The 228002-nt window shown below is 73.1% G+C and carries 201 protein-coding genes and 3 pseudogenes (2 of these 204 running past the window's edge); 116 read left to right on the plus strand and 88 right to left on the minus strand.

Annotated elements, in window-relative coordinates; genetic code table 11:
* Together ACFYOV_RS09595 and ACFYOV_RS09600 are read left to right on the plus strand one after the other, a co-directional pair.
* Nucleotides 1-210, plus strand: the 3' end of a protein-coding gene (locus ACFYOV_RS09595; protein ID WP_389084977.1) for a winged helix DNA-binding domain-containing protein. 936 nt of this gene lie to the left of the window's left edge; only the last 210 of its 1146 coding nucleotides appear in the window; its start codon lies beyond the left edge, outside the window; it ends in the stop codon at nt 208-210.
* 412 nt (nt 211-622) lie between these two features.
* On the plus strand, nt 623-1738 hold the full coding sequence (locus tag ACFYOV_RS09600) for a winged helix DNA-binding domain-containing protein (protein ID WP_389084980.1): 1116 nt from the start codon (nt 623-625) through the stop codon (nt 1736-1738).
* 165 nt (nt 1739-1903) lie between these two features.
* Here ACFYOV_RS09600 and ACFYOV_RS09605 read toward each other — a convergent pair whose 3' ends face one another.
* The 3 genes from ACFYOV_RS09605 to ACFYOV_RS09615 all read right to left on the minus strand — a co-directional run bounded on the left by ACFYOV_RS09605 (nt 1904) and on the right by ACFYOV_RS09615 (nt 6730).
* Nucleotides 1904-2695, minus strand: coding sequence for a S1 family peptidase (locus ACFYOV_RS09605; protein ID WP_389084982.1), 792 nt, complete (start codon nt 2693-2695; stop codon nt 1904-1906).
* A gap of 198 nt (nt 2696-2893) precedes the next feature.
* Complete coding sequence (locus ACFYOV_RS09610) at nt 2894-5743, minus strand: AAA family ATPase (protein ID WP_389084985.1); 2850 nt, start codon at nt 5741-5743, stop codon at nt 2894-2896.
* 156 nt (nt 5744-5899) lie between these two features.
* Nucleotides 5900-6730 (minus strand): response regulator transcription factor, encoded by an 831-nt coding sequence (locus tag ACFYOV_RS09615; protein WP_389085619.1) that lies wholly within the window; start codon nt 6728-6730, stop codon nt 5900-5902.
* 141 nt (nt 6731-6871) lie between these two features.
* Here ACFYOV_RS09615 and ACFYOV_RS09620 point away from each other — a divergent pair, with 141 nt between their 5' ends.
* From ACFYOV_RS09620 to ACFYOV_RS09640, 5 genes are all read left to right on the plus strand, one after another.
* Nucleotides 6872-8542: an AMP-binding protein gene (locus ACFYOV_RS09620; protein ID WP_389084987.1), complete on the plus strand. Its 1671-nt coding sequence runs from the start codon at nt 6872-6874 to the stop codon at nt 8540-8542.
* Nucleotides 8539-10146 carry an AMP-binding protein gene (locus ACFYOV_RS09625; RefSeq protein ID WP_389084990.1) on the plus strand — a complete coding sequence of 536 codons (1608 nt, stop codon included), beginning with the start codon at nt 8539-8541 and terminating at the stop codon, nt 10144-10146. The genes ACFYOV_RS09620 and ACFYOV_RS09625 overlap by 4 nt, the downstream gene beginning before the upstream one ends.
* An 86-nt stretch (nt 10147-10232) precedes the next feature.
* Nucleotides 10233-11255 (plus strand): LacI family DNA-binding transcriptional regulator, encoded by a 1023-nt coding sequence (locus ACFYOV_RS09630; protein ID WP_389084992.1) that lies wholly within the window; start codon nt 10233-10235, stop codon nt 11253-11255.
* A gap of 264 nt (nt 11256-11519) precedes the next feature.
* A complete protein-coding gene (locus ACFYOV_RS09635) occupies nt 11520-12647 on the plus strand; it encodes a cellulose binding domain-containing protein (RefSeq protein ID WP_389084995.1) in 1128 nt (375 codons plus the stop codon).
* Nucleotides 12648-13218: 571 nt separating this feature from the next.
* On the plus strand, nt 13219-14304 hold the full coding sequence (locus ACFYOV_RS09640; protein ID WP_389084997.1) for a lytic polysaccharide monooxygenase: 1086 nt from the start codon (nt 13219-13221) through the stop codon (nt 14302-14304).
* 99 nt (nt 14305-14403) lie between these two features.
* Here the strand turns inward: ACFYOV_RS09640 and ACFYOV_RS09645 are convergent, their stop codons facing one another.
* Nucleotides 14404-15108, minus strand: a complete 705-nt coding sequence (locus tag ACFYOV_RS09645; RefSeq protein WP_389085000.1) for a hypothetical protein — start codon at nt 15106-15108, stop codon at nt 14404-14406.
* A 243-nt stretch (nt 15109-15351) separates the two neighbouring features.
* Here ACFYOV_RS09645 and gcl point away from each other — a divergent pair, with 243 nt between their 5' ends.
* Nucleotides 15352-17169 (plus strand): glyoxylate carboligase, encoded by a 1818-nt coding sequence (gene gcl, locus ACFYOV_RS09650; RefSeq protein WP_389085002.1) that lies wholly within the window; start codon nt 15352-15354, stop codon nt 17167-17169.
* A 104-nt stretch (nt 17170-17273) separates the two neighbouring features.
* Here gcl and ACFYOV_RS09655 read toward each other — a convergent pair whose 3' ends face one another.
* The 5 genes from ACFYOV_RS09655 to ACFYOV_RS09675 form a co-directional block, all read right to left on the minus strand.
* Nucleotides 17274-17972 carry a TIGR04222 domain-containing membrane protein gene (locus ACFYOV_RS09655; protein WP_389085004.1) on the minus strand — a complete coding sequence of 233 codons (699 nt, stop codon included), beginning with the start codon at nt 17970-17972 and terminating at the stop codon, nt 17274-17276.
* 162 nt (nt 17973-18134) lie between these two features.
* A complete protein-coding gene (locus ACFYOV_RS09660) occupies nt 18135-18407 on the minus strand; it encodes a hypothetical protein (protein WP_389085006.1) in 273 nt (90 codons plus the stop codon).
* Nucleotides 18408-18821: 414 nt separating this feature from the next.
* Nucleotides 18822-18947, minus strand: a complete 126-nt coding sequence (locus ACFYOV_RS09665) for a hypothetical protein (RefSeq protein ID WP_389085008.1) — start codon at nt 18945-18947, stop codon at nt 18822-18824.
* A gap of 143 nt (nt 18948-19090) precedes the next feature.
* Nucleotides 19091-19981: a 2-hydroxy-3-oxopropionate reductase gene (locus tag ACFYOV_RS09670; protein ID WP_389085010.1), complete on the minus strand. Its 891-nt coding sequence runs from the start codon at nt 19979-19981 to the stop codon at nt 19091-19093.
* A 30-nt stretch (nt 19982-20011) separates the two neighbouring features.
* Nucleotides 20012-20851 carry a TIM barrel protein gene (locus ACFYOV_RS09675; RefSeq protein WP_389085012.1) on the minus strand — a complete coding sequence of 280 codons (840 nt, stop codon included), beginning with the start codon at nt 20849-20851 and terminating at the stop codon, nt 20012-20014.
* 268 nt (nt 20852-21119) lie between these two features.
* Here ACFYOV_RS09675 and ACFYOV_RS09680 point away from each other — a divergent pair, with 268 nt between their 5' ends.
* The 7 genes from ACFYOV_RS09680 to ACFYOV_RS09710 all read left to right on the plus strand — a co-directional run bounded on the left by ACFYOV_RS09680 (nt 21120) and on the right by ACFYOV_RS09710 (nt 25766).
* Nucleotides 21120-21371 (plus strand): hypothetical protein, encoded by a 252-nt coding sequence (locus ACFYOV_RS09680; RefSeq protein ID WP_389085015.1) that lies wholly within the window; start codon nt 21120-21122, stop codon nt 21369-21371.
* The gene (locus ACFYOV_RS09685) at nt 21368-21754 is read left to right on the plus strand and encodes a helix-turn-helix domain-containing protein (RefSeq protein WP_389085018.1); all 387 of its coding nucleotides are present in this window, start codon (nt 21368-21370) and stop codon (nt 21752-21754) included. The genes ACFYOV_RS09680 and ACFYOV_RS09685 overlap by 4 nt, the downstream gene beginning before the upstream one ends.
* A gap of 271 nt (nt 21755-22025) precedes the next feature.
* Complete coding sequence (uraD, locus tag ACFYOV_RS09690) at nt 22026-22544, plus strand: 2-oxo-4-hydroxy-4-carboxy-5-ureidoimidazoline decarboxylase (protein WP_389085020.1); 519 nt, start codon at nt 22026-22028, stop codon at nt 22542-22544.
* Nucleotides 22541-22963 carry a hydroxyisourate hydrolase gene (gene uraH, locus ACFYOV_RS09695; protein ID WP_389085023.1) on the plus strand — a complete coding sequence of 141 codons (423 nt, stop codon included), beginning with the start codon at nt 22541-22543 and terminating at the stop codon, nt 22961-22963. Before uraD ends, uraH begins: the two co-directional genes overlap by 4 nt.
* A 3-nt stretch (nt 22964-22966) precedes the next feature.
* Nucleotides 22967-23890, plus strand: coding sequence for a factor-independent urate hydroxylase (gene pucL / locus ACFYOV_RS09700; protein WP_389085025.1), 924 nt, complete (start codon nt 22967-22969; stop codon nt 23888-23890).
* A 132-nt stretch (nt 23891-24022) separates the two neighbouring features.
* A complete protein-coding gene (locus tag ACFYOV_RS09705) occupies nt 24023-25402 on the plus strand; it encodes an 8-oxoguanine deaminase (protein WP_389085027.1) in 1380 nt (459 codons plus the stop codon).
* Between the two features lie 235 nt (nt 25403-25637).
* A complete protein-coding gene (locus ACFYOV_RS09710) occupies nt 25638-25766 on the plus strand; it encodes a hypothetical protein (protein ID WP_389085029.1) in 129 nt (42 codons plus the stop codon).
* Nucleotides 25767-26469: 703 nt separating this feature from the next.
* On the opposite strand, the gene ACFYOV_RS09715 is transcribed toward ACFYOV_RS09710, so the two are convergent.
* The 3 genes from ACFYOV_RS09715 to ACFYOV_RS09725 form a co-directional block, all read right to left on the minus strand.
* Nucleotides 26470-26892, minus strand: coding sequence for an acyl-CoA thioesterase (locus tag ACFYOV_RS09715; RefSeq protein WP_389085032.1), 423 nt, complete (start codon nt 26890-26892; stop codon nt 26470-26472).
* A 57-nt stretch (nt 26893-26949) separates the two neighbouring features.
* Entirely contained in the window at nt 26950-27573 is a 624-nt protein-coding gene (locus ACFYOV_RS09720) for a hypothetical protein (RefSeq protein ID WP_389085034.1), read from the minus strand.
* Nucleotides 27574-27704: 131 nt separating this feature from the next.
* Nucleotides 27705-28913 (minus strand): pyridoxal phosphate-dependent aminotransferase, encoded by a 1209-nt coding sequence (locus ACFYOV_RS09725; RefSeq protein ID WP_389085037.1) that lies wholly within the window; start codon nt 28911-28913, stop codon nt 27705-27707.
* Between the two features lie 81 nt (nt 28914-28994).
* Here ACFYOV_RS09725 and ACFYOV_RS09730 point away from each other — a divergent pair, with 81 nt between their 5' ends.
* Nucleotides 28995-29621, plus strand: coding sequence for a winged helix-turn-helix transcriptional regulator (locus ACFYOV_RS09730; protein ID WP_389085039.1), 627 nt, complete (start codon nt 28995-28997; stop codon nt 29619-29621).
* Nucleotides 29622-29689: 68 nt separating this feature from the next.
* On the opposite strand, the gene ACFYOV_RS09735 is transcribed toward ACFYOV_RS09730, so the two are convergent.
* Genes ACFYOV_RS09735 through ACFYOV_RS09745 form a run of 3 tightly spaced genes read right to left on the minus strand, consistent with a single transcriptional unit; the run spans nt 29690 to nt 33342 of the window.
* Entirely contained in the window at nt 29690-30502 is an 813-nt protein-coding gene (locus tag ACFYOV_RS09735) for a hypothetical protein (RefSeq protein ID WP_389085042.1), read from the minus strand.
* Nucleotides 30502-31776 (minus strand): VWA domain-containing protein, encoded by a 1275-nt coding sequence (locus ACFYOV_RS09740; protein ID WP_389085044.1) that lies wholly within the window; start codon nt 31774-31776, stop codon nt 30502-30504. The genes ACFYOV_RS09735 and ACFYOV_RS09740 overlap by 1 nt, the downstream gene beginning before the upstream one ends.
* A 45-nt stretch (nt 31777-31821) precedes the next feature.
* Nucleotides 31822-33342 carry an IucA/IucC family protein gene (locus tag ACFYOV_RS09745; protein ID WP_389085047.1) on the minus strand — a complete coding sequence of 507 codons (1521 nt, stop codon included), beginning with the start codon at nt 33340-33342 and terminating at the stop codon, nt 31822-31824.
* A 113-nt stretch (nt 33343-33455) separates the two neighbouring features.
* On the opposite strand from ACFYOV_RS09745, the gene ACFYOV_RS09750 reads away from it, so the two are divergent.
* A complete protein-coding gene (locus ACFYOV_RS09750; protein WP_389085049.1) occupies nt 33456-35057 on the plus strand; it encodes an IucA/IucC family protein in 1602 nt (533 codons plus the stop codon).
* Between the two features lie 84 nt (nt 35058-35141).
* On the opposite strand, the gene ACFYOV_RS09755 is transcribed toward ACFYOV_RS09750, so the two are convergent.
* Both ACFYOV_RS09755 and ACFYOV_RS09760 read right to left on the minus strand, forming a co-directional pair.
* The gene (locus tag ACFYOV_RS09755) at nt 35142-36515 is read right to left on the minus strand and encodes a cryptochrome/photolyase family protein (protein ID WP_389085052.1); all 1374 of its coding nucleotides are present in this window, start codon (nt 36513-36515) and stop codon (nt 35142-35144) included.
* Nucleotides 36516-36729: 214 nt separating this feature from the next.
* Nucleotides 36730-38298 carry an SDR family oxidoreductase gene (locus tag ACFYOV_RS09760; RefSeq protein WP_389085054.1) on the minus strand — a complete coding sequence of 523 codons (1569 nt, stop codon included), beginning with the start codon at nt 38296-38298 and terminating at the stop codon, nt 36730-36732.
* Between the two features lie 307 nt (nt 38299-38605).
* Between ACFYOV_RS09760 and ACFYOV_RS09765 the strand changes: the two genes are divergently transcribed.
* The gene (locus ACFYOV_RS09765) at nt 38606-39520 is read left to right on the plus strand and encodes a HipA family kinase (protein ID WP_389085056.1); all 915 of its coding nucleotides are present in this window, start codon (nt 38606-38608) and stop codon (nt 39518-39520) included.
* A complete protein-coding gene (locus ACFYOV_RS09770) occupies nt 39517-39792 on the plus strand; it encodes a SelT/SelW/SelH family protein (protein WP_389085059.1) in 276 nt (91 codons plus the stop codon). The genes ACFYOV_RS09765 and ACFYOV_RS09770 overlap by 4 nt, the downstream gene beginning before the upstream one ends.
* A gap of 12 nt (nt 39793-39804) precedes the next feature.
* On the opposite strand, the gene aceB is transcribed toward ACFYOV_RS09770, so the two are convergent.
* Both aceB and ACFYOV_RS09780 read right to left on the minus strand, forming a co-directional pair.
* Nucleotides 39805-41430 carry a malate synthase A gene (gene aceB, locus ACFYOV_RS09775; protein WP_389085061.1) on the minus strand — a complete coding sequence of 542 codons (1626 nt, stop codon included), beginning with the start codon at nt 41428-41430 and terminating at the stop codon, nt 39805-39807.
* Between the two features lie 187 nt (nt 41431-41617).
* On the minus strand, nt 41618-42232 hold the full coding sequence (locus tag ACFYOV_RS09780) for an NTP transferase domain-containing protein (protein WP_389085063.1): 615 nt from the start codon (nt 42230-42232) through the stop codon (nt 41618-41620).
* 220 nt (nt 42233-42452) lie between these two features.
* Between ACFYOV_RS09780 and ACFYOV_RS09785 the strand changes: the two genes are divergently transcribed.
* A complete protein-coding gene (locus tag ACFYOV_RS09785; RefSeq protein WP_389085621.1) occupies nt 42453-42767 on the plus strand; it encodes a DUF5955 family protein in 315 nt (104 codons plus the stop codon).
* Nucleotides 42768-42861: 94 nt separating this feature from the next.
* Here ACFYOV_RS09785 and ACFYOV_RS09790 read toward each other — a convergent pair whose 3' ends face one another.
* Entirely contained in the window at nt 42862-43668 is an 807-nt protein-coding gene (locus ACFYOV_RS09790; RefSeq protein WP_389085066.1) for an IclR family transcriptional regulator, read from the minus strand.
* A 316-nt stretch (nt 43669-43984) separates the two neighbouring features.
* Here ACFYOV_RS09790 and allB point away from each other — a divergent pair, with 316 nt between their 5' ends.
* Entirely contained in the window at nt 43985-45325 is a 1341-nt protein-coding gene (allB, locus tag ACFYOV_RS09795; RefSeq protein ID WP_389085068.1) for an allantoinase AllB, read from the plus strand.
* 26 nt (nt 45326-45351) lie between these two features.
* The gene (gene alc / locus ACFYOV_RS09800) at nt 45352-46467 is read left to right on the plus strand and encodes an allantoicase (protein WP_389085071.1); all 1116 of its coding nucleotides are present in this window, start codon (nt 45352-45354) and stop codon (nt 46465-46467) included.
* Nucleotides 46468-46670: 203 nt separating this feature from the next.
* Here alc and ACFYOV_RS09805 read toward each other — a convergent pair whose 3' ends face one another.
* From ACFYOV_RS09805 to ACFYOV_RS09815, 3 genes are all read right to left on the minus strand, one after another.
* Nucleotides 46671-47444: an SDR family NAD(P)-dependent oxidoreductase gene (locus ACFYOV_RS09805; RefSeq protein ID WP_389085073.1), complete on the minus strand. Its 774-nt coding sequence runs from the start codon at nt 47442-47444 to the stop codon at nt 46671-46673.
* Nucleotides 47445-47649: 205 nt separating this feature from the next.
* Nucleotides 47650-48045, minus strand: a complete 396-nt coding sequence (locus ACFYOV_RS09810; protein WP_389085076.1) for a ribonuclease domain-containing protein — start codon at nt 48043-48045, stop codon at nt 47650-47652.
* A gap of 102 nt (nt 48046-48147) precedes the next feature.
* The gene (locus ACFYOV_RS09815) at nt 48148-48348 is read right to left on the minus strand and encodes a hypothetical protein (RefSeq protein WP_389085078.1); all 201 of its coding nucleotides are present in this window, start codon (nt 48346-48348) and stop codon (nt 48148-48150) included.
* Between the two features lie 216 nt (nt 48349-48564).
* Between ACFYOV_RS09815 and ACFYOV_RS09820 the strand changes: the two genes are divergently transcribed.
* From ACFYOV_RS09820 to ACFYOV_RS09830, 3 genes are all read left to right on the plus strand, one after another.
* A complete protein-coding gene (locus ACFYOV_RS09820) occupies nt 48565-49812 on the plus strand; it encodes a histidine kinase (RefSeq protein WP_389085624.1) in 1248 nt (415 codons plus the stop codon).
* Between the two features lie 81 nt (nt 49813-49893).
* The gene (locus tag ACFYOV_RS09825) at nt 49894-50568 is read left to right on the plus strand and encodes a response regulator (RefSeq protein WP_389085081.1); all 675 of its coding nucleotides are present in this window, start codon (nt 49894-49896) and stop codon (nt 50566-50568) included.
* A gap of 54 nt (nt 50569-50622) precedes the next feature.
* Complete coding sequence (locus ACFYOV_RS09830) at nt 50623-51051, plus strand: PaaI family thioesterase (protein ID WP_389085083.1); 429 nt, start codon at nt 50623-50625, stop codon at nt 51049-51051.
* 197 nt (nt 51052-51248) lie between these two features.
* Here ACFYOV_RS09830 and ACFYOV_RS09835 read toward each other — a convergent pair whose 3' ends face one another.
* A complete protein-coding gene (locus tag ACFYOV_RS09835) occupies nt 51249-52307 on the minus strand; it encodes a Gfo/Idh/MocA family oxidoreductase (RefSeq protein ID WP_389085626.1) in 1059 nt (352 codons plus the stop codon).
* Nucleotides 52308-52399: 92 nt separating this feature from the next.
* Here ACFYOV_RS09835 and ACFYOV_RS09840 point away from each other — a divergent pair, with 92 nt between their 5' ends.
* From ACFYOV_RS09840 to ACFYOV_RS09860, 5 genes are all read left to right on the plus strand, one after another.
* Nucleotides 52400-53137: a GntR family transcriptional regulator gene (locus tag ACFYOV_RS09840; protein ID WP_389085628.1), complete on the plus strand. Its 738-nt coding sequence runs from the start codon at nt 52400-52402 to the stop codon at nt 53135-53137.
* A gap of 119 nt (nt 53138-53256) precedes the next feature.
* Nucleotides 53257-54441 (plus strand): ROK family glucokinase, encoded by a 1185-nt coding sequence (locus tag ACFYOV_RS09845; RefSeq protein WP_389085086.1) that lies wholly within the window; start codon nt 53257-53259, stop codon nt 54439-54441.
* Nucleotides 54438-55016, plus strand: coding sequence for a sugar kinase (locus ACFYOV_RS09850; RefSeq protein ID WP_389085088.1), 579 nt, complete (start codon nt 54438-54440; stop codon nt 55014-55016). Before ACFYOV_RS09845 ends, ACFYOV_RS09850 begins: the two co-directional genes overlap by 4 nt.
* 94 nt (nt 55017-55110) lie before the next feature.
* Nucleotides 55111-58104 (plus strand): SNF2-related protein, encoded by a 2994-nt coding sequence (locus ACFYOV_RS09855; protein ID WP_389085091.1) that lies wholly within the window; start codon nt 55111-55113, stop codon nt 58102-58104.
* A complete protein-coding gene (locus ACFYOV_RS09860; RefSeq protein ID WP_389085093.1) occupies nt 58101-60539 on the plus strand; it encodes an SWIM zinc finger family protein in 2439 nt (812 codons plus the stop codon). Before ACFYOV_RS09855 ends, ACFYOV_RS09860 begins: the two co-directional genes overlap by 4 nt.
* Before the next feature lie 135 nt (nt 60540-60674).
* On the opposite strand, the pseudogene ACFYOV_RS09865 reads toward ACFYOV_RS09860, so the two are convergent.
* Nucleotides 60675-60773 (minus strand): annotated as a pseudogene (locus tag ACFYOV_RS09865) (hypothetical protein); the annotation flags it as partial.
* A gap of 69 nt (nt 60774-60842) precedes the next feature.
* Nucleotides 60843-62030, minus strand: a pseudogene (locus ACFYOV_RS09870) (SMI1/KNR4 family protein); the annotation flags it as partial.
* A gap of 251 nt (nt 62031-62281) precedes the next feature.
* On the opposite strand from ACFYOV_RS09870, the gene ACFYOV_RS09875 reads away from it, so the two are divergent.
* Entirely contained in the window at nt 62282-62971 is a 690-nt protein-coding gene (locus tag ACFYOV_RS09875; protein WP_389085097.1) for an ArsR/SmtB family transcription factor, read from the plus strand.
* Between the two features lie 376 nt (nt 62972-63347).
* Nucleotides 63348-64619: an MFS transporter gene (locus ACFYOV_RS09880; protein WP_389085099.1), complete on the plus strand. Its 1272-nt coding sequence runs from the start codon at nt 63348-63350 to the stop codon at nt 64617-64619.
* A gap of 150 nt (nt 64620-64769) precedes the next feature.
* Here the strand turns inward: ACFYOV_RS09880 and ACFYOV_RS09885 are convergent, their stop codons facing one another.
* A complete protein-coding gene (locus ACFYOV_RS09885) occupies nt 64770-65039 on the minus strand; it encodes a hypothetical protein (RefSeq protein ID WP_389085102.1) in 270 nt (89 codons plus the stop codon).
* Nucleotides 65040-65274: 235 nt separating this feature from the next.
* Nucleotides 65275-67896 (minus strand): heavy metal translocating P-type ATPase, encoded by a 2622-nt coding sequence (locus tag ACFYOV_RS09890; RefSeq protein WP_389085104.1) that lies wholly within the window; start codon nt 67894-67896, stop codon nt 65275-65277.
* A 675-nt stretch (nt 67897-68571) separates the two neighbouring features.
* On the opposite strand from ACFYOV_RS09890, the gene ACFYOV_RS09895 reads away from it, so the two are divergent.
* The 3 genes from ACFYOV_RS09895 to ACFYOV_RS09905 all read left to right on the plus strand — a co-directional run bounded on the left by ACFYOV_RS09895 (nt 68572) and on the right by ACFYOV_RS09905 (nt 71791).
* On the plus strand, nt 68572-69285 hold the full coding sequence (locus ACFYOV_RS09895) for a response regulator transcription factor (RefSeq protein WP_389085107.1): 714 nt from the start codon (nt 68572-68574) through the stop codon (nt 69283-69285).
* A complete protein-coding gene (locus ACFYOV_RS09900) occupies nt 69285-70403 on the plus strand; it encodes a sensor histidine kinase (RefSeq protein ID WP_389085109.1) in 1119 nt (372 codons plus the stop codon). The genes ACFYOV_RS09895 and ACFYOV_RS09900 overlap by 1 nt, the downstream gene beginning before the upstream one ends.
* A gap of 251 nt (nt 70404-70654) precedes the next feature.
* Nucleotides 70655-71791 (plus strand): beta-propeller fold lactonase family protein, encoded by a 1137-nt coding sequence (locus tag ACFYOV_RS09905; protein ID WP_389085111.1) that lies wholly within the window; start codon nt 70655-70657, stop codon nt 71789-71791.
* Nucleotides 71792-71890: 99 nt separating this feature from the next.
* On the opposite strand, the gene ACFYOV_RS09910 is transcribed toward ACFYOV_RS09905, so the two are convergent.
* Complete coding sequence (locus ACFYOV_RS09910) at nt 71891-72304, minus strand: hypothetical protein (RefSeq protein WP_389085114.1); 414 nt, start codon at nt 72302-72304, stop codon at nt 71891-71893.
* A gap of 16 nt (nt 72305-72320) precedes the next feature.
* Between ACFYOV_RS09910 and ACFYOV_RS09915 the strand changes: the two genes are divergently transcribed.
* A complete protein-coding gene (locus ACFYOV_RS09915; RefSeq protein WP_389085116.1) occupies nt 72321-72476 on the plus strand; it encodes a hypothetical protein in 156 nt (51 codons plus the stop codon).
* A gap of 438 nt (nt 72477-72914) precedes the next feature.
* On the opposite strand, the gene ACFYOV_RS09920 is transcribed toward ACFYOV_RS09915, so the two are convergent.
* From ACFYOV_RS09920 to ACFYOV_RS09930, 3 genes are all read right to left on the minus strand, one after another.
* Nucleotides 72915-73598, minus strand: coding sequence for a hypothetical protein (locus ACFYOV_RS09920; protein WP_389085119.1), 684 nt, complete (start codon nt 73596-73598; stop codon nt 72915-72917).
* An 86-nt stretch (nt 73599-73684) separates the two neighbouring features.
* Nucleotides 73685-74116, minus strand: coding sequence for a hypothetical protein (locus ACFYOV_RS09925; protein ID WP_389085121.1), 432 nt, complete (start codon nt 74114-74116; stop codon nt 73685-73687).
* A gap of 108 nt (nt 74117-74224) precedes the next feature.
* Nucleotides 74225-75133 (minus strand): Rieske 2Fe-2S domain-containing protein, encoded by a 909-nt coding sequence (locus ACFYOV_RS09930; protein WP_389085631.1) that lies wholly within the window; start codon nt 75131-75133, stop codon nt 74225-74227.
* 198 nt (nt 75134-75331) lie between these two features.
* Between ACFYOV_RS09930 and ACFYOV_RS09935 the strand changes: the two genes are divergently transcribed.
* Together ACFYOV_RS09935 and ACFYOV_RS09940 are read left to right on the plus strand one after the other, a co-directional pair.
* Complete coding sequence (locus ACFYOV_RS09935; RefSeq protein ID WP_389085123.1) at nt 75332-75586, plus strand: hypothetical protein; 255 nt, start codon at nt 75332-75334, stop codon at nt 75584-75586.
* 119 nt (nt 75587-75705) lie between these two features.
* Nucleotides 75706-76437, plus strand: a complete 732-nt coding sequence (locus tag ACFYOV_RS09940) for a YqjF family protein (RefSeq protein ID WP_389085126.1) — start codon at nt 75706-75708, stop codon at nt 76435-76437.
* 95 nt (nt 76438-76532) lie between these two features.
* Here the strand turns inward: ACFYOV_RS09940 and ACFYOV_RS09945 are convergent, their stop codons facing one another.
* Both ACFYOV_RS09945 and ACFYOV_RS09950 read right to left on the minus strand, forming a co-directional pair.
* Complete coding sequence (locus ACFYOV_RS09945) at nt 76533-77066, minus strand: hypothetical protein (RefSeq protein WP_389085128.1); 534 nt, start codon at nt 77064-77066, stop codon at nt 76533-76535.
* 181 nt (nt 77067-77247) lie between these two features.
* Complete coding sequence (locus ACFYOV_RS09950; protein ID WP_389085130.1) at nt 77248-77922, minus strand: hemerythrin domain-containing protein; 675 nt, start codon at nt 77920-77922, stop codon at nt 77248-77250.
* Nucleotides 77923-78342: 420 nt separating this feature from the next.
* Between ACFYOV_RS09950 and ACFYOV_RS09955 the strand changes: the two genes are divergently transcribed.
* From ACFYOV_RS09955 to ACFYOV_RS09970, 4 genes are all read left to right on the plus strand, one after another.
* Nucleotides 78343-78918 carry a hemerythrin domain-containing protein gene (locus ACFYOV_RS09955; protein WP_389085633.1) on the plus strand — a complete coding sequence of 192 codons (576 nt, stop codon included), beginning with the start codon at nt 78343-78345 and terminating at the stop codon, nt 78916-78918.
* A 276-nt stretch (nt 78919-79194) separates the two neighbouring features.
* On the plus strand, nt 79195-79662 hold the full coding sequence (locus ACFYOV_RS09960; RefSeq protein WP_389085132.1) for a hypothetical protein: 468 nt from the start codon (nt 79195-79197) through the stop codon (nt 79660-79662).
* Nucleotides 79659-80834, plus strand: a complete 1176-nt coding sequence (locus tag ACFYOV_RS09965) for a zinc-dependent alcohol dehydrogenase (RefSeq protein WP_389085135.1) — start codon at nt 79659-79661, stop codon at nt 80832-80834. The genes ACFYOV_RS09960 and ACFYOV_RS09965 overlap by 4 nt, the downstream gene beginning before the upstream one ends.
* A gap of 564 nt (nt 80835-81398) precedes the next feature.
* Nucleotides 81399-81887 carry a GNAT family N-acetyltransferase gene (locus tag ACFYOV_RS09970; protein ID WP_389085137.1) on the plus strand — a complete coding sequence of 163 codons (489 nt, stop codon included), beginning with the start codon at nt 81399-81401 and terminating at the stop codon, nt 81885-81887.
* Between the two features lie 485 nt (nt 81888-82372).
* Here ACFYOV_RS09970 and ACFYOV_RS09975 read toward each other — a convergent pair whose 3' ends face one another.
* A complete protein-coding gene (locus tag ACFYOV_RS09975; protein ID WP_389085139.1) occupies nt 82373-84058 on the minus strand; it encodes a ribonuclease J in 1686 nt (561 codons plus the stop codon).
* A gap of 843 nt (nt 84059-84901) precedes the next feature.
* Here ACFYOV_RS09975 and ACFYOV_RS09980 point away from each other — a divergent pair.
* From ACFYOV_RS09980 to ACFYOV_RS10000, 5 genes are all read left to right on the plus strand, one after another.
* Entirely contained in the window at nt 84902-86203 is a 1302-nt protein-coding gene (locus tag ACFYOV_RS09980; RefSeq protein ID WP_389085141.1) for an alpha/beta fold hydrolase, read from the plus strand.
* Between the two features lie 44 nt (nt 86204-86247).
* A complete protein-coding gene (locus ACFYOV_RS09985) occupies nt 86248-86883 on the plus strand; it encodes an MBL fold metallo-hydrolase (RefSeq protein ID WP_389085143.1) in 636 nt (211 codons plus the stop codon).
* Between the two features lie 72 nt (nt 86884-86955).
* Nucleotides 86956-87735, plus strand: coding sequence for an exodeoxyribonuclease III (locus ACFYOV_RS09990; RefSeq protein WP_389085146.1), 780 nt, complete (start codon nt 86956-86958; stop codon nt 87733-87735).
* A 77-nt stretch (nt 87736-87812) separates the two neighbouring features.
* Entirely contained in the window at nt 87813-88220 is a 408-nt protein-coding gene (locus ACFYOV_RS09995) for a DUF6278 family protein (protein WP_389085148.1), read from the plus strand.
* Between the two features lie 137 nt (nt 88221-88357).
* Nucleotides 88358-89035 (plus strand): amino acid ABC transporter ATP-binding protein, encoded by a 678-nt coding sequence (locus ACFYOV_RS10000; RefSeq protein ID WP_389085150.1) that lies wholly within the window; start codon nt 88358-88360, stop codon nt 89033-89035.
* A 178-nt stretch (nt 89036-89213) separates the two neighbouring features.
* Here ACFYOV_RS10000 and ACFYOV_RS10005 read toward each other — a convergent pair whose 3' ends face one another.
* Nucleotides 89214-90782, minus strand: a complete 1569-nt coding sequence (locus ACFYOV_RS10005; protein ID WP_389085152.1) for a CocE/NonD family hydrolase — start codon at nt 90780-90782, stop codon at nt 89214-89216.
* Between the two features lie 115 nt (nt 90783-90897).
* Entirely contained in the window at nt 90898-91653 is a 756-nt protein-coding gene (locus tag ACFYOV_RS10010) for a hypothetical protein (protein ID WP_389085154.1), read from the minus strand.
* A gap of 219 nt (nt 91654-91872) precedes the next feature.
* On the opposite strand from ACFYOV_RS10010, the gene ggt reads away from it, so the two are divergent.
* Nucleotides 91873-93681 (plus strand): gamma-glutamyltransferase, encoded by a 1809-nt coding sequence (gene ggt / locus ACFYOV_RS10015; protein WP_389085157.1) that lies wholly within the window; start codon nt 91873-91875, stop codon nt 93679-93681.
* 82 nt (nt 93682-93763) lie between these two features.
* Here the strand turns inward: ggt and ACFYOV_RS10020 are convergent, their stop codons facing one another.
* Entirely contained in the window at nt 93764-96298 is a 2535-nt protein-coding gene (locus ACFYOV_RS10020) for an ATP-dependent Clp protease ATP-binding subunit (protein ID WP_389085636.1), read from the minus strand.
* Nucleotides 96299-96696: 398 nt separating this feature from the next.
* Nucleotides 96697-97473 carry a type I methionyl aminopeptidase gene (gene map / locus ACFYOV_RS10025; RefSeq protein ID WP_389085160.1) on the minus strand — a complete coding sequence of 259 codons (777 nt, stop codon included), beginning with the start codon at nt 97471-97473 and terminating at the stop codon, nt 96697-96699.
* 33 nt (nt 97474-97506) lie between these two features.
* On the opposite strand from map, the gene ACFYOV_RS10030 reads away from it, so the two are divergent.
* The 8 genes from ACFYOV_RS10030 to ACFYOV_RS10065 all read left to right on the plus strand — a co-directional run bounded on the left by ACFYOV_RS10030 (nt 97507) and on the right by ACFYOV_RS10065 (nt 107394).
* The gene (locus ACFYOV_RS10030; RefSeq protein ID WP_389085162.1) at nt 97507-97758 is read left to right on the plus strand and encodes a helix-turn-helix domain-containing protein; all 252 of its coding nucleotides are present in this window, start codon (nt 97507-97509) and stop codon (nt 97756-97758) included.
* 153 nt (nt 97759-97911) lie between these two features.
* Nucleotides 97912-99906 (plus strand): hypothetical protein, encoded by a 1995-nt coding sequence (locus tag ACFYOV_RS10035; RefSeq protein WP_389085164.1) that lies wholly within the window; start codon nt 97912-97914, stop codon nt 99904-99906.
* Between the two features lie 200 nt (nt 99907-100106).
* Nucleotides 100107-100949 carry a nitrilase-related carbon-nitrogen hydrolase gene (locus ACFYOV_RS10040; protein WP_389085166.1) on the plus strand — a complete coding sequence of 281 codons (843 nt, stop codon included), beginning with the start codon at nt 100107-100109 and terminating at the stop codon, nt 100947-100949.
* On the plus strand, nt 100946-102232 hold the full coding sequence (locus tag ACFYOV_RS10045) for an aspartate aminotransferase family protein (RefSeq protein ID WP_389085169.1): 1287 nt from the start codon (nt 100946-100948) through the stop codon (nt 102230-102232). The genes ACFYOV_RS10040 and ACFYOV_RS10045 overlap by 4 nt, the downstream gene beginning before the upstream one ends.
* A 120-nt stretch (nt 102233-102352) precedes the next feature.
* The gene (locus ACFYOV_RS10050) at nt 102353-103927 is read left to right on the plus strand and encodes a PucR family transcriptional regulator (protein WP_389085171.1); all 1575 of its coding nucleotides are present in this window, start codon (nt 102353-102355) and stop codon (nt 103925-103927) included.
* Nucleotides 103928-104082: 155 nt separating this feature from the next.
* Nucleotides 104083-104925, plus strand: coding sequence for a nitrilase-related carbon-nitrogen hydrolase (locus ACFYOV_RS10055; RefSeq protein WP_389085174.1), 843 nt, complete (start codon nt 104083-104085; stop codon nt 104923-104925).
* Between the two features lie 31 nt (nt 104926-104956).
* Nucleotides 104957-106360 carry a dihydropyrimidinase gene (gene hydA, locus ACFYOV_RS10060; protein ID WP_389085176.1) on the plus strand — a complete coding sequence of 468 codons (1404 nt, stop codon included), beginning with the start codon at nt 104957-104959 and terminating at the stop codon, nt 106358-106360.
* Between the two features lie 11 nt (nt 106361-106371).
* Nucleotides 106372-107394, plus strand: a complete 1023-nt coding sequence (locus tag ACFYOV_RS10065) for a TIGR03842 family LLM class F420-dependent oxidoreductase (protein WP_389085178.1) — start codon at nt 106372-106374, stop codon at nt 107392-107394.
* A gap of 105 nt (nt 107395-107499) precedes the next feature.
* On the opposite strand, the gene ACFYOV_RS10070 is transcribed toward ACFYOV_RS10065, so the two are convergent.
* Both ACFYOV_RS10070 and ACFYOV_RS10075 read right to left on the minus strand, forming a co-directional pair.
* Nucleotides 107500-108168, minus strand: a complete 669-nt coding sequence (locus tag ACFYOV_RS10070; RefSeq protein WP_389085181.1) for a hypothetical protein — start codon at nt 108166-108168, stop codon at nt 107500-107502.
* A gap of 190 nt (nt 108169-108358) precedes the next feature.
* Entirely contained in the window at nt 108359-109369 is a 1011-nt protein-coding gene (locus tag ACFYOV_RS10075; protein WP_389085183.1) for a carboxymuconolactone decarboxylase family protein, read from the minus strand.
* Between the two features lie 167 nt (nt 109370-109536).
* Here ACFYOV_RS10075 and ACFYOV_RS10080 point away from each other — a divergent pair, with 167 nt between their 5' ends.
* Nucleotides 109537-110682 carry a sensor histidine kinase gene (locus ACFYOV_RS10080; RefSeq protein WP_389085186.1) on the plus strand — a complete coding sequence of 382 codons (1146 nt, stop codon included), beginning with the start codon at nt 109537-109539 and terminating at the stop codon, nt 110680-110682.
* Complete coding sequence (locus tag ACFYOV_RS10085) at nt 110679-111347, plus strand: response regulator (protein WP_389085188.1); 669 nt, start codon at nt 110679-110681, stop codon at nt 111345-111347. The genes ACFYOV_RS10080 and ACFYOV_RS10085 overlap by 4 nt, the downstream gene beginning before the upstream one ends.
* On the opposite strand, the gene ACFYOV_RS10090 is transcribed toward ACFYOV_RS10085, so the two are convergent.
* From ACFYOV_RS10090 to ACFYOV_RS10120, 7 genes are all read right to left on the minus strand, one after another.
* On the minus strand, nt 111305-112189 hold the full coding sequence (locus ACFYOV_RS10090) for a cytochrome c oxidase assembly protein (RefSeq protein ID WP_389085191.1): 885 nt from the start codon (nt 112187-112189) through the stop codon (nt 111305-111307). The two genes, ACFYOV_RS10085 and ACFYOV_RS10090, sit on opposite strands and share 43 nt — an antisense overlap.
* Nucleotides 112186-112704, minus strand: coding sequence for a DUF2243 domain-containing protein (locus ACFYOV_RS10095; protein WP_389085193.1), 519 nt, complete (start codon nt 112702-112704; stop codon nt 112186-112188). The genes ACFYOV_RS10090 and ACFYOV_RS10095 overlap by 4 nt, the downstream gene beginning before the upstream one ends.
* Before the next feature lie 210 nt (nt 112705-112914).
* Entirely contained in the window at nt 112915-113319 is a 405-nt protein-coding gene (locus ACFYOV_RS10100) for a hypothetical protein (protein WP_389085195.1), read from the minus strand.
* Nucleotides 113316-115028 carry a cytochrome c oxidase subunit I gene (gene ctaD / locus ACFYOV_RS10105; protein ID WP_389085198.1) on the minus strand — a complete coding sequence of 571 codons (1713 nt, stop codon included), beginning with the start codon at nt 115026-115028 and terminating at the stop codon, nt 113316-113318. Before ctaD ends, ACFYOV_RS10100 begins: the two co-directional genes overlap by 4 nt.
* A 152-nt stretch (nt 115029-115180) precedes the next feature.
* Nucleotides 115181-115774: a hemerythrin domain-containing protein gene (locus tag ACFYOV_RS10110; protein WP_389085200.1), complete on the minus strand. Its 594-nt coding sequence runs from the start codon at nt 115772-115774 to the stop codon at nt 115181-115183.
* A gap of 9 nt (nt 115775-115783) precedes the next feature.
* Nucleotides 115784-116983 (minus strand): hypothetical protein, encoded by a 1200-nt coding sequence (locus ACFYOV_RS10115; protein WP_389085203.1) that lies wholly within the window; start codon nt 116981-116983, stop codon nt 115784-115786.
* A gap of 217 nt (nt 116984-117200) precedes the next feature.
* Nucleotides 117201-117914 (minus strand): GAF domain-containing protein, encoded by a 714-nt coding sequence (locus tag ACFYOV_RS10120; protein WP_389085205.1) that lies wholly within the window; start codon nt 117912-117914, stop codon nt 117201-117203.
* A gap of 372 nt (nt 117915-118286) precedes the next feature.
* On the opposite strand from ACFYOV_RS10120, the gene ACFYOV_RS10125 reads away from it, so the two are divergent.
* The 6 genes from ACFYOV_RS10125 (at nt 118287) to ACFYOV_RS10150 (ending at nt 128280) form a co-directional block, all read left to right on the plus strand.
* Nucleotides 118287-118745: a DUF4383 domain-containing protein gene (locus ACFYOV_RS10125; RefSeq protein ID WP_389085207.1), complete on the plus strand. Its 459-nt coding sequence runs from the start codon at nt 118287-118289 to the stop codon at nt 118743-118745.
* 145 nt (nt 118746-118890) lie between these two features.
* A complete protein-coding gene (locus ACFYOV_RS10130) occupies nt 118891-120726 on the plus strand; it encodes a gamma-glutamyltransferase family protein (RefSeq protein WP_389085209.1) in 1836 nt (611 codons plus the stop codon).
* 114 nt (nt 120727-120840) lie between these two features.
* Nucleotides 120841-121686: an inositol monophosphatase family protein gene (locus ACFYOV_RS10135; protein ID WP_389085212.1), complete on the plus strand. Its 846-nt coding sequence runs from the start codon at nt 120841-120843 to the stop codon at nt 121684-121686.
* Nucleotides 121687-121797: 111 nt separating this feature from the next.
* A complete protein-coding gene (locus ACFYOV_RS10140) occupies nt 121798-123207 on the plus strand; it encodes a phytoene desaturase family protein (RefSeq protein WP_389085638.1) in 1410 nt (469 codons plus the stop codon).
* A 385-nt stretch (nt 123208-123592) separates the two neighbouring features.
* Nucleotides 123593-124102, plus strand: coding sequence for an O-acetyl-ADP-ribose deacetylase (locus tag ACFYOV_RS10145; protein WP_389085214.1), 510 nt, complete (start codon nt 123593-123595; stop codon nt 124100-124102).
* 242 nt (nt 124103-124344) lie between these two features.
* Nucleotides 124345-128280: a glycoside hydrolase family 2 TIM barrel-domain containing protein gene (locus ACFYOV_RS10150; RefSeq protein ID WP_389085217.1), complete on the plus strand. Its 3936-nt coding sequence runs from the start codon at nt 124345-124347 to the stop codon at nt 128278-128280.
* A 33-nt stretch (nt 128281-128313) separates the two neighbouring features.
* Here ACFYOV_RS10150 and ACFYOV_RS10155 read toward each other — a convergent pair whose 3' ends face one another.
* On the minus strand, nt 128314-128676 hold the full coding sequence (locus ACFYOV_RS10155; protein WP_389085219.1) for an ArsR/SmtB family transcription factor: 363 nt from the start codon (nt 128674-128676) through the stop codon (nt 128314-128316).
* A 75-nt stretch (nt 128677-128751) separates the two neighbouring features.
* Here ACFYOV_RS10155 and ACFYOV_RS10160 point away from each other — a divergent pair, with 75 nt between their 5' ends.
* From ACFYOV_RS10160 to ACFYOV_RS10170, 3 genes are read left to right on the plus strand one after another with little or no spacing between them, the layout of a single operon-like run.
* Nucleotides 128752-130686, plus strand: coding sequence for a heavy metal translocating P-type ATPase (locus ACFYOV_RS10160; RefSeq protein ID WP_389085222.1), 1935 nt, complete (start codon nt 128752-128754; stop codon nt 130684-130686).
* A gap of 55 nt (nt 130687-130741) precedes the next feature.
* Nucleotides 130742-132232: an AlkA N-terminal domain-containing protein gene (locus ACFYOV_RS10165; RefSeq protein WP_389085224.1), complete on the plus strand. Its 1491-nt coding sequence runs from the start codon at nt 130742-130744 to the stop codon at nt 132230-132232.
* A gap of 43 nt (nt 132233-132275) precedes the next feature.
* A complete protein-coding gene (locus ACFYOV_RS10170) occupies nt 132276-132758 on the plus strand; it encodes a methylated-DNA--[protein]-cysteine S-methyltransferase (protein ID WP_389085227.1) in 483 nt (160 codons plus the stop codon).
* Between the two features lie 76 nt (nt 132759-132834).
* On the opposite strand, the gene ACFYOV_RS10175 is transcribed toward ACFYOV_RS10170, so the two are convergent.
* Both ACFYOV_RS10175 and ACFYOV_RS10180 read right to left on the minus strand, forming a co-directional pair.
* Nucleotides 132835-133467, minus strand: coding sequence for a response regulator (locus ACFYOV_RS10175; protein WP_389085229.1), 633 nt, complete (start codon nt 133465-133467; stop codon nt 132835-132837).
* Nucleotides 133464-134600, minus strand: coding sequence for a GAF domain-containing protein (locus tag ACFYOV_RS10180; protein ID WP_389085232.1), 1137 nt, complete (start codon nt 134598-134600; stop codon nt 133464-133466). The genes ACFYOV_RS10175 and ACFYOV_RS10180 overlap by 4 nt, the downstream gene beginning before the upstream one ends.
* Before the next feature lie 495 nt (nt 134601-135095).
* Between ACFYOV_RS10180 and ACFYOV_RS10185 the strand changes: the two genes are divergently transcribed.
* The 4 genes from ACFYOV_RS10185 to ACFYOV_RS10200 all read left to right on the plus strand — a co-directional run bounded on the left by ACFYOV_RS10185 (nt 135096) and on the right by ACFYOV_RS10200 (nt 139396).
* Nucleotides 135096-136730 (plus strand): long-chain fatty acid--CoA ligase, encoded by a 1635-nt coding sequence (locus ACFYOV_RS10185; protein ID WP_389085641.1) that lies wholly within the window; start codon nt 135096-135098, stop codon nt 136728-136730.
* A gap of 64 nt (nt 136731-136794) precedes the next feature.
* Nucleotides 136795-137133, plus strand: a complete 339-nt coding sequence (locus ACFYOV_RS10190; protein WP_389085235.1) for a hypothetical protein — start codon at nt 136795-136797, stop codon at nt 137131-137133.
* A gap of 356 nt (nt 137134-137489) precedes the next feature.
* Nucleotides 137490-137795, plus strand: a complete 306-nt coding sequence (locus ACFYOV_RS10195) for a DUF485 domain-containing protein (RefSeq protein ID WP_389085238.1) — start codon at nt 137490-137492, stop codon at nt 137793-137795.
* Nucleotides 137792-139396 carry a cation acetate symporter gene (locus tag ACFYOV_RS10200; protein WP_389085241.1) on the plus strand — a complete coding sequence of 535 codons (1605 nt, stop codon included), beginning with the start codon at nt 137792-137794 and terminating at the stop codon, nt 139394-139396. Before ACFYOV_RS10195 ends, ACFYOV_RS10200 begins: the two co-directional genes overlap by 4 nt.
* Nucleotides 139397-139937: 541 nt before the next feature.
* Here ACFYOV_RS10200 and ACFYOV_RS10205 read toward each other — a convergent pair.
* The 7 genes from ACFYOV_RS10205 to ACFYOV_RS10235 all read right to left on the minus strand — a co-directional run bounded on the left by ACFYOV_RS10205 (nt 139938) and on the right by ACFYOV_RS10235 (nt 148870).
* Nucleotides 139938-141170: a PucR family transcriptional regulator gene (locus tag ACFYOV_RS10205; protein ID WP_389085243.1), complete on the minus strand. Its 1233-nt coding sequence runs from the start codon at nt 141168-141170 to the stop codon at nt 139938-139940.
* 204 nt (nt 141171-141374) lie between these two features.
* Nucleotides 141375-142940, minus strand: coding sequence for a GMC family oxidoreductase (locus ACFYOV_RS10210; RefSeq protein ID WP_389085246.1), 1566 nt, complete (start codon nt 142938-142940; stop codon nt 141375-141377).
* Between the two features lie 175 nt (nt 142941-143115).
* Complete coding sequence (locus ACFYOV_RS10215) at nt 143116-144534, minus strand: aldehyde dehydrogenase family protein (RefSeq protein WP_389085248.1); 1419 nt, start codon at nt 144532-144534, stop codon at nt 143116-143118.
* A 255-nt stretch (nt 144535-144789) separates the two neighbouring features.
* Nucleotides 144790-145527, minus strand: a complete 738-nt coding sequence (locus tag ACFYOV_RS10220) for an NAD-dependent deacetylase (protein WP_389085251.1) — start codon at nt 145525-145527, stop codon at nt 144790-144792.
* A gap of 60 nt (nt 145528-145587) precedes the next feature.
* Entirely contained in the window at nt 145588-146082 is a 495-nt protein-coding gene (locus tag ACFYOV_RS10225) for an NUDIX domain-containing protein (RefSeq protein WP_389085253.1), read from the minus strand.
* Between the two features lie 135 nt (nt 146083-146217).
* Nucleotides 146218-147612, minus strand: coding sequence for an NAD(P)/FAD-dependent oxidoreductase (locus tag ACFYOV_RS10230; RefSeq protein WP_389085256.1), 1395 nt, complete (start codon nt 147610-147612; stop codon nt 146218-146220).
* A gap of 184 nt (nt 147613-147796) precedes the next feature.
* On the minus strand, nt 147797-148870 hold the full coding sequence (locus ACFYOV_RS10235; protein ID WP_389085258.1) for an ADP-ribosylglycohydrolase family protein: 1074 nt from the start codon (nt 148868-148870) through the stop codon (nt 147797-147799).
* 167 nt (nt 148871-149037) lie between these two features.
* Here ACFYOV_RS10235 and ACFYOV_RS10240 point away from each other — a divergent pair, with 167 nt between their 5' ends.
* Nucleotides 149038-150207 carry a glycerate kinase gene (locus tag ACFYOV_RS10240; protein WP_389085261.1) on the plus strand — a complete coding sequence of 390 codons (1170 nt, stop codon included), beginning with the start codon at nt 149038-149040 and terminating at the stop codon, nt 150205-150207.
* 324 nt (nt 150208-150531) lie between these two features.
* Here ACFYOV_RS10240 and pssA read toward each other — a convergent pair whose 3' ends face one another.
* From pssA to ACFYOV_RS10285, 9 genes are all read right to left on the minus strand, one after another.
* Complete coding sequence (pssA, locus tag ACFYOV_RS10245; RefSeq protein ID WP_050810223.1) at nt 150532-151314, minus strand: CDP-diacylglycerol--serine O-phosphatidyltransferase; 783 nt, start codon at nt 151312-151314, stop codon at nt 150532-150534.
* Nucleotides 151315-151372: 58 nt separating this feature from the next.
* Nucleotides 151373-152029 (minus strand): phosphatidylserine decarboxylase, encoded by a 657-nt coding sequence (locus ACFYOV_RS10250; RefSeq protein WP_389085263.1) that lies wholly within the window; start codon nt 152027-152029, stop codon nt 151373-151375.
* 170 nt (nt 152030-152199) lie between these two features.
* On the minus strand, nt 152200-153405 hold the full coding sequence (locus ACFYOV_RS10255; protein WP_389085266.1) for an acyl-CoA dehydrogenase family protein: 1206 nt from the start codon (nt 153403-153405) through the stop codon (nt 152200-152202).
* Nucleotides 153405-153917, minus strand: a complete 513-nt coding sequence (locus ACFYOV_RS10260) for a MaoC family dehydratase (RefSeq protein WP_389085268.1) — start codon at nt 153915-153917, stop codon at nt 153405-153407. The genes ACFYOV_RS10255 and ACFYOV_RS10260 overlap by 1 nt, the downstream gene beginning before the upstream one ends.
* Before the next feature lie 16 nt (nt 153918-153933).
* Nucleotides 153934-154896: an HpcH/HpaI aldolase/citrate lyase family protein gene (locus tag ACFYOV_RS10265; RefSeq protein ID WP_389085270.1), complete on the minus strand. Its 963-nt coding sequence runs from the start codon at nt 154894-154896 to the stop codon at nt 153934-153936.
* On the minus strand, nt 154893-156941 hold the full coding sequence (locus ACFYOV_RS10270) for a protein meaA (protein ID WP_389085273.1): 2049 nt from the start codon (nt 156939-156941) through the stop codon (nt 154893-154895). The genes ACFYOV_RS10265 and ACFYOV_RS10270 overlap by 4 nt, the downstream gene beginning before the upstream one ends.
* A gap of 8 nt (nt 156942-156949) precedes the next feature.
* Nucleotides 156950-158287, minus strand: coding sequence for a crotonyl-CoA carboxylase/reductase (ccrA, locus tag ACFYOV_RS10275; protein ID WP_389085645.1), 1338 nt, complete (start codon nt 158285-158287; stop codon nt 156950-156952).
* Nucleotides 158288-158717: 430 nt separating this feature from the next.
* Nucleotides 158718-159530 carry a TetR family transcriptional regulator gene (locus ACFYOV_RS10280; RefSeq protein WP_389085275.1) on the minus strand — a complete coding sequence of 271 codons (813 nt, stop codon included), beginning with the start codon at nt 159528-159530 and terminating at the stop codon, nt 158718-158720.
* 163 nt (nt 159531-159693) lie between these two features.
* Nucleotides 159694-161499 carry a 3-hydroxyacyl-CoA dehydrogenase family protein gene (locus ACFYOV_RS10285; RefSeq protein ID WP_389085278.1) on the minus strand — a complete coding sequence of 602 codons (1806 nt, stop codon included), beginning with the start codon at nt 161497-161499 and terminating at the stop codon, nt 159694-159696.
* A 372-nt stretch (nt 161500-161871) separates the two neighbouring features.
* Here ACFYOV_RS10285 and ACFYOV_RS10290 point away from each other — a divergent pair, with 372 nt between their 5' ends.
* Entirely contained in the window at nt 161872-162480 is a 609-nt protein-coding gene (locus tag ACFYOV_RS10290; protein WP_389085280.1) for an adenylosuccinate lyase, read from the plus strand.
* Between the two features lie 91 nt (nt 162481-162571).
* Here the strand turns inward: ACFYOV_RS10290 and ACFYOV_RS10295 are convergent, their stop codons facing one another.
* The 3 genes from ACFYOV_RS10295 to ACFYOV_RS10305 all read right to left on the minus strand — a co-directional run bounded on the left by ACFYOV_RS10295 (nt 162572) and on the right by ACFYOV_RS10305 (nt 165114).
* Nucleotides 162572-163075 (minus strand): GNAT family N-acetyltransferase, encoded by a 504-nt coding sequence (locus ACFYOV_RS10295; protein WP_389085648.1) that lies wholly within the window; start codon nt 163073-163075, stop codon nt 162572-162574.
* A gap of 20 nt (nt 163076-163095) precedes the next feature.
* Entirely contained in the window at nt 163096-163512 is a 417-nt protein-coding gene (locus ACFYOV_RS10300) for a RidA family protein (protein WP_389085283.1), read from the minus strand.
* A 564-nt stretch (nt 163513-164076) separates the two neighbouring features.
* A complete protein-coding gene (locus tag ACFYOV_RS10305; RefSeq protein WP_389085285.1) occupies nt 164077-165114 on the minus strand; it encodes an Rv2578c family radical SAM protein in 1038 nt (345 codons plus the stop codon).
* A 172-nt stretch (nt 165115-165286) separates the two neighbouring features.
* Here ACFYOV_RS10305 and ACFYOV_RS10310 point away from each other — a divergent pair, with 172 nt between their 5' ends.
* The 8 genes from ACFYOV_RS10310 (at nt 165287) to ACFYOV_RS10345 (ending at nt 177121) form a co-directional block, all read left to right on the plus strand.
* Nucleotides 165287-165730: an SRPBCC family protein gene (locus tag ACFYOV_RS10310; RefSeq protein ID WP_389085288.1), complete on the plus strand. Its 444-nt coding sequence runs from the start codon at nt 165287-165289 to the stop codon at nt 165728-165730.
* 160 nt (nt 165731-165890) lie between these two features.
* Nucleotides 165891-168293, plus strand: coding sequence for an MFS transporter (locus ACFYOV_RS10315; RefSeq protein ID WP_389085290.1), 2403 nt, complete (start codon nt 165891-165893; stop codon nt 168291-168293).
* Between the two features lie 144 nt (nt 168294-168437).
* Nucleotides 168438-170990 carry a SpoIIE family protein phosphatase gene (locus ACFYOV_RS10320; protein ID WP_389085293.1) on the plus strand — a complete coding sequence of 851 codons (2553 nt, stop codon included), beginning with the start codon at nt 168438-168440 and terminating at the stop codon, nt 170988-170990.
* 171 nt (nt 170991-171161) lie between these two features.
* Nucleotides 171162-171890 (plus strand): class I SAM-dependent methyltransferase, encoded by a 729-nt coding sequence (locus ACFYOV_RS10325; RefSeq protein WP_389085295.1) that lies wholly within the window; start codon nt 171162-171164, stop codon nt 171888-171890.
* A 189-nt stretch (nt 171891-172079) separates the two neighbouring features.
* A complete protein-coding gene (locus ACFYOV_RS10330) occupies nt 172080-172913 on the plus strand; it encodes a M55 family metallopeptidase (protein ID WP_389085298.1) in 834 nt (277 codons plus the stop codon).
* Nucleotides 172906-174210 carry a M20/M25/M40 family metallo-hydrolase gene (locus tag ACFYOV_RS10335; protein WP_389085300.1) on the plus strand — a complete coding sequence of 435 codons (1305 nt, stop codon included), beginning with the start codon at nt 172906-172908 and terminating at the stop codon, nt 174208-174210. The genes ACFYOV_RS10330 and ACFYOV_RS10335 overlap by 8 nt, the downstream gene beginning before the upstream one ends.
* Before the next feature lie 5 nt (nt 174211-174215).
* Nucleotides 174216-176180: a prolyl oligopeptidase family serine peptidase gene (locus ACFYOV_RS10340; protein ID WP_389085303.1), complete on the plus strand. Its 1965-nt coding sequence runs from the start codon at nt 174216-174218 to the stop codon at nt 176178-176180.
* Nucleotides 176177-177121 carry an LD-carboxypeptidase gene (locus ACFYOV_RS10345; RefSeq protein ID WP_389085305.1) on the plus strand — a complete coding sequence of 315 codons (945 nt, stop codon included), beginning with the start codon at nt 176177-176179 and terminating at the stop codon, nt 177119-177121. The genes ACFYOV_RS10340 and ACFYOV_RS10345 overlap by 4 nt, the downstream gene beginning before the upstream one ends.
* 37 nt (nt 177122-177158) lie before the next feature.
* Here ACFYOV_RS10345 and ACFYOV_RS10350 read toward each other — a convergent pair whose 3' ends face one another.
* A complete protein-coding gene (locus ACFYOV_RS10350; protein ID WP_389085308.1) occupies nt 177159-178157 on the minus strand; it encodes an ArsR/SmtB family transcription factor in 999 nt (332 codons plus the stop codon).
* Between the two features lie 318 nt (nt 178158-178475).
* Here ACFYOV_RS10350 and ACFYOV_RS10355 point away from each other — a divergent pair, with 318 nt between their 5' ends.
* The 3 genes from ACFYOV_RS10355 to ACFYOV_RS10365 all read left to right on the plus strand — a co-directional run bounded on the left by ACFYOV_RS10355 (nt 178476) and on the right by ACFYOV_RS10365 (nt 180720).
* Nucleotides 178476-178937 (plus strand): DUF2690 domain-containing protein, encoded by a 462-nt coding sequence (locus ACFYOV_RS10355; RefSeq protein ID WP_389085310.1) that lies wholly within the window; start codon nt 178476-178478, stop codon nt 178935-178937.
* Nucleotides 178938-179218: 281 nt separating this feature from the next.
* Nucleotides 179219-179788, plus strand: coding sequence for a GNAT family N-acetyltransferase (locus tag ACFYOV_RS10360; protein ID WP_389085313.1), 570 nt, complete (start codon nt 179219-179221; stop codon nt 179786-179788).
* 32 nt (nt 179789-179820) lie between these two features.
* Nucleotides 179821-180720 (plus strand): arginase family protein, encoded by a 900-nt coding sequence (locus ACFYOV_RS10365; RefSeq protein WP_389085315.1) that lies wholly within the window; start codon nt 179821-179823, stop codon nt 180718-180720.
* 15 nt (nt 180721-180735) lie between these two features.
* On the opposite strand, the gene ACFYOV_RS10370 is transcribed toward ACFYOV_RS10365, so the two are convergent.
* Nucleotides 180736-181083, minus strand: coding sequence for a VOC family protein (locus ACFYOV_RS10370; protein ID WP_389085317.1), 348 nt, complete (start codon nt 181081-181083; stop codon nt 180736-180738).
* 126 nt (nt 181084-181209) lie between these two features.
* Here ACFYOV_RS10370 and ACFYOV_RS10375 point away from each other — a divergent pair, with 126 nt between their 5' ends.
* Nucleotides 181210-181719 carry a phage holin family protein gene (locus ACFYOV_RS10375; protein WP_389085320.1) on the plus strand — a complete coding sequence of 170 codons (510 nt, stop codon included), beginning with the start codon at nt 181210-181212 and terminating at the stop codon, nt 181717-181719.
* Between the two features lie 33 nt (nt 181720-181752).
* On the opposite strand, the gene ACFYOV_RS10380 is transcribed toward ACFYOV_RS10375, so the two are convergent.
* Entirely contained in the window at nt 181753-182715 is a 963-nt protein-coding gene (locus ACFYOV_RS10380) for an LLM class F420-dependent oxidoreductase (protein WP_389085322.1), read from the minus strand.
* Nucleotides 182716-182857: 142 nt separating this feature from the next.
* Here ACFYOV_RS10380 and ACFYOV_RS10385 point away from each other — a divergent pair, with 142 nt between their 5' ends.
* The 13 genes from ACFYOV_RS10385 to ACFYOV_RS10445 all read left to right on the plus strand — a co-directional run bounded on the left by ACFYOV_RS10385 (nt 182858) and on the right by ACFYOV_RS10445 (nt 192751).
* Nucleotides 182858-184471, plus strand: a complete 1614-nt coding sequence (locus ACFYOV_RS10385; RefSeq protein WP_389085325.1) for an NAD(P)/FAD-dependent oxidoreductase — start codon at nt 182858-182860, stop codon at nt 184469-184471.
* A complete protein-coding gene (locus tag ACFYOV_RS10390; RefSeq protein WP_389085327.1) occupies nt 184468-186318 on the plus strand; it encodes a transketolase in 1851 nt (616 codons plus the stop codon). The genes ACFYOV_RS10385 and ACFYOV_RS10390 overlap by 4 nt, the downstream gene beginning before the upstream one ends.
* The gene (ligD, locus tag ACFYOV_RS10395; protein ID WP_389085329.1) at nt 186315-187241 is read left to right on the plus strand and encodes a non-homologous end-joining DNA ligase; all 927 of its coding nucleotides are present in this window, start codon (nt 186315-186317) and stop codon (nt 187239-187241) included. Before ACFYOV_RS10390 ends, ligD begins: the two co-directional genes overlap by 4 nt.
* Before the next feature lie 87 nt (nt 187242-187328).
* On the plus strand, nt 187329-187712 hold the full coding sequence (locus ACFYOV_RS10400; RefSeq protein WP_389085331.1) for a gas vesicle protein: 384 nt from the start codon (nt 187329-187331) through the stop codon (nt 187710-187712).
* Nucleotides 187713-187788: 76 nt separating this feature from the next.
* A complete protein-coding gene (locus tag ACFYOV_RS10405; RefSeq protein WP_389085334.1) occupies nt 187789-188223 on the plus strand; it encodes a gas vesicle structural protein GvpA in 435 nt (144 codons plus the stop codon).
* A complete protein-coding gene (locus ACFYOV_RS10410) occupies nt 188220-188993 on the plus strand; it encodes a GvpL/GvpF family gas vesicle protein (RefSeq protein ID WP_389085336.1) in 774 nt (257 codons plus the stop codon). The genes ACFYOV_RS10405 and ACFYOV_RS10410 overlap by 4 nt, the downstream gene beginning before the upstream one ends.
* A gap of 4 nt (nt 188994-188997) precedes the next feature.
* Nucleotides 188998-189261 (plus strand): gas vesicle protein GvpG, encoded by a 264-nt coding sequence (locus ACFYOV_RS10415; RefSeq protein ID WP_389085339.1) that lies wholly within the window; start codon nt 188998-189000, stop codon nt 189259-189261.
* On the plus strand, nt 189258-189887 hold the full coding sequence (locus ACFYOV_RS10420) for a DNA primase (protein WP_389085341.1): 630 nt from the start codon (nt 189258-189260) through the stop codon (nt 189885-189887). Before ACFYOV_RS10415 ends, ACFYOV_RS10420 begins: the two co-directional genes overlap by 4 nt.
* On the plus strand, nt 189884-191134 hold the full coding sequence (locus ACFYOV_RS10425; protein WP_389085344.1) for an SRPBCC family protein: 1251 nt from the start codon (nt 189884-189886) through the stop codon (nt 191132-191134). The genes ACFYOV_RS10420 and ACFYOV_RS10425 overlap by 4 nt, the downstream gene beginning before the upstream one ends.
* Entirely contained in the window at nt 191131-191466 is a 336-nt protein-coding gene (locus ACFYOV_RS10430) for a gas vesicle protein (protein WP_389085346.1), read from the plus strand. Before ACFYOV_RS10425 ends, ACFYOV_RS10430 begins: the two co-directional genes overlap by 4 nt.
* The gene (locus tag ACFYOV_RS10435; RefSeq protein ID WP_389085348.1) at nt 191463-192230 is read left to right on the plus strand and encodes a GvpL/GvpF family gas vesicle protein; all 768 of its coding nucleotides are present in this window, start codon (nt 191463-191465) and stop codon (nt 192228-192230) included. Before ACFYOV_RS10430 ends, ACFYOV_RS10435 begins: the two co-directional genes overlap by 4 nt.
* A gap of 15 nt (nt 192231-192245) precedes the next feature.
* Nucleotides 192246-192434, plus strand: a complete 189-nt coding sequence (locus ACFYOV_RS10440; RefSeq protein ID WP_389085351.1) for a gas vesicle protein — start codon at nt 192246-192248, stop codon at nt 192432-192434.
* 53 nt (nt 192435-192487) lie between these two features.
* Entirely contained in the window at nt 192488-192751 is a 264-nt protein-coding gene (locus tag ACFYOV_RS10445) for a gas vesicle protein K (protein ID WP_389085650.1), read from the plus strand.
* 75 nt (nt 192752-192826) lie between these two features.
* On the opposite strand, the gene ACFYOV_RS10450 is transcribed toward ACFYOV_RS10445, so the two are convergent.
* Entirely contained in the window at nt 192827-192997 is a 171-nt protein-coding gene (locus ACFYOV_RS10450; RefSeq protein ID WP_260827283.1) for a hydrophobic protein, read from the minus strand.
* 42 nt (nt 192998-193039) lie between these two features.
* Nucleotides 193040-193861, minus strand: a complete 822-nt coding sequence (locus tag ACFYOV_RS10455; protein WP_389085354.1) for a class I SAM-dependent methyltransferase — start codon at nt 193859-193861, stop codon at nt 193040-193042.
* A 169-nt stretch (nt 193862-194030) separates the two neighbouring features.
* On the opposite strand from ACFYOV_RS10455, the gene ACFYOV_RS10460 reads away from it, so the two are divergent.
* On the plus strand, nt 194031-195650 hold the full coding sequence (locus tag ACFYOV_RS10460; protein ID WP_389085356.1) for an ABC-F family ATP-binding cassette domain-containing protein: 1620 nt from the start codon (nt 194031-194033) through the stop codon (nt 195648-195650).
* 51 nt (nt 195651-195701) lie between these two features.
* Here the strand turns inward: ACFYOV_RS10460 and ACFYOV_RS10465 are convergent, their stop codons facing one another.
* Nucleotides 195702-196856, minus strand: a complete 1155-nt coding sequence (locus tag ACFYOV_RS10465) for a Vms1/Ankzf1 family peptidyl-tRNA hydrolase (protein ID WP_389085359.1) — start codon at nt 196854-196856, stop codon at nt 195702-195704.
* A gap of 63 nt (nt 196857-196919) precedes the next feature.
* On the opposite strand from ACFYOV_RS10465, the gene ACFYOV_RS10470 reads away from it, so the two are divergent.
* Entirely contained in the window at nt 196920-197207 is a 288-nt protein-coding gene (locus ACFYOV_RS10470) for a DUF6158 family protein (RefSeq protein ID WP_389085361.1), read from the plus strand.
* 166 nt (nt 197208-197373) lie between these two features.
* On the opposite strand, the gene ACFYOV_RS10475 is transcribed toward ACFYOV_RS10470, so the two are convergent.
* The 3 genes from ACFYOV_RS10475 to ACFYOV_RS10485 are packed head-to-tail and all read right to left on the minus strand — an operon-like array spanning nt 197374 to nt 198840.
* Complete coding sequence (locus ACFYOV_RS10475; protein ID WP_389085363.1) at nt 197374-197916, minus strand: type 1 glutamine amidotransferase domain-containing protein; 543 nt, start codon at nt 197914-197916, stop codon at nt 197374-197376.
* A 32-nt stretch (nt 197917-197948) separates the two neighbouring features.
* A complete protein-coding gene (locus ACFYOV_RS10480; RefSeq protein WP_389085366.1) occupies nt 197949-198383 on the minus strand; it encodes a CBS domain-containing protein in 435 nt (144 codons plus the stop codon).
* Between the two features lie 49 nt (nt 198384-198432).
* A complete protein-coding gene (locus ACFYOV_RS10485) occupies nt 198433-198840 on the minus strand; it encodes a DUF2795 domain-containing protein (RefSeq protein WP_389085368.1) in 408 nt (135 codons plus the stop codon).
* Nucleotides 198841-198998: 158 nt separating this feature from the next.
* On the opposite strand from ACFYOV_RS10485, the gene ACFYOV_RS10490 reads away from it, so the two are divergent.
* Complete coding sequence (locus ACFYOV_RS10490; protein WP_389085370.1) at nt 198999-199154, plus strand: hypothetical protein; 156 nt, start codon at nt 198999-199001, stop codon at nt 199152-199154.
* Between the two features lie 539 nt (nt 199155-199693).
* On the opposite strand, the gene ACFYOV_RS10495 is transcribed toward ACFYOV_RS10490, so the two are convergent.
* Nucleotides 199694-201511, minus strand: coding sequence for a thiamine pyrophosphate-requiring protein (locus tag ACFYOV_RS10495; protein WP_389085373.1), 1818 nt, complete (start codon nt 201509-201511; stop codon nt 199694-199696).
* Nucleotides 201512-201771: 260 nt separating this feature from the next.
* On the opposite strand from ACFYOV_RS10495, the gene ACFYOV_RS10500 reads away from it, so the two are divergent.
* From ACFYOV_RS10500 to ACFYOV_RS10515, 4 genes are all read left to right on the plus strand, one after another.
* Entirely contained in the window at nt 201772-202566 is a 795-nt protein-coding gene (locus ACFYOV_RS10500) for an RNA polymerase sigma factor SigF (protein ID WP_389085375.1), read from the plus strand.
* Between the two features lie 214 nt (nt 202567-202780).
* Nucleotides 202781-203995 (plus strand): hypothetical protein, encoded by a 1215-nt coding sequence (locus tag ACFYOV_RS10505; RefSeq protein ID WP_389085377.1) that lies wholly within the window; start codon nt 202781-202783, stop codon nt 203993-203995.
* Between the two features lie 317 nt (nt 203996-204312).
* Entirely contained in the window at nt 204313-205560 is a 1248-nt protein-coding gene (locus ACFYOV_RS10510) for an aminotransferase class I/II-fold pyridoxal phosphate-dependent enzyme (protein ID WP_389085379.1), read from the plus strand.
* Entirely contained in the window at nt 205557-206639 is a 1083-nt protein-coding gene (locus ACFYOV_RS10515) for an MBL fold metallo-hydrolase (RefSeq protein WP_389085382.1), read from the plus strand. The genes ACFYOV_RS10510 and ACFYOV_RS10515 overlap by 4 nt, the downstream gene beginning before the upstream one ends.
* 57 nt (nt 206640-206696) lie before the next feature.
* Here the strand turns inward: ACFYOV_RS10515 and ACFYOV_RS10520 are convergent, their stop codons facing one another.
* Both ACFYOV_RS10520 and ACFYOV_RS10525 read right to left on the minus strand, forming a co-directional pair.
* A complete protein-coding gene (locus tag ACFYOV_RS10520; protein ID WP_389085653.1) occupies nt 206697-207359 on the minus strand; it encodes a DedA family protein in 663 nt (220 codons plus the stop codon).
* Nucleotides 207359-208132 (minus strand): MBL fold metallo-hydrolase, encoded by a 774-nt coding sequence (locus tag ACFYOV_RS10525; RefSeq protein WP_389085384.1) that lies wholly within the window; start codon nt 208130-208132, stop codon nt 207359-207361. Before ACFYOV_RS10525 ends, ACFYOV_RS10520 begins: the two co-directional genes overlap by 1 nt.
* Before the next feature lie 82 nt (nt 208133-208214).
* Between ACFYOV_RS10525 and ACFYOV_RS10530 the strand changes: the two genes are divergently transcribed.
* The 5 genes from ACFYOV_RS10530 to dnaK all read left to right on the plus strand — a co-directional run bounded on the left by ACFYOV_RS10530 (nt 208215) and on the right by dnaK (nt 214321).
* Entirely contained in the window at nt 208215-208616 is a 402-nt protein-coding gene (locus ACFYOV_RS10530; protein WP_389085386.1) for a hypothetical protein, read from the plus strand.
* Nucleotides 208617-208780: 164 nt separating this feature from the next.
* Nucleotides 208781-210868, plus strand: coding sequence for a phage holin family protein (locus ACFYOV_RS10535; RefSeq protein WP_389085388.1), 2088 nt, complete (start codon nt 208781-208783; stop codon nt 210866-210868).
* 192 nt (nt 210869-211060) lie between these two features.
* Nucleotides 211061-211489, plus strand: coding sequence for an OsmC family peroxiredoxin (locus ACFYOV_RS10540; RefSeq protein WP_389085391.1), 429 nt, complete (start codon nt 211061-211063; stop codon nt 211487-211489).
* 83 nt (nt 211490-211572) lie between these two features.
* Nucleotides 211573-212316 (plus strand): glycerophosphodiester phosphodiesterase family protein, encoded by a 744-nt coding sequence (locus ACFYOV_RS10545; RefSeq protein ID WP_389085393.1) that lies wholly within the window; start codon nt 211573-211575, stop codon nt 212314-212316.
* A gap of 115 nt (nt 212317-212431) precedes the next feature.
* The gene (dnaK, locus tag ACFYOV_RS10550) at nt 212432-214321 is read left to right on the plus strand and encodes a molecular chaperone DnaK (RefSeq protein ID WP_389085395.1); all 1890 of its coding nucleotides are present in this window, start codon (nt 212432-212434) and stop codon (nt 214319-214321) included.
* A gap of 70 nt (nt 214322-214391) precedes the next feature.
* Here dnaK and ACFYOV_RS10555 read toward each other — a convergent pair whose 3' ends face one another.
* Nucleotides 214392-215207 (minus strand): SAM-dependent methyltransferase, encoded by an 816-nt coding sequence (locus ACFYOV_RS10555; protein ID WP_389085397.1) that lies wholly within the window; start codon nt 215205-215207, stop codon nt 214392-214394.
* A gap of 118 nt (nt 215208-215325) precedes the next feature.
* On the minus strand, nt 215326-216189 hold the full coding sequence (locus ACFYOV_RS10560) for a helix-turn-helix domain-containing protein (RefSeq protein ID WP_389085399.1): 864 nt from the start codon (nt 216187-216189) through the stop codon (nt 215326-215328).
* Between the two features lie 230 nt (nt 216190-216419).
* Between ACFYOV_RS10560 and ACFYOV_RS10565 the strand changes: the two genes are divergently transcribed.
* The gene (locus tag ACFYOV_RS10565) at nt 216420-216845 is read left to right on the plus strand and encodes a hypothetical protein (RefSeq protein ID WP_389085402.1); all 426 of its coding nucleotides are present in this window, start codon (nt 216420-216422) and stop codon (nt 216843-216845) included.
* Here the strand turns inward: ACFYOV_RS10565 and ACFYOV_RS10570 are convergent.
* Nucleotides 216827-217648: a helix-turn-helix domain-containing protein gene (locus ACFYOV_RS10570; protein WP_389085405.1), complete on the minus strand. Its 822-nt coding sequence runs from the start codon at nt 217646-217648 to the stop codon at nt 216827-216829. The genes ACFYOV_RS10565 and ACFYOV_RS10570 overlap by 19 nt on opposite strands.
* Nucleotides 217649-217778: 130 nt before the next feature.
* On the opposite strand from ACFYOV_RS10570, the gene ACFYOV_RS10575 reads away from it, so the two are divergent.
* Both ACFYOV_RS10575 and ACFYOV_RS10580 read left to right on the plus strand, forming a co-directional pair.
* Nucleotides 217779-218084, plus strand: coding sequence for a 4a-hydroxytetrahydrobiopterin dehydratase (locus ACFYOV_RS10575; protein ID WP_389085407.1), 306 nt, complete (start codon nt 217779-217781; stop codon nt 218082-218084).
* Between the two features lie 5 nt (nt 218085-218089).
* Nucleotides 218090-218842, plus strand: coding sequence for a class I SAM-dependent methyltransferase (locus ACFYOV_RS10580; protein ID WP_389085410.1), 753 nt, complete (start codon nt 218090-218092; stop codon nt 218840-218842).
* Between the two features lie 417 nt (nt 218843-219259).
* Here ACFYOV_RS10580 and ACFYOV_RS10585 read toward each other — a convergent pair whose 3' ends face one another.
* Nucleotides 219260-222175, minus strand: coding sequence for a glycoside hydrolase family 48 protein (locus tag ACFYOV_RS10585; protein ID WP_389085413.1), 2916 nt, complete (start codon nt 222173-222175; stop codon nt 219260-219262).
* Between the two features lie 627 nt (nt 222176-222802).
* On the opposite strand from ACFYOV_RS10585, the gene ACFYOV_RS10590 reads away from it, so the two are divergent.
* From ACFYOV_RS10590 to ACFYOV_RS10600, 3 genes and pseudogenes are all read left to right on the plus strand, one after another.
* Nucleotides 222803-224527, plus strand: coding sequence for a glycoside hydrolase family 6 protein (locus ACFYOV_RS10590; protein ID WP_389085415.1), 1725 nt, complete (start codon nt 222803-222805; stop codon nt 224525-224527).
* Between the two features lie 149 nt (nt 224528-224676).
* Entirely contained in the window at nt 224677-225543 is an 867-nt protein-coding gene (locus tag ACFYOV_RS10595) for a class I SAM-dependent methyltransferase (protein WP_389085418.1), read from the plus strand.
* A 67-nt stretch (nt 225544-225610) separates the two neighbouring features.
* A pseudogene (locus tag ACFYOV_RS10600) lies at nt 225611-225912 on the plus strand (SDR family NAD(P)-dependent oxidoreductase); the annotation flags it as partial.
* A 78-nt stretch (nt 225913-225990) separates the two neighbouring features.
* Here the strand turns inward: ACFYOV_RS10600 and ACFYOV_RS10605 are convergent.
* Nucleotides 225991-226818 (minus strand): aldo/keto reductase, encoded by an 828-nt coding sequence (locus ACFYOV_RS10605; RefSeq protein ID WP_389085655.1) that lies wholly within the window; start codon nt 226816-226818, stop codon nt 225991-225993.
* An 89-nt stretch (nt 226819-226907) separates the two neighbouring features.
* Nucleotides 226908-228002 carry the 3' portion of an AMP-dependent synthetase/ligase gene (locus ACFYOV_RS10610; protein WP_389085420.1) on the minus strand. 732 nt of this gene lie beyond the right edge of the window, so 1095 of the gene's 1827 nt are visible here — the last part of the coding sequence; its start codon lies off the right edge, out of view; the stop codon is at nt 226908-226910.

A 228002-nucleotide genomic window follows, 5' to 3' on the forward strand; every position in this document is an offset into this window, starting at 1 on the left:
GTGGCGGGCGTGTGGCGGCCGGCCGACGGGGGCGGCGTGGAGGTCACCGCCTTCCGCGAGCTGTCCGGCGCCACCTGGGACGTCCTCGCCGAGGAGGCCGGCTCGCTCGGCGGCCTGCTGGCCGGACGCGACCCCTGGGTCTACGGCCGTTACCGCCACTGGTGGGCCAAGCTGCCCGAGGCGCAGGTCCGCGTCCTGCCGGGACCTTGAAGCCTCTGGTGTGGACCACGCCGCGGACGCGGGATCCGGCACGCGCATCCGCGGCGTTGTCGTTCGCCGCCGACACTCCGCGTCGACACCCTCCTCCGCCGTGCAGCCGCACGCACCGGTCCCCGCTCACGGGGTGGCACGGTGCCGTCGCCCCGATGCGTCCTCTCCCGAACGACACGCCCTGGGCCCGCTCGGGCCGGAGCCCGGCGGCCGGTGCCTTCCCACGTCCGTCCGCCCGGTCCCGCGCCTGCTCGGCGACCTCCCGCGCCTCTGCGGCGACGTCGCCGCGCTCGCGGATCAGGCCGTCGTGGACCGGAAGACGGACGCTGCCGGTGGCGGAGCTCGTCACGTGACCACACTGCGGCCCCGATACAGGACAGCGACCGACCTCGATCCTCGTTAGCGTGCCCGTATGACGAAGACGAAGCGGAGCGCCGGCGCGCCGGTCGCCGTGCTGAGCACCCGGGCGCTCAACCGCGCGACCCTGGAGCGGCAGTTGCTGCTGCACCGCTCACCCCTGTCCGCCGAGGCAGCGGTCGAGCACCTGATCGGCCTCCAGGCGCAGAACGTCAAGCCCCCGTACTACGCGCTCGCCGCCCGCCTCGACGGCTTCACCCCCGAGGCGCTGTCCCGGCCCATGGCCGAGCGCTCGGTGGTCCGCATCGTGACCCTGCGTTCGACCATCCACACCCACACCGCCCACGACTGCCTCACGCTGCGGCCCCTCGTGCAGCCCGCCCGCGACCGCGAACTCACCGCCTTCCGCAAGGGTCTGGTCGGCGTCGACCTCGACCGGCTCGCAGCCCTTGCCCGCGAACTCGTCGAGGCGGAGCCGCGCACCCCGAAGCAACTGCGCGAGGCCCTGCTGAAGGAGTGGCCCGACGCCGACCCGCAGGCGCTGTCCGTCGCCGCCCGCTGCACACTGCCGCTCGTCCAGGTCACCCCGCGCGGACTGTGGGGCCGCGCCGGCCAGGTCACCCTCACCACCGCCGAGCGCTGGCTGGGCCGCCCCGCCGAGCCCGCGCCGGCCCCGGACGGGACCGTGCTGCGCTACCTCGCCGCCTTCGGGCCCGCCTCCGTGAAGGACATGCAGACCTGGGCCGGCCTGACCCGGCTGCGCGACACCTTCGAACGCCTCCGCCCCCGGCTGGTGACCTTCCGTGACGAGAACGGCATCGAGCTCTTCGACCTCCCCGACGCGCCCCGCCCCGACCCGGACACCCCGGCCCCGCCGCGTCTCCTGCCGGAGTTCGACAACCTGCTGCTCTCCCACGCCGACCGCACCCGTGTGGTGCCGCCCGAGCTGAAGGGCCTGGCCTGGCAGGGCAACATCGCCCATCGCACCCTGCTCGTCGACGGCTTCCTGGCCGGCCTGTGGCGCCTCGAGGAACAGGCCCTCGTCGTCGAACCCTTCGGCCCGCTCGGCAGGCACCGGCGCGACGACGTCGCGGCCGAGGCGGAGCGCATGCTGCGGGTGATGCACCCGGGCACGACGTACGACATCCGCTTCGGCAGCGTACGGCGGTGACCCTCGGCGGCCATCGTCGTGCCCCTCGGCGGCGTTCGGCGGTGACCCGCAGCCGGCTCGCGGGGCCGTGTCCGAGCATTGGAGAGGGGGCGTTGCGGGCTGCTCGTGGAAGCCCGCAACGCCCCCTGTCTTGCACCTGAGGGATACTCAGGAAACCTCTCTGGCCTACGAATTGACCTGGGCCGTGACCTGCCCGGAGAAGGTGGTCAGGCGGGTGTACACGCCGGGGTAGCCGGCCGCCGCACAGCCGTCGCCCCAGGAGGTGATCCCGGCCAGGACGCCGTTGACGAGCAGCGGCCCGCCGCTGTCGCCCTGGCAGGTGTCCACACCGCCGGAGGAGTAGCCGGCGCACACCATGTCGCTCTGCACGAACCGGGTGCCGTAGGAGGCGCGGCAGCTCGTGTCGGAGACGGTCGGCACGGTGGCGGTGCGCAGCTGGTTGGAGGAGCTGCCGCCGGAGGACGTCGTGCCCCAGCCGACGATGCGGGCGGTGGTGCCGGCCGCGTACACCGAGGTGTCCGTGGCGGAGACGTACCGCGCCGCGGTGTACGGCATCGAGGTCGACAGAGTCAGCACGGCCACGTCGTCGCCCCGGGTGGCGCTGCGGTAGTCCGGGTGGATCCAGATCCTGCTGACCCTGGCCACCGTGCCGTTGGTGCCGTTGCGGTAGGTGCGTCCGCCGACCACGCGCACGCTGCTGGTCGTCTCCCCGACCATGCAGTGCGCGGCCGTGACCACCTTGGTGGGCGAGACGAGGGTGCCGCCGCAGAACTGGTTCTGCGAGGCGTCGGTGATCTGCATCATGAACGGGTACGACGACGTGGTGGTCGTCGTGCCGCCGACGATCGGCTGGGGAGCGGCGGCGGCGGAGGGGGCGGTGAGCAGCGCGGTCGCGGCGGCCGCGGCGGTCGCCGCGAGGGCGGCGGCGGTCTTCTTGGCGCGGGTGAGCCCGGTCATGGGTCTCCTCATCGGGTGGCCGGTGGGGGGTCGCGCGGGTGGGGGTGGTGCACGAGGGGCCCCGTGAGTGGCCCCCGTGTGCCCGGCGATCGGCACGGCCTTACGCTAGAAGGAGCGCCCGGGTGCCCCAATCAGGGAATTCCCTCAGGGAGTTGGGAAGGGAAAACCCTCGATGGCGGCATGTTGGCCGAAAGGTGTTCACTGCGTGCGGCGGCCCGCCGCCAGTCGGACGATGTCCACGCGCGAACGGATCCCCAGCTTGCGGTAGACCCGGGTCAGGGTCGCCTCCACCGTCTTGACGCTGATGAACAGGCGCCCGGCGATCTCCCGGTTGGTGGCTCCCTCCATCACCAGCGCTGCCACCTGACGTTCCATCGCGGCGAGGCCGTCCAGGGCGGCCGGCGTGTCGGCGGGCGCGGTCTCGGCCACCGCGGGACCGGCCGCGGCGGCCCGGTCGACCTGCCGCAGCCAGGGCAGCGCACGGCACCGTCGGAGCAGCCGCGCCGCCTCGTCGTACGACGCGGGCCCCGGCGGGCCGCCCCCCGCCGCCCGGGCGAAGCCGGTGGCCTGGGGGAGGGAGCGCAGCCGCGCCAGTTCGAACGCGGCCCGCGCCTCCTCCAGGCCGTGCCCCAGCTTGGCGAGCCGGTCCTGCGCCGACCTCAGCTGGGCGGCGGCCGCCTCCACGTCGCCGCGGGCCGCCCGCACCAGGGCCTCGGCCCGGTCCAGGACGGCCAGCACACTGTCCCGGCGCAGCCGCAGCGCGTGCTCCCGGGTGACGTCGATCAGATGCTGGGCCTCGCCCAGTTCGCCGACGCGGACCAGGGCCTCGGCGAGATCGCCCTGCCAGCGTCCCCGGGACGGGTCCGTGATCCCGAGGCCGTGCTCCAGCTCCCGCACCCGGCGCAGCGACCGCACCGTGCCGACCGTGTCCCCGGCCACCAGCTGGGCGTAGCCGAGGGCGGCCAGCGACCGGGACGCGTACACCTGGTCGCCGTCCTCCTCGGCCTGCTGCACCGCCTCCCGCGCCAGCGCGAGTGCCTGCTCCACATCGCCGCCGGACGCCTCGGCGAGGGACGTCTGCAACGCGGAGGCCACCTCGCCGATGCCGGAGTCCCGGGCCAGCCGCAGGCTCTCGCGGGCCAGCTCCAGGGCCCGGCCGCAGTGCCCGGCGAGCAGCTCGGTCTCGGCGAGCAGACGCACGTAGTGCACCTCGCTCTCGACCATGCCCCGCCGACGCGCCTCGCGCAGCAGCGCGGTCACCGTGCTGCGGGCCTCGGGCAGCTGGTCGCTCATGATCAACCAGCGGAAGCGGGCCGAGCCCGCGCCGTTGTGGTGGCAGGCCACCTGCGGGTCCTGCGGCTCCTTCAGGGCGCGCTTGATGGTGGCGGGGGCGTCGGGATGACCCATCAGGGTCTCGGTCTGCGCCTGGAAGGCGAGCGCCAGCAGCTCGGTGCGCCGGTCGCCGGCGCGGGCGGCGAGCTCGGCGGCGTGCGCGGCCTCCTGGCGGCCCTCCGCGAAGTCGCCCTCCACCACCAGGCCCCGCCAGGCCAGCTGGTAGTGCACCAGGGCCAGCAGCCGGGGGTCGTCGCCGGCGTCGGCGAGGGCCTGCGGGAACACGGCGTCCACGTCCCCGAGGGCCTGACCGGCGGCCTCGATCACCACCATCCAGGCCCGCACCCGCTCGGCCGGCACGGTGGTCCGGGTCAGCACGTCGCGGGCGATGTGCCGGGCGAGGTCGACCTCCCCGGCGGTGATCGCGTCCTCCGCGGCCTGGAGCCGCCGCTCGTCCGCGCCCGGCACGCCGTCGGCCGGAGTGTGCCGGGCGGCGAGCAGCCCGAGCGAGGCGGCGACCGACGGCGCCCCCCGGTCCCGGGCCAGCGCCGCGGCCTCGGCGAGCCGGGCGGCGACGTCCGGGTCGGTGCCGTTGGTGGCCAGGGCCAGATGCCGGGCCCGCTCGATCGGATCGGACGCCGCCGTGGACAGCGCCGCGTGCACCGCCCGCCGCTCCTGCGCCGGTGCCTCGGCGTACAGCGCGGCGGAGATCAGCGGATGGGCGAACCGTACGGCGGGATCCTCCGGCTCGGTCGCCAGCAGCCCCAGCTCGGCGGCCTGCGCGGTCTCCGCCTCCGCGTTCTCCCGGCCGGCCGCGCGCAGCAGCGCCAGGGTGGGGCGGGCGCCCGCGCTGACCACGAGCAGGGTGCGGCGGGCCTCGGCCGACAGCATCTCCAGGCGGCTGAGCACCAGGGCGCGCAGCGACGTCGGCACCGGCAGCGGCTCACCGGGACGCGGCGGCGTCGGGGTCTCGGCGAGAGCACGGCCCAGTTCGAGGGCGAACAGCGGGTTGCCGCCGCTGGTGCGGTGGATGTCCCGGACGGTGGACCGGGACAGTCCCGGGTAGCCGCGCTGGTCCAGCAGCGCCGAGACCTGGGCGCGCGAGAGCGGACCGAGGCGCAGCGCCAGGGTGTCGGGCGGGGCGGTGCGCAGATGACGGTCGTAGTCCTGGTCCTCGGTGCGCACCGCGCACAGCAGCTGCACCGGGGTGTCGCCCAGGCGCCGGGCGGCGAAGCCGAGGAGTTCGGCGCTGGCCGGATCGAGCCACTGGAGGTCGTCGGCGACGACGAGGACCGGCCCCTCGGCGGCGAGGGTGCGCAGCGCGGACAGCACGGCCAGCCGCAGCGCGAGCCCGTCCCGCTGGAGGGTGGACTCGCCGCGCCCGGTGAGCGCCGACTCCAGGGCGGTGCGCTGGGCCGCGGGCAGCCCGCCGGACACCCGGTCGAGGACCAGCCCGAACAGATCGGCCAGTGCCAGGAACGGCAGATGCGATTCGGACTCCGTGGCCGAACAGCGCAACACCGTGCCCGCCCCACCGGCGTTTTCCGCCGCCAGCGCCCGCAGCACGGTCGACTTTCCAATTCCGGCCGGACCGTGGAGCAGCACGCTGCCCCCCTGGGCGAGCCGCTCACGCGCGTCGGAGTACAGCTCCTCCCGGCCGATGACCAGGTCGGGGCGGCACCTCGCAGGCTCCTTGGCGTCCCGTCGCACGGTCACCGCTCCCTCCGTGTGTCGTGTCCTGGCCAATATTAGGCAACAGGCCCTTTAAATTCGGACGGACGGTGTGGTGAGGGAAATAACAGCCCGCCCGGGCCCGGAAAATCCAAACCCGCGTCCGCGCTATTGGCGACCGCATGGGAAAACACCGCAAACCTACGGCAACCACCCCGCCCGGCGCGCCGCCACCACTGCTTCCCCGCGCGTGCGGGCGCCCAGTTTCCGCATCGCGGACCTCAGGTACCCCTTGACCGTCTCGGCCGTCACCCCCAGCCGCTCGGCGGCCACCGCGTTGGTCGCCCCCGCGGCCACACAGGCGAGCACGTCCACCTCCCGGGGCGCGAGCCGCGCCGCCTCCGGACGCGTCGTGTCGGCCGTGAGCAGCGTGCACGCGTCCAGCAGCTCCGCCCGCAGGCCCGGATCCGCGATGCGCGCGGCCAGCGCCCGCAGTGCCGCGTGCGCCTCGCGCACCTGCTCCCAGGCGGCCCTCGACCCCGGCCGCACCTCCGGCTCCGGACGGGCGGCCGCCAGCAGCTCGCCCGCCTCCTCGCGCACCACCAGAGCCTGCTCCACGTCCCGCGCCGCCGCCACGGCCATGCCCAGGGTGCGGTCGCCCAGCGGCTGTGCCGAGCGCAGCGCACCGTAGATCACGCCGCGCACCCTGCGCCGGACCACCACCGGCACCGCGAGGACGGAACGCAGACCCTCGGCGGCGACCGGGGCGTCGTACTCGTGGCTGATCTGCCGAGAGGAGGAGTAGTCCGCCACCGCGCACGGCCGGGCCAGCGCCACCGCCCGGCCGCCCAGGCCACTGCCCGACATCACCGCGAGGGCGCTCAGCGCGGGCGTCGCGGTGCCGCTCAGCTCGCTGATGCGCACCTGCCGCCGCCCGGCCTCCACCAGCCCGCCGAAGGCCACCGGCAGCCCCGTGTCCCGCCGCAGCCGGACCAGCGCCCCGCGGATCTCCACCGCGTCGACCCCCCTCATCGGGTCAGCTGTCACCTGATCGCCCCTTCGCCGCGGCCCCTGATCGGGCGCACACCCCCGTTCGGGGGTAGTGAGACCTGCATCACGGATTACACGATGTCAGGGAGCCGCCCGGCAATGGTCCGGAACCGAGGAGGACAAATGACGACGGCGACGGAAGAGTTCCGCAGGGCCCGGGACTTCCTGCTGGAACACCGCGAGGACCATGCCACGGCCTACGCGGGCTTCTCCTGGCCGCGGCCCGAGCGGTTCAACTGGGCACTCGACTGGTTCGACGTGATCGCGGACGGCAACGACCGCACCGCCCTGCACCTCGTCGAGGAGGACGGCGGACGGACCCGGCTGTCCTTCGCCGACCTGGCCCGACGCTCCGACCAGGTCGCCAACTGGCTCCGGCAGCAGGGCGTGGCCGCCGAGGACCGGGTGCTGGTGATGCTCGGCAACCAGGCCGAGCTCTGGGAGACCGCCCTGGCCGCGATGAAGCTGCGCGCCGTCGTCATCCCCGCCACCCCCCTGCTCGGCTCCGCCGACCTGCGCGACCGCGTCGAACGGGGCCGGGTCCGGCACGTGATCGCACGAGCCGCCGACACCGCGAAGTTCGCCGAGGTCCCCGGCGACTACACCCGTGTCGCGGTCGGCGCGGGCGCCGAGGGCTGGCTGCCCTACGAGGACAGCCACGGCGCCGCCGAGCACTTCGCGCCGGACGGGCCCACCCTCGCCGACGACCCGCTGATGCTCTACTTCACCTCCGGCACCACCGCCCGGCCCAAGCTGGTGGAGCACACCCACACCTCGTACCCGATCGGGCATTTGGCCACCATGTACTGGATCGGCCTGCGACCCGGCGACGTGCACCTGAACATCTCCTCGCCCGGCTGGGCCAAGCACGCCTGGTCCAACCTCTTCGCCCCGTGGAACGCCGAGGCGACCGTCTTCCTGCACAACTACACCCGCTTCGACGCCGGCCGGCTGATGACCGAGATGGACCGCGCCGGCGTCACCACCTTCTGCGCCCCGCCGACCGTGTGGCGCATGCTCATCCAGGCCGACCTGACCCAGCTGCGCACCCCGCCCCGCGAGGTCGTGGCCGCCGGGGAACCCCTCAACCCCGAGGTCATCGAGCAGGTCCGGCGCGCCTGGGGCGTGACCGTCCGCGACGGCTTCGGGCAGACCGAGACCGCCGTGCAGGTCTCCAACAGCCCCGGTCAGCCGCTCAAGACCGGCTCCATGGGCCGGCCCAGCCCCGGCTACCGCGTCGAACTGCTCGACCTGGTCTCCGGCGCGCCCGGCGCCACCGAGGGCGAGATCGCGCTCGACCTGTCCGAGCGCCCCGTCGGCCTGATGGCCGGCTACCACGGCGACCCCGACCGCACCGCCGAGGCCATGGCCGGCGGCTACTACCGCACCGGCGACATCGGCTCCCGCGACCCTGATGGCTGCATCACCTACGTCGGGCGCGCCGACGACGTCTTCAAGGCGTCCGACTACAAGATCTCCCCCTTCGAGCTGGAGAGCGCCCTGCTGGAGCACGAGGCGGTGGCCGAGGCGGCCGTCGTGCCCGCCCCGGACGAGCTGCGGCTGGCCGTGCCCAAGGCGTACGTCGTCCTGGCGGAGGGCTTCGAGCCCGGTCCCGACACCGCGAAGGTCCTCTTCGAGCACTCCCGCGAGGTGCTGGCACCGTACAAGCGGATCCGCCGGCTGGAGTTCGGCGAGCTGCCCAAGACCGTCTCCGGCAAGATCCGCCGCATCGAGCTGCGCGAGGCCACGGCCGCCGGCAGCGCCAACGAGTACCGCGAGGAGGACGTCCGGTGACCGCCCTCTCCTACACGCACGGCACGAGCACCAGCGGGCTGCTCGGCGACACCATCGGGGCCGACCTCGACCGGACGATCACCGCGCACCCCGACCGTGAGGCCCTGGTCGACGTGCCCTCCGGACGGCGCTGGACCTACGCCGAGTTCGGTGCCGCGGTCGACCAGGTGGCGCGCGGACTGCTGGCCAAGGGCGTCGTCAAGGGCGACCGGGTCGGCATCTGGGCGATCAACTGCCCGGAGTGGGTCCTGGTCCAGTACGCCACCGCCCGCATCGGCGCGATCATGGTGAACATCAACCCCGCCTACCGCGCCCACGAGCTGGAGTACGTGCTGAAGCAGGCCGGGATCTCGGTGCTCATCGCCTCCCTGGCCCACAAGAGCAGCGACTACCGGGCCCTGGTGGAGCAGGTGCGGGGGAAGTGCCACGCGCTGCGGGAGACGGTCTACATCGGCGACCGGTCCTGGGACGCGCTGACCGCCGGCGCGGCGTCCGTGCCCCGGGACCGGCTCACCGCCGTCGCCGCGGAGCTGAGCTGCGACGACCCGGTGAACATCCAGTACACCTCGGGCACCACCGGCTTCCCCAAGGGCGCCACCCTCTCCCACCACAACATCCTGAACAACGGCTACTGGGTGGGCCGCACCCTCGGCTACACCGAGCGGGACCGGATCTGCCTGCCGGTGCCCTTCTACCACTGCTTCGGCATGGTCATGGGCAATCTCGCGGCCACCTCCCACGGTGCCTGCATGGTCATTCCCGCCCCGTCCTTCGAGCCGGGGCCCACGCTGGAGGCGGTCCAGCGGGAGCGCTGCACCTCCCTCTACGGCGTGCCCACCATGTTCATCGCCGAGCTGAACCTCCCCGACTTCGCGTCCTACGACCTCAGCTCCCTGCGCACCGGCATCATGGCGGGGTCGCCGTGCCCGGTGGAGGTGATGAAGCGGGTGGTGGCCGAGATGCACATGGAGGAGGTCTCCATCTGCTACGGCATGACCGAGACGTCCCCCGTGTCGTTGCAGACCCGCCGGGACGACGACCTCGAGCACCGCACCGGCACCGTCGGCCGCGTCCTGCCGCACATCGAGGTCAAGGTCGTCGATCCGGCCACCGGCGTGACCCGGCCGCGCGGTACCGCCGGTGAGCTGTGCACCCGCGGCTACAGCGTGATGCTCGGCTACTGGGACGAGCCCGAGAGGACGGCGGAGGCGATCGACCCCGGCCGCTGGATGCACACCGGCGACCTGGCGGTGATGCGCGAGGACGGGTACGTGGAGATCGTCGGCCGCATCAAGGACATGATCATCCGGGGTGGGGAGAACGTCTATCCCCGCGAGATCGAGGAGTTCCTCTACGGCCACCCCAGGATCGCCGACGTCCAGGTCGTCGGGGTCCCGCACGAGCGCTACGGCGAGGAGGTCCTCGCCTGCGTCATCCCCCGGGACGCGGCCGACCCGCCCACCCTCGAGGAGCTGCGTGCCTTCTGCGACGGGCAGTTGGCCCACTACAAGATCCCCAGCCGCCTGAGCGTCCTCGACGCCTTCCCGATGACCGTGTCCGGGAAGGTGCGCAAGGTGGAACTGCGGGAGCGCCACGGCGCCTGATCCACGCCACGGCGACCGAGGGGTGACCGGGGCGGTCGATCGCGGCGGGACCCCGCCCCTAGGATCGGGTGCCCTTGGGGGTGCATATGGGGAAGCGGCGTCCCGGTACGCCGACGCTGGAGGAGGTGGCCGCCCTCGCCGGTGTCGGCCGGGGCACGGTCTCCCGCGTCATCAACGACGAGACCGGGGTCAAGGAGTCCACGCGCCGTGCCGTGCGGCGCGCGATCGACGAACTGGGCTACGTGCCCAACCTGGCGGCGCGCTCACTGGCCGGGCGGCCCGCGGACGCCGTCGCGCTGGTCATGACGGAGACGGACTGGCGGCTGTTCGGCGAGCCGTTCTTCTCGGAGGTCGTCCGCGCGGTCGGCGACGCCCTGTCCGACACGTCGGTGCAGCTGCTGCTCACCCTGGTGCGCACGGACACCGAGCGCAAGCGCTTCGTCGAGTACGCGCGCGGTGGCCGGGTCGACGGGGTGCTGCTGATGTCCGTGCGCTCCGGGGACCGGCTGCCCGACATGCTCGCCGAGGCGGGACTGCCCACCGTGCTCCTGGGCCGGCGCTCGGGCGACGAACAGATCACCTACGTCGACGCGGACAACGTCGGCGGTGCCCGCGCCGCGGTCGACCACCTGGTGGCCGGCGGCCGCAGGGCCATCGCCGCCATCACCGGTCGGCCGGACATGTACGTCGCCCGGTGCCGCCTGCGCGGCTACGAGGAGGCGCTCGCCCGGGCCGGGCTGGACGGCGGGCCGTCCCTGGTCGCCGAGGGGGACTTCACCGAGGCCAGTGGGCGCCGCGCGACGGCGGCCCTCCTCGAGCGGCACCCGCACCTCGACGCCGTCTTCGCCGCGTCGGACACCATGGCCGCCGGTGCGCTGGCCGCGCTGCGCGCGGCGGGCCGCCGGGTGCCCGAGGACGTCGCGGTGATCGGTTTCGACGACTTCCTGCTCGCCGAGCACACCGATCCACCGCTGACGACCGTCCGTCAGCCGCTGGAGGAGATCGGCCGCACCATGGTGCGGCTGCTGTGGGAGGAGATGGAGCACCCGGACGTGGCCTGGCGGCACGTCATCCTGCGGACGCGGCTGGTCGTCCGCGGCTCCGCCTGAGCGCCGGGCCGACAATTTCGGGAGCGCTCCCAGCCGTCCGGCCGTGTCCGCGGACCTTTGCGCGGCCTCAGCTCGTCGTCGGCCGACCGGGCCCTTAGAGATCTTTTCGATTCGCTCGGCCCCAACGGGTTGTCAGGGACATGAAGCGCTCCTACAGTCCCCTCTTGAACCTTGAATGGGAGCGCTCCCATAACTGGGGAGTTGGGAGCGCTCCCGATAGGTGCGTGACCCCATCAGAGCTGTCCCTCTCAGAGAGGCCCCCGCATGCGACCCTTACCCCACCGCCCCGGAACGGCGCGCGGTCTGCTCGGCGCGCTGCTCACCGCTCTGCTCACCCTCACGGCCCTGGTGGCCGGCGCACCGGCCGCGCAGGCCGACACCGTCGTCTGCGAGCAGTACGGCTCGACCACGATCCAGGGCCGTTACGTCGTGCAGAACAACCGCTGGGGCACCGGTGCCCCGCAGTGCGTCACCGCCACCGACACGGGCTTCCGGCTCACCCGGGCCGACGGTTCGGTGCCCACCAACGGCGCCCCCAAGTCGTACCCCTCGGTCTTCAACGGCTGCCACTACACGAAGTGTTCGCCAGGGACCAACCTCCCCGCGCAGCTCAGCGGCATCGCCGACGCTCCCAGCAGCATCTCGTACGGCTATGTCGGCGACGCCGTGTACAACGCCTCGTACGACATCTGGCTCGACCCCGCCCCCCGGAAGGACGGGGTGAACCGGACCGAGATCATGATCTGGTTCCACAAGGTGGGTCCGATCCAGCCGATCGGCTCGCAGGTCGGCACCACCACCGTGGCCGGGCGCACCTGGCAGGTGTGGACCGGCAGCAACGGCTCGAACGACGTGATCTCCTTCGTCGCCCCCTCGGCGATGTCCAGCTGGAGCTTCGACGTCATGGACTTCGTCGACGAGACCGTCCGCCGGGGAATGGCCCAGGGCAACTGGTACCTCACGAGCGTCCAGGCAGGTTTCGAGCCGTGGCAGAACGGAGCCGGGCTCGCGGTGAACTCCTTCTCGTCGGCCGTGAACCTCGGCGGTCCCGGCGGCCCGGGCGAGGAGCCCGACCCCACGACGGCCTGCAAGGTGACCTACGCGACCACCGTGTGGCAGGGCGGCTTCACCGCCGACGTCACCGTCACCAACACCGGCTCGGCCCCGGTCGACAACTGGAAGCTCGCCTTCATCCTGCCCTCGGGGCAGCGGATCACCAGCGCCTGGAACGCCACCGTCTCCCCGTCCGCCGGTGCGGTGACGGCGACGCCGGTGGCGCACAACGCCCGCATCGCCCCCGGTGCCGGCCAGTCGTTCGGCTTCCAGGGCACCTACAGCGGCTCGTTCGCCCGGCCCGGCGGGTTCAGCCTCAACGGCACGCCCTGCGCCTGACCCGACCGGCACCCTCCGGGGCCGCTCCCCCTCTCCCTGCGCCGTCAGGGGGGGGCGGCCCCGACACGCCCCGCTCTTCCGCCGCCCTCCGGCCGTACCCGGAAAGGCCCCGCCATGAGCACGCGCCCCGCACCTCGCGCCCACCGGGCCCGCCCACCGGCCGGAGCGTCGGCGGGGACCCGGGCGGTTCGACGATCTCCAGCCTCGGCAGCGCACCCCGGCCGGGGCCTCCGGACGCGCCGCGGTCCGGGGCGCCTCCCACCACGGCGCCCTGGATCCCGAAGCCACCACCTCGTTCGGCTTCACCCTGAGTGGCGCTCCGGGCACACCCGCACCGCAGCGCACCGGCTCCCGACCCGCCCCGGTCACCCTGCCCAAGCGCCCGGCTCCGGGCCCCCTGCCTCAAGCGCCCCCCAAGCCCACCGCGCCGGCCGATCGATGCGGCCGACCCCCCAGACCCCTCGCCCGTCCGGCGCCGCCCGCCCGGGCGGGCGAGGGCTCCAACGGCGGACGGTGAGCCGCAAGAAGAGGACAGACCCGCAACAAACCCCACGAAGGCACAGGAGAGACCATGGGTCGACGCAAGAAACGAACCGTCTCCCTCGCGGCGGTGCTGGCGACCCTGCTCGGCGGGATCGGCCTGGTCCTGCTCGGCCAGGGCAACGCACAGGCACACGGTGTGACGATGATGCCCGGATCGCGGACCTACCTCTGCCATCTGGACGCCAGGACCGGCACCGGCTCCCTGGACCCGACCAACCCGGCGTGCCGGGCGGCGCTCAACGAGAGCGGGGCGACCGCGCTGTACAACTGGTTCGCCGTGCTCGACTCCAACGCCGGCGGGCGCGGCCCGGGGTACGTCCCGGACGGGAAGCTGTGCAGCGCCGGTGACCGGTCGCCGTACGACTTCACCGGGTACAACGCCGCCCGTTCGGACTGGCCCCGCACACACCTCACGTCCGGGAGGACGATCCGGGTCAAGCACAGCAACTGGGCCGCGCACCCGGGTGCCTTCCGGGTGTACCTGTCCAAGCCCGGCTACTCGCCCAGCACCGAACTGGGCTGGGACGACCTGGAGCTGATCCAGACCGTCACCGACCCGCCGCAGACCGGCTCGCCGGGTACCGACGGCGGTCACTACTCCTGGGACCTGAACCTTCCCTCGGGTCGCTCGGGCGACGCGGTGATGTTCATCCAGTGGGTGCGCTCCGACAGCCAGGAGAACTTCTTCTCCTGTTCCGACGTCGTCTTCGACGGCGGCAACGGCGAGGTGACCGGCATCCGGGGCTCGGGCAGCACCCCGACCCCGGACCCGACGACCCCGACGCCCACGCCGACCGACCCGCACACCGGGTGCATGGCCGTCTACCGGGTGACCAGCAGCTGGGGCGGCGGCTTCCAGGGGTCCGTCGAGGTCATGAACCACGGCACGACGGCGCAGGACGGCTGGGCCGTGAAGTGGACGCCCGGCGCGAGGACCAGGGTCGCCAGCGTGTGGAACGGTGCGATGACCACCGGCACGGACGGCTCGGTCACGGTCAGGAACGTCGACTACAACCGGACCGTCGCGCCGGACGGCAGCGTCACCTTCGGCTTCACGGCGACCTCGACCGGCAACAACCTCCCGGTCGGCTCCATCGGCTGCGTCACCCCGTAAGGAGCAGTCCCGGACGGCGCCGGCCCCCGCGCACCTGCGGTCGGCGCCGTCTTCCCGTGTGGTGCGCCGCCGTGGGCCGCTGCGTCGCCGGGCGCCGCGTCACCGTGCGCCGCCCCCGTCGTCGACCGCACCCGGAGCGAGCCGTGCGGCGAGTGCGCGGGCGGGGGCGTTCAGCGCGAGCGCGCCGTCGGCGGGGCCGAGGACGAACAGCGGGACGCCGAGGGTGCCGGCGCGGTCGCGGGCGTCCTCGGTGTAGCCGGCGCGGGACAGGCACAGGCACCGGGCCGATTCCGTCATCGCCGTCAACCACAGGCACTCCACGTCCCGCAGGGTCACGGGACGCTCCGGCGGGGCGACCAGGGCGACGACCCCGCGGCCGGTCAGCGCCACCCCGGCCGGCGGGGGCCGGTCCGCGGGGCGGACGTCCTCGTGGCCGAGCCGGCGCAGATACCGCGTCGCGGCCGTGACCGCGTCCCGCGCGCTGCCGGGCGTCCCGGCCGCCCGGTCGGTGCCCGGAGGGCCGGTGGCGGCCGCGGTGCCGTCCGCATCGGCCACCGGGATCCGCAGCGCCGTGCCGCACGGGCAGCCCAGTTCGGGGCGCGGCCACTCGCCGCGGTGCCCGCAGGCGCCGCACCGCACGATGACCCATTCCTCCTGCCAAACGCGCTCGGGGACGGGCGTGGGCCCACCCTCCCGGTCGAGCCGCGGGGCGACCGGGGCGCCGCACACACAGGGATACGACGGCACCGTGTAGCGATGGGCGCGCCGGCAGACCGGACAGCGCATCGGCACGCTCTCGGGCATGGCCCCCTCCTGTACGAGGACACATGGAACAGCCCCCCATCGTCCTTCACCGGCACACCGCCTGTCCGCCGCTCGGCCCCTGTTCGTGACGGTTCTCGCCGCACCCGGCCGCTCTTGACGGTCCTCACCCGCCACACCTACATTGCCTTCCAGATAGTAGAAGACATTTTCCGAAATACGGAAGAGGGCTCACCGCGGGGCGCGACGGGAGTGCGAATCCGACAGCCGAAGCGGGAGTACTCGATGCCTCGAATGACCGCTGCCCGCGCGGCAGTTGAGATCCTCAAGCGTGAGGGCGTCACCGACGCGTTCGGTGTCCCGGGCGCGGCGATCAACCCCTTCTACGCGGCCCTCAAGTCATCGGGCGGGATCTCCCACACCCTCGCCCGCCACGTCGAGGGCGCCTCGCACATGGCCGAGGGCTACACCCGTGCCCGTCCGGGCAACATCGGTGTCTGCATCGGCACCTCCGGCCCCGCCGGCACCGACATGATCACGGGGCTGTACTCCGCGACCGGTGACTCCGTCCCGATCCTGTGCATCACCGGCCAGGCCCCGACCGCCGTGATCCACAAGGAGGACTTCCAGGCCGTCGACATCGCCGCGATCGCCAGGCCCGTCACCAAGATGGCGGTCACCGTCCTGGAGGCCGCCCAGGTCCCGGGCGTCTTCCAGCAGGCGTTCCACCTCATGCGCTCCGGGCGCCCCGGTCCCGTCCTCGTCGACCTGCCGATCGACGTCCAGATGACGGAGATCGAGTTCGACCCCGGCACCTACGAACCGCTCCCCGCATACAAGCCCGCCGCGAGCCGCGCCCAGGTCGAGAAGGCGATCGGCATGCTCAACGTCGCGGAGCGCCCGCTGATCGTCGCGGGCGGCGGTGTCGTCAACGCCGACGCGGCCGACCTCCTGGTGCGGTTCGCCGAGCTGACCGGCACGCCGGTCGTCCCGACCCTGATGGGCTGGGGCGTCATCGCCGACGACCACGAACTCAACGCCGGCATGGTCGGCCTGCAGACCTCCCACCGCTACGGCAACGCGACGTTCCTCGAGTCCGACTTCGTCCTCGGCATCGGAAACCGGTGGGCCAACCGCCACACCGGCAGGCTCGACGTGTACACCGCCGGGCGGACCTTCGTCCACGTCGACGTCGAGCCCACCCAGATCGGCAGGATCTTCGCCCCCGACTACGGCATCGCGTCCGACGCCCGGGCCGCCCTGCAGGTGTTCGTCGAGGTCGCGGAGGAACTCCGGGCGGAGGGCAGGCTCCCCGACCGCTCCGCCTGGGCGGCCGCCGCCCAGGAGCGGAAGGCGACGCTCCAGCGCCGTACGCACTTCGACGACATCCCCATCAAGCCGCAGCGCGTCTACGAGGAGATGAACAGGGCCTTCGGTCCGCAGACGCGGTACGTCTCGACCATCGGCCTCTCGCAGATCGCCGGCGCACAGCTGCTGCACGTCTACCGACCGCGCCACTGGATCAACTGCGGCCAGGCCGGCCCCCTCGGCTGGACCGTCCCGGCGGCACTGGGGGTGGCCAAGGCGGACCCCGAGGCCCAGGTCGTCGCCCTGTCCGGCGACTACGACCTCCAGTTCATGATCGAGGAGCTGGCGGTCGGTGCGCAGCACCGCATCCCGTACATCCACGTCCTGGTGAACAACGCCTACCTCGGCCTGATCCGTCAGGCGCAGCGTGCCTTCGGCCTCGACTTCCAGGTCAAGCTGGAGTTCGAGAACGTCAACAGCCCCGAGCTGGGCGTCTACGGGGTCGACCACGTCAAGGTCGCCGAGGGCCTGGGCTGCAAGGCGATCCGGGTGACCGACCCGAACGAACTGGGCGCGGCCCTGGAACAGGCGAAGAAGCTCGCGGCGGAGTACCGGGTCCCCGTCGTCGTCGAGGCGGTCCTGGAACGCGTCACCAACATCTCCATGTCGACGACCAACGACATCGGTGACGTCGTGGAGTTCGAGGAACTCGCGACGGAGCCGGGGCACGCACCGACGGCGATCAGGACGCTGGAGGGATCGGGACCCCGACGGGCCGACGGGGCGACGGGCTGACGCGTCCGCGGGACGCGGCGGAGGGCGGGCCGTCCGGGGGACGGGGCCGCCCTCCGCCGTGCCACGGTGCCGTGCGTGCGGGTGCCGCGCGGGCCGCGCCGGGCTCAGTACGAACCACCGCCGCACCCACCGCCACCGCGGGAGGCGGAGTACCCGCCGCCCCCGTAGGTCCCGCCGCGGAAGCGGTGGCGCAGCCCGTGGGTGATCCTGACGCGGGGGACCAGGCCGGTGCGGAGGGCGAAGAGCGGCACGAGGGCGCGCAGGGCCGGTGTGCCGTGCAGGGCCACGGCCAGCTTGGCGTGGTCCGTCAGACCGCGTCGGCCGGTGGGGAGGGGGTGCCGGTCCCGCAGGGCCCGCACCTCACGGCCGGCGGCCCGGTTGGGGCGGAGCAGCGGCAGGCGCAGCAGCCCTGCGTCCGCGAGGCCGACGCGCAGCTCTGCCAGCGCCCAGCGCACGTCCGGATGGCGCACCAACTCCCGCAGGGCCAACGGTTCTTCGCCGAGACAGCGGTACACCGTGCGCTCCAGGACCAGCGCCCGCGCCTCGTTCCCGGCGGCCTCCCCCCGCACCGCGCTCCACTGCGTCCACGAGTCCAGCGGGACACCCGCCGGCGGGAGCGGAGGCAGGGTGCGCTCCTCCTGCACCGCGTCCATGGGCACGGCCCGTACCGTCCCCGGGGCGCCCGCCTCGACCGCGCCGCGCAGCTGCAGGGCGACGACGGCGACCGTGACCGCGGCGCGGGGGCCGCCCCGCAGCAGCGCGATCTCGTGCGGTGTCCGGCGCGTTGGCGCGCTGCCGCCCATGGCCCTGCCACCCCCTGAGCCGGGGCCCGCCGCCCCCGTGTCGGCGGGCCCCGTGTGCCGGGTATGTGCCCGCCGCCGGGGCCGGTCGAAGCCTCCCGAGCCGGGTTCAGAGGTGGATTTGAGGGTTCCGTAGTCGGTGTACGTCCGGTTCGGTAGGCGCGCTCACGCGTCGTGGCGCTCCTGCGGCCCCGGGTGCTCGACGTGCTCGTGGTGTTCCGACAGTCCCGGCCAGTCGTCGGGACCGCCGCCCTGCCACTCGATGAGGTCGGTGCCCTCGACATCGGTGACGTACAGGTCGGCCAGCCGCAGGATCTCGCCCACGTCGTCGACGTGCGAGGCGATGCCGAGCGTCTCGTCGCCCGAGGTGACCCGCCTGGATCCGTCGAGGGCGGGGGGATGCACCACGATGTGCGGATGCTCCGTTGGATGTGCCATGTCCCCAGGCTGCTGCGGTCCGGGAGGATCCGCACGCCGGACACGGGGGAGCGCCCGGATGCGTGACCGTCCGCATCCGGGCGCTCGTTCGGTGGTGAAGCTGCAGCGGCTGGTGTCGTCCGACGGCGCGAGGCGGGGCGCGTCGGGACGTCCGTACCGCCGGACGGGGTCGGGGGCGGGAGGGGGAACAGGGGCTCGGGACCGCGGCGGCCGCGACGGCACCGGGGCTCCTCCCCTCAGGTCGAAGAAGGAGCCCCGGGGCCTTCACCACCGCACTGGCTCGCACACCGCCGCGGTGCCCTCGCCGCCCGCGGGGTTCCGCGCGGCCACCCCTCATGCGGGCCGCGCGGAATCCGCCGCGGGCTGCGCGTACGGACCCGACCTCCCGTCAGGGCCGTACGCGAGCCGGTGTGCTCAGTCCTCGCGCGGGGCGCGGACCGCTTCCTCCATCCGGTCGGGGAACAGGAGCGGGCCGCCGAGGCCGACGGTGGCGGAGTCCTGGTTGCCGGCGACGGGGGCGTCGGACTCGGTCGTGAGCACGCGCGGGGACATCGTGGACCTTCCATGCGAGTTCCGGGCGGCGCCGCCGCCTTGGGCGCGACAGGACAGGTGTCGGCGCCGGCGCCGCCCGGAGGTCTTCCGGGTGGGTGCGAGTACGGGTCGGGGGAGGCTGGTGCGATGCGTCAGACCTGCGCGCCGGACAGGCGCTCGACCGCGCGCAGCAGCGCGGAGTGGTCCAGGCCGCCGTCGCCCTGGGCGCGCAGGCCGGCGACCAGCTGGGCGACCACGGCACCGACGGGCAGGGCCGCGCCGACGTCGCGCGCCGCGTCGGTGACGATGCCCATGTCCTTGTGGTGCAGGTCGATGCGGAAGCCGGGCCGGAAGTCGCGGCGCAGGAAGTTGTCCTTCTTGCGCGTCAGCACGGTCGAGCCGGCCAAACCGCCGCTGAGCACGTCCAGGGCCGCGGCGAGGTCTACGCCGGACTTCTCCAGGAAGACCACCGCCTCGGCGCACGCCTGGATGTTCACGGCGACGATCAGCTGGTTGGCGGCCTTCACGGTCTGCCCGGAGCCGTGCGGACCGCACAGCACGACGGTCCTGCCGAGGGCCTCGAAGATCGGCTTCGCCCGCTCGAAGTCGGCCCGCTGGCCGCCGACCATGATGGACAGCACGGCTTCGACGGCCCCGGCCTCGCCGCCGGACACGGGGGCGTCCAGCACCCGGATGCCCTTGTCGCGCGCGGCCGCGGCCAGATCGATCGAGGTCTGCGGCGTGATGGAGGACATGTCGATCAGCAGGGCGCCGGGGCGCGCGTTCTCGAGGATGCCGTCGGGGCCGTAGGCGATGGCCTCGACGTGCGGGGAGGCGGGGACCATCGTGACGATCACGTCCGCGTCCCGCACCGCCTCGGCGAGGGAGGGGGCGGCGGTTCCGCCGGCGGCGGCCAGCCGGTCCAGCTTCTCCCGCTCGAGGGTGTAGCCGGTGACGTCGTAGCCCGCCTTGATCAGGTTCTCGGACATGGGGGAGCCCATGATGCCGAGGCCGATCCAGGCGATCTTGGGGAGCGTGTTCACACCAGGGACCTTTCCGGAGAGCGGGGGTGGTCAGCGGGCCGTGCCGGCCCTGGCCGGCAGCCAGTCGAAGGCCTCGGCGCTCGGGCGGTCGCCCGGCCTGTACTCGAGGCCGACCCGGCCGTCGTAACCGGCCCGGGCCAGCCGGTCGAGGAGGTCCTCCAGGGGCAGCGCGCCCGTGCCGGGGGCGCCGCGGCCGGGGTTGTCCGCGATCTGCACGTGGCCGGTCTTCGCGGTGTGGCGCGCGATGACCTCGGGCAGGTCCTCGCCGTTCATGGACAGGTGGTACAGGTCCATCAGGAACCGGGCGTTGCCGAGGCCGCTCGCCTCGTTGACCCGGTCCACGACGCCGACCGCGGCCGGGGCCGAGACCAGCGGGTACTGCGGCGACTCGGGCCGGTTGAGCGCCTCGATCAGCAGGACCGCGCCGATCCGGTCGGCGGCCCGGGCCGCGAGCAGCAGGTTGTCCAGTGCGAGCGCGTCCTGCTCGGCCGGGTCCACGCCCTCGGCGCGGTTGCCGTACAGGGCGTTGAGCGCCGGGCAGCCGAGCGACTCGGCGAAACCGGCGGCCACGTCGATGTTGGCGCGGAAGCGCTCGGACTCCGCGCCGGGCAGCGACAGGGCGCCGCGGTCGGGGCCGGGGAGCCGTCCGGCGTAGAAGTTCAGGCCCGTGAGCCGGACGCCCGCGTCCTCGATCGCCCGGCGCAGCGCATCCAGCTCGGCGCGCTCGGGCGTGGGCGAGTCGACCCAGGGCCACCACAGCTCGACCGCGGTGAAGCCGGCCGCGGCGGCGGCCGCGGGGCGCTCCAGGAGCGGGAGTTCCGTGAAGAGGATCGACAGGTTGACGGTGAAGCGCTGATCCGCGAATCCCATCGGGGCTGCGCCCCCCTTCCAGTTCCGTATGGCGGAATTAACTTTCTGTTCAACGGAAGGCTGCCGTCGCGCCTCGGCGCTTGTCAAGGGGTTCGGGGGCCGGGGTCGCCGCCCGCGCCCTGCGGACCGCCTTCCGGTCCGCTCTCCGATCCGTCTTCCGGTCCGTCTTTTGATCCGCCCTCCGGTCCGCCTTCCTGTGTCCGTGCTCGGGTCGGCTCCTCGTCGTCCCGGAGGTCCCAGGTCCCGTGCCGCGGGTTAGGTTGTCCGCGTGCGATTGAGAGTGGAGTTCACGACCGAGCCCTTCGACCTCGACGAGGCCCCCGCGCACGCGGTGGTGGCCCGCCAGGTCGTCGAGGGGGCCGAACTGGACGCCGTGGACGTCGGGCCCTTCGGCAACACCGCCGAGGGCGCTTCCGACGCGGTGCTCGGCGCGGTGGACGCGCTGCTGCGCCGGACGCTGGCGGCGGGCGCCACCCGGATCACCCTCCAGGTCAACGTGATCGGGGAGGGCGAGGGATGAGCGGCGCCGGGGAGGAGCCCTTCATCGCGGCCGTCAAGCCGCTGGTCGACGCGATGGGCGGGGAGATGGTCCCGCCGGACGAGGCCGGTCCCGACGACGTCGTGCTCTCCTGGGAGGGCGCACAGGTCGTCGCCGTCCGCCTGCCCCAGCTCGCGGACTCCCTGGACCACATCCTCGCCGCGATGGAACGCCGCAGGGGCAAGCCGCTGGCGGACCTGGATCGCAGGGCCAAGCAGGAGATCGTGCGGAGCCTGGAGGCCCGCGGCGCCTTCGCGGTGCGCCACGGCGTCGAGACGGTGGCCGGCGCGCTGGGCGTCAGCCGCTTCACGGTCTACAACTACCTCAACCGCGAGAAGGGCTCCGCCCCGCCGAAGCGCACCTGACCTCCGCCGGTCGCCACACGAGCCGCCGCCCGTCCCCGGGTGGCGGCTCACGTCGATCAGGCGGGGTCCGAACCCGCCGGGGTGGCAGAAGCTCCTCCGGCCTGCTGCGATGGTCGCGCGGGATCTGCGGGCACCGGTCGTGGCGCCCGCTCCGGTCCTGTGGAGCCGCTCCCTCTTGTTCACGCCGAATTTTCAACAAAGTGTTGACGCGTTGTGCGGGACGGCGTTAGCTATCGGCACGCCCGTTCAGCACAAGGCCACGGAGGCAGCCGTGACGACCAGTTCCACGCCGCCGGGCCTGGCCCGGTTCAACGCCCTCGAGGAGCACGCGGCCCACTCCGCCCTCCACGAGGTGTGCGCCGCGACGGCGTGGGTGCGGCGAATGCTCGCCGGCCGGCCCTACGCCGCCCCCGGTGACCTCTACGCCGCCGGCGACGCCGCGACGGCCGGCCTGACCGCGGACGACCTGGCCGAGGCGATGGCCGGACACCCGCCGATCGGCAGACCCCGGCCCGGCGACCCCACGTCGGCCCGTGAACAGCGCGGCATGGCCGGCGCGTCCGACGAGCTCAAGGCGGAGATGCTGGAGCTGAACCTGGCCTACCAGGACCGGTTCGGCCACGTCTTCCTGATCTGCGCCACCGGCCGGACCGGTGAGCAGATGCGCGATGCGGTCAAGGAGCGGATCGGCAACTCGCCCGAGCAGGAGCGGGAGATCGTCCGCACCGAGCTGGGAAAGATCAACCGCATCCGACTGGCCCGACTCGTCGAAGAGGACGCCCGCACATGAGCACCAGCACCACGGCCTCCGTGTCCACGCACGTCCTGGACACCAGTGCCGGCCGCCCCGCCGAGGGCGTCGCCGTCCGCCTCGCCGCCCGCTCCGGGGGATCCGCCCCTCACGGGCAGGCAGGCGACTGGCGACCGCTCGGCGGCTCCGTGACCGACGCGGACGGCCGGTGCAGGGACCTGCCGGCCCTGCCGGAGGGAACCACCCACGTACGGCTCGACTTCGCCGTCGAGGCGTACTTCGAGAAGTCCGCCCACCAGCAAGCCGATGCGCAGCAGGACGCCCCCGCGAATCGGGACAGCGGTTCCGGTGTGTTCTTCCCGGAGGTGGCGATCACGTTCGCCGTCGCACCGGGCGAGCACTACCACGTGCCGCTGCTGCTCAACCCGTTCGGCTACTCCGTTTACCGAGGGAGCTAGCTCATGCCGACCATCCTGGGACAGAACCAGTACGGCAAGGCCGAGAACCGAGTTGTCAGGATCACGCGGGACGGCGCCACCCACCACATCAAGGACCTGAACGTCTCCGTCGCCCTCTCCGGCGACATGGACGAGGTCCACCTCTCCGGCTCCAACGCCAACGTCCTGCCGACCGACACCACCAAGAACACGGTGTTCGCGTTCGCCAAGGAGCACGGCATCGAGTCCGCCGAGCAGTTCGGCATCCACCTCGCCCGCCACTTCGTCACCTCGCAGCAGCCCATCCACCGGGCGCGCATCCGCATCGAGGAGTACGCCTGGGAGCGGATCGAGACCTCCGACGCCGACTCGAGGCTCGGCGGCGCCGACGAGGCCGGGCACTCCTTCGTCCGCAGGGGCCAGGAGACCCGGCTGACGCAGATCACCTACGACGGCGAGAGCTGGGAGGTCGTCTCCGGCCTCAAGGACCTCGTCGTGATGAACTCTACCGACTCAGAGTTCTGGGGCTACGTCAAGGACACGTACACGACGCTCCCGGAGACGCACGACCGCATCCTGGCCACCGAGGTCTCGGGCCGCTGGCGCTTCAACTGGACCGACGACGAGCAGAGGATGCCCGACTGGGACACCTCCTACGAGCAGACGAAGAAGCACATGCTCCAGGCCTTCGCGGAGACGTACTCGCTGTCGCTCCAGCAGACGCTGTACCAGATGGGCGCGCGCATCATCGACCACCGCAGTGAGATCGACGAGGTCCGCTTCTCCCTCCCCAACAAGCACCACTTCCTGGTGGACCTGGAGCCCTTCGGGCTGAAGAACGACAACGAGGTGTACGTCGCCGCCGACCGCCCCTACGGCCTGATCGAGGCCACCGTCCTGCGGGACGGCTGCGAGCCGAGGATCCCGGTGGACCTCACCAACCTCTGAGCCGGCCGCGCCGGCACTCCTTCGAGACATCCCCCTTCGGCACCCGCGGCCGGGGCACGCGTCCCGGTCGCGGCAACCTTCAGGTTCCTGGCGTGCCCTTCCACCGAGTCCACAGAACGCAAAGGACGCACCATGGCAGCAGCCCGGCGCATCGTCATCGAGAACTGTGCGATCGCGACCGTCGACGCGAAGGACACCGAGTACGCCGGCGGACACCTGGTCCTCGCCGGCAACCGCATCGAGTCGCTCGGCGCGGGCGCGGCCCCCGACGGCCTGGAGAACGTGGTGCGCCGCATCGACGCCACCGGCCACCTGGTCACTCCCGGCCTGGTCAACACCCATCACCACTTCTACCAGTGGATCACCCGGGGACTGGCCACCGACCACAACCTCTTCGACTGGCTGGTCGCGCTCTACCCGACCTGGGCGCGCATCGACGAGCCCATGGTGCACGCAGCGGCCCGGGGCTCGCTCGCGATGATGGCCCGCGGCGGCGTCACCACCGCCATGGACCACCACTACGTCTTCCCGCGCGGCTCCGGCGACCTGTCCGGCGCGATCATCGGCGCCGCCCGCGAGATGGGCGTCCGCTTCACCCTCGCCCGCGGCTCCATGGACCGCAGCGAGAAGGACGGCGGCCTGCCCCCGGACTTCGCCGTCGAGACACTCGAGGGCGCGCTCGCCGCGACCGAGGACACGGTGAGGCAGCACCACGACGCCTCCTTCGACGCCATGACCCAGGTGGCCGTCGCCCCCTGCTCCCCCTTCTCCGTCTCCACCGAACTGCTCCGCGAGGGCGCGGGACTCGCCCGCCGCCTCGGCGTCCGGCTGCACACCCACGGCTCGGAGACCGTGGAGGAGGAGAAGTTCTGCCACGAGTTGTTCGGCATGGGGCCGACCGACTACTTCGAGTCCACGGGCTGGCTCGGTGAGGACGTGTGGATGGCGCACTGCGTCCACATGAACGACTCCGACATCGCGGCCTTCGCCCGCACCCGGACCGGCGTCGCCCACTGCCCGTCCTCCAACGCCCGCCTCGCGGCCGGCATCGCCCGCGTCCCCGACCTGCTCGCGGCCGGCGTCCCGGTCGGCCTCGGCGTGGACGGCACCGCGTCCAACGAGTCCGGCGAGCTCCACACCGAACTGCGCAACGCCCTGCTCATCAACCGCCTCGGCGCCCACCGCGAGGCCGCCCTCACGGCCCGGCAGGCGCTGCGGCTGGGCACCCACGGTGGCGCCCGGGTCCTCGGACGGGCCGACGAGATCGGCTCCCTGGAGCCGGGCAAGCTCGCCGACCTGGTGCTGTGGCGGATGGACACGCTCGCCCACGCCTCCATCGCCGACCCGGTGACCGCGCTGGTCCTCGGCGCGGCGGCCCCGGTCACGGCCTCCTTCGTGAACGGCCGGCAGATCGTGGAGAACGGCCGGCTGCTGACCGCCGACGAGGACGCGATCGCCCGTGCGACGCGCGCCGAGGCGCGGCGGCTGGCGCGGATCGCCGCGCAGGACTGAACCCCGCAGGCTCCGGCGGGGAGGGACGGCTCCCCGCCGGTGGCCGTGGACCCGAGCGGGTCCGCGGCGGCCGTCTCCGGGGCGCGCGTGGAACAAGCGCGCCCCGGAACGGTCCACCGTCCCCGGCCCCTCCCCCGCGCCCGACCTCGCCCGAGCGTCGGGCGCCCGCCTGCCCATCCGCACCACCTCCCTGACACCCGCGACAGCCCTCGCGCGCTGCCCCACGGGCTGTGCGGTGGCGGTCCTGCTGAACCTCGTCCTCAACCACCTCGGCAGCGGCGGGCGGGAGGCCCACGAGGTCACCCACCCGAGGGAGGCGGGCGAGGAGATCACGGGCGCGCCCCGGGCCCCGGCCACACCATGAGGTGCGCGAAACAGCTCGGCCTGCTCGATCGCGTCGCCAGCGCGATGGGGGTGCCCCCGGTTCGGGCGGAGCCGGGAACCGGGGGAGGGTGTGCCGGCGCCGCGACAGCAGCTCGCGCGGCATGGTGCCCTTGGCCACAGCCCCGCAGCGGCAGCCCCGCCACGGTGGCGTAGAGGGTCTTCCTGTCCGGACAGCCCGAGTGCCCGAAGGGGACGGAGCCGGTGAAGCGGATCACATACCAGTGCAGGAAGGTCCTGTCGTACGACGCCGGACAGCCGCACATCACCGGCTGCGCGTCCGCGCTCACCTCGTGGACCCACCGGTGAACTCGCGCCACGCGACCGGCGGCTCGGCACCCTACGTGCCGAGCCGGCCCCGGTCCGGCCCGCTCACCGCCAGTGCCTCGGGCACGAACCCGTCGCTGATCGGCCGCAGTTCCCGGTAGACGTCCGCTCGGGATCGGTCGCCCGGAAGCCGTCCCCGTCGTGCAGCCCGACGACGGCGGCCCCGATGCTCAGCATGGAGTAGGGGCCGGGAAACTCACCCGGGCAGCGCGGGAGTTGCACGAGACCCTGCAGCGCCTCACGGACTGGGCGGAGCGCAACCGGGTCTGCATCACCGAGTCGCGCGCGGCCTACGACACCGACCACACCCGCGAGCCGGTCGACGCGTGACCGCGCCCGCCGGCTCCAGGGCCCGCCTCCTACAACCCGAACAGGCCAGGATCCTTGGCCAGTTCGCGGAACCGCCGCTGCGGGTCGGGCACCAGTCGCCGCTGCTCCAGGTCGAGCAGCCCGCCGACGGCGGTGATCTCCGCCGCCACGGTGCCGTCCGCCTTGTTGATCGTCTGCTCGATGGTGAACGTCTTGCCGCCGCCCCAGCCGAAGACGCAGCTCACGTCGACCTCGTCACCGGCGAGCAGCTCCCGGCGATAGCGGATGGTCGTCTCCAGGGCGACCGGGCCCACGCCCTGCCCGACGAGCCCCGCCTGGGTGATCCCGGCCGCCTGGAGCAGTGACCAGCGGGCGTGCTCGGCGTAGTTGAGGTACACGCTCTGGTTGAGGTGGCCCTGGGTGTCGGTCTCGTACCCGCGCACGGTCACGCGGACGGAAAACGGCTCGCTCACTGCGTCCCCTTCGAGCTGCTCGGTTCGTTGCCCTGTCCACCGATCCTGGCACGCCGCTCACGCCCGCCGCGGAGAGGCCAGCAGGTACCGGACCCGCGTCCTCGGCTCGGTGTGCTCCCCGACCTGCCACCCCGCCGACTCCAGCGTGGCCGCGCAGGCCCGCAGCGCCGCGCCGTCCGGCTCGTACACGGCGACCGCCTCCGGCTGCGGGGTCTCCCGCACCCGGTAGCCGCCCTCGCCGTCGGCATCGGCCGGACGGTGTCCGGCGGCCTCCAGGGCGAGCGCGGCGGCCTGCACCAGATGCGAGCGCTCCCAGGCGCAGGGCCGGTCCGTCGCCCCGTCCCGATGGGTCATCCGCCGCAACTCCAGCATCCCCTGCCAGGCACCGCGCACCTCCCGCAGCCGGGCCGCCTCGGCCCCGGCCACCGGGTCGTCACCCCCGACCCGCGCGGCGAACACCTCCCTGGCGGACGCCTTCGCCTCGACCGGTTCGGGCTCCGCCTCCCGTGTGCGATGGCCCGCCGGCGTCAGGAAGTGGTCGTGCGGCGGCCTGGGATGCCGGAAGGCGAGCCCCCGCCGCACCAGCTCGGCGAGCTGCGTCGGCGTACCCCGCAGCCGCCCGGTCACCGGATCGGCGGCCTCGATCAGCCGCCGCTGCGCGGCGGTCGGCGGTCGCGTCATGGCGCGCTCCTCCCGCTCCGGTCGCCCGGGTGCGGTCCGCACCCGCTCGTTCGAAGACTACGACGGGGCACCGACACTCCCGCCGGGCGAGGAGCCGGCGCCGCTGCCGGCCCGGACGGCCGCTACGCCGGTTACTGCCGGTATCCGCCCAGGAACCGCCCGATCCGGCCGATCGCCGCCTCCAGGTCCTCCGCGTGGGGAAGGGTGAGGATGCGGAAGTGGTCGGGAGCCGGCCAGTTGAAGCCCGTGCCCTGGACGACCTGGATCTTCTCCCGCAGCAGCAGGTCCAGGACGAACCGCTCGTCGTCGTGGATCCTGTGCACCTTGGGGTCCAGGCGCGGGAACGCGTACAGCGCGCCCTTGGGCTTCACGCAGGTCACGCCGGGGATCTCGTTCAGCTTCTCCCAGGCCGTGTCCCGCTGCTCGCGCAACCGCCCGCCCGGCGCGGTCAGTTCGCGGATCGACTGCCGGCCGCCGAGCGCGGCCTGGATGGCGTACTGGGCGGGGGCGTTGGCGCACAGGCGCATGGAGGCCAGCATGGTCAGGCCCTCCAGATAGTCCTTGGCGTGCTGCTTCGGGCCCGTGACGACCAGCCAGCCGGAGCGGAAGCCGGCCACCCGGTAGGTCTTGGACAGGCCGCAGAAGGTGAGGACCACGAGGTCGGGGGCGAGCGCGGCGGCCGAGTGGTGCACCGCGTCGTCGTAGAGGATCCGGTCGTAGATCTCGTCGGCGAAGACCATCAGGCCGTGGCGGCGGGCGAGGTCGAGGATGCCCTCGACGATCTCCTTCGGGTACACCGCGCCGGTGGGATTGTTCGGGTTGATGATCACGACCGCCTTGGTCCGGTCCGTGATCTTCGCGGCCATGTCGTCCAGGTCCGGGTACCAGTCCGCCTGTTCGTCGCACAGGTAGTGGACCGCCTTGCCGCCGGCGAGGGTCGTCACCGCCGTCCAGAGGGGGAAGTCCGGTGCGGGGATGAGGATCTCGTCGCCGTCCTCGACGAGGGCCTGGACCGCCATGGAGACCAGTTCGGAGACGCCGTTGCCCAGGAAGACGTCGTCCACGTCGACCTCCAGACCCAGGGTCTGGTAGCGCTGGGCCACCGCGCGGCGTGCGGAGAGGACGCCCCGCGAGTCGGTGTAGCCGTGCGCCTGCGGCAGCATCCTGATCATGTCCTGGAGGATCTCCTCCGGGGCCTCGAACCCGAACAGGGCCGGATTGCCGGTGTTCAGGCGCAGCACGCTGTGCCCCGCCTCCTCCAGCGCGTTGGCGTGCTCGATCACCGGACCGCGGATCTCGTAACAGACCTCGCTGAGTTTGTTCGACTGCCGGAACTCCATGTGCCCCTCCGGTATCTGGTGTTGCTTGGTTTTACCAAGTTGCAGCTTGGAAAGTCCAACAACTTGTCTAGACTGCGCCGCATGTCACCTCGCCGAAGCTACGACCAGTACTGCTCCGCCGCCCGGGCGCTCGACGCCGTCGGCGACCGCTGGACCCTACTGATCGTCCGGGAGCTGCTCGCCGGTCCACGGCGCTACACCGACCTGCACGCGGACCTGCCCGGCGTCAGCACGGACGTACTGGCCTCGCGGCTGAAGGACATGGAACGCGACGGACTGACCACCCGGCGGCGGCTGCCCCCACCCGGCGCGGCCCACGTGTACGAACTCACCGCGCGCGGACGGGCCCTGCTGCCCGTGCTCCAGGCCCTCGGCGCCTGGGGAGAGGCCGAGCTGGGGGAGCGGCGGCCCACCGACGCCATTCGGGCCCACTGGTTCGCGCTGCCCCTGCTGCGTGCCCTCGAGGGTGAGGGGCTCGTCGAAGTCCGGCTGGAGGAGGGGTGCTTCCACCTGTACGCAGGCGCCGAGCGCGGACCCGTCTACGGTGACGGGCCCGCCCCGGGGGAGCCCGACGCCCTGCTCTCGCTGGACACCGGCACCTGCACGGCGATCAGCCGCGGCGACCTCACGGTGGCGGACGCGGTGCGCGCGGGGCGCGTCGAGGTGAGCGGCGACGGCACGTTGGCCAAGGCCCTGCGGGAGGTGTGAGGGCGGCACCGGAAACGGCAGAAGGCCCGCACGGGGCGAGCCTTCCGGCAGACGTCCGGGTGGTGCGGTCAGGCGCCCGGCGGCACCCGGGCCGGGCGTCCCGCGCCCCGGGTCAGCCGGTACCCGCCGATCCCCGCCAGTGCGGCCAGCACGCCGCCGACCGCGGTCCACACCCACCGGTCGGACCACCAGCCGGAGGTCCAGCCGTCCTCGGGCTCCAGCTCCGCCAGCACGGCCGAGGGCGAGCCGTCCGCCTCGTCCTCCGGTTCCGCCCCGCCGCGCGCCGCGATGCCCGGCACCAGCGGCTCCGCGAGCGCACCGTCCACCGCGGCCGCCCCGCCGACGTCCTTGGACCCGGCGCGCACCTCGGCGCTCACCGGCTGGCCCAGATCGCCCGTCGGGAGGTTCACCGCCGTGAGCCGGACGTAGTACGTGCCCGGCAGTGGGTCGTTGGCCCACGGCTCCGCCCAGGCCCGCACCGTGCGCAGCACACAGGCCAGTTCGAGCGAGGCGGCGTCCGCCGCCGCGGTGCGGGTCTGCGCCCCCCACTGGCACGCCTGACGGCGGCGCAGACCGTCGTACACGTCGACCCGCCAGGTCTGCGCGGCATGCGTCGGCGGCAGCTTCACCGTCGCCTCGACGGTGGGACGCTGCCCGGCGTCCGCCGGGAAGGACCAGTACAGGTAGTCGCCCGCCGAGGCGCGCGCCGTGGCGGTCCGCCCCTGCTCGAACTCGGTCGCCGTACGGAACGACGTACCGGCGCGGGTGGGCGCCCCGGCGTCCTGCGACGCGCTCGCCGAGGGCGTGGAGTCGGCCGAGGCGGGGGCCGCGGCGAGCCCGAGCGCCAGCAGGGCCGCGCTCGACACACGTATGGCACGCATCAGTTGGTCCTCCAGACCGCGATCCGCCAGCGTGACAGCCAGCCCCAGACGAGGCCGGCGAGGAAACCGGTCAGGACCAGCGCGCCGAGCAGCCACCAGCCCCGGCCCAGGCCGAAGGAGGCCACGTCGCTCGCGTGGTCCGGCCCGTCCACGACGTCCACGGTCAGCTCCAGCGGAAGGCCGGGCGTGGTCTTCACCCCGGAACCCGGCGAGAAGGAGTGGGTCACCACCAGGCACAGCGTCTCGGCCGCCGGCTTGTCGCTGTCGGCGTCCTCCCGCTCGGGCTCCGGATGGCGCAGCCCGGTGGACACGACGTCCGTACGGCCGTTGCCCATCGCCTCGCCGCGCACGGTCTCCCGGCCGTGCACCGTCACCGCCCGCAGCAGCACGCCGTAGTCCGGGTTCACGGCCCGGTCGGCCGCCACGCTCACCGAGGCGCGCAGTTCCCGGCCCGGCAGCACGTCCACGCGGTACCAGCGCTGCTGCCCGAACTCCGCGCGGTCGGTGTACAGACCGGAGGCCAGCGTCGGCGCCTCGGCGCAGGTGTCCGCGCCCTCGGCCGCCACCGGCGTGACCACCGGTTCGGCCGCCCGGTCCACCAACTCGTTGACCCGGTCTGTGAGTTCGTCCTGGTGCTCGACCGAGGTGTACGTCCCGCCGGTAGCCTCGGCGATGCAGCTCAGCTGCCGGCTCAGCTTGGCGTTCGGCACCAGGCCCAGCGTGTCGATGGTCAGGCCGATGCCCTTGGCGGCGATCTCCCGGGCCACCTCGCACGGATCGAGCGGGGCGCAGGTGTCCTCGCCGTCGCTGATCAGCACGATCCGCTTCGAGCCGGTGCCGCCGTCCAGGTCGTCCGCGGCCTTAAGCAGCGCGGGGCCGATCGGCGTCCAGCCCGTCGGGGTGAGCGTGGCCACCGCCGTCTTGGCCTCGGTACGGTCCAGCGGCCCGACCGGGTAGAGCTGCGCCGTGTCCTTGCAGCCCTCCTTGCGGTCGTCGCCGGAGTAGTTCGCGCCGAGGGTACGGATGCCCAGCTCCACCTCCTCCGGCGTGGCGTCCAGCACCTCGTTGAACGCCTGCTTCGCCGCTGCCATCCGGGACTGCCCGTCGATGTCCCTGGCCCGCATCGACCCGCTGACGTCGAGGACGAGATCGACCTGGGGCGCGTCCTGGCCCGTGGGTTCACCGGCGGCCGCCCCGGCCGGGAAGGCGAGCCCGGCCGTCAGTGCGGCGAGCAGGGCGAGGACGCCTGCCACCGGCCGTTTTCTTCTGATCATCGGCGGATCCTATTGATCCGGCGTGCCGCCCTCCAAAACGGCGTCTCAAAAGCCTCCGCCCCGCAGCGGATTGGGCAGGTCGGCCCACTGGTCCCCGGGCGTCCGTGGTGACAGCCGCATCAGCGTCAGCGCCTTCGCGGGCAGCGGCTCGCCGACGAGCGCGGCCAGGTCCGGGGTGCGCGGCAGATCCCGTACGGCGGTCTCCAGGGCCGCCCGCAGCGCCGGGCCGGAACCCGTCGTGCCCGCCAGCGCACCCGCCACCAGCGAGCCGAACAGCTTGCGTCGCAGGACGCGTTCGTCGTCGGTGACCATGCGGGCGGGCAGCTCGGGCAGGGGGACGCGGTGCCGGGCCAGGCGGGCCGGGCCGACGCGCAGGTCGGCCAGGTCGCGGTAGACCAGCCGCACCGGATCGCCGTCCGGTGACAGCACCACCAGCAGGTTCTGGCCGTGCGCCTCCAGCGCCACCCCCAGCTCCAGCAGCCCCAGCCCGACGGTCAGGGCCAGGCGCGCGAACCGGGCCGACCAGACGGGGGAGCGGGGGAGCGGGGTGGTCGCCAGCGCCGCCACCGGGACCACCCGCTCGCCCCGCCCCGCGTACTCCCGCGGCGACTCGCGCAGCACCGCCGCGAGATCGGGGGAACCGGCCGCCACGGCGCCCAGCGTGCGGGTGACGCGCAGCAGCCCGTCCGTGCGCGCGGCCACCGCCTCCCCGAAGTCCGACAGCACCGCCGAGGCCGCGACCGAGCCCAGCGAGATGTCCCGCACCGAGGACGTCAGCCGGGCGCTCAAGGCCGTCTTGACGTGCGGCCCGTCCGGCAGGGCGAGGGTGCGCAGCGCCATCAGCGGATGCGCCGTGACCCGCCCGCCGTCCCCGCCGCGCGGCTCGCTGCCCTCGAGCACGTGCGCCACCTGCCACGGGTGCACCGGCACCAGCACCCGCCCCCCGTCCCGCAGCCACGCCGGCCAGTCCCCGGCCACCAGGCACTCCGCGGCCGGCACCGGCACCAGCGCCAACTCCACCCGCGCCCCGTGCTCGGGTCCGTAGGCCAGTTGCTCGGCCACCGAGAAGCCCGGCCGGGAGCGGCAGTTGGGGTGGAACGGATGACCGTCGACCACCCGCTGCTCCCACTCCCAGTCGGTCCCGGGCCACTCGTCCGGGTGATCCTGCCGTCCCGCCCGCGACAGCGCCAAGGAGGCCGCGCTGTGCGCGAGTTCGTCCGCGAAGGACGCGGAGTGCGGTACGGCGAGATCCGTCATCAGCCGCGCCGGGTCGTCGTACGCCACCTCGCCGAGTCGTACGACCTCCACGTACGCGTCCGTCCGGTACGGGTCCGCCCGCGGGCCGCGCAGGCGCCGTCCGTCCGCCAGCCGCAGGGTGAGCCCGTCGCCATCCGGCTCGCGGCCCGCGATCCAGGGCAGCGGCTCGTGCGCCAGGCCGCGCCACAGCCGGGACAGCACGGCCGCGCGGGCGCCGGGCAGCGCCGCCGCGTACCGGGGCGCGAGACGGGGCCGTACGGCCGCCAGCTCGTCGGCGACCTCGGCCTCGGCGAGGGAGGGACGGTGCACGGGCAGGCTCCTCGGGTACGAACACAGGACGGCACGAAGGGGGGCCGACGACAGACATACTGATCGTCTCCACCCGGACAGACCGTAGGGAACCAGTGGAACGTGTGGACCTCATGCCCCAGCCGGCAGACGACGACGCGGCATTTCGCGGGCAGACGGCGGCCCGCGCGGACGCCTACGCCGCGGTACCGCTGCTGAACTGCCTCCTGCGCGAGGTGGCACACCCCCTGCCGGGCCCCGGTGACCATCGAACCCACCCCCTTCCGGGCGTCGGCGGACGTCCGACGCGCCCCCTCCCGGACCCCGCCGGGCACCGGACCTACCGGCTGCCCGGCGTCGGCCGGCTGCTGCGGGTGCGCGGGACCCGGCGGCCCGCCGGACCGGAGGTGTACACGGACGGGGCCTGGCACCTGCTCGGCCACACCGAGCTGGTGAAGCTCGTCGCCGAGGAACTGCGCCGGCACACCGGGGTGTCCAACCACGAACTGCCCGCCGACATGATCGACAGCCGGGACGCGGTGGCCGCGCTGCTCGACGCCCGCGCCCGGACGGCCCCGCCGGACGACCCGTACCTGCGCTCCGAGCAGGCCCTGCTCACCGGCCACACCCACCATCCCGCCCCCAAGACGCGCGGCGGCGGCCCCACGGCCGGCTGGCTGCCGTACGCCCCCGAGGCGCACGCCCGCTTCCCGCTGACGCTGCTGGGGCTGCGGGAGGACGCGGTGGTGGACGAGGGCGACACCTCGGCCCTGGACCGCCTGGGCGCCGCCCCGCCCGGCTACCGGATGCTGCCCGCCCACCCCTGGCAGCTGGACCTCGCCGCCCACGACCTCGCCCCCGCCTTCGCCGACGGCCGTCTGATCCGGCTCGGCACCACCTCGGGCGACTGGTGGCCCACGGCCGCGATCCGCACCCTGTACGCACCCGGTGACGACCTGTTCCTGAAGTTCAGCCTGGACGTGCGCATCACCAACGACGTCCGCCGGCTGTGGCGCCACGACCTGCTCAGGCTGCGCGGCACCGACACGGCCGTGCGGGCGGCCTTCGCCGCGTTCGACGGCCCGGCCGCCTGGCTGAGCGACCGCGGCCACCGCACCGCCGACTTCGCGTTCGAACAACTCGCCGTCGTCGTCCGCGACGGCTTCCGCGGCCATCTGCTGCCCGGCGCGACCCCGTGCCTCGCCGCCGCGCTGGTCGAGGGCTTCGACGGCGATCCGCTTGCCGCCACCGCCGACCCGGCCGCCTGGTGGCGGGCGTACCTGGAACGGGTCGTCCCCCCGGCGCTCGCGGCGTTCGCCGCGCACGGCGTCGTTCTGGAGGCGCACCTTCAGAACACCCTGGTCGCCGTGGACTCCGACGGCATGCCCGTGCAGGCGCTGTTCCGGGACGCCGAGGGGGTGAAGCTCCTGGTGGACGCGGGCGGCGCGGCGCCGATGACCGGGGTGCCCCGGGCGGCGGGCTGGGAGCGGCTCGTGTACTGCCTGGTCGTCAACCACCTCGCCGAGGTGGCCGCCGCCCTGGCCGAGCGCCACCCCGGCCTCGACCCCTGGCCCGCAGCCCGCCGGGAACTGGCCCGGCACGACCTGCCCGAGGCCGGCGCCCTGCTGACCGCGCCCACCCTCCCCGGCAAGACCAACCTCCTCCTGCGCTGGACCGCCGCGGACGGCGCCGAGGCCCGCTACCGCCCGGTGCCCAACCCGCTGGCGGGCGCGTAGGCCACCCGGCACGGCGGCCTGACGGGGCGCCGACCGACCGCCCGCCCCCGGTCCCTGCCTGATCCCTGTCTGCTCACGGCCTGATCACGCGCGGCCACGGGCCCGGCGGAAGCGGTCCAGGCCCTCGGCGAGATCGATCAGCGGGGCGGGATAACCGAGCCCTGCGCGCCGGTCCGCCGGGAGCCGCCAGGGCTCGTGCACCGTACGCGCGTCCAGGTCCGCGAGTTCGGGCACCCAGCGGCGCACGTAGGCGCCGTCCGGGTCGTAGCGCCTGCCCTGGAGCACCGGGTTGAGCACGCGGTGCGGCCGCGTGTCGGTACCGGTCCCGGCCACCCACTGCCAGTTGAGCTGGTTGTTGACCACGTCGCCGTCCACGAGCAGGTCCAGGAAGTGCCGGGCGCCGATCCGCCAGTCGACGTACAGCGTCTTGGTCAGGAAACTCGCCGCGAGCAGGCGGGCCCGGTTGTGCACCCAGCCCTCGTGACGCAGTTGCCGCATCGCCGCGTCGACGACCGGATAGCCGGTACGCCCCTCCCGCCACGCGGCGACGTCCTCGGCGGCCTCGTCCTCGGTCCGCCACCGGTCGTGCCGGGTGCGGTAGTCCCGTACGGACGCCTCGGGCCGCGCGGCCAGCACCTGGTGGTGGAAGTCGCGCCAGCACAGCTGACGCACGAACGCCTCCGCCCCGGGCCCGCCGCGGGCGCGGGCCCGCCGGACGAGTTCCGCGGCGGAGAGCGCGCCGAAGTGCAGGTGGGGCGACAGGCGCGAGGTAGCGTCCCCGGCCAGGTCGTCGTGCCGTTCCCCGTAGTGGTCGAGACCCGCACGGGCCCAGCGGGAGAACCGGTCGCGCCCCGCCGTCTCGCCCCCGGCCGGGAGACCCGGCGAGAGACCCGGCGTTCCCGCGCGGGACGGCAGCGGCTCACCGCGCACCGCGTCGGGGACGCGCACCGCACGCGGCGCCGGTAGCGGCTCCCTGAGCGGCTCGGCCGACCAGCGGCGCAGGTAGGGGGTGAAGACGGCGTAGTGGTCGCCGCCCGTCGGTACCACGGCCCCCGGGGCCACAGCGGTGATCACGGCGTCGTGCACCCGCAGTGCCACGCCCAGCCCGGCCAGTTCCCTCCGCAGCCGCTCCTCCCGGCGCTGGGCGTAACCGGTGACACCCGCGGCCATGTGCACCTGTGCGGCCCCGCACTCCGCAGCGAGGGCGTGAACCTCCCGGACCACCGGTCCCGTGCGCACCACGAGCCGGCCGCCGCGGTGTCGCAGCGAGGCGTCGAGGTCGGCCAGGCAGTCGGCGAGGAAAGCCCGACGGTTGGGGGCGTCGAAGCCGGCCGCGCGCACGCCGGGGTCGCGGACGAACAGCGGCACCACCTCGTCCGCCGCCGCCAGCGCGGCATGCAGCGGCGGATGGTCGTGCAGACGCAGGTCCGAGGTGAACAGGACGACCGCGACGGTCATGGCGTCACTCCTGGTGCTGTGTGCGGTGGTGCTGTTGCGGTGGTGCTGTGTGTATGCGGTGGTGCGGTGGTGCGGTGCTTCGGTGGTGTGCGTGCGGTGTGCGGTGTGCGGTGTGCCGTGGTGACCGCTGCTGGGGTGACCCGCTGACGTGCCGGCTGTGGTCCGGCGGCCCGCGACCCGGCTGCCCGGTTGCTGTGGCGCGGGACGGGACGGGCTAGCGCCGGGCTCCCCGCGTGCGGCGCGGGTGCCGGGCCGGGCCGGCACCCGCAGCGCGACCGGGCGCGCTCGCGCCCCGGGCGGCCGCCCGGGCGATATTGCGGGCCATGCCGCCGAAGACCACGGCGTGGAACGGCGAGACGGACCACCAGTAGGCGTGTCCCAGCAGGCCACGGGGGTGGAACAGGGCGCGCTGCCGGTACCGCGTGCGGCCGTCGGCGTCCGTGTCGACGCACATCTCCAGCCAGGCCAGGCCCGGCAGCCGCATCTCCGCCCGCAGCCGCAGCAGACGGCCGGGCTCGATCTCCTCGACCCGCCAGAAGTCCAGCGAGTCGCCGACCCGCAGGCGCTCGGCGTCGCGCCGGCCACGGCGCAGCCCGACCCCGCCGGCGAACCGGTCCAGCCACCCGCGGACCGCCCAGGCGAGCGGGAAGGAGTACCAGCCGTTGTCACCGCCGATGCCCTCGACAACCTTCCACAGCGCCTCCCGGGGAGCGTCGACCGGCAGCTGCCGCTCGTCCCGGTAGAGGCTGCCGCCGGCCCAGTTCGGGTCGGTGGGCAGCGGATCGCTGGGTGCGCCCGGTACGCCGGCGGACGACCAGCGGGTGGTGACCTGTGCCTCGCGCACCCGCCGCAGGGCGAGGGCCAGTGCCTCGTCGAAGGGCAGGGGCATGCCGGGCGGATCGGGCACGTACCGTGCGATGTCGTGCTCGTGGCAGACGACCTCGTGGCGCAGCGACTCAGTCAGGGGCCGGGCGAGGGACGCCGGGACCGGGGTGACCAGACCGATCCAGTGGCTGGACAGCCTCGGGGTGAGCACCGGCACCGGCACGATCAACCGCCTCGGCAGTCCGGCGACGGCCGCGTAACGGGTCATCATCTCGCGGTACGTCAGGACGTCCGGTCCACCGATGTCGAACGCCCGGTCGACGTCGGCCGGCATGGTGGCGGAGCCGACGAGGTAGCGCAGCACGTCACGGACTCCGATGGGCTGCGTCCGGGTGTGCACCCAGCTGGGGGTGACCATGGCCGGAAGCCGCTCGGTGAGGTAGCGCAGCATCTCGAACGAGGCCGAGCCGGAGCCGATCACCACGGCGGCGCGCAGCACGGTCGCCGGCACCGGGGCGTCGAGGAAGATGCGCCCGACCTCCGCCCGGGAGCGCAGGTGCGGGGAGAGGGAGTCCTCGGGTACACCCCGCGGGGTGAGCCCGCCGAGGTACACGATCCGCCGTACCCCGGCGGCGTGCGCCCGCTCGGCGAAGACGCGGGCGGCGCGGCGGTCGGTGTCCTCGAACCCGGACCCGGAGCCGAGGGCGTGCACCAGGTAGTACGCCACGTCGATCCCGCGCAGGGCCGCGGCGACCGACTCGGCGTCCGTGACGTCCCCGAGCACCGTCTCGGCGTCGGCCGCCCAGGGGTGGTCGCGCAGCTTGTCCGGGGAGCGGGCGAGGCAGCGGACCCGGTGTCCGGCCTCCAGCAGCTCCGGCACCAGGCGCCCGCCGATGTACCCGGACGCCCCGGTGACCAGACAGTGCAGCCGCTCCGCGCTCCGACCGTCCGTGCCCATGCTGCTGCCTCCGCCCGCTCGCCCCTTCACCACCCCTTCCCACCCACGGGCCCCGACGGACGCACCCGCACGGACAACCACCCGACCGTCACGGAGCACCGCCCCACGACGACGCCCGCACACCACCACCTCGGCCGATGCTGCTCCCTCCGCGGGAACGCACCCACGCCTCGATCACGTGGCGTGGTTACTATGCTCACCTCATGTCCGGAGCCCGTGAGCAAGGGCCGCACCGCCGCACCGCCTTGGAGTCGGCCGTGGAATGTGCCGTGGAACGCAAGGCCAGTGAGCCGCGGGGCCGTGGAACATGCTGAGAGAGGTCACCGCCACCCGCTACATCGCACCTCTGCGCTCCGGTGGCTCCGTCCCCGGCATCGTCGAGGCCGACGACCTCGGCACCTACGTCGTGAAGTTCACCGGCTCCGCACAGGGTCGCAAGGCCCTGGTCGCCGAGGTGATCGTCGGCGAACTGGCCCGCGCGCTGGGCCTGCGCTTCCCCGAGCTGGTGCTGGTGCGCTTCGACCCCGCGATCGCCGACCGCGAGCCCCACCAGGAGGTCCGGGAGCTGCACGCCTCCAGCGCCGGGACCAACCTCGGCATGGACCACCTGCCGGGCGCCCGCGACTTCACCCCCGAGGTCGCCCGGGTGTTCGAGGTCGATCCGCTGGAGGCCGGCCGGATCGTCTGGCTCGACGCGCTCACCGTGAACGTCGACCGCACCGTACACAGCTCCAACCTGATGATCTGGCCCACCCTCGGCACCGTGCCGCCACGCCTGTGGCTGATCGACCACGGGGCCGCGCTCGTCTTCCACCACCGCTGGGACGGCTCCGACCCGCGCAAGCGGTACGACTTCCGTCACCACGCCCTCGGCCACTACGGCCCCGACGTCCGCGCCGCCGACGCGGACCTGGCGCCGAGGGTGACCGAGGAGCTGCTGCGCTCCGTCACCGCCGAGGTGCCCGACGACTGGCTGGCCGGCGAACCGGACTTCGCCACGCCCGACGAGGCGCGCGAGGCGTACGTGACCTACCTCCACGAGCGCGTGCGGGCGTCCTCGGAGTGGCTGCCCACCGACTTCCCGAGCGCCGATGAGCTCGCCGAGGAGAACGCCCGGCGCGCGGCGAGGACCGAGCGGGGCCGGCCGGACTGGCTCAAGCGGGTCCCCGACCTGCACGGCAAGCCGGCGGCGGAACAGGATTGGTCGGTGCACCTGGGATGACGGACGTACGACGGGTGGAGATCGAGTACTGCACCCAGTGCCGCTGGCTGCCCCGGGCCGCCTGGCTGGCCCAGGAGCTGCTGACCACCTTCGAGGCCGAGCTGACGGAGCTGGCGCTGCGGCCCGGCACCGGCGGCGTCTTTGTCGTCCGGGTCGGCGACGAGGTGGTGTGGGACCGGCGCGAACAGGGTTTCCCGGAGCCGACGGCCGTCAAGCGCGCCGTGCGCGACCGAGTGGCCCCGGGGAAGACCCTGGGCCACTCGGAGCGCTGAACGACGGGTGGATCAGCCCTTGAGCTGCTCGTAGGCCGGCAGGGTGAGGAAGTCGGCGTAGTCCTCGTCGAGGGCGACCCTCAGCAGCAGGTCGTGCGCCTGCTGCCAGTTGCCGGCCGTGAATGCCTCCTGCCCGATCTCGGCGCGGACGGCGGCCAGTTCCTCGGCGGCGACCTTGCGGGCCAGCTCGGCGGTGACCCGCTCACCGTTGTCGAGCACGACTCCCGCGTTGATCCACTGCCAGATCTGCGAGCGGGAGATCTCGGCGGTGGCGGCATCCTCCATCAGGTTGAAGATCGCGACCGCGCCGACCCCGCGCAGCCACGCCTCGATGTAGCGGATGCCCACCTGGACGGCGTTCACCAGGCCCGCGTACGTCGGCCTGGCATCCAGTGAGTCGATCGCGAGCAGGTCCTCCGCCTTGACGTCGACGTCCTCACGCAGCCGGTCCTTCTGGTTCGGCCGGTCGCCCAGGACCCGGTCGAAGGACTCCATGGCGATCGGCACGAGGTCGGGGTGGGCGACCCAGGAGCCGTCGAACCCGTCGTTCGCCTCGCGGTCCTTGTCGGCCCGGACCTTCTCGAAGGCGGCCCTGTTGACCTCGGGGTCCTTGCGGGAGGGGATGAACGCCGCCATGCCGCCGATGGCGTGCGCGCCCCGCTTGTGGCAGGTGCGCACCAGGAGTTCGGTGTACGCGCGCATGAACGGGGCGGTCATCGTGACCGCGTTGCGGTCCGGCAGCACGAACCTCGCCCCGGCGTCACGGAAGTTCTTCACGAGGGAGAACAGGTAGTCCCACCGTCCGGCGTTCAACCCCGAGGCGTGGTCGCGCAGTTCGTAGAGGATCTCCTCCATCTCGTACGCGGCGGTGATCGTCTCGATGAGGACGGTGGCGCGCACGGTGCCCCGGGGGATGCCCAGGTAGTCCTGCGCGAGGACGAACACGTCGTTCCACAGGCGGGCCTCGAGGTGGGACTCCGTCTTGGGGAGGTAGAAGTACGGGCCCTTGCCGAGGTCGAGCAGCCGCTTGGCGTTGTGGAAGAAGTACAGGCCGAAGTCGACGAGCGCGCCGGGCACCGGGGTGCCGTCCGGGTCGGTGAGGTGGCGCTCGTTCAGGTGCCACCCGCGCGGGCGCATGACGACCGTCGCCAGTTCCTCGTCCGGGCGCAGGGCGTAGGTCTTGCCCGATCCCGGATCGGTGAAGTCGATGGCGCGGGTGTGGGCGTCGATGAGGTTGAGCTGGCCGAGGACCACGTTCTCCCAGGTGGGCGCCGAGGCGTCCTCGAAATCCGCGAGCCAGACCTTCGCGCCCGAGTTGAGGGCGTTGACGGTCATCCTGCGGTCGGTGGGGCCGGTGATCTCGACGCGGCGGTCGTTCAGGGCGTCGGGAGCCGGGGCGACCCTCCAGGAGTCGTCCGCGCGGACGGCTGCCGTGTCCGGGAGGAAGTCGAGCGTGGAAGTGCGGGCGATCTCGGCGCGGCGTTCCGCGCGGCGGGCGAGGAGCTCGTCACGCCGGGGCGTGAACCGCCGGTGCAGCTCGGCCACGAAGGTCAGGGCGGCGTCGGTGAGGACCTCCTCCTGCCGGGGCAGGGGCTCGGCGTCGACGACGGCCAGCGGGGACGGCGCTGGTGCGGACATCGGCAGTCACTTCCTTCAGCGGGCATGGCACCGGGTGCCAGTCGACCCGGGGACGGCGGGGAGCGCCCGGAGCGAGCCCGGGCCCTTCTGGGCAGTGGATAGTAGTTTCCTCATAGTGGAAGTTCAATGGTTTGTTGATGTCGAGATTCTCCGGTCCGAGGCAGGGTGGCGCTCGGTGCCACGCCGCTCACTCCAGGTGGCGCAGGTCCGCCTCGGTGTCGATGTCGTACGCCTCGGCCACGTCCCCGCACTCCACGAGGGTGATCTGTTCCGCGTGTTCCCCCAGGTAGGCGCGTGCCCCCCGGTCGCCGGTCGCCGTCGCGGCGACGCCGGCCCAGTGGGCGGCGCCGAACAGGACCGGGTGCCCGCGTACGCCGTCGTAGGCCGCCGACACGAGCGACGCGGGGGAGGTGTACGCCCCGAGCACCCGCGCGACGGCGTCCGGGCCGATCCCCGGCTGGTCCACCAGCGAGACCAGTGCGGCCCGCACGCCCGTACCGGCCAGGGAGTCCAGTCCGGCCCGCAGGGACGTGCCCATGCCAGGCTCCCACTCCGGGTTGTCGACGAGCACGCAGTCCGTCAGCGCGGCTCGGGTGCGCACCTCGTCCGCCCGTGCCCCGAGCACCACGTGCACGCGCGCGCAGCCCCCCGCGCGCAGCACCCGCACGGCGTGCTCCACGAGCGGCCGGCCCCGGTGGGTGAGCAGCGCCTTGGGCCGGCCGCCGAGCCGCCGACCGCCGCCGGCGGCGAGCAGCAGGCCGGCGATCGCCCGGGTGTCGGGGGTCGTCCGAGGTGTCGTCATGGCTCCTGCATACCGCACGGGCGTGATGGGGCGAGGTGGCGCGAAGGTCCGGGAGACCGGCCGAAAACGGATGCCTCGGGCCACTAGCTCACGCTCCGGAGCAAGTCGATGACGCTGCGGACTGGCGCGCGGGGTGCCGAGTGGCGTTTACTGGCCCGCACCGACCGGCGGGGTGCTGGGGCCGGACGGGGGCGTGCACGACGACGTGCCTGGGGGAGGACTGTTGCGGAGTGTGGAGCAAAGGCGTGTGGCGGACGGTCACACGGACCCGCGGGTGACGGAGTTGCGCGCCGCCGTGGCCCGGCTGCGCCGGCAGCTCGCCGCTCATCCCGCGGAGTTCCCGGACCGAAGCACCGCGGAGGAGGAACTGGCCGCGCTGGACGCCATGGCCGTCGGCGGCAGTACCGAGATTCCGCGGCTGCGCCGTTCCCTGTTGCTGATCGCCGGGGCGATCGGCTCGGTGAGCGCACTGGCGCGGGGCCTGCGCGAGGTGCGGGACGCGGTGGACCTCTTCGGTGGACCGCCGCAGGGCTGAGGCGCACGGGGAACCGCGCCGAGCCGGCGAGCGACCGTGGCTGGGCCCTCGGCCGGTGACGCGAGGGCTCGTCGCAGGGCGCGGGGTGGCCTGGTCAGCCGGCCGTGGTGCCGCCGGACGCGGTGAGGGTCCGGGAGAGTTCCGCCGCGACCTGCTGGAGCACCGGCACGATCCTCTCCGTCGCCGACTCGGTGACCCGCCCCGCCGGACCGGAGATCGAGATCGCCGCCGCCGTGGGGGAGTCCGGCACCGGCACCGCGAGGCAGCGGACGCCGATCTCCTGCTCGTTGTCGTCGACCGCGTAGCCCTGTCGGCGGACCTCCTCCAGTGCCGCGAGGAAGCCCTCCGGGGTGGTGATCGTCCTGTCCGTCGCCGCGGGCATCCCGGTGCGGGTGAGCAGCGCCCGCACCTCCTCCGGCGGGAATCCGGCCAGCAGCGCCTTGCCCACACCGGTGGAGTGCGGCAGGACGCGCCGCCCGACCTCGGTGAACATCCGCATCGAGTGCTTGGACGGCACCTGCGCCACGTACACGATCTCGTCCCCGTCGAGCAGTGCCATGTTCGCCGTCTCGCCGGTCTCCTCGACCAGACGGGCGAGGTGGGGACGCGCCCACGTGCCCAGCAGTCGGGAGGCGGACTCACCGAGCCGGATCAGGCGCGGGCCCAGCGCGTAGCGCCGGTTGGGCTGCTGGCGCACGTAGCCGCAGGCGACGAGCGTGCGCATGAGGCGGTGGATGGTCGGCAGGGGCAGGCCGCTGCTCGCGGACAGCTCGCTCAGGCCGACCTCACCGCCCGCGTCCGCCATCCGTTCGAGCAGGTCGAAGGCGCGCTCGAGGGACTGCACGCCGCCGCTGGCGGCGGACCGGGCGGAGTCGGTGGTGCTGGCGCTGGACGTCGGCACGGCGCGTTCCTTTCGGGGCTGGCGGGAGGGGCAGCAGCCTACCCGGCAGCCGGTTGACTGCCCGCTGGTGCAGAGCTACGTTCTGTGCATCGGAATATTAATTCCGCTTCATGGAAACGTCCAGACAGTGGTCGCCGGTCGGCCCGTGCGGGGAGTCCGCCCTTGACGGAGCGGAAGCGGCAGTGAAGACTCCTTCAACAGAACGTTGAATTCGGTCGGCGGCGGCCACGGACCCGACGTCGCGCACGCGCAGGGCGCGTCGCGCCGCCCAGGCCGCCCAGGCGGCGCAGGCCGTGGAGGTTCAGGAGGGCTCGAGGTGTCCGACGCCGAACTGGTGCTGCGCTCGACGCGCGTCATCACGCCCGAGGGGACCCGCGCCGCGTCGGTCGCGGTCGCCGACGGCACGATCACGGCCGTGCTGCCGTACGACGCGCCCGTTCCCGCGCGTGCCCGTCTGGAGGACCTCGGCGACGACGTCCTGCTGCCCGGCCTGGTCGACACCCACGTGCACGTCAACGACCCGGGCCGCACCGAGTGGGAGGGCTTCTGGACCGCCACGCGCGCCGCGGCGGCCGGCGGCATCACCACCCTCGTCGACATGCCGCTCAACTCCCTCCCGCCGACCACGACGGTGGACCACCTGCGCGTGAAGAAGCAGGTCGCCGCGGGCAAGGCGCACGTCGACGTCGGCTTCTGGGGCGGCGCCCTGCCGGACAACCTGGGGGACCTGCGCCCGCTGCACGAGGCCGGCGTCTTCGGCTTCAAGGCGTTCCTCTCGCCGTCCGGCGTCGACGAGTTCCCGCACCTCGACCAGGAACAACTGGCCCGCACGCTCGCCGAGATCGCCGCCTTCGACGGGCTGCTGATCGTGCACGCCGAAGACCCGAACCACCTCGACGCCGCCCCGCGGCACGGCGGCCCCCGCTACGCCGACTTCCTCGCCTCCCGCCCCCGCGGCGCGGAGGACACCGCCGTCGCCCACCTCGTCGACCAGGCGAGGCGGCAGGGGGCGCGGGTCCACGTGCTGCACCTGTCCTCCAGCGACGCGCTGCCTCTGATCGCGCGGGCCAGGGCCGACGGGGTGCGCCTCACGGTCGAGACGTGCCCCCACTACCTCACCCTGACCGCCGAGGAAGTCCCGGACGGCGCAAGCGAGTTCAAGTGCTGCCCGCCCATCCGCGAGGCCGCCAACCAGGATCTGCTCTGGCAGGCGCTGGCCGACGGCACCATCGACTGCGTCGTCACCGACCACTCCCCGTCCACCCCCGACCTCAAGACGGACGACTTCGCCACCGCCTGGGGAGGCATCTCCGGCCTCCAGCTGAGCCTGGCCGCCGTGTGGACCGAGGCCCGCAGACGCGGCCACGGCCTGGAGGACGTCGTGCGCTGGATGTCGACGCGCACCGCGGAGCTGGTCGGCCTCGGCGCCCGCAAGGGAGCCATCGCCCCCGGCCACGACGCCGACTTCGCCGTCATGGCCCCCGACGAGACCTTCACCGTCGACCCGGCGGCCCTCCAGCACCGCAACCGCGTGACCGCCTACGCGGGCCGGACACTGCACGGCGTCGTGAAGTCCACCTGGCTGCGCGGCGAGCGCGTCGTGGCGGACGGCGAGTTCACCGAACCGAAGGGCCACCTGCTCACCCGCCCCCACTGACACCCGAAAGGCAGGACCAGATCACCGTGACGGCGATTCCCCGCTTCACCGGCGACGCGAACCCCTACGGCGGCGGTGACCCGTACGCGGACTACCGCACCGCCGACCTCCCCTTCACCCACCTCGCCGACCTCGCCGACCGCCGGCTCGGCGCCGGTGTCATCGCCGCCAACGACGAGTTCTTCGCCCAGCGGGAGAACCTGCTGCTGCCCGGGCGCGCGGAGTTCGACCCCGAGCACTTCGGGCACAAGGGCAAGATCATGGACGGCTGGGAGACCCGGCGCCGACGCGGCAGCTCGGCCGACCACCCCTGGCCGGCGGCCGAGGACCACGACTGGGCGCTCATCCGGCTCGGCGCGCCCGGTGTCGTGCGGGGCATCGTCGTGGACACCGCCCACTTCCGCGGCAACCACCCGCAGGCGGTGTCGGTCGAGGGAACCTCGGTGGCGGGTTCCCCGTCACCGGAGGAACTGCTCGGCGACGACGTGAAGTGGACGACGCTGGTCCCGCGCACCCCGGTCGGCGGGCACGCGGCCAACGGCTTCGCCGTGTCGGTCCAACAGCGCTTCACCCACCTGCGCCTCAACCAGCACCCCGACGGCGGCATCGCGCGCCTGCGCGTGTACGGCGAGGTCGTCCCGGACCCGGAGTGGCTGACGGCCCTGGGCACCTTCGACGTCGTCGCCCTGGAGAACGGCGGGAGCGTCGAGGACGCCTCCGACCGCTTCTACTCACCGGCCACCAACACCATCCGGCCGGGCCGCTCCGGCAAGATGGACGACGGCTGGGAGACCCGGCGCCGCCGCGACCGGGGCCACGACTGGATCCGCTACCGGCTGGTGGCGCAGTCGCGGATCCGCGCCGTGGAGATCGACACGGCGTACCTCAAGGGCAACAGCGCGGGGTGGGCCTCGGTGTGGGTGCGGGACGGCGAGGACGGCGAGTGGCAGGAGATCCTGCCCCGCACCCGCCTCCAGCCCGACACCGACCACCGCTTCGTCCTCCCGGCCCCGGTGGTCGGCACCCACGCGCGCGTGGACATCCATCCCGACGGCGGCATCTCCCGCCTGCGCCTCCACGGCACCCTGACCGACCGGGGCGCCGCCGCCCTGACGACCCGCCACCAGGAGCTGGGCGCCTGACCCGGCCCCATAAGCCACCGCGCGGGGGGCGCCCCCCGCGCGGGACCTCGGGCACGTACCCGGCGGGTGCCGCGTACGTGCCCGTTCCCGGTGAACACCGCGCGGGTCCGGCGACCGGCCCGGCGCGGCCGCCTCGCAGGGACGACCCGCCGCCCCGACGGCACACGCGCCGGGCGGACCGGCCGGCAGGCGCCCCACGGGCCCTACGCCGCGTGACCCCCGTCCACCGGGAACTCCGCGCCCGTGACGTACGACGCGCCGGCCAGGTGGGCGATCGTGGCGGCGATCTCCTCCGGGGCGGCGAAGCGGCCCAGGGCGGTGAGGACGGCCTGGCCGGGGGCGTAGGGGCCGTCGGCCGGGTTCATGTCGGTGTCGGTGGGGCCCGGGTGGACGATGTTCGCGGTGATGCCGCGTTCGCCCAGCTCCCGTGCCAGCGCCCTGGTCAGCCCGACCAGGGCCGCCTTGCTCATCGTGTAGAGCGTCCCGCCGGGGCCCGGCACCCGCTGGGTCAGGCAGGTGCCGACCGTGATGATCCGGCCCCCTGCCGTCATGTGCGCGGCGGCCGCCCGGGAGGTCAGGAAGACACCGCGCACGTTCACCGCGAGGACCCGGTCGATGTCGGCGAGGGACAGGCTCTCCAGGGGGCCGAGCACACCGATCCCCGCGTTGTTCACCAGGACGTCCAGCCGCCCCAGCGCCCGCACCGCGGCCGGCACCGCACCCGCGGCCTCCGCCGCGTCCGCCGCGTCCGCGCGCAGGGCCACCGCGCGGCGCCCCAGCGCCTCGACGGCCCGCACGACGTCCTCGGCAGCCTCCTTGCCGTGCACGTAGGTGAGGGCCACGTCCGCGCCCTCGCGGGCCAGTCGCCGTGCCGTCGCCGCGCCGATCCCGCGGCTGCCGCCGGTGACCAGCGCCGCCCTGCCGGACAGGGGTGTCTCAGGAAGGGAACGGGGTGTCTCAGGAAGGTGAGGAGTCATGCCCCCATCCCAGCGGGCGGCGCACCGCCGCGCCGGCGGCCGACGGACGTCGACGTCGACGTCGGCAACGGCCACGCGGCGGTGAGGAGTTGCCACCCGGCGGACCGAGCGCCGCCGGAGTCGGAGAGCCACGAGCCGGTCTCGCCCCGCGGCGGGGGTGCGGTGGGGGGCCGCGGGGCGAGTGCCTCCGACCGGCCGGCCGGGCTCAGCAGCCGTGGTCGACCAGGTCGAACGACGCGTAGTGGTCGGCCGTGTAGTAGTCCTCCTGGCGCTCCTCACCGGTGACGATGCGCCGGGCGCCGCGCGTGGGCGAACCGGGCGTGATCACGGTGTACTCGTGGTAGTAGCCGGTGTCCCTGCCCGGCAGGATCCCTTCGCGGTTCTGGAAGACGGTGCCGTCCTGTTCGAACGGGAAGGGACCGCCCCGCTCGATCAGGTCGAGGGTGTCGTGCGCCTGGGGTGGCAGATCGCGGTGGCAGATGCTGCCGACCGCCGTGGCCGCGGCGCCCGCGGGTGCGGCGGACACGGTGCCGCCCACCAGCAACGCCGACAGCAGTGCCGCCGCGGAACCGATGCGGATGATCTGTGGGGGGAATCTCATGCCGCCATGATGACGCGCGTAGAAGGTGGCATGTCAATGTCAAGTCTGTCGTCTTTTCCGAGTACGCGCAGTTCGTTTCCGCGATGTTCACCTCCCGCCGCCTCACTCCGACTTCAGGCTCTCCGCCGCCGCGAAAAGGGCGACCGCCAGCACCACCAGGGCGATGCCGGCGTAGATCTCGTAGCCGTCGAGCAACCCCCACCGCTGCACCAGCCCCCAGTCCCAGCCGGTGAACTCGTGCGTCAGCCCCGCGACGCCCTGCACGAAGGCGACGAACCCGAGAAACTCCAGCAGTTGCTTCATGACCACGACCCTGGCCCCGTGGGCCCGCCCCGCGCCATCGGCCGCCGGGCCGCACCACGCGCGACGCAAGGACCCGCTCCGCCGCGCAGAGCACGCCGAAGGAGGACGCCCGACGCGCGGGAGCACGCCGAAAGTCTGCGGTGCCGCGACTTCGGTCGGTGATCCGGCCCTCGCGGCGGCGGGACGGGTGGCGGCTGCGTAGATTGGCCGACCGTGATGGGTGACGACGCGGCGCGGACCGCCCCGGTGTTCACGGGACGCAGGTGGTTCTTCCCCTCCGCCCTGATCCACGAGCTCGACCCCGACGCCGACCGGTCCGGACGCCGGCCCCGGCGCACCGCACGCGACTGGGTCGTCGACTTCTCCTGCTTCCTCGCGGCCGTCTGCGTGGGCCTGCTGGGCGCCGAGGCACTGGCCGAGAATCCGCACGTGTCCCCCTCGGTGGCCGCGGCCGACCAGCTGCTCGGCGCGCTGTCCTGCGCCGCGGTCTGGCTGCGCCGCCGCCACCCGCTCGGGCTGGCCGTGGCGATGATTCCCGTCGGCTTCCTCTCGGACACCGCCGGCGGGACCAGCCTCATCGCACTGTTCACCCTCGCCGTGCACCGGCCCTTCCGGTACGTGGCCTGGGTGGGCGGCGCCACCATGGCGCTGACCCCCCTGTTCTACTGGTTGCGCCCCGACCCCGAACTGCCGTTCCTCGCCTCGGTGGCCTTCACCGTGGCGCTGCTGGGCGCGGTCGTCGGCTGGGGCATGTTCGTGCGTTCCAAGCGGCAGTTGATGCTGAGCCTGAGGGACCACGCCCGGCGGGCCGAGCGGGAGGCCGGGCTGCGTGCCGAGCAGGCGCAGCGGCTCGCGCGCGAGGCCATCGCGCGTGAGATGCACGACGTGCTCGCGCACCGGCTGACACTGCTCAGCGTGCACGCGGGCGCGCTGGAGTTCCGGCCCGACGCGCCCCGCGAGGAGATCGCGCGAGCCGCGGGCGTCATCCGGGAGAGCGCCCACGAGGCGCTCCAGGACCTGCGGGAGATCATCGGCGTCCTGCGGGCCGGCGACTCCGACGACGCGGGCCGCCCGCAGCCGACGCTTGCGGCGCTGGACACGCTGGTCGCCGAGTCCCGCGAGGCCGGCATGACGGTCGCTCTCGACCGGCGCGTCACCGACCCCGCCGCCGTCCCCGCATCCGTCGGCCGCACCGCCTACCGGATCGTCCAGGAGGGCTTGACCAACGCCCGCAAGCACGCCCCCGGCACCGAGGTCGCGGTCCGCGTCACCGGCGCCCCGGGCGAGGGGCTCACCGTCCACGTCCACAACCCCCCGCCCGAGGGCGACGTCCCGCACGTCCCCGGTGCCGGGCAGGGCCTGATCGGCCTGACCGAACGGGCCACGCTGGCCGGCGGCACGCTGACGCACGGGCCCACGGCGGACGGCGGGTTCGAGGTGCGGGCGGAACTGCCGTGGGCGTGACCGGCCCGAAGACGCGGCGGGCGCAAGCCGGTTGGGGAGCCGCACACGCCTGCCCGGCCCCGGCGTGATTACGTGGCCCCCATGACTGCGATCAGACTGCTCCTCGTCGACGACGACCCGCTGGTGCGGGCCGGACTGTCCTTCATGATGGGCGGCGCCGACGACATCGAGATCGTCGGTGAGGCCGCCGACGGCGGTGAGGTCGAGGCGCTCGTCGACCGCACCCGCCCGGACGTCGTCCTCATGGACATCCGGATGCCGACGGTGGACGGCCTGGCCGCGACCGAGCTGCTGCGCCGGCGCGAGGACGCCCCCCAGGTCGTGGTCCTCACCACCTTCCACGCCGACGAGCAGGTCCTGCGCGCCCTGCGCGCGGGCGCCGCCGGATTCGTGCTCAAGGACACCCCGCCCGCCGAGATCCTGCAGGCCGTGCGCCGGGTCGCGGCCGGTGACCCCGTGCTGTCGCCCGCCGTCACACGGCAGCTGATGCGGCACGCGGCCGGCACCGCCGCCGACACCCGCGGCGTCCGCGCGCGGGAGCGCATCGCCGCCCTCAACGAGCGGGAGCGCGAGGTCGCCGTCGCGGTCGGCCGCGGCCTGGCCAACGCGGAGATCGCCACGGAACTCTTCATGAGCGTGGCCACCGTCAAGACCCACGTCTCGCGCATCCTGGCCAAGCTGGGGCTCAACAACCGCGTGCAGATCGCGCTGCTCGCCCACGACGCCGGGCTCCTGGAGGACACCGGGGGACGCTAGCGTCACGCAGGAAAACCCGTTCGCCGACCGCGACATCGAGGGAGCACCGTTGCCATGACCGCATCCGCCGCACTCGACCTGGGCACGGCCCAGCAGGCCCTGCACAGCCAGCCCTTCAGCCGGCTGGTGGGCGCGCGGGTGACCGCCTTCGGGGACGGCGGGGCCACCCTGGAGATCGACATCCGCGAGGAACTGCACCAGCAGAACGGCTTCGTGCACGGCGGGGTTCTCTCCTACGCCGCCGACAACGCCCTCACCTTCGCGGCCGGCGCCGTCCTCGGCCCGCACGTCCTCACCGGCGGCTTCTCCATCCAGTACCTCCGCCCGGCCACCGGCCGCACCCTGCGCGCCCGCGCGGAGGTGGTCCACGCGGGCCGGCGCCAGGCCGTCGTCCGCTGCGACCTGACCACCCTCGCCGACGACGGCACCGAGACCCTGTGCGCGGTCGCCCAGGGCACGGTCCTGCCGGTGCCGTCCCCCTGATCGCCCTGATCCCCAGGGCCTGTCGGTCGGCCCAAGCCGCAGACGCGGGGTCCGGCACGCACATCCGCGGCGTTGTCCTCCGTTGCCGACGCTCCGCGTCGACGCCCTCCTCCGCCGTGCAGCCGCACGCACCGGACCCTGCTCCCGGTGGTCACGAGGCACCGTCGCCGCCCGGCGTCCTGGTCCGGACGACAGGCCTAGGGGTACGCACCCTCCGGGCCGCCCGCGATCTCCGCCAGCCGAACCGGTCTGCGGTCCCGCCGGGACACCTCGCACGCCTCCGCGATCCGCAGTGCCTGAAGGGCCTCCCGGCCGTCGCACGGGTTGGCCCGCTCACCCCGCACCACCTCGACGAACGCGGTCAGCTCCGCCTCGTAGGCGGGTCCGAAGCGCTCCAGGAACCCGGTCCACGGCTTGTCCGCGGCCGGCGGACCCGTCGGCTCGGTGGAGGCGATCGGCGTCCGGTCGTCCAGGCCGACGGCGATCTGGTCGAGTTCCCCGGCGAGCTCCATGCGCACGTCGTAGCCCGCGCCGTTCAGCCGTGTCCCGGTGACCGTGGCCGGCGTGCCGTCGTCGAGCGTGAGCAGCGCCGCGCCCGTGTCGACGTCGCCCGCCTCCCGGAACATCGCAGGCCCGGCATCGGATCCGGTGGCGTAGACGTCGACCACCTCGCGGCCCGTCACCCAGCGCAGCACGTCGAAGTCGTGGATCAGCGTGTCCCGGTACAGCCCGCCGGACAGCGGCAGGAACGCGGCGGGCGGCGGCTCCGCGTCGCTGGTCATCGCGCGGACGGTGTGCAGCCGGCCGAGCCGGCCCGCGCGCACGGCCTCGCGTGCGCCCGCGTAGCCGACGTCGAACCGGCGCTGAAAGCCCATCTGGAGGACCGTCCCGGCCGCCTCGACCTCGGCGATGGCCTGCAAGGTGCCTGGCAGGTCGAGGGCGATGGGCTTCTCGCAGAACACCGGCAGCCCGGCCCGGGCGGCCCGGCCGATCAGCTCGGCGTGGGCCGAGGTGGCCGTCGTGATCACCACGGCGTCCACCCCCCAGGTGTAGATCTCGTCCACCCCGGGTGCCGCCGTCTCGCCGAGCCGGTGCGCGAGCGCCTGGGCCCGCGCCGGGTCCGCGTCCGTGAGGATCAGCGAGCCGACGTCGCGGTGCCTGCTGAGCGTGCGGGCGTGAAGGGTGCCGATGCGGCCCGTACCGATGACCCCGATGCGCATGGAATCAAGGTGCGGCCCGCGCCCTTCCCTGTCAATGTGTATGTCCGGACAATCGGACTACACAACTTCCCGTCAACAACGCACGGGGCTACGCTCGGGCCGTGCCGAAACCAGAAGTGGATCCCACCGTGCAGCTGGAGCTGAGCGTGGACCGCAGCTCCCCCGTGCCGTTGTACTTCCAGCTGTCCCAGCAGCTGGAGGCCGCCATCGAGCACGGCACGCTGACCCCCGGCAGCCTGCTGGGCAACGAGATCGAGCTCGCCGCGCGGCTCGGCCTGTCCCGTCCCACCGTGCGCCAGGCCATCCAGTCGCTCGTCGACAAAGGGCTGCTCGTGCGCCGCCGCGGGGTCGGCACGCAGGTGGTGCACAGCCAGGTCAAACGCCCCCTGGAGCTCAGCAGCCTCTTCGACGACCTGGAGTCGGCCGGTCAGCGCCCGGCCACGAAGGTCCTGGTCAACACGGTCGTCCCCGCGTCCGCCGAGGTCGCGGCGGCGCTCGGCGTCGCCGAGGACAGCGACGTGCACCGGGTGGAGCGACTGCGGCTCGCCCACGGGGAGCCGATGGCGTACCTGTGCAACTTCCTGCCGCCCGGCCTGCTCGACCTCGGCACCGGGCAACTGGAGGCCACCGGCCTGTACCGGCTGATGCGGGCCGCCGGGATCACCCTGCACAGCGCCCGCCAGATCATCGGCGCCCGTGCCGCCACCGCCGCCGAGGCGGAACGGCTGGGCGAGGAGACGGGTGCCCCGCTGCTCACCATGCAGCGCGTCACCTTCGACGACACCGGCCGCGCGGTGGAGTTCGGCACCCACACCTACCGTCCGTCCCGCTACTCGTTCGAGTTCCAGCTCCTCGTACGGTCCTGAACGGCCCGCCGACCCGGGATCCTCGTCGCCTGTCCCGGCCGTGCGGCGGTGTGCGGCCGATGTCCGCCTTTGCTCCCCTGTACGACACCCAGCGTCACGGTGAGGCACAATCGGCGGCGATGAGCACCTACCGCGACCTCACACTCCCCAGGGCGCTGAGCTCCGCCCGGGCGGCCGGCGCCCCCATCGGCTCGCGCCGCGCCCCCGTGCTCCGCACGGTCGGCACCCGGGAACGCCGCTCGCACCTGACGGCCCCGCGCGTGCCCACCGTCGGCATCGACATCGGCGGTACGAAGGTGATGGCGGGCGTCGTCGACGCCGACGGCAACATCCTGGAGAAGCTCCGTACGGAGACCCCGGACAAGTCCAAGAGCCCGAAGGTCGTCGAGGACACCATCGTCGAACTGGTGCTGGACCTGTCCGACCGGCACGACGTGCACGCCGTCGGCATCGGCGCGGCCGGCTGGGTCGACGCCGACCGCAACCGCGTGCTCTTCGCGCCCCACCTGTCCTGGCGTAACGAGCCGCTGCGCGACCGCCTCTCCGGCCGGCTCTCGGTCCCCGTCCTGGTGGACAACGACGCCAACACCGCCGCCTGGGCCGAGTGGCGCTTCGGCGCCGGCCGCGGCGAGGACCACCTGGTCATGATCACCCTTGGCACCGGAATCGGCGGGGCCATCCTGGAGGACGGGCAGGTCAAGCGGGGCAAGTACGGTGTCGCCGGCGAGTTCGGGCACATGCAGGTGGTGCCCGGCGGCCACCGCTGCCCGTGCGGCAACCGCGGCTGCTGGGAGCAGTACAGCTCCGGCAACGCCCTGGTGCGCGAGGCGCGCGAGCTGGCCGCCGCCGACTCGCCGGTCGCCTACGGGATCATCGAGCACGTCAAGGGCAACATCTCCGACATCACCGGTCCCGTGATCACCGAGCTGGCCCGTGAGGGCGACGCGATGTGCATCGAGCTGCTCCAGGACATCGGCCAGTGGCTCGGCGTCGGCATCGCCAACCTCGCCGCCGCCCTCGACCCCTCCTGCTTCGTCATCGGCGGCGGCGTCTCCGCCGCCGACGGTCTGCTCATCGGCCCCGCGCGGGACGCCTTCAAACGGCATCTCACCGGCCGCGGCTACCGCCCCGAGGCCCGCATCGTCCGGGCGCAGCTCGGCCCCGAGGCCGGCATGGTCGGCGCCGCCGACCTCGCCCGGCTGGTCGCCCGCCGCTTCCGCCGCGCCAAGCGCCGCCGGGTCGAGCGGTACGAGCGCTACGAGCAGTACTTCCTCGCCCGCCGCGGCTCCCAGGAGCCGGAATGACCACCGGTGTACCCCACCAGACGCATGCGGACCGGCCGGTGCCCCCGGCCGAGGACCGCGGGCACATGGTCCGCCGCAGGGCGCTCACCCTGCTGATCATCGTGCTGCTGATCGGCATCCCGGCCGGCTACCTGGTCGTCTCCGCCAACCAGAGCCGGAGCAGTGGTCTGGACAAGGAGCGGAGGTACTCGGCGACCGGGCTCACCGAGGGCTGGCCGTCCAAGGTGCAGCGGCGCCTCTACCAGGTGCCCCTGCCCGACCCGTCGTGGTGGGTCGCCCACTACGAGACCAACAACTGGAAGACCAGCCGCCTCTACGTCCGGTTCGAGACCACCGAGGCGGGCCTGAACGCCTTCCTGACCAGCCTCGGCATGACCCCGGAGGATCTCGAGCCCGGCCGCATCACCATCGGCGAGCGCGACCGCAGGGTCACCGGCTGGACCTTCGCCGGCCCCGGTACCTGGTCCGGCCTGGTCCACGAACAGCGGAGCCCGGCGCCCACGCTGGAGATCGTCGTCAACCGCAGTACGCCCGGATACCCGTGGGTGTACGTCGTCTCCCGCACGGTGCCCTGACGCCCCCCGAGCGGCCGCCGGGACCGATTGTCGGACCCCACCCGTAGAGTCGGAGACGACTGACGCGAGAGGCGGGCGGGAGGTGACACGACGTATGGACGACGGGGGCGCGGGGGCCGCCGGGGGAAGGGCCGCCGCGAGCACCGAGGGGGAGACGGAGGTCCCCGTCCGGCTCGCGGCCGTGTTCCTGCCCGCACCGCTGCCGCGGGACGGACGCGTCGCCTTCTACGACCCCGAGGGCGACGGCGTACGCGCCGACGAGCCCGCCGGCGGTGACGGGGGAGCCGACGCGCCGGAGAGCGGTGCCGGGACGGCCCACGGACAGTCGCCCGCGGACGCCGCGACCGGGACCGCGCCCGCCGCGGACGGACCCGGCGGCACCCGGTCCCCGGGCACGCCCCGGTACACCGAGCTCACCGTCGTGCGGCCGCACGGCTCCGGGGTGCGCAGGCGGGAGGTGCCCGCGCTGTCGCTGCCCCTGGACGAGGCGCTGCCCGTACTGGTGCGGGCGCGGCGCGACCCCGCGGCCCATCCCGCCACCGCCTGCTGGGGCGCGGCCGCGTTGCACGCGCTGCGGCTCACCGCGCGCGGGCGGCTGCTGCCCGGTCTGACCGCCACGGGGCACGACGCCTGGCGTGCCGGTCCGCTGGACCAGGACGAGGCGGCCCACCTCCGGGCGGTCGCCGCGGCCCTGCCGTACGAGGGCCACGCCGTGCCGCTGCCCGGCCCCGGCCCGATCCGGCTGCCCCGGCCGGACGCCCTGGTGCGCGCCTTCCTCGACGCGGTCGCCGACACCCTGCCCCGCACCCCGGCCGCGCCCCACGCCTCGGGCCGGCCGTTCGCCGCGCGCGGGGCGCAGCGGCTGCCTGACGCGCAGGACTGGGCCGCCGAGGTCGCCGCCGGCATGGACGCGGGCGTGCGGATCTCGTTGCGCCTGGACCTGTCCGCGTACGACCTGTTCGACACCACCGGCCGCGGTGACGGCGGGCGTGGCGCGGGCGCGGCGGTCGTGCAGGTGCACAGCCTCGCCGACCCCACCCTCGTGGCCGACGCCGCGGCGCTGTGGTCCGGTGAGGCGGACGGCGCCTTCGGCCCCCGCGCGCGGGTGGACGCCGCCCTGGCCGTGCGCCGCGCGGCCCGGGTCTGGCCCCCGCTGGACCGGCTGTGCGACCAGGACGTGCCCGACGTGCTGGCCCTGTCCGAGGACGAGCTCGGCGACCTGCTGGGCGTCGCGGCCACCCGGCTCGCCGCCGCCGGGGTCGCCGTCCACTGGCCCAGGGACCTCGCCCAGGACCTCACCGCGACCGCGGTGGTCCGCCCCGCCCCCGGCTCGGCGACCGACGGCACCGGCTTCTTCGAGAGCGAGGACCTGCTGCGGTTCGGCTGGCAGCTGGCCCTCGGCGGCGACCCGCTCACCGAGGCCGAGATGGACGCGCTGGCCGAGGCCCACCGCCCCGTCGTACGACTGCGCGACCAGTGGGTCCTGGTGGACCCGGCGCTGGTCCGCAAGGCCCGCAAGCGCGACCTCGGACTGCTCGACCCGGTCGACGCCCTGTCCGTCGCCCTCACCGGCAGCGCCGAGGTGGACGGCGAGACGGTCGAGGCCGTTCCCGCCGGCGCCCTCGCCGTGCTCCGCGACCGCCTGACCGCCGGCGTGCGCCCCGCCGAACCGCCGCCCGGCCTGCACGCCACCCTGCGCGACTACCAACTGCGGGGCCTGGCCTGGCTCGACCTGATGACCTCCCTCGGCCTCGGCGGCTGCCTCGCCGACGACATGGGCCTCGGCAAGACGATCACCGTCATCGCGCTGCACCTGAAACGGGCCCGCGGCGAGCCGACCCTGGTGGTCTGCCCGGCCTCCCTGCTCGGCAACTGGCAGCGGGAGATCACCCGGTTCGCCCCCGGCGTCCCCGTGCGCCGCTTCCACGGCCCCGACCGCACCCTGGACGGCCTGGACGGCGGCTTCGTCCTCACCACCTACGGCACCATGCGCTCGACCGCGCCCACCCTGGCCGCGCGGTGCTGGGGCATGGTCGTCGCCGACGAGGCGCAGCACGTCAAGAACCCCCACTCGGCCACGGCCAGGGCCCTGCGCACCATCCCGTCCCCCGCGCGTGTGGCCCTGACCGGCACACCCGTCGAGAACAACCTCTCCGAGCTGTGGGCCCTGCTCGACTGGACGACCCCTGGACTCCTCGGCCCCCTGAAGTCCTTCCGCGCCCGGCACGCACGCGCGGTGGAGAACGGCGAGGACGGGGAGGCGGTCGAGCGCCTGGCGCGCCTGGTACGCCCCTTCCTGCTGCGGCGCAAGAAGTCCGACCCCGGTATCGTCCCCGAACTGCCGCCCAAGACCGAGACGGACCACCCCGTGCCGCTGACCCGCGAACAGGCGGCCCTGTACGAGGCGGTGGTGCGCGAGTCGATGCTCGCCATCGAGACCGCGCAGGGCATGGGCCGCCGCGGCCTGGTGCTGAAGCTGCTCACCTCGCTCAAGCAGATCTGCGACCACCCGGCGCTGTACCTCAAGCAGGACCACGCCGCCGCCGACCGCATCGCGGCACGCTCGGGCAAACTCGCCCTGCTGGAAGAGCTGCTGGACACCGTCCTCGCCGAGGACGGCTCGGCGCTCGTCTTCACCCAGTACGTCGGCATGGCACGCCTGATCGAGGCGCATCTGACCGGGCGGGCGATCCCGGTGGACCTCCTGCACGGCGGCACGCCGGTGACGGAGCGGGAGCGCATGGTGGACCGCTTCCAGAGCGGGGCCACCCCGGTCCTCGTCCTGTCCCTCAAGGCCGCAGGCACCGGCCTCAACCTCACCCGCGCCGGGCATGTCGTCCACTTCGACCGCTGGTGGAACCCGGCGGTCGAGGAACAGGCCACCGACCGCGCGTACCGCATCGGCCAGACCCAGCCCGTCCAGGTCCACCGCCTCATCACCGAGGGCACGGTCGAGGACCGCATCGCCGAGATGCTGGAGTCCAAGCGCGCCCTCGCCGACGCCGTCCTCGGCTCGGGCGAGTCCGCGCTGACGGAGCTGACCGACCGTGAACTGTCCGACCTCGTCTCGCTGCGGAGCCCGTCATGACCCCCCGCCCGTCCGAGCGGGCCCGCGAGGCCCTGCGGGCCGCACGGGAGCGGGCGGGCCGGGGACCGGCACGTGCGGACGCCCCGGAGCACTCCGGGCACGACGACATCACCCCGGCCCCGCCCGCGCAGCCCGCTCCCCGGCGGACGGCTCGCGACGGCGCCACCGAGCCCCCGTCCACGGACACGAGTGGCGAGCACGGGGAGGCCGGGCCCCGGCCCGTGACGACGGGGCGGCCCGGGCGGGCCGGTACCTCCGGGGCGGCCCCCGGCCGCCCCGGGGACGGGGAGCGGCGACCGGGTGACGTGGCGCGCGAAGCACTGCGCCGCGCGGTGCTGACCCGCCGCGCAGGCGAGGCGGTGAGCGGTGCCCCGGAGACGGCAGAGGGGGCGGACGGCGCGGGCTCCCCGGGTGGTGGCTCCGACGAGGACGCCGCCGACGCACTCGCGGTACCGGCGGCGCCCGGTGACGACACGGCCTTGCTTCCTGGTGGGGCGGGCTCCCCGGGTGGTGGCTCCGACGAGGACGCCGCCGACGCACTCGCGGTACCGGCGGCGCCCGGTGACGACACGGCCCCGCCCTCCCGCGACGACGTGACGACCGCCGAGGACGACGCCGGGCGCGGTGCGGGTCGGTCCGCCGCCGAAGGCGACGTGCGGCGTCCGTCCCAGCGCCCCGGCGACATCGCGCGGGAGGCGTTGCGGTCGGCCCGGGCGCAGGCGCGGCGGGAGCGGACACGACCCGGGGACGGGGCCCCTGAAGCCGAGGAGCGCAAGAGCCGGGCATCGGCCCCCGCACCCCGCGTCCCCCGCACCGCCCGCGGCGACCGCGCCACCGGCCTCCGGGCGCGCGAACTGCGGGAGTTCGCCGCCGAGGCGTTCCGCATGCCCGCCCCGGACGACGCACCGGAGCGGGACGTCACGCCCGACTCCGCCGACCGCCCCACCTCTCCCGACCCCGGCGGTACACGGCCGACGGCGCAAGCGGAGAGGGAGGCCGCTCCCGACTCCGCCGGTGGCCCGGAGCCCTCGGTCCCCGGCGGCGCACCCCCGTCGGCGGAACCGAAGCGGCAGCCGGGCGTCGCTCCGGGGCGCCGGACCGAGTCCTCGGCGTCCCGTACCCCGCCCCCCGTGGCCGCGACGCCCCGCACCCCCCGTTCCATGGCCGCCCCCACGCGCGACGGCGATCTGCGCCGCACCTTCCCCCGGTTCCCGCCCCAGGACCCGGACCGCGACCGCTCCTCCGAGACCTGGTGGGGCAACGCCTGGATCACCGCCCTGGAGGAAGGGGCGCTGGACGCCAAACGCCTGGCGCGCGGACGCGGTTACGCCGCGCAGGGGCACGTCGACGCGATCACCGTCACCCCCGGGCTCGTCCTCGCCTACGTGCAGGGCAGCCGTCCCCGCCCGTACCGCGTCCAGGTACGGCTGCGGACCTTCGGGGACGCCGACTGGGAGCGGTTCCTGGAGGCCGCCGCCGAGCGGCCGGGCCACATCGCGGCGCTGCTCGACAAGGAGATGCCCCCGTCGCTCGCCGACTGCGGCGCCCCCCTGCTGCCCGGCCCCGGCGACCTCGCCCCGCAGTGCAGCTGCCCCGACTCCGGCCATCCCTGCAAGCACGCCGCCGCCCTCTGCTACCAGACCGCGCGCCTGCTCGACGCCGACCCGTTCGTGCTGCTCCTGCTGCGCGGCCGCGGGGAACGGGAGGTCGTCGACGACCTGTCCCGGCGCAGCGCCGCGCGCTCGGCCCGCGCCGCCCAGGAGAGGGAACCGGCGCCCCTGCCCGGCGTGCGGGCCAGTGACGCCCTGGCCGCCCGTGGTGCCCTCCCACCGCTCCCGGCCCCGCTGACCCCGCCCGCGCACCCGGAGCAGCCGCCGGTGTACCCGGCGGCCCCGGGCGGCCCGGACGCCTTCGCGCTGGACCAGCTCGCCACCGACGCCGCCGCCCGAGCCCACACCCTGCTCACGACCGGCCGCGACCCGGTCGGGGCTCTGACGCTGTGGCAGGACGCGGTACGGCTCGCCGCGGCGCGCCCCGGTTCCGGGCTCACCGCGGCCACCCGCGCGCTGTACTCCTCCCTCGCCTCCGCGGCCGGCCGCACCCCGGCCGAACTGGCCCGCGCCGTCGCCGCCTGGCGGCAGGGCGGACCGGCCGGGCTCGCCGTCCTGGAGGAACCCTGGGACCCGCCCGCCGGCCGCTTCGACCGCGCCCGGCCCCAGCTCCTCGCCGCCGACCTGCCCGCCTTCCGCCCCTGGCGCAACCGCCTCACCCACCCCCGGGGCCACCTCCAGCTGCGTCTCGGCCGCGATCACCTCTGGTACGCCTACGAGTCCGAACCGGGCCGCGAGGACTGGTGGCCCCGCGGCACCCCCGACCCCGACCCGGTCGGCGCCCTGACCGGCCTGGACAGCCCCGAGCGGCCGGAGGAGACATGACCGCCGCGCGTCTGCGCACGACGCGCCGGCGGTTGTCGGCCGTGCCGTCGTCCGTGGCCCGGACGTGCGAGGGCGCCCCACCGCGGTGGAGCCGTTCCCGACGGCGATCAGCTTCCCGCTGCGCGCGTCACGGATCCCGCGGGTGCGGTCGCCCCTGTTGACGAGGGTCCACCGGTGGACGGCGGTGCCGTTGTCGGACCACCGGACAGCGGCGGCACCGTCGGCCGTCGACATGTCCCGCACGCCGAGCACCTTGCCGCCCAGCACCTTGCCGCCGCAGACTCGCGGAATCGGGCCCTACTCCGCCCGTCCGTCCCTTGGCGTGGACAGCAGCTCGCGGCCCCGCTCCGGAGTCAGCAGCGGCCCGAGCACGGGGTCGGCCACCCACCCCAGCGGCGCCAGGTGATCCGGTCCCAGCGGCTCCCACAGGGGCACGGCGTCCCTGAGCGTCCGCCACGCCCCGTCGGCGTCACCCGACCGCGCCACCTCCCGTGCCCGCTCGGCCGCCTCACCGAACGGCCCCGCCGCCGTGTACCGGTACGAGCCACTCCTCACCAGCTCCAGCGTCTTGTACGCCATCGACACCACGTGCTCGCTGGCGCCCTGCAGATGGAAGGTCAGCGTGGAGTCGTCCCCGTACGAGTGCGCCGCGTGCTCGGCGACCAGTGGCGGCAACAACTCGGGCGCGTACCGCGGCTCCGTCACCAGGCCGTCGAAGTACACCATGCAGGTCCGACCGAGCAGGCGGCGTATCTGGTCGCCCAGCCCGGCGGCCCGCGGTCTGCCGTACTCCTTCGCCTCGTCCAGCGCGGCCACGGCCCGCTCCCATCCGCCGCGCAGCGCCTCCAGCCGGGCCTGCTCCACCAGAGCGTCCAGCTCCCGCGTCGTGTCGTTGACGAACTCCGGCTGACCGTCGCGCGGCCGTGCCCGCAGGCTGTGGAACTCCCGGTGCATCGCCCGCATGAACTCCCTGAAGTTCGCGTACCGTTCGGGTGGCGCGGCCCGCCAGCCCGCCCACGTCCGGACGGCCCACTCGCCGTTCTCGTCCACGTCCTCGGGGTCCATCAGCACGTAGGTGGCATCGGAGTCCACGTCGAGCTGGAGCCCGCGCCACCAGATCTCCGCAGCCCGGCGCTCCTCGGGCTCCGCGCCCTCGTCCAGGTCCTCCTCGAAGAACTCCGCGACGCCTGACGCGTTGTCGTGCCAGTGCGCGTCCGTGGTCCCCGCCAACAGCCACACGAACCCGCCCGCGTGCCGCCACCCGTCACTGACCGCGAGGAAGTCTCGGTACGACGGAGGCAGCCGGCGGCCGAGCCGCTCCTCCAGGGCCGCGATCCGCTCCTCGGACGCGGGCGCAAACCCCAGCCACCGCGCCCGCCGCGCAGTCTCGTCGCCCTCGTCCCTCAGCTCCGCGTCCGACAGGGAATCCGCCCACTCCCCGCTCCATCCGAGCAGGAACGACCGCCAGTCGAATGCCGTGGTCTCCGTCATGCGCCCGATGCTGCCACCCACCACTGACACCGGTGCGCGTACACGGGTGCCGGCGGTCGGGGCTCAGCCACTGACTGACGCGACTGCTGGGCTGGGGCGGCCCGATGCCCGCCCGCGGTTCCTCGTCGTCCGCGACGCGGTACGGAAACCGCAGCCGCTCGTTCCTCGCCCCGGTGTCAGGCACCTGGTCTCTGCTGCCACGGGGCGGTTGAGGGCTCCCTCCGGACTCGCCTACAATAATCCATGGATTTATGGAGGATGACTTGCGGGAGAACACGGAGAGCGGGACGAGGGCGCGGCTCTACGACGCGTTCGCGGCCAGTGGAAAGGCCCTGGCCAGCGGCAAGCGGCTGGAGTTGCTGGATCTGCTGGCCCAGGGCGAGCGCACCGTCGACGCGCTCGCGAAGGCGGCCGGACTGAACCTGACCACCGCCTCCGCGCACCTGCAGACCCTCAAGCAGGCCGGTTTCGTCACCACGCGCCGCGAGGGGGTGCGCATCCACTACCGCCTCGCCGGCGACGACGTCGCGCAGCTGTTCGCGCTGCTGCGCAAGGTCGCCGAAGCCCACCAGGCGGCCGTGCCCGCCGCCCGTGACGCGTATCTGGGGGAGGACACCGCGGTCGAGGTCAGCCGTGAGGAGCTGCGGGTCCGCATCGACGCGGGAGACGTCGTCGTGCTCGACGTGCGGCCGGTGGAGGAGTACCGGGCCGGACACATCCCCGGCGCGCTCTCCATCCCGATGGCCGACCTGGCCGAGCGGATCGACGAACTGCCCGAGGACCTGGAGGTCGTCGTCTACTGCCGCGGCGAGTACTGCGTCCTGGCCCACGACGCCGTACGGCTGCTGACCGACCGCGGGCGCCGGGCGGTCCGCCTCAGCGACGGCATGCTGGAGTGGCGCCTGTCGGAGCTGCCCGTCGACGCCTCGGACCTGACGTGACCGGGGGCCCAAGTGGCACTCCGTCGCATCCGCCGACGATCCGCGTCCAGGTGGCCGGTCTGGTCAGTACCGGTCTCGTCGAGTCCGGGGTCATCGCCTCCGGCGCCGAGGCCGACCCGCTCGGGCTGCGGGGCCGTCCCCGCGTCCGTCCGGCCCGACCCGCACGTGATCACCCGGTTGACCGCGTGATCACCCAGGCCTCACCGGCCGACGGTCGCGGTCGTGGCCCGCTGAGGCCGTTCGCCGTCGCCGCCACGCTCGGCGGCGGTGCGGAGCGCCTGGCCACGTACCACCCGGCGCCCAGCCGCCCGCACGGCACCCAACCGGGCCGGTGCCGGTGCGTCACCCTGCCCGCGCCCCCGCTCCGGAAGAGACCATGACCAGTACCGCATCCGCCGGCACGGCTGCCCACCTGTCCGATCCCGACCGGGCGCAGCGCCGCATCCTCCGTGTCCTGGTCGCCTCCCAGGTGCTCAGCGGTGCGGGCCTCGCCGCAGGGGTCACCGTCGGCGCCCTGCTCGCCCAGGAGATGCTCGGCTCCACCAGCCTCGCCGGTCTGCCCAGTGCCCTGTTCACCGCCGGATCCGCGCTGGCCGCCGTCGCCGTCGGCCGTATCTCCCAGGCCCGCGGCCGACGCCCCGGGCTGGCCGCCGGCTACCTCACCGGCGCGATCGGTTCGGCCGGCGTCATCACCGCTGCGGTTCTGGACCGTCCCGTCCTGCTCTTCATCGCCCTGTTCGTGTACGGCGCCGGCACGGCCACCAACCTCCAGGCCCGCTACGCGGGAGCCGACCTCGCCGCACCCGGCCACCGGGCCCGCGCGGTCTCCACCGTCCTGGTCGCCACCACCCTCGGCGGCGTCGCCGGCCCCAACCTCGCCGCCCCGACCGGCGCGTTCGCCGAAACCCTCGGCATACGCGACCTCGCCGGGCCCTTCATCCTGTCCGGTGCCGCCTATGCGCTGGCCGCGCTCGTCCTCGTCCTGTGGCTCCGCCCCGACCCGCTGCTGCTGGCCCGCGCCGCCGCCCGGGCCGAGGAAGCCGACACCACCACGGAACCGGCCGCCGCCGGCTCCGGCCCGGCGGTTGGCAGAGGCGGAGTCGTCCTCGGCGCTCTGGTCATGGTCCTCACCCAGCTCGTCATGGTCGCGATCATGACCATGACGCCGGTCCACATGGACGACCACGGGCACGGAACCGCCGCCTCCGGCCTCGTCATAGCCATTCACATCGGTGCCATGTACCTGCCCTCACCGCTGACGGGTTGGCTCGTCGACCGCCACGGCCGGACGAGGGTCGCCGCTGCCTCCGGTATCACCCTCCTGGCCTCCGGCGTCCTCGCCGCCGCGGCGCCCGGTGACTCCGTCGCCCTCCTCGCGCTCGCCCTGGCCCTGCTGGGCCTCGGCTGGAACTTCGGCCTGGTGTCGGGCACCGCCATCATCACCGACACGGTGCCCCTGGCCACCCGCGCCAAGACGCAGGGACTCGTCGACGTGTCCATCGCCCTCGCCGGTGCCACCGGTGGCATGGCCTCCGGCATCATGGTCGCCGCCACCGGCTACCCCGCCCTCGCCCTGACCGGCGGCATCCTCTCCCTCGCCCTCCTGCCTGCCGTCGCCGCCACCGCCCACCGCGAACGAAACCCGTGAGCCACGACCTGGGGGCCCTGTGCTCGTGGCGTGAGGGCAACGGGGCCCGCGGTACGCCGAGTCGGGCCGTCCGGCAGATGACGGCACATCCCGTCGTGCCGCCGCGCGCCGGCCCATGGCTCAGGCGTCGGCTCGCTGCGCCTGCTGCACTCACCATCCGGGCCGGGTGATGCCACGCGGTTTGTAGAGCGACAGGGCCCTGTTCGTGAGCAGGACGACGACGGCGGCAGCGGCGTCGAACAGGAGCTGCACCCTCGTCCCGCCCAGGTGGGAGCCGGACAGGCTGCTCCGCGACGCCGTGTCCGCCACGTGGCCGATCACCTGCGTGTGCAGCGGGAGCAGGAACGTGACGACGACGGTCAGCGCCGGTGTCGTCAGCACCCAGTCGTGACCGAACAGCCCCCACGTGGTGCCCAGCACTGCACCACACCGGTGAGGAGGGAGGCGAACGTCAGCGGGACGATCACGTACCAGCCGGTGACCGGCCGGCCTGCGCCCCCAGGCCCGACGTCCCGTCCCCGGGCCGGGAGACGGGACGTCACCGCGTCATCCGTCGGTGGCGATCCTCTCCCCGGGCCGTACGACGAACCGGTCACGGACCGCCGACTACGGGCCCGACGACGGGCCCGACGCGATGGCGGACACCGTGCGGGGGTCAGGCGGCTCGGCGGATCCGCTCGCCGGCGCCGACGGCGGACGGCGCGGGTGGGGCGGGCACGGTGCGGGAGTCCGCTCCCGGCAGGCGCAGGCGTTTGAGAGCCAGCGCGTTGACGGCGACGATGACGCTGGAGCCGGACATGGACAGCGCCGCGATCTCGGGCCGGAGGACCAGGCCGAAGGCGGGTTCGAACACGCCGGCGGCGATCGGCAGGGCGAGGGCGTTGTAGCCGATGGCCCAGCCCAGGTTCTGGCGCATCTTGCGCAGCGTGCCTCGGCCGATGCGCAGGGCGGTGGGTACGTCCAGCGGATCGGAGCGCATCAGGACGAGGTCGGCGGTCTCGATGGCGACGTCGGTGCCCGCACCGATGGCGATGCCCAGGTCGGCACGGGCCAGGGCGGGGGCGTCGTTGACGCCGTCGCCGACCATGGCGACCTTGCGGCCGGAGGACTGCAGTTCGGCGACCTTGGCGGCCTTGTCGCCCGGCAGGACTTCGGCGATCACGGTGTCGATGGCCAGCCGCTCGGCGATCCGCTCGGCGGTGGCCCGGTTGTCGCCGGTGAGCATGACCACTTCCACCCCAAGGGCGTGCAGCTCGGCCACGGCGGCGGCGGAGGTCTCTCGCGGTGCGTCGGCGATGCCGATCAGGCCGGCCGCCCGCCCGTCGACGGCGGCGATCACGACCGTACGACCGCTGGCTGCCAACTCCTCCCGCCGCTGCGCCACGTCCGTCAGGTCGATGTTCTCGCGCTCGGCCAGGCGGCGGTTGCCGACCACGACCCGGTGACCGGACACGGTGGCGACGGCGCCGTGACCGGGGACGTTCTTGAAGCCCTCCGCGTGTTCCGCCTCGTCCTCCCCCTGTCGCACCGCCTCCGCATGGCGTACGACGGCTTCGGCGAGAGGGTGTTCGGACTCCCGCTCCACCGCCGCGACCAGGCGCAGCAGCTCGTCCTCGTGGAAGGCGCGAGCGGTGACCACGTCGGTGACCTCGGGCTCGCCTTTGGTCAGGGTGCCGGTCTTGTCCATGACGACGGTCCGGATGCGGGCGGAGGTCTCCAGCCCCATGGCGTTCTTGAACAGCACGCCGCGCCTCGCGCCGAGGCCGGTGCCGACCATGATCGCAGTGGGCGTGGCCAGTCCGAGTGCGTCCGGACAGGTGATGACCACGACGGTGATGGCGAACAGCATGGCGGCACCGAGGGAGCGGTCGGTGGCCAGCAGCCAGACGGCCAGGGTCGCGGCCCCGCCGATCAGCGCGACGAGGACCAGCCAGAACGCCGCCCGGTCGGCGAGCCGCTGCCCCGGGGCCTTGGAGTTCTGGGCCTGCTGGACCAGCTTGACGATCTGGGCCAGGGCGGTGTCCGTGCCGACCTTCGTCGCCCGCACGCGCAGCGTGCCGTTGGCGTTGATGGTGGCACCCACGACCTGCGCACCGGGCTCCTTGTGCACCGGAAGGCTCTCGCCCGTGACCATCGACTCGTCGACCTCGCTGCTGCCCTGCTCGACCACGCCGTCGACGGCGATCTTCGCGCCGGGGCGCACCAGCAGCAGGTCGCCGACGGCCACCTCGGCGGTGGGCACCTCGACCGGTTCGCCGTCGCGCAGCACGAGGGCCTTGGGCGGGGCCAGGTCGAGGAGGGCGCGGATGGCGTCGTTGGCCCCGCCGCGGGCGCGCATCTCGAACCAGTGGCCGAGCAGGACGAAGGAGGCCAGCACGGTGGCCGCCTCGTAGAAGACGTCCCCGCCGCCGGTGAGCGACACGATCAGGGAGTAGAGCCAGCCGGAGCCCACGGCGACCGCGACCAGCACCATCATGTCCAGGGTGCGGGCGCGCAGGGCCCGTAGCGCGCCGTCGAAGAAGATCGTGCACGAGTAGAAGACCACCGGCAGGCTCAGCAGCAGCGCCCACAGGTCCTCCCGCAGCCCGAACGGGACGGGCACGTCCAGGTTGAAGACGTCCTCGCCGATCGGTGACCAGATCACGATGGGGATCGAGAAGAGCGCCGCGACCAGGAAGCGGTTGCGCATGTCGGCCACCATGGCCGCCATCGACATGGCGCCGTGCCCGCCGTGCCCCATTACCTCGTGCGGCGGGGGCGGTGCTTCCCCGCGCTCGGGGCCGGCGTGGTCCGCGGGCGCTGCCGGTTCCTGGACGGCAGGCGCGGCTGTCGTCCCGGGCCGTACGGTCGCGGGGCCCGCCTGCGCGTCCGGGGCCGGTGCGCTCGGTGCCGTCGCAGTCGGGGCCGGTGCGCTCGGTGTCGTCGCGGTCGGGGCCGGTGGATCCGGCTCGGCCATCGGGTCGCAGACGTGGGCCGGGACGGACTGACCCGCGCAGTGCAGGCCGCACTCCTGTATCCAGTCACGCAGCTCCGCCAGGGACGTGCGCCTCGGGTCGAAGACCACCGTCGCCGTCTGCGCCACCGGGTTGGCCTCGACATCGAGCACGCCGGGCCGTCGGCCCAGGACGGCGGTGACGGTGCTCTGCTGGGAGGCCCAGTTCAGGCCCCGTACGTCCAGCACGGCGGTACTGCGCTGCTTGGGCGTGCGGGTCTCCCGGGGCTCGGAGGGGCTGGTGCGACCGTCATGGCCCCGGCGTTCCGCGTGATGGTCGTGCACGGTCACTCTCCTTCGCAGGCCGGCGGTGCCCTCCCGGGCGCGAGGAACCGCCCATGGCCGGCGGGTGCCGCCGGGATCGGGACCGCCCGGACGCCGGTGACGCGGCCTTCGGGTGCTGCGCCCACTCTTCGACGGTGCGCGCGATGAGGCCCGGCAGCAACACCGCAACGGACGGGGTGACGAGCCACCGTCCCCCGACGCCCGTACGCTGCCGGTCGCCCGAGCTTCCACGCTCCAGGACCGGTACGACCGGCACTTCGTCACCCGGGGAGCACTGCGCTCCCTCTGTGGGCCCATCGGCCCACTTCGCAGGCCCTTGGTACCTGTGCGGCCTTCACCTCCGCGAGGGAGGGTGGGATTCAGCGGCATGCGATCGCTGGACCGCGGGATCCCGGGATGAGGACGAGGCCCGGGACCGCACGAGCTCGTCCCGGTGGCGCTCGCCGGCACCCCGGTGCCGCTCCGGCTCGGCGCGCAGCTGCTGCTCCTTCTTCGTCACCCCCGTGTGCACAGAAAGGACGGGCCGGTCATGAGCACCTTCGCTCGCCGGACGGCGGACCCTCCCGCGCGGGAAGCCGGCCGGCCATGGGGCACCGCCGACCCGCTCGCGAGCCTCCCCGCCGAGTCGGGCGGCCGGGGCCGATGACACCGAAGCGCAGATCAGGAGCACGAGACATGAGCGACACCCCGGCACCGACACCCCAGCGGGCCCTGGTGGTGGACGACGAGGTGGAACTCGGCCGTCTGGTCGGCGACTACCTGTCCCGAGAAGGCTTCGCCGTGGACGTCGCGGGCAATGGCGTCGACGCGCTGGAGCTGGCACGCGCGACGGCACCGGACGTCATCGTGCTCGACGTGATGATGCCCGGCATCGACGGTGTGGAGGTCTGCCGGCGACTGCGCACGTTCACGGACGCATACGTCATCATGCTCACCGCCCGTGCGGACGAGGTCGACAGGATCATCGGCCTGACGGTGGGTGCCGACGACTACCTGACGAAGCCGTTCAGCCCCAGAGAGCTGGTCGCCCGGGTCAAGGCGATGCTGCGGCGGCCCCGTTCCGGGCAGCCGGGACCGGGACAGGTGCCGGTCCGTCGTTTCGGTGAGCTGACCGTCGACCCCGAGGCTCGGGAGGTCACGCTTGACGGCCGTCCCGTCGAACTGACCCGGATCGAGTTCGACGTGCTGGAGGCGCTCTCCTCACGGCCACGCATGGCGTTCAGCCGACGGCAGCTGATCGAACGGGTCTGGGAGCCGGGCTGGGGCGGTGACGAGCACATCGTCGACGTGCATGTGGCGCGCCTGCGGCGCAAGCTCGGTGACGACCCGGTCGGCCCTCGCTTCGTGCTCACCGTGCGCGGCGTGGGCTACCGCATGGGTCCCGGCTGATGTACCGGCGCCCCGGCCTGGCCGTGCGACTCGTCCTCGCCCAGCTGCTCGTGGTGCTCGCCGGGCTGCTGACCCTCGCCGCCGTCGCCTTCGCCATCGGCCCACCGCTGCTGCGACGCCATCTGCACAGCGCGGTCGGCGAGGTCTCCCCGGCGCTGTACCGGCACCTGGAGGACGCGTTCCTCACCGCGGGCGGTATCGCTCTCGGTATCGGTATCGCCGCGTTCCTGGCCGCTGCCGTCACCGTCGCCCTGCTGCTCACCCAGCGGCTGTCCCGTCCTGTCCGGGATCTTGCCGACGCGGCCGACCGGGTCGCCGCCGGCGACTACACCGCCCGCCTGGAACCGACGCTGCCCCTGCCCGAGTTCGAGGCCGTCACCGGCGCCTTCAACACCATGGCGTCCGCCCTGGACAACACGGAACGCACTCGGCGCCGGCTGCTCGCTGACGTCGCCCACGAGATGCGCACCCCGCTCGCCACCATCGAGGCCTACCTCGAAGGCCTTGCCGACGGGATACGCACGCTCGACGAACACACCTTGGCCGTGCTGGGCACCCAGACCAGCCGACTGCACCGGCTGATCGCGGACATCTCGCTGGTCTCCCGCGCAGAGGAACACCGCATCACCCTTGCGCGGACAGCCGTCCCCGCCGCCGGCCTGGCCGAGGCGGCCGCGGCCGCCGTCCGTCCCGCCTACCAGGCCAAAGGAGTGAACCTGCGCGTCCATGTCGCCCCGCAGACCCCGGCACTCGACGTCGACCGGGACCGCCTCATGCAGGTCCTGGCCAACCTGCTCACCAACGCACTGCGCCACACCCCCGCTCACGGCTCGGTCACCCTGACCGCCGAGCCCGCCGACGGGACAGTGGCCCTCGGCGTCACCGACACCGGCGAGGGCATCGCCGCCGACCACCTTCCGCACGTCTTCGAGCGCTTCTACCGGGCCGACCCGGCCCGCGACCGCGCACACGGCGGCTCCGGCATCGGACTGGCCATCGCCCGCGCACTCGTCCAGGCCCACGGCGGCACCATCACCGCCCACAGCCCAGGGCCCGGCAAGGGCGCCGTCTTCCGGATCAGCCTGCCGGCCGCCGGGGAGAACCCCGGACTTCAGTGAAGCATCGTCGGAGCTTGACGGGATCGTCATGATCCGCCCGGACCATCGGAGGTCAGTGGAGGAACACAGATGATCTGACCGCCGCTCTCACCACTCCGTCCCGGCGGCGAGAGGTCACCCCTGAACCTTCACCCGTCCGCGGCCCTGAGATCCGCGCCGAGTCCGGTGAGGTGCACCGTTCGTCGCACTGGGGCATCGCTCGAGACCGCCGGCGACGATTCAACGCCCGTATGAACTGTGAAAGGAAACTCGTGAGGAAGACACCCCTGGTCCTGGCCGCAGCCTCTGGCCTGGCCGCAGCCACCGTGTTCCTGGTCCTGCCGGAACAGTCGCAGAAGCCCGACCGATCGCCTGCGGCCGAACCGGCCGCCGCCCACCGGGGAATGGTGAGCGGAACCGTATGGGTGGCCAACGAGGGAGGGGCCAGTCTGACCGCGATCGACGCCGCCACCAACCGGGTCACCGCCACGGTGAAGGGCATCCCCGGCCCCCACAATGTGCAGGCCGCTTCGGACGGCCGTACCGTGTGGGCGGTCAGCGAACCGGCGAACCGGGTGGTGAAACTGGACGCGACCCGCTATTCGCTCCTCGACTCGGCCGCGACCGGCGACACGCCCGCCCACGTCGTCCTGGGCACGAACGGCAAGCAGGCGTACGTGAGCAATGCCGGGGACGGCTCGGTCTCCGTCTTCGCCGCGAGGTCGCTGTCCCCCGAGGGAACGATCACTGCGGACAAGGGCCCGCACGGGATGCGGCCCAGCCCCGACGGACGGTGGGTGTACACCGCGAACACGGCTGCCGGCACCGTCAGCGTGCTCGACACGGCCGAGGCCCGCCACGTGGCGAACATCGCGGTGGGCGCCGCCCCGGTACAGGTGGCCTTCCAGCCGGACGGCCGGTACGCCTACGTCACGCTCGGTGGTGAGAACGCGGTCGCGAAGGTCGATGTCGCCAGGCGGGCAGTCGTGGCGAAGATCTCGACCGGCCCTGGCCCGGCCCAGGTCCACGCGAGCCCCGACGGCCGGTATGTCCTGGTCGCCAATCAGGGGACCGAAGCGGAACCGGGCAGGACGGTCTCGATCATCGACACCGCCACGTTCACCGTCGTGGCCACGCCCACCGTGGGCGATGGCCCGCACGGCATCGCCATCGATTCCACCGGCCGGCACGCCTTCATCACGAACGTCTACGCCGACGACGTCGCCGTGCTGGACCTCGCCGAGCGCAAGGTGGTGGCACGCGTTCCGGTGGGTGACGCCCCCAACGGCATCTCCTTCACCTCTCGGGCCCCGGCTGTGCCCGACAGGCCGGAGACCACGGTGTCCCTGCCCGGCGTGGCCGGGTCCGACGACGCGTCGTCCCACGGAGGCAGCGGTCACGGCCACTGAACGCCGGGCGCCGGGGACGGCTTCCCCGCGACTGCGAGGTCGTCGTTCGCCCCTGCTGTGCGTGCCGCCGCCGCACGACGGTGCTGATCCCCCGGAGCCTCAGGCCGCGGCGGGGCGCAGGGCACGGCGGAACAGCAGGCCGACGGCGAGGGCGAGGCCGGTGAGCCAGACCAGGGCGATGAGCAGCGGGCCGGTCTCGTCGAAGGAGGCGGTGAGCGCGGCGTCGTACATCACCCGGGAGGCGCCGTAGCCCGGCAGGGCGTGCGCCGGGCCGGACACCTGGGAGTTGAGCATCGGGCTCTGCTCGGTACCGAGGTCGAGGAACGGCACCAGGAAGGCGACGAACACCCCACCGACCCGGCCGAAGAGCGAGCCGATCAGCACGCCGACGAGGCCGTAGGTGAGCCCCGTCAGGGCGTTGGCGGCGAGGTAGAGGCCCCACTGGCGGGCGTCGAAGAGCACGGCCGTGACGGCCGCGGAGGCTGCCGTGGCGATCAGCGCGCCCAGGATCACGACGGACAGTCGCGCCGTGAGCAGACTGCGGGCCCTGCAGGAAGTCGCCCTCAACCTGCTCGACGACCACGTACGCGGCTGCGTCACCGACGCCGCCCGCACCGACCCCGCCCACGCCGAGGCGCAGTTCACCGAACTCACGGGCGCCATGCGCCGCACACTGCGTCTGTGAGCCACCCGCCGCCGCGGACCTGCCCGATGCCCGGCCTGCCGGGGCCCCTCGCGCGTCCCGCGAGCGGCGGAGAGCTGCGCTTTCTACGAGCGCGTGCGCTCGCCCCACCGCTGGGCGGGCCGACCGGACGACGCGATCAGCCGGTGGTGGACCCGGGCCGTCGGCGGCTGCCGTCCTCACCAGGACTCCGAAGCCCCCGCCCATCCCGGAATTCGCCGTATCCGATGCGGCCGCAACGGCTGTACCGCCGCAGTGAGCCTAAGAAGGCCACCAGCGAGGAGAACGGGCGGGAGGAACGTCTCACCGAGCCGCCCGCCCGCAACGGCACAGCAGCCCCCCCACCGACGGCTGGCGCCGCTCCCCTGAACGAAACCACGAGCCCAGCGGCGTCACGCGTGGCCCGCGGAGAACTGCTAGGAGGTGTCGGCCCGCCCCGGATCAGTGGCTGTGGGACGTATGGCCGTCGTCTGCCGGGCCGGCGGGTGCCTCGTCCGGCTGGCCCTGCTCCCCGGGAGTCCGGTCCGGGTCTGCGGGAGCCTGCTCCGGCTCCGCAGGGGTCTCAGCCGCGGGGCCGTGGTCGTGGCTGTGGCCATCGGAGCCGATGGTGCTCGCTAGGGTGGTCATGCCCAGCCAGGTGAGGGCCGAGACGACGACGACGCCGACCGCGAACGGGCTGACAAGGTGCCGCCAGCGGCCCTTGGAGTCCTTGGCGACGAACGCGACGTACGACATGACCAGGCCGATGGGCGTCATCCAGGCGCTGCGCTCGGGGAACTGCTCGAAGTGCTGGATGCCGCCGCCGACCAGGCCGACGCCGAAGGACAGCAGCAGGGAGAACGTGACCAGCGAGACCGCCTGGCTCAGCGCCGGCCGCTCGTCGGCCAGGACGAATTCGTTGACGATGGTGCCGAGCAGGAACACGAAGGCGCCGACGACACAGATGATCGTGTACAGCGACGGGTCGATCGGGTAGTGGACGACGGCGCCGGCGATGAGGGCGGCGCCCATGAAGTAGAGCATCTGGCCGCTGTAGCGAGCCGGGAGCGACTTCTTGTCGAAGGCGGGGCGGCGATGCTTTGAGGCGGGAGTCCGGCGGCGCTCGGGCTCGAGAACGGTGGTCACGCGGGTTAGGCCCTTCGGATCTTGGGTGTGGGAGCAGGCAGAAGCCGCGCCGGCACCAGTGGTGCGGCGTTCGGCTGGTGCGGCTCTCAGCAGCGCAGGACCGAAAGCCGGTGCAGGCAGGGCGGGTCGCCGATGCGGCTGATCCAGCGGTGCGCGGGTGCCGCCCATCGGCGGAGCACGTACAGGACGCGGTCGGAGACCCCGCGTCTGAGGGCGAGCGCGAGCCGGGCGGCGACGATGCACAGCAGGGCCAGGCAGATCTCTCCGGCTCCACGGTGGTCGCAGGGAGGATCGCCGGGGTTGTCCAGTGTCCTGGTGGTGTTCCCGGGGGCGACGTCGGAGTGAGCGTGCCGAGGCGTGTTCCCTGCGTCGATGAGCGCCGAGGCGGCCTGCCCGCCGTGGATCTGCTGATGTGATGTCAGGGCGTGCATCGCACATACGGCGAGCACCACCGCGACGACCGTTGCCAGCAGCAACGCTCCCGTGCGGTGGCCGCGACGGACCTGGCCTGAAATCACGCTGCACGACCATAGGAGGATTCGGTACCGAAAAGCCACCTGGGGACGTCCCCACCGTGTGATGCGAGGAAGGTCACATCGGGAGTGCGGGGATGCGTGTGCGAGGCGTCACGGCGCGTGCTGTACCGCTCCGCTGTCGTCCGCGTGCTTCCCCCGGGCGCCCTGGCGGAGGCGTATCTCGACGTGCCCGTCGGTGATGCGCGTGTCGAAGGCGGGCTGGGGAGCGGTGGCGGGGCCGCGTACGTTCCAGCCGTCGGAGAGTCGGAAGACGCTGCCGTGCCAGGGGCACTGGACGCATCCGTCGTCGATCGTGCCCTCGGACAGCGGGCCGGCGAGGTGGCTGCACCGGTCGGCCAGCGCGTGGACGGTGCCGCCGATCTCGCGCACCACCAGGACCGGCACGTCGTCCACACGGCGCCGCACGGGACGGCCGGCCGGGAACTCGCCCACTGGGCCGATCCGGTGCCAGCCCTCCGTGACCACGTGCGGTACCTCTTCGGCGTGGTTGGCGCCGGATGCCTGGCGGTAGGCGAGGTGGCCGCCCAGCAGGCCGCCGACGCCGACCGCCGCCAGTCCCAGCAGGCCGTAGGCCCGGCCGGCCGCGTGGCGTCCCCTGAGACGGCAGGTGAGTGACGTGGCGTGCAGCGCGACGGCGGTCACGTTGCTCAGGGCGTGCACCAGGCCCACGCGTTGTTGCTGGCGGTGCAGTTCCGCCCAGTCGACCCAGCCTGCCAGGGCCGCGGGGGCGGCGGCGGTGAGGCCGACGCCGATGAGCACTTCAGTTTCACGGGAACGTCCGGGCCGTAGATCGAGCAGGGCCGCGGACAGCCAGCTGCCGATCGGCACCTGCACCATCAGCGGATGCAAGGGGTGGCCCAGCCACCTTCCGTGCAGCGCGTCCCGGCCGCGACCGAGCGGCAGGGCACGCACACCTCGGCCGATCGCGTCTATCACCGCATCGGCCCGGGCGTCTCGTTCCAGGCGGTCCAGCAGCCACAGGACCCGGTTCTGTCGCATGCGACGGCGTGGCGTCGTGGTCATGCGCAGCCGGGTCCCCCGCCTGCGCATACCGCAAACGGCCGACCGGGCCGGATCGACTCCGGCAGCGGCTCCCCGTCAGCAGGTCATCAGACGCGACTGGGATCCGGTGGGGGGTACTCGACGGGGACGACCGGGCCGCTCGTCCCCGGCCTGAGGGAAACGAAGGAGGAAACCGTGCAGCGGCCTGATGAGCTACTGGATTTCGACACCGAAGAGCTCGAGGACTGGGACGAGGAGCGGGCACGAGCGGCCCTCGACGGCGAACACGGCACGCTGTACCGCAACCACCTCGAGATCGCCCTGCACCTCGACCAGTGGGCGCAGGCCGAAAGCCGGCGTACCGACACGGACGCCCGCTACAAGGCGGGCTACACCCAGGCCCTGCGGGACACGGCGGCGTTCCTGCGGCAGACCTACTACCTTCCCTGAGCCCGGGGAGGCGTCCGCCCGGACGCCCCATGTCCCGGCACTCGTCATGAACGGGCCGACGTGTGCCGCCGTGCCAACCCGCGGGTTTCCTTCGATCGCGCGCCGGGGACCCGGCGCGCGTGGTGGCATACGGAGCGGAGCAGCGGGTGCGCCTGCCGGCGCTGCGGGCCGGCTGGCTGACGCAGACGTTCGTCCACTGGCCGTTCCGACCCGAGGCGGTCCAGGCGCTCCTGCCCAGGGGACTGGTCGTGGACGAGTACGAGGGGGCCGCCTGGGTGGGGCTTACCCCCTTCGTCATGGCGGACGTGCGACCACCCGGCGTGCCCGCCTCGCTGCCCGGCCTGCCGACGTTCGCCGAGACCAACTTGCGCACGTACGTACGGCACCGTGACGGCCGGGACGGGCTCTGGTTCCTCTCCATCGAGGTCGCCTTCCCCCCGATGACGGCGGCCCGGGTCATCGGCGCACCGTACAACCCGGGCACCCTCCGCGTGTCCGCGGACGGGGACACCGTCTCGTACTCCGGTTCCCGATGGATCCGCGACGCCTCCTACCGCCTGGTCGTCCGGCCCGGCGACCCGATCGAACCGACGGAGCGGGACGTGTGGCTGACCTCGCGCTGGCGGGCGTACACCCGCAGGCTCGGTCTGCTCTGGGAGACACCCGTCGAGCACGAGCCGTGGCCGCTGGCCGACGCCGACGTCGATGTACTGGAGGAGACGCTGACCGCCGCGGCGGGCCTCTGCGAATCCCCCCTCGGTGAGCCCTTGGTGCACTTCTCGGAAGGAGTCAGGAACGTACGGCTCGGTCCCTCCAGACCGTGCGTCCCGCGGCCCGACTCCCAGTCCTGACAGCCACCAGCCGAAATCGCGCCGTCACGCGGTGCCCGCGCGTGTACCTCGACGGCAGGATCGCGGGCATGGGCTCCCCCGGCGCGCGGATCGGATCACGCCCCGTAGGCATGCCTGCGGGGCAGGGGCCCGACGTGGGCGTGGTGGCCGGGGCGGGCGGCGGCGTGGCGCTGTCCGGGGCCCGGGCCGCCGCGGGCGGCCAGGGCGTCGGCGACGGCTCCCGTGGCGAAGGCGTAGACGGCCCTGTGCAGCAGGTCCACAGCGATTTCCTTGCGGGGCCAGGTCTGCGGTGGGGCGCCGACGCCGGTCGCGTTCTCCAGGATCTGGTCGTTGGTGAGGCGGACGACGGCGAACTTGGCGGAGGCGACCGGTCCGCGCAGTCCGGCCTGCGCCATGACCGACCTCAGCACACCGAGGAGGGCGGCCTGGCCGTAGTGCATGCCCCAGTTGACCGCCAGCGGCTGCGGGCCGGGTCGTTCGGGCAGACCGGTCAGCCGCTGCAGGACGCGCGCGGGCACATGGGAGTTGGGCCGGCCGGTGATCGCCTGCTCGACCTTCTCGCCGAGGGTCATCACGACGCCTCCGGCAGTACCGGCGAGCAGTCCCTGCCACAACGCGCGCTTGATCATGTCTGGCGAGTACCCGGCACGACCACCTTCACCCACCGGTCACGGCGGTCGGCGCCCCGGTGGGCGCCGGTGCGCGGAGTGTCCCGATCGTGTCGCCCCGTCACGCGCGATCCGCGGTCGGCATGCAGGCCGACGGCGACGGCCTTGCCCTGGTGCCCTCGGCACTCCCGCCCCGGTCGGTTCAACATCGTTTGCGGCGCTTCGCGACGGCCGCGACCAGTACCAGGGCCCCGGCGAGCCCGACGAACACCTTCTGGGCGGCAGCCATGGGCGTGCTCAGGCCGAAGGCGTCGCGCATCCGGTCGTAGAGACCGAGCGGCACACCCAGGACCGCGTTGCCGGGCGGGCGCCGCGGGATGACGGGGTGGGGGTGGGTGGGCGCGCTGCGTCGCACCGTGTCCCATGCCGTGCCGAGCCGGCGCAGCTGCGCGGCGGGCAGCGCTTCCTGCAGCCGGGGCAGTACGAGGTCCTCTTCGTCGCGGATGTCCTGCCGTATCAGCGCGAAGGCCCGCCCGACCTTCTCCTCACGCTCGGAAGAACCCGGGCCCAGGCGTTCGATGTCAGCGACAAGGTCGTTGATCTGCTGGTGTTCCTCCTCCACCCGCAGGGTCAATTCGTGCCCACCCTCGACCGAGTGCCGGACGGCCGGCCACAGCACCGTCTCCTCGGCGAAGGCATGGCTGAAGACCAGCTGGACGGTCTCCTGCAAAACCCGTTCGCGGTCCTCTCCGTCCGCCAGGGTCTGATACCGGTCCATCAACCTGTCCATCTCGGCGTGATCGCGGCGTTGCCGGGCCAGCACGCTGCTCGGGCCGCCCAGTTGCTCGACCGTCTGCTCTTTGATCGTCTCGGGCATGGATCTCTCCTCCGCGCAGACCTGCCGCAACGCCCATCCGTCCCGGCGGCTGCCGCCACTGTCCGGTGGCGGGTACCCCGACGCGGTGTGACACACCGGTTTTCACCTGCCGCTCGGCTCGGGCAGGCACAGCGTCTGCAGCCGACCTGCTCGAACATCGCGATAGCCCCTTGACGCCCGGTTCTCCCTCGGATCCGGGCCGGGTCCCCCCGCGGCCGGCCGTGATGCGGTGAGGCGCGCGGCAGCAGGACGAGGCCGGGATCGGGCTGCCCGCCCTGCGCAGTCACCTGCGCCGTTCGGCCCCACGCGGTCGCGGCCGCCCGTCACCAGGGAGAACCTTGACGAAGCCGAGATGCCCGCTGCTCGCGGGCCGACGCCGCTTCGGCATCGCACCCGAGGGAGGATCTCTTGACCGACGCCATGCCCCACCTCGACGACACCGGCGAGAACGAAGACGTCGTGGCACTGCTGACACAGCAGCACCACCACATCCGTGATCTCTTCGCCGAGGTCGAGAACGCCACTGCCGACGACCGGGCGGAGGCATTCCGCAGGCTCGTCCGTCTCCTGGCCGTCCACGAGACCGCCGAGGAGGAAGTGGTCCACCCCTCGGCCCGCCGTCTCCTGCAGGACGGTGACCAGGTGGTCGACGACCGTCTCGAGGAGGAGAGGGGCGCGAAGGAGAAGCTGAGCCGACTCGACGACATGAGCCCCGACGATCCCGGATTCATGCCGGCCCTGCGGGAACTGCGCGCGGACGTGCTGCAGCACGCGGCGTCGGAGGAACAGTACGAGTTCCCCGGGTTGCGGGAGAAGGCCGGAGCGCAGCAGCTGGCCATGATGGCTGCAGCCGTGCGCGCTGCCGAGGCCGTGGCGCCCACCCACCCGCATCCGGGAGTCGAGACGGCGGCGGAGAATGTCGCCGTCGGACCCGTGGCGTCCGTGATCGACCGGACTCGTGACGCGGTCCGCAAGGCGATGGGCAAGGACGGCTGATCGGATCGGAACGGAGTGGGACACAACGGCCCGCGCCTGAACGGCTCGGCGTCGCGCTCGTCCGGGACGCGGACACGGGTCGGCTGACCGGCACGACGTGAGCATCGGACGCCGGTGAGAGGGCACAGCCGAGACGGGGTACTCGCCGCGCACCGCGACGCGTTCCGAGAGAGAAGGCCCCATGACCACGTGCACCTCTGCTGCCTTCTGCACCGTCATGACCGCCCGGGGCGCCGCTCGCTCGTCGTACCCGATCACTCGAGGATGTGACCGTCCATGACCCTCCGGAAAACACTGTGGGCAGGCGCCGCGGGACTCACCGCGGGCGCCGTCGTCGCCCTGCGGCGCTCCACGGCACGTCCGGCGGACACGGCTGCCGCGGACCGCTGGCTCACGGTGACGATCAACCGTTCACCTGCCGACATCCAGGCCGACAAGCTGCCGACGCCGCTGCAGGAGTACGGCGACCGGATCGAGACGCGGATCCGACCCGCACCCGGTGACCGGGGCACCGAAGTGGCCGTGCGCCTGAAGGACGTTCCGTCGGGCGCCTCGTCCGTGCCCGCACGGCTCACAGGTCAGGATCCGCGTCAGGATCTGCGCCGTTCCCTGCGTGAAGCGAAGGCGCTGCTGGAAGCGGGCGAGGTCCTGTTGCCCGACACCCCGCCCACCACGCACGACACCCCTGGCGGGAAGCTGGTGGGGCTGCTGGGCCGCCGCGCGGGCGGGGAGGGAGTGCTGTGAAGGCGCTGTGCTGGGAAGGCGTCAACAAGCTCGCCGTGGAACAGGTGCCGGATCCCGTCCTGCGCAACGACCAGGACGTGATCGTGCGGCTCATCGCCGGGACCACCTGCGGGTCGGATCTCCATCTCATCGGTGGCTACATCCCCTTCATGCGGTCCGGGGACGTCATTGGTCACGAGTTCCTGGGGGAGGTCGTCGAGGTCGGCGCCGGGGTACGTCGGCACAAGGTCGGGGACCGGGTGGTGGTCTGCTCGTTCGTCGGCTGCGGACGCTGCTGGTACTGCACCCACGACCTGTGGTCGCTGTGCGACAACACCAACACCAATCCCGGCATCGGCCAGGCCCTCTTCGGCGCCGACACCGGCGGAATCTTCGGCTACTCGCACGCCATGGGCGGACTGCGCGGCAGCCACGCCGAGTACGTACGCGTCCCCTTCGCCGATCACGGGGCCTTCCCCGTGCCCGACGGCGTCGACGACACCAGCGCCCTGTTCGTCTCCGATTCGGTTCCCACGGGGTGGATGGGCGCGGACCTGGCGGGCGTCAAGCCGGGTGACGTGGTGGCCGTATGGGGCTGCGGGGCCGTGGGGCAGATGGCGGCGCGCGCTGCCATCCTGCTGGGCGCGGAACGCGTGATCTCCATCGACCGGATTCCCGAGCGACTGGAGATGACCGAGCGGCACGTCGGAAGTGAGGTCATCGACTACACGAGCACCGACGTCGGGGCGGAACTGCGCGAGCGAACCGGCGGGCGAGGCCCCGACGTGTGCATCGAGGCGGTCGGCATGGAAGCCCACAGCGACAGCCCCGTCCATCTCTACGACCAGGTCAAGCAGCAGCTCCGGCTCCAGACGGACCGCCCCACCGCCGTACGACAGGCCATCCACGCCTGCCGTAAGGGCGGCACGGTGTTCGTCCTCGGCGTCTTCGCCGGGGCGGTCGACAAGTTCCCCCTGGGCGCGGTGATCAACAAGGGCCTGACCGTGCGCGGGGCGCAACAGCACGGCCAGCGCTACATCCCGATGCTGCTGGACCGGCTGGCGGCCGGAGAGCTGAGCACGACCCACCTGGCGACCCATACCGTGCCCCTGGACGAGGCGCCGCGGGCCTACGAGATGTTCAAGGAGAAGAACGACGGCTGCGTGCGCGCGGTGATCCGGCCGAGTGGGTGACCACGGTCCACCGCAGACGGCCGCCGGTCCCGTCTGCGCAGGTGCGGACCCGGCCGACCATAAGTACTGCGCCACGCCGCCGCCCCCGAAGGCGGCGGAGCCGGGTCCTGCAACTGCTGGACCGCCTGGAGTGTGAGCCCAGAGCCGACACGGTGATCGACGCGGTCCTCAAGCGATGTGCAGCCCTCCCACCCGCGTTCCACGGTCGGATCACGGCACAGGTTGCAGGGGTCGTCCAGGGGCGTCGGGCCAGTCCAGGGCCGGCATGAGCTCACAGGCCAGGGCTCCTGGTCCGGGAGGGCGCCAGTTCGTGATCCCGCGTGACAGCGGTGATACGGCGAGGCACCGCCAGAATCGATCCGACGGGACCTCCGCACGGAGTCGTGAGACGCCGAAGCCGTACCGGAGCGCTCCGGCGCGGCTTCGGCGTGAGATCTACTGCGCTCGCACGCACGATGCGGCCGGCTCGGATGCAGTCCGTGCCTCTGAGACGCCTTCTCGGGCGACCGGTTTGCGATCGCAGCCGATCATCCGTCCGACTTCCCGGTGCGACATACTCTCCCGATGAGTTCACGCACGTCCCGGATCAGCCGGCCGATCACGATACGGAGGGCCGTCGCGCGGGATGCCAAACGGCTCACGCGGCTCGTGCGGGGCTCAGGCGCCTATGAGGGTAAGTACGCAGCCGCAGTCGCGGGCTACCGGGTCGGGCCCGATTACATCGAGGCCCACCGCGCCTTCGTAGCCGTCGGTGCCGACGAGGATGGAGGCCGGGTCCTCGGGTTCTACTCGCTGGTCCTCGCTCCACCGGAGCTCGACCTGCTGTTCGTCGCCGACGAAGTCCAAGGACGGGGTATTGGACTACTGCTCGTCGCGCACATGCAGTCCGAGGCCCGTGCCGCCGGGCTCGACCGTGTCAGGGTCGTGTCGCATCTTCCCGCCGAGGGCTTCTACCGCCGCGTCGGTGCCGTGCGGACCGGGACCGCGCTCGCGAACCCGCCCGCCGTGCCGTGGGACCGTCCCGAGTTCGAGTTTCGCATTCCTTCGGAATGATGCGGTGGCCGGGTCGCAGGGCACCGGCTTCGCCTGCATGGTGGCAGGCATGCAGGAGCCGCTGGACGCTGCGCGCTCCGTGTGTGCCGTCGTCCGACGCCTGGTCCGATGGCCCTCACGTCCTCCTGCCGGAGACCGCCCCGTAGCTCTCGGACGGCCTTCGGAGGCGAGGATGTGAGCCCATCGGAGTCGACTTGACCGAGTTCCTCAAGGCCGGGGGCGGTGTCAGGCGTGCTGCACTCTTGACTGTGTGAAAACCGATGTCCACGGTCCATGGGTGCCGGCTGACACAGCAGCCGGCATCCACGTGCTCCGCAGAGGCAGGCATCCGTGACGCAGAAGGGCCAGAGGACGTCGACGCGGCGGCGGGTAAGAGCAAGCACGACCTGGATGTGCCCCTTGCTTCGGCGTATTGGCTCCGGTGCCCGACTTCGACGCCGGCGGGGCCGCGACCGGAACGGGGGACCGCGCTGCCGCGCTGTGGCTCAGGCGTCGATGATGACGGGGATGATGAGGGGCTTGCGGCGGTGGGTGCGGAACGCCCAGTTCGCCACGGCGCGGGCGACGAGTTGTTCGAGTTGGCGCGCGTCCCCGACGCCTTCCTCGGCTGCGGTGGCCAGGGTCTTCTCGATGACGGGGATGACCGGCTCGAACGTGGTGTCGTCGTGGACGAAGCCGCGGGCCAGGAAGTCGGGGGCCTCGGCGAGGGCGCCGGTGTCCGCGTCGACGATCGCCACCACCGTGACCACGCCTTCGGCGGCGAGGGTGAGGCGGTCCTTGAGGGACGCTTCGGTGGCTCCGCCGACTTCCATGCCGTCCACGTAGACGTTGCCGGCGGGGACCTTGCCGGTGATGGATGCGCGCCCGTCGACGAGGTCGACGACGATGCCGTCCTCGGCGATGACGACCCGGTCGGGGTCGACGCCTGTACGGATGGCGAGGTCGCCGTTGGCCCGCAGGTGGCGCCATTCGCCGTGCACGGGCATGACGTTGCGGGGTTTGACGATGTTGTAGCAGTAGACGAGTTCGCCGGCGCTGGCGTGCCCCGAGACGTGCACCTTGGCGTTGCCCTTGTGGACCACGTGGGCGCCCCACCGGGTGAGTCCGTTGATCACCCGGTAAATGGCGTTCTCGTTGCCGGGGATGAGGGAGCTGGCGAGCAGGACGGTGTCGCCCTTGCCGATGCGGATCACGTGGTCGCGGTTGGCCATCCGTGACAGCGCGGCCATCGGCTCGCCCTGGGAGCCGGTGCACACCAGAGTGACCTTGTGGTCCGGGAGCTTCTCCAGCTCCTTCGTGCTGACGATCAGACCGGACGGGACCTTCAGGTAGCCCAGGTCACGGGCGATGCCCATGTTGCGGACCATCGACCGGCCGACGAAGGCGACCTTGCGGCCGTGCTGGTGGGCGGCGTCCAGGACCTGCTGGATGCGGTGCACATGACTGGCGAAGCTGGAGACGATGACCCGGCGCGGCGCGGTGCGCATCACCTGCTCGATCGCCGGGTTCAGCTCGCGTTCGGAGGTGGTGAAGCCGGGGACCTCGGCGTTGGTGGAGTCGGTGAGGAACAGGTCCACGCCCTCCTCGCCGAGGCGGGCGAAGGCGCGCAGATCGGTGATGCGGTCGTCGAGAGGGAACTGGTCCATCTTGAAGTCGCCGGTGTGCAGCACCATCCCGGCCCGAGTGCGGATCGCGACCGCGAGGCTGTCGGGGATGGAGTGGTTGACCGCCACGAACTCGCAGTCGAAGGGCCCGAAGCCGCGCCGGTCGCCCTCCCGTACCCGCACCGTGCGCGGCCGGATGCCGTGTTCCTTGAGCTTGGCCTCCAGGAACGCCAGCGTCAGCTTGGAGCCGACGAGGGGAATGTCGGACCGTTCGCGCAGCAGGTACGGCACGCCCCCGATGTGATCCTCGTGGCCGTGGGTGAGTACCACGGCCACGATGTCGTCCAGCCGGTCCCGGATCGAGGTGAAGTCCGGCAGGATCACGTCCACGCCGGGCTGGGTCTCCTCGGGGAACAGCACGCCGCAGTCGACGATGAGCAGCTTGCCCGCATGCTCGAAGACGGTCATGTTGCGGCCGATCTCGCCCAGGCCGCCCAGGGCGACGACCCGCAGCCCTCCTTCGGGAAGGGGCGGGGCGGCTTTCAGCTCGGGGTGCGGATGACTCATACCCTGACGGTACCCGGAGAGGGGACAGGGTGATCCATTGCCTGTGCGATCTCCTTTGCCCCGACGGAACGACATCAGCAGTGGGTGACTCGGCACGATCGGGTCACGTCGGCGACCGGGGACAGGGAGGGGTGAAAGCGGTACCACCTTCCGGGGCCGAACCGTTCGCCCGGTGCTGGAGGAGATCTCGTGCACCCTGTCGTGTTTCCGGCGTTCGCTGCCTCCCGACGGGCCCTCGGCACTGGTCACTCACAGTAGTCGAGACTCGGGTGTCCTCGGCGCTCGGCAGCAAGTGCGCTGAGAGGGCCCCGAGGCAGCTTCCTTCGCCGGGCAGACAGACGGCGGTGTCCCCGAAGCGGCCGGCGCCTCCACGAGCACGAGGCCGCGTCCGTGCTCGCCCTGCACGGTGGTAGAGAAGGACACCAGGAGCATGGCGGGCGAACGCGTACCACCGGGCGGGGCTCGTGCGTGCGTGAGGCGCTGAATGCGTTGAGGGCGCAGCAGGCGAAGGAACGCCTGTCAGCGGGCGAGGGGTTCGAGAGGGCGGGCCATGCGCTCGTGGATGAACTCGGGGCCGTGCTGAACGGTCGGCAACGAGACCATGGACGAAAACGGCCTCCGCAGGGTCCGTCTGTACGATGCTCGGGCGTGTTGCCCCACGTACCTGGCCAACACCGGGGTGCCGGATCACCTGCTCGCCATGTGGGCCGGGCACACCGACGTGAAGACGACCAAGAAGTGGTACGTGAAGCCGGACGTGGCAGACCCGCTTCCAGCAGAGGAGGCGCGGGGAGGTCTCGCGGGGGGCGTGTGACAGATCGTGACAGATGAAGGTGTGAACCCGTGACCGAAGCCAAGATCGAATCGCTGCAATACCGCTTTGACGGGCCAGACCACCTCCCCGTGCTGATCTTGGGACCGTCCTTGGGCACCACATGGCACATGTGGGACCGCCAGGTGCCGGAACTGACCAAACAATGGCGGGTGTTCCGGTTCGATCTGCCGGGCCACGGAGGCGCCCCCGCGTACCCGGCGGGTTCGGTCGCCGATCTCACCGCGCGGCTGCTCGCCACCCTCGAGGGCCTCGGCGTGCAGCGATTCGGCTATGCGGGCTGCGCGCTCGGCGGTGCCCTCGGCATCGAACTGGCGCTGCGCCACCCCGAGCGCTTGGCCTCCCTCGCGCTGATCGCCGCCTCGCCCCGCTTCGGCACGGCGGACGAGTTCCGCCAGCGTGGCGTCGTCGTCCGTACGAACGGGCTCGACCCGATCGCGCGCACGGCGCCCGACCGCTGGTTCACCGGCGGGTTCGCCGCGGCGCAGCCCGCGATCACCGAGTGGGCCGTGCAGATGGTGCGCACCACCGACCCGGGGTGCTACATCTCCGCCTGCGAGGCGCTGGCCTCCTTCGACGTGCGGGCCGAGCTGGGCCTGGTCGGCGTGCCCACGCTGGTGCTGGTCGGCTCGGAGGACCAGGTCACCGGGCCCGCCGAGGCCCGTACCCTGGTCGCCGGGATCCCGGACGCGCGGCTCGCCGTCGTCCCCGGCGCCTCCCACCTGGTGCCCGTGGAGCAGCCGGCCGCCGTCACCGACCTGCTGGTCCGGCACTTCTCCACCGCCTGGCAGCCCGGCTTCGAGGCCGCCACCGGGCAGACCGCCGTGCCCGCCGCCCTCCGCCCCGCCCCGGCCGCGGCCCCGCCGCAGCCCACGCCCGTCGCCGAGATCGCACCGGCCGTCGTGCCGCCCCAGGCCCAGGCCCAGGGCCGGCCGGACCCGTACGACGCCGGGATCAAGGTCCGCCGCGAGGTGCTGGGTGACGCGCACGTCGACGCGGTGCTCGCCCGGACCGACGACTTCTTGGGCGACTTCCAGGAGTTCGTCACCCGCTACGCCTGGGGGGAGGTCTGGGACCGCCCCGGCCTGGACCGGCGCACCCGCAGCTGCGTCACCCTCACCGCCCTGGTCGCCGGCGGCCACCTGGAGGACCTCGCCTCCCACGTCCGCGCCGCCCTGCGCAACGGCCTCACCCCGCACGAGATCGGGGAAGTGCTGCTCCAGGCCGCCGTGTACTGCGGCGTCCCGGCCGCGAGCAGCGCGTTCCGGGTCGCCCAGCAGGTGGTCCGGGAGGAGACCACACCGCAGGAGTGAGCCGCGGGCCGGACCCGCGCGGTGGCGCCGGGCAGGATGGACCCATGAAGCTCACGAAGAAGTCGCACTCCTGCGTCCGCCTGGAGAAGGACGGCCGGGTCCTCGTCGTCGACCCCGGAGGGTTCAGCGAGGAGGACGCCGCCGTCGGCGCGGAAGCCGTCCTGGTCACGCACGAGCATCCCGACCACTTCGACGAGGGCCGGCTGCGGGCCGCCCTGGAGGCCGACCCGGCCGCCGAGATCTGGACGCTGAGGTCCGTCGCGGAGCGGATCTCGGCGGCGTTCCCGGGCCGCGTGCACACCGTCGGCCACGGGGACGCCTTCACCGCCGCGGGCTTCGACATCCAGGTCCACGGCGAACTGCACGCGGTGATCCACCCGGACATCCCGCGCATCACCAACGTCGGCTACCTCGTCGACGGCGGCAGGCTCTTCCACCCCGGCGACGCGCTCACGGTCCCGGACCACCCGGTCGAGACGCTGATGCTGCCCGTCATGGCCCCCTGGAGCAAGATCTCCGAGGTCATCGACTACGTCCGCGAGGTCCGCCCGCAGCGCGCCTACGACATCCACGACGCCCTGCTCACCGACCTCGCCCGCCCGATCTACGACCGCCAGATCGGCGCCCTCGGCGGCTCGGAGCACCTGCGACTGGCGCCGGGGGCCTCGGCCGACCTGTGACCGGGCGGCCCGGCGACGGGGGCCGCGGGCGGCGTTCGAGGGTTGTCACAGGTGCCGGGTAGGTTGAGAGGCATGCGGATCGCTACCTGGAACGTGAACTCGATCACCGCCCGCCTGCCGAGGCTGCTCGCCTGGCTGGAGAGCAGCGGCACGGACGTGCTGTGCCTCCAGGAGGCCAAGGTCGCCGAGGAGCAGTTCCCGGTGGAGCAACTGCGCGAACTGGGCTACGAGTCGGCGGTGCACGCCACCGGCCGGTGGAACGGCGTGGCGGTGCTCTCCCGCGTCGGCGTCGAGGACGTCGTCAAGGGACTGCCGGGCGATCCCGGGTACGACGGCTCGGTGGAGCCCCGTGCCCTCGCGGCGACCTGCGGCCCGGTCCGCGTCTGGTCGGTGTACGTGCCCAACGGGCGCGAGGTGGAACACCCCCACTACGCCTACAAGCTCCAGTGGATCGAGGCGCTGAAGGCCGCCGTGGCCGGCGACGCGGCGGGCACCCGCCCGTTCGCGGTGCTGGGCGACTACAACATCGCCCCGACCGACGACGACGTCCACGACCCCGCCGCCTTCGAGGGCTCCACCCACGTCACCCCCGCCGAGCGCGCCGCCCTGGCCTCCCTGCGCGAGGCCGGCCTGTCCGACGTCGTCCCCCGCCCGCTGAAGTACGAACACCCCTTCACCTACTGGGACTACCGGCAGCTCTGCTTCCCCAAGAACCGCGGGATGCGCATCGACCTGGTGTACGGCAATGCCCCGTTCGCCAAGGCGGTCACCGACGCCTACGTCGACCGCGAGGAGCGCAAGGGCAAGGGAGCCTCGGACCACGCGCCGGTCGTGGTGGACCTCGACGTGTGACCCTCCGAGCGGCGGGCCCCACGGCGGGGTCCGCGCGCCTGTGGTGCGTACGGCGGTACGAATGCCACGCTGGAGGCATGAACATCCCTTTCCTGGGCCATCGGCGCCGGAAGGCCGGAATTCCCGATCCGGAGGGCATCGCGGAGCTCCTCGCCGAGTGTGAACTGCTGCGTTCCCAGGCATCCCGGGCCGGCGTCCTGCTGGACGACTCCCCGGCCTCGCTGGAGGCGCTGGACCAGCTGGTGCCGGGCTGGCGGGACGACGAGGAGACCCTGACCTGGCTGGGCAACGACGCCGGGCTGTACCTGGGCACCGTCATCGTGCGCACCGTGCCCGGGGCCGCCTGGGAGCTGCGGTACGACGGGCAGCCGGTGGTACGGCTGGCCTCCGGCCGGGAGTTCGACGTCGTGGAGTCGGGCCACGCGTGGGCCGCCCACGGAGTCCCCGAACTGTCCCAGCTGTACGCCGAGGTCGCGGAGATTTGAGCCCGGGACACCACCGTCCGCGTAAGCCCGACGTAAATACGGCTAATGGCGGGCAAGTGCGTGTCGCGTCGTCCCCGCGATCTTGCCTGGATACGTTGCGGCCACCACCACACGGCTGAGAGTGAGTAGGGGTGGGTATGGCCGTCGATCCGCTGATCGAGCTGCGTGACGTCAACAAGTACTTCGGGGACCTGCATGTCCTTCAGGACATCGACCTCACCGTGGGCAGGGGAGAGGTGGTCGTCGTCATCGGCCCGTCCGGGTCGGGCAAGTCGACCCTGTGCCGGGCGATCAACCGGCTGGAGACCGTTCAGTCCGGGACCATCCTGCTCGACGGCCGGCCGCTGCCGGCCGAGGGCAAGGCGCTGGCGCGGCTGCGCGCCGACGTCGGCATGGTCTTCCAGTCGTTCAACCTCTTCGCGCACAGAACCGCTCTTCAGAACGTCTCGCTGGGCCAGGTCAAGGTCCGCGGGCGGAGCAGGGAGGAGGCCGACCGGCGCTCGCACGAACTCCTGAACCGGGTCGGCGTCGCCGACCAGGCGGACAAGTACCCGGCGCAGCTCTTCGACGAGCCGACCTCGGCCCTCGACCCGGAGATGATCAACGAGGTGCTGGAGGTCATGCGCCATCTCGCCGCGGAGGGCATGACGATGATCGTCGTCACCCACGAGATGGGTTTCGCCCGTTCGGCCGCCAACCGCGTCGTCTTCATGGCCGACGGCCGAATCGTCGAGGACCGCACGCCGGACGAGTTCTTCACCGACCCGAGCAGCGACCGGGCCAGGGATTTCCTCTCCAAGATCCTCAAACACTGAGCGGGGTGACGCCGGGGCGTCCGTCCGGCGCGGCCTCGATTACGATGTTTCCTTCATCCCGGTGGGGGAGGGGACTTCGCGTCAGGAGCGGGGGCGCCGCCTCCGGGAGGGGTCCACCGCCTCGAAGCCGCGGGGCGGCGGAACGCATCGGCCAGTCCCGTCCGGCGGCAGCCGGAGATCACTGCTCGCGCAGCGGAACCGTCACGTACGACGGGTCGTTCGCCGGCGAGGAGAAGGTCAGCTGCGCGCCGGACGGGTTGTGCTCGATGTAGAGCGGGTCGACCGTGTCGACGACCAGGGCGAGCCGGTGCCCGGCCGGTACGTCGTAGGCCGTGGAGTACAGCTCCAGGTCGAGACCGAACGGCCTTCCGGGCGTTCGCCCGTGGAAGGTGTACGGGGCGCTGCTGACCAGCTTGCCGATGCCGAGCGGCCCCACGTCGTACAGATGGGCGATGAATGTGCCGCTCTCCTTCGTGGGTGTGACGGTGGTGTGCAACCGGGCGGTGCCCCGCACCCGTTGGGTCGTGGTGTACCGGTCCGACTGCCAGACGGCGGCCCAGCGGCGCGGCAACAGGGACACCCAGGCCGTCGGAGGCAGGCGGGCGACCTGGTCGAGGATGCCGGAGAGGAAGACGGTCCCGCCGTCCGCGCCGGAGTTGACGTTGGTGTGGACGGTGGTGGTGCCCGCTAGGTCGATCTTGCGGCTGGTCGCGCCGACCGACTTCCAGTCCGGATAGGTCTCGTAGCCGTCCGCGGAGCGGGACTTGAGCCGGACCGGCTGCTCGCGGTCGACTCCGTTGGCCACGCCCCGCAGATGGTGGTCGAACCAGCGCCGGGTGTCGCTCCACACGTCGTTGGGCAGTCCCAGCAGTCCGGTCAGCTCGGGGGTGGCGTGGTCGCCCGGCCGCAACTGGAGGCGCTTGGGGCCGGTCAGTCGCTCGTAGAAGTCGGCGTACTGGTTGGGCGGGAAGATGGTGTCGCCCCAGGCGCCGGCCAGCATCACCGCCGGGGCGTTGCGGTTGAGCCGGTCCACATGGGTCCTGGGGGAACGCTTTTTCCCCCACTCCACGATCTCCCGCTCACGGGACAGGTCCGAGGCGTACAACTCATCGAAGATGCGCCGCAGTTCGGCGCTCTGCCGACCGGTGACCAGTCCCGCGCCGTCGAGCACGGCGGCGGCCTGGACGCTCTGGGTGCGCTCGGGGTAGATGGCGGCCATCAGGTCCGCCCAGCCGCTCAGCGCCGCGACGACCCTGACCCGGCTGTCGTGCGCGGCGGCGAGCAGACTGATCCCGGCGCCGTAGGAGACGCCCGCCATCCCGATGCGCGCGGGATCGGCCGGGGTGTGGGCGAGCGCCCAGTCGATCACCCTCGAGGCGTCGGCGGTGTCGCGCGGCCCCGCGACCTCGATCTCGCCGCCGGACTGCCAGAAGCCGCGCACGTTGTAGGTGACGACGACGTATCCGGAGTCGGCGAGCTTCCGTGCCTGGGCCAGATATTCGACCTGGGGCAGGCCCCAGCTGGTGGGGAGCACGATCAGGGGGTAGCGGCGGGAGGCGTCGGCGCCCGTGGGGGTGATCACGTTGGCCTTGAGCACGGTGCCGCCGTCGCCGGTGATGTCGACGAAGCGGACGGGCTGCGGCGCCGCCTGGGCGGTGGGGGCGAGGTGGAGGGCGCTCCCGGCGATCAGGGTCGCCGAGACGACGCCCACGGCAGTGGTGCGCAGGGCCTTGCGGTGCGGTCCCACGGTCACTCCTCACTCGTGTCAGTGCAAAGTGACCAGACGGTAACCTCGGGTGCGCAGTTGAAGTAACCCGTCGGTAAGTTACGTGCCAGTAACGATTGTTGAGCGCGCGATGACCCTATGAGGCGCGGTGCGTGGCGCGCGACGCCGGAGCCGGCAGCGCCGTCCGGGCCGCACGGGTCACGTCCGCGACGAGCTCGACCACGTCCGGGCCGTACGCCTGGGAGTTGACGACCTTCAGCAGCAGCACGAAGGAGTTCCCGCCGTGCTTGCGCGCCAGCCGCTCGTGGTTGAGGGCCAGGTACCGGGTGGCGGCCTGGTTGGTGATCGCCCGCTGGCCGCAGAACAGGAACACCGGCCGGGCGTCCTTGCGTTCGCCGGCGGTGAGCCGGGCCAGCAGGACGTACTCCGTGACGCCCGGCTCCATGCGGTAGCGCTCGGTGCCGATCTGGAAGGCGCCCCGGTCCGGGCCGGGTTCCGGATCGACGTTCACCCGCACCCCCGGCAGCATGGCCGCCATGTGGGCCACCATGCGCCGGTTCGACCCCGGCCCGCCCACGCAGAACTCCGTGCGCTCACCGAAACCCTGATGGGCCGTGTCCTGCGTGACCACCTGGACGTGCGCACCGCAGTCCTTGATCAGCGCGGACAGCTCCAGCAGCGCGAACACGTCGAACCGGTGCACCGCCGGCTCCGCCATGGCCGGGTCGCGGTTGACGACGAGCAACGACTCGGCGTTGTCCGGCAGTCCGAAGAACGCCTGCTTGCGCCGCAGCTTCCGCTTCCACAGATACGTACGGGCGATCCAGCCCAGCGCGGCGCTGATGCCCGCGGCCACCACGCCCAGAACGATGTTGCGCACGTCGTCATTCATGGGCGCGCATGCTAGCGGCCCCAGGCAAACCGGTGTTCGAGAGGGCGCTCAGCCCGGGATTCCGGACGGGTCGCCGCCCCGGCGAGGCGCCGACTCAACGGGCCCCCGGGGCACCCGGAGCGCACCCCGTCGACATCCGTGACGGCACCCGCCGGATGTTCCTGACGAGAGCATGGCCATGAATTAAGCTGCGCGGACGGCCCTTCACTGGAGGTGCGGATGCGTCGTCCTGTCGCACGGAGTCTGGCGGTTCTGGCGGTCTCGGCCGCCGTGGTGTCGGTGGGGGCGGCGGCGCCGCCCGGTGAGCGCACCCGGAGCTCGGAGCCAACACCCAAGACCCCCCTGGCCGTCGGATACGGCGGCGCCGTCTCGAGCGTCGACCCCGACGCCTCCGCCGCGGGGATCGAAGTGCTCAGGAAGGGCGGCAACGCGGTCGACGCGGCCGTCGCCACCGCCGCCGCGCTCGGCGTCACCGAGCCCTACTCGGCCGGCATCGGCGGAGGCGGTTACTTCGTCCTGTACGACGCGAAGTCCCGCACCGTGCACACCATCGACGGCCGCGAGACCGCCCCGCTGACCGCCGACTCCGGACTCTTCCTGGAGAACGGCAGACCCATCCCCTTCGCCGAGGCCGTCAGCAGCGGCCTCGCCGTCGGCACCCCGGGCACCCCCGCCACCTGGCAGCGGGCACTGGAGAAGTGGGGCAGCCGCAACCTGGGGACGGTCCTCAGGCCCGCCGAACGCCTCGCCCGGGACGGTTTCACCGTCGACGAGACCTTCCGCGCCCAGACCGCCGCGAACGAGAGCCGCTTCCGCCACTTCCCGGACACCGCCGAACTGTTCCTGCCCGGCGGCGAGCTGCCGGTCGTGGGCACCACCTTCAAGAACCCCGATCTCGCCCGCACCTACGCCGAGTTGCGCCGCAAGGGCGTCGACGCGTTGTACCGGGGCGGCATCGGCCGCGACATCGTCGACACGGTCAACAAACCGCCCGTGGACCCCGACTCGAGCTGGAACGCCCGGCCCGGCGACCTGTCCGCCCGGGACCTCGCCGCCTACCGCGCCAAGCTGCAGCCGCCCACCAGGACGTCGTACCGCGGCCTCGACGTCTACTCCATCGCGCCCTCCTCCTCCGGCGGCACGACCGTCGCCGAGGCGCTCAACATCCTGGAACGGACGGACCTTTCGAAGGCGAGCGACACCCAGTACCTGCACCGATTCATCGAGGCGAGCCGCATCGCCTTCGCGGACCGGGGCCGCTGGGTCGGCGATCCCGCCTTCGAGGACGTACCCACGAAGGAACTGCTCTCGCAGCGCTTCGCCGACTCGCGGGCGTGCCTGATCAAGGACGACGCGGTCCTCACCAGCCCGCTCGCCCCCGGGGACCCGCGCGATCCCGCGCCCTGCGCCACCGGCGGCACCGCGGCCCCGACCACCTACGAAGGCGAGAACACCACCCACCTCACCACCGCGGACCGGTGGGGCAACGTCGTCGCCTACACCCTCACCATCGAACAGACCGGCGGCAGCGGCATCACCGTGCCCGACCGCGGGTTCCTGCTCAACAACGAGCTGACCGACTTCTCGTTCGCCCCGGCCGACCCGGCGGTGCACGACCCGAACCTGCCCGGGCCCGGCAAGCGCCCCCGGTCCTCCATCTCACCGACGATCGTGCTCGACGGCCACGGCAGGCCCGTCGTGGCGCTCGGATCGCCCGGCGGGTCGACCATCATCACCACCGTGCTCCAGACCCTCACCGGCTTCCTCGACCGAGGCCTGCCCCTGGTCGACGCGATCGCCGCACCGCGCGCCAGCCAGCGCAACACCGCCCTGACGGACCTCGAACCCGGTCTCTGGGACAGTGAAGTGCGCGGGCGGCTGGAGGCCATCGGGCACTCCTTCCGGGCCAACCCGGAGATCGGCGCCGCCACGGCCGTGCAACGGCTGCCCGGCGGCAAGTGGCTCGCCGCGGCGGAGAAGGTCCGCAGGGGCGGCGGCTCGGCGATGGTCGTCCACCCGGCCGGGTAGGGCGGCAGAAGGCGCGGGCCGGTCCACTGGGCCGGCCGACGGGAGGCGCGGGCCGGGTCGTGTCACCGGACCGGCCCGCGCCTCACAGCTCCGGCGCCGGTGTTCCCTGCGTGCGGAACGACAGGGCGCCGCCGTCCACGTCCACCGTGACCCGGCCGCCCTGCGTGACCCGGCCGTCCAGCAGCAGACGGGAGAGCTGGTTGTCGACCTCCCGCTGGATGGTGCGGCGCAGCGGCCGGGCGCCGTACTCGGGCTGGTAGCCGCGCCGGGCCAGCCAGTCCACCGCCCCGTCGGTGAACTCCACCGTGATGTCCTGGCCCTTGAGCCGGCGCCGGGTGCCGTCCAGCAGCAGGTCGGTGATCTGCCGCAGCTCCTCGGCGGTGAGCTGGCGGAACACCACGATCTCGTCGATCCGGTTGAGGAACTCGGGCCGGAAGTGCTCCCGCAGCGGCCGCAGGATCTGCTCGCGCCGCGCCTCCTCGTCCGCGTCCGCGCCGCCGGAGGCGAAGCCCAGCGTTGCCCCGCGCCGGGTGATCGCCTCGGAGCCGAGGTTGCTGGTCATCACGATGACGGTGTTGGTGAAGTCCACCGTCCGGCCCTGCGCGTCGGTCAGCCGGCCGTCGTCGAGGACCTGGAGCAGGATGTTGAAGACGTCCGGGTGCGCCTTCTCCACCTCGTCCAGCAGCAGCAGCGAGTACGGGTGCCGGCGCACCACCTCGGTCAGTTGACCGGCCTCCTCGTGCCCCACGTAACCGGGCGGGGCGCCGACCAGCCGGCTGACGGTGTGCCGCTCCTGGTACTCGCTCATGTCGAGGCGGACCATGCGGTCCTCGCTGCCGAACAGCGCCTCGGCCAGCGCCCGCGCCAGCTCCGTCTTGCCCACGCCGGTCGGCCCGAGGAACAGGAAACTGCCGATCGGCCGGTCCGGGCTGGCCAGCCCGGCGCGCGAACGCAGTACGGCGTCCGACACGACCCGCACCGCCTCCTCCTGGCCGACCACCCGCTGGTGCAGATGCCGCTCCAGACCCAGCAGCCGGTCCTTCTCCTCCTCGGTGAGGCGGCTGACCGGAATGCCCGTCTGCCGGGACACCACCTCGGCGATCGCCTCGGCGTCCACCACCAGGCCCTGACCCTCGTCGACCTCGCTGTCGCCGCCGGCCTGCGCGACGCGTTCCTTCAGCTCCGCGATGCGGTCGCGCAGCTGGGTCGCCCGCTCGTACTGCTCGTCGGCGACCGCCTGGTCCTTGTCACAGGTCAGTTGCTCGATCTCGCGCTCCATGCCGCGGACGTCGGTGCCCTTGGTCCTGGCCCGCAGCCGCACCCGGGCACCGGCCTGGTCGATCAGGTCGATCGCCTTGTCCGGCAGTCGGCGGTCGCTGACGTAGCGGTCGGACAGCTCCACGGCCGCGATCAGCGCCTCGTCGGTGTAGCGGACCTGGTGGTGGGCCTCGTAGCGGTCCCGCAGACCGCGCAGGATTTCGATCGCGTCCGCGGGAGTGGGCTCCGGCACCATGATCGGCTGGAAGCGGCGGGCCAGCGCCGCGTCCTTCTCGATCCGGCGGTACTCCTCCAGCGTGGTCGCGCCGACGACGTGCAGCTCGCCGCGGGCCAGGGCCGGCTTGAGGATGTTGCCGGCGTCCATGGTGGCGCCCTCGCCGCTGCCCGCCCCGGCGCCGACCACGGTGTGCAACTCGTCGATGAAGACGATCAGCCGGTCGGAGTGGGCGCGGATCTCGTCCACGATGTTGTTCATCCGCTCCTCGAAGTCGCCCCGGTAGCGCGTCCCGGCGACCACGCCGGTCAGGTCCAGGGCCACCACGCGCCGCCCGAGCAGCACGTCCGGCACGTCGCCCTCGGCGATCCGCTGCGCCAGCCCCTCCACGACGGCGGTCTTGCCGACGCCCGCGTCACCGATCAGCACGGGGTTGTTCTTGCCGCGCCGGGACAGCACCTCCACCGTCTGCTCGATCTCCTCGTCCCGGCCGATCACCGGGTCGATGCGGCCCTCGCGGGCCAGCGCGGTGAGGTCACGGCCGTACTTGTCCAGCGTCGGCGTGCCCGTCGGGCGGGGCCGCTCGGCGCGAGGTGGCGCGGCCTCCGGCGCCTCGGGGGGCAGACCGGCGGACGGGGTGAAGCGGGCCGCGTTCAGGATGTGTCCGGCGGCCGAGTCCGGGTTGGAGGCCAGGGCGCTGAGCACGTGCTCCGGGCCGATGTACCCGACGCCGCTCGCCCGGGCCATCTCGTGCGCGTCCAGCAGGGCGCGCTTGACGGCGGGGGTCAGGGACAGGGAGGTCGGCGGCGGTGCGCTGTCCGGCCCGTGCTGGGCCGGTCCCGACCGCTCGTCGATCTGCGAGGCCAGCGAGTCGGGGTCGGCACCCGCCCGGCTGAGCAGACTGCGGGTCGGCTCGGTGGCCAGCGCGGCGCGCAGCAGGTGCTCGGTGTCCAGGTCCCGGCTGCCGTGCTCGGCCGCGTACTGGGCGGCGCCGCGCACCAGCTCCCGGGCCGGTTGGCTGAGCAGCCGGCCGATGTCGATCTGGCGGGGGCGCGGGCCCCCGAAGAAGCGGGCGAGGAATTCTGCGAAGGGGTCGCCCTCCGGGCCGATGAAGCCACTCGTCATCGTCATCCGTTCCTTCGCTGTCGACGTGCCGGGGCCGGGTAACCCGGTCCGGGCCCGCTCATGCCACGATGACACGTTCCGTGCGGGCGGGCATGTCCGGACGGGGCGGCCGGAACGGGGGTCCAAATCGGAGATCCGTGGCCCGGCGTTCTCCCCCGACGGCAGCCGGTTCCGCCCGGGCGGAACCCGGCCCCCGGCCGGCGCGGGGCGGGGACCGCCTCCGTCTCGGCTCGTGCCGCCCACCGCCGGCCGCCCACCGCCCGCCACGCACCATCCGTCGCCCGCCTCCGGCGGCGCGGCCCCGGTGCGGCGCGACATCACGACATCCGCGCGCGGCGTGCCGCACGGTCGACCGGCGGTGCGACGAGCAGCGCGGTGTGCGGGGCACGGGGATCGTTCTAGACGACCTCGCGCGCCGTGAGGACACGGGGTCCGGCGTGGGTGATCGCCACGGTGTGCTCCGCGTGGGCGGCGCGGGATCCGTCGTCGGTGCGGAGCGTCCAGCCGTCGGGGGCCGCGTGGAAGGTGTCGGTGCCGCCGCCGACGAGCATGGGTTCGATGGCCAGGACCATCCCGTGCCGCAGCCGCATGCCCCGGCCCGGGCGGCCCTCGTTCGGCACCGACGGGTCCTCGTGCATACGGCGGCCGATGCCGTGCCCGCCGAAGCCGTCCGGGATGCCGTATCCCGCCGCGCGGCCCACCGTGCGGATGGCGTGCGCGATGTCGCCGATGCGGTTGCCGACGACGGCGGCCTCGATGCCCGCCGCCAGGGCGCGCTCGGTGGTCTCGATCAGCCGTACGTCCGCCGGGCGGGCGGTGCCCACGGTGAAGGAGACCGCCGAGTCGCCGACCCAGCCGCCCAGTTCGGCGCCGCAGTCGATGGAGACCAGGTCGCCGTCGCACAGCCGGTAGCCGTCCGGGATGCCGTGCACGACGGCGTCGTTGACCGACGCGCAGATGACGGCGGGGAACGGGGTCGGGGCGAAGGAGGGGCGGTAGCCCAGGAAGGGCGAGGTCGCCCCCGCCGCGCGCAGCACCTCGCACGCCACCTCGTCCAGTTCCAGCAGGGAGACGCCCACGGTGGCGGCCTTCCGCACGGCCGTCAGCGCGCTCGCGACGACCTGGCCCGCCTCGTACATGGCATCGATCGATGTGTCGGTCTTCAACTCCACCATGCCAATTACTATACCGGTATTAGAATGGTGGTCATGGTGCGCACCCCCCTGACCCCCGAAGAGCGCGAACGCGGCGAGCGGCTCGGCCGGCTGCTGCGCGAGGCGCGCGGCGACCGCAGCATGGCGGAGGTCGCGGCGAGCGCCGGCATCTCCGCGGAGACACTCCGCAAGATCGAGACGGGGCGGGCGCCGACGCCGGCCTTCTTCACGGTGGCCGCGCTGGCCCGCGTGCTCGGGCTGTCGATGGACGAGCTGGTCGGACGCTGCGCGCCGCTGCCGGTCTGAGCCGCGGCCGCGACCTGCCCGAGGGCATCGCACTGCGGGTCCGGGCCGGTAGGGCGCGCCTTGCGTCCGGCCCGAAAACTCCCCGTAGCCCCGCCGTAACACGACTGGTGTTGCCTACGGAACGGAGTGCTCCGGGTCAGGCGGGAGTTGGCTATGGCGGTGGATCGACTTCCGGTGCCCATCCGGGAGTTCACGGACTACCTGCGGGGTCTGCTGGGGCGCCTGGATCCCTCCGGGGGCTGGTGCGCGGTCTTCTGGCAGCGTGATCCCGAGGGCATGCGGGCCTGTCTCGACGGGCACGAGGTGCCACCGTGGGACGTGGTCGAGGCCCTGCTCCAGGACCTCGCCGCGGCACACGGCCCGGCGGCCGCGGACCCCGAGGCCCGGCACGCCCGCGCGCTGCACACCGCCGCGCTCACCGCGTACGATGCCCTGCCCGGCGCGCGGGACGTGCTGATCGACCGGCTCGACGTGATGCTCCGCGAGCAGCGGTACGCGGCGGAACGGCAGGTGGACCTCGGCCGGTTGCTCGCGGTCGCCACCATCGAGGACGAGGCCGACGCCATCCGCCGCGACCTGGCCTGGGCCCAGGACGACCACGAGCGCGCCACGGCCCGCTGCGCCGAACTCCGCTCCAGAATGGCCCACCTGGACGAGCACGGGAGCGGCTCCCCGTCGGACGTCCGTGCGGGGGCCGGGGCGGGGCGGCCGTCCGGGGGCGTGGTGCCGTCCGCCGACGGGGCGCCCGGGAGCGACCTCGCGCGGGACCCCCGCTTCCCTGACGCCGGCACCGGCGGGTCCGCGCCGGCCGAGGGCGCCGTGATGGGCGCGCGTGCGCCGTACGGCAACGGCGGGCCCCCACCGGCCGAGGACGACGATGCGGGTGGGTTCCGGCAGTACGGGGGAGTGCCTTCGCCGGGCCCCCGGTCCGCCCGGGCCGCCGGCTCCCGAGCGCGGGATCGGATCGCACCACCGGTCGAGGACGCCGAGGCCGGCGGGTACGGGCCGCACGGCGTCAGCGGTGTCGCGTCGGTCGAGGGCCCCGAGCCGGGTGGGCACGGGCCGTACGGCGCCGGCGGGACCGCATACCCGGCATACCCGGCTTCCACCGGTGCCCGCCCGAACCCGCACGTCCGGCGTGACGCGGTGGCCGACGAGCCCGCGTCCTGGCCCTCGCCCGTGCCGCCCGTGCCGTACGCGGCCCCGCGCCGCGCCGACGCCGGCGCGCCCCCGGCCGCGCCCCCCGAGCGCGACAGCGCCCCGCGTCCCCGCCGGTACCCGGAGCCCGGCGCGCCGTGGCCCACTCCGCCTGTGCCGCCCCCGCCGGACGGCGCCCCGCGGCGTCCGCACGGTCCGGCGGAGGCCGAGACCACGCCGCCTCCCGCCCCCGACCCCGCCCCCACGCCCGCTCCCGCCCCGCAGCAGCGCCGGCGTCGTCGGGGCAGTGCCCGGTTCGCCGGGATGGAGGAGGAGGCCACGCCCGTCGTCGTGCCCCCCGTGGCCACCGTGCCGGTCGCCGCAGCGCCCGCCGGGAAGCGTGCCCCGCGTGGTGCGCGGTTCGCGGGGGCCGACGAGACGGTCGACGAGGAGCGGCCTCGCGCCGAGCAGGGTGTGGACGCGGCGGACCGGCAGGAGGTGGTCCGCGTGGTGCGGACGCTGGCGCGGCTGCGCCGGGAGGGGCGCAGCGGGGAGGCACACGCCCTGCTGGCCGAGACGGCGTACTCGCCCGCCGTCCGCTTCCCGCTGCTCGCGGCCGAGATGCGGCGCGCCGGGCTGGACGCCGACTGGGCCACCCTGCTGTGGGAGGCCGGATCGCTGCCCCCCGCCCGGCTCGTCGCCGCCGCCGACGCGCTGACCGCGGCCGGGCGCACGGACGACGGCGAGAGCATCCTGCGCCAGGGCGTGGTGCGCCCGGCCGACGAGATCGGGCGGGCCGTGCTCGGCCTGGCCGCCGAGGACCGTCGGCGCGAGATGCGTGCGCTGCTCGACGCCTGCGTGCGCATGCGTACCCCCGAGGAGGCGGCCCGCAGCGCCGCCCCCGACCCCCAGCGTCTGGTCCCGCTGCTGCTGGACGCCGCGCGACACGTCTCCGACGAGCGGCACTGGGACCTGGTGCACGCCCTGCGCGTCGCCGGCATCACTGCCTGACCCGGCGCCGGGGATCCGTGATCCCCCGGCACCGGTACTCCCACGAGACCCACGACTCACCCACCGGAGTGTGAAACACGATCGACTCCGCGGCTTGACGACGATGGTCTTGGCAAGGCCGTCCGGGAGGCTTACGTTCGTCCCTCTACGGCCGTTTCTACGGGCGTAGAGGCGCTGACGTCGCGTCGAAGGAGCAGCTCATGGCCAACGTCGTACGTGCCGCCCTGGTCCAGGCCACCTGGACCGGCGACACCGAGTCCATGCTGGCGAAGCACGAGGAGCACGCCCGCGAGGCGGCCCGGCGCGGCGCGAGGATCATCGGGTTCCAGGAAGTCTTCAACTCGCCCTACTTCTGCCAGGTCCAGGACCCGGAGCACTACCGCTGGGCCGAACCGGTGCCCGACGGCCCGACCGTCCGCCGGATGCGGGAACTGGCCCGGGAGACCTCCATGGTGATCGTCGTGCCGGTGTTCGAGATCGAGCAGCCGGGCTTCTACTACAACACCGCCGCCGTGATCGACGCCGACGGCAGTGTCCTCGGCAAGTACCGCAAGCACCACATCCCCCAGGTCAAGGGCTTCTGGGAGAAGTACTACTTCAGGCCCGGCAACCTCGGCTGGCCCGTCTTCGACACCGCCGTCGGCAAGGTCGGCGTCTACATCTGCTACGACCGCCACTTCCCGGAGGGCTGGCGCCAACTCGGCATCAATGGAGCCCAGTTGGTCTACAACCCGTCCGCCACGCACCGCGGTCTGTCGTCCCACCTGTGGCGGCTGGAACAGCCCGCGGCGGCCGTCGCCAACGAGTACTTCGTCGCCGCGATCAACCGCGTCGGCCAGGAGGAGTACGGGGACAACGACTTCTACGGCACGTCGTACTTCGTCGACCCGCGCGGGCAGTTCGTCGGTGACGTGGCCAGCGACACCAAGGAGGAACTGGTGGTCCGCGACCTGGACTTCGACCTGATCGAAGAGGTGCGGCAGACCTGGGCCTTCTACCGCGACCGCCGCCCCGACGCCTACGAAGGGCTGGTGCGGCCGTGACCGACGACCTGCTGGGCCGCCACCGGTCCGTGCTCCCCGACTGGCTCGCCCTCTACTACGACGAGCCCATCGAGATCACCCACGGCGAGGGCCGCCACGTCTGGGACTCCCGCGGCAAGCGCTACCTGGACTTCTTCGGCGGCATCCTCACCACCATGACCGCCCACGCCCTGCCCGAGGTCACCAAGGCGGTGAGCGAGCAGGCCGGGCGGATCCTGCACTCCTCCACCCTCTACCTCAACCGGCCGATGATCGAACTGGCCGAGCGGATCGCCCAGTTGAGCGGCATCCCGAACGCCCGGGTCTTCTTCACCACCTCCGGCACGGAGGCCAACGACACCGCCCTGCTGCTCGCCACCGCCTACCGCCGCAGCAACACCATCCTGGCGATGCGCAACAGCTACCACGGCCGCTCCTTCAGCGCCGTCGGCATCACCGGCAACCGCGGCTGGTCCCCGACCTCCCTGTCCCCGCTGCAGACCCTGTACGTCCACGGCGGCGTGCGCACCCGCGGGCCCTTCGCGCACCTGGACGACGCCCGGTTCGTCGCGGCCTGCGTCGAGGACCTGGAGGACCTGCTCGGCCACACCCGCCCTCCCGCCGCGCTGATCGCCGAACCGATCCAGGGCGTCGGCGGCTTCACCTCCCCGCCGGACGGCCTGTACGCGGCCCTCCGCGAGGTGCTGCACGAGCGCGGCATCCTGTGGATCGCCGACGAGGTGCAGACCGGCTGGGGCCGCACCGGTGAGCACTTCTGGGGCTGGCAGGCGCACGGCCACAACGGCCCGCCCGACATCGTCACCTTCGCCAAGGGCCTCGGCAACGGCATGTCCATCGGCGGGGTCGTCGCCCGCGCCGAGATCATGAACTGCCTGGACGCCAACAGCATCTCGACCTTCGGCGGCACCCAGATCACCATGGCCGCGGGCCTGGCCAACCTCACCTACCTGCTCGAACACGACCTCCAGGGAAACGCCCGGCGGGTCGGCGGGATGCTCATCGAGCGGCTGCGGGCGGTCGCCGCCCAGGTGCCCGAGGTGCGGGAGGTGCGCGGGCGCGGGCTGATGATCGGCATCGAGCTCACCAGACCGGGCACCGACCAGGCCCACCCGGAGGCCGCGGCCGCCGTGCTGGAGGCGGCCCGCGAGGGCGGCCTGCTCATCGGCAAGGGCGGCGGCCACGACACCACCGCGCTGCGCATCGCCCCGCCGCTGTCCCTCAACGTCGCGGAGGCCGAGGAGGGCGCCGCGATCCTCGAGCGCGCGCTGCGCAGCATCCCGTAGCAGTACGCCGAGCAGGGCGAGCGGGCCGAAGGGGCGCGCCTGTTGCCGAGAGGGCCGGGTCCGGCACCACCGGCGCAGGTGCCCCGCAGGCGGACCGAGCCACGCGAAGGGGAAGTCGTCATGACCACCGCCTCGGAGTCCTGGGATTCGTCGGCGCCGGCACTGTCGGTGCGGCAGGTGCTCGCCCTGGAGCGGGTGCTCGCCGGGGACCCCGAAGTGGTGGCCGGTGCCGGCCGGCTGGACCGGCCGGTGCGCTGGGTGCACGTCGCCGAGGCGGCCGACGTCGGCGTGATGCTCAGCGGCGGCGAAATGGTGCTGACCACCGGTGTGCTGCTCGCCGGTGACGAGGACAAGCAGGCCGAGTACGTCCGCTCCCTGCACCGCGCGGAGGCCGCGGCCCTGGTCCTCGGGCTCGGCCGCGCCTTCCCCGCCCCGCCGGACGTGATGCGCCGCGTGGCCGAACGCTGCGGGCTGCCCCTGGTGGTGCTGCACCGGCCCTTCCCCTTCGCCCAGCTGACCGAGGAGGTCCAGTCCCGCCTCGTCCGGCGCAAGTTCGCCGCGGTCAGCCTCTCCGAGGCCGTACGCACCGACCTCACGGCGCTGATCACCGCCGGGGCCCCGCTCCAACGGCTGCTCGACGAGGTCGCCCGGCACAGCGGCTGCCCCGTCGTCGTCACCAACCTCGCCCACCGGGTCCTCGGCACGGCGGGGGAGCGGCCGGCGGTGGACGACGTGCTGCGGGACTGGGAGCGCATCGCCCGCCAGGCCGGCGGCGGCGAGGGCGACGGCTGGATCCGCGCCGAACTGGGCGGACGCGGGGAACGGTGGGGACGCATCGTGCTGTGCGGCTACCGCGGCGACACCGCCACCGGACGGCTGCTCGCCGACCGCGCCGCCGAGGCCCTGGTCCTGCACCGCATGCTCGGGGGCACCGCCGCCCGGTCCTGGGAGGAGCAGTCCGCGCAGAGCCTGCTGACCGACCTGGTCAGCGGGGTCGTACCCGCCCGGCACCTGCTGCCCCGGGCCCGCGCGGCGGGACTTCCCGTCAACCGGCGCACGTTCGTACCACTCGTCGTCCGCGGCCGGGGCACCGGGCAACTGGACCGCGTACTGCGGCTGCTGGGACTGCCGGGAGTCGTCGCCGAACTGGCCGACGGGACAGCCGCCGTGCTGCTCAGCCTCGCCCGCGACCAGGACGCCGCGGCACTCACCGCCCACTTCGCCGCCCGGCTGCGCCCGGAACCGGGGGCGGCACCCGCCGTGGTCGCCGCGGCCGACCCGCGCCCGGCCTTCGACGACGTGCCCGCGGGGCTGCGCGAGGCCCGGCACGTGGCGGACGCCGTGGCGGGCCTGGCCGCCGCCCTCGACCTGCCACCCGTGGTGCGCCTCAGGGACGTCCATCTGCGCGGGCTGATAAGGCTGTTGCGGGACGACCCACAGGTGCAGTCCTTCGCCGAGCGGGAGTTGGACGGGCTGCTGTGCGAACCGGACGAGGACCTGCTGTCCGTGCTGCGCACGTATCTCGCCACCGGCCGCAACAAGTCCCGCACCGCCCAGCTCCACCACGTCTCCCGGCCCGCCCTCTACCGTCGCCTGGAGGCGATACAGGCCCGGCTCGGGGTCGACCTCGACGACTTCGAACAGGCCGCCTCGGTGCACATCGCGCTCCTCGCGCACGACGCGCAACACCAGTGAAACGTGGACCCACCTGCGACAACGGCGGTGAAACATGGACCCCTCGAAGAGTGACACGGTGGCACGCCGCACGGCCGCAGACGTGACACGGTGCCACTCAAAGCGGGCCCGTCCGCTTCCTAGGCTCGCCGCACACCGAGCGACCGGAGGTCGAGATGAGCCCAGTGATCCGTGCCGCCGTCTTCCAGACCGCCTGGACCGGCGACAAGGAGTCGATGATCCAGGTCCACGAGCAGGCCGTCCGCGACGCCGCCGCCCAGGGCGCCCAGGTCCTCTGCTTCCAGGAGCTGTTCTACGGGCCCTACTTCTGCCAGGTGCAGGACCCCGCGTTCTACGAGTACGCCGAGCGCATCCCGGACGGCCCGATCGTGCGCCGCTTCCAGGCGCTCGCCCGGGAACTGGGCATCGTGCTGGTGCTACCGATGTACGAGGAGGAACAGCCCGGCGTCCTCTACAACACCGCCGCCGTGATCGACGCGGACGGCAGCTACCTCGGCAAGTACCGCAAGACGCACATCCCCCAGGTGAAGGGCTTCTGGGAGAAGTTCTACTTCCGTCCCGGCAACAGCGGCTGGCCCGTCTTCGACACCAGGGCCGGCCGGATCGGCGTCTACATCTGCTACGACCGCCACTTCCCCGAGGGCTGGCGGGCACTGGGCCTGGCGGGCGCGGAGATCGTCTTCAACCCGTCGGCCACCTCGCGCGGACTGTCCGGCTACCTCTGGCAGCTGGAGCAGCCGGCGGCGGCCGTGGCCAACGAGTACTTCGTCGGGGCGATCAACCGGGTCGGCGTCGAGGAACTGGGCGACAACGACTTCTACGGCACCAGCTACTTCGTCGACCCCGAGGCCCGGTTCGTCGGCGAGCCGGCGAGCGACAAGGAGACCGAACTCGTCGTCCGCGACCTGGACCTGGCCACCCTGCGCGAGGTCCGCGACCGCTGGCAGTTCTACCGCGACCGCGCACCCGGCGCGTACGGGCCGCTGACCGCGCCCTGACCGCACCGATCACGCGAGGAGAGGGAGCAGCATGAGCAGCCGTACCGTCATCCGTGGTGGCCTCGTCGTCACCGCCTCCGACGAGATCCACGCCGACGTCCTGATCGAGGACGGCCGCATCGCCGCCCTCGCCGCGTCCGGCACCCCGGCCGCCGGGGCGTGGACCGCCGAGAAGGCGATCGACGCCACCGGGAAGTACGTCATCCCGGGCGGCGTCGACGTCCACACCCACATGGAGCTGCCGTTCGGCGGCACCTTCGCCTCCGACACCTTCGAGACCGGCACCCGGGCCGCCGCCTGGGGCGGCACCACCACCATCGTCGACTTCGCGGTGCAGAGCGTCGGGCACTCCCTGCGCGAGGGCCTGGACGCCTGGCACGCCAAGGCCGAGGGCAACTGCGCGATCGACTACGGATTCCACATGATCGTCTCCGACGTCAACCAGGACACGCTCAAGGAGATGGACCTGCTGGTGGAGGAGGGAGTCACCTCCTTCAAGCAGTTCATGGCCTATCCGGGCGTCTTCTACAGCGACGACGGCCAGATCCTGCGCGCCATGCAGCGCTCCGCCGGGAACGGCGGACTGATCATGATGCACGCCGAGAACGGCATCGCGATCGACGTCCTCGTCGAACAGGCCCTGGCCCGCGGCGAGACCGACCCGCGCTACCACGGCGAGGTCCGCAAGGCCCTGCTGGAGGCCGAGGCCACCCACCGCGCCATCCGGCTCGCCCAGGTTGCCGGGGCGCCGCTGTACGTGGTGCACGTCTCGGCGATGGAGGCGGTCGCCGAACTGGCCCGGGCCCGCGACGAGGGGTTGCCCGTCTTCGGCGAGACCTGCCCGCAGTACCTGTTCCTGTCCACCGACAACCTCGCCGAACCGGACTTCGAGGGCGCCAAGTACGTGTGCAGCACACCGCTCAGGCCGCGCGAGCACCAGGCCCGGCTGTGGAAGGGCCTGCGCACCAACGACCTGCAGGTGGTGTCCACGGACCACTGCCCGTTCTGCTTCACGGGTCAGAAGGAACTCGGCCGGGGCGACTTCTCCAGGATCCCCAACGGGCTGCCGGGCGTGGAGAACCGCATGGACCTGCTCCACCAGGCGGTCGTGGACGGGCACATCTCGCGCCGCCGCTGGATCGAGATCGCCTGCGCCACCCCGGCCCGCATGTTCGGCATGTACCCGAAGAAGGGCACCCTCGCCCCGGGCGCCGACGCCGACGTGGTGATCTACGACCCGCACGCCGAGCAGGTCCTCTCCGCCGAGACGCACCACATGAACGTCGACTACTCGGCCTACGAGGGCAGGCGCGTCACCGGCCGTGTCGAGACCGTCCTCTCGCGCGGCGAACCCGTCATCACCGGGCGGGAGTACACCGGCCGCGCCGGGCACGGCGTCTACACCCCTCGTTCCACCTGCCAGTACCTCGACTAGGAGCGGTGCCCATGGATTTCGGACTCGTCCTCCAGACCGACCCGCCGGCCTCGCGGGTCGTCTCCCTGATGAAGCGCGCCGAGCGCAACGGCTTCACCCACGGCTGGACCTTCGACTCCGCCGTGCTGTGGCAGGAGCCGTTCGTGATCTACAGCCAGATCCTCGCCAACACCACGAGGCTGAAGGTCGGCCCGATGGTCACCAACCCGGGAACCCGCACCTGGGAGGTCACCGCGTCCACCTTCGCCACCCTCAACGACATGTTCGGCAACCGCACCGTCTGCGGCATCGGCCGCGGCGACTCCGCGATGCGCGTCGCCGGCCGCAGACCCAACACCCTCGCCCGCATCAGCGAGGCCATGAAGGTCATCCGGACGCTGGGCAGCGGAGGCGAGGCCGACCTCGGCGGCGGCACCGTCGTCCGCTTCCCCTGGATCCGGCCGGGCGCCCACCTCCCGGTCTGGATGGCGGCGTACGGGCCCAAGGCGCTGAAGATGACCGGAGAGGAGGCCGACGGGTTCATCCTCCAGCTCGCCGACCTCTACCTCACGGAGTACATGGTCAAGGCGGTGAAGGACGCGGCGGCCGCCGCCGGCCGTGACCCGTCGGAGGTGACCGTCTGCGTCGCCGCGCCCGCCTACGTCACCGAGGACGACTCGCCCGAGGCCCTCGCCCACGCCCGGGAGCAGTGCCGCTGGTTCGGCGGGATGGTCGGCAACCACGTGGCCGACCTCGTCACCAGGTACGGCGAGCACTCGGCCGCCGTCCCCGACGAACTGACCGACTACATCAAGGCCCGCCAGGGCTACGACTACGCGCACCACGGGCGCAGCGGCAACCCGGACACCCGGTTCGTGCCGGACGAGATCGTCGACCGGTTCTGCGTCATCGGCCCCGTCGAACGCCATGTCGAGAAGCTGACGGCGCTGCGCGGGCTGGGCGTCGACCAGTTCGCCGTGTACGACATGCACGACGCGCAGGAGGCCGTCATCGAGGCCTACGGCCGGCACGTCATCCCCGCCGTCAACTCCTGACCGGCCTCCCGCCCTGGTGCTTTGCCTGCTGCTGATGGCGGGACGCAACCGGGATGCGACACGGCCTGACGCCCGGCGGGGCGGCGTGGAGGGCGGCGGACGGTGTCAGCCGCGGGCGCCGTCCTCCAGGGCCGCCACCGCCTCCCTGGCGGCCTTGATGGCGCCCTTGTTGATCTCTTCCGTGGCCGGCGCCTTCTTCGTCTCGAAGTCGCTGCCGTTGTACGTCACGATCACCAGTGCGTTGGCGGCGCGGGCCACCACCACGCCCTCCCGCGTCTGCTGCCCGTCCTCGGTGGTGAGGTTCACCACCGAGTACGCGGCGTCACCGAGCCCGGGGACCTCCCCGCCGCCGCTCTTCTCCTTCAGCCGGCCCGCGTAGGACCGCTCCGCTGCCTCGTCCGAGTCCAGCACCTCGAAGGACACGTCCAGCCAGCGGTACTCGTACTCCTGGAGGGCGTTCCAGGAGCAGGTGCGGCGCAGCCTCGAGTCGGTGGAGGGTATCTCCTTGCCGGCCTTCCTGGCGCCCGGCACGAGGGAGTTGACGGTCTTCTCGGCCACGCCGGCGCACGGTTCGGGGGCCGTGGTGTACGTCTTCGGCACCGCGGTCCGCGACGGCGCGGAGGCGGACCGGGCCCCCGTCGCCCCGGCGGCGTCCTTCTCGGCGGCCCGAGGAGCGGCCGAGGGGCCGGAGGACAGCGCCCAGCCCGCCGCGGCGAGGACGACCACCGGGGACAGGCGCGCGGTCAGGGCGATCGGCAGAGGCAAGGAACGCACGGCGCACTTCTCGTGGGGGACGGTGCGGAGGGAGTCCGCACTGCGGACGGGACGCCAGTGTCACACGCATCCCTGTGGTGCGGAAGGGCCAACTCGCTCCGTAGGGGCGCGGTGACAGGGGCGCCGCGCGGGCTGTGCCGGTCTGACCTGTTTGCGCCCGGAACGGGGCGTTCACCCGGCGGGCGTGACCTCACACCGTCCCCCGTGCGGTGTGCAGCGGCAGCGCGCGTTCGATGCGGTCGACGGCGGCGAACGCGCCGTACGCGACGAGGTGCACCAGACAGTGGTCGGTGTGCGCGGGGGTGCGCCAGGCCGCCACGTCCTCGCCGGTGATGCGGTACGGGGCGAGCGCCGCCAGCAGCGCCAGGCGGGCACCCGGCAGCTCGTCCCGGCCGGGCAGCCCCGGCCAGGAGAGGGACGGGTGCGACCCGTCCCACGTGCCCAGGGTGTCCCGGACGAGAGTCCGCTCCGCCTCGTCGAGGAGTCCGGCGCCCATGGTGGCGGCCCGGCGCAGGGCGGCGTACGCGGGGCCCACCGGCGTCCCGGCCGCCCACGCCGGCCCCGGATCGGCCCGGGCGGCCTCGTCGAGCAGCGGCAGCGCTGCACCCGGCTCGGCCGGGCGGCGCACGGTGGCTCCGAGCCTGCGCCCCGCGAGGCTGCGCACGGCCCGGAACCGCTGGACGTTGCCCGGCAGCAACTGCTCGTTCACCAGGGCCGAGACGATCCGGTTGATGAAGTGGAAGACGAGCGCGGTCCCCAGATGGGCGGGGGCGTGCTCGCGCGGGAACGGATACGGCTCCACGGCGGCGCCCGGCACGCGCGTGCGCCTGCCCCACTCCAGCACCCGCGCGTGTTCCTCCTCCTCGGGGCTCTCGTCGCGTGCCAGCCGCTCGGCGAGCGCGTGGTCGCCCGTGGCGTGCAGCAGCACGGTGTGGGCGTCGACGCAGAAGGGGCACTTGTTGGCGAGCGAGACACCGTAGGCCGTCAGCTCCCTCGCGGTGCGGCTGCCCGGACCCGCGATCAGCGACTCCCGCATCAATGCCCAGGCGGGGGCGAGAAGTTCGGGCGCGGAGGAGAGCACGACGAAGGTGGGCGGACGGTCGATTCCGAAGTCCCGGGCGATCTGCGCGTACACCTCGGCGACGCGGCCGGTGGCCGACTCGGGTGCCGGGGGCCGGGTGTGCAGGAAGGGTGTGGTCATGCACCGCAGCCTGCGCCCACCGGGACTCCGCGGTCGTCGTACGGCCGGAGGCAGTCGACGCTGCGCCACCGGGGTCGGACCGGCCCGGCGGGTACTACCGGGGGAGTAGTGCCCACCCCCTCCACAAGGCGGACGCAGCTGCCGCCGCGCCGGTCTACTGTGCCCACATGGGCGGGCGTCGGACCACACGCGGACGGATCGGCGACGCGGTCCTCGCGGCCGTCGTCGGCGCCCTCGTGCTGGCCGCGACCGTCACCGAGCCGGGCAGCACGGCCCTCGACCACACCCTCGTCGTCCTGGGCAGCGCGGCGCTGGCCTTCCACCGGGCGGCCCCGCGCGCGGTACTGGCCGTCGCCGTGGCGGCGGGTGCCGCCCACGTCCTGCACGTCCACCCCGGGCCCCTCGCCGCGCTGCCCGTCATCGGCGCCGTGCACACCGCGGCACGCGTCGGCCACCGCGCCCTCGCGGCGGCCGCCGGCGCGCTGTACCTCACGGCGTACGCGGCGACGGAACCCGCGGGCCGCGACGGGGTGGAGAACGCCGCGCTGCTCGCGGGCTGGTTCCTGTGCGCGGTGGTCACGGGCCTGGCCGACCGCAACTGGCAGGCGTACCTGCGTCAGACCGAGCAACGCGCCCTGGAGGCCGAACGCACTCGCGAGGAAGCGGCCCTGCGTCGAGCCGGTGAGGAGCGACTGCGCATCGCACGGGAGTTGCACGACTCGCTCACCCACAGCATCTCCATCGTCAAGCTCCAGGCGGGTGTGGCCGTCCATCTGGCCCGCAAGCGCGGCGAGGAGGTGCCGCCCGCGCTGCTCGCCATCCAGGAGGCGAGCAGCGAGGCGATGCGCGAACTGCGCGCCACCCTGGAGGTCCTGCGCACCGACGAGCCGGCGGGGAGCCCCGGGCAACTGGTGGAGCGCGCCCGTGCGGCGGGCCTCGCCGTCGACCTGACCGTCACCGGCGACGCGAGTCGCCTCACCGCGGGGGTCGACCGGGCCGCGTACCGCATCGTCCAGGAGGCCCTCACCAACGCCGCCCGGCACGCGGGACCGGCCAGGGTGCACGTGCGGCTCGACTACGGCGGCGAGGAGCTGACCGTCCGCGTCGACGACGACGGCAGCGCCCGTCCCGACCGCCCACCGCGCCCGGGCACCGGTCTGACCGGCATGCACGAGCGGGTGACCGCACTCGGCGGCACCCTCACCGCCACCCCGCGCCCGGAGGGCGGCTTCTCGGTACGGGCCCGGCTGCCCCTGGGGGAGCGGGGCGACCGCAACCGCGGCGCCGCCGCGGTCGGGGGAGGAGCGGCGTGATCCGGATCGTCCTCGTCGACGACCAGGCTCTGATGCGCGCGGGTTTCCGGGCCCTGCTCGACGCCGAGGAGGGCATCGAGGTGGTCGGTGAGGCCGCCGACGGGGAGCAGGGCGTGGCGCTGGTGCGCGCCGAGGTGCCCGACATCGCGCTGATCGACGTGCAGATGCCGGTGATGTCGGGCATCGAGGCGACCCGCGTCATCGCCGCCGACCCGGCGCTGACCTCCGTGCGCGTGGTGATCCTCACCAACTACGGCCTGGACGAGTACGTCTTCGAGGCGCTGCGCGCGGGCGCCGGCGGCTTCCTGCTCAAGGACACCGAACCGGCTGACCTGCTCCAGGCCGTCCAGGTGGTCGCGCGCGGCGAGGCACTGCTGTCGCCGTCGGTCACGCGCACCCTGATCGGCGAGTTCGTCGCCCGGCCTCCCGACCGGGCCACGCCCGAGGGCCTGGAGCGCCTGACCCGCCGGGAACGGGAGGTCACCGCGCTCGCCGCCCGCGGTCTCAGCAACGAGGAGATCGCCGCCCACATGGTGATCAGCCCCTTCACGGCCAAGACCCACATCAGCCGCGCGATGACCAAGCTGGGCGCCCGCGACCGCGCCCAACTGGTCGTCTTCGCCTACGAGTCGGGACTGGTCACGGCGCGCGGGCGCAGGGCCTGACCGGCAGCGACCGGGGCCGCCGCGCCGCGGCGCGCACGCCGTGCCGCCGTCCGGCCGCGGGCGGCGTACCAGCCCGCCGCCAGCACCACCGCGAGGGCCGCCTCGGCCACGTCGCCGCCGTAGTACATCACCCGGGCCCCCGTGCGCAGGTCGGCACCGTCGAAGGCGGTACCGGGCGGCGGTACGGCGTACAGCGTCTTGGCCAGCACCGCGTGCGCGGCACCCGCGGCCAGCAGGGTGCCGCCGCGCAGGGCGTGGCCCCAGCGCCGGCGCACCGGGTCCAGCGAGCACACGGCGAACGCGAACAGCACCCCGGTCACCGCCACGTGCGCGTGCGTGGCAGCGGCCACCGCCGGCCGCTGCTGCACGGCCGCGAACAGCTCCGTCCGGTACAGCAGCCACAGGCCGCCCACGTCGACGAGGGCCGCCAGGGGCGGGAAGAGCAGCCACCCGACCGCGCGGGAGTGGGCGACCGCGACCAGGCCCCGCCGCATCCGACCGGGCGCGAGGGCCCGCAGGGCGAGCGTGACGGGCCGGCCCAGGACCAGCAGCAGCGGCGCCAGCATGCCCACGACGACATGGTGGACCATGTGCCCGGTGAACGGCCCGCCCGGCGGCGTGCCGGCCGTCGCCCAGACGATGCCCGTACCCCCGGCGGCGAACGCGACGTCACGCCCCCACGGCCAGGCGTCCCCGCGGCGCCGCAGACGCCCCGCGGCCACCAGGTAGAGGAGGGTCACCGACACCGCGGCCACGACGACCACCGTCCCGGCCGGGCCGGGCCCGCCCGTCGGCTGACCGGGGTGGACGTGCGCGAGCACGGCCAGGCGCGCGGGTGTCACGAGGCCGGCCCCCGGCGGCCCGGACCCGCACTGCCGACACGCTCCGGGCGCCGGGCGCGGACCGTCAGGGCCAGGCCTGTGAGCAGCAGGAACACGGCGGTGACGTTCCACGCCCAGTCGTACGGGGTGACGTCCACGCCGTAGCGGATCTGGTGCAGCCGCAGCAGCTTGTGGTCCACGATCCCGTCGAACAGCTGGAAGGCGCCCAGTCCCAGGAGGAAACCGGCCCGCGCGTGGGCGGGAGCGAGCGCGCGGCGGCGCCGCAGGTCGGCGTGCAGGAAGAGACCGGCGACCAGGGCCAGCAACTCGGCGGTGTGCAGCAGCCCGTCGGACAGCAGGCCCACGGCGGTGGTGGAACGGTCGTAGAAGTGGTGCCAGCCCAGGACCTGGTGGAAGACGATCTCGTCGACCGCGGCCATCACCGCCGCCCCGATCACCGCCCAGACCGCCAGCGACCTGCGGGTCTCCGGCGCCGCGGGGGACGGTCCGGCGTCGGGCCGGGCAGGTGGGCTCATGGGCGTCGGCCTTCCTCGGTACGGGGGCTGCCTCGTTCGGCGTGCCCCCCGGCACCACAGGGGCGGGGGAGCCGGCACCGGGTACCCGCCGAGGCATGGCGCAGTGCACCCGTACGGGCGCTCGAGCGCCTCACCCGCCTGCCGAACGCCCCACCGAGCAGCCGCCACCGGTCCATCGTGCCGTGCGCCCGCCAGGCCGCGCTCCGCGGATCAGCGGGCGAGCAGGGGCGTCAGGGTGCTCACACCGGCGGCGCAGGCCAGGACGGCGCAGGCGCCGGCGGCGTGCCGCCGGAGGAGGGTGCGCCGCAGGTCGCGGTAGCGGTCCTCGTACTCCTGCGCCAGTTCGTCGGCCCGGCGGGCCGTCTCGCGCAGTGTCCGCCGGGTGAGATCGATGCGCTGGAGGACGTGGTGCCGCGCCAGGTCCTCGGCCTGCGACGCGGTGAGCCACGGCAGCCGGCCGCAGAGTTCCTCGGCCTCGCGGCGCGCGTCCTCGTAATGGGCCCGGGCCATCAGATAGCCCTCGACCTCGGCGGCGAGAGCCGAGGCCGCGGCCGGCGGACGGCCGGCCCACGGCCCCCGCGCCCCGTGCGGCCCGTCGTCCAGACCCTCCGTCACGACCGGTCGCTCTCGTGGCCCGGGGCGTCGATCACGTCACGCTTGCCGACGTTCTCCTTCTCGTCCAGCTGGGCCACCGTCGGGTGGTGCAGATCGAACGCGGGCGACTCGGAGCGGACCCGGGGCAGGGTGACGAAGTTGTGGCGCGGCGGCGGGCACGAGGTGGCCCACTCCAGGGAACGTCCGTACCCCCAGGGGTCGTCGACCTCCACCCGCTCACCCTTCTGGGCGGTCTTCCAGACGTTGTACAGGAACGGCAGGGTGGACAGGCCGAGCAGGAACGCGCCGATGGAGGAGACGGTGTTGAGGGCGGTGAACCCGTCGGCCGCCAGGTAGTCGGCGTACCGGCGGGGCATGCCCTCGGCCCCGAGCCAGTGCTGCACCAGGAAGGTGGCGTGGAAACCGACGAAGAGGGTCCAGAAGTGGATCTTCTCCAGGCGCTCGTCGAGCATGGTGCCCGTCATCTTGGGCCACCAGAAGCTGAATCCGCCGAACATCGCGAAGACGATCGTGCCGAACAGCACGTAGTGGAAGTGGGCGACGACGAAGTAGCTGTCGGTGACGTGCCAGTCCAGCGGCGGCGAGCCGAGGATGACACCGGTCAGCCCGCCGAAGAGGAACGTGACCAGGAAGCCGAGCGCCCACAGCATCGGCGGCTCGAAGGAGAGGGAGCCGCGCCACATGGTCCCGATCCAGTTGAAGAACTTCACCCCCGTGGGCACCGCGATCAGATAGGTCATGAAGGAGAAGAACGGCAGCAGGACGGCACCGGTGGCGAACATGTGGTGGGCCCACACGACCGACGACAGACCGGCGATGGCGATGGTGGCTCCGACCAGACCCATGTAGCCGAAGATCGGCTTGCGGGCGAAGACCGGGACGATCTCGCTGATCACGCCGAAGAACGGCAGCGCCAGGATGTATACCTCCGGATGGCCGAAGAACCAGAACAGGTGCTGCCACAGGATGGCCCCGCCGTTCTCCGCGTTGAACACCTGCGAGCCGAAGCGCCGGTCCGACTCCAGCACCAGCAGCGCCGCCGCCAGGACGGGGAAGGCCAGCAGCACCAGCACCGAGGTGAGCAGCACGTTCCAGGTGAAGATCGGCATGCGGAACATCGTCATGCCGGGGGCGCGCATGCAGATGATGGTGGTGATGAAGTTGACCGCGCCCAGGATCGTGCCGAAGCCGGACAGCGCCAGCCCCATGATCCACAGGTCGCCGCCGACGTACGCCGTGCGGATCGGACCGCTCAGCGGCGTGTACGCGGTCCAGCCGAAGTCGGCAGCCCCCTGCGGAGTGAAGAAGCTGGCGAAGGCGATCAGCCCCCCGAAGAAGAACAGCCAGTACGACAGCATGTTCAGCCGGGGGAAGGCGACGTCCGGGGAGCCGATCTGCAGCGGCATGACGGCGTTGGCGAAACCGGCGAACGTGGGGGTGGCGAACAGCAGCAGCATGATGGTGCCGTGCATGGTGAACGCCTGGTTGTACTGCTCGTTGGAGAGCAACTGCAGGCCGGGGCGCGCCAGCTCGGCCCGGATCGCCATCGCCAGCACCCCGCCGATGAGGAAGTACACGAACGACGTGATCAGATACAGGTGCCCGATCTTCTTGTGATCGGTCGTGGTCAGCCAGGAGACGACCACCTGCCCTCGGGTGTGGCGCTCCGCCGCCGGGACCGGCGCAGTGGGTTCGGTATGGGTCGCCATCAGTTCCTCGCTTCGGTCCCGCCCGGTGTGTCCAACCCAGCGGAAACTAGCCCCGCCCCCTCGTCGCCACGGCCCACACCGGTGCGACGCTGGGCCGAACGGCCGGAGTATCCATCCGATCGGGTGGATGCCCCGGCCGCGTTCCGCCGCACTCAGCCGTCCTTGCCCATGGCCTTGCGGACCGCGTCCTTGGTGCGGTCCATCAGCGCGGCGACCGGTCCGAGCACCACGTTGGCCGCACCCGACTCCACCCCGGGGTGCGGCCGGGTGGGAGCCATGGCCTCGGCGGCCTTCACGGCCTTGGCCATGGCGGTGAGGCCCGTGACGTCCGTGCTGCGCCGGATGTGGATGAACTCATAGCGCTCCTCTGCCCGCGCGTGCTCCTGGACCTCGGTGCGCAGCTCCATCAGCCGCGGCATGAACGCCGGGTCGCCGGTGTCCAGGTCGTCCAGCGCGGCCAGCGTCTCCTTGGCGGAGCGCTCCTCGGCCAGCCGGTCCGCGACGACCTGCTCACCCCCGGGGATGCCGCGCCGTGCGAAGGGGTGGACGACCTCCTCCTCGGCGGTCTCGTGCACGGCCAGCAGCCGCACCAGGCGGCGGAACGCGTCGCGTCGCTCCTCGCCCCTGGTGGCCTCCACCTCGTCGAAAAGGTTGCGGATGTCACCGTGCTGGCGCATCAGCAGTGCCACCACGTCCATGTCCGCGGCCCGGTCGTCACCGGCCTGCGGAGTGTCGAGTCCGGACATCTCGCCTCCCTACTTCTCGCGCATCGCGGGGTCGGGATGCTCGCCCTCGGACTGGACGCGGTACTCACGGCCGAACATCTCCCGGTGCTCGGCGACCACCCGCTCGCTGGGCGGCTGCTCGCCGCCGTGGATCTGCTCCTGCATCCGCTCGAACCGCTCGTGCGCCTCGCGCACATAGCCCGCGCCCAGGGTCGTCAGATCCATCTGGGTGTCCAGCAGCTCGCGCAGGTACGCCTTGTTCGGCTCGAAGGTGAGTACGCCGGGCAACTCGGGCGCCAGTACCGAGGCGGGATCGCGCCCGTCGTGGCGTCGCATCAGCTCGCAGGCGGCGTGCAGGTGCTCCAGTTCCATGTTGAGGTGCAGTTCCCAGATCGCCCGGACCTTGGGGTCGCTCTCCTGCTCCATGAAGGAGTAGTACAGGTAGCACTCGTTGTACTCGTGGTTGACCAACTGCTCCCACCAGGTCTCGCCGGGGTCGACGAGGGACTCGTAGTGGGTGACGTGCTCCTCCTCGATGAGACCGATCTCCTGGTACAGCTGCCGGGCGATCGGCTCCATGTAGGTGGGGCCGGTGTTCATGTAGAAGTTCATGGTCTGCTGCTCGGCGGACATGATCGTCAGCGCGTGCAGTTTCGACAGCGGGTCCGTCCCGTCCTTGGCGTACGGGTCGCGGACGTTGTCGACCGGGTCGCGGTGGTGGAACCTGGTGGGCCGGCCGGGCATGACCTCGGTCAGGTTGTCGACGATCGACTCCGCCTTGCGGTGCTCGATCATCTCGTACAGGTTCGCATACCGGTACAGGTGGTCGAAGTCCTCCAGCACGCCGAACTGGTACGCCTGCTTCAGATACGGGTCGGGCTCCATCCGGGCCACCCACGCGGTCAGGTCGACGGCGACCTGCTCGTAGGCGATGGTCGTCTCCAGTACGGACGACACTCCGGGCAGCAGCCAGTTGACGGCCTTCTGCTGCTGTGCCTCGATGTAGCGCACCTGTGCCAGCTGCCGCTTCACCTCGGGATCGACGGTGTTGCGGGCCAACTGGTGGCTGAACAGGATGGCCTCCACCTCGATGCCGTTCATGGTGATGATCCGGCAGCGGGTGTACGGGTCGCAGCGATCGGGGTCGATGGGCCTGACGTCGAGCTCCCGCCAGCTGCGCAGCTGGCGGTCCAGCGGGATGCCCCGCTGTTCGAGGGGGTTGAACGTCACGGGCGGTCTCCTCTGCGAAGGGCCGAGCGGACGGGGTACCCCCGCCATCGCGCTCCAAGTCCGGCGAACACGGCCTGTCCGCCATCTTTCGGCCACCGGGCGAACCCCGCCACGGCACGGACCCGGACGGCCGACGGCGGCTCGCCTCCCGCGCAACCGACCGGACCGGCCGGCCGGTGGGGAGCGCAGGCACCGGGACGGGCCCGCGAGGCAGGCTCTACGGCATGACGGGCGGGTCGCCCAGGACGTCCGCGGTGATGTCGGCCAGCGACTCCCCGGTGCGGAAGGCCCGGGCGCGCATGACCGCGAGCGCCGTCTCCGGAGTGATCCCCCGCCGGGCCGCCAGGGCACCCACGGCCCGCGCGGTGTCGAACCAGTGGGCGCGCACGACCCGTTCCGGCTCCCAGGCGGGCGCCCGGGTCCCGGTGAGGATCGTCTCGCGGACCGGCATCAGCGCGGCCGTCACCGCATCGGCCACCTGGGACGCCTGACGCAGGGACACCTCGCTGAGCGCATGGGCGCGGAAGGACAGCAGGTCGATGGTGCCAAGGACGTAGTCGCCGAAGAAGACGGGAAGCGCGTACACCGACCTCAACCGCGGCAGCTTCTCGCGCACGGTCGCCCCGAACAGGGGCCAGGGCGTCAGCTGGTCGGCCAGGTCGTCCACGGCCACGGGTTCTCCCGTGTGGGCGGCGGTGATGCAGGGCCCTTCCAGCACCATGAACTGGATCTCCTCCAGCAGCAGCGCGGCATCGCCCGACGCGGCGAGCAACTGGCGCGAGGGGGTGTCGGTCAGCAGGGCCAGGGTGGCACCGTCCACCGCCAGCCCCTCGCACACCGCCGCGCACACGCGTCGGGGAACCTGCTCGTGGGGCGCGTCCCGCGCGGCCCGTGCGACCAGCCCGGCCGCCCGGGCCATCTCGGCCGTCACCGGGGCCACCGCCGGGCGCGGGAGCAGGGGGCGGGAGGCACGGGCCGGGACCGGCGCGGGTGGGAAGGAGTGCAGCGCGCGGAGCGCCGACGAGGAGACGCCGCCGGCGGCCGGGGCGCCCAGTGCTGAGGAGCCATGCGCACCGGGTACCCGCGGGGGAGGGGCCGACGCCGCACTCCGTCGACCGAGCCGGCACGCGCCGCCGCAGCCCGTCGAGGTTCCCGGAAGGCGCCGACTCCGCGGTCCGTCGAGGTGCCCGGAACGCGCCGCCGCAGTTCGTGGCAGGGGCCCGGGATGCGACCGGCGCGGGCGGGTACTCGCTGTGCACCGGGCGCTCACCGTGACGCGCCCCGAGCGACAAGGCCCCACACCATGACCACACGCACTTCCGCGACCGGCGCGGCCCGTACACCCGTACAACAGGCGGCGGCGCTGGTCGGCGTAGTGTTCCTGCTGGTGGGGGTCCTGGGGTTCATCCCGGGCATCACCACCGACTACGACACGATGAAGTTCGCCTCGCACGACTCCGGTGCCGAACTCCTCGGCGTCTTCCAGGTCTCCATCCTGCACAACCTCGTCCACCTGCTGTTCGGTGTGGCGGGTCTGGCCATGGCCCGCACCGCCTCCGGTGCCCGGACCTACCTGCTGGCCGGCGGCGCCGTCTATCTGGTGCTGTGGCTGTACGGCCTGCTCGTCGGCCACACCAGTGACGCCAACTTCGTGCCGCTGAACACGGCCGACGACTGGCTGCACTTCTTCCTCGGTCTCGGCATGATCGCGCTCGGCACGTTGCTGAGCCGTCGTCGCACCCCGGCGGGCGCGAGGGGGTGAGGCCGCGGCCGGGCGCGAGCCACTCCTGAGTGGCCGGCGGGAACGCTACGGTGGGCGCCGCGCCGGGACCCGGGACCACGCGGACCGTGGTGCCGGGTCCCGGCGCGTCCTCCGTCCAGGTGACTAACAGCGAGGTAGACGCCGGATGTTCACCACCCGCCCCACGCTCCAGGGCACCTTCGGCATGGTGTCCTCCACCCATTGGCTGGCCTCGCAGTCGGCGATGGCCGTCCTGGAGGACGGCGGCAACGCCTACGACGCGGCCGTGGCGGGGGCCTTCGTGCTGCACGTCGTCGAACCGCACCTCAACGGTCCGGCCGGCGAGGTGCCGATCCTGCTCGCGCCGGCCGGTGGTGAGGTGCGGGTGGTGTGCGGGCAGGGCGTGGCACCGGCCGGGGCCGGTGCCGCCCACTACCGGGCGCTCGGCCTGGACCTCGTCCCCGGCACCGGTCCGCTCGCCGCCGCCGTCCCCGGGGCCTTCGACGCCTGGATGCTGCTGTTGCGCGACCACGGCACCAAGAACCTGGCCGACGTCCTGAGGTACGCCGTCGGATACGCCGAGCACGGGCACCCGCCCGTGGAGAACGTCGGCGCCGCCGTCGAGACCGTGCGGGAACTGTTCGAGACGGAGTGGACCTCGTCGGCACGCGTGTACCTGCCCGGAGGCCGCCCCCCGCGCCCGGGCGAGCTCTTCCGCAACCCGGCCCTCGCCGCCACCTGGAAGCGGCTGCTCGCCGAGGTCGCCGGGGCCGGGGACCGCGAGGCGCAGATCGACGCCGCGCGGGAGGTGTGGCGCACCGGGTTCATCGCCGAGGCCCTGGTACGGCAGGTCGGGCGCCCCACCCTGGACACCAGCGGCGAGCACCACACCGGCACGTTGACGGCCGCCGACCTCGCCGGCTGGTCCGCCGGCTACGAGACCCCGGCGACGTACGACCGGAACGGCTGGACCGTGTGCAAGGCCGGCCCCTGGAGCCAGGGCCCGGTCCTCCTCCAGCAGCTCGCCCTGCTCCCGCCGGAGCTGCCGCCCCACGGCTCCGCCGACTACGTCCACCTCCTGATCGAGGGCTGCAAGCTCGCGATGGCGGACCGCGAGGCCTGGTACGGGGACGCGGCCGAGGTGCCGCTCGACGACCTGCTGTCGGCCGGGTACAACTCCCGGCGGCGCCCCCTGGTCGGCCCCCGCGCCTCGTACGACCTGCGGCCCGGCAGCCCCGGGGGGCGCGCCCCGCGGCTGTGCGCGCACGCGGGCGTGGTGGCCGACGGCGCCCCCGGCGTCAGCCCGATGGGCGCCGGCGAGCCGACGGTCGCCACCCTCCACAAGGGCCCCGCCGCCCCGGTGCCGGGCGAACCGGAGGTGGGCGGCGACGGCGGCACCCGCGGCGACACCTGCCACCTCGACGTCGTCGACCGCTGGGGGAACATGGTCGCGGCCACGCCGAGCGGCGGCTGGCTCCAGTCCAACCCCGTCGTGCCCGAGCTCGGCTTCCCGCTCGGCACCCGCTTGCAGATGACCTGGCTGGAGGACGGTCTGCCCAACACCCTCACCCCCGGCCGCCGCCCCCGCACCACCCTGAGCCCGTCGATCGTGCTGCGCGACGGGGTGCCCGTCATGGCGTTCGGCACCCCCGGAGGCGATCAGCAGGACCAGTGGCAGCTGCACTTCCTCCTCGCCGTCGCGCTGCGCGGCCGGGTGCGCGGCGGTCCCGACCTCCAGGGTGCCGTCGACGCCCCGAACTGGCACAACGACAGTTTCCCCGGTTCCTTCCATCCGCGCGGCATGCGTCCCGGCAGCGTCACGGTCGAATCCCGCACCGACCCCGCGGTGGTGCGGGAGCTGCGGCGCCGTGGGCACGACGTGACGGTCGGCGACGCCTGGTCCGAGGGCCGGCTCTGCGCGGTTGCCCGGGACCCGGCCACCGGCCTGCTGTCGGCGGCGGCCAATCCCCGCGGCATGCAGGGCTACGCGGTCGGCCGCTGAGCGGGGGGCCGCGAACCGGAGCCCGGTTCCGGTGGAACCCCCCGTTCATGCCGATTCCGCCCGGAGTGCACCCGGCAGGTGGGGAATGTCAGTGGGGCGTGCTCTCATGGAGACATGATCGAAGACAGCGAAACCATCGACGAGTTTCTCGCCCGGCACGCCTCCGACGTGGAGGAATCCGTCCGCACGGCCGCCGCGCAGGAGATCATGCCACGCTGGCGGCGGCTCGCCGCGCACGAGGTCGACCGCAAGACCGGCCCGCACGACCTGGTGACCGACGCCGACCGCAAGGCCGAGCTGTACCTCACCGAGGCGCTGGTCACGCTGCTGCCCGGCTCGGTGGTGGTCGGCGAGGAAGCGGTGCACGCCAACCCGGTCTCCTACGAGGCGATACGGGGCGGGGCACCGGTCTGGATCGTCGACCCGGTCGACGGTACACGGCAGTTCGTGCACGGCGAGACCGGCTTCTGCACCCTGGTCGCCCTCGCGCGCCACGGCGTCGTCCACGCCTCGTGGACCTACGCCCCCGCCCGCGACCAACTCGCCACGGCCGTCCGGGGAGAGGGCGCCCACCTCGACGGCACGCGTCTGTTCGCGGGCGTTCCGGAGCCCGGCCGCGACCTGCGGGTGGCCACCTCCCACCCCGACTACACCACCGAGGAGCAGAAGCGCGCCCTGCTCGGCCTGTGGACGCCGGGCGTGGCGCCCCGGGCCTGCGGGTCGGCCGGTCTGGAGTACCTGGCCATAGCCCGCGGCGAGTCGGACGCCACGGCCTTCTCCTGGGAGGCGGCCTGGGACCACGCGGCGGGTCTGCTCCTGGTCGAGGAGGCGGGCGGCACCCATCTGACGGTGGCGGGCGAGCCCTTCCGCATCACGGGCGGCAACACCCTCCCCTTCACCGCGGCCCGCGACGCGGCCACGGCCCGCAGGGTGGCGGGGCTGCTGTCGGACGGAGCCTGACCCCGCAGCGCCCGCCGGGGGGACCACCCGCGGCCCGGGGCCGCCGGAGGCGCGGCATATCCTGATCCCTCAGTGGCCGTCGGCTGACGAAGGAGTCCGAAGGTGCCGTCGATGCTCGACGCGGTCGTGGTGGGAGCGGGGCCGAACGGACTGACGGCCGCCGTGGAGCTGGCCCGGCGCGGCTTCTCCGTCGCCGTGTTCGAGGCCAGGGACACCGTGGGCGGCGGCGCCCGCACCGAGGAACTGACCCTGCCCGGATTCCGGCACGACCCCTGCGCCGCCGCACACCCGCTCGGCATCAACTCGCCCGCCTTCCGCGACCTCCCACTGGAGCGCTACGGGCTTCGGTGGCTGCACGCCGAACTGCCCATGGCGCATCCGTTCCCGGACGGCACGGCCGCCGTGCTCTCCCGTTCGGTGGGCGAGACGGCGGCGTCCTTCGGCCCGCGCGACGCCGGTCCCTACCGGCGCCTGGTCGCGCCGTTCCTGAGCAAGTGGGACACCCTGGTCCGCGACTTCATGTCGCTGCCGCTGACCGCGCTGCCCCGCGACCCGGTCACCCTCGCCCGTTTCGGCCTCGTCGGCCTGCCGCCGTCGACCTGGCTGATGCGGCGCTTTCGCGACGAGAGGGCCAGGACCCTCTTCGCCGGTCTCGTCGCCCATGTCATGGCGCCCCTCAACGGCCTCGCCACCGGCGCCGTCGGACTGGTCTTCGCCCTCGCCGCGCACGCCCGCGGCTGGCCGGTCGCCCGCGGCGGCTCGCAGGCCCTCTCGGACGCCCTCGCCGCGTATCTGAAGGACCTCGGCGGCACGGTCCACACCGACTACGAGGTCAAGCGCCTCGACGACCTGCCCCCGGCCCGCGCCTACGTCTTCGACACCTCGCCCACCGCCCTGGCCCGCATCGCCGGCCTCGGCGACCACTACGCCGGCTACCGGTACGGCCCCGGAGTGTTCAAGATCGACTACGCGTTGGACGGTCCGGTGCCGTGGACCGCGCCGGAGGCCCGCGTGGCGGGCACCGTGCAGATCGGCGCGAACAGCACCGAGATCGGCGCCGCCCTGCGCGCCGCCTCCCGCGAGGGACGGGCCCCCGACGCGCCGTTCCTCATCACCGTGCAGCCCGGCGTCGCCGACCCCACCAGGGCTCCGGAGGGCAAGCAGGTCTTCTGGGCCTACGGCCACGTCCCGCACGGCTGGACCGGCGACCTCACCGACGCGATCGAGCGCCAACTGGAGCGCTTCGCACCGGGGTTCCGCGACCTGGTGCTGGCCCGCGCCACCGCCGGCCCGCCCGAACTTGCCGCCCGCAACGCCAACTACGTAGGCGGCGACATCGCCTCCGGCGCGGCCTCGGGCCTCCAGCTCCTGCTGCGTCCCAAGCTCTCCCTGTTCCCCTACGCCACCCCGCACCCGGCCGTCTTCATCTGCTCGTCGGCCACCCCGCCCGGCCCCGGGGTCCACGGCATGTCGGGCCACAACGCGGCGAAGGCGGTGTGGCGGCGGCTGCGGCAGACCTGAGCGGGGGCCGGCCGCCCGGCCCGCGGGCCCGCCCTCCACGGCCGGGCGATCGGCGGCATCCTGCCCACGCCCGCCCCGGGGGCGACAACGACCGTCGGGGCGGTGCCGGGCTCGGGGGCCACCCGCACCCGCGGCCAGGGGCTGTTCCAGGTCGTCGTGGGTCGCCCCGGAGCCTCCTGGCCCGGTCCTCCCCGGGCCGGCTCCTCCCCGGGCCGGCTCCTCCCCGGGCCGGCTCCTCCCCGTCCCGGATGCGGACCCGCTCTGCGCTCGACGCTGCCACGGACCGACCGGACCGACCGGACCGACCGGAGCGGGCAGGATCGGGCAGGACCGGGCCGGGCGAGGGCGCGCCCCCGAACCCCCGCCGCTTCCTAGGATGACCGGCATGACCACCCTCACCCTCGTCCGGGGCGACATCACCCTCCAGAGCGCCGACGCGATCGTCAACGCGGCCAACTCCTCGCTGCTCGGTGGGGGAGGGGTCGACGGCGCCATCCACCGGCGCGGCGGCCCGGCGATCCTCGAGGAGTGCCGGAGGCTGCGCGCGGGGCACTACGGCAAGGGCCTGCCCACCGGCCGGGCGGTCGCCACCACCGCGGGCGACCTGGACGCCCGGTGGGTCATCCACACCGTCGGCCCCGTCTACAGCGAGCGCGAGGACCGCTCCGAGCTGCTGGCCTCCTGCCACCACGAGTCGCTGCGCGTCGCGGACGCACTGGGGGCCAGGACGGTCGCGTTCCCCGCCATCTCCACCGGCGTCTACGGGTGGCCCGTCGAGGACGCCGCCCGGATCGCCGTCGAAACGGTGCGGGCCACGCCGACGCGGGTGGAGGAGGTCAGGTTCGTCCTCTTCGACGAGCGGGCGTACACCGCGTTCGTGCGTCAGGCCGGCTGAGCGCGTCAGGCCCACTGAGCGGGGCGGGGCGGGCCGGCTGAGCGGGGGAGGGCGGCCGCGGGCGCAGTCGTGGTGCCCGGCAGGACCGCTCAGGACCGCACAGAGTCCGACGGGATCGTTGCTTCGATTGTGTTCGAGTCCTAGGGTGTGCCGCACTCAGTAGTCGCTTCGTCATCGCCCGTCGCTACTTGACGCACCCTCAGTCCGCGCAGCGCCCTGTCGAACCGAGGAAGGCCACGGTCATGCCGCACCCGCACGTGTCCCCCGCCGACCGGCCCGCACAGCCCGCCCCCGTCCCCCGTCCCCCGCGCCGGCCGCTCGTCAGCCGCCGCCGTCTGCTGGAGTCCGGCGCCTCCCTCCTCGGCGCCCTCACCCTTTCCGCGCCCGCCGCCACCGCCGCCGCGCGGCCCCCCGACCGGCGCGCCGCGGCGGACCCGGCACCGGAGTGGAACGGCCGGATGTCCGTCTTCCGCGTGGGCACCGAGCCGCCGCACGCCACGCTGATGCCGTACGCGGACCTGAGGCAGGCGCTGGCCGCCGACCGGACCCGCTCGCCGTACCGGCTGAGCCTCGACGGCCGATGGAGGTTCGCCCACGCCGACCGTCCCGACGACCGGGACCCCGACTTCCACCGCACCGACCTCGACGACTCCTCCTGGGCCACCATCCCGGTGCCCTCCTGCTGGCAGCTCCACGGCTACGACCGGCCGATCTACCTCAACATCACCTACCCCTACTGGGGCCCCAACGGCCGGGGAGAGGACCCACAGCCCCCCGCCGCGCCGACCCGCCACAACCCCGTGGGCCAGTACCGGCGCGCGTTCACCGTCCCGCGCGACTGGACGGGACGGCGCACCTTCCTGCACTTCGAGGGCGTCAAGTCCGCGCACTACGTGTGGATCAACGGTGAACTCGTGGGCTACGACGAGGACTCCTACACCCCCTCCGAGTACGACGTCACCCGGTACCTGAGGCCCGGCACCAACACGATCGCCGTGGAGGTCTACCGCTACTCCGACGGCGACTGGCTCGAGGACCAGGACATGGTCCGTCTGAGCGGCATCTTCCGCTCGGTGTACCTGTACTGCACCCCGGCCGTGCACCTGCGCGACTTCAAGCTGGACACTCCGCTGGGCGACGACCACCGGTCCGCCGAGCTGGCGGTCACCGCGCGTGTGCGCGACTACGCCGGTGGCCGCGCCGGCCGCCACGCCGTCCAGGTCCGGCTCTTCGACGCCGACGGGCACGAGGTATGGTCCCGGCCGCTGCGGCAGTCCGCCGACGTGCCGGCCGGCGGGGAGGCGACCGTCCGGGCGGCGCGGGCCGTCCCCGAGCCGAGGCTCTGGTCGGCCGAGGACCCGTACCTCTACACCGCCGTACTCCAACTGCTCGACCCGGCGGGGGAGATCGTGGAGACCCTCTCGCACCGGGTCGGCCTGCGCGAGTTCGTCCTCGCGGACGGGCTGATGCGCATCAACGGGCGGCCCGTCTCGTTCCGCGGCACCAACCGCCACGAGATGCACCCCGACCGGGGCACCGCCCTCACCCGCGAGGACATGATCGAGGACATCACCCTCGTCAAGCGGATGAACCTCAACTCCGTACGCACCTCGCACTACCCGAACAACCCGCTGTGGTACGAACTCGCCGACGAGTACGGCGTCTACCTGGTCGACGAGACCAACCTCGAGACCCACGGCATCCGTTCGCGGTACCCGGGCGACGACCCCGAGTGGACGGCGGCCTGCGTCGCCCGGGCGCAGAACATGGTGCACCGCGACAAGAACCACGCCTCGGTCGTCATCTGGTCGCTCGGCAACGAGGCCGGCGGCGGCAGCACCTTCACCGCCCTGCACGACTGGATCCGCTCCTACGACCCCACCCGTGTCATCCAGTACGAGGGCGACGACCGGCCCGGCGTCAGCGACATCCGCTCGGAGATGTACGACACGCCCGCGCGGGTCGAGCAGCGCGCCGAGGACACCGCCGACACCCGGCCCTACGTCATGATCGAGTACTCCCATGCGATGGGGAACTCCAACGGCAATCTGAAGAAGTACTGGGACCTGGTCCGCCGTTACGACGTCCTCCAGGGCGGTTGGATCTGGGACTTCGCCGACCAGGCCCTGACCTGGCCCACTCCCGAGCGCATCCTGCTCACGGAGACCGGGCCCGGACGTCTGCGCGGTGAGATCCTCGCCGCCGGCGGCACCTTCGACCGCGTCGCGGGTATCTGCGGCGGCACCGTCTTAGCCCGCGACCCGCGCCTCGACCTCACCGGCTCCCTCACCCTGGAGGCCTGGGTCACCCCGCGCCACACCGGTTACCACCAGCCCATCCTCACCAAGGGCGACACCCAGTACGCCCTCAAGCAGACCGACCGGACCCTGGAGTTCTTCATCCACTCCGACGGCCGGTGGATCACTGCGGGCTGGGCCCTGCCGGACGACTGGACCGGCCGGGAACACCACGTCGCGGGTGTCTTCGACGCGGACGCCGGCACCCTGACCCTGTATGCCGACGGCCTGGTCCGGGCCACCCGCACCACCACCCGGCGGCCGGGCGTCGCGACCGCACCGCTCGCGCTCGCCACCGACGCCGACGACCAGACCCGGGAGTTCAGCGGCACCGTCCGCCGGGCCCGTGTCCACGCCCGTGCTCTGCGCGCCGCCGAACTGGCCTCCGAGGACCGGGGGCCCGGCGACGACGGTGTGCGGTTCTGGTTCGACGCGGCCACCGTCGAGGTCACCCGGACCCGGCCTCGCGCCAGGACGTTCCTCGCCTACGGCGGCGACTGGGGCGACAACCCCAACGACGGCAACTTCGTCGCGGACGGCATCCTCACCGCCGACCGCGGCCACACCGGCAAGGCCGCCGAGGTCAAACGCGTCCACCAGGCGATCGACGCCGCCCCGGTGCAGGGCGGTGCTCCAGGGGAGGTCACCCTCACCAACGAGTACCTGTTCACGAGCCTCCGTGCGTTCGACGGGCACTGGTCCCTGACCGCCGACGGCGAGGTCGTCCGGCGCGGGCGGCTGACCCGCGCCCAGCTGGACGTGCCGCCGATGTCCCGCAAGGACGTCACCGTGCCGTTGCGGCTGCCGGCCCATCCGGCGTCAGGCACCGAGTTCTTCCTCGAACTGTCCTTCACCACCAGGGAGTCCACGAAGTGGGCGGCCGCCGGCTTCGAGGTGGCCCGGCAGCAGATCCCCCTCGACGCCGGCGTCCCGGCCGTACGGCCCGTGCCGCTGGACGGCGTGCCCGCCCTGCGCCACGAGGACGGCCCCGAGACCGTCACCGTCCGGGGCGAGGACTTCTCGGTCACCGTCGACCGGCGCAGCGGCACCATCACCTCGTACGAGGCGGGAGGCGACCGCCTGATCACCTCCGGCCCGGTGCCGAACTTCTGGCGGGCGCCCACCGACAACGACCGGGGCAACGGCCAGCACGTCCGCAACCAGACCTGGCGCGACGCGGGCGCCCGGCGCACCGTGACGGACGTCCGGGTCCGCCGGGTGCGCGACCGCGCCGTGGAGATCACCGTCACCGGCACCCTACCCACGACCGTCCCCTCGGCGTACACCACGACCTGCACCGTCTTCGGCAACGGCGAGATCAGGGTCGACCACACGCTCCGCCCGGGCGCGGCGGACCTGCCCTACATCCCCGAGGTCGGAGCCCTGCTGTTCCTGCCGGGCCGCCTGGACCGGCTGCACTACTACGGCCGGGGCCCCGAGGAGAACCACTGGGACCGCAACAACGGCACCGACGTCGGCCGGTACTCCGGCGCGGTCGCCGCGATGGGGACCCCCTACATCCGCCCGCAGGAGAACGGCAACCGGACCGACGTGCGCTGGGCCGCCCTCACCGGCCGCGACGGCACCGGACTGCTCGTCTCCGGCGAACCGCTGCTGGAGATCAACGCCTCCCGCTTCACCCCCGAGGACCTGTCCCGCGGGGCCCGGCACGCCTACCAGCTCACCCCGCGCGACGAGGTCGTGCTGCGGGTGAACCACCGGCAGATGGGCGTCGGCGGGGACAACAGCTGGGGCGCCCACACCCACGACGAGTACAAGCTCTTCGCCGACCGGGAGTACGCGTTCACCTACCGGCTGCGCCCGTTGCGCGACGTCGGCGAGGCCACGGCGCTCTCGCGGAGGCCGACCGCCGGGGAGTGAACGAGGCGGCCGGGGAGGCGGCGCCGACGGGTCTCACCCGGCGGCGTCGCTGATCCCCAGCCGCAGGTGTTCCACGTGGTACACGGCCTGGTCGAGCAGCTCGGCCACATGGTGGTCGTGCAGCGCGTAGACGACGGAGCGGCCCCGGCGCTCGCCGACCACCAGGCCCAGATTGCGCAGCAGCCGCAACTGGTGCGAGCAGGCCGACTGTTCCATGCCCACCTCCGCCGCCAACTCGGTGGCGGGCAGCGGGCCCTCGCGCAGCCGCGCGAGGATCAGCAGCCGGGAGGGCGTGGAGAGGGCCTGGAGCGTGGTGGCGACCTTGGCGACGTTGTCCGCGTCGAGGCGTACCCGACCGGCCGCGTCCTGCGCGGGGATGACGGCTCCATGACCCATGCGGACATCCTACCCGGCACCCTTGTTTCAATGAACGAATGAACGAGTCTTCATGTGTTCCTGTATGGTGTCGCCGTGTCCGTGACTCTCGCTCCCGCACCCCCGTCGACCCCGGGCGCCGTGGCGGCCCGCCGCACGCGGGTCCTCGCCCTGCCCGAGGCACGGTGGGCCCTCACCGCGCTCGTCGCCTTCCTGCTCGGCCTCGCCCTCGACCTCGGCGGCGCCCCGGCCTGGGCCTGGGCCGCCCCGTACGCGGTCGCCTATGCGGCGGGCGGCTGGGAACCGGCACTCGAAGGACTGCGCGCCCTGCGCGGGAAGACCCTCGACGTCGACCTGCTGATGATCGTCGCCGCACTGGGCGCCGCCGCGATCGGACAGGTCCTCGACGGTGCCCTGCTGATCGTCATCTTCGCCACCTCCGGCGCCCTGGAGGCCCTGGCCACCGCGCGCACCGCCGACTCGGTGCGCGGCCTGCTCGACCTCGCGCCCACCACCGCCACCCGCCTGACCGACGGCCCGGACGGCGAGCGCGAGGAGACCGTGCCCACGGCCCGACTCGCCGTCGGTGACACCCTGCTGGTCCGCCCGGGCGAACGCATCGGCGCGGACGGCGCGGTCCTGGACGGGGTCAGCGAGGCCGACCAGGCCACCATCACCGGCGAGTCCCTGCCCGTCGTCAAGCGCCCCGGCGACGAGGTCTTCGCCGGCACCCTCAACGGCACCGGCGCCCTGCGCGTCCGCGTCGGGCGGGACCCGGCCGACTCGGTGATCGCCCGCATCGTGGCCCTGGTCGAGGAGGCGTCCCGCACCAAGGCACCGACCCAGCTGTTCATCGAGAAGATCGAGCAGCGCTACGCCGTGGGCGTGGTAGCCGCCACCCTCGCGGTGTTCGGCATCCCGCTCGCCTTCGGCGAGAACCTCACCGACGCCCTGCTGCGGGCCATGACCTTCATGATCGTCGCCTCGCCCTGCGCGGTCGTCCTCGCCACCATGCCACCGCTGCTGTCGGCCATCGCCAACGCCGGCCGCCACGGCGTCCTGGTCAAGTCGGCCGTCGCGATGGAACGCCTCGGCGAGATCGACGGTGCGGCCCTGGACAAGACCGGCACCCTCACCGAGGGCACCCCCGAGGTCACCGCCGTACGCCCGCTGCCCGGCTCCGGTCTCGACGAGGACGCCCTCCTCGCCCTCGCCGCGTCGGCCGAGCTGCCCAGCGAGCACCCGCTCGCCAGGGCCGTGGTGGCAGCGGCCCGAGCCCGCGCCCTTCCCCTCACCCCGGCCACCGGCTTCACCGCCCTCCCCGGCAGCGGCATCACCGCCACCGTCGCGGGCCACCTGGTCACCGTCGGCCGGGCCGGGGCGGACACGGCGGAGCCCGAGGGCGGTGCGACCGTCGTGCGCGTCACCCGCGACGGCACCCCCGTCGGCACCCTCGCGCTCACCGACCGCCTGCGCCCCGACGCCCGCGCCGCCACCGCCGCGCTGACCGCCCTCACCGGCACCGCGCCCCTCCTGCTCACCGGGGACAACGCGCACGCCGCCGCCCGCGTGGCCGCCGGTGTCGGGGTCACGGATGTGCGCGCCGGCCTCTTCCCCGAGGACAAGGTGAAGGCCGTGCGGGCCCTCGAGGACGCCGGCCGCACGGTGCTCTTCGTCGGTGACGGTGTCAACGACGCGCCCGCCCTCGCCGCCGCCCACGCCGGCATCGCCATGGGCCGCGCCGGCTCCGACCTGGCCCTGGAGACGGCGGACGCGGTGGTCGTGCGCGACGAGCTCGCCGCCGTCCCCGCCGTCGTACGGCTCTCGCGCACCGCCCGCCGGCTGGTCCGGCAGAACCTCGTCATCGCCGGCGTGGCCATCACCGGCCTCGTCGTGTGGGACCTCGTCGGCCACCTCCCGCTCCCGCTCGGCGTCGCAGGACACGAGGGCTCGACCGTCCTGGTCGGTCTGAACGGACTGCGGCTGCTGCGCGAGTCGGCATGGCGATCCGGGCAGGCGCAGGACAGCTGACCACCATGTCGGATTTCCGCCGGACCGGACACCTCCCGTGCCCGATGCTGGAGTCATGCAGACGGGGATGCACACCGACACCGAGCGCTGCGTGCGCGCCGTACGGTCCAAGGACGCCCGGTTCGACGGCTGGTTCTTCACGGCCGTCCTGACCACCGGCATCTACTGCCGGCCCAGCTGCCCGGTGGTGCCGCCCAAGCCGGAGAACATGGTGTTCCATCCGAGCGCGGCGGCCTGCCAGCACGCCGGGTTCCGGGCCTGCAAGCGCTGCCGGCCGGACACCAGCCCCGGCTCCCCGGAGTGGAACCGGCGCGCCGACCTCGTCGCCCGCGCCATGCGGCTGATCGCCGACGGTGTCGTCGACCGTGAGGGCGTGCCCGGTCTCGCCGCCCGGCTCGGCTACAGCACGCGGCAGGTCGAACGCCAGCTGCTCGCCGAGCTGGGCGCGGGCCCCCTCGCCCTCGCCCGCGCCCAGCGCGCCCAGACCGCGCGCCTGCTCGTCGAGACGACCACGCTGCCGATGGCGCAGGTCGCCTTCGCCGCGGGCTTCTCCTCCATCCGCACCTTCAACGACACCGTCCGAGAGGTCTTCGCCCTCTCCCCGAGCGAGCTGCGCGCCCGCGTGCCGAAGGGAGCCCCGGGCGGCCCCGCCCCAACCTCCGGAGCGCTCACCCTCCGCCTGCCGTTCCGGGCCCCGCTCCACCCCGACAACCTCTTCGGCCACCTCGCGGCAACCGCCGTCCCCGGCGTGGAGGAGTGGCGGGACGGCGCCTACCGGCGCACGCTGCGGCTGCCGTACGGGCACGGCGTCGTGGCCCTCGCCCCGCGGCCCGACCACATCGCCTGCTGCCTCACCCTCACCGACCCGCGGGACCTGACCGTCGCCATCAGCCGCTGCCGCCGCCTGCTCGACCTCGACGCCGACCCCGTCGCCGTCGACGGCCAGCTGCGCACCGACCCGGCGCTGGCGCCGCTGGTCGACAAGGCGCCCGGGCGGCGCGTCCCGCGCACCGTCGACGAGGCCGAGTTCGCCGTCCGGGCCGTCCTCGGCCAGCAGGTCTCCACCGCCGCCGCCCGCACCCACGCCGCCCGCCTGGTCACCGCGCACGGAGACCCGGTGGACGACCCCGAGGGCGGCCTCACCCACCTTTTCCCGACCCCCGAGGCGCTCGCCGCCCTGGACCCCGGGGCCCTGGCCATGCCCCGCACCCGCCGCACCACCCTCACCACCCTGGTCCGTCGCCTGGCCGACGGCGATCTCCGCCTGGGCGTCGACAGCGACTGGCCCGCGACCCGCGCCCAGCTCCTCGCCCTGCCCGGCTTCGGCCCCTGGACCGCCGACGTCATCGCCATGCGCGCCCTGGGCGACCCCGATGCCTTCCTCCCCACCGACCTCGGTATCCGCCGCGCCGCAGGCGACCTGGGCCTGCCCTCCACCCCGGCCGCGCTCACCGCACGCGCGGCGGCCTGGCGGCCCTGGCGGGCGTACGCGGTCCAGTACCTGTGGGCGACGGACGGCCACCCGATCAATTTCCTGCCGGTGTGAGCACGGCCGGGGACGACACAGAAGGAACAGAGAGCCGAGACGGATGAAACAGCACACCGTGACCGACAGCCCCTACGGGCCGCTGACCCTGGTCGCCGAGGACGGCGTCCTGTGCGGCCTCTACATGACCGACCAGCGCCACCGCCCCCCGGAGGAGACCTTCGGCGACCGCGACGACACCCCGTTCGCGCAGGCGCGGGAACAACTCGCGTCCTACTTCACGGGCGAGTCGAGGGAGTTCACCCTGCCCCTGCGCCTCCACGGCACCCCGTTCCAGCGGCGCGTCTGGGACCTGCTCACCCGCATCCCCTACGGCCAGACCCGCACCTACGGCCAACTCGCCGACGCCCTGGGCAGCCCCAGAGCCTCTCGAGCCGTCGGCCTCGCCAACGGCCGCAACCCGATCGGCATCGTCGTCCCCTGCCACCGCGTCATCGGCGCGAGCGGCGCCCTCACCGGCTACGGCGGCGGCCTGGCCCGGAAACAGCGCCTGCTGGACTTCGAACGGGGGACCGCCCTGTTCTAGGGCGACGGGCCGGGAGGCGGCACGGCGTGTGTCCGCCACTTCTCCGGCGCACGGGCCCGGTGGCCGACCGGCCCGCTCAGAGGATGCCGCGCTCGCTGGCCCGGGCCAGTGCCTCCACGCGGTTGCGTGCGCCCAGCTTCTCCAGCGTCCGCTGCAGATACGTCTTGACCGTGTTCCGGGTGAGACCCAGCATGTCGGCTATCTCCGGATTCGTCTCGCCCATCGCCACCCTGCGCAGGATCTCGTACTCGCGGCGCGTCAGCCCGCTCTCCTTGAGCCGCCGGTTCAGCAGCACACTGAGCAGATGGTCGGGGCTGGTGCGGACCACTCGCTCCCCGGCGTTGACGCGCCGCACGATGTCCACCAGATCGGACCGCTGGGCATCCTTGACCACGACGGCGTGCGCCCCCGCCTCGAGCGCCTCCTCCAGGGCCGCGTGCTCGGGGTACGCGGTGAAGATCACGATCTTGACGCCGGGGACACGGGTGCGCAGCTCCCGGATCACCTCGGGAGCGAGCATGTCGGGCAGCCGCAGGTCGAGGAGGACGACGTCCGGCCTCAGCCGCTCCACCTCACTGATCGCCTCACGTCCGGAACACGCGTATCCGGACACGGTGATCCAGGACGCGTTGCCCAGTGCCATGGCGACTCCGTCACGGACGATCGGATGGTCGTCGACGACCAGTACGCGCACCTTGGGTTCGGTCATGCCGGCACCCATGCCTGAACACTCACGCCGCCGTCCTCGTTGCGGCCCACCTGCGCCTCACCGCCCACGCGTTCCAGACGTTCGGCCATGGTGGCCAGGCCGAGCCCGCCGGAGGGCCGGTCGCCCGGCGGCAGGCCCACACCGTCGTCGGCGATGGTCACGCCGACCCTTCCGGCGTGCGTGAAGACGCTCACCACCACGGAGCGGGCCCGCGCATGCTTCTCCACATTCAGCAGCGCCTCGCGCGTCACATCGGCCAGCGCCTTGATCCGGGCCGGCGGGAGGCCGGGCACCTCCGTGACGATGATGAGCCGGGCGACGACCCCGGTGCGCTCCTGAAACGCCCGGCAGTGGCCGCGCAGGGCGACACCTAGGGCGACCTCCTCCGGCGGTGCGTGCAGCGCGTGCAGCGACACGCGCAGCGCCGCGGCGGCCTGGACCGCCTGCTCCTCCAGGTCGGTGAGGCGCGCGGACACCGCGTCCCCGGCGGGCAGTTCACCGGCCAGCGTGCGGATGCCGGCCCCGAGGGAGAAGAGCATGGCGCCGACCGTGTCGTGCAGCTCCATCGCGAGCCTGCGCCGCTCCTCGTGGACGGCGATCTCCGCCGCGTGGCGGGCCCGCTCGGCGACGACCGCGGCCGCCGCGGCCCGGCCGGCCGCCTTCTGGAGGGACTCAGCCGTACGGTCGCCGAACGGGGAGGTGTCCCGGTTGGAGCCGTACAGCACGCCCAGCAGCCGCCCCTCGTGGATCACCGGAACCGCGATCATCGCGCCCAGGCCCTCGGTCTCCGCCTGGGCGTTGAAGTGATGCGTGATGGTGTCGGAGCGGCGGTAGTCGCTGACCCACAGCGGGGACCGCCGCAGCATCACCTGACCGCCGAGCCCGCACCCGGTCGGTACGACGAGACCCTCGACGGCGGGGGTGCGCGCGTTCACCGTGTGACCGAGCACGAGCCGGTCCTCGCCGTCCGGTTCCCCCACCCAGGCCACGTCCACGCCGGTGAGGTCCGGTACCTCGTCCACCACCCGGCGCATGGCGAGTGACTGGTCGAGCAGCGCGAGGATCTGGCTGTATCCCTCGGTCAGCTCAAACAGTGGGTCCGGCACCGGCCGGGTCCGCCTGCTGTCTGGCACGTCAGCCATCGTAGGTGCCTCCCGCCCGGTGGACCAGAAGCGGAGGTGATCCGCCCGGGTGCGCACATCCTGGCCGGTTCCCGGGGCGCCGACCATCTCCGAATGGAGACCTCCGAAGGAATACCTCCGCCTGGAGCTACCCGGAACGGGGTGCACAACCCAGGATCGCGGCCAGCGCCACCCCCGCGCCGGAACGACGGAGGCCGGATGCCCCACGTACGCGATCCGAAGGGAACTCACCGGGAAGGGCCCTGTTCACGGCCCTGAGGAACCAGTCCCGGGTGGACACCAGCGGTCTCGTCGCCCCGCCGGACTTCACCGACTCGGGCCGGATTCCCGCACGCGAGGCGTACATCCTCGAGCCGACGCGGGGACGGAAGGCGGCACGACGGTCGTCGAGGAGCTGTTCACCTCCGAGCTCGGCTCCACGTACCGGCGCGACTGACGGACCGTAGATCAACAAAGGAATGCCAGCGAATGACCAGCACAACCCCCTTGCGCAGCACCATGCAGCCCGTCCCGCTGCTGATCCGCCGCCTGCTGGAGCACGGCGCCACCCTGCACAGCGGCAGCGAGGTCACCACCGCCACCGACACGGGCACCCGGACGGCCACCTACGCCGAGGTGGGCCGCAACGCCGCCCGGCTCGCCCACGCGCTGTCCGGCCTCGGCGTGCGGCCGGGTGACCGGGTCGCCACCTTCATGTGGAACAACCAGGAGCACCTGGAGGCCTACCTGGCGGTGCCCGCCATGGGCGCCGTGATCCACCCCCTGAACATCCGTCTCTTCCCCGAGCAGATCACCTACATCGCCCAGCACGCCGAGGACACCGTCGTCATCGTCGACGGCTCACTGCTGCCGGTCTTCGCCACCCTGCTGCCCGAGATGCGCACCGTCCGGCACGTCATCGTCAACGGGAAGCCGGCCGGCTCCGCGGCCCTGCCCGAGACGCCCGGTGTCAGCGTCCACGACTACGCGGAACTGCTGGAGGGCCGGCCCGGGACCTACGACTGGCCGGACGTGGACGAGGACCAGGCGGCCGGCATGTGCTACACGTCCGGCACCACGGGCCACCCCAAGGGCGTCGTGTACAGCCACCGTTCGCTCTACCTGCACTCGCTGGGCATCAGCCTGCCGGATCTGATGAACATCTCGGCCGCCGACCGGCTGCTCGTCATCGTCCCGCAGTTCCACGCCCAGGCCTGGGGCCTGCCGTACGCCGCGTTCCTGACCGGAGCCTCGCTCGCCATGCCCGACCGCTTCCTCGCCCCCGCGCCTCTCGCCGCGTTCATCGCCGCCTCCCGCCCCAACAAGGGAGCGGGCGTGCCCACGGTGTGGCAGGGACTCGCCGGCCATGTCCAGCAGCACCGCGACGCGGACATCTCCAGCCTCCGGGAGGCCGTCGTCGGCGGATCCTCCTGCCCGCCCTCCCTGATGCGCACCTACGAGGAGGAGTTCGGCATCAGGCTGCTGCACGCCTGGGGCATGACCGAGATCTCCCCGCTCGGTGCCCTGGCCCGCGAGCCCGAGGGCACCGAGGGCGAGGACGCCTGGCGCTACCGCCTCAGCCAGGGCAGGTTCCCGGCCCCCGTCGAGGCCCGGCTCATCGGCCAGGACGGCACCGTGCTGCCCTGGGACGGGCGCAGCGTCGGGGAGCTGGAGGTCCGCGGCCCCTGGATCACCGGCTCCTACCACCTCGACGACGACCCGGAGAAGTTCCACGACGGCTGGCTGCGCACCGGTGACGTCGGCTCCATCACGGCGGACGGCTTCCTCACCCTCACCGACCGGGTCAAGGACGTCATCAAGTCGGGCGGTGAGTGGATCTCCTCCGTCGAGCTGGAGAACCACCTCATGGCGCACCCCTCGGTGGCCGAGGCATGTGTGGTCGGCGTCCCCGACGACACGTGGGGCGAGCGGCCGCTCGCCGCGGTGGTGCTCAAGGACGGCAGCACCACCGCACACGGGGAACTGCGCCGTTTCCTCGCCGGGAAGGTCGCCGCATGGCAGGTGCCCGAGCGCTGGACCTCGGTCCCGGAGGTGCCCAAGACATCGGTCGGCAAGTTCGACAAGAAGGCGCTGCGCCGAAGCTACGCGGCAGGAGAGCTGGCCGTCGACCGCATCGCATGAGCCAGTGGGCACCTCGGCAGCTCCCCTGTCCTCCGACGACCCATCACCGACATCAGGACGAACCATGAGCCGCACCATGCCGCCCCCGCAGGGGGATCCCCATCCGACCCCGGCGCTTTACCTGAGCGGGCTCGACCACGAGTACCTGTACTCCGACGCGGAGCTTCGCCGGGCCGTCGCCGACACCGCCGCGGCCCTCGGCGGTACATACGCGGTGGAGCGCCGCTACGCCGACGCCCTGTCGGAGGAGCTGACGCGGGACCGGGACCGGTGCTCGGCACGACGGAGCTGGGCCCTTCGCACGGCGCGGGACCTGGGGCGGGACCGGGCCGGTGACGCGTACCGCGCCCGAGCCGGGGCTCCGGACGGGGATCGTCCGAGGCACCTGAGAGGTGCGTCATGAGCCCCGCCCCGACACCTCCGGAAAGGGAATCCCGTCCCCGGTACGGATTCCCTCCGCAGGCCGGACAGGACGGTTCCGGTGCACCGTCCGGGGGCGGGCCGCGGCCTGGCGGCGGCGGCCCCCCGTGGTCGGCGGACCGGTGGAGCGAACCCCGTCCGCCGCAGGCGCCAGGTGCGGGCGCGGCCCCCGGCGGCCCTCGGCCGCCCGCCCGGGACGCCCACCGCGACGTCCGCGGAGCCGACGCCGGGTCCTCGTCACCCACCCCCGGCATCCGGGCCGAGCCGGCACCGTCTCCGTCGTTCCGGCCGTGGGACGAGGCCGCCCACCGCACGCTGATCCCGTCGCCGCTCGAGCACATGCGGTCGGAGCCGGCCCTGTTGCGGCTGCGGAAGGCGCGCGGGCGCCCCGTCTTCACCGTCGCCGGCGCCGTCGTCGTGTTCAGCCTGGTGAACGCCCTCCTGGCGGGCGAGGCGCGTGACGTCATGGGGGTACGCCTGGCGGGGCCGCTGAACATCGGTCTGGCGCTGAGCCTGCTCCAGTGCGCCACCACCGGCTGGGCGGTGTGGTGGTACGGGCGCCACGCCAGGACCTCCATCGACCCGGACAGCGCCCGGGTGAGGAGCCGGCTGGAAGAACTGGCAGGACGGGGGAGCACCCGATGACCGTCGCCGTGCAACTGGCCTCCTCCGGCTTCCCCGTGATCGTCGTCTTCGCGACCTTCGTGTGCTGCGCGCTCTTCCTCGCCATCTGGGTCACCACGGACCGGGTCACCCCGGGTGACTTCTACGTCGGCGACGGCCTTCTCACCCCGACGCGGAACGGCATTGCCCTGTTCGGCGACTACATGTCGGCCGCGACCCTGCTCGGTTCGCCCGGTGTGCTCGCCCTGACGGGGTACGACGGAATCGCCTACTTCCTGGGCCCGATCGTCGCCTGGATCGTGATCCTCCTGCTGATCGCAGAGCCGTATCACAGCACCGGGCGCTACACCATCGGCGACACTCTCGCGCGGCGGCTGCGCCCACGGGCCGTGCATCTGGCCGCCGGACTCGCCACCCTCGTCATCTGCCTGGTGTACGTGACCGCGCAACTGGTCGGCGCCGGATCGCTGGCGGCGCCCATCCTCGGCCTGGACGGAACGGGCGCCCGTCAGATCATGGTCGGTTCGCTCGGCATCCTGATGATCATCTACGTGGTGATCGGCGGGATGCGGGCCACGACCGTGGTCCAGCTGGTCAAGGCGGTTCTGCTGCTCGGTGGCGGGGGCTACCTCGCGGTGCTGGTCATGTCGGAGGTCGGCTGGAACCCCGCGCGCCTGCTGGAGCGGGCCGCGACCCGCAGCGGCCTTTCCGACTCCTTCCTCGCACCGGGCGTGCGCTACGGTGAGGACGGCGTCGGACGGCTCGACTCGCTGAGCCTGCAACTGGCGGTGATCCTCGGCGCGGCCGGCCTGCCTCACCTGCTGATGCGGCTGGGCGCGGTGCGCACGGCACGCGAGGCGCGCACGTCGGTGACCATCGCGACGTGGCTGACGCTGGTGTTCTGTCTGCTGGCCGCGGTCCTCGGCTTCGGAGCCGTGGCGCTGCTCGGCCGGGACACCATCGCCGCCGACAGCCCGACCGGCAACTCCGCGGTACTGCTGCTGGCCGAGTTCCTCGGCGGGGCGTTCCTCATCACCCTCATCTCCTGCGTCGCCTTCACCACGGTCCTGGCCGTGGTCGCCGGGCTCGTCCTGGCCGCCGCGACCGCACTGGCGCACGACCTCTTCCAGAAGGGGCTGATGCGCGGCAGGGCATCGGACAGGAGCGAACTCCTCGTCGCCAAGGGCGCGGGCGTGCTGGTGGGCGTCACCGCGACCGGCCTGTCGCTGTACGCCCAGGGCCAGAACATCTCGTTCCTGGTGGGCCTGGCCTTCGCCATTGCCGGCTCCGCGATCCTGCCGGCCCTGCTGTACACCCTCTACTGGAAGGGCTTCACCAGCAGGGGCGCGCTGTGGAGCATCTACGGGGGACTGCTTTCCTCGGTGATTTTGGTGCTGCTCTCCCCGGCCCTGTCGGGAAGCCCGACAGCGCTGCTCCCCAACCGGGACTTCTCCGTCTTCCCGCTCAGCAATCCCGCGGTGGTCTCCATCCCGCTCGGCTTCCTCCTGGGCTGGGTGGGCTCACTCCTCGACGCCCGGGAGCCGAGCGGGGCGCCGTACGCCCAGACGGAGCTTCGGGTCCTCGCGGACGCGGGAGCCCCCGCGGAGACGGCCCGGGGGTAGCCGAGGCCCCACGGCCGCCCGACGTCCGGACCGCCGGACCGACCGCCACCGCCGGGTGTCCCCGGGCGCAGCGAACGCGCCCGGGGACACCGCGTCGTACGGCGTCGCGCGCCGGCCGCCGTCCGCGCAGGGCCGTCGTCCACGAGAGCGGAGCCCGGTCGCGGCGACCGAGTGCCCGAAAGCGGCGGCGGCCCGCGCGCCTCCCGCGGCAGGCCCTGCCGATGACCACCCGTGCGGGGTGGATGAGGGGCGGGTCGGCCGGCCGAGTGGCCCCGGTCCGGTGCCCGCGCACGGCAACCGGCAGGTCGTCGTGCACGCCTTCACCTGCTGCCCGGACTGCGTCCCACGGACCGTCGAAGCAATGCGCTCCCGACGACCGCCCATCCGCACGGGCGCGGTCCGCTCGTGCGTCACGAGCCTCGACACCCTCCGCGTGGTCCCCGGTGCCCCGGGCGGATTACCGGTTCCTGGCGCGGGCCCGGGGCGGGGCGGGGTCACCGCGGAGCGGGCGCCGCCCGGTCCGCGCTCACCCTGGGCCGCGTCACGTCGTCCCGGAACGCGGCAGGCCCGCGAGCAGGCGGTGCGCCTCCAGCGCCAGGTGGATCTCGCTCGCCCCGACCGGATCGGCCGGCGAACGCCCGGTGAGTTCCTGCACCCGCCGCAACCGGTAGGCCACCGTGTTGCGGTGGCAGTACATCCGGTTCGCCGTCTCGGCGGCGGATCCGCCGGAGTCGAACCACTCGGCCAGCGTCTGCAGCAGTACGTCTCGCTCGTGATCCGGGAGTTCCAGCACCGGGCTCAGCACCTGCCGCACGGCGTGCTCGGCCGAGTCGGGGGCGCTCGCGACCATCAGCCGGACCGGCGAGTCGCCGTAGGAGGCGACCTCGCGCGTGCCCGGCTCGGCACAGGCGCAGGCGAGCCGTGCCTGACGGAAGGCGGCCGGCGCGTGCTCCAGGCCGTGGAAGAGGGCGCTCACCCCCACCCGCCCCGCACCGCGCAGGCGGAGCAGTTCGGTGGCCCCGGAGAGCCGCCGCTCCGACTTCAGGGAGAGCAGCCCCACCACGGCCCCGTCCTCCACCCTCCAGACCGACGAGACGTCCATCGCACGCAGTGCGCGCTCCACGTCGTGCGGTGCCTCCTCGCGCGTCGGCGCCCCGCCCGCGGCGGCGGCCTCCATGCTGACCACCGCGAAGACCCCCCGCTGCGGCAGCCGCAGCGCGTCCGCGCACTCCCACAGATGTGCGCCCTCTTCCAGCCGGCCGTCGAGGAGCGCGGCCAGCAGCAGGCTCCTGACCTGCTTGTCCCGGTGCGCCCTTTCGGTCATCGCTTCGCGGTACGCCTCGGCGACGGCGTCCGTGAAGGCGTCACTGACCGTCCAGACGGCGGTGGCGGCGTGCGGGATCTCCCGGGGGACGGTGTCTCCGGCCTCGGCGAGGATGCACTCCCACAGGAACCGCCCCGCGACCCGGTAGGCGTGGGTCACCGCCGACAGCGGCACACCGTGCTCGGCCTTGAAACGGCCCGTGTCCCGCGGCACGCGCAGGTCGAGGCTGTCCCGACCCAGCTGCGTGATCATGGCGTGCAGATTGTCCGCGCAGGCCGTGCGCAGCTGGTCGTGGCCGACGTGCCAGTGGTCGCGGTAGGCGTCCTCCTCGACCGAGATCCGGTCGGCGAGCCGTTGCGCGTACCGGTCGATCCCCGGCAGCAGCACATCGGTGAGGTGGCGTACGCCGTTGTCCTGGCGTATGCCCTGCTCCTGCGAGGTGAGGGTCATGCATGCTCCCGCGGCGAGGTGAGCGGGACCGCCCGGGCGGTCCCGCCCGACAGGCCGTCGCCCGGTCAGGACCGGGCCACGTGGGCAGACTAGCCACGCGTGGCGACTGTGGCGAGGGCGCCGGCCGGGGTTCAGGCCACAGCGTGTGCCGCGGCCCGGCCGATCCGTGAGCCGCCACCGGCGCACGGCAACGACCGGGCCCGGCTACACCCCGGCCGCCGTGTTCGCCGTGCCCCGGATCAGGTCGGCCGCCCGCTCCGCGATCATGATCGTCGGAGCGTTGGTGTTGCCGCGCACGACGGACGGCATCACCGAGGCGTCGGCCACCCGGAGCCCCGCCACGCCGTGCACCCGCAGCTCGTGGTCGACCACCGGGCCGATGGCGCAGGTGCTGGTGGGGTGGTAGAGGGTCTGCAGCACCCGCCGCGCGTAGGCGAGGAGGCCGGCATCGCTGTCCGATTCCGGCACGACGAAGTCCGCCCGGTGGTGCGCGCGGAGCGCGGGCCGTCCCGCGATGTCCAGCAGCAGCCGCAGTGCGCGCACCGCGGTCGCCCGGTCCTCCTCGGTGGTCAGGTAGTTGTGCAGGATCCTGGGCTTGGCGCTGGGCAGAGCCGAGCGCAGTGTCACCTTTCCGCGGCTGGTGGGAGTGAGCAGGACGGCGCCCATGTGGAATCCGTGGTCGGTGAGGGCACCGAGGCCCTCCTGATGGAACAGGGCGGGCACGGCGTGGATCTGCACGTCCGGGGCATCGAGCCCTTCGGCAGTGCGGAAGAAGCCGCCGCCCTCGCCGACGTTCGAGGTGAGCGGACCGCGACCCTCCGAGGCCAGCAGCGCGGCGTTCTCGGCGGTCTCGGCGGTGAACAGGGTCTCGGTGTCCGTGAGGTGGACGACGGACAGGTGCGGGTGGTCCTGGAGGTTCTCGCCCACCGGCAGGTCGGTCAGGGGCGTGATGCCATGGGCCGCGATCTCGTCGGCGGGACCGATACCCGACAGCATCAGGAGCTGCGGGGAGTTGTAGGCGCCCGCGGAGAGGACGACCTCACGGTCGCAGCGCAGTTCCTCGGTGGTGCCGCGGTGCTCGACCTCTATGCCGGTGGCCCGGCCGCCGTCGAGGAGGATCCGGTGGCACTGCGCCCCGGTCAGCACCTCCAGGTTCGGACGCTCCATCGCGGGACGCAGATAGGCGGCGGCCGTACTGCACCGGAGACCGTTCCGCTGGGTCAGTTCGTAGTAGCCGACGCCGTCCTGGACCGGCCCGTTGAAGTCCGGGTTGAACGGGTGTCCGGCCTCCTGGGCCGCCGCCACGAAGGCGTCGATCAGCGGGTTGCGGGAGCGGCCGGGGTTCACCGGGAGCGGCCCGCCGGCGGAGTGCCAGGCGGATGCGCCGGCATGGTGGTCCTCGGAGCGCAGGAAGTAGGGCAGGACGTCGTCCCAGCCCCAGCCCTTGGCCCCGGAGGCGGCCCAGGCGTCGTAGTCGAGGCGATGGCCGCGGATGTAGATCATGGCGTTCATGGAGGAGGACCCGCCGAGCATCCGGCCGCGCGGCAGGTAGCGGCGGCGCTCCTCCAGACCGGGCTCGGGTTCGGTGAGGTAGTCCCAGTCGTACTTGCTGCGAAAGAGCTTGCCGAACGCCGCGGGGACGTGGATCTCCTGCGCGTCGTCGGCCGGGCCGGCCTCGACGAGCAGCACGCGGATACCGGGATCCTCGCTGAGCCGGGCGGCGAGTACACAGCCGGCGGATCCGGCACCCACGATGATGTAGTCGTACATTCTGTGTCCTCTCTCGGGCGACCGCCCCCGGCCACCCGATGATGCCGGTCGGTGCCGACGGGAGTGGAGTGGACTCTCGGCCATGCCGGGCGCGGCCGTACCCGAGACGGCAGGTGCCCGGCCGACGTGCGGCCGGTGCCCACTGCCACCCGTTCGGAGCCGGCCGGCGCTCGTGTCAGAGCTGGATGGCCTTGGTCTCCAGGAACTCCTCGAAGCCCAGACGTCCGGCTTCGCGCCCCACCCCCGACTGCTTGTATCCGCCGAAGGGGGCCAGCGGGTTGAACGCTCCGCCGTTCACGTCGACGATCCCGGCCCGGATCCGGCGGGCGACGGCCCGCGCCCGCTCGGGGTCGCCGGACCAGACACCCCCGGCCAGGCCGTACGGGGTGTCGTTGGCGATGGCGACGGCCTCTTCCTCGGTGTCGAACGGGATGATCGACAGCACCGGCCCGAAGATCTCCTCCCGGGCGATGGTCATGTCGTTGCTGACATCGGTGAAGACGGTGGGCGCCACGAAGTAGCCCGGTCCCTCGTGCGGCGCGTCGGGACCGCCCGTCAGCAGGGTGGCGCCCTCGGCGACACCGGCCGCGATGTAGTCGCGCACCCGCTTGACCTGGACGTCGGAGACCATCGGGCCGATCTGTGTCTCCTCGTCGAGCGGATGCCCCACGCGGTAGCCGCTCGCCACCTCGGCGGCGATCCGGCCGGCCTCGGCGAGCTTCTCGCGCGGCACGATCATCCGGGTGAGCGCGATGCAGGTCTGCCCCGAGTTGAGGAAGCACTTGGCGACACCATCGGTGACGGCGGCCTCCAGGTCGGCGTCCTCCAGGATGACGTTGGGGGACTTGCCGCCCAGCTCGAGGGCCACCTTCTTCACCGTGTCCGCCGCGAGCGCGGCCACCCTGCGCCCGGCGCGCGTGGATCCCGTGAACGACACCATCGCCACGTCGGGGTGCGACACCAGCGCCTCACCCACGACCGGTCCGTATCCGGTGACCACGTTGAACACCCCGGCGGGCAGGCCCACGGACTCGGTGACCTCCGCCAGCAGCAGCGCGGACAGAGGGGCGACCTCCGAGGGCTTGAGCACGACCGTGCACCCGGCGGCGAGCGCGAGAGCCACCTTCAGCGACACCTGGTGCAGCGGGAAGTTCCACGGCGTGATGCAGCCGACCACGCCCACGGGCTCCCGTACGACATGGGAGTTGCCGATCTCCTCGGGACCGAAGTCGTAGCCGGCCGCCAGTTCGGCCGCCTGCCCGAAGGTGAGGACCGGCAACCCCGACTGCAGCACACGGCTCTCCCGCACCGGGGTGCCGACCTCACGCGCCACCAGCCGCGCGATCTCCTCGGCCCGGGCCTCCAGTGCCCGGTGGATCCGGCGCAGGTAGTCGGCGCGGTACTCCGGGGATGCCTGCGACCACTCCTCGAAGGCGCGGGTCGCTGCGCGCACCGCCCGGTCCACGTCCTCCGGGACACCCGCCGGTACCGACCCGATCACCTTCTCGTCGGCCGGACTGATGACCTCGATCGTCTCGGTGCTCCCGGCCGGGACCCATTCGCCGTCGATGAAGTGCTTGGTGTACGCCGTCATGAGCCGCTCTCCTGGTTCAGGCTTGACGTTCTGTCCCGGAAGTGTGGACACGCGCTCACCACGGGATCGATGGAGCGGCGACGCCGGATCCCCCCGTCCCTTTGTGCATGTGCACTGCTGTGTGGACGTGTGCGGTGCCGTGGGGATCAACGCCCTGGCGGGGGTGAGGAGAAGCGGGGGACGACATCCGGTCGGACCCCGGCGACCGAGCCGGACCGGCCCGCCTCCCGAAGCAGCCGACAAGGAGGCGGGCGGTCAGAGCCGGCTCTCGGCGCCCAGCCGACGCAGCAGCTCGGGCAGCGCCGTGCCGATCGGCTCGCGGACGACCTCGTCGGCGAGGTCGTCGTACGGCGTCGGCTCGGCGTTGACGATGACCAGGCGGGCGCCGTGGTCGGAGGCCACGCCCGCGAGGCCGGCGGCGGGCTGGACCTGGAGGCTGGTGCCGACGGCGATGAAGACGGTGCAGGCCTTGCTGATCGCGAGTGCCTCGCCGAGCACCACCGGATCGAGTCGCTCGCCGAACATCACCGTCGCCGACTTCAGGATGCCGCCGCACTCGCGGCACGGCGGATCCTCCTCACCGGCCTCGACCCGGGCGAGCGCCTCCTCCATCGGCCCCCGCGCGTGGCACCCGGTGCACACCACGCTCCGCACCGAGCCGTGCAGTTCGAGCACCTTGCGGGCAGGCATCCCGGCGAGCTGGTGCAGCCCGTCCACGTTCTGCGTGATCACCCGGACCGGCACCCCGGAACGCTCCAGCTCGGCCACCGCCCGGTGCGCGGCGTTCGGCTCGGCCTGCAGCGCCCGGTTCCCGCGCCGCATCTGCCAGGACCGGCGGCGGATCTCCGGATCGCCCATGTAGTACTCGTACGTCACGAGTTTCTCGGCCTCCGGATCACGGCGCCACAGTCCGTTCGGGCCGCGGTAGTCGGGGATGCCGGAATCCGTGCTGATACCGGCACCGCTGAGGAGGGCTACGAGGGGCTTGCTCATGCAGCCGAGGGTAGGGCGGCGGGTGCCGGAGGGGCGAGCGGAATAAGGGCCGGGCCCGGGTCACTGCACCCGGTGCCCCTCCTCCAGCTCCGCGGTGCCGGAGCCCTCGGCGAGCACGTCGAGAGCGACCCGCACCCGGCGGCCGAGCGCACCCGGCAGATACCCGGTCAGCTCCTCGCGCGGCACGAGCCGCCAGGACAGCAACTCCTCCTCCTGCAACCGGATCGCCGCCAGGTCGTCCTCGCCGAGCACCCCGCCGTCGTACAGGTACGCCACCAGCGGCGGGCGTCCCGGCCCCCGCACCCAGTCCACGGCCAGCAGCCGGCCGAGTTCGCGGTCCAGGCCGATCTCCTCGGCCGTCTCGCGTCGCGCGCCCTCGCGCGGGGACTCCCCGTCGTCCGACTCGATCGTGCCGCCCGGCAGCGTCCACCCCTCGCGGTAGTTCGGATCGACGAGCAGGACCCTGCCCCGCGCGTCCCGGAAGAGGGCGGCGGCGCCGGCGAGGACGCGGGGGAGCGAGGCGACGTAGGCGGCGAAGTCCTGGGTGGTGGTCATGCGGGAAGGGTAACGGCGGGCCGGCGGGCCACAGTCCGCTTGTGAGGCCGGCGGCCGTCCGGCCGGGCGCGCGGCAGCACACGCCGGTCTCGTGCTCGGCACGTGCGGCGCGCGCCTGGTCGCCGCACGGCGGGGTCACAGTCCGGCGGCGCGCCGTTCCGCCTCCGTCAGCGGCGGGCCCTGGAGCGGGGGCCTGCGCGGGCCGAACAGCATGGGCACCAGCATGTCCGGCGAGAACAACCGGGTGGCCGGACGCTCCATGCTCATCACGTCCAGCAGGGCGCCCAGGGCGCGCGGATTGCGGGCGCCGGTGGCGACCGCCCGGTCCACGAAACGGGCGAGGAACCTCTCCGTCGCGGTGGGCGGGGTGTCGCTGGCGCCCGGGTACAAGGCGTCCTGTCCGACGGCCAGGTCCCAGGCCGCGGCGACGGGACGCGACGCGGCGCGCTGGAGCCGGCGCGCCGTGCCGGGGACGGTGAGGCCGGTGGAGCGCAGGACGTCGCGGACGGCCAGGGCGCTCCGGGCGGCGACGGCCAGGCCGTGCCCGTACACCGGGTTGTAGGCGGCGACGGCGTCACCGAGGACGGTGAAGCCGTCGGGCCAGTGCTTCAGTTTCTCGTAGTAGCGGCGCCGGTTGCCGGTGCCGCGGGTGGTGGCGACGTCGCCGAGGGGTTCGGCGCCGCGCAGCAGCTCGCCGATGACCGGGTCGCCGAGGCTCAGGGCGAACGGCACGAACGCGTCCGGGTCGGCCGTGGGCTCCCCACCGCGGGTGCCGGCCAGGGTGACCAGCCACCGCCCGTCCTCGACGGGCAGCAGGACGCCGCCCCGTCCCGGCGGCTTGGCCGGGTTGGCCTGCACGTTGACCATCGGGAAGCCGTGGCCCGCGGCGCCCGGGGCCCGGTAGAGGCGGGTGGCGTAGGCGATGCCCGCGTCGACCTCCCGCTCGGCGACCCGGGGCAGGCCGAGGCGGGTGAGCCACAGTGCGGCGCGGGAACCGCGGCCGGAGGCGTCGACGACGAGGTCGGCGCCCAGCGTGAGCTCCTCCTCGCCGGTGCGCACCCGCACCCCCGTGACCCGCGCGGCGTCGCCCTCCAGCGACAGGGCGGTGGTGTGCTCGCGGAGCGTGACGCGCGGGTCGGCGAGCACCCGGTCGCGTATCACCGCGTCGAGAAGGTCGCGCGAGCAGACGACGTTGTGGTGGTGGGTGGACACGAAGCGGCGGAACCACACCTCGTTCGGGGCGCGGGAGACCGTGTCGCCCATGATGCGGGCCAGCCGTCCACCCCGGGCGACCACGTCGTCGGCGAGGCCGGGCAGGAGCGCCTCCATGGCGCGGACGCCGCCGCTCCACACGATGTGCGCGTGCCGGGCCTGGGGGACACCGCGCCGCGGTTCCGGGCGCTCGGGCAGCCGGTCCCGCTCGACGATCACGACGTCGGCGAACGCGGTGAGCGCCGCGGCGGCGAAGAGTCCGGTGGCGCCGGCACCCAGGACGACCGCGGTGGAGCGGCGGGCGGCTCCGTCATGCATGTGTGTTCGGGCTCCCCACGGGGTCGGGCCGGTGACACCGGCGACTCGGCAGGGGCTGGTGACGCCGGCGTGATGATCATGACGATCATTTGGTAGCACATACCGAGGGGGCCTGAGCACGGAACATGTGCCTCCGATGCCGGCCCCGCAGCCGGAGACCTGATGACCGGCGGCGCCCCGGGCCTCAGACCCCGGTCTGCGCCAGCCGCAGTGTCCGCTCCGCCAATTCGCTGATCCGCACACCGTCGAAGCCGAAGACCGCACTGCGCACCGTGTCCTCCAGCGGCACCGTCCACTGCCCGGGGATCGCCGAGGCCCCGCGGAACACGCCCGCCACCGAGCCCGCCGTCGCCCCGTTGGAGTCGGTGTCCAGTCCACCGCGGACGGTCAGCGCGATCGTGCGGGTGAAGTCGCCGTCGCCGTACAGCAGCCCCGCGGTGAGGACGGCCGCGTTCGGCACGACGTGGATCCAGCCCAGGCCGACGGTCTCCTCGGTCATCGTGGTGAGCGTGTCCTCCCAGGACATCCCCGCGTCGTGCAGGGAGGCGACCCGGCGCACGGTGCGGGCGAGCCGGCTGCTCGCCGGGACCACCCCCAGCGCCTCGTCCACCGCCTGTCGCACCGTCGGCGCCGTGAACGCCGCCGCGACCAGTGCCGCCGCCCACATCGCGCCGTACACCCCGTTGCCCGTGTGCGACAGCACCGCGTCCCTGCGGGCCAGCGAGGCCGCGCGGCGCGGCGCACCGGGCGAGGTCCAGCCGTGCACGTCGGCGCGGATCAGGGCGCCGATCCACTCCTGGTACGGGTTGTCGTACGTGGCGGTCAGCGGTGGCCTGAGCCCGTTCGCGAGGTTCCGGTACGCCGCCCGCTCCGCGGTGAAGGTCTGGAGGTACGGCAGCCGCAGCAGCCACAGGGCGCCCACCTGCTCCGTGGTGAAACCGAAGCCGTGGGTCTCCAGCAGGTCCAGGCCGAGGATCGCGTAGTCGACGTCGTCGTCGCGGCAGCTGCCGTGGACGTGCCCGCGGACGCAGGCCCGCCACTCCGGGCGCAGCTGCGGGCCGGTGCTCCCGCTCAGCGGCTCGGGCAGGTAGTCGGTCAGGGGGAGCGCGTCCGTATCGCGCAGATAGCGGTCGATGCGCTCCCGCGTCCACACCTCGCCCTGTTCCACCGGCTTGCCGAGCATGTTGCCCGCGATCCGGCCCAGCCAGCCCCCCAGGATGCGGTCGGCGAGCCCTGAATCCGTGTCCACAGCGGTCATGGGTCCGGTCTACCCGATGACGGACCCGGCCGCGCGTCCCCACCGCTCCTTTCGGCCGGTCCACGGGATGGCACGGCATGACGGCGCGGGCGCCCGCCGGTTAGGGTCACAGCGGCGCGACTGGCCCTGACAACACGTGCGGGGCCCGGAGAGCGAGGGGAACGCAAGTGGCGGACGCTGCAGTGGGCGGCACTCGAACGACGCAGTCGGCACAGCGGGTGCTCGTCGCCGCTGACAAGTTCAAGGGATCCCTGACGGCCGTGGAGGTCGCCGAGCGGGTCACGGCGGGCCTGCGCCGGGTCGTACCGGACGCCTCGGTCGAGGCCCTGCCCGTGGCCGACGGCGGCGACGGCACGGTGGCCGCGGCGGTCGCGGCCGGATTCGCACGGCGGGAGGTACGGGTCACCGGCCCCGTCGGCGACGAGGTGACCGCGGCGTACGCGCTGCGCGAGGGTACCGCCGTGGTCGAGATGGCCGAGGCGAGCGGGCTCCAGCGCCTGCCGGACGGCGTCCTCGCACCGCTCGCGGCGTCCACGTACGGCGCGGGCGAGCTGCTGCGGGCCGCGCTGGACGAGGGCGCGCACACCCTCGTCTTCGGGGTCGGCGGCAGCGCCACCACGGACGGCGGTGCGGGCATGCTGGCCGCGCTGGGCGCACGGTTCCTGAAGGCCGACGGCGAGCCGGTGGAACCGGGCGGGGGAGGCCTCGCCGAACTGGCGACGGCGGACCTGTCCGGGCTGGACCCGCGGCTCGCCTCCGTCAGGTTGGTGCTCGCCAGCGACGTCGACAATCCGCTGACCGGGCCGAAGGGCGCACCGGCGGTCTACGGTCCGCAGAAGGGGGCCTCGCCGGACGACGTGGAGCGGCTGGACGCGGCGCTCGCGCACTTCGCGGAGGTCCTCGAGGACGCGGTGGGGCCGAAGGCCGCCGAGTACGCGGCCTCAGCGGGCGCGGGGGCGGCGGGCGGCATCGGCTTCGGTGCGCTGCTCCTCGGCGCCCGGTTCCGGCCCGGCATCGAGGTCATGCTGGACGTCCTCGGCTTCGCCGCCGCGCTCGAGCGGGCGGATCTCGTCATCACCGGGGAGGGCTCCCTGGACCGGCAGACCCTGCACGGCAAGGCGCCGGCCGGGGTCGCCGCGGCGGCTCGCGCGGCGGACAAGGAGGTCGTCGCGGTGTGCGGGCGGTTGGCGCTGCCGCCCGAGGTGCTGGGGCGGGCGGGGATCCGGCGGGCCTACGCACTGACGGACATCGAGCCCGACGTGTCGAAGTGCATCGCGGACGCGGGACCGATCCTGGAGCGCACCGCGGAGCGCATCGCCCGCGACTTCCTGAGCTAGGGCCGCCTGTCGTTCACAGCAGGACGCAGGGAGACGAGGGCGCCTTGTCGCCACCGTGAGCGGGACCGGTGCGTGCAGCTGCACGGCGGGGGAGAGCGCCGACGCGGAGGGTCGGCAACCGACGCGCAGCGCCGCGGATGCGCGTGCCGGGGCCTCGCGTCCGCGGCGTGGTCCGGAGGACCGGCCGCAGCACGCGCCGCCCCCGCCGTGCCAGGTCGTATCAAGGGGCTGTCCCGCCTCCGGGCTCCCGCCCCCGGGTGCCCGACACGGCGAAGGGCCCCGGAACCATTCCGGTTCCGGGGCCCGACATCCGCACACGCGCCGCTACGGCAACTGCGCCGCCCGCGCCTCCCGCCGATTGTCACGGAAGTTGTTCACCCGCCGCGCCGTGGCGAACAGCGGGATCACCGCCCCCATCACCAGCTGGAGCGCACAGCCCGTCTGGAGCAGCAGCTGTCCGCTCGGCGCGTCGAACGCCCACGCCGCCAGCAGCCCCATGCTCAGCACGATCCACGACAGCATCGCCACCGCGAGGCGTCCCCGCGGCTTGGGGTACTCCACGCGGCTCACCATCAGCCACGCCGTCCCCAGGATCGCCAGCAGCGTCGCCACGAAGGGCAGCTCCAGCAGCACGATCGAGACGACGGTCAGCGCCCCGAACGGCGACGGCATGCCCTGGAACGTGCCGTCCTTCACCGTGACGCAGCTGAATCTCGCCAGCCTCAGCACCACCGCCAGCAGCACGACGATCGCCCCCACCGCGGCCACCCGCTGGTGCGCGTCGTCGGCGACCATGCCGTAGACGAGGACGAAGTACGCCGGCGCCAGGCCGAAGCTGATGAGGTCCGAGAGGTTGTCCAGCTCGGCACCCATCGGCGAGGAGCGCAACTTGCGCGCGACCAGGCCGTCGAACAGGTCGAAGACCGCCGCGCAGAGCATCAGGATGACCGCCGTGGCCGCGCTGTGGCGGGCCATGCCGGTCTCCTGGCTGCCGGTGAGGTGCGGGATCAGGATGCCGGTGGTGGTGAAGTACACCGCCATGAAGCCGCACGTGGCGTTGCCGAGCGTGAGGGTGTCCGCTATCGACAGGCGGAGCGAGAGGGGCATCTCCTCCTCGTCGTCCGCCTCGTCGGCCTCCGGGACCCAGCCGGCCTGTGTCTCGGGATCAATCACGGTCAATGCGAGTCACCCCAGCCACGGTCTTCTGTCCCACCTCGACCGCGACCTCCACGCCCTCGGGCAGGTAGAGGTCGACGCGCGAGCCGAACCGGATGAGACCGATCCGCTCGCCCTGCTCGACCTTGGTGCCCTGCGGCAGGTAGGGGACGATACGGCGGGCCACCGCGCCGGCGATCTGGATCATCTCGATGTCGCCGAGCTCGGTGTCGAAGTGCCACACCACGCGCTCGTTGTTCTCGCTCTCCTTGTTGAAGGCGGGAACGAAGCCACCGGGGATGTGCTCGACCGACGTCACCGTGCCGGACAGCGGCGCCCGGTTCACGTGGACGTTGAGCGGGCTCATGAAGATCGCGACGCGGGTGCGGCCGTCCTTCCACGGCATGATGCTCTGCACCACACCGTCGGCGGGCGAGATGACCCGGCCCTGGGCGATCTCGCGCTCGGGGTCGCGGAAGAACCACAGCATCCCCGCCGCCAGCGCGGTGGCGGGAACGGCGACGGCCTTCGCCGCGCCCGAGCGGCGGGAGCGGAGAAGGCTGACGGCTGCGGTGGCGACGGTCGGCAGAAGCCACGGCGATGCTCCGCGCGCGAGGCGTACGCCGGCGAGGCTGTCGCGAGGTGCAGAGGTTTGGCTGTGGGGCATGGATGACCTTCGTAGCGGATGATGCCGCGCACTTGCGGGGGACGGCGGCTTTCCGGCGATCGTAGCGGCTCCGGGCCGCAACTGGGTAAGCCAGGAAACCGAGTCGGCGGCCGAAGAGTGCTGACGGGGTGTGATCCTGTTTTCCAAGAAAACACCCCGTATCCGGACATCTAGCCCTGGAATCGATACTCCTCGAGCAGGCGCCTGCCGATGATCATTTTCTGGATCTCGGCGGTACCTTCACCGATCAGCAGCATCGGAGCCTCGCGGTAGAGGCGCTCGATCTCGTACTCCTTGGAGAAGCCGTAGCCGCCGTGGATCCGGAAGGCGTCCTCCACGACCTCCTTGCAGTATTCGGAGGCGAGGTACTTCGCCATCCCTGCTTCAAGGTCGTTTCGTTCCCCGGAGTCCTTTTTGCGTGCTGCGTTGACCATCATCGCATGCGCGGCCTCCACCTTGGTAGCCATCTCGGCGAGCTTGAACTGGATCGCCTGGTGCTGGGCGATCGGCTTGCCGAAGGTGTGGCGCTGCTGGGCGTACTGGACGCCGAGCTCGAAGGCACGCTGAGCGACGCCGCAGCCACGTGCCGCCACGTTGACCCGGCCGACCTCCACGCCGTCCATCATGTGGTAAAAACCTCGGCCGGTGACCCCGCCGAGCACCCGATTCGCGGGAACACGCAGGCCGTCCATGATGAGCTCGGTGGTGTCGACACCCTTGTAGCCCATCTTGTCGATCTTGCCCGGGATGGTGAGGCCGGGGCGGACCTCGCCGAAACCGGGCTCCTTCTCCACGAGGAAGGTCGTCATCGACTTGTGGGGCGCCGTGCCCTCGGCGTGTCCTTCGTCACTTCGGACCAGAACGGCCACCAGGGACGACGTGCCGCCGTTCGTCAGCCACATCTTCTGGCCGTTGAGGACGTACTCGTCGCCGTCCTTGACCGCCTTCGACGTGATCGCCGACACATCGGAGCCGAGGGCCGGCTCCGACATCGAGAAGGCGCCACGGATGTCGCCGGCCGCCATCCTCGGGAGGAAGTGGTCCTTCTGCTCCTGCGTGCCGTGCTGCTTGAGCATGTACGCCACGATGAAGTGCGTGTTGATGATGCCGGACACCGACATCCAGCCGCGGGCGATCTCCTCCACGCACAGCGCGTAGGTGAGCAGCGACTCGCCCAGGCCCCCGTACTCCTCGGGGATCATCAGACCGAACAGGCCGAGCTCCTTGAGCCCGTCGACGATCTGCTGAGGGTACTCGTCGCGGTGCTCCAGCTCGGTCGCGACCGGGATGATCTCCTTGTCCACGAAGTCGCGGACGGTGGCGAGGATCTCCTGCTGGACGTCGGTCAGACCGGCGGTCTGGGCGAGGCGGGCCATTACTTCTCCTGCTGCTTCAGCTCCGGGCGGCCGGGCTGCTCGCCGCCGCGCTCCTTGATGTACGTCTCGGTCGGCACCATGACCTTGCGGCGGAACACGCACACCAGCGTGCCGTCCTGCTTGTAGCCCTGGGTCTCGACATACACGATGCCGCGGTCGTTCTTCGACTTCGACGGCCACTTGTCGAGCACGGTCGTCTCGCCGTAGATGGTGTCGCCGTGGAAGGTCGGCGCCACGTGCCTGAGCGACTCGATCTCCAGGTTGGCGATCGCCTTGCCGGAGATGTCCGGCACGCTCATGCCGAGCAGCAGGGAGTAGATGTAGTTCCCGACGACGACGTTCTTGCCGAAGTCCGTCGTCTTCTCCGCATAGTTCGTGTCCATGTGGAGCGGGTGGTGGTTCATGGTGAGGAGACAGAACAGGTGGTCGTCGTACTCGGTGACCGTCTTGCCCGGCCAGTGCTTGTACGTCGCCCCGACCTCGAACTCCTCGTAGGTGCGTCCGAACTGCATCGCGCTCAGCGCCCTTCTAGTCGGTGGGAATCTCGAACTTGCTGGTGCGCTGCATGCCGGCCGCGCGTCCCTTGCCCGCGATGACCAGGGCCATCTTGCGGCTGGCCTCGTCGATCATCTCGTCGCCGAGCATCGCGGAGCCCTTCTTGCCGCCGGCCTCGGACGTGTAGTAGTCGTACGCGTCCAGGATCAGCTCGGCGTGGTCGTAGTCCTCCTGCGACGGCGAGAAGATCTCGTTGGACGCCTCCACCTGGCCCGGGTGCAGCACCCACTTGCCGTCGAAGCCGAGCGCGGCGGCGCGCTGGGCGACCGCGCGGTAACCGTCGACGTTGCGGATCTGGAGGTAGGGGCCGTCGATGGCCTGGAGGTTGTTGGCGCGGGCGGCCATCAGGATCTTCATCAGGATGTAGTGGTAGGCGTCCGCCGGGTAACCGGGCGGCTGCTCGCCGACCACCAGCGACTTCATGTTGATGGAGGCCATGAAGTCGGCCGGGCCGAAGATGATCGTCTCCAGGCGCTGGGAAGCCTGGGCGATCTCGTTGACATTGTTGAGACCCTGCGCGTTCTCGATCTGCGCCTCGATGCCGATCTTGCCGACCTCGAAGCCCATGGTCTTCTCGATCTGGGTCAGCAGCAGGTCGAGGGCGACGACCTGCTGGGCGTCCTGGACCTTCGGCAGCATGATGCAGTCGAGGTTCTGGCCGGCGCCCTCCACGACCGTGACGACGTCGCGGTACGTCCACTCGGTCGTCCAGTCGTTGACGCGCACGACGCGGGTCTTGCCGGTCCAGTCGCCCTCGTTGAGGAACTTGACGATGGTGTGCCGCGCCTCGGGCTTGGCGAGCGGGGCGCACGCGTCCTCCAGGTCCAGGAAGACCTGGTCCGCCGGGAGGCCCTGGGCCTTCTCCAGGAAGCGGGGGTTGCTTCCCGGGACCGCGAGGCAGGAGCGCCGGGGTCGAAGGCGGTTCACGGTCGTCATGCGGGGACCTCCAGGGGGTCGAGCTTGTTCGCTGTGCGGATCTCGTCGACGATGCGGCCGATGATCCCGGTGATGTCGAAGTCCTTCGGGGTGAAGACCGCGGCCACTCCGGCGGCCCGCAGCTGTTCGGCGTCACCGTTCGGGATGATGCCACCGGCGATCACCGGTATATCTGTGGCACCGGCCACACGGAGCCGTTCGAGCACGTCCGGGACCAGCTGGGCGTGCGAGCCGGAGAGGATGGACAGGCCCACTGCGTGGACGTCCTCGGCGAGCGCCGCGTCCACGATCTGCTCCGGGGTGAGCCGGATGCCCTGGTAGACCACTTCGAACCCGGCGTCGCGGGCGCGCACGGCGATCTGCTCGGCGCCGTTGGAGTGCCCGTCCAGGCCCGGCTTGCCCACCAGGAAGCGGAGCTTGCCGACGCCGAGGTCCCGGGCGGTCAGCTCCACCTTGCGGCGAACCTCGGCCATCGCGGTGCCCTCCTCGGCGGTCACTGCGACCGGCGCCGAGGAGACGCCCGTCGGGGCGCGGAACTCGCCGAACACCTCGCGCAGCGCCCCGGCCCACTCGCCGGTCGTGACGCCGGCGCGGGCGCACTCCAGGGTGGCCTCCATGAGGTTGTCGGTGCCGCGCGCAGCCTCCTTCAGCCGCTCCAGCGCCTTGCAGGGGCGGGGGTGGTTGAAGGGCGGCTGGTAGCGGGTGTCGCGCCAGTGCTGGAGCGAGGCGATGACCCGTGCCTCGACCGCCGGGTCCACGGTCTGGATCGCGGTGTCCAGGTCGGCGGTCAGCGGGTTCGGCTCGGTGCCCTCGAAGATGTTGACGCCGACGATCTTCTCCTGGCCGGACTCGATCCTGGCCCGGCGCTCGGCGTGCGAGGCGACCAGCTGCGACTTGAGGTAGCCGGACTCCACGGCCGCCATCGCGCCGCCCATCTCCTGGATCCGCTCGATCTCCGCGAGCGACTCCTCGACCAGCTGCTCGACCTTGGCCTCGATCACCTTCGAGCCCTCGAAGATGTCGTCGTACTCGAGCAGGTCGCTCTCGTAGGCGAGGACCTGCTGGATGCGCAGCGACCACTGCTGGTCCCAGGGGCGGGGCAGGCCCAGGGCCTCGTTCCAGGCCGGCAGCTGCACGGCACGCGCGCGGGCGTCCTTGGAGAGGGTGACCGCCAGCATCTCCAGCACGATCCGCTGGACGTTGTTCTCCGGCTGTGCCTCGGTCAGGCCGAGGGAGTTGACCTGGACGCCGTAACGGAAGCGGCGGTGCTTGGGGTTCTCGATGCCGTACCGCTCGCGGGTGACGCGGTCCCAGATGCGGCCGAACGCCCGCATCTTGCACATCTCCTCGACGAAGCGGACACCCGCGTTCACGAAGAAGGAGATGCGGCCCACGACGTCGCCCATGCGCTCCTGCGGCACCTGACCGCTGTCGCGCACGGCGTCGAGGACGGCGATCGCGGTGGACATCGCGTACGCGATCTCCTGGACCGGTGTGGCGCCCGCCTCCTGCAGGTGGTAGCTGCAGATGTTGATCGGGTTCCACTTCGGCATGTGGGAGACCGTGTACGCGATCATGTCCGTCGTGAGGCGGAGCGACGGCGCCGGCGGGAAGACGTGCGTCCCCCGGGACAGGTACTCCTTCACGATGTCGTTCTGGGTCGTGCCCTGGAGCTTGGTGACGTCCGCGCCCTGCTCCTCCGCGACGACCTGGTAGAGCGCCAGCAGCCACATGGCGGTGGCGTTGATGGTCATCGAGGTGTTCATCTGCTCCAGGGGGATGTCCTGGAACAGCCGGCGCATGTCACCGAGGTGCGAGACCGGCACCCCGACCCGGCCGACCTCGCCGCGGGCGAGGACGTGGTCGGGGTCGTAGCCGGTCTGCGTCGGCAGGTCGAACGCGACCGACAGACCGGTCTGGCCCTTGGCGAGGTTGCGCCGGTACAGCTCGTTGGACGCCTCGGCCGTGGAGTGACCGGCGTAGGTCCGCATGAGCCACGGCCGGTCCTTCTCCCGCCGCCCGTCGGCGGGCTGACGCTCACTCATGTGTGCCCTCAGATGTTCCGGAAGCGGTTGATGGCGTCGATGTGCTTGGCGCGCTTCTCGTGGTCGTGCACGCCCAGGCCCTCCTCGGGGGCGAGGCACAGCACGCCGACCTTGCCCTGGTGGAGGTTGCGGTGCACGTCGTAGGCGGCCTGGCCGGTGTCCTCCAGGGAGTACACCTTCGACAGGGTCGGGTGGATCTTGCCCTTCGCGATGAGCCGGTTGGCCTCCCAGGCCTCGCGGTAGTTGGCGAAGTGCGAGCCGATGATCCGCTTCAGCGACATCCACAGGTAGCGGTTGTCGTACTCGTGCATGTAGCCCGAGGTGGAGGCGCAGGTGGTGATGGTGCCGCCCTTGCGGGTGACGAAGACGCTCGCGCCGAAGGTCTCGCGGCCGGGGTGCTCGAAGACGATGTCGATGTCCTCGCCGCCGGTGAGTTCGCGGATGCGCTTGCCGAAGCGCTTCCACTCCTTGGGGTCCTGGGTGTTCTCGTCCTTCCAGAACTTGTAGCCCTCGGCGTTGCGGTCGATGATCGCCTCGGCGCCCATGGACCGGCAGATCTCCGCCTTCTGCGGCGAGGAGACGACACAGATCGGGTTGGCGCCGCCGGCCAGCGCGAACTGCGTGGCGTAGCTGCCGAGTCCGCCGCTCGCGCCCCAGATGAGCACGTTGTCGCCCTGCTTCATGGCGGCGCCGTTGCGGGAGACCAGCTGCCGGTAGGCGGTGGAGTTGACCAGGCCGGGGGCGGCGGCCTCCTCCCAGGTGAGGTGGTCCGGCTTCGGCATCAGCTGGTTGGACTTGACCAGGGCGATCTCGGCGAGGCCGCCGAAGTTGGTCTCGAAGCCCCAGATCCGCTGCTCGGGGTCGAGCATGGTGTCGTTGTGGCCGTCGGACGACTCCAGCTCGACGGACAGGCAGTGCGCCACGACCTCGTCACCGGGCCGCCAGGCGTTGACGCCCGGGCCGGTGCGCAGGACGACGCCCGCGAGGTCGGAGCCGATGATGTGGTACGGCAGGTCGTGGCGCTTGGCCAGCTCGCTGGTGCGGCCGTAGCGCTCCAGGAAGCCGAACGTCGACAGCGGCTCGAAGATCGAGGTCCACACCGAGTTGTAGTTGACCGACGAGGCCATGACGGCCACCAGGGCCTCGCCCGGCCCGAGCTCGGGCAGCGGCACCTCGTCCAGGTGGATCGACTTGCGGGGGTCCTTGTCGCGCGTGGAGAGCCCGGCGAACATCTCCGTCTCGTCCTTGTGCACGGTGATCGCGCGGTACGACTCGGGGAGCGGGAGGGCGGCGAAGTCCTCCGACGTGGAGTCGGGCGACTGGATCGCGGCCAGGATGTCCTTCACGGTCACGGTGTTGCCTCCGGCGATGAGCGCCCCGGGGGAGGGGCGCTGAGGGTTGCGTCGGTGCTGCTGAGGGTTGGGGGTGCCGTCGGTTCGGCGGTGGTGCTTTCGGCAGCGCTTTGTGGCGCGGGAGGGGTGCCTGTGACGCAGGCGTCCGGGCGAGCGGGCGGGGAGCCCGCCGGGACAGTGCCCGGAACTCCTTCAACGTATGGCACGCCGTGTCATCCGGCAAGGCACTGCGTGCCAGAACTTGCTCTCAGATGAAATCTTTACGTAACAGATGAGCGATGATCGATCGAAGGGCCCCGGAAAGCGGTGCGAAAAGGGCCCCTGACATGGCAAAACGGCCACCCGGTGGGGTGGCCGTCATCACAGCGGCGGGGTGCCGGATCGCACAGGGGCGATGCGCCGGCAGGCGCTCCCGGAAGGCTCCTCAGCGCTCCTTCAGCGCCTGCTCGATGGTCCGCATCACCTCGTCCAGCGGGGCGTCGGTACGGGCCACCGTGACCAGCACCTCGCCGTGCGTCGTCGCCGAGGCCGCCGGCGGCTCCGCCGGCGCGGTACCGCGGCCCGCCATGATGCCGCTGCCGAAGGTCTTCCGGACGATCGCGAAGGCGTGGTCCAGCTGCGCCTCGACGTCGCCCTGACCACCGGCCCGGAGCCAGCGCCGCAGCACGTGGTTGTGGGCGGTGACCACGGCGGAGGCCGCCACCTCGGCCAGCAGCGGGTCGTCGTTCCCGGCATCGTGGTGCGCGTGCTCGTCGAAGTGGCCGAGCAGATAACGGGTGAAGAGGCGTTCGTAGCGGGCCACCGAGGCGATCTCCGCCTCGCGCAGCGTGGGCACCTCGCGCGTGAGCTTGTAGCGGGCCACCGAGATCTCCGGCCGCGCCGCGTACATCTTCATGACCTCTTTGATGCCGCGGCACACGGTGTCGAGCGGATGCTCGTGCGGGGGCGCCGCGTTGAGTACCGCCTCGGCGCGGACCAGGGTGTCGTCGTGGTCCGGGAAGATCGCCTCTTCCTTGGAGCGGAAGTGACGGAAGAAGGTGCGGCGGGCGACGCCGGCCTGGGCCGCGATCTCGTCGACGGTGGTCGCCTCGTACCCCTTCGTCGCGAACAGCTCCATCGCGGCGGCCGCCAGTTCCCGGCGCATTTTCAGCCGCTGGGCGGCGGCGCGATTTCCTGCGGCACTCTCCGGCGGCTCGGTCGTGGCGGGCGTACGTGCGGACTTGGCGGGCTGGGACATGCCCCGAACGTACTGCATGTGCGCAGCTCGGTGCGCGTGACCACGGGTTCCCCCGCCCTCGGCGGGCGGGGGAGGGGTGCTGCCGGCGGGCGGTGCGAACCGGTCGGGGCCGAGCAGCCCGCCCCACTCCGCACCGGCCCGCAACCGGTCGCCGGGGCGCCGCTCAGCGCTTGGCATATTCGCGGAAGCCACGGCCGGTCTTGCGGCCGAGGCAGCCCGCGGCCACCAGGTGCTCCAGCAGCGGGGCCGGGGCGAGCCCCGGGTCGCGGAATTCGCGGTGCAGCACCTTCTCGATGGCGAGCGAGACGTCCAGCCCGACGACGTCCAGCAGTTCGAAGGGGCCCATCGGGTAGCCGCCGCCCAGCTTCATCGCGGCGTCGATGTCGTCGAGCGAGGCGTAGTGCTCCTGCACCATCTTGATCGCGTTGTTCAGGTACGGGAACAGCAGGGCGTTGACGATGAACCCGGCCCGGTCGCCGCAGTCCACGGCGTGCTTGCGGATCCTGACGCACACCTCGCGGACCGTGGCGTGCACGTCGTCGGCGGTCAGCACCGTGCGGACGACCTCGACCAGCTTCATCGCCGGCGCCGGGTTGAAGAAGTGCATGCCGATCACGTCCTGCGGCCGCGAGGTGGCGCGGGCACAGGCGACGACCGGGAGCGAGGAGGTGGTGGTGGCGAGCACCGCGCCCGGCTTGCAGACCTTGTCCAGCGTCGCGAACAGCTGCCGCTTGACCTCGAGGTCCTCGGCGACCGCCTCGACCGCGAGGTCGACGTCGGCGAAGTCCTCGTAGGTGCCCGTCGGCCGGATCCGCTCCAGGGTCTGGGCGGCGGCCTCGGCGGTCATCCGGCCCCTGTCGACGGAGCGGGCCAGCGACTTGCCGATGCGCGCCTTGGCGACCTGGGCCTTCTCCTCGCTGCGAGCCGCCAGGACCACCTCGTAGCCGGCCTTGGCGAAGACCTCGGCGATCCCGGAGGCCATGGTGCCCGAGCCCGCGACACCCACCGAGGCGACGGGGCGGCCCGCGACCGGGCCGCCGCCCTCCACCGGGGTCAGCCCGTCCGGCACCACGGTGGCGCTGCCGGGCGCCTCGTACGTGTAGAAGCCGCGCCCCGCCTTGCGGCCGGTCAGGCCCGCCTCGCTGAGCTGCTTGAGGATCGGGGCGGGGGCGTGCAGCCGGTCGTGGGAGGCGGCGTACATGGCCTCCAGGACGGTGCGCGCGGTGTCGATGCCGATCATGTCGAGCAGCGCCAGCGGGCCCATGGGCAGACCGCAGCCGAGCCGCATCGCGGCGTCGATGTCCTCGCGGGAGGCGTAGTTGGCCTCGTACATCGCGGCGGCCTGGTTGAGGTAGCCGAACAGCAGACCGTCGGCGACGAATCCCGGCCGGTCACCGACCGCGACGGGCTCCTTGCCCAGGTCCAGGGCCAGGTTGGTCACCGCGGTGACGGCCGCCGGTGCGGTCAGCACGCTCGAGACGATCTCCACCAGCTTCATCGCCGGGGCCGGGTTGAAGAAGTGCATCCCGAGGACCCGCTCGGGACGCGCCGAATCGGCCGCGAGCCGGGTCACGGACAGGGCGTTGGTGCCGGTCGCCAGGATGGTCTCGGGACGCACGATCCCGTCGAGCTCCCGGAAGATCCCCTGCTTGACCTCGTACGACTCCGGCACCACCTCGATCACCAGATCGGCCGCGGCCGCGGTGACCAGGTCGGTGGAGACGGACACGCGGGCGAGGAGCTCGGCGCGCTCCTGCTCGGTCAGGCGCCCGCGCTCCACGGCACGGGCGGTGGAGGACTCCAGGGCGGCGACGCACGTGGCGGCCTGGGCCTCGCTGATGTCGATGCCGACGACCGTGCGGCCGGCCTTGGCCAGGACCTCGGCGATGCCGGTGCCCATCGTGCCGAGGCCGACGACGGCGACGGTCTTCAGCGGGGACAGGGAGGTGTCGGACAGGGGAGTGGCCATCGCGGGACTCCAGGAATGAGGGTGACGACGGGAAACGCGCCCCGGTGCGCCGAAGCGGCGCACCGGGTGCGTGGAAAGGTGCGGGTGTTGGCCGGGCTGCGAGCGCACACGCCCGGTGCCGTCCGCGGGGGGCGTGCACACGCCCGGCCACGACGGCGGGTCCGACCGGCCCTGTCCCGGGGCCGAGCCGTACTGCGGTACAGACGTACCGAACCGACTGCTGCTCGCGGCGGCCGCGTCACCAGACCGCCGAGAGGGGTGCGAGTGGGTAACTCGCTCGTCTGAGCTTAACTTGCGGGTAACGAGCGCGCCAGCCCCCAGGTTTGTGATGTACGTCCCGAGCGGCGGGCCGCGCCCCTACCCTCTGAGGGCATGGACGAAGAGTTGCGATCGCTCACGGAGCGCTTACGGGCCGAGTCGGGAGGGCCGGCGGCGTACGACCGTCTCGTGGCGACGGACGACCCCGACACGCTGGCCGCGGTGCTGACCGAATCCGGACAGCCGCTGTGGGCCCGTGAGCTGGCCGCGTTCCGGCTGGGGCTCGCCGGGGACCGGCGGGCCTTCGAGGCCCTGGTCCTCCTCCTCAACCACCGCGACCCCCCGCGCTGTGCCTCCGCCGCGTACGCCCTCGCCCGGCTCGGTGACCCGCGCACCGCCCGAGCGGCGGCCGCCCTCGCCACCAACGAACTGCGGGTCGCCTACGCCCTGCACCCGGTCCGCCTGCTGGTCCACCTCCGCGCGCCCGAGGCCGTGCCGGCCCTGATCACCACGTTGCGGCGCCGGCTCCGCCCGCACGACCCCTACCGGCGCGTGGCGCTGGCCTGTGTCGAGGGCCTGGGCGAACTGGCCGACCCCCGCGCCGAACCGGTTCTCGACGAGGCCCTCGCCCACCCGGCGCTGGCGGAGGCGGCGGTACGCGCCCTGGCCCGCATCCCCCGCCAACGGGGCTCGGGCCGGCGCGTCCCGGGACAGCGCGGCTGAAGCCTGTCGTTCGGCCCACGCCGCGGACGCGGGTCCCAGGACGCCGTCGCCTCCCCGCAGTCCTGATCCGGACGACAGGCCCTGGCGCCGCTCAGCCGCGAAGCTCCTTCACATAGCGCACCTCGGGGACCGCGACCCCGTCGACGTCGAAGGGCTCCTCGGCACCGTCCGCGGCGAAGCCGGCGCGTTCGTAGAAGCGGCGGGCGCGGGCGTTGCCCTCGATGACCCACAGGTACACGCGGGCGTGGCCGGCGGCCCGGCAACGGTGGACCGCCTCCGTGAGCAGAGCACGGCCCACCCCGTGTCCGATGCGGTCGGGGCTCAGGTACAGGGCGTACACCTCGGCGTCGCGAGTGAGTACGTCGTCCTCCCGGTACGGCCCGAAGGCCACCCAGCCGACGAGTTCGCCGGTGCCGCTCTCGGCGACCAGGTCCACCGTGCGACCGTCCCCCCGGGCCAGGCGGGCGCGGTGGCGTTCGGCGTCCGCCGGGATGTCGAGGACGTCGAGGTAGGTCTGCGGCACCAGACCGCGGTAGGCGTGCCGCCAGCCGCGTGCGCGGATCGGGGCCACGTGGTCGCAGTCGGCGACGGTCATGGCGCGGAGGCGGACAGCGGTCACGGGCCGACCACCGCGAGGGCCTCGACCTCCAGCAGGAACGCGGGGGCGACCAGCGCCGCGACCTGGACCGCGGAGGCGGCGGGGAGACGGTCGTCGGGTATGTGGGCGGCGCGGGCGGTGCGGACGGCCGGCAGGTGGGCCATGTCCGTGACGAAGTAGGTGAGCTTGACGACGTCGTCGAAGGTCGCTCCCGCGGCGGCCAGGCAGCGCCGCAGGTTCTCGAACACCTGGCGGGCCTGGGCCGCCGGATCGCCCTCGCCGACGACCTCGCCGTCCTCGTCCAGGGGGAGTTGGCCGGACACCGCGACCAGGCGGCCGGTGGCCGAGACCACATGGGTGTACTGGGCGGCGGGGGCCACACCGTCGGGGGCGGCGATTCTCGTGGGACCGCTCGGGTCGCTCGAATCGTTCATGCGTCCATGGTGACCCACCGGTCCGGCGACGCCCCGCCCCTGACCGCTCGTCAGGCGCCCGGTGCCCGTGTGTCGTGCCGACGGCGGAGGCCGGGCAGGCGGTGCGGAGGTCGCCGCGTGCCGTCGTGTACGCGGCCGCGGCCGTCGGCGGCTCCGGGGCGCCCGGAGCCCCGCACACCGCGCGGTGTGCCGGGAACGGAAAAACCCGGCGTGATCTCCGGCCCGGCGGGGTCGGCGTGGTCGGGCGGCACGCTTCGGCGTTGCGCACTGGTACGTCGGGCCGTCCTCGGTGGCGCGCTTCTTCCCCGCGGCTCCGCACGGGTTGCGCGCGGTGCGGGGCGCCTGCCGGGTGCGGGGTGCCGGCCTCGGCGGGCACGGCCGTCGGGCTCCCGGCCGGGACGGCGGCGGCGCCGCACGGCACGGCTGCGCGAGTGTCACGGGCCACCCCGGGGCGGAGGGGCGGAGGGCCACGCGGCCCACGGCGCACCCTCCCGAAGGGGAGATGAGTGGACCTGTTCGACGAGTTCTCGGCCCGATTGCGTCAGCGGGCGGGCTCTTGTGCTCCTAAAGGAACGACAGTTGGGTGGGTTCGGTCATCGGCGGCTCGGCCGCTTCCGGCCGGCGGATGCGTCGCGGCATGTCCGCACGGGACGGCCCGATGCCGTACTCCCGGGCCAGTTCGTGCACCTGGCGCGTGATCCGGCGCTGGTACCACGTGGGCGCGTAGGCGCCCGACGCGTACAGCCGCTCGTACCGGTCGACCAGGTGCGGATGGTGGCGGGCGAGCCAGGACATGAACCACTCGCGGGCTCCCGGCCGCAGGTGCAGCACCAGGGGCGTCACGGAGGTGGCGCCCGAGGCCGCGACGGCTTGTACGGTGGCCCGCAACTGGGCCGGGTGATCACTCAGGAACGGGATCACCGGCGCCATCAGGACCCCGCACCCGATGCCGTGCGCGGCGAGCGTGCGCACGACCTCGAGCCGGCGCTCGGGCGCGGGCGCGCCCGGCTCCACCGTGCGCCACAGCTCGGTGTCCGTGAAGCCGACCGACACCGAGATGCCGACGTCCGTCACCTCGGCGGCCTGCTTGAGCAGCTCCAGGTCGCGCAGGATCAGCGTGCCCTTGGTGAGGACGGAGAAGGGATTGGCGTGGTCGCGCAGGGCCGCGATGATGCCCGGCATCAGGCGGTAGCGGCCCTCGGCGCGCTGGTAGCAGTCGACGTTCGTGCCCATCGCAATGTGCTCGCCGTGCCAGCCGCGCGCGGCGAGCCGGTGGCGCAGCAGCTCCGGGGCGTTCACCTTGACCACGATCTGGGAGTCGAAGCCGAGGCCCGTGTCGAGGTCGAGGTAGCCGTGCGTCTTCCTGGCGAAGCAGTACACGCACGCGTGCGTGCAGCCCCGGTAGGGGTTCACCGTCCACTCGAACGGCATGCGGGAGGCCCCCGGCACCCGATTGACGATCGAGCGGGCCCGGATCTCGTGGAAGGTGATCCCGCGGAACTCCGGCGTGTCGAAGGTGCGCGTGACCACCGCCTCCGCGCCGAACAGCGCGGCGTCGGCCCGGCTGTGGCCGGAGTCCGTGGTGAGGTTCTCCCAGCGCATGACGCCTCCTCGGTAGCACTGACCCACAGAATAGAACACATGTTCCCTTGATCGTGCGGGCGACATCTTCGGTCACCGTCCCGATCACTTCCGGACCTCCGATTTGGGCGGCCGGGCGCGGGGGTGGTTGGCTTGCCCCGACCCCCGAGAACCAAGGTCCTGGAGGACAGCGATGGCGCAGGTCGAGGCCACTACGGAGCGGATCGTCGCGGCGGACGCGGAGACGGTGTTCGACGCCCTCGCCGACTACAGCGACACCCGTCGCAAGGTGCTGCCGGAACACTTCAGCGAGTACGAGGTCCGCGAGGGCGGCGACGGCGAGGGCACTCTCGTGCACTGGAAGCTCCAGGCCACCAGCAAGCGCGTGCGCGACTGCCTCCTCGAGGTCACCGAGCCGAGCGACGGCGAGCTGGTCGAGAAGGACCGCAACTCCTCCATGGTGACCATCTGGCGGGTCACACCGGCCGGCGAGGGCACGTCCCGGGTCGTCGTGACCACCACCTGGCAGGGTGCCGGCGGCATCGGGGGCTTCTTCGAGAGGACCTTCGCCCCCAAGGGCCTCGCCCGCATTTATGACGCCCTGCTGGCCCGGCTGGCCACCGAGGTCGAGAAGTAGGGAACCCTCAAGGGCCGGTGAGGGACGGGCCGTTGGCCCCCTCTCACCGGTTCGGGTGATGTCCCCGCGAACCGGCCGTATGCCGTAACTCGTCGCGCTTGCTCGGAGTTGTCGCTTTCACGCGGGAATTCGTACGGCAGCGCGACGAGGGGAGCGGAACGTGGGCGGGATCACGCTGGCGCAGGACGAACCGGTCACGGCACCCGAGGTCGAAGGGCCCCCGCCGGCGCCGGCCGGTCCGCCGGCTCCGAGCCCGCGCCGCGTGCGGCTGGTGTTCTTCGCGCTGCTGCCGGCGATGCTGCTCGCCGCCCTGGAGCAGATGATCGTCGCCACCGCGCTCCCGAAGATCGCCGGCGAGCTGCACGGCCTGGACCGGATGTCCTGGGCGATCACCGCCTACCTCCTCACCTCCACCGTCGGCCTGCCGATCTACGGCAAACTCGGCGACCTGCTCGGCCGCAAGAGCGTCTTCCAGTTCGCGATCGTCGTCTTCGTCGCCGGCTCCGCGCTCGCCGGCCGGGCGCAGACCATGGACCAGCTCATCGCCTTCCGCGCGGTGCAGGGCGCCGGCGCGGGCGGACTGATGATCGGTGTCCAGGCGATCACCGCGGACATCGTCCCCGCGCGGGAACGCGGCCGTTTCATGGGCCTGATCGGCGCCGCCTTCGGCGTCGCCTCCCTCGTCGGACCCCTGCTCGGCGGCTACTTCACCGACGAGCTGTCCTGGCGCTGGTGCTTCTACGTCAACGTGCCCTTCGGCCTCCTCACCCTGGTCGTCGTCGCCCTCGCGCTGAAGCTGCCCAAGCCGGCAGCCAGGCCCCGGTTCGACGTCCTGGGCGCGCTGCTGCTGGCCGCCGCCTCCACCTGCCTGGTCCTGCTCACCAGTTGGGGCGGCACCGAGTACGCCTGGGGCTCGCGCGTCGTCCTCGGGCTCGGCGCCGGCGCCGCGGTGGCCACCCTCCTCTTCCTGCTCGCCGAGCGCTTCGCCGCCGAACCGCTCATCCCGCTGCGGCTGTTCCGCGACTCCGTCTTCAACGTCACCGGTCTGGTGGGCCTGGTGACGGGCGTCGCCCTGTTCGGCGCCGCGAGCTACCTGCCGACGTACCTCCAGATGGCCGACGGGGTCTCCGCCACCGAGTCCGGCCTGCTGATGCTGCCCATGACGGCCGGCATCGTGGGCGCCTCGATCCTCTCCGGCCGGCGCATCAGCCGCACCGGCCGCTACCGGCTCCACCCCGTCGTCGGCTCGGCCCTGTCCGTCGTCGGCATGTGGCTGCTGTCCCGCATCGAGCCCGGCACGCCCCGGCTGCACCTGGGGATCTGGACGGCCGTCCTCGGCGCCGGCATCGGCATGGTGATGCCGGTGCTGATCCTCGCCGTGCAGAACTCCGCCCGCCCCGCCGACCTCGGCACCGCCACCAGCGCCAACAACTACTTCCGGCAGATCGGTGGCAGCGTCGGCGCCGCCGTCTTCGGCACCCTCCTCGCCGGGAGGCTCGCCGACGCGCTCGAAGCCCACCTGCCCGCCCACCCGGGCGTACCGCTGCCCGACCCGGAGTCGATCACCCCGCACCTCGTGCGCACCCTGCCGCCCGAGCTGCGCGACGCCTACGTCCGGGCCTACGCCGATGCCATGCCGGGCATCTTCCTCCACCTGGTGCCGGTGCTCGTCCTCGGCCTGCTCATCGCCTGCTTCCTCAAGGAGAAACCACTGGTGTCCCACAACGCCCCCACCGCCGCCCCGCTCACCCGGGAAGCAGCGCACACCAGGGCCGCCGTCCCGCAGGCCCGTGCGCCCCACACCGGCGGGATCCCGGTCTGCGGCACCGTGCAGCACTCCGACGGGACCGCCGTGCCGCGCGCCGCGCTCACCCTCATCGACGTCGCCGGGCAGCAGATCGGGCGGGGCGCCAGCGGCGAGGACGGGCGGTACGCGCTGGCCACACCCGGCCCGGGGGCGTACGTGCTGATCGCCGCCGCGGGTGGCCACCAGCCGCAGGCCGTCTCCGTGACCGTCGGCGAGCGGCCGGTCGACCTCGACGTCGTCCTCGGCGGCGCGGGCCGCCTGGCGGGCAGCGTCGTCACCGCCGACGGCACCCCGGTGCGCGACGCCATCGTCACGCTCACCAACGTCCACGGCGAGGTCGTCGCCACCACCCGCAGCGGCCGGGAGGGGGGCTACGTCATGACCGAGCTGGTGGCCGGCGAGTACACCCTCGCCGCCAGTGCGCCCGCGTTCCGCCCCGCCGCCCTCCCCGTGACCGTGCAGGCCGCCCGCGAGACCCGCCAGGACGTCGAACTCGCGGGAGGGGCGGTGCTGCGCGGCACCGTGCGGGCCGGCGGCGGACGGGCGGTCGAGGACGCGCGCGTGACGCTGCTGGACGCGGCGGGCAACGTCGTGGACACCCTCACCACCGGCCCCGACGGCACGTTCCGCTTCGTGGACCTGGCGTCCGGCGAGTACACCGTCATCGCCGCCGGTTACCCGCCGGTCGCCACCGTTCTCCAGGTCGCCGGCGGAGGCCGCACCGAACGGGACCTCCAACTGGGGCACGAGGACTGAACGGCCCCGCCGCGCGCCGGTCGCGGACCGGAGTGAGCCCCGGCGGCAATTCCGGTAATGCCACACACCGCGACATGCCGTGCCCGTACGGTGGTCACGGCGGTACAGATCTTGTGGAGCCATGGGGGAGAGAGGGCCTGGGCCATGGACCGTGGCACCGACAGGGACGCACCTCCGGGCCACGGGGCCGGGGACGGCACGGGGATCGCGGGGGCGGGGGCCGGCCGGATCCCGCTGGCCGTCGTCGTGGTGGGCCGCGAGGGTCTGGTCTCCCACTGGAGCACCGGCGCGCGGCGCCTGTTCGGGCTCGCCAGGGACGACGCGATCGGCCGTCCCGCCACCGACCTCCTGCCCGTCTCCGGAGCCCTGACCGACGACCGGGAGACCGCCCCGTACGGGACGTACGCGGTCGGAGGCGGTCCCGGAGCCGATCCCGAGCTCTCCCTCGACCAGGGGCCGTCCTGTCCCACCGCGGGCCGCGCCCGCCTCGCCGGGGCCGGCCCCGGGCGCCTGGACGTGCTCTGGTGGGCCTACCCGCTGGTGGGCCCCGGCCGGGAGCGCCTGCTGGTGCTGGCCGCCGACGCGGCCGCCGTCCACACGGACGGGCCGACGGGGTCCGGGCCGACGGCGTACGGGGCCGAGGACGCCGCGACCGGGCGGGAGACCGGGGCGCACGCCCCGTGCGGCCCGGCGCCGGGACACCGCATCGGCCCGGTCGAGCGGATCGCGCCCGGATTCGCGCTGCACACCGACTTCCCGGGCGCCGAGGACCTCGCGCGCCGGCTCCCGGAGATCCTGCCCGGCATGAGCGTCGACGAGAGCGCCCGCATCGTCGCGCAGGTGCTCGAACTCGGCTATCCGGTCCTGGAGTTCAGCCGGAACGACCGGGTGCCCGTCACCCCCGACTGGGGCGTGCCCCGGCGCGCGGAGCGCAGGGCGCGCCGGGAACGGGCGGCGCGCGCGGCCGCGGCCGGGGAACCGGTGCCGGAGGGCCTCCCGGACGACGGTGAGGACCTCGAGTACGCCGCCGTCCGCGAACGCCTGGAGTTCCTCAACGAGGTCAGCTCCCGGATCGGCACCTCCCTCGACCTCGCCCGGACCGTCGTCGAGGTCAGCAGGGCCGTGGTGCCCCGCTTCACCGACGTCGCCGGCACCTATCTGCGCGAACAGGTCGTCGCCGGCGAGGGGTTCGACGAGGGCGTGCCGGACACCACCACCATGTGGCACCGGGTCGCGCTGGAGCACACCGACGAACCCGGCCGCTGGGACGACGTGGTACCCGTCGGCGAGGCCATGCCCTTCCCCGCGCACACGCCGTTCTTCCAGTGCATGACCACCGGCGAACCCGTGCTGGTGCCGCGCATCACCGAGGAGGCGGGCCACGCCATCGCCTCGCAGTTCGACAAGCGCGACATCCGGCCGCTGATCACCGGCCGCTCCATGCTCGTGGTGCCGCTCAAGGCCCGCAACGCCGTGCTCGGCTTCATGATCCTGCTGCGCCACCCGGAGCGGCCCGTCTTCAACGACATGGACCGTGTCACCGGCGCCGAACTCGCCGCCCGGGCGGGGCTGGTGCTCGACAACGCGCGTATGTACACGTACCAGGAGAACGTCGCCGAGACCCTCCAGGACAGCATGCTGCCGCACATCCCGCCGCGCATGGCGGGCTGCGACATCGCCACCCGCTACCTGCCCGGCACACTGCTGGGCCGGGTCGGCGGGGACTGGTTCGACGCCGTGAAACTGCCCGGCGCCCGCACCGCCCTCGTCGTCGGCGACGTCATGGGCCACGGCCTGAACTCCGCGGCCATGATGGGACAGTTGCGCACCGCCGTGCAGACCATGGCCGGGCTGGACCTGCCGCCCGCGCAGCTGCTGCGCACCCTCGACGGCCTCGCCCGGCGCCTCGGCGACACCTACCTCGCGACCTGCCTGTACGCCGTCTACGACCCCATTGCGAGCGAACTGCACCTCGCCAACGCCGGACACGTCCCGCCCGTCCTGGTCCGCGCCGCCGACGGGCGCAGCGAACTGCTCGACCTGCCCACCGGCGCTCCCATCGGGGTCGGCGGGGTGCCCTTCGAGGCGGTACGGGTGCGCGTGGAGCCCGGTGACCGGCTGGTGATGTGCACCGACGGGCTGGTCGAGATACGCGGCCAGGACATCGGGGTCGGGCTCGCCACGCTGTGCGCGTCCGCCGCTCACCCGGCCGCCTCCATGGACGACGCCTGCGACACGATCGTCCGCGCCCTCAACACGCGCGGCGGCCGCAGGGACGACGTGGCGCTGCTCATGGCCCGTCTGGGCGGCATCGAGCCCGACCACGTCGCCGAGTGGCGGCTCGCCCCCGGGCCGGCCGAGGTGGGCCGGGCCCGCGCGGCCGTGCGCGAGCAGCTGCACGCGTGGGGACTGGACCGGCTCGCCGACACCGCCGGACTCCTGGTCAGCGAGGTCGTCACCAACGCCGTACGGCACTGCCACGACCGGCCCGTCGACCTGCGCCTGGTCCGCGGCGACACGCTGCTGTGCGAGGTGGACGACGCCGACCACGATCTGCCGACCCTGCTCGACGCCCGCCCGACGGACGAGTCCGGGCGGGGACTGCGCGTGGTCAGCACCCTCGCGCGGGAGTGGGGGACGAGCCGCACGAACACCGGCAAGACCGTCTGGTTCGAGCTGACCCTGCCCCGCCGCTGAACCCGGTGGCCGCTGCCGGTCCGCCCCGTCAAGGGGGAGTGAGGGGGCGCGCGGCTTGCGGGACGGCGCGTGAAGGAACGTGTCGCGTTCTTGTCCGCGCGCCGGTGTGCGCGGTAGACCGTACTGGCCCGTCACGCGGGCGGGTTCGCCGCGCACCCTGGGGAGTTGGGCATGAGCGTGACCAGTCGGTACCGGGAGGCATGGGAGAGCTTCTGGCGCGAGGCGCCGGACGAGCAGGGAGCCGTCCTCTGGGACGCCGAGCCCCCTCTGACCGTGGCCCGCCATCTCGCGCTGTTCGAACCGCACCTGACCGAGCCCGGCCTGCCGCTCGTGGACGTCGGCTGCGGCAACGGCACCCAGACCCGCTTCCTCGCCGACCGCTTCCCGCACGTCCTCGGCGCCGACCTCTCGGCCGCCGCACTCGACCACGCCCGGACCGCCGACCCGGCCGGGCAGGTGACGTACCGCCAGCTGGACGCCGCCGAGGAGGGCGAGGTGCAGGCCCTGCACGCGGAGCTCGGTGACGCCAACGTCTACCTGCGGGGCGTCCTGCACCAGTGCGAGCCCGCCGACCGGCAGCCGCTGGTGAACGGCATCGCCACCCTCCTGGGGGAGCGCGGCCGGGCCTTCCTGGTCGAGCTCTCCGAGGCCGCCGGCTCCGCCCTCAAGGCCCTCGCGGCCGGCCCCGCCGGCCCGCCGCCCAAGCTCGCCCCGGTCCTCCGGCACGGCATAGCCCCCGGCGAGGTGGCCGACGCGGCCGTCCCCGAGTTCCTGGCCGCGGCCGGTCTGACCGTCCTGGCGAGCGGCGCCATGCCCCTGTTCACCACCGACCGCACCCCGGACGGCGTGCGGATCGAGCTGCCGTCGACCTGGGTGGTGGCCGGGCGCAGCACCGGGTGACCCGGGTGCAGGTGATGGCGCACCGGGTGTCCCGGGCTCCGGTGGTGGCGCAGCGGGTGTCCCGGGCCCGGTGGTGGCGCACGGCGCGGTCACCGGCCGTCCTCGGCGACTCCCGTCCGGCCGTCCCGGTGACGGACGTTTCCGCCGCTCCGTGGCCGCGCACCGCCGCGACGCGTAACGTGACGCCTCATGAAGATCCTCATCAGCGCCGACATGGAGGGCGCCACGGGCGTCACCTGGCCGGCCGACGTGCTGCCGGGGACGCCGCAGTGGGAGCGGTGCCGCTCCCTGTTCACCTCGGACGTCAACGCCGCCGTGCTGGGCTTCTTCGCGGGCGGGGCCGACGAGGTGCTGATCAACGAGGCCCACTGGACGATGCGCAATCTGCTGCTCGAGCAGCTGGACGAGCGGGCTCAGATGCTCACCGGGCGGCACAAGTCGTTGTCCATGGTGGAGGGTGTGCAGCACGGGGACGTGGACGGTGTCGCGTTCGTCGGCTACCACGCGGGCGCCGGCATGGAGGGCGTGCTCGCGCACACCTACCTCGCCAACGCCATCACCGGTGTCTGGCTGAACGACGTGCGGGCCAGCGAGGGGCTGCTGAACGCGCACGTCGCCGCCGAGTACGGTGTGCCGGTCGTCCTGGTCACCGGTGACGACATCGCCTGCGAGGACGCCCTCGGCTACGCACCCGAGGCGCTGAAGGTCGCCGTCAAGGACCATGTGTCGCGGTACGCGGCCGTGTGCCGCACCCCGGTCAGAACGGCCGCGGAGATCCGCGCCGCGGCCCGGGAGGCGGCCGCCCTGGCGGTGCGTCAGGAACCGTCGCACGGTGGGCCGTTCACCCTCGCGGTCGAGTTCGACGCCGAGCACCTGGCGATGGCAGCCACCGTCGTGCCGGGTGTGGACCGGATCGGCGAGCGGAAGGTGGCGTACACGAGCGGGACCATGTACGAGGGGATCCGCACCTTCAAGGCGGTCACCACGATCGCCTCGGCCGCCATGGAGGAGCAGTATGGCTGACGAGCGGGCGCTGGACGAGGTCGTCGCGTTCACCTCGGACCTCATCCGGATCGACACCACCAACCGGGGCGGCGGCGACTGCCGGGAGCGGCCCGCCGCCGAGTACGCCGCGGCGCGGCTCGCCGGGGCGGGGATCGAGCCGGTCCTCCTCGAGCGCACCCCGGGCCGGACCAACGTCGTCGCCCGCATCGAGGGCAGTGATCCGTCGGCCGACGCGCTGCTGCTGCACGGGCATCTGGACGTCGTACCCGCCGAGGCCGCCGACTGGAGCGTGCACCCCTTCTCCGGCGAGGTGCGCGACGGGGTCGTCTGGGGGCGCGGCGCGGTCGACATGAAGAACATGGACGCGATGATCCTGGCCGTGGTCCGCGCCTGGGGGCGCCTGGGCGTGCGCCCCCGGCGGGACATCGTGATCGCCTTCACCGCCGACGAGGAGGCCAGCGCCGAGGACGGCTCCGGATTCCTCGCAGACCGGCACCCCGGCCTGTTCGAGGGCTGCACCGAGGCCGTCGGCGAGTCGGGGGCCTTCACCTTCCACGACGGCGACGGACGGCAGATCTACCCGGTCGCCGCCGGTGAGCGCGGCACCGCCTGGCTCAAGCTCACCGCGCGCGGGCGCGCCGGGCACGGCTCCAAGGTCAACCGGGACAACGCGGTGACCCGCCTGGCCGCCGCGGTCACCCGCATCGGCGAGCACGAGTGGCCGCTGCGGCTGACCCCCACCGTGCGGGCCGCGCTGACCGAACTCGCCGCCCTCTACGGCATCGAGACGGACCTGTCCGACGTGGACGCGCTGCTCGACAAGCTCGGCCCCGCCGCGCGGATCGTCGAGCACACCGTCCGCAACAGCGCCAACCCGACCATGCTGGACGCCGGTTACAAGGTCAACGTGATTCCGGGCGAGGCCGTGGCGTACGTCGACGGACGGTACCTGGCGGGAGCCGAGGACGAGTTCCGCGCCACCCTCGACCGGCTCACCGGGCCGGACGTGGACTGGGAGTTCCAGCACCGCGAGGTCGCCCTCCAGGCGCCCGTGGACTCGCCGACGTACCGGCGGATGCGCGCCGCCGTCGAGGAGTTCGCACCCGAGGGGCACGTGGTGCCGTACTGCATGTCCGGCGGCACCGACGCCAAGCAGTTCTCCCGCCTCGGCATCACCGGCTACGGATTCGCGCCGCTGAAGCTGCCGGAGGGCCTCGACCACCAGGCCCTCTTCCACGGAGTCGACGAGCGCGTCCCGGTCGAGGCGCTCCACTTCGGAGTCCGGGTCCTCGACCGGTTCCTGCGGACGGCCTGAACGACATGGGGGAGACAGTGCGGACCCTGGCGTACGGCGAGTGGCCCTCGCCCATCGACGCGGCGACGGCCGCGGCCCACGACGGCAGCCCCGAGTTCCCCGGCTTCGTCGGGGCGGAGGTGTGGTGGACCGAGCCCCGGCCCGCCGAGGGCGGCCGCCGCGCCCTCGTGCGCCGGCACGCCGACGGAACCGAGGAGACGGTCCTGGCCGCGCCGTGGAACGTGCGCAGCCGGGTCATCGAGTACGGCGGCCGGCCCTGGGCCGGCACGGTGCGCGACGGCGGGCCGCTCGTGGTCTTCGTGAACTTCGCCGACCAGCGCCTGTACCGGTACGAGCCGGGCGACGAGCCGCGCCCGCTCACGCCCGTGTCCCCGGTCGGGCAGGGCCTGCGCTGGGCGGAGCCGGTGCTGCTGCCGGAGCGGGGCGAGGTGTGGTGCGTGCTGGAGGAGTTCACCGGCGCGGGGCCGGGCGACGTGCGCCGCGTCCTGGCCGCCGTACCGCTGGACGGCTCCGCCGCGCGGGACCGGGCGGCCGTTCGGGAACTCACCGGTGAGCGGCATCGGTTCGTCACCGGGCCGAGCCTCTCGCCCGACGGCAGCCGCGCGGCCTGGCTGGCCTGGGACCACCCGCGCATGCCCTGGGACGGCACCGAACTGCTGGTCGCCGAGGTGGCCCCCGACGGCACCCTGCACGGCGCCCGCACCGTCGCGGGCGGCCCCGAGGAGTCCATCGCCCAGGTCGACTGGACCCCCGACGGCCGGCTGCTGTACAGCAGCGACCGCACCGGCTGGTGGAACATCTACCGCGACGGGGAGGCGGTCTGCCCGCGCGAGGAGGAGTTCGGCGGGCCGCTGTGGAAGCTGGGGTGGCGCTGGTTCGCCCCGCTCGACAGCGGGCTGATCGCCGTCGTGCACGGCCGGGGGGCCACAGCGCTCGGCATCCTGGATCCCGAGACCGGCGAGGTCGTGGACGCCGCCGGCCCCTGGACCGAGTTCGCGCCCACGCTCGCGGCGCTCGGCGAGCGGGTCGTCGCCGTCGGCGCCAGCCCGCGCAGCGCCCACGAGGTCGTCGAGCTGGACACCCGCACCGGCCGGGCCCGGGTGATCGGCGCCGAGCACCGGGACGCCGTCGACCCCGCGTACTACCCGGAACCGCAGATCCGCACCTTCACCGGTCCGGACGGCCGCGAGATCCACGCCCACGTGTACCCGCCGCACCACCCCGGCTGCGTCGCTCCCGGCGACCGGCTGCCGCCCTACGTGATCCGGGCACACGGCGGCCCGACCAGCCGGGTGCCGCTGGTGCTCGACCTGGAGATCGCCTACTTCACCTCGCGCGGGATCGGTGTCGCCGAGGTGAACTACGGCGGCTCCACCGGGTACGGGCGCGCCTACCGTGAGCGGCTGCGCGAGCAGTGGGGCGTGGTCGACGTCGAGGACTGTGCCGCCGTCGCCCTGGCCCTCGCCGACGAGGGCACCGCCGACCGGGACCGGCTCGCCGTGTGCGGCGGCAGCGCCGGCGGCTGGACCACGGCCGTCTCCCTCACGACGACCGACGTCTACGCCTGCGGCACGATCCTCTACCCGGTGCTCGACCTCGCCGGCTGGGGCCCGGGGGAGACCCACGACTTCGAGTCGCGGTACCTGGAGAGTCTGATCGGCCCGCGCGCCGAGGTCCCCGTCCGGTACGAGGAACGCTCGCCCACGGCGCACGCCGACCGGCTCACCGTGCCGTTCCTGCTGCTCCAGGGCCTGGACGACGTGATCTGCCCGCCCGCGCAGTGCGAGCGGTTCCTGTCCCGCCTCGCAGGACGGGGGGTGCCGCACGCGTACCTCGCCTTCGAGGGGGAAGGGCACGGCTTCCGGCGTGCCGAGACCGTGGTGCGCGCCCTGGAGGCCGAACTGTCCCTGTACGCGCAGGTGTTCGGGCTGCATCCGCCGAACGTCCCGGCCCTGGAGCTGACCGGGTGACCGGGACCGGCAGCGCCGTCGCGCCCCTGCGGCGGCCGGCCCGGCTGGCGCCCGGCGCCCGGGTCGCCGTCGTCGCGCCCAGCGGGCCGGTGCCCGAGGAACGGCTCCAGGCCGGGCTGGACGTGCTGCGCGGCTGGGACCTCGAACCGGTCGTGGCCCCGCATGTCCTCGACCGGCACGCCGAGTTCGGCTACCTCGCGGGCACGGACGCCGACCGGGCCGCCGACCTCCGGGCGGCGTGGTGCGACCCGGCCGTGGACGCGGTGATCTGCGCGCGGGGCGGCTACGGCGCGCAGCGCATCGCCGACCTGCTGGACTGGACGGCGATGCGGGCCGCCGGGCCGAAGGTCTTCGTCGGCTTCAGTGACATCACCGCCCTGCACGAGGCGTTCGCGATGCGGCTCGGTCTCGTCACGCTGCACGGACCGATGGCTGCGGGCGTCGACTTCGTGAAGAACGCACGGGCGCAGGACCACCTCCGGGCCACCCTCTTCGCCCCGGAGACGGTCACCACCCTCGCCTCCGGCGGCACGGCACTCGTCCCCGGGCGGGCGCGCGGCGTCACGCTCGGCGGCTGCCTCTGCCTGCTCGCCGCCGAGCTCGGCACCCCGCACGCCAGGCCCTCGGCACGCGGCGGGCTGCTCTGCCTGGAGGACGTGGGGGAGGAGACCTACCGGCTCGACCGATACCTCACCCAGCTGCTGCGGGCCGGCTGGCTCGACGGGGTCGGCGGGCTGCTGCTCGGGTCCTGGGCGGCCTGCGAGCCGTACGACGGGGTGCGGGCGATGCTCGCCGACCGGCTCGGCGATCTGGGCGTGCCGGTGGCCGAGCAGTTCGGGTTCGGGCACTGCGACGGGGCACTGACCGTCCCCTTCGGCGTCCCCGCGGAGCTCGACTCGACGGCGGGGACGTTGACCCTGGACGAGCCGGCGTTGCTGTGAGCCACGGGCCGGCCCATGAGTCGGCCCCACGTCCCGCCTACCGGCTCCTGGCCAGCCGGGTCCCCTCCGGCGTACGGCGGTAGAGCACCGTTCGGCCGGACCGGGCACGGCACACGAGACCGGCCCGGTGCAGTACGCCGAGGTGGTACGAAACCGTGGCCGGACTGAGGAAGTGACGTGCGGCCAGCTGGGCCGTGGAGGCCGGCTCCGCCAGCGCGGCGAGCAGCCCGGCCCGGGTGGGGCCGAGCAGCTGGGCCATCTCGGCGGAGGGTGCGGCCGGTGCGATCGCCTCGGCAACGGCCTTGCCCCGCACGGGATAGACGAGCATCGGTGGCCGGTCCCCGGCTCGCGTCGGGTCCACGGCCACGCCCGGCCGCGGAGCGACGAGTGACGGCAGCACGACGACCAGGGGCACGGGCAGTGCGATGCGCAGTCCGCTCTCGACGTGCAGGGTGCCCTCCGCCCACCGGATGTCGGGGTGCAGGGAGTTGAACAGCCGGGCCGCTCCGTGCCGGGCCAGCACGCCCGCGCACCGGTCGACCTCCGCGTCGAGCACGGCCCTGGCGGCCTCCCAGTGCGGCGCGAACGCCAGATCCCAGTAGCGCCGTACCTCGTCCGCCGCCTGTCGGGCCACGTGCGCACCGCCCCGCGCCATGGCCCGCCGCACGGCCGGCGGCAGCTGCGAACCCGGCAGGCCGTTGCACGGCCTCCCGTCGCGCAACGCCTCCAGTTCGGCCAGGACACGCGCGGGAGGGGTGCGCCGGATCCGCTCCACCTCCTCGTCGACGGACGGGGAGGGCCCGACGGGATGCGGGCTGAGGAAGTCGGGCACGTACCCACCGCCCTCCAGGGCCAGTTCGGCCAGCAGCGGCAGCCGGGCCCGGCGCAGCACGCGCCGCGCGCGGGCGACCCACGGATCGGCGTCCGGGGCCGGTCGCAGACCCCAGGGCAGCAGCGTCGCGACGACCTCGTGCAACGGCGAGACGGCGAAGCGGGAACGGGCCAGCCCGGCGGCGTCCACGGTGAGCTCGATCATGACCCTCCCGCTGTCCGGTCCTGCCGCCCGGGCCCGTTCCTTCGAACCTGCTCGAATCGTCGCGCGGACCGTCACGGATGCAGGCCCGGTCCGGCAGGCTGGTGGCCCGCGGTCCGGTGGCCGACGGGGCCGAGAGGGAGCGTACACGCGAGGACCACGAGGGATTCCCGGGGCGTTACGGGGGGCGTCGCCGGGACGCCCGGTACCGCGACGCACGCAACACCTCACGGCCCCGTCCACGAGGCCGCCGCCGCCAGGAGCCGTCCGCCGCGGACGGCTCCTGCACAGGGGAACCATCCGAGAGCAAGGAGAGGCAGCTTGCGCTTCCAGACACGCACCATCACGGTCCTCGCCGCCGCCGCACTGGCGGCCGGTGGACTGACCGCCGCATCGGGCACGCCGGCCGCCGCCGCGGCAACCGGGGGCTGCTACGCGTCGGGCTGTGAGGGGAAGGACCCGTCCCAGTACTGCGCGAGCGACGCGACGACGCCCGTGTCCGGCGTCTGGCTCGGCCAGGCCTACGTGGAACTGCGGTACAGCCCCAGCTGCCGGGCGGCGTGGGCCCGCATCTCGCACGCCGGGTACGACACGCGCGACCAGTTCACGCCGTACGCCACCGTTCACCGGAACAGCGACGGCAAGGAGTACACCTGCTGGGTGCCCCAGGGGGGCAGCGGCTGCTACACGAGGATGGTGAACGACGCGAACGTGTCCTCGTTCGCCAAGGGGATGTGGGACAGCGGAGCCAGGATCTACGAAGGCCGCACGGCGTCGTACTGACGCGGCCGCCGGCCCGCCGCCCCGGGGGTGGATCGGGCCACCGCCGTCCAGGACGGATCCAGGTTCCACCAGGTGTTCGCGCGCGGCAACGGCCTGGGGCTCGTCGTCCGCCGACCGGATGCGCACCGCCGCGCTGAGGACCACTGCGACGGCTCTGCCCCGGGCCGTCGCAGTGGTTCGCGGAGCCGGCACCCGGCGCGGCTCCCGCCGTTCCCGCGGCGCCACGGCCGTACCGAGGCCACGGGCGGTGCGCCGGGCCGGGCCGTCGTAGGCTGGGCAGGGTGCCGCACCCCGCATCCGACTACCTCGCCGAAGGTCCCCGCGTGGGGATACGCCACTTCACCCGCGCGGACGGCGCCGAGTTCACCGCCCGCGCCCGGGAGAGCAAGGACCTGCACCACCCGTGGCTGTTCCCGCCCGACAGCGCCGGGGCGTACGCCGCCTACGCGGGGCGGCTGATCGACGATCCGGCCAAGGCCGGATTCCTGGTGTGCGAGAAGGCCGCCGACGGCGCCGTCGCCGGCTTCATCAACATCAACAACATCGTCCGGGGCGGCTTCCAGAACGGCGCGCTCGGCTACGGCGCCTTCGCGCACGCCGCCGGGCGGGGGCTGATGCGCGAGGGGCTGGACCTCGTCGTGCGATACGCATTCGGCCCGATGGGGCTGCACCGGCTGGAGATCAACGTCCAGCCCGGCAACGCCGCCTCCATCGCCCTGGCCCGCGCCTGCGGATTCCGCCTGGAGGGTTTCTCGCCGAAGATGCTCTTCATCGACGGGGCCTGGCGCGACCACCAACGCTGGGCGATCACAGGGGAGATGGTGACACCCGGCCGCCCACAAAGTCGTTGAACGTCGAACACCCGTCGGCGAGGATGATCCGCATGCGGAGAATCGTCGTGGTGGACGCCCCCTCCAACCTGGGCCTGCGTCCGCCTGCACGCGGTACCGTGCCCGGCTGCCACAAGCTCGCCGGCGCACTGCGCGACCAGCGGATCGTGCAACGACTCGGGGCCGCGGAGGGTGGTGTGGTGGTGGCGCCCCGGTACGACCGGGGCGACTGGCGGGAGGGCGACGGGGTCTTCAACGCGGCGGCGCTGGCCGCCTACACCCGTCGGTTGGCCGACCGCGTCGAACACCACGTGCGCGCCGGAGACCTGCCCGTCGTCCTGGGCGGCGACTGCTCCGTCCAGCTCGGCGCCTCGCTCGCGCTGCGCCGCGTCGGCCGGTACGGCCTGGCCGCGGTGGACGCCTCCCCGGACTTCCGGCACCCCGGCAACAGCGACGCCGTCGGCGCGGCCGGCGGCGAGGAGGTCGCGCTGGCCACCGGGCGTGGGCAGGAGGACCTGACCGACCTGGAGGGCCTGAGGCCCTATCTGCGCGACGAGGACGTGCGGTTCCTCGGCGTCCGCGACTACTTCGAGGAGGAGCGCGCCGAACTCGCCGCGCTGAGGATCCCCGCCGTCACCGTCGGCGACCTGCGCGCCTGGGGCGCCGACGCGCTCGCCCGCGCCACCGCCCAGTCCTTCGCCGCCCCAGGGCTCGACGGCTTCTGGGTGCACCTGGACGCCGACGTCCTCGACCCGTCGGTCATGCCCGCCGTGGACAGCCCCGACCCGGACGGCCTCGAACCGGACGAACTCGTCGAGCTGCTGCGCCCGTTGCTCGCCTCCCCGCAGTGCGCCGGCCTCACCGTCACCATCTACGACCCCGACCTCGACCCGGACGCGACGGCGGGCGCGCTGCTGGCGGACACGGTGGTGTCCGCGTTCGCGCCCGCCTGAACCGGGCGCCCGGCCTCAGGCGCGGCGGTCCACGTACTCGTAGACCGCTCCGTCAGGATGCCGTGCGATGAGGTTGCGGCCCACCGGCGTGGGGACGGGGCCCGCGACGACCTCGGCGCCCGACTCGGTCAGCACGCGGTGGGCCTCCTCCACGTCCTTCACCGCGATCGTCGCCGCAACCTTGCGCAGCACGTCCAGCTCGGCCGGAGGTCCGCTCATCAGTAGGAAGCAGCCCACCGCCGCCACCTGGACGCCGCCGCGTTCGAACCGGAGGGCGCTGCCGCCCGCCAGCCGCTCGTAGAAGGGGATCGCGGTCTCGATGTCGTCGACGCAGACGCGCAGCGTGGCACCCAGAATCTCCATGGGGACGAGCCTAGTTGGGGAGACCGAGGCACGGGGGCGCCCCGGACGGTCTGCACACCGCGCACGCAGGGGTGCCACGCGACTCCCACCCGTTACGCGCCCCGGGCGCCGGGTACCCGTGGGCCCATGCAGCGCTTGGAGCACTTGGAGCACCTGGACAGGCACCTGGTCGACGAACTGGCGCAGGTGGCGCGCGAGACCGTGCGCGACGAACTGCGGGAGCAGACCCGCAAGCAGCGCCGCAAGGCCGCCCTGTACGGCGCGTCCGGCGCCGCCGCCCTCTACGCGGGAGCGGCCCTCGCGCTGGCCGTGGGCCTCGCCCTCGCCCCGGTCCTGCCGGACTGGGCCGCCGCGCTGGTCACCGCCGTGATCCTGGCCGTCGTCGCCTACGCACTGCGCGCCGCGGCACGCCCCGGTGCGTCCCGGTCACCGGCCGGACAGACCCCCGCCGTTCCCGCCCCGCCGGCCGACACCGCCGCGGGCGCCCCCGTCCCCCCGGCCGTACCGTCGTCCTCCGCCCCGCACCCGCCGGTGCCGCCCGCCCCGGCGGGACCGCCCACGGTCGGCACCCCCGGCCCGGGCGTGGTGCCGCCCCGCCCGGGCCGCGACCCCGAGGTCCTGCACCACCGGGAGTGACGGAGCGCCCCGCGCGGGCACCGCCGGCCGTGGTCACTGACCCTGCTGGAGCTGCGGCAGCACCTTCGTGCGGTAGAAGTCGAAGAAACCGCGCAGGTCGGGACCGATCTGGTTGACGTAGATCCGGTCGAACCCGGCCTCGGCGAACGCGCGCAGCTCCGCCACGTGCTCGTCCGCGTCGTCGCCGCAGACCCGGCCGTCGCTCACCATCTCCTCGGTGACCAGCGACTGCGCCTGCTCGAAGTGCTTCGGCGAGGGCAGCACCTGGCCCAGCTCACCGGGCAGCAGCTCGTTGGCCCACAGCCGGTGCACGGTGCGCACGCACTCCTCCCGGTCGGTGCCGTAGCAGACCTTCGTGCCGCCGCTGACCGGCTTGCCGCCGCCCCCGCCCTTGCGGTACTGCTCGACCATCGAGGCGTCCGGCATCATCGTGATGTATCCGTCGCCCACTCGTGCCGCGAGTTTGGTCGCCGCGGGCCCGAAGCCGGAGATGTCGATCGGGATCGGCCCGTCCGGGACCGTGTACAGCCGGGCGTTCTCGACGGTGTAGTGCGTGCCGTGGTGGTTGACCTCCTCGCCGGTGAACAGCCGGCGCATCACCTGGATGGCCTCCTCCAGCTTCTCCAGCCGCACGTGCGCGGGCGGCCAGGGGTCGCCGAGGATGTGCTCGTTGAGTGCCTCGCCCGTGCCCACCCCCAGCCGGAACCGTCCCCGCGTCATCACCGCGCTCGTGGCCGCGGCCTGGGCGACCACCGCCGGGTGCATCCGCACCGTCGGGCAGGTCACGGCCGTGCCCACGGGCACGGAGACCGCCTCCGACAGCGCCCCGATCACCGACCAGACGAACGGGCTCTGGCCCTGCGCGTCGCTCCACGGGTGGTAGTGGTCCGAGATCCACAGCGCCTGGAACCCGGCCTGTTCGGCCATGCGCGCCTGCTCGATCAGCTCGGCCGGACCGTACTGCTCGCACGAGAGGAAATAGCCGTACTCGGGCATGGGGAATGCCTTCCGCGACGTGGGCGGTTCGGTTCCGGGCCGGGTACCCGGGGGCCGGTGCGGCAACCGGCGGACGTTTGGCGGCCCCGCCCAGGGGGACGCGGAAGGCTCCCGAGGTACGCGACAGCCCCGGAGGCGAACCGTGAGTCGACCCCGCACAGTCATCGTCGGTGCCGGCTTCGCCGGGTACCGCACGGCCCAGACCCTGTCCCGGCTGGCCCGGGGACGGGCCGACATCACCCTGCTCAACCCCACCGACTACTTCCTGTACCTGCCCCTGCTGCCCCAGGTCGCCGCCGGCATCCTGGAGCCGCGCCGGGTCACGGTCTCCCTCTCGGGCACCCTGCCGGACGTACGGCTGGTGCTGGGCGAGGCCGACCGCATCGACCTCGACGGACGCACCGTGCACTACTCCGGCCCCGAGGGCGACGGCGGCAGCCTGACCTACGACCGGCTGGTGCTGGCCGCGGGCAGCGTCAACAAGCTGCTGCCGATCCCCGGCGTGGCCGAGCACGCGCACGGCTTCCGCGGCCTGCCCGAGGCGCTCTACCTGCGCGACCACGTGACCCGGCAGGTGGAACTCGCCGCGTCCGCCGAGGACCCCAAGAGCTGCGCGGCCCGGTGCACCTTCGTGGTGGTCGGCGCCGGCTACACCGGCACGGAAGTCGCCGCGAACGGGCAGCTGTTCACCGACGCCCAGGTCAGCAGGCATCCCCTGCGCACGGGCATGAGCCCCCGCTGGATGCTGCTCGACATCGCCGACCGGGTGCTGCCCGAACTGGACGAACGGCTCTCGCGCACCGCCGACAAGGTGCTGCGGGAGCGGGGCGTGGACGTGCGGATGGGCACGTCGGTCAAGGAGGCCACCCACGAAGGGGTGCTGCTGACCGACGGTGAGTTCGTCGAGACCCGCACGCTGGTGTGGTGCGTGGGCGTACGCCCCGACCCGCTCGCCGAGTCCCTCGGCCTGCCCATGGAACGCGGGCGGCTGCTCGTCGACCCGCACCTGCAAGTCCCCGGCCGCCCCGAGGTGTTCGCCTGCGGTGACGCGGCGGCGGTGCCGGACCTGGAGAAGCCCGGCCAGTACACGCCGATGACCGCGCAGCACGCCTGGCGGCAGGGCAGGGTCTGCGCGCACAACGTCGCCGCGTCGTTCGGTGACGGGGAGCGGCGGGCCTACCGGCACAAGGACAAGGGCTTCGTGGTGGACCTGGGCGGCGTCAAGGCCGCCGCCAACCCGTTCGGCGTGCCCCTGTCCGGGGTGGTGGCGGGAGCCGTGACCCGGGGCTACCACCTCGCGGCGATGCCGGGCAACCGGGTCCGGGTGGCCGCCGACTGGCTCCTCGACGCCGTACTGCCGCGGCAGGCCGTGCAGTTGGGGCTCGTACGGTCCTGGTCCGTGCCGCTGGACACGTCGTCGCCCGAGCTGGCCCGGGTGCCGGGCGGGCCGCGGTCGGCCGAGGGGGCGCCGGGGGCCAGTCCCACGGGCCAAGGCACGCCCGGCGCCGCTGCGTCCGGCGGCGGACCGGCGGAGGGCCGTCCGGGGGGCGAGCCTGCGAAGAACCAGCCCGGTGGAGAGCCGGCGAAGAACCAGCCCGGTGGAGAGCCGGCGAAGAACCAGCCCGGCGGGGAGCCTGCGAAGAACCAGCCCGCGCCGCAGCCGCCGCCCGACCAGCCTCCCCCCGGCCCCCACACCGCCCCCGGCCCCGTCAGGCGCACCGACACCTCCGACGACTCCGCCCAGGGAGACTCATGAACACCGGTGAACTCGTCGAGCTCGGACAGCAGTTGCGAGTGGACAGCGTCCGCGCCGCAGCCGCCGCGGGCTCCGGGCACCCGACGTCCTCGATGTCCGCCGCGGACCTGATGGCCGTCCTGCTCGCCGGGCACTTCCGCTACGACTTCGACCACCCCGACCACCCGGGCAACGACCGCTTCGTCCTGTCCAAGGGCCACGCCTCGCCCCTGATGTACGCCGCGTACAAGGCGGCCGGCGCCATCGACGACGAGGAACTGCGGACCTTCCGCAAGCTCGGCAGCCGCCTCGAGGGCCACCCGACCCCGCGCCGGCTGCCGTGGGTCGAGACGGCCACCGGCTCACTCGGCCAGGGGCTGCCGGTCGGCGTCGGCATCGCGCTGGCCGGGAGGCGGCTGGAGCACACCGACTACCGGGTGTGGGTGCTGTGCGGGGACAGCGAACTGGCCGAGGGATCGGTCTGGGAGGCCGCCGAGCACGCGGCGTACGAGCACCTGGACAACCTCATCGCGATCGTGGACGTCAACCGGCTCGGCCAGCGCGGTCCCACCCGGCACGGCCACGACCTCGACGCCTATGCCCGCCGCTTCCAGGCCTTCGGCTGGCACACCGTCGAGATCGACGGACACGACGTGGACGCCGTCGACCGCGCCTACGGCGAGGCCGCCTCCACCAAGGGCCAGCCCACCGCGATCCTCGCCCGCACCCTCAAGGGCAAGGGGGTCGAGGCGACCGAGGACCGCGAGGGCCTGCACGGCAAGCCGCTGAAGGACGCCGACGAGGCGATCGCCGAACTCGGTGGCCCCCGCGACCTGCGGATCACGGTCCGGCAGCCGCCCGCCGCCACGGCGCCGCCCGCCGCCGGGCGCCCCGGGCGCGTCGAACTGCCCCGCTGGGACAGGGGCGAGGAGGTGGCCACCCGCAACGCCTTCGGCGAGGCGCTGGCCGCCCTCGGCACCGCGCGCGGCGACGTGGTGGCCCTGGACGGGGAGGTCGGCGACTCCACCCGCGCCGAGTTCTTCGCCAAGCAGCACCCCGAGCGCTACTTCGAGTGCTACATCGCCGAACAGCAGATGGTCGCCACCGCGGTCGGCATGGCCGCGCGCGGCCGGGTGCCCTACGCATCCACCTTCGCGGCCTTCCTCACCCGCGCGTACGACTTCATCCGCATGGCGTCGATCAGCGGCTCCGGCATCAACCTCGTCGGCTCGCACGCGGGCGTCGCGATCGGGCAGGACGGGCCCAGCCAGATGGGCCTGGAGGACCTGGCGATGATGCGGGCGGTGCACGGCTCGACCGTGCTGTACCCGTGCGACGCCAACCAGACCGCGCGGCTGGTCGCCGCCATGGCCGGCCTGGAGGGCATCCGCTACCTGCGCACCTCCCGCGGCGAGAGCCCGGTGCTCTACGGGCCCGACGAGGAGTTCCCGGTCGGCGGCAGCAAGGTGCTGCGCTCCTCCGACCGGGACCGGCTGACCCTCGTCGCGGCGGGCGTCACGGTCCCCGAGGCGCTGGCCGCCGCGGACGCTCTGGCGGGTGAGGGCATCGCGGCACGGGTGATCGATCTGTACTCGGTCAAGCCCGTCGACCGGGAGACACTGCGCACGGCTGCCGAGGAGACCGGCTGCCTGGTGACCGTGGAGGACCACCACCCGGAGGGCGGCCTCGGGGACGCGGTGCTCGACGCCTTCGCCGACGGGCATCCCGTGCCGCGCCTGGTGCGGCTGGCGGTGCGCGACATGCCGGGCTCCGCCTCCCCGGAGGAGCAGTTGCACGCCGCCGGCATCGACGCGGAGTCCATCGCGGTGGCCGGGCGGCTGCTGGTGGAGGAGGCGATCGTGCCGTGAGCGACGACGGCGCGCGGAGGGTGCGCGCGGGCCGCCGCACGCTGGTGATCCACCGGCCGGACAAGACGCTCTTCCCCGGTGGCGACTACGTGAAGGAGTACTCCAAGGCCGACCTCGTCGACTACCACCGGGCCGTCGCGCCGTTCATGCTGCCGCACCTGCGGGGCCGCCCGCTGATGCTGGACCGGCGCCCGGACGGCATCGACGGCCCCGCCTTCATGCAGAAGAACACCCCGGGGACCTACCCGGACTGGATCACCCGCGTCGAGGTCGCCAAGGAGGGCGGCACCGTCGAGCACACCGTGTGCGACGACACCGCCACCCTCCTCCACCTCGTCGACCAGGCGGCCATCACCCTGCACCGCTGGCTCTCCCGGGCGGGCGACATCGACCGGCCCGACCGCCTGGTCTTCGACCTCGACCCCTCCGGAGGCGGCTTCGACACCGTGCGGGAGGCGGCCCGGCTGCTGGGCGAGCTGCTGGACGAGCTGCGCCTGCCGTCCGCACCGATGACCACCGGCTCCCGGGGCCTGCACGTGGTCGTACCGCTGAACGGCGCCCACGACTTCGACGACGTGCGCGCCTTCGCCCGGGAGGTCGCCGACACCCTCGCCGACGCGCATCCCGACCGTGTCACCACCGCCGCCCGCAAGAAGGACCGCGGCGACCGGCTCTACCTGGACGTGCAGCGCAACGCGTACGCCCAGACGGCGGTCGCGCCCTACACCGTCCGCGCCCTGCCCGGCGCCCCCGTGGCCACCCCCATCTCGTGGGACCAGCTGGACGATCCCGGGCTGCACGCCCGTCGCTGGACCGTCGCCGACGCCGTGGAGCAGGCTCGCACCGACCCCTGGGAGGGACTGCCGCCCCGGGGCCGCGCGCTCGGACCGGCCCGTCGACGGCTGGCGGCACTGCGCGGCTGACCAGGCACGCAGCGCGTACCGGGGAGATGGGCGGCCCGCCGGAGGTTTGGCGAACAGCCTTGCGGCCACACGGAGGAGGAGGTGGCCATGACGAACACGAAAGACACTCGACAGTCACAGGATTCACAGGAACCCCAGGACTCTCACGAAGAGCCCGGAAACACCGACAGCGCGCCCCGCACCCCGAAGCGGAAGAGCCGGCCGAGTCCGATGGAGGTGCTGCGCCAGGCGCGCGGGCAGCTCGCGGAACTCACCGGGATGGAGGCCGAGTCCGTGTCGTCCTTCGAGCAGACGGAGGAGGGCTGGTCGCTGGAGATCGAGGTACTCGAGCTCGAGCGGGTGCCCGACACGATGAGCCTGATGGCGAGCTACCAGGTCGAGCTGGACCCCGAGGGACAGCTCACCGGGTACCGGCGCGTCCGCCGCTACGAACGCGGACGGTCCGACGCGCGCAGGTCCGGCGGTCGCTAGGGCGCCCGACCCGAGCAGCGCGCCCGTCAGGGGCAAGGCCAGAGACAAAGCCAGACACAAAGGAGGAACAGCCGGCATGACAGTCGTTCCGGCACAGCAGTCCGGCGGCGGAGGCGGCAGCAGCGGCCTCTACGACGTGCTCGAGCTCGTTCTGGACAGGGGGCTCGTCATCGACGCATTCGTGCGCGTGTCCCTGGTCGGGATCGAGATCCTCAAGATCGACGTCCGCGTCGTGGTGGCCAGCGTGGACACCTACCTCCGGTTCGCGGAGGCGTGCAACCGACTCGACCTGGAGGCGGGGCCCCGCAAGAGCCCCGGCCTGCCCGAGATCGTCGGCGAGGTCAGCGAGTCCGGGGCCCGCGGCAAGTCCAAGGGCGCTCTGTCCGGCGCCGCCGAGACCATCTCGGACGCTTTCAAGCAGGCGCGTGAGGGCGGCTCGGACCGCGAGGCGGAGTCCCGTCCGCGGCCCCGCAAGAGCACGGCCGCCCGCAGGAAGGAGGAGCAGGAGTGAGCACCTACGTCTACGGCATCACGGCGAGTTCGCACCCGTCCCTTCCCGAGGACATGGGCGGCGTCGGCGACCCGCCGCACCCCGTCCGCGTCCTGCGCGCCGGCGAGCTGGCGGCCGTCGTCAGTGACGCCCCCGAGGGGCTGCGCCCGAAGCGCAGGGAACTGCTCGCCCACCAGAACGTACTGAGCGAGATCGGCGCGGCCGGCTGCGTGCTGCCCATGCGCTTCGGCAGTGTCGCCCCGGACGACGACGCCGTCACCGGCGTCCTCACCGAGCGCGCCGAGCACTACCAGGAGCGCCTGCGGGCCCTGGACGGCCGGGTCGAGTACAACATCAAGGCCAACCATATCGAGGAAGCCGTGCTGCACCACGTGATGGCCGGCAACCCCGAGATCCGTTCCCTCGCGGAGGCCAACCGGCAGGCCGGAGGGGGCAGTTACGACGACAAGATCCGCCTCGGCGAGATGGTCGCCGGCGCGGTCAAGGCCAAGGAGGCCGAGGACGGCGCCGCCCTGCAACGGGCCCTGGAGCCGAGCGCCGACGCGGTGAGCGTGGGCCCCGAGTCCACGGGGTGGCTGGCCAACGTCTCCTTCCTGGTGAAGCGGGACACCGCCGAGGACTTCCTGGCCGCCGTGGAGCAGGTCCGCAAGGACATGCCCCACCTCGAGGTGCGGCTCAACGGTCCGCTGCCGCCGTACAGCTTCGTGGAACCCGGACCGGCCGAGCCGGCGGAGATCACGGCGACCGGGGCGGACGCCGGAGCGGGGTGACGACATGGGCCTGATCTCGGAGGTGCTGCTGCTGCCGTTCGCCCCGGTGCGCGGCAGCGCCTGGGTCATTCAGCAGGTGGTGCACGAGGCGGAACGGATCTACTACGACCCCTCCACCATCCGGGCCGAACTGGCCCGGCTCGAGGAGCAGCTGGAGGCCGGAGAGATCACAGAGGAGGAGTTCGACGAGCGGGAGGACGAACTCCTCGACCGGTTGGAGACGGCAACGCGCGGGAGCGCGGCGACAGGCGACGGGACGGCGCGATGAACCGGATGGGACTCGGTCTGGCCATAGGGGCCGGATATCTCCTCGGACGGACGAGGAAACTGAAGATGGCCATGGCCGTCGGCGGCATGGTGGCAGGCAAGAAGCTGAACATCAGCCCGAAGATGGTGGCGGACCTGGTGTCCCAGCAGCTGCGTAACAACCCGCAGTTCAAGGAGATCGGCGACCAGCTGCGCGGCGATCTGCGCGGCGTCGGCAAGGCCGCCTCCGGCGCCCTGGTCGAGCGGCAGCTCGATTCGCTCGCCGACCGCCTGCACGGCCGCACCACCGCGATGCGCGACCAGCTGAACGGCGTGGTGCGCGGCGGCCGGGACGAGGGTGACCAGGACACCGAAGAGCCCGAGGAGCGTGAGGAGGCCGACCGGGAGCCGCAGGGCGGGCCGGACGAGGACGAGCGGGAGGAGTCCCGCAAGCCGGCGGCGAAGAAGACGCCGCCGAAGGAGGCCGCCGCGGGCCTCGCGCGGAAGGCGACCTCCGCGAAGAAGCCGCCGGCCAAGAAGGCCGCGGGCCGCAAGCCCGCGGCGAAGCGGACCGCGGCAGGGAAGTCGGCCGGGTCCCGGGACGGCGGCAGCCGTTCGCGTTCGTCGAAGGGAGGCGGTGAGTCATGACCGAGACCCTGGGCTCGGCGACCGGCGCAGCGCGCGGAGGCGCGAAGCAGGCGACCGACGCCGCGACGAAGAACCCGCTCACCGACGTCGTCCACAGCGAGGCCGCCGACCGCCTCAAGGCCGAGCTGCAGGACTACCTCGCGGCCCAGGCCACCCGCATGCTGACCGGTGTGGGACGCAAGCTGGGCGAGACCACCAACAAGCTCAACGACATCGCCGAGGGCAAGAGCCCCGGGTTCGCCAAGCTCGCCCTCGACGGCGGCCGCAAGATCGCCGAGGGCAAGAGCCCCCTGCGCACGGCCGTGGAGCTCGGCGCCTCGCGCGCCAAGGACAACGTGGTGGGCGCCCTCAAGAACATCGGCGGCGGCGGCAAGGGCAAGCGCAAGCGCTCGGCGGGCAAGAAGCCCACCGTCATCCTCGAGCACATCGACGTCGGCGTCCCGCTGCGCACCGCGTACGACCAGTGGACGCAGTACCAGGACTTCAGCACGTTCGCCAAGGGCGTCAAGAGCGCCAACAAGGGCGACGAGACCACCTCGGACTGGCAGCTGAAGGTCTTCTGGTCCAACCGCAGCTGGAAGGCGAAGACCACCGAGCAGGTCCCCGACGACCGCATCGCCTGGGCCTCCGAGGGCGCCAAGGGCACGACCAGGGGCGTCGTCTCCTTCCACCGCCTGGCCGACAACCTCACGCGGGTCCTGATGGTCATCGAGTACTACCCCGTGGGCCTCTTCGAGAAGACCGGCAACATCTGGCGCGCCCAGGGGCGCCGGGCCCGGCTCGACCTGAAGAACTTCGCCCGCTTCATCACCATCAAGGGCGAGGCGGAGGACAGCTGGCGCGGCGAGATCCGCGACGGCGAGGTCGTCCGCAGCCACGAGGACGCCGTGGCGGAGGAAGAGGAGGAGAAGGACAAGGAGAAGGACGAGGGCGCCCAGGGGGAGCACGAGGAGGAGGAAACGGAGGAGGAGCGGCCGGAGGACGAGGAGTCAGGGGACGAGGCCGGTCCGCAGGACGAGTACGACGAGGAGTCCGAGGACGAGACAGGCCCCGAGGACGAGTACGACGAGGAGTCCGAGGACGAGACAGGCCCCGAGGACGAGTACGACGAGGAGTCCGAGGAAGAGGGCGAGTACGAGGACGAGGAGCCGGCCGAGGGCGAGTACGAGGAGGAAGAGGACGAGCCGGAGTACGAGGACGAGTCCGATGCCGAGGAAGAGTACGCCGAGCGCGGGAGCCGCCGATGACGACCCCGAGCCGCCTCCCCGACCCCTACGGGCACGGCAGCGGCGCCAACCTCGCCGACATCCTCGAGCGGGTGCTGGACAAGGGCGTGGTGATCGCGGGCGACATCCGCATCAACCTGCTCGACATCGAACTGCTCACCATCAAGCTGCGGCTCATCGTGGCCTCCGTCGACAAGGCGAAGGAGATGGGCATCGACTGGTGGGAGAGCGACCCGGCCCTGTCGTCACGCGCCCGCAGGGACGAGCTGGCCAGGGAGAACGCGGAACTGCGTGAGCGGCTGGCGCGGCTGGAGGAACTGGAGACCGGCCGCGCCCGGGAGGAGGCTCCGTGACCGGACTGCGGTACGTCTACGCGGTCTGCCGTCCGTTCGGCACGCCGTTGCAGGCGCAGCTGACGGGGGTGGCGGGTGATCCGCCCCGGCTGCTGACCCACCACGGCCTGGTGGCCGTGGTGAGCCATGTGCCGGAGGCGGACTTCGCCGAGGAACCGCTGCGGGCCCACCTGGAGGACCTGGACTGGCTGACCTCCGTCGCCCGCGCCCATCAGGGGGTCATCGACGCGCTGACCACCGTGACGACGCCGCTGCCGCTGCGGCTCGGCACGGTGTTCCGGGACGACAGCGGCGTCCGCACGATGATCGAGTCGCGCGAGGAGGGCTTCCGGCACACCCTGGACCGGTTGGCGGGCCGGGTGGAGTGGGGCGTCAAGGTCTACGTGGAGGCGGAGCCCGCGGCGGCCGGCGCCGCGCCCGCCGCGCCCGCGCCGAAGCCCGCCTCGGGCCGGGACTATCTGAGGCAGCGGCGCAGCCGGACGAAATCGCACGAGGAACTGTGGCAGAAGGCGGAGGCCTTCGCGACCCGTCTGCACGAGACGCTGTCGGCCGTTGCCGAGGACTCCCGGCTGCACGCGCCGCAGAATCCGGCGCTTTCCGGTGCCGCGGGCCGCAATGTGCTCAATGCCGCCTATCTCGTGCCGCGCACGGCGTCGGAGCAATTCGTGGAGCGGGTGGACCGCACCAAGGACGACATCCCAGGAATACGCGTCGAACTCACGGGCCCCTGGGCCGCCTATTCGTTCGCCGGGGAGGAGACATGAGGGTGGGGAGGGAATGTGACCGTCGTCGAACGCCGTGAGATCGCCCTGGTGGATCTCCTCGACCGGCTGCTGGCCGGCGGAGTGGTGATCACGGGCGACATCACGCTGCGCATCGCGGACGTCGACCTGGTGCGCATCGACCTCAACGCGCTCATCAGCTCGGTGAACGAGAACGTACCGTCACCCTTCGAGGAGCTGCGTTGACCACCGACCCGCGGGAATGCCGTGTCGAGCCGCACCGGGGCCGGCGCAGCCATATGGACCTGGAACCCGACACGGTGGAGCGCGATCTGATCAAGCTGGTGCTGACCGTTGTGGAACTGCTCCGCCAGCTCATGGAGCGGCAGGCGCTGCGCCGGGTCGACGAGGGCGACCTCTCCGAGGAGCAGGAGGAGCGGATCGGGCTGACCCTGATGCTCCTGGAGGAACGGATGACGGAACTGCGGGAGCGCTACGGACTGCGGCCCGAGGACCTGAATCTGGACCTCGGGCCGCTGGGACCACTGCTTCCCCGGGAGTGAAGGAAGCTTCCCCGGGAAATGGCCGGGGAAATTCCCGGGGACCGGATGTCACCGGCCCCGGGTTTTTCCTTCACCTCACCACCTGTACCAACGGCCCCTGCCCCCGCCCGCCGTCGTGCTGCGCATGAAGAACCCCAGGAGCCACACCACCAGAACCGCCAGAGCGATCCACCACAGTACTTCCACTGCAAAGCCGGCACCGAAAAGGATCAGAGCCAGAAGCAGGACGAGCAGAATGGGAACCATAATGTCAACCTCCTGCTTCTCTCATTGCCCGAAAAGGGTGTTTCAGGCTTCCTTGCGGCAGAGAATCTCTCCGTGCAGCACGCTGAACCAGCCGTCCTCCCGGCAGCCCCATTCCCGCCAGGCCCCGGCCGCCGCCGCCAGTTGCTCCACGGTGGCGTGCCCGCCCCGGGTGGCCCGCTCGGCGTAGTCCGAGGCCACGGTGCGGTCCGCCCACAGCCCGCTCCACCACTCCCGCTCGGCCGTGGTCGAGAAGGTCCAGGCGGTGGACGTGGCGGTGACCTCGGCGAGCCCGGCCGCCAGCGCCCAGGACCTCAGCCGTCGCCCGGCGTCCGGCTCACCCCCGTGGGCCCGGGCCACCCGCCGGTACAGCTCCAGCCAGTCGTCCAGCCCCGGCACCTCCGGGAACCAGGTCATCGCCGCGTAGTCGGCGTCCCGGACGGCGACGATCCCGCTGGGCCGGGCCACCCGCTTCATCTCCCGCAGTGCCTGCACCGGGTCGCCCACGTGCTGGAGCACCTGATGGGCGTGCACGACGTCGAACGTGTCGTTGGGGAAGTCCAGCCCGTGCACGTCCCCCACGGCGAACTCCACGGTGCGAAGTCCCCGCTCCGCGGCGGCGGCCCGGGCCTTGTCCAGGACCCCCGCCTCCATGTCGATCCCCGTCACCCGCCCGTCCGGCACCAGTTCGGCGAGGTCGGCCGTGATCGTGCCGGGGCCGCAGCCGATGTCCAGGACGCACATGTGCGGCTCCAGGGCGCCGAGGAGGTAACCGGCCGAGTTGGCGGCCGTCCGCCATGTGTGCGATCGCAGCACCGACTCGTGGTGCCCGTGCGTGTAGACGGCGGTCTCCTGCGCTTTCGGCATGGCGGGGCCACCCCTTCTCGTCTCGTGGGGACGACCGCCACGGTACGCCCATCAACCGCATTCTGAGACCGGTATCTCAGTCAGTGGACGATGTCTCGGGCGAAGGGCTTGACCGGAGCGCTCGAAAAACGTTTGCCGCCTGCGGCGATCACCCGGACAATCCGACCTCATGGGCCATCTGGAAGCAGCACACCTCGAGTACTACCTCCCCGACGGGAGGCCGCTGCTCGGCGATGTCTCCTTCCGTGTGGGGGAGGGGGCCGTGGTGGCCCTCGTCGGACCCAACGGAGCGGGCAAGACCACCCTGCTCCGCCTGCTGGCCGGGGAGCTCGCCCCGCACGGCGGGACGGTCACCGTCGGCGGCGGCCTGGGAGTGATGCGGCAGTTCGTGGGCTCCGTCCGGGACGAGACGACCGTGCGCGACCTGCTGGTGTCCGTGTCGCCGCCCCGCATCCGCGAGGCCGCCCGCGCCGTCGACGCCGCCGAGCACGCCATCATGACCGTCGACGACGAGGCCGCCCAGATGCGCTATGCGCAGGCACTCGCCGACTGGGCCGAGGCCCAGGGCTACGAGGCCGAGACGCTGTGGGACATCTGCACCACGACCGCGCTGGGCGTCCCCTACGAGCGTGCCCAGTGGCGGCAGGTGAGCACGCTGTCCGGTGGCGAGCAGAAGCGGCTGGTGCTCGAGGCGCTGCTGCGCGGCACCGACGAGGTCCTCCTGCTCGACGAGCCGGACAACTATCTCGACGTACCCGGCAAGCGCTGGCTGGAGGAGCGGCTCGCCGAGACCCGCAAGACCGTCCTGTTCGTCTCCCACGACCGGGAACTGCTCGCCCGCGCCGCCCAGCGGATCGTCTCCCTGGAACCCGGCCCCGCCGGGGCCGACGCCTGGGTGCACGGCGGCGGCTTCGCCACCTTCCACGACGCCCGGCGCGAGCGCTTCGCCCGCTTCGAGGAACTGCGCCGCCGCTGGGACGAGAAGCACGCCCAGCTGAAGAAGCTGGTCCTGACACTGCGTCAGGCGGCCGCGATCAGTCACGACATGGCCTCCCGCTACGCCGCCGCGCAGACCCGGCTGCGCAAGTTCGAGGAGGCCGGCCCGCCCCCGGAGCCGCCCCGCGAGCAGGACATCACCATGCGCCTGAAGGGCGGCCGCACCGGCGTACGGGCCATCACCTGCGAGAACCTCGAGCTGACCGGCCTGATGACCCCCTTCGACCTGGAGGTCTTCTACGGCGAACGGGTCGCCGTGCTCGGCTCCAACGGCTCCGGCAAGTCGCACTTCCTGCGCCTGCTCGCCGGTGACGACGTGGCCCACACGGGCCGGTGGCGGCTCGGCGCACGTGTCGTCCCCGGTCACTTCGCACAGACCCACGCGCACCCCGAACTGGCGGGCCGCACCCTCCTGGACATCCTGTGGGCGGACCACTCCCAGGACCGGGGCGCCGCCATGTCGAGGCTGCGCCGCTACGAACTGTCCCGGCAGGCGGAGCAGACCTTCGACCGCCTGTCCGGCGGCCAGCAGGCCCGCTTCCAGATCCTGCTGCTGGAACTCCAGGGTGTCACCGCGCTGCTGCTCGACGAGCCGACCGACAACCTCGACCTGGAATCGGCCGAAGCCCTCCAGGAGGGCCTGGAGGGCTTCGAGGGCACCGTCCTCGCGGTCACCCACGACCGCTGGTTCGCCCGCTCCTTCGACCGTTTCCTGGTCTTCGGCAGCGACGGCAGGGTCAGGGAGACACCGGAACCGGTGTGGGACGAACGCAGGGTGGAACGGGCCCGCTGACGGCCGGCGCACGGCACGGCGGACACCCGTCCCCTCCCGCGCGGCGGCGCGTCACTTCCAGCGCAGCAGCGCTCCGAGGCCGCCCACCGGCACCTCGTCGGCGGCACGAGCGGCACCGGGCGCGCCGACCTCCACCCGCACGGCCTCGTCCGCCTCCGGCGTCACCAGCAGCGCCGCCGCATCCGTGGCGACCGCGGACCGGATCAGCGCGTCGTCCGCGCGGGCCGACCAGGAGTTCTGCTCGCCGAGGATCTTCAGATCCGTACGCCGGACGGCCAGCTGATCGGGATCCTCGCCGATCCACACCTCACGGTGCGCGTCCGGCCCGTCCGGCCGGATCAGCAGTTCGTCGATCCGGTGCTCGCGCGCGGCCTCGACCAGTGCCGGCACACCCTCCACGGCCCCCGCGCGGCCCTCCTCGTCCGGGGCACGGGCGGCGAGGAACCGTTCGAGCTCCGCCGCGGCCCGGTCACGGACGTGCCGGCCGCGGGCCCGCTCCACATCCTCGTCGAGCAGCCGACTGCCCGCGCCGTGCGGCGCCTCGACCACGAGGGGGTGCAGCCGCTGCGGCAGCCGCTCGCGCACCGAACGCCGCTCGCGGTCCTCGCCCACGAGGATCAGCAGGTCGGCCCCGGTCTCCTCCTGGCACACGGCGAGCGCGTCGGCGATCTCGGCGGCGTTGTGCTCCCAGGTGTTCTCCACCCGCAGCTGGAAGTGCCGCTCGGACCAGTCGACGGAGCTCGTGCGGTGGATGGGCCACTGGCGCCCGGTGACACCGCCGGCGTCCCGGCTGACCAGCGCGCTGCGCAGCTCGAAGTCGGCGCCCTTGCGGTCGACGTAGGCGACGATGCACACCGGATCCTCGCTGGCCAGTTCCAGCAGCGGCGTGACCCGGGGCAGTGGCGCCCACTGGGCCCAGTCGCCCTGCGGGGCACGGGCCAGCGGCGGATCGAGCACCACCTCGCCGGCCCGGGCGAACAGGGCGCGGCCGTGCGGTTCGGAGGAGTGCCGCAGTTCCTCGATGGCGTTGCCCACCGCCCGGCAGGTGGCCTCGTCCGCGCCCTGCGCGGCCAGTTCCCGGGCCATCGCCCGGGCCGTGAGGTGCCGCTCGTGGGGCGTGTCCTCCGTGTGCCGGGAGGTGTCGACGTACACGGAGGCCCACGGCCCCGGATGTTCGTAGAGTGGTTGCAGGAATGCGAGATCCATGGCTCCCTCCCGGATGCCGCTCGGGGACGTGCGTGGTGCTGACCGGGCGGGTACCCGGACCGCATGAACGAACACGACGAGCGGGGCAACACCATGACCGGAGTCGAGCCGAGCCGCCTGGACGACCAACAGCTCATGAAGGAGCTGGAGACCATCCACCGCACGCGTCACGACACCCTGCTGTACGGCTCGAACGACGCGCTGCGGGCCCACAACGAGCGCATGGCGCAGCTGGAGGGCGAGTACCTGCGCCGCAACCCGCGCCGCCCGGTGGCCGCGGGCCGCACCCGCGAGGGCGCGAGGGAACGCGGCGGCGCCGGCACGACCACCCCCTCGACACCGGGCACCTGAGGACTCCCTCACCCCTTCACCCGTGCGGCACGCCCGGCGTACGCCCCCGCTCGGCACAGTGTCGGCGTCTGCCCGCCCAGTCTGCCCGCCCCCGCGGGACGGCAAGCGCGCACGGCCGGGGTCCGGCCTCCAGCGGGAGGCCGGACCCCGTGGCGGCGACGGGTCCTCAGCCCTTTGCCTGCCCGAACACCTCCAGGTACGTCTCGCAGAACGCCTTGAGATCGTCGGGCTTGCGGCTGGTGACCAGCTTGTTGGGCCCGTGGTCACAGATCTTCACCTGCTCGTCGACCCACGTGCCGCCCGCGTTGCGGATGTCCGTGCGCAGGCTCGGCCAGCTGGTCAGCTCCCGGCCGCGGACCACGTCCGCCTCGACGAGCGTCCAGGGCGCGTGGCAGATCGCGGCGACCGGCCTCCCCCGGTCGAAGAAGTCCCGTACGAACCCGACGGCCCTGTCGTCCATGCGCAGGAAATCGGGGTTGGCCACCCCACCCGGCAGCACCAGCCCGTCGAAGGAGCCGGCCGACGTCTCCCCGACGACCTCCTGCACGGGGAAGGTGTCCGCCTTGTCGAGGTGGTGGAACGCCTGGATGGTGCCCGACTTCGTGGAGACGAGCACCGGCTCGTGACCGGCGTCCACCGCCGCCTGCCACGGATCGGTCAGCTCCACCTGCTCCACGCCTTCGGGGGCCACCAGAAAAGCGATGCGCATGCTGCTGTGTCCTTTCCCTTCCGTCGTGCCTGTCAGGGCGCCGTGCCCGGGTCGTCCGGCTCGGCCCGGCTGATGTCGGCCAGCGCCGAGTCCGGGTCCTGCGCCTCCGCGAGATCGCCGAGGGTCACCATGCCGACCGGCAGCCCGTTCTCGACGACCGGCAGCCGGCGCACCGCGTGCCGGCGCATCAGCGCGACCGCCGTGGACACCGGGTCGTCCGGGCCGAGCGTCAGCGGATCCGGCGTGCAGACGGACCCGGCGCTCACCCCGAGCGGTTCGGCGCCCTCGGCGACCGCGCGGACCGTGATGTCGCGGTCGGTGAGCACGCCGACGATCCGCTGCCCGTCGGCCACCACCACGTCGCCGATGTTCTGCGAGCGCATGAGCTGCGCCGCCTCGACCAGCGAGGCGTCCGGACGCACGGCGACCACGCCCGGAGTCATCACGTCCTTGACGAACTCGGCCATGCCTGGGGCCTTCCCTCCGCTTCCCGGCCGGGCGCTGCCGACCGGCCGGTCACGCGTTCTCCCTCGGTCCGGTCGCGGTCTCCCGTGTCCGGGTCAGCGCCTCGGCCAGTTCCTGCACGTTGCCGTAGCGGGCCTGGTGCGGCAGCCGCTCCATTGCCTCGACGAGCGCGTCGGGCGCGTGCTGCCGGTTCAGCACGCGGATCAGCTCGCGCGGGCCGGCGGGGAACGCCCCGCGGCCCAGGATCCTGGCCAGCTCCAGTCGCACCGACTCCAGCGGCGTCGGCGCGCGGCTCGGCGTCACGGGACCGTGCGCCACCTCGGGGTCGTCCTCGGCGAACGGCTCCGGGTCGTGCCACTCCTCGGTGCGCGTGGGGTGCCCGGACCTGAGCAGACCCTGAAGTTCGTGCTTCATCTCGTCGTCGCGGTGGACACTCAGCCGGTCACTGCCTCGCTGCATGTCTCCCTCCAAGTCCATCGGGGGTCCGCACCGCGTACCCGTGGAGCGGAGGCCGACACGGGGTTGCGGCGGCGGATCCGCACCAGGCGGGTTTGCCCGCCGCACGACGGGAGACCCGGATCACACGCCCCCCACGCGCCTCCTGGAAAGGACTGGCCATGGTGGTGCTCGCCGTGCTCCTCCCGCTGGTCATGCTCGGCATGATCGTGATATTGGGCCGCTACGAGGAACTCCTCCTGCGCCGGCCCGTCGACCCCGACGCCGAGCACGCGGACCTGCCCCGCGTCCCGGCGGCACCCACACCGAGTTCCTGAGCGGCCCCGCGCTCCCCGGCTCCGCGGCACCGCGGCCGGCTCCCCGGCACCGCGGCCCGCCCCCCAGGGGCTCCCCGGCAGCGCGGCCCGCCCCGCCGCTCAGCCCGCGCTGGGCCGCCCACCCGATCCACCCACCGTGCGGGTCCGCTCGTCCGCGCCGTACGGTCGTCCTCCCGTACGGCCCGAACCGCCGGACACCGGCCGCCCGCGCCCCCTCACTCCCACCGCTCGGCGGTCGCGCGCCTCGTGCGACAGCGCCTCGCGCAGTCGCCGTCGTGCGCCCCGACAGCAGGGGGCAGGAACACCTCGGGCCGCCGACGCGACAGGCGCCACGTCAGGGAGCGCCGCCGAAAGCCGACGGTGCCGAGCAGCAGCCGCGTACCGCCGCCGGCAGCCGCGTACCGCCCCCGCTGCGGGTACGGTGACCGACCGGCGCGCGGTGTCCTCGCCGGACGGCTCCCCGTGGACCGCACCGCGCACCCCGGCATCGCCCCGGCGGCCGGTCGGCACCCACCCGGCGGTGGTACCGGTCCGCTGTGCTACCGGCGGGCCTTCTTCCCGCCGCCCTGCCGCCCGGCACCCGGCAGGAACTCCTGGACCTTCGCCTTGAAACCCTGTTTCAGCACCGAACCCCGGTCTGCGTCGCCCTTGACGACCGCGGACACGGTCGCCTCCATCTGCTCCCACGTCGAGTGCGGAGGGATCGGCGGCACGGCGGGGTCGGTCAGGAACTCGACCAGCGCGGGGCCGTCCGCGTCCAGGGCCGCGCGCCAGCCCGCCTCGACGTCCTCCGGCTTCTCCACCCGGATGCCGGTCAGCCCCAGCGACCGGGCGAACTCGGCGTACTGCACGTCGGGAAGCTTCTGCGAGGGCAGGAAGGACGGCGCGCCCTCCATGGCCCGCATCTCCCAGGTGACCTGGTTGAGGTCCTGGTTGTTCCACACGGCCACCACCAGCCGTGGATCGTCCCACTGGTGGCGGTACTTCGCCGCGGTGATCAGCTCCGCCATGCCGTTCATCTGCATCGCTCCGTCCCCGACCAGGGCGATCGCCGGCCGGTCCGGGTGGGCGAATTTCGCGCCGACGACGTACGGCACCCCACAGCCCATCGTGGCGAGCGTGCCCGACAGCGAGCCGCGCATCCCGGAGCGCATGGTCAGGTGCCGGGCGTACCAGTTGGCGGTGGAGCCGGAGTCGGAGGTGATGATCGCGTTGTCCGGCAGCAGCGGGTCCAGCGCGCGGGCCACGTACTCCGGGTTGATCGGGTCGGCCGACACCGCGGCCCGGCGCTCCATGATGTCCCGCCAGCGGACCACGTTGTCGCACACCGTGTCGTACCACTCCCGCCCGCGCCCGCCCTCGATCAGCGGGATCAGCCGCTCCAGGGTGGCCCTGGCGTCCCCGACCAGATTCACCTCGTACGGGTAGCGCATCCCGACCATGTGCGGATCGATGTCGATCTGCACGCCCCGCGCCTGGCCGAACTCCGGCAGGAACTGCGAGTACGGGAACGAGGAGCCGATGGTCAGCAGGGTGTCGCAGTCACGCATCAGCTCGTACGAGGGGCGCGTGCCCAGCAGGCCGATCGAGCCGGTCACGTAGGGGAGTTCGTCGCTCAGGACGTCCTTGCCCAGCAGCGCCTTCGCGACGCCCGCGCCGAGCAGCTCCGCGATCCGCTCCACCTCGGCACGCGCCCCGGCCGCGCCCTGGCCCACCAGGACCGCCACCTTGTCCCCGGCGTTCAGGATCTCCGCCGCACGGCGCACGGCGTCGTCCGACGGCACCGCCGTCCACGCGCTGCGGTCCAGACTGGACGGGACCATCTTGAACTCGTGCGTCGGCGGCGAGTAGTCCAGCTCCTGCACGTCTCCCGGGATGATGACCGCCGTCGGGCAGCGGCGCGCGTAGGCGGTGCGGATCGCCCGGTCCAGCACGTTCGGCAGCTGCTCCGGGACCGTCACCGTCTCCACGAAGTCGGAGGCGACGTCCTTGAACAGCGAGTGCAGGTCCACCTCCTGCTGGTAGGAGCCGCCCATCGCGGAGCGGTGGGTCTGACCGACGATCGCGAGGACGGGGACGTGGTCCAGCTTGGCGTCGTACAGGCCGTTGAGCAGGTGGATGGCCCCCGGACCCGAGGTGGCGGCGCACACTCCGAGCCGTCCGCCGAACTTGGCGTAGCCGACCGCCTGGAACGCGGACATCTCCTCGTGCCGGGACTGGATGAACACCGGCTCGTTGCCGGCCCGGCCCCACGCGGCGAGCAGGCCGTTGATGCCGTCACCGGGATAGCCGAAGACGTGCTCCACCCCCCATTCGCGCAGCCGGTGCAGAACCTGGTCGGCGACCTTGGTGCTCATGTACGACCTCCCGGACGTTCGGACACAGGACGTCGGACGCGTCGGACGCGGCCGGCCGTACGAGTGACCGGAGGAGTCCGCGGAAAACCTGCGCCGGAGGTTTGCGGTCGCGGCGCGGGGGCAGGCGGACAGGCAGTGCTTCGGACAGGAGGCACATCCGTGGGAGCGGCGTCCGCCGCCCACGGCGTGCCTGTCCCGAATCCCCGGTGCGCTCCCACGGTGACCGTCCATCCGGCACTCCGAGGGAGTTGCGAGGCACCATGCGCACCCGGACACGCGCGACAAACCATCCGCATGACGACGCACCCGACACCACCGCGGCCTTCCAGCGGCTCGCCGCGCTGCCCGCCGGACCCGAGCGCGACGCGCTCCGCGACGAGATCGTCGAGGCGTGGCTTCCCATGGCCGACCGCCTGGCCGGGCGCTTCCGCAGCCGCGGAGAGAGCCTCGAGGACCTGCGCCAGGTCGCCGCGCTCGGTCTGGTCAAGGCCGTCGACCGCTACGACCCCGGACTCGGCAACGCCTTCGAGAGCTATGCGGTGCCCACCGTCACCGGCGAGATCAAACGGCACTTCCGCGACCACATGTGGACCCTGCACGTGCCGCGCCGGGTCCAGGACCTGCGCAACCGTGTCAGGGTCGCCGACCAGGACCTCTCCCAGACCATCTCCGGCCGTCGGCCCACCGTGGCCGAGATCGCGGCGCACGCCGACCTCAGCGAGGAGGAGGTGCGGACCGGACAGGAGGCGCTGGAGAGCTTCACCGCGTTGTCCCTGGACGCCGAACGCCCCGGCAGCGAGGACGGCTACTCCCTCAGCGACGCCCTCGGCGGACCCGATCCGGCGCTGGACACCGTGGTCGACCGTGAGGCCGTGAAGGAACGCCTCGCCGCCCTGCCGGAACGCGAGCGGGCCATCCTCTACATGCGCTTCTTCGGCGACATGACTCAGAGCAGCATCGCCGAGGAGTTCGGCATCTCCCAGATGCACGTCTCCCGCCTGATCAGCCGCTGCTGCGGGAAGGTGCGGGAGCAGGTGATGCGGGACGCGCAATAGGGGGGCGACCGGCACCGGGCGCGGTCGGCCGCCCCGGTGCGGGCCGTTCACCCGGTCGGGTGTGCGGGTCGCGCGAATGGTGTGCGGCCGCGCGCGGGCGGGCGGTGGGCGGGCTGTGATGGCTGTGGGGCACGACCCCGTGCCCCGCCGATGTGGCCCGCGTCGACCTGGGGCCGCCCGCGTGCCCGGCCGTCGCTCGAAGGAGCCCCGCACCATGCGCCGCACCGCCCGTGCCCTGCCCCTCGCCGCCCTCGCCGGCACCGTCCTCGGCGTCCTGGCGCCGGCCGCCGCTCACGCGGTCCCGGCCGGCGCCCCGACCGTCGCCCCGGCCACCGGGCCCGGCACCGCCTCCCCGTCGCCCTGCCCTCCCGCCCATCAGTGGCCGGGGCATCAGCAGGGGAGTGCCGAGCCGAAGGAGGCTTGGGGTGGCGGCGAGGAGAGTGGGGGGACCGGGGCGGGAGCCGTGGAGAGGGAGGACTTTCCGGCAGCGGCCGCGGAGACGGGGAGCACGGAGGCGGAGGGCCTGGAGTCGGAGCACCTGGAGACGGGGGGTACCCAACCGCCACCCGTCGAGCCGGAGGCCGCCGAGCCGATGGGGACCGCGCCGGGCGGCCCGGAGGCGCAGAACGCCGCCCCCGGAGGAGCCGGGACGGAGGGCACCGAACCGGAATCCGCCGAGGGAGCGGGAAGCGGGACCTCGGGCGACCCGACGGGCGACGGGGCGAACGGCACGGAGCCGACGGCCCCGGAGCCGATGGCCCTGGAGCCGGAGGACGCCGCACAGGAGGACGCGACAGCGGAGGACGTCCCACAGGAGGGCGTCCCACAGGAGGGCGTCCCACAGGAGGGCGTCCCACAGGAGGGCGTTCCGCATGAGGGGGCCGTGCGGGAGGGCGCCGCACTCCAGGGCGCCCCACTCCAGGGCGCGACAGCGCAGGAGGCCGCTCCTGGGGGCGCTACCTCTGAGGGCGCTGCCTCCGATGGCGTCCCCCTGGTGGGTGCCGCAGCCGAGGGCGAGACACCGGAGGAGGCCGCAGCCGAGGGCGCTGCCTCCGATGGCGTCCCCCTGGTGGGTGCCGCACCCCAGGGCGAGACACCGGAGGAGACCGCAGCCGAGGGTGACATGCCCGAAGGCGCCGCACAGGAGGGCGCCACACCCGGGGACGTCGCACAGGAGGGCGCCGCACCCGGGGACGCCGCGCACGAGGGTGCCGCGCACGAGGGTGCCGCGCACGAGGGTGCCGCGCGCGACGTGAACGGCACGCACTGTGCCGGTGCGGCCGTCCAGAGGGGTGTCCACGCCGGCGAGGGCGGGGCCTTCACCGACTCCGTGCCCGCCCTGGTAGCCGGGGGTCTGCTGATCGCGGGCGCGTTCGGCGCCGCCGGTCACCGGCTGTACCGGAGCAGGAGCGGCCGCCCGGGCGGCTGACCGCTTCCGCCGTCTCCCCGGCGGCGGTAGCGCGTCGCGAGCCGAGAGCCGTACGACCGGGCCCGGCGCCCATGGCCGACCGGTGCCCCGGGTACTCGCCGGACCGAAGACGCGCCGGACCGTCGGACCGAGGGGCAGGCACCGGCGCCCACCGCCCCGGACACGGGTACCGGCGCCCACCGCCCCGGACACGGGTACCGGCGCCCACCGCCCGGACACCGGCACCCGGGCGTCCCAAGGAGTCCCTCGGGCACCGGCATCACCATCACCGGAGCGGGCAGAAGCACCACCACGCAACGGACTGCTCGGAGGGACACATGCGGCGGACGGACCCGGAAGGGCACGGACCCGTCCGCTTCGGGCCGGCGGTTCCGGAGGACGGGCTGCCGGTGCTGCCCGAACTGGCCGGCGTCCTCGCGGCCGCCGCGTCCCGTGCCGAGGCCGAGCCCGTCGGCGGTGGCAGCGCCCTGCTCGACGCCGCCTGCGGGTACGGCGACCGGCGCGGCCTGCCCGGCGCCCCCGACCGGGTGGCCGTCGCCCCCGGTGCCCCCGCCCTGCTGGTGGCGCTGACCGCCGCGGTCGGCGGCGACGTCCTGGTGCCCCGACCCTGCCCCGCCTGGTGGGCCCCGTACGCCCGCCTGCTCGGCCGGCCCGCGTTCCACGTGCCGACCCCGGCGGAGAGCGGCGGCGTCCCCGACCCGTACGCCCTGCTGGAGACCGTGCGCCGGGTCCGGGCCGAGGGCGGCGACCCGCGACTGCTGGTGCTGTCGGTCGCCGACGACCCCACCGCGACCGTCGCCCCGCCCGAACTGCTGCACGAGACCCTCGAGGCCGCGGTCGACGAGGGACTGCACCTCGTCAGCGACGAGACCTGGCGCGACACCCTGCACGCCCCGCACGACACCGTGCTCCTCAGCCCCGCCGAGATGCTGCCCGACCGGGTCACCGTGGTCACCGACCTGTCCGGTGCCCTGCTGCCGTCCGGCTGGCCCGCCGCGGTGGCCCGCTTCCCGGCGGGCCGGGGCGGAGCCGACCTGCACGCGCGCGTGCTCGACGCGCTCACCGCGCTCGACGCGCGCGTGGCCGCCCCCGTCGCCGCCGCGGCGGCGTACGCCCTCACCGAGCCGGAACCGGTCACCGCGCGCCTCGGAGCCGCCGTACGGCTGCACGCGCGCGTGGCGGCCGCCGCGCACGCCGCGGTGGTCGAAGCGGGCGCTCTCGCCCGGCCCCCGCAGGCCGGACGGCACCTGTACGTCGACCTGGTCCCGCTGGGTCCGGCGCTCGCCGCGCGGGGCGTCGGCGACGCCCAGGAACTGGAGGACTTCCTCACCGACCGGCTCGGTATGCCCGCGCCCGGCGGTCACCGCTTCGGCGACGACCTGGAGGCCCCGCGCGTGCGGCTGTCCACCGCGCCCCTGCTGGGCGGCTCGGCCGAGCAGCGCGCGGAATGCCTCGGTTCCCCCGCGCCGTTGGAACTGCCGCACGTGCAACGCGCGTTGAGCCACCTGAAGTCCGTATTCGACGATCTCCGTGACGACGCTCAGCGATGGGAGCCTCCTCGATGACGCAGCAGTCCGAGTCGACCACCGGCACCACCGCCCGGGACACCGGCGTCCCACCCGTCCCGTCCTCCGCCCTGGCCACCCCGTCCCCGCTCGCGCCCTTCCCGCCGCTCGCGGAGCCCCGCCCGCTCGCCGAGCGCCGGGTCTGGCCGCGCACCTTCCACGACCGGCTGACCGCACCGCTGCCCGGCCTGAAGGCCATCGCCCGCTTCGCCCGCGAGGGCGCCGTCCGACCCGGGCCGGAGGGTCTCGCCGACATCCCGCGGCTGCCCTACGCCCCCGGCCCGCTGCCCCGCGTCGACGCCCGTACGGTCGCCGTCACCTGGGCGGGGCACGCCAGTTGGGTCGTGCGCGTCGGCGGACTCACCGTGCTCACCGACCCGGTCTGGTCCCGCCGCATCCTCGGCACCCCGGCCCGCATCACCCCGGTCGGTGTCGCCTGGGGGGAACTGCCGCGCGTCGACGCGGTCGTCATCAGCCACAACCACTACGACCACCTCGACGCCCCCACGCTGCGCCGGCTCCCGCGCGACACCCCGGTGTTCGTGCCGGCCGGGCTCGGCGGCTGGTTCCACCGCCGCCGCTTCACCCGCGTCACCGAGCTGGACTGGTGGGAGGCGGCCGAACTGGACGGTGTCCGCTTCGACTTCGTCCCGGCCCACCACTGGTCCAAGCGCACCCTCACCGACACCTGCCGCTCCCTGTGGGGCGGCTGGGTGCTCACCGACCCCGACGGGCAGCGCGTCTACTTCGCCGGCGACACCGGTTACGGCCACTGGTTCTCCCGCATCGGCCGCCGCTACCCGGGAATCGACCTCGCGCTGCTGCCCATCGGCGCGTACGACCCGCGCTGGTGGCTGCGCGACGTCCACTGCGACCCGGAGGAGGCGGTGCGCGCCGCACGCGACCTGGGAGCGCGGCGGATGGCGCCCATGCACTGGGGGACGTTCGTCCTCTCCGCGGAACCGGTCCTCGAACCGCTCGCCCGCGTCCGGGCCGCCTGGCAGAAGGAGGGTCTGGACCGCGAGGACCTGTGGGACCTGCCGGTGGGCGGCTCCCGCGTCCTGGAACGGCACCCGTAGGAGCATCCGTCCCGCCGCGCCGGGACACCCGCGGCACCCGGCCCTCCCCCTACCCCGTCACCCCGTCGCCGTCCCCCGCACCCGCCGCCACACGCTCGGCGCCACGCTGATCAGCAGGGTCAGCGCGACCGCCGCGACCACGCCCTCCCAGGGCTCCTCGAACAGCGAACCGCCGAGGATCCCGATCAGCTGGTACGTCACCGCCCAGGCCAGGCATGCCGGGAAGTTCCCCCGGGCGAAGCGGCGCAGGGGCCACTTCGCCAGCAGGCAGGCGAGCATCACCGGCAGGCGCCCGGCCGGCATCAGCCGGGACAGCACCAGCACCGCCACCCCGTGACCGGCCAGTTTCTCCTGGGCCTGCGCCAGCCGGTCCTCCGGGGCACGGGCCCTGATCGCCTCCAGCCAGCGGGAGCCGTTCCTCGACCTCATCCCGCGCCGGCCCAGCCAGTACAGCGACATGTCACCGAGGAACGCGGCCAGCGACGCCGTAACGAACACCAGCGCCAGCGAGAACGGCGCCGTCTGGTGGAAGGCGACCACGGCCGCCGAGCTGACCAGTGCTCCCGTCGGCACGACCGGCACCAGGGCCCCGATCAGCACCAGCAGGAACAGCGAGGGATACCCGATCGCCTGCTGGGTGGCCTCCGGCGCCACGGTCGCCGGGACGGCCGCCGCCGACAGGGGCGCACCGGCCGCCTGGGCCAGGGCGGCGGACCGGATCACCGCGCGACCTCCAGGCGCACGCTCTCGCCGTGCCCGAGCCGGTGCACGGCCGCGTCGGGCACCAGCCCGGCCGCCAGCCTGACGAACTCGTCGCCCGGCGCGTGGAATTCGTGGGGGCGTACGGCGTCCATGCCGATCGGCCAGTACGTGCCGTAGTGCACCGGCACCGCGGTGCGCGCCCCCAGCCGCGCCAGCGCCTCGGCCGCGCGCCCCGCGTCCAGATGCCCCTCGCCGAGACACGGTCCCCAGCCGCCCACCGGCAGCAGCGCCACGTCGACCGGTCCCACCTCCTTGGCCATCGTGTCGAACAGCCCCGTGTCCCCGGCGAAGTACGTGCGCGCCTCACCCTCCAGGACATAGCCGAGCGCGGGGGAACGGTGCGGTCCCACCGGCAGCCGCCGCCCGTCGTGCCGCGCCGGGACGGCCCGTACGACCAGGCCGCCGACCGTCGTGACATCGCCCGGCGCCACCTCGTCCACTCGCAGATGAGTGAGCCGGCGCAGCCCCGGTACCGCGCGGCGCGCGCCCCGGGGCACGAGCAGGCGCGTGCCCGGGGCGAGCCGGGCCAGCGAGGGCACGTGCAGGTGGTCGGCGTGCAGATGGGAAACCAGCGCCAGGTCCGCGTACCGCGCCCCGGGCGGCGGCACGGCACCGCGCCGACGTCGCAGGTGCGCGAGCCGGCGCGCGAACAGGGGATCGGTGAGCACGCGGGTGTGCGAATCCTCGACGGTGCACGTCGCGTGACCCCACCACGTGATCTCCACCGGCACCTCTCCGCCTCCTTCGCGCGACTCCCCGAAGCCTACGGGCAGGAGTAGGGTCGGCGGCGAAACCGGAGGTGAGGGGGACGCCATGGGGCCGGTCCGGGTGACGGCGATCGCGAGTCTGACGCCGCTCGAGGAACTGGACGCCGACCCCTTCCTGGTGGACTCCCGCAGCCAGCACGCGATGTGCGCCCGCTGGGCCGCCGAGCGCGGCTACGTGGTGGCACGGGAACTGCTGGTACGGGGGCTGCGCCCGGACCACTGCGCGCTGTGGGACGAGGTCCGGCCCGGCGCGGACCTGTTCGTGGCGCCGAGCCGACGGGTGCTGGAGAGCGCGCTGTCCTCCGTGGAGGGGTTCATCGCCGAGTGCGCGCGGCGCGGGGTGCGCGTGGAGACGGTCGGCCGCGCCGAACCCTTTTACGACGCGGCGATGAAGGCCCGTGTCCACCGCCGCCTGTCCATGCCCACCGCGGGCTACGACGGCCGCTGAAGCCCGCGCTGCAGCCCCCCGGTTCGCGACCCGCCCGGCCACCGGGCCGGGCCCACGGTGGCCCCCGACCCGGCGCCACCTCCCGACCGGGGACGAAGCGGCTCTCCCGGCCGTTGTGACAGGGTGGCAGGCAGGTCCGGGGACGGCGGGCCGGGACGTGAGGTGTGCGGGGCGTGGGCGCAGGGCGTTGGCGGAAGGTGGCCAGTCAGGCCGGGCGGAGTGTCGCCGTGTGGGCGGTCTCCACCCTCACCATGCTGCTGCTCGCCGGGATACTCCCCGACTTCCGGCTGCGTTCCGCGGACGGTGACAGCGCCACCGACATCGCGGTGACCGCCGCGCTGGGCGCCGGTGCCTTCGGCCTGCTGTCGGCGCTCGTCTGGCCGCTGCTGGTGCGGCTGCTGCTGCTCGTACCGGCGCTCGTCCTCGGCCTGCTGGTGTTCTTCCTCAACGGCGCCCTGCTGTGGCTGGCACTGCGCCTCAACCCCGTCGAACGCGGCTCCGCCGACCCGGAGACCGCCGTCGTGGTCGCCGCCGTGATGTCCGCCGTCGCCTCCGCCACCGGCGCCGCGCTCACGGTGCGCGACGACGACGCCTACCGGCGCCGCCTCTACCGGCTCGCCGACCGCCGTCGACGCCGGGCCGCGCCGCCCTGCCCGGCCACCCCGGGCACCGTGTTCCTGCAACTCGACGGCGTCGGCCACGACGTCCTGCTGGAGGCGGTGAACAAGGGCCTGATGCCCACCGTCGCCCGCTGGCTCGGCACGGGCGACGGCTCCCGCCGTCCCACCCACCGGCTCACCCCCTGGCGCACCGACTGGTCCAGCCAGACCGGTGCGAGCCAGCTCGGCATCCTGCACGGCAGCAACCACGACGTGCCCGCCTTCCGCTGGTACGAGAAGGAGCGGCGGGAGGTGGTGGTGTGCAACCGCCCCACCAGCGCCGCCGAACTCCAGCGACGGGCCGTCGACCATGCCGGTCACGACGGGCTGCTCGCCGACGACGGCGCGAGCCGCGGCAACCTGTTCAGCGGGGGCGCCGGCGAGCAGGCCCTGGTGCTGTCCATCGCCGCCCGCCGCCGCAGTCGGGAGAACCGCTCCCGGGCGGGCTACTTCGCCTACTTCTCCGACCCCGCCAACGCCGTGCGCACCGCCCTGTCCTTCGTCGCCGAGGTGGGACGTGAGATCGGAGAGTCCACCCGGGCCCGGCTGGCCAAGCAGCGTCCGCGGGTCTCCCGCGGCGGGCTCTACCCGTTCGTACGGGCCTTCGCCACCGTCGTCGAACGGGACGTGGTGGTCGCCGCGGTGATGGGCGACCTGCTCGCCGGGCGGACCGCCGTCTACGCCGACCTGGTGGCCTACGACGAGGTGGCCCACCACTCCGGCCCCGCGAGCCGTGACGCGGAGAAGGTACTCGACCGCCTCGACCGCTCCCTCGCCCTGATCGAGAAGGTCACCGAGCACGCCCCGCGCCCGTACCGGATCGTCGTCCTGTCCGACCACGGGCAGAGCCCCGGCGAGACCTTCCGCGCCCGCTACGGCCTCACCCTCGGCGACCTGGTCCGGGCCGGCTGCGGGCTGCCCGTGCCGCGCCGGGCCGGGCACACCCACAGCGGCGCCGAGGCCCGCGCGGCGGTGCGCGCGGCCCTGCGCCGGCCGGTCGAGGAGGGAGCCGAGCACTACCGGCCGCAGCGCGGCTCCGAACCGGTCGTGCTGGCCTCGGGGAACCTGGGCCTGATCTCCTTCCCGGACGTTCCGCACCGGATGACCAAGGAGGAGATCGACGCCCGGCACCCCGCCCTGCTGCCGACCCTCGCCAACCACCCCGGCATCGGCTTCCTGCTGGTGGCCAGCGAACGGCACGGCGGGGTGGTCCTCGGCGCGTACGGCGCCGAGATCCCGCTGGACCGGCTCGACGAGAACCCGGGGCCGCTCGCCGCCTTCGGGCCGGGCGCCGCCGACGTGGTACGGCGCACCCACTCCTTCCCGCACACCGCCGACATCATGGTCAACTCCTTCCACGACCCCGCCGACGGCGAGGTCCTCGCCTTCGAGGAACAGATCGGTTCCCACGGCGGGCTCGGGGGCGCCCAGTCCCGCGCCTTCCTGCTGTCCCCGCTCGCGCTGTCCGCCCCGGTCGCCGACGGCGCGGACCTGGCCGGCGCCGAGCAGCTCCACCGCGTACTGCGCCGCTGGCTGGAGGAGTCGCGGAGCCCCGGCCTGCCGGCCCGCCCGCCCCGCGAACGCGCGGCCTGACCGCACGCCGCCGCGCGCGGGCGGGCACCGTCATCACCCCCGACCGCACACCGGAGTTCACCGAGCACGGGCCGGTCCTCCGGGTGAGCCGGGCCGTAGTGTGATCGGATGGGGCCGGGAACCCGGGCGAGCCGGGATTCCCGGGACGAGCACAGCCGGACTTGTAGCCGGACCTTTTCGAAAGGATGCGTCATGGCAGCCACGCGATCCGCACACACCGTGTGGGAAGGCAACCTGTTCAAGGGCAGCGGGGTCGTCACCTTCGACTCCTCCGGCAGCATCGGTGAACAGCCGGTCACCTGGGCGTCGCGTGCGGAGGAGGCGAACGGGAAGACCAGCCCCGAGGAGCTGATCGCCGCCGCGCACTCCAGCTGCTTCTCGATGGCCTTCTCCAACATCCTCGACAAGGCGGGCACCCCTCCGACCCGCCTGGTGACCTCCGCCGACGTCACCTTCCAGCCCGGTGAAGGCATCACCGGCATCCACCTCACCGTCGAGGGCACCGTGCCCGGCATGGACGAGGCGGCCTTCCTGGCCGCGGCGGAGGACGCCAAGGTCAACTGCCCGGTCAGCCAGGCCCTGAAGGCCACCGACATCACGCTGACCGCGAAGCTCGCCTGATCCGGTCCCGCCCCGCACGACCACCCGCAGGCCGTCCCGCCCGGGGCGGCCTGCGGCACGCCCGCCCCACGGGAGCCGACCCCATGCCGCCACGCCCCGCCGTCTCCGCCCACCAGGGCGGCAGCGAGCACGCCGCCCCCGCGACCCGGGAGGCGTACGAGGAAGCGCTGCGCTCCGGCGCGGAGTACGCCGAGTTCGACGTGCGGCGCACCGCCGACGGTGTCTTCGTCGTGCACCACGACGCCCGCGTCGGGGGAACCGGCCCGCTGGTGTCGACCCTCACCCACGCCGAGCTGAACCGGCGCACCCGGCGCCCGGTGCCGGTCGTGGAGGAGGTCATGGAGCTGATCGCCGGCAGGCTCGTCGGCCATCTGGACCTGAAGGAGACCGGCCACGAACGGGAGCTGATCGACCGGGCGATCGCCCTGCTCGGTGAGGACGGTTTCGTCTTCACCACCCTGGAGGACCGGTCCGTCGCGGACGTCACTGCGGCCTTTCCCGGGGTGCGCACCGTGCTGTCCCTCGGCCGGGACGCCGGGGACGTGGGCCGCGGCCGGCTGGCGCGGACCCGGCTGAGCGAACTGCTGCCCATGCGCCGGGTCCGCGCCTGCGGAGCCCACGGCGTCGCCGTCCACCACCGCCTGGCCAGGGCCACGGTGCTGCGCGAGGCGGCCCGCAACGGGCTGTTCACCATGGTGTGGACGGTCAACGAGGACCCGCTGATGCGGACCTTCCTCGCCGACCCACGGGTGGACGTCCTGATCACCGACCGTCCCGCACGGGCCGTCGCGCTGCGCGCCCACACGCGCCCGCGTCCCGGTCGCTGAACGAGCCCGAACTCATGGGTACTCATTGACAAGCACCCACTCAAGCTATTGACAACAGGCCGCTCAAGTTTTGTGCTGGAAGTCCGGAGAGGTGCCCTGACGGAAGGGGACAGCGATGGGACGTGCGGTCGGGATCGACCTGGGGACGACCAACTCGGTGGTGGCCGTGCTGGAGGGCGGCGAGCCCACGGTGATCGCCAACGCGGAGGGCGCGCGGACCACCCCCTCGGTGGTGGCCTTCGCCAAGAACGGTGAGGTGCTGGTCGGCGAGGTCGCCAAGCGACAGGCCGTGACGAACGTCGAGCGCACGGCCCGCTCGGTCAAGCGGCACATGGGCGACGCCCACTGGCGCTTCCCCGAGCACGGCTCCGTCGACGGCACCCGCTACCGGGCGCAGGAACTGTCCGCCCGGGTGCTCCAGAAGCTCAAGCGCGACGCGGAGTCGTACCTGGGCGAGGACGTCGGCGACGCGGTGATCACCGTGCCGGCGTACTTCGACGACAGCCAGCGGCAGGCCACCAAGGAGGCCGGTGAGATCGCGGGCCTGAAGGTCCTCAGGATCATCAACGAGCCGACGGCGGCGGCGCTCGCGTACGGGCTGGACAAGGAGAACGACCAGACGGTCCTGGTCTTCGACCTGGGCGGCGGCACCTTCGACGTTTCGCTGCTGGAGATGGGTGAGGGCGTCATCGAGGTGAAGGCCACCAACGGCGACACGCATCTCGGCGGCGACGACTGGGACCAGCGGGTCGTCGAGTACCTGGCCAAGCGCTTCAAGGGCCAGTACGGCATCGACCTGGCACAGGACAAGATGGCCGTGCAGCGGCTGCGCGAGGCGGCCGAGAAGGCGAAGATCGAACTGTCCTCGTCCAGCGAGACCACGATCAACCTGCCCTACATCACGGCCTCCGCCGAGGGGCCGCTCCACCTCGACGAGAAGCTCACCCGTGCCCAGTTCCAGGAACTCACCGAGGACCTGCTGGAGCGCTGCAAGAAGCCGTTCCACCAGGCGGTGAAGGACGCGGGCGTGCAGCTCTCCGCGATCGACCACGTCATCCTGGTCGGCGGCTCGACCCGGATGCCGGCCGTCACCGAGCTGGTGCGCGAACTCACCGGCAAGGACCCGCACAAGGGCGTCAACCCCGACGAGGTGGTGGCCGTCGGCGCCGCGCTCCAGGCGGGTGTCATCCGCGGCGACGTCAAGGACGTGCTCCTGCTCGACGTCACCCCGCTGTCCCTGGGCATCGAGACCAAGGGCGGCATCATGACCAAGCTGATCGAGCGCAACACGACCATCCCGACCCGGCGTTCGGAGATCTTCACCACGGCCACGGACAACCAGCCCTCCGTCGGCATCCAGGTCTACCAGGGCGAACGCGAGATCGCCGCGTACAACAAGAAGCTCGGCGTCTTCGACCTCACCGGCCTGCCGCCCGCGCCGCGCGGGGTCCCGCAGATCGAAGTGGCCTTCGACATCGACGCGAACGGCATCATGCACGTCTCCGCCAAGGACCTCGCGACCGGCCGCGAACAGAAGATGACCGTCACCGGAGGATCGGCGCTGCCCAAGGACGACATCGACCGCATGATGCGGGAGGCCGAGCAGTACGCCGAGGAGGACCGCAAGCGCCGCGAGGCCGCCGAGACCCGCAACCAGGCCGAGCAACTCGTGTACCAGACCGAGAAGTTCATCCGGGACAATGGTGACCGGGTGCCCGCCGACACACGGTCCGAGGTGGAGTCGGCGATCGCGGACCTCAAGCGGCTGCTGGAGCAGGACTCCACCGCCACGGCCGAATTGCGCACCGGCGTCGAGAAACTCGCCACGGTCAGCCAGAAGATGGGCCAGGCGATGTACGCGCAGGCCCAGACCCCACCGGCCGGGGGCGCGGGGGAGCACACCCCGCCGCACGAGGACGAGTCCGTGGTCGACGCGGAGATCGTCGACGACGAGGACACCGGGAGCGCCCGCAACGAGCGCGACCGCAGGGACGGGGCCGCCTGATCCCGCCCACGACCGGACGGCCGGTCCCCGCGCGGTGCCCCCGGCGGGCTCGTGGGGACCGGCCGCCGTCCTACGGCTTGCGGGCCACCCCCGCGTACACCGGGACGACACCCTCCGCCTGGGCCGCCACGTCCTCGGGCCCGGGGCGCCAGCCGTGCACCGGTATCACGCCCGGACCCAGCAGCTCGAGACCGGTGAAGAAGCGGGAGAACTCGGCCAGCGAACGGGGGTGGAACGGCGTTCCGCTGCGCCGGAAGTGCTCGGCCGCCTGCCCGACGCCCTCGGGACTGAGGTCCGGGCTGACCTGCGAGAGGATCAGGAAGCTGCCCGGGGCCAGCGCGGCGACGTAGCGCTCCACCAAGCCGTAGACGTCGTCGCCGCCGGGGTCGTCGTCCAGGTAGTGGGTCAGCGCGACCAGGGACAGGGCCACGGGCCGGTCGAAGTCCAGTGACTCGGCGGCCCGGCGCAGCAGCGTGTCGGCGTCCCGGACGTCGGCGTGCACGTACTGCGTGCTGCCCTCGGGCGTGCCCTGGAGGAGTGCCTCGGCGTGCCGCAGCACGATCGGGTCGTTGTCCGCATACACCACCTTCGACTCCGGGGCGACGCCCTGGGCCACCTGGTGCAGGTTGGGCTCGGTGGGGATACCGGTGCCGATGTCCAGGAACTGCCGGACACCGGCCTCGGCGGCGGTGCGCACGGCCCGGTGCATGAAACGACGGTTGGCGCGTGCGCCGCGCAGCACCGTGCCGTCCGTGGCGAGGATCCTCCGGGCCAGTTCCTCGTCCACCGGGTAGTTGTCCTTGCCGCCCAGCCACCAGTCGTAGACGCGGGCCGGGTGCGGCCGGCTGGTGTCGATGCGCGGCGGTGCGGCGTCGGATCCGGTCATGCGCTGTCTTCTCCCAGGTGCGAAGGCCCGCTGTGCGCGGTGCGTCACGGACGGTGTCGTACGGAAGACGCGGGAGTGGCCCCGCGGGTTGCCGTGCCGCACGGGGCGGCAGGGGCGGTCAGTGGTTCTCCCGGTGCTCCTGCAGCAACTTGCGGGTGCGTTCCTTGGAGGCGGCCCGGGCGGTCATGTGGTCGAGGACCTCCAGATGCGCCGAGACCTCCGTGCGGGAGTCCAGGTACAGGGCGCCGGTCAGGTACTCGGTGAACACCATGTCCGGCAACTCCGGCTCGGCGAACCGGAACAGCGAGAACGGTGCGTACGTCCCCGGGTGCGGGCCGTCGGCGAACTCGGCGACCTGGAGCGTGATCCGGTCCCGCTCGGCGAACTCCAGGAGCTTGTCGAGCTGGTCGCGCATGACCCTGCCGTCGACGCTCACCGGCCGCCGGAGCACCGTCTCGTCCATGATCACCCACAGGTGGGGCGGGTTGCGGCGCCCCAGCAGCCGCTGGCGCTCCATGCGCAGCGACACGTGCCGTTCGACCGTCCCCGGGCCCGCGGTGCCGATCGTCCCGGCCTCCAGGACCGCGCGTGCGTAGTCCTCGGTCTGGAGCAGACCCGGCACGAAATGCGGCTCGTAGCTGCGGATGATCCGGGCGGCGCCCTCCAGGCTCACGTACAGGCTGAACCACTCCGGCATCACGTCGTGGAAGCGCTGCCACCAGCCCGGCCGGTTCGCCTCCTCGGCGAGCTCCACGAACGCGGTCACCTCGGCGTCGGGCACGCCGTACGCGGTCAGCAGGATCTGCACGTACGGGATCTTCAGCGCGACCTCGGCCGTCTCCATGCGGCGCACGGTCGTCGGCGCCACCCGTAGCACCCGGGCGGCCTCCTCACGCCCGAGACCGGCGGCCTCCCGCAGCTCCTGCAACCGCCGTCCCAGGACCACCTGTCCCACGGTCGGTGCGGCCCGCCGCTCACTCACGCCCCGCCTCCCCAACCTGCCCAGGCATGCGCTCAGTGTGTCACGTTCCCCCGGCACTCTCACGAGTCACCGAGGATTTCCCTGCCCGTGGCACCCGGCATTACCCCACGGGTAATCGACCCGCCCCGCCCCGCACGGCATCGTGGAGGACGTCGGGTTCCGGGGCGGCGCACTCCGCTCCGGGGCCCGGCCCCATCGCCGCAACCGATCCCGACGGAGGGTGACTCATCATGTCCGCGACCCAGCTTGCCGCGCTCGCCCGTACCTCCGAGCCCCAGTCGATGCTGCGCCGCTTCCTGGCCCTCGACGCGGCGGTGACCGGCGCCAACGCGCTCGCGTACCTCGCCCTGTCCGGTCCGCTCGGCCGGTTCCTCGGGGTCGGCTCCGGCCTGCTGCTCGGGCTCGGCGCCTTCCTCGCCGTGTACACGGCCGGCGTCGCCCTGCTGGCCTCCCGGCCGCACCCGCCCACCCTCGGCGTGCGGGCGGTCGTGGAGGCCAACCTCGCCTGGTCGGCGGTGAGTTTCGCCGCGCTCGCCCTGTGGCTCACGCCGAGCACGGCCGGCGCGGTCTGGACGGTGCTTCAGGCACTCACCGTGGCCGGTTTCGCCCTGCTCCAGCACATGTCGCTGAAGGAGCGTCAGCTCACCAGCGAGTGAAGGTACTTGGCCGTCGCCGGGTCCGCCGGGAGCAGCGTCTCGATGGCGAGCTCGGCGACGGTCACGTCCATGGGCGTGTTGAACGTGGAGATCGACGAGACGAAGGACAGCATCCGCCCCTCGTGCTCGATCCGCAGCGGCAGCGCGAAGTACGGTACGGGCTCGGCGGGTTCCTCCCCGGGCCCCCCGTCCGTCTCCGGCACCGGATATGCCGCCACCTCCTCGTACAGCGCCCGTAGCGGTGCGGAGCGGTGGAGCGCGATCTGCCGTTCCATCTGCGCCAGCAGATGCCCCCGCCACTCGCGCAGATTGCGGATGCGCGGCGCCAGCCCCTGCGGGTGCAGCGTGAGCCGCATCGCGTTCAGCGGCGGCTCCAGCAGCGACTCCGGGACGCCCTCCAGCAGCATCGTGACGCCCCGGTTCGCGGCCACGACGTCGTACATCGCGTCCACCACCAGCGCCGGGTAGGGCTCGTAGCCCCCGATGAGCCGCTCGATCCCCTCGCGCAGCGCGCCCAGCGCCGGGTCGTCCAGCGGCGTCTCGGGGAACCGGGGCGCGTAACCGGCGGCCAGCAGCAGCGCGTTGCGCTCCCGCACGGGGATGTCCAGGTGCTCGGCCAGCCGCAGCACCATCTCCTCGCTGGGCCGGGAACGGCCGGTCTCGACGAAGCTGATGTGGCGGGCCGAGGAGTCGGCGCGCAGGGCAAGCTCCAGCTGGCTGACGCGGCGCTGCTCCCGCCAGGCCCGCAGCAGCTTGCCCACGCCCCCGGTGGTGGAGGTGCTACCGGTCGTGACAGTGCTCATGCCGGGACCGTAACCGAGATACGGCCGTACCGGGGACCCCGTCGGCCGTCGACCGGGGCCACGGCGGCCCCCTGTGGCAGGCTGAGCGACGAGCCCGCACCCAGCACCGCCCCGAGAAGGAGCGCAGCCCATGCCCGTCGAACCGCTGTCGCAGGAGAAGATCGAGGAGCGGCTGACCGACCTGCCGGGCTGGTCGCTCGAGGGCGACCGGCTGACCCGTTCCTACCGGCTCGGCTCGCACTTCGCGGCCACTGCCATGGTCGTCCACATCGCCCGGGTCCAGGAGGAACTGGACCACCACTCCGACCTCACCCTCGGCTACAACACCCTGAACCTGTCCGTGAACACCCACAGTGTGGGCGGCGCCGTCACCGAGAAGGACTTCGAGCTCGCCCGCAGGGTGGAGGACCTGGCGCCCGGGCACGGGGCACACTGAGGCGCGTGCTGGACTACGACAAGGAAGCCGAACGGTACGACGTCTCGCGCGGCGGCGAACCCCGCGCGGCGGCGGCCGCCGGAGCCGTGCTCGGTCTGGTCCCGCCCGGGGCGCGCGAGCTGCTGGACGTCGCCTGCGGCACCGGCATCGTCACCCGGCGGCTCGCCGCCGCCCGCGCCGGTGTCCGCGTGACCGGTGCCGACCTGGCCCCCGCGATGATCCGGCTGGCCGCCGCCCGCGTGCCCGGCGCCCTGGTCCGTGCCGACAGCCGCCGGCTGCCGTTCCCCGGCGGCCGCTTCGACGCCGTCGTCAGCGTGTGGCTGCTGCACCTGCTGGCCGGCCCCGAGGACGTGCGGGCGGTGATCGGCGAGTGCGCCCGGGTGCTGCGGCCCGGCGGGGTGTACGTCACCACCGTCGACAAGGCGGCCTCCCACAACGTGGGCAGCGACATCGACGCGGTCCTCGCCGCCCGCCCGCCCAGCCCGGTGCGCGACGCCGCCGCCGACGTCGAGGCGTACGCCACCGAACTCGGCCTGGTGCCGGCCGGTCAGGCCCGCTTCCGCGGCCAGGGCCGCAGCCCCCGCCGAACCATCGCCGACCTGCGCCGCGGCTGGTTCGTCACCCTGCCCCCGGGCGAACCGCTCGCCGATCGCTTCGCCGCCCGGCTGGCCGAGCTGCCCGACCAGGACCGCCCCCGCCCCGACCCGGTCTTCCGGCTCAGGGCCTTCCGCAAGCCGCAGGACGCGCCGGCCGGCTGAAGCGACCGGCCCAGGACGTCACCCGTCGACGGCAACCCTGCGGCCCCCGGCGGGATGTCGGTGCGGGGGTAGGCGAGGTTCTTCTCGCTGCGGTCGAACGCGATGCCGGGGACGAACCCGCCGCCGTCGATACGGGCGTTCCTCCAGGTGTCGGCGGCGGGGCGGCCGGGGCGGGCGGCGGGGCGTCGGCCGCCGACGCGGGGCGGGGCGCCGGCCGGCAGGCCCGCCGCCCGTGCGAACGCGGCCGTGATGCTGCGGGTCCTGCGGACGGTTCTTCGCACCGTGAGGTCCTTCCTCGTGAGGGGGTGGAGGGGAAGCGCGCGTGCGAGGGCCGGGCGGCCCCCCGTGCGCGAGGGGGCCGCCCGGCCGGTGGCCCCGGCTCAGGTACCGGGGCCGGTACGCGGAGTCCGGCGGGGACTATTCGAGAAGCTCCGCGTACGCGCCCATGGCCAGGGCGATGTCCGCCTGGGCCCAGAACCGGTGGTACGTGAAGGTCGGGGCCGCCCCGCCCTTCAGGTAGGACTCGACCTTCGACCAGGCCGGGTCGCTCTCGTAGAAGGAGCGGATCGAGTCGAACGTGGACGAGGAGTTGATCACGTCACCGTTCGGCATGGTGCCCGTCCAGCTGCTCGGGACGTGGACCGGGTCGTCGAAGCGCTCGTAGTCGGCGCGGGTCTCCGGGACGGCGATGCCCAGCGCGTCCTGGTTGTTCGCCCACATGCCGTCGAGGAGCTTCTTCGCGGTGGCCGCGGCCTCGGTGTCGCCGGAGCGGTCGGCGTAGTACGTCAGCGTCTTGGCGTAGGCGGCCGCCACGCCGACGTCGTCGGTGTAGTCGACGACGGTGACGTGCAGGTCGCCGTTGGTGCCGGGGCTCGTGGTGTTCCACGTGTCGGGCTTGCCCGACCAGCGCAGCGTCGAGGGGATCCGGAAGGAGCCGTCCGGGTTGACCGTGGTCTCCGACAGCGCCCAGTCCACCCACTTGTCGAGGACCGACTCGGCCAGCGCGTTGCCGGTCTGCTGGTACAGCTCGGCGACCCGCTCCATCGACCACGCCTGGAAGCCGAACCACTGGTTGGACGGCGGATCGTGGTAGACCGGCTTCTCGTCGTAGTGCATGCCGTAGAAGGTCGGCGTGCCGGCCGGCGGGGTGGTGTAACGGCCCGCCCAGCTGTTGGTCGCGCCGCCCGCGATGGCGCCCTCGTCCGACTGGAGCCAGCGGTAGAACTCCAGCTGCCGCTGCATCGACTTGGCCCAGTCGCCTGCGCCCGTCGCCGACTTCGGCTTCAGCGGCGCGTACGCGCTGAGCGCGTACGCGGCGAGCGGGTTCTGGTAGCCGCCGTGGGCGTGGCTGGAGCCGATGCGCCAGGCCCAGCCCGCCGAGGGGTCGGTGGCACCGCCCCAGGCGTAGTACCAGGAGAGCAGGTAGTGCGAGGCGTCCTTGCCGGTGCCGGCCGGGCAGGACGGGCTGGTGCAGTTGCCGATCTTCTTGAAGTACTTGTCGAACATGGCGTAGCGCAGGTAGTCACCCATCTTCGCCGCCTTGGCGACGGTCGCGGAGATCTGGGATCCCCTGCCCTGCTCCTTGGCCCACTTGTCCGCCCAGTACGCCGCCTGCACGGCCCGTGCGTCGGCGTCGGGGGCGTTGGTGAACTTCCACTGCCTGGCGTAGGACGCGTCCTTGGTGAACAGGTCCAGGTAGCCGTTCCTGCCGCCGTACTTGAAGGCGTCGCAGGTGGGCTGCGGGACGGTCTCCCACACCGACTCCTGCGGGCCGCGCTGGAAGGTGTTGATGTACGACGGTCCGGTGTCCGACGGGCCCGTCTCGCACTTGCCGGGCGAGTTGCCGTAGCCGTAGACGTTGTCGACGTCCTGGATCCAGTGCATGCCGTAGACGTCGTCCGTGCCGTAGGCGGACTTCAGCTCGCCCGCGATCGGGTCCGGGCCGACGGAGACGCCCGGGTCGAGCGCGGACGGGTACTCGTTCGGGGTGTCGTGCTCGGGTGCGTACGTGGCCGGTCTGGAGGCGTTGTAGAAGGAGTTGGTGGGCTGGTCGGTGTGGGTGGGGATCATGTACTTCTCCATGATTTCCCAGGCCCCGTTGAACTTGGACCAGTCACCGGTCACCTTGCCGTACATGGCCTGGAGCCACAGCAGGTAGCTGTACGCCTCCGAGGTGGTCTCGTGGCCGTGGTCCGGCGCCTCGACGATCAGCGTCTCCACCGAGTGGTACGGGATGCCCTCGGGGGAGAAGTAGCCGTTCGCCGGGTTGGTGATCTTGCCGTAGAGCTCCAGGAAGCGCGCGTCGTACGCCTTCGACGCGCCCAGCTGGGTCACGGTGACCGTCGCCTTGCCGTGACCCGGGGCGGTCGACTCGAAGACGGCCGAGCCGGTGCCGGAGGAGTCGGCGGCGATCGTCACCTTCTGCGCGGTGTTCCAGTTCGACGGCGTGTAGGTGAGCGTGGCACCCCCGGTGACCGACAGCCCGGAGTTGCCGCTCGCGCGGGCCGTGGTGACCGTCACGCTCGCGCTCGGCTGCTTGGACAGCTTCACCTCGTACGTACCCGACTCACCCTGTTGGACGCCCAGTTGGGTCGGCGTCGCCACCACGGTGGGGCCCGAGGCGACCGTGATGCCGACCGGCGTCGACGTCGCGGAGGCACCCATGCTGTCGTACGCCTTCGCCACCAAGGAATGACTGCCCACGGTCAAGCCGGCGACGGAGAGCGTGAAGGGCGCGCTCGTGTCCGTGCCCAGCAGCTCGGTGTCGTCGTAGAACTCCACCTGGGTGATCGTGGCGTCGTCGGCCGCCGCGGCGGTGGCCGCGAGCGGCACGCTCTCGCCCTGCGTGTACACCGCGCCGGCCGCCGGGCTGGTCAGGACGGTGATCGGCGGCTGGTGAGCGCCGACGCAGGGGGTGCCGTTGATCGCGAAGGACGTGGGTGCGGCGTTGCTGCCGCTGTAGGAGAACTGGGCGCCGGTCGAGACCGCGCCGCCGGTGGCGATCCGCCCGTTGTGGTCGGCGTTCTTCACCGACACGGTCCTGCCCGACTGGGTCCAAGTGCCGTTCCAGCCGTTCACGAGCTTCTGGTTGCCCGCGTAGTCGTACGTCAGCGTCCAGCCGTCGACGGCGTCGGTGCCGCGGTTGGTGAGGGTGAGCTCCGCGGTGAAACCGGAGCCCCAGTCGTTCGTCCGGTAGTCGACGCTGCACTGAACGGCCGCCACCTGGGCGGAAGTCGAGCCCGACGAGAGCATCGTCAGCGGAAGCGCGAGAGCCGCCGCGGCGGCCGTCCACAACCGCCTGACGCCTCTGCGTCTGCTGGGTGGGGGATGCATGTGCTGGTTCCTCCTGCGACTCGGAACTGTCAAGCCTTGAACCAGTGGGAGCGCTCCCATAGTGAGGATGCGTCAGAGGGTGGTCAAGGCTTGTGGAGAATCGAAAAGTTTCGACAACCGGAGTTGAGCGAAACCTGGTTACTCCTCTGTTCTTCGCCGTCACTTGGCGCTACCTTCATGGCACCAGTGGGAGCGTTCCCATCAGTCGGCGCGTGGGTGACGGCGCGCCCGTACTGCAAGGACTCCGCTCATGCGCCACCCCCCGCGTTCAGTACTTTGAGCCGTGGGTGCGGCCGTGTCCCGTGGGGCACCCCGGCCGCGCCGACCGTCACGGCGCACGAACCCGCACCCCTGTGCACGGCGGAGCACTCCGCCACGGCCTCTCCCCAGGGGCCGGCACCGGACCGGCGGTGTTCCGGCTCGACGGCACCATCCGTATTCCGGCGCGGGGCCGGCGCACTTCCCGGAAACCTCGCGTGGCCGGTGCGGCCCCGCGCATCGGCCGGACCGCGTCCCAGGCCCCCCTGAGTCCGGTCACGCGACGTTCCCACCCCGTACGGCACCGGGGCACGCGCACGCGCGCACCCCCGAACACCAGGCACCCCTACGGATAGGAAACCCCCACTCATGAGTCGCACCAGAACCGCGCTCCTCGCCGCCCTGGCGCTGGTGGCCGGCGCCACCGGGACGGCGTTCGCCGCCCTCCCGGGTGACGTCGGCACCGCCGCCGTCCCCTGCACCGTCGACTACACGGTGCAGAACCAGTGGAACACCGGCTTCACGGCCTCCGTGACCGTCACCAACAACGGCGCCGCGAAGGCGTCGTGGGCGGTGAAGTGGTCCTACGCCGGCGACCAGAAGGTGACCAGCGGCTGGAACGCCAAGGTCACGCAGTCCGGCGCGGACGTCACCGCCGCCAACGAGTCCTACAACGGCACGCTCGCCACCGGGGGTTCGGCCACCTTCGGCTTCCAGGGCACCTACAGCGGGAGCAACGCCGTCCCCACCACCTTCACCCTCGACGGTGTGACCTGCAACGTCGACTCCGGCGGCCCGACCGACCCGCCGGGCCCGACCGACCCGCCTCCCGGACCGGGCAGCCGCGTCGACAACCCCTACAGCGGCGCCAAGGTCTACGTGAACCCCGAGTGGTCCGCGAAGGCCGCCGCCGAGCCGGGCGGCAGCCGCATCGCCAACCAGCCCACCGGCGTGTGGCTGGACCGCATCGCCGCCATCGAGGGGGTCGACGGAGGCATGGGCCTGCGCGACCACCTCGACGAGGCGCTGCAGCAGAAGGGCCAGGGCGAACTCGTCGTCCAGCTCGTCGTCTACAACCTGCCCGGCCGTGACTGCTCCGCCCTCGCCTCCAACGGCGAACTCGGCCCGACCGAGATCGACAAGTACAAGACGCAGTACATCGACCCGATCAAGGCCATCCTCGCCGACCCGAAGTACGCCTCGCTGCGCATCGTCACCACGGTCGAGATCGACTCGCTGCCCAACCTGGTCACCAACGTGACGCCGCGGCCCACCGCCACGCCCAACTGCGACACGATGAAGGCCAACGGCAATTACGTGAAGGGCGTCGGCTACGCGCTGAACAAGCTCGGCGACGCTCCCAACGTCTACAACTACGTCGACGCCGGCCACCACGGCTGGCTCGGCTGGGACGACAACTTCGGCGCCTCCGCGGAGATGTTCAAGCAGGCCGCGACCGCCGAGGGCGCGACCGTGGCCGACGTGCACGGCTTCATCGCCAACACGGCCAACTACAGCGCCCTGAAGGAGGACCACTTCTCCGTCGGCCAGACCGTGGCCGGCAAGTCGGTGCGCGAGTCGAAGTGGGTCGACTGGAACCGCTACGTCGACGAGCTGTCGTACGCCAAGGCCCTGCGGGAGAAGCTGGTGTCGCTCGGCTTCGACTCGAAGATCGGCATGCTGATCGACACGTCCCGCAACGGCTGGGGCGGTACCGCCCGGCCCACCGGACCCGGCGCCACGACCAGCGTGGACACCTATGTCGACGGCGGCCGCTACGACCGCCGGATCCACCTCGGCAACTGGTGCAACCAGAAGGGCGCCGGCCTCGGCGAGCGGCCCAAGGCGGCCCCGGAGCCCGGCATCGACGCCTACGTGTGGATGAAGCCCCCGGGCGAGTCCGACGGGTCGAGCAAGGCCATCGACAACGACGAGGGCAAGGGCTTCGACCGGATGTGCGACCCGACGTACACCGGCAACCCGCGCAACAACAACAACATGTCCGGCGCCCTCCCGGACGCCCCGATCTCGGGGCACTGGTTCTCGGCACAGTTCCAGGAACTGATGCGCAACGCGTACCCGCCGCTGTCCTGACCGGATGAGCGCCGATCCGCCGGTGCGGGCCTCCCGCACCGGCGGATCACCCGTGCCCGCGCCCCGTTTTGCGGGAGTGGCAACATCGTTTGCTCCACCTCGGTGCGTCGTCGCACTCTGACGGCAACCGAGCGGAGAGGCTGACCACCATGGCGCACCACCACGACCACACCGACATCGACTGGGCCGAGATGGCCACCCTGCTGGAGTCCCAGGCGGAAGTCTTCACGCCCCTGTACGAACGGGCACTGACCTGGCTGGCGAAGGAGGTGACCGAACCCGGCCTGATCGTGGACGCCGGCAGCGGACCCGGCGTCATCTCGTGCCTGTTCGCCGAGACGTTCCCCGGCGCCCGGGTCGTGGCCGTCGACAGCTCGGAGCCGCTGCTGGAGCGGGCGCACGCGCGGGCCGCCCGCCTGGGCGCCGGCGACCGCTTCGGCACCCTCGCCGGCGAACTGCCCGAGGCGCTCGACGAACTGGACTACCCGGCCGACCTGCTGTGGGCCAGCCGCAGCGTGCACCACCTCGGTGACCAGCGCGCCGCGCTCACCGCCTTCGCGCAGCGGCTGGCGCCCGGCGGCACCCTCGCCGTACTCGAGGGCGGCCTGCCCGCCCGCTTCCTGCCGCGCGACATCGGGTTCGGCCGTCCGGGCCTCCAGGCGCGCATCGACGCGCTGGAGGAGGACCGGTTCGACCGGATGCGCACCGACCTGCCGGGCACCGTCGCCCACATCGAGGACTGGCCCGCCCTGCTGACCTCGGCCGGCCTGCACCACACCCGCACCCGCACCTTCCTCCTCGACCTCCCCGCCCCGGTCACCGACCGCGTCCGCGCCTACGTCGTCGACATCCTCACCCGCACCCGCGACGTCCTCGCCGACGCCCTCGACGCCGACGATCGCGCCACCCTCGACCGCCTCCTCGACCCCGGCGACCGGGCGAGCGTGCACCACCGCCCGGACGTGTTCCTCCTGGCGGCCCACACGGTCCACACCGCGGTGCGGCCGGTCCGGTAACGCCCTTGACCTGGACCGCTCTCCAAGTGACGGACTCCCCGGCGGTCACCGACACAGGGGGGTGACCATGACCGGGTCTCCGGTCGCGCTCGTCACCGGCGGGGGACCGGCATCGGTGCCGCGATCGCACGGCGATTGCCGGACGCCGGGCACCGGGTGGCCGGCGCCGGGCGCGGGGAGGAACGGCTGCGCCGGTTCGCGAAGGAACCGGGGGCACCCGCCGGGCCGTTGACACCGGCCGGGAACGCCGCCGAGTACGAGCACGTGCGCTCCGCCGTCGAGACCGTGCCGAGGGCGTTCGGGCGGCTGGACACGGTGGTCACCAACGCCGGTATCGCCACCCACCGTCCGATCGGCAGCGTCGAGCCCGACTGAGCGCGGGCCGCACGGCGAGGGGCGGGGTCCGGTCGCCTGGGCCCCGCCCTCGCCGCTGCCGGCCCCGTCCGGTCACGCCATGTCGAACGTCGCCGGGTCGGGGCCCAGGCGCCGGTCCTCGTTCAGGGCGCTGATCGCCGCGAGGTCCTCGGCGTCCAGGCTGAAGTCGAAGACGTCGATGTTCTCCTTGATCCTGGACGGTGTCACCGACTTGGGGATGACGACGTTCCCCAGCTGGATGTGCCAGCGCAGGACGACCTGTGCCGGGGTGCGGCCGTGCTTGCGCGCGATGGCCACGAGCGCCGGGACCTCCAGCAGGCCCCTGCCCTGGCCCAGCGGCGACCACGCCTCGGTGACGATGCCCCGCTCCGCGTGGTACTCACGGGCGGCGTGCTGCTGGAGGTGCGGGTGCAGCTCGATCTGGTTGACCGCCGGGACGACCGACGTCTCGCCGATCAGCCGCTCCAGGTGCTCCGGCAGGAAGTTGGACACGCCGATCGCCCGGATCCGGCCGTCGGCGTGGAGCTTCTCGAACGCCCGGTAGGTGTCCACGTAGGTGTCCCGGGACGGCAGCGGCCAGTGGATCAGGTACAGGTCCACGTACTCCAGACCGAGCTTCGACAGCGACGCGTCGAAGGCGCGCAGCGTGGAGTCGTACCCCTGGTCGCTGTTCCAGAGCTTGGTGGTGACGAAGAGGTCCTCGCGGGGGAGGCCCGACGTCGCGATGGCCTTGCCGGTACCCGCCTCGTTGTGGTAAGCCGCCGCGGTGTCGATGCTGCGGTAGCCGGCCTCCAGCGCCGTCGCGACCGCCGTCTCGGCCTCGTCGTCCGGCACCTGCCAGACGCCGAAGCCCAGCTGGGGCATCACGACGCCGTTGTTCAGGGTGATCGGGGGGACCATGCTCACGAGCTCTCGATCCTTCGGTTGTGGTCAGGTGATACGCACATCGTCAACGATCACGGCCCGTGATGCATTCCTGACCGGAGAATTCACGCGCGGTACAACGCCTCCACCTCGTCCGCGTACGCCTTCTCGATCGCCCTCCGCTTGAGCTTCAGCGACGGCGTGAGCAGCCCGTGCTCCTCGGTGAACGGCTGCGCCAGGATGCGGAAGGTGCGGATCGACTCGGCCTGGGAGACAAGCGTGTTGGCGGCGACCACCGCGCGCCGCACCTCCGCCTCCAGATCGGGGTCCCGCACCAGCTCCGCCGGCGGCATGCTCGTTTTGTTGCGCATCGCCAGCCAGTGCTCGACGGCCTCCTGGTCGAGGGTGACCAGCGCGGCGACGAACGGGCGGTCGTTGCCGACGACGATGCACTGGTTGACCAGCGGGTGGTCCCGCACCCGCTCCTCCAGCCGGCTCGGCGAGACGCTCTTGCCGCCCGAGGTGACCAGGATCTCCTTCTTGCGGCCCGTGATGGTGAGGTAGCCGTCCTCGTCCAGCACGCCCAGGTCACCGGTGGCCAGCCAGCCGTCGCGCAGGGTCTCGCCGGTCGCCTCGGGATGGTTCAGGTACCCCTGGAAGACGTTGTCGCCGCGCAGCCAGATCTCGCCGTCCTCGGCGATGTGCACGGTGACGCCCGGGATCGGGCGGCCCACGGTCCCGTAGCGGGTGCGTTCGGGCGGGTTCGCCGTGGCGGCGGCGGTCGACTCCGTCAGGCCGTACCCCTCGTAGATGTGCACGCCCGCGCCCGCGAAGAACAGACCGAGCCGCCGGTCCATCGCCGAGCCGCCGGACATGGCGTGCCGGATGCGGCCGCCCATCGCCGAGCGGATCTTCCCGTAGACGAGCTTGTCGAAGAACTGGTGCTGCATCCGCAGCGGTGTCGACGGGCCGGGCCCGGTGCCCCACGCCCTCGCCTCCATCGCGTCCGCGTACCTGACGGCCACCTCGACGGCCTTCTCGAACGGTCCCGAGCGGCCCTCCCGCTCCGCCTTGCGCCGCGCGGCGTTGAACACCTTCTCGAAGATGTACGGCACCGCCAGGAAGAACGTCGGCCGGAACGCGGCGAGGTCGGGCAGCAGGGCGGCGGCGTCCAGCTGGGGCTGGTGCCCGAACTTGACCTTGCCGCGGACGCCGGCGAC

Origin of the sequence: Streptomyces sp. NPDC005931, assembly GCF_042871235.1 — a bacterium.
Taxonomy (GTDB): domain Bacteria; phylum Actinomycetota; class Actinomycetes; order Streptomycetales; family Streptomycetaceae; genus Streptomyces.

What these genes read in the sequence shown, in the direction of transcription:
- ACFYOV_RS09900 (WP_389085109.1), top strand. Translation starts at nt 69,285, where the DNA reads ATGTACCGGCGCCCCGGCCTGGCCGTGCGACTCGTCCTCGCCCAGCTG.
- ACFYOV_RS09765 (WP_389085056.1), top strand. Translation starts at nt 38,606, where the DNA reads ATGCTGAGAGAGGTCACCGCCACCCGCTACATCGCACCTCTGCGCTCC.
- ACFYOV_RS10565 (WP_389085402.1), top strand. Translation starts at nt 216,420, where the DNA reads ATGTCCGCGACCCAGCTTGCCGCGCTCGCCCGTACCTCCGAGCCCCAG.
- ctaD (WP_389085198.1), bottom strand. Translation starts at nt 115,028, where the DNA reads ATGGCGACCCATACCGAACCCACTGCGCCGGTCCCGGCGGCGGAGCGC.
- ACFYOV_RS10415 (WP_389085339.1), top strand. Translation starts at nt 188,998, where the DNA reads ATGGGCCTGATCTCGGAGGTGCTGCTGCTGCCGTTCGCCCCGGTGCGC.
- ACFYOV_RS10405 (WP_389085334.1), top strand. Translation starts at nt 187,789, where the DNA reads ATGACAGTCGTTCCGGCACAGCAGTCCGGCGGCGGAGGCGGCAGCAGC.
- dnaK (WP_389085395.1), top strand. Translation starts at nt 212,432, where the DNA reads ATGGGACGTGCGGTCGGGATCGACCTGGGGACGACCAACTCGGTGGTG.
- ACFYOV_RS09725 (WP_389085037.1), bottom strand. Translation starts at nt 28,913, where the DNA reads ATGGAGTTCCGGCAGTCGAACAAACTCAGCGAGGTCTGTTACGAGATC.
- ACFYOV_RS10290 (WP_389085280.1), top strand. Translation starts at nt 161,872, where the DNA reads ATGGACGAAGAGTTGCGATCGCTCACGGAGCGCTTACGGGCCGAGTCG.
- ACFYOV_RS09995 (WP_389085148.1), top strand. Translation starts at nt 87,813, where the DNA reads ATGAACATCCCTTTCCTGGGCCATCGGCGCCGGAAGGCCGGAATTCCC.
- ACFYOV_RS10465 (WP_389085359.1), bottom strand. Translation starts at nt 196,856, where the DNA reads ATGGATCTCGCATTCCTGCAACCACTCTACGAACATCCGGGGCCGTGG.
- ACFYOV_RS10175 (WP_389085229.1), bottom strand. Translation starts at nt 133,467, where the DNA reads ATGACCGAACCCAAGGTGCGCGTACTGGTCGTCGACGACCATCCGATC.
- ACFYOV_RS10450 (WP_260827283.1), bottom strand. Translation starts at nt 192,997, where the DNA reads ATGGTTCCCATTCTGCTCGTCCTGCTTCTGGCTCTGATCCTTTTCGGT.
- ACFYOV_RS10055 (WP_389085174.1), top strand. Translation starts at nt 104,083, where the DNA reads ATGAGCCCAGTGATCCGTGCCGCCGTCTTCCAGACCGCCTGGACCGGC.
- ACFYOV_RS09820 (WP_389085624.1), top strand. Translation starts at nt 48,565, where the DNA reads ATGGGTGACGACGCGGCGCGGACCGCCCCGGTGTTCACGGGACGCAGG.
- ACFYOV_RS10065 (WP_389085178.1), top strand. Translation starts at nt 106,372, where the DNA reads ATGGATTTCGGACTCGTCCTCCAGACCGACCCGCCGGCCTCGCGGGTC.
- ACFYOV_RS10220 (WP_389085251.1), bottom strand. Translation starts at nt 145,527, where the DNA reads ATGAGCAAGCCCCTCGTAGCCCTCCTCAGCGGTGCCGGTATCAGCACG.
- ACFYOV_RS10250 (WP_389085263.1), bottom strand. Translation starts at nt 152,029, where the DNA reads ATGCCCCACAGCCAAACCTCTGCACCTCGCGACAGCCTCGCCGGCGTA.
- ACFYOV_RS10540 (WP_389085391.1), top strand. Translation starts at nt 211,061, where the DNA reads ATGGCAGCCACGCGATCCGCACACACCGTGTGGGAAGGCAACCTGTTC.
- ACFYOV_RS09830 (WP_389085083.1), top strand. Translation starts at nt 50,623, where the DNA reads ATGACCGCATCCGCCGCACTCGACCTGGGCACGGCCCAGCAGGCCCTG.
- ACFYOV_RS10455 (WP_389085354.1), bottom strand. Translation starts at nt 193,861, where the DNA reads ATGCCGAAAGCGCAGGAGACCGCCGTCTACACGCACGGGCACCACGAG.
- ACFYOV_RS10165 (WP_389085224.1), top strand. Translation starts at nt 130,742, where the DNA reads ATGCAGACGGGGATGCACACCGACACCGAGCGCTGCGTGCGCGCCGTA.
- ACFYOV_RS10215 (WP_389085248.1), bottom strand. Translation starts at nt 144,534, where the DNA reads ATGACGGCGTACACCAAGCACTTCATCGACGGCGAATGGGTCCCGGCC.
- ACFYOV_RS10255 (WP_389085266.1), bottom strand. Translation starts at nt 153,405, where the DNA reads ATGGCCCGCCTCGCCCAGACCGCCGGTCTGACCGACGTCCAGCAGGAG.
- ACFYOV_RS10590 (WP_389085415.1), top strand. Translation starts at nt 222,803, where the DNA reads ATGAGTCGCACCAGAACCGCGCTCCTCGCCGCCCTGGCGCTGGTGGCC.
- ACFYOV_RS10340 (WP_389085303.1), top strand. Translation starts at nt 174,216, where the DNA reads ATGGGGGAGACAGTGCGGACCCTGGCGTACGGCGAGTGGCCCTCGCCC.
- ACFYOV_RS10285 (WP_389085278.1), bottom strand. Translation starts at nt 161,499, where the DNA reads ATGGCCACTCCCCTGTCCGACACCTCCCTGTCCCCGCTGAAGACCGTC.
- ACFYOV_RS10585 (WP_389085413.1), bottom strand. Translation starts at nt 222,175, where the DNA reads ATGCATCCCCCACCCAGCAGACGCAGAGGCGTCAGGCGGTTGTGGACG.
- ACFYOV_RS10155 (WP_389085219.1), bottom strand. Translation starts at nt 128,676, where the DNA reads ATGGGTCATGGAGCCGTCATCCCCGCGCAGGACGCGGCCGGTCGGGTA.
- ACFYOV_RS10195 (WP_389085238.1), top strand. Translation starts at nt 137,490, where the DNA reads ATGCGGTCGGAGCCGGCCCTGTTGCGGCTGCGGAAGGCGCGCGGGCGC.
- ACFYOV_RS10545 (WP_389085393.1), top strand. Translation starts at nt 211,573, where the DNA reads ATGCCGCCACGCCCCGCCGTCTCCGCCCACCAGGGCGGCAGCGAGCAC.
- ACFYOV_RS10030 (WP_389085162.1), top strand. Translation starts at nt 97,507, where the DNA reads ATGGTGCGCACCCCCCTGACCCCCGAAGAGCGCGAACGCGGCGAGCGG.
- ACFYOV_RS10075 (WP_389085183.1), bottom strand. Translation starts at nt 109,369, where the DNA reads ATGACCACACCCTTCCTGCACACCCGGCCCCCGGCACCCGAGTCGGCC.
- ACFYOV_RS09985 (WP_389085143.1), top strand. Translation starts at nt 86,248, where the DNA reads ATGAAGCTCACGAAGAAGTCGCACTCCTGCGTCCGCCTGGAGAAGGAC.
- ACFYOV_RS10230 (WP_389085256.1), bottom strand. Translation starts at nt 147,612, where the DNA reads ATGCATGACGGAGCCGCCCGCCGCTCCACCGCGGTCGTCCTGGGTGCC.
- ACFYOV_RS10595 (WP_389085418.1), top strand. Translation starts at nt 224,677, where the DNA reads ATGGCGCACCACCACGACCACACCGACATCGACTGGGCCGAGATGGCC.
- ACFYOV_RS10170 (WP_389085227.1), top strand. Translation starts at nt 132,276, where the DNA reads ATGAAACAGCACACCGTGACCGACAGCCCCTACGGGCCGCTGACCCTG.
- ACFYOV_RS09990 (WP_389085146.1), top strand. Translation starts at nt 86,956, where the DNA reads ATGCGGATCGCTACCTGGAACGTGAACTCGATCACCGCCCGCCTGCCG.
- ACFYOV_RS10235 (WP_389085258.1), bottom strand. Translation starts at nt 148,870, where the DNA reads ATGACCGCTGTGGACACGGATTCAGGGCTCGCCGACCGCATCCTGGGG.
- ACFYOV_RS09825 (WP_389085081.1), top strand. Translation starts at nt 49,894, where the DNA reads ATGACTGCGATCAGACTGCTCCTCGTCGACGACGACCCGCTGGTGCGG.
- ACFYOV_RS09895 (WP_389085107.1), top strand. Translation starts at nt 68,572, where the DNA reads ATGAGCGACACCCCGGCACCGACACCCCAGCGGGCCCTGGTGGTGGAC.
- ACFYOV_RS10050 (WP_389085171.1), top strand. Translation starts at nt 102,353, where the DNA reads ATGACCACCGCCTCGGAGTCCTGGGATTCGTCGGCGCCGGCACTGTCG.
- ACFYOV_RS10335 (WP_389085300.1), top strand. Translation starts at nt 172,906, where the DNA reads ATGGCTGACGAGCGGGCGCTGGACGAGGTCGTCGCGTTCACCTCGGAC.
- ACFYOV_RS10380 (WP_389085322.1), bottom strand. Translation starts at nt 182,715, where the DNA reads ATGCCCGAGTACGGCTATTTCCTCTCGTGCGAGCAGTACGGTCCGGCC.
- ACFYOV_RS09720 (WP_389085034.1), bottom strand. Translation starts at nt 27,573, where the DNA reads ATGACGCGACCGCCGACCGCCGCGCAGCGGCGGCTGATCGAGGCCGCC.
- ACFYOV_RS10530 (WP_389085386.1), top strand. Translation starts at nt 208,215, where the DNA reads ATGGGGCCGGTCCGGGTGACGGCGATCGCGAGTCTGACGCCGCTCGAG.
- ACFYOV_RS10400 (WP_389085331.1), top strand. Translation starts at nt 187,329, where the DNA reads ATGACGAACACGAAAGACACTCGACAGTCACAGGATTCACAGGAACCC.
- ACFYOV_RS10575 (WP_389085407.1), top strand. Translation starts at nt 217,779, where the DNA reads ATGCCCGTCGAACCGCTGTCGCAGGAGAAGATCGAGGAGCGGCTGACC.
- ACFYOV_RS09930 (WP_389085631.1), bottom strand. Translation starts at nt 75,133, where the DNA reads ATGCGACAGAACCGGGTCCTGTGGCTGCTGGACCGCCTGGAACGAGAC.
- ACFYOV_RS09860 (WP_389085093.1), top strand. Translation starts at nt 58,101, where the DNA reads ATGACCCCCCGCCCGTCCGAGCGGGCCCGCGAGGCCCTGCGGGCCGCA.
- ACFYOV_RS10035 (WP_389085164.1), top strand. Translation starts at nt 97,912, where the DNA reads ATGGCGGTGGATCGACTTCCGGTGCCCATCCGGGAGTTCACGGACTAC.
- ACFYOV_RS10570 (WP_389085405.1), bottom strand. Translation starts at nt 217,648, where the DNA reads ATGAGCACTGTCACGACCGGTAGCACCTCCACCACCGGGGGCGTGGGC.
- ACFYOV_RS09735 (WP_389085042.1), bottom strand. Translation starts at nt 30,502, where the DNA reads ATGCGTGCCATACGTGTGTCGAGCGCGGCCCTGCTGGCGCTCGGGCTC.
- ACFYOV_RS10485 (WP_389085368.1), bottom strand. Translation starts at nt 198,840, where the DNA reads ATGCAGCGAGGCAGTGACCGGCTGAGTGTCCACCGCGACGACGAGATG.
- pssA (WP_050810223.1), bottom strand. Translation starts at nt 151,314, where the DNA reads ATGCCCCTCTCGCTCCGCCTGTCGATAGCGGACACCCTCACGCTCGGC.
- gcl (WP_389085002.1), top strand. Translation starts at nt 15,352, where the DNA reads ATGCCTCGAATGACCGCTGCCCGCGCGGCAGTTGAGATCCTCAAGCGT.
- ACFYOV_RS09975 (WP_389085139.1), bottom strand. Translation starts at nt 84,058, where the DNA reads ATGAGTCATCCGCACCCCGAGCTGAAAGCCGCCCCGCCCCTTCCCGAA.
- ACFYOV_RS10375 (WP_389085320.1), top strand. Translation starts at nt 181,210, where the DNA reads ATGCAGCGCTTGGAGCACTTGGAGCACCTGGACAGGCACCTGGTCGAC.
- ACFYOV_RS10265 (WP_389085270.1), bottom strand. Translation starts at nt 154,896, where the DNA reads ATGACGACCGTGAACCGCCTTCGACCCCGGCGCTCCTGCCTCGCGGTC.
- ACFYOV_RS09855 (WP_389085091.1), top strand. Translation starts at nt 55,111, where the DNA reads ATGGACGACGGGGGCGCGGGGGCCGCCGGGGGAAGGGCCGCCGCGAGC.
- ACFYOV_RS10095 (WP_389085193.1), bottom strand. Translation starts at nt 112,704, where the DNA reads ATGAGCCCACCTGCCCGGCCCGACGCCGGACCGTCCCCCGCGGCGCCG.
- ACFYOV_RS10305 (WP_389085285.1), bottom strand. Translation starts at nt 165,114, where the DNA reads ATGCGCTGGGAGAACCTCACCACGGACTCCGGCCACAGCCGGGCCGAC.
- hydA (WP_389085176.1), top strand. Translation starts at nt 104,957, where the DNA reads ATGAGCAGCCGTACCGTCATCCGTGGTGGCCTCGTCGTCACCGCCTCC.
- ACFYOV_RS10110 (WP_389085200.1), bottom strand. Translation starts at nt 115,774, where the DNA reads ATGTCCGGACTCGACACTCCGCAGGCCGGTGACGACCGGGCCGCGGAC.
- ACFYOV_RS09755 (WP_389085052.1), bottom strand. Translation starts at nt 36,515, where the DNA reads ATGACCGTCGCGGTCGTCCTGTTCACCTCGGACCTGCGTCTGCACGAC.
- ACFYOV_RS10555 (WP_389085397.1), bottom strand. Translation starts at nt 215,207, where the DNA reads ATGACCGGATCCGACGCCGCACCGCCGCGCATCGACACCAGCCGGCCG.
- ACFYOV_RS10140 (WP_389085638.1), top strand. Translation starts at nt 121,798, where the DNA reads ATGCTCGACGCGGTCGTGGTGGGAGCGGGGCCGAACGGACTGACGGCC.
- ggt (WP_389085157.1), top strand. Translation starts at nt 91,873, where the DNA reads ATGCGTCGTCCTGTCGCACGGAGTCTGGCGGTTCTGGCGGTCTCGGCC.
- ACFYOV_RS10420 (WP_389085341.1), top strand. Translation starts at nt 189,258, where the DNA reads ATGAACCGGATGGGACTCGGTCTGGCCATAGGGGCCGGATATCTCCTC.
- ACFYOV_RS09810 (WP_389085076.1), bottom strand. Translation starts at nt 48,045, where the DNA reads ATGAGATTCCCCCCACAGATCATCCGCATCGGTTCCGCGGCGGCACTG.
- ACFYOV_RS09685 (WP_389085018.1), top strand. Translation starts at nt 21,368, where the DNA reads ATGAGCGGCGCCGGGGAGGAGCCCTTCATCGCGGCCGTCAAGCCGCTG.
- ACFYOV_RS09880 (WP_389085099.1), top strand. Translation starts at nt 63,348, where the DNA reads ATGACCAGTACCGCATCCGCCGGCACGGCTGCCCACCTGTCCGATCCC.
- ACFYOV_RS10150 (WP_389085217.1), top strand. Translation starts at nt 124,345, where the DNA reads ATGCCGCACCCGCACGTGTCCCCCGCCGACCGGCCCGCACAGCCCGCC.
- ACFYOV_RS10190 (WP_389085235.1), top strand. Translation starts at nt 136,795, where the DNA reads ATGAGCCGCACCATGCCGCCCCCGCAGGGGGATCCCCATCCGACCCCG.
- ACFYOV_RS10130 (WP_389085209.1), top strand. Translation starts at nt 118,891, where the DNA reads ATGTTCACCACCCGCCCCACGCTCCAGGGCACCTTCGGCATGGTGTCC.
- ACFYOV_RS10200 (WP_389085241.1), top strand. Translation starts at nt 137,792, where the DNA reads ATGACCGTCGCCGTGCAACTGGCCTCCTCCGGCTTCCCCGTGATCGTC.
- ACFYOV_RS10325 (WP_389085295.1), top strand. Translation starts at nt 171,162, where the DNA reads ATGAGCGTGACCAGTCGGTACCGGGAGGCATGGGAGAGCTTCTGGCGC.
- ACFYOV_RS10470 (WP_389085361.1), top strand. Translation starts at nt 196,920, where the DNA reads ATGAACGAACACGACGAGCGGGGCAACACCATGACCGGAGTCGAGCCG.
- ACFYOV_RS09970 (WP_389085137.1), top strand. Translation starts at nt 81,399, where the DNA reads ATGAGTTCACGCACGTCCCGGATCAGCCGGCCGATCACGATACGGAGG.
- ACFYOV_RS10000 (WP_389085150.1), top strand. Translation starts at nt 88,358, where the DNA reads ATGGCCGTCGATCCGCTGATCGAGCTGCGTGACGTCAACAAGTACTTC.
- ACFYOV_RS09760 (WP_389085054.1), bottom strand. Translation starts at nt 38,298, where the DNA reads ATGGGCACGGACGGTCGGAGCGCGGAGCGGCTGCACTGTCTGGTCACC.
- ACFYOV_RS09630 (WP_389084992.1), top strand. Translation starts at nt 10,233, where the DNA reads ATGGGGAAGCGGCGTCCCGGTACGCCGACGCTGGAGGAGGTGGCCGCC.
- ACFYOV_RS10310 (WP_389085288.1), top strand. Translation starts at nt 165,287, where the DNA reads ATGGCGCAGGTCGAGGCCACTACGGAGCGGATCGTCGCGGCGGACGCG.
- ACFYOV_RS09645 (WP_389085000.1), bottom strand. Translation starts at nt 15,108, where the DNA reads ATGCCCGAGAGCGTGCCGATGCGCTGTCCGGTCTGCCGGCGCGCCCAT.
- ACFYOV_RS09950 (WP_389085130.1), bottom strand. Translation starts at nt 77,922, where the DNA reads ATGCCCGAGACGATCAAAGAGCAGACGGTCGAGCAACTGGGCGGCCCG.
- ACFYOV_RS10365 (WP_389085315.1), top strand. Translation starts at nt 179,821, where the DNA reads ATGCGGAGAATCGTCGTGGTGGACGCCCCCTCCAACCTGGGCCTGCGT.
- ACFYOV_RS10510 (WP_389085379.1), top strand. Translation starts at nt 204,313, where the DNA reads ATGCGGCGGACGGACCCGGAAGGGCACGGACCCGTCCGCTTCGGGCCG.
- ACFYOV_RS10350 (WP_389085308.1), bottom strand. Translation starts at nt 178,157, where the DNA reads ATGATCGAGCTCACCGTGGACGCCGCCGGGCTGGCCCGTTCCCGCTTC.
- ACFYOV_RS09845 (WP_389085086.1), top strand. Translation starts at nt 53,257, where the DNA reads ATGAGCACCTACCGCGACCTCACACTCCCCAGGGCGCTGAGCTCCGCC.
- ACFYOV_RS10270 (WP_389085273.1), bottom strand. Translation starts at nt 156,941, where the DNA reads ATGAGTGAGCGTCAGCCCGCCGACGGGCGGCGGGAGAAGGACCGGCCG.
- ACFYOV_RS10605 (WP_389085655.1), bottom strand. Translation starts at nt 226,818, where the DNA reads ATGGTCCCCCCGATCACCCTGAACAACGGCGTCGTGATGCCCCAGCTG.
- ACFYOV_RS10295 (WP_389085648.1), bottom strand. Translation starts at nt 163,075, where the DNA reads ATGACCGTCGCCGACTGCGACCACGTGGCCCCGATCCGCGCACGCGGC.
- ACFYOV_RS09875 (WP_389085097.1), top strand. Translation starts at nt 62,282, where the DNA reads ATGGAGGATGACTTGCGGGAGAACACGGAGAGCGGGACGAGGGCGCGG.
- ACFYOV_RS09960 (WP_389085132.1), top strand. Translation starts at nt 79,195, where the DNA reads ATGACCCTCCGGAAAACACTGTGGGCAGGCGCCGCGGGACTCACCGCG.
- ACFYOV_RS10260 (WP_389085268.1), bottom strand. Translation starts at nt 153,917, where the DNA reads ATGCAGTTCGGACGCACCTACGAGGAGTTCGAGGTCGGGGCGACGTAC.
- ACFYOV_RS10445 (WP_389085650.1), top strand. Translation starts at nt 192,488, where the DNA reads ATGGACCTGGAACCCGACACGGTGGAGCGCGATCTGATCAAGCTGGTG.
- ACFYOV_RS10490 (WP_389085370.1), top strand. Translation starts at nt 198,999, where the DNA reads ATGGTGGTGCTCGCCGTGCTCCTCCCGCTGGTCATGCTCGGCATGATC.
- ACFYOV_RS10425 (WP_389085344.1), top strand. Translation starts at nt 189,884, where the DNA reads ATGACCGAGACCCTGGGCTCGGCGACCGGCGCAGCGCGCGGAGGCGCG.
- ACFYOV_RS09805 (WP_389085073.1), bottom strand. Translation starts at nt 47,444, where the DNA reads ATGACTCCTCACCTTCCTGAGACACCCCGTTCCCTTCCTGAGACACCC.
- ACFYOV_RS10370 (WP_389085317.1), bottom strand. Translation starts at nt 181,083, where the DNA reads ATGGAGATTCTGGGTGCCACGCTGCGCGTCTGCGTCGACGACATCGAG.
- ACFYOV_RS09660 (WP_389085006.1), bottom strand. Translation starts at nt 18,407, where the DNA reads ATGGCACATCCAACGGAGCATCCGCACATCGTGGTGCATCCCCCCGCC.
- ACFYOV_RS10430 (WP_389085346.1), top strand. Translation starts at nt 191,131, where the DNA reads ATGACGACCCCGAGCCGCCTCCCCGACCCCTACGGGCACGGCAGCGGC.
- ACFYOV_RS10020 (WP_389085636.1), bottom strand. Translation starts at nt 96,298, where the DNA reads ATGACGAGTGGCTTCATCGGCCCGGAGGGCGACCCCTTCGCAGAATTC.
- ACFYOV_RS09675 (WP_389085012.1), bottom strand. Translation starts at nt 20,851, where the DNA reads ATGGGATTCGCGGATCAGCGCTTCACCGTCAACCTGTCGATCCTCTTC.
- ACFYOV_RS09635 (WP_389084995.1), top strand. Translation starts at nt 11,520, where the DNA reads ATGCGACCCTTACCCCACCGCCCCGGAACGGCGCGCGGTCTGCTCGGC.
- ACFYOV_RS10460 (WP_389085356.1), top strand. Translation starts at nt 194,031, where the DNA reads ATGGGCCATCTGGAAGCAGCACACCTCGAGTACTACCTCCCCGACGGG.
- ACFYOV_RS09620 (WP_389084987.1), top strand. Translation starts at nt 6,872, where the DNA reads ATGACGACGGCGACGGAAGAGTTCCGCAGGGCCCGGGACTTCCTGCTG.
- ACFYOV_RS10040 (WP_389085166.1), top strand. Translation starts at nt 100,107, where the DNA reads ATGGCCAACGTCGTACGTGCCGCCCTGGTCCAGGCCACCTGGACCGGC.
- ACFYOV_RS09600 (WP_389084980.1), top strand. Translation starts at nt 623, where the DNA reads ATGACGAAGACGAAGCGGAGCGCCGGCGCGCCGGTCGCCGTGCTGAGC.
- ACFYOV_RS10210 (WP_389085246.1), bottom strand. Translation starts at nt 142,940, where the DNA reads ATGTACGACTACATCATCGTGGGTGCCGGATCCGCCGGCTGTGTACTC.
- ACFYOV_RS10010 (WP_389085154.1), bottom strand. Translation starts at nt 91,653, where the DNA reads ATGAATGACGACGTGCGCAACATCGTTCTGGGCGTGGTGGCCGCGGGC.
- ACFYOV_RS10125 (WP_389085207.1), top strand. Translation starts at nt 118,287, where the DNA reads ATGACCACACGCACTTCCGCGACCGGCGCGGCCCGTACACCCGTACAA.
- ACFYOV_RS10135 (WP_389085212.1), top strand. Translation starts at nt 120,841, where the DNA reads ATGATCGAAGACAGCGAAACCATCGACGAGTTTCTCGCCCGGCACGCC.
- ACFYOV_RS10145 (WP_389085214.1), top strand. Translation starts at nt 123,593, where the DNA reads ATGACCACCCTCACCCTCGTCCGGGGCGACATCACCCTCCAGAGCGCC.
- ACFYOV_RS10505 (WP_389085377.1), top strand. Translation starts at nt 202,781, where the DNA reads ATGCGCCGCACCGCCCGTGCCCTGCCCCTCGCCGCCCTCGCCGGCACC.
- uraH (WP_389085023.1), top strand. Translation starts at nt 22,541, where the DNA reads ATGAGCACCAGCACCACGGCCTCCGTGTCCACGCACGTCCTGGACACC.
- aceB (WP_389085061.1), bottom strand. Translation starts at nt 41,430, where the DNA reads ATGTCCGCACCAGCGCCGTCCCCGCTGGCCGTCGTCGACGCCGAGCCC.
- ACFYOV_RS10225 (WP_389085253.1), bottom strand. Translation starts at nt 146,082, where the DNA reads ATGACCACCACCCAGGACTTCGCCGCCTACGTCGCCTCGCTCCCCCGC.
- pucL (WP_389085025.1), top strand. Translation starts at nt 22,967, where the DNA reads ATGCCGACCATCCTGGGACAGAACCAGTACGGCAAGGCCGAGAACCGA.
- ACFYOV_RS09640 (WP_389084997.1), top strand. Translation starts at nt 13,219, where the DNA reads ATGGGTCGACGCAAGAAACGAACCGTCTCCCTCGCGGCGGTGCTGGCG.
- ACFYOV_RS10205 (WP_389085243.1), bottom strand. Translation starts at nt 141,170, where the DNA reads ATGACCCTCACCTCGCAGGAGCAGGGCATACGCCAGGACAACGGCGTA.
- ACFYOV_RS10330 (WP_389085298.1), top strand. Translation starts at nt 172,080, where the DNA reads ATGAAGATCCTCATCAGCGCCGACATGGAGGGCGCCACGGGCGTCACC.
- ACFYOV_RS10320 (WP_389085293.1), top strand. Translation starts at nt 168,438, where the DNA reads ATGGACCGTGGCACCGACAGGGACGCACCTCCGGGCCACGGGGCCGGG.
- ACFYOV_RS09955 (WP_389085633.1), top strand. Translation starts at nt 78,343, where the DNA reads ATGCCCCACCTCGACGACACCGGCGAGAACGAAGACGTCGTGGCACTG.
- ACFYOV_RS10390 (WP_389085327.1), top strand. Translation starts at nt 184,468, where the DNA reads ATGAACACCGGTGAACTCGTCGAGCTCGGACAGCAGTTGCGAGTGGAC.
- ACFYOV_RS09705 (WP_389085027.1), top strand. Translation starts at nt 24,023, where the DNA reads ATGGCAGCAGCCCGGCGCATCGTCATCGAGAACTGTGCGATCGCGACC.
- ACFYOV_RS09730 (WP_389085039.1), top strand. Translation starts at nt 28,995, where the DNA reads ATGTCACCTCGCCGAAGCTACGACCAGTACTGCTCCGCCGCCCGGGCG.
- ACFYOV_RS10280 (WP_389085275.1), bottom strand. Translation starts at nt 159,530, where the DNA reads ATGTCCCAGCCCGCCAAGTCCGCACGTACGCCCGCCACGACCGAGCCG.
- ACFYOV_RS09815 (WP_389085078.1), bottom strand. Translation starts at nt 48,348, where the DNA reads ATGAAGCAACTGCTGGAGTTTCTCGGGTTCGTCGCCTTCGTGCAGGGC.
- ACFYOV_RS09605 (WP_389084982.1), bottom strand. Translation starts at nt 2,695, where the DNA reads ATGACCGGGCTCACCCGCGCCAAGAAGACCGCCGCCGCCCTCGCGGCG.
- map (WP_389085160.1), bottom strand. Translation starts at nt 97,473, where the DNA reads ATGGTGGAGTTGAAGACCGACACATCGATCGATGCCATGTACGAGGCG.
- ACFYOV_RS10480 (WP_389085366.1), bottom strand. Translation starts at nt 198,383, where the DNA reads ATGGCCGAGTTCGTCAAGGACGTGATGACTCCGGGCGTGGTCGCCGTG.
- ACFYOV_RS10495 (WP_389085373.1), bottom strand. Translation starts at nt 201,511, where the DNA reads ATGAGCACCAAGGTCGCCGACCAGGTTCTGCACCGGCTGCGCGAATGG.
- ACFYOV_RS10475 (WP_389085363.1), bottom strand. Translation starts at nt 197,916, where the DNA reads ATGCGCATCGCTTTTCTGGTGGCCCCCGAAGGCGTGGAGCAGGTGGAG.
- ACFYOV_RS09615 (WP_389085619.1), bottom strand. Translation starts at nt 6,730, where the DNA reads ATGAGGGGGGTCGACGCGGTGGAGATCCGCGGGGCGCTGGTCCGGCTG.
- ACFYOV_RS09750 (WP_389085049.1), top strand. Translation starts at nt 33,456, where the DNA reads ATGCCCCAGCCGGCAGACGACGACGCGGCATTTCGCGGGCAGACGGCG.
- ACFYOV_RS09850 (WP_389085088.1), top strand. Translation starts at nt 54,438, where the DNA reads ATGACCACCGGTGTACCCCACCAGACGCATGCGGACCGGCCGGTGCCC.
- ACFYOV_RS10515 (WP_389085382.1), top strand. Translation starts at nt 205,557, where the DNA reads ATGACGCAGCAGTCCGAGTCGACCACCGGCACCACCGCCCGGGACACC.
- ACFYOV_RS10500 (WP_389085375.1), top strand. Translation starts at nt 201,772, where the DNA reads ATGCGCACCCGGACACGCGCGACAAACCATCCGCATGACGACGCACCC.
- ACFYOV_RS10080 (WP_389085186.1), top strand. Translation starts at nt 109,537, where the DNA reads ATGGGCGGGCGTCGGACCACACGCGGACGGATCGGCGACGCGGTCCTC.
- ACFYOV_RS09945 (WP_389085128.1), bottom strand. Translation starts at nt 77,066, where the DNA reads ATGATCAAGCGCGCGTTGTGGCAGGGACTGCTCGCCGGTACTGCCGGA.
- ACFYOV_RS09740 (WP_389085044.1), bottom strand. Translation starts at nt 31,776, where the DNA reads ATGATCAGAAGAAAACGGCCGGTGGCAGGCGTCCTCGCCCTGCTCGCC.
- ACFYOV_RS09780 (WP_389085063.1), bottom strand. Translation starts at nt 42,232, where the DNA reads ATGACGACACCTCGGACGACCCCCGACACCCGGGCGATCGCCGGCCTG.
- ACFYOV_RS09655 (WP_389085004.1), bottom strand. Translation starts at nt 17,972, where the DNA reads ATGGGCGGCAGCGCGCCAACGCGCCGGACACCGCACGAGATCGCGCTG.
- ACFYOV_RS10300 (WP_389085283.1), bottom strand. Translation starts at nt 163,512, where the DNA reads ATGAACGATTCGAGCGACCCGAGCGGTCCCACGAGAATCGCCGCCCCC.
- ACFYOV_RS09770 (WP_389085059.1), top strand. Translation starts at nt 39,517, where the DNA reads ATGACGGACGTACGACGGGTGGAGATCGAGTACTGCACCCAGTGCCGC.